At 66.1% G+C, this 228,872-nt stretch carries 203 protein-coding genes, 1 tRNA gene and 1 pseudogene; 103 read left to right on the top strand and 102 right to left on the bottom strand.

Annotated elements, in window-relative coordinates; genetic code table 11:
* Window positions 1–146: 146 nt before the first annotated feature.
* From JNO53_RS01020 to grxC, 3 genes are read right to left on the bottom strand one after another with little or no spacing between them, the layout of a single operon-like run.
* On the bottom strand, window positions 147–608 hold the full coding sequence (locus JNO53_RS01020; RefSeq protein WP_203106932.1) for a DUF1178 family protein: 462 nt from the start codon (window positions 606–608) through the stop codon (window positions 147–149).
* Between the two features lie 10 nt (window positions 609–618).
* Window positions 619–1,434: a carbon-nitrogen hydrolase family protein gene (locus JNO53_RS01015; protein ID WP_203106931.1), complete on the bottom strand. Its 816-nt coding sequence runs from the start codon at window positions 1,432–1,434 to the stop codon at window positions 619–621.
* Window positions 1,431–1,694, bottom strand: a complete 264-nt coding sequence (grxC, locus tag JNO53_RS01010) for a glutaredoxin 3 (protein ID WP_203106930.1) — start codon at window positions 1,692–1,694, stop codon at window positions 1,431–1,433. Before grxC ends, JNO53_RS01015 begins: the two co-directional genes overlap by 4 nt.
* Window positions 1,695–1,866: 172 nt before the next feature.
* Here grxC and JNO53_RS01005 point away from each other — a divergent pair, with 172 nt between their 5' ends.
* Window positions 1,867–2,343 carry an Hsp20 family protein gene (locus JNO53_RS01005; RefSeq protein WP_203106929.1) on the top strand — a complete coding sequence of 159 codons (477 nt, stop codon included), beginning with the start codon at window positions 1,867–1,869 and terminating at the stop codon, window positions 2,341–2,343.
* A gap of 365 nt (window positions 2,344–2,708) precedes the next feature.
* Here the strand turns inward: JNO53_RS01005 and JNO53_RS01000 are convergent, their stop codons facing one another.
* The 3 genes from JNO53_RS01000 to tpiA form a co-directional block, all read right to left on the bottom strand.
* Entirely contained in the window at window positions 2,709–4,343 is a 1,635-nt protein-coding gene (locus JNO53_RS01000; protein WP_203106928.1) for a CTP synthase, read from the bottom strand.
* Between the two features lie 88 nt (window positions 4,344–4,431).
* Window positions 4,432–4,806 carry a preprotein translocase subunit SecG gene (gene secG, locus JNO53_RS00995; RefSeq protein ID WP_203106927.1) on the bottom strand — a complete coding sequence of 125 codons (375 nt, stop codon included), beginning with the start codon at window positions 4,804–4,806 and terminating at the stop codon, window positions 4,432–4,434.
* Window positions 4,807–4,884: 78 nt separating this feature from the next.
* Window positions 4,885–5,649, bottom strand: coding sequence for a triose-phosphate isomerase (gene tpiA / locus JNO53_RS00990; RefSeq protein ID WP_203106926.1), 765 nt, complete (start codon window positions 5,647–5,649; stop codon window positions 4,885–4,887).
* Between the two features lie 199 nt (window positions 5,650–5,848).
* Between tpiA and JNO53_RS00985 the strand changes: the two genes are divergently transcribed.
* The 8 genes from JNO53_RS00985 to lexA all read left to right on the top strand — a co-directional run bounded on the left by JNO53_RS00985 (window position 5,849) and on the right by lexA (window position 14,487).
* Window positions 5,849–7,783 carry a peptidylprolyl isomerase gene (locus JNO53_RS00985; protein WP_203106925.1) on the top strand — a complete coding sequence of 645 codons (1,935 nt, stop codon included), beginning with the start codon at window positions 5,849–5,851 and terminating at the stop codon, window positions 7,781–7,783.
* Window positions 7,780–9,309, top strand: coding sequence for an anthranilate synthase component I (gene trpE, locus JNO53_RS00980; RefSeq protein WP_443111153.1), 1,530 nt, complete (start codon window positions 7,780–7,782; stop codon window positions 9,307–9,309). The genes JNO53_RS00985 and trpE overlap by 4 nt, the downstream gene beginning before the upstream one ends.
* Entirely contained in the window at window positions 9,306–10,148 is an 843-nt protein-coding gene (locus tag JNO53_RS00975; RefSeq protein WP_338015267.1) for a phosphodiester glycosidase family protein, read from the top strand. Before trpE ends, JNO53_RS00975 begins: the two co-directional genes overlap by 4 nt.
* The gene (gene pip / locus JNO53_RS00970) at window positions 10,145–11,113 is read left to right on the top strand and encodes a prolyl aminopeptidase (protein WP_203106923.1); all 969 of its coding nucleotides are present in this window, start codon (window positions 10,145–10,147) and stop codon (window positions 11,111–11,113) included. The genes JNO53_RS00975 and pip overlap by 4 nt, the downstream gene beginning before the upstream one ends.
* A 126-nt stretch (window positions 11,114–11,239) precedes the next feature.
* Complete coding sequence (locus JNO53_RS00965) at window positions 11,240–11,839, top strand: anthranilate synthase component II (protein WP_203106922.1); 600 nt, start codon at window positions 11,240–11,242, stop codon at window positions 11,837–11,839.
* Window positions 11,836–12,828: an anthranilate phosphoribosyltransferase gene (trpD, locus tag JNO53_RS00960; protein ID WP_203106921.1), complete on the top strand. Its 993-nt coding sequence runs from the start codon at window positions 11,836–11,838 to the stop codon at window positions 12,826–12,828. The genes JNO53_RS00965 and trpD overlap by 4 nt, the downstream gene beginning before the upstream one ends.
* 42 nt (window positions 12,829–12,870) lie before the next feature.
* Entirely contained in the window at window positions 12,871–13,656 is a 786-nt protein-coding gene (gene trpC / locus JNO53_RS00955; RefSeq protein ID WP_203106920.1) for an indole-3-glycerol phosphate synthase TrpC, read from the top strand.
* Window positions 13,657–13,803: 147 nt separating this feature from the next.
* Window positions 13,804–14,487, top strand: coding sequence for a transcriptional repressor LexA (lexA, locus tag JNO53_RS00950; protein WP_203106919.1), 684 nt, complete (start codon window positions 13,804–13,806; stop codon window positions 14,485–14,487).
* 38 nt (window positions 14,488–14,525) lie between these two features.
* On the opposite strand, the gene JNO53_RS00945 is transcribed toward lexA, so the two are convergent.
* A complete protein-coding gene (locus tag JNO53_RS00945; protein WP_443111152.1) occupies window positions 14,526–16,712 on the bottom strand; it encodes a ComEC/Rec2 family competence protein in 2,187 nt (728 codons plus the stop codon).
* Window positions 16,713–16,732: 20 nt separating this feature from the next.
* Here JNO53_RS00945 and gltX point away from each other — a divergent pair, with 20 nt between their 5' ends.
* Both gltX and JNO53_RS00935 read left to right on the top strand, forming a co-directional pair.
* Entirely contained in the window at window positions 16,733–18,145 is a 1,413-nt protein-coding gene (gene gltX / locus JNO53_RS00940) for a glutamate--tRNA ligase (RefSeq protein ID WP_203106917.1), read from the top strand.
* Window positions 18,146–18,166: 21 nt separating this feature from the next.
* Window positions 18,167–19,453, top strand: a complete 1,287-nt coding sequence (locus tag JNO53_RS00935) for a citrate synthase (protein WP_203106916.1) — start codon at window positions 18,167–18,169, stop codon at window positions 19,451–19,453.
* Window positions 19,454–19,499: 46 nt separating this feature from the next.
* Here JNO53_RS00935 and JNO53_RS00930 read toward each other — a convergent pair whose 3' ends face one another.
* The 4 genes from JNO53_RS00930 to JNO53_RS00915 all read right to left on the bottom strand — a co-directional run bounded on the left by JNO53_RS00930 (window position 19,500) and on the right by JNO53_RS00915 (window position 23,463).
* A complete protein-coding gene (locus JNO53_RS00930) occupies window positions 19,500–20,888 on the bottom strand; it encodes a sensor histidine kinase (protein WP_203106915.1) in 1,389 nt (462 codons plus the stop codon).
* Between the two features lie 4 nt (window positions 20,889–20,892).
* Window positions 20,893–21,855, bottom strand: coding sequence for a hypothetical protein (locus JNO53_RS00925; RefSeq protein WP_203106914.1), 963 nt, complete (start codon window positions 21,853–21,855; stop codon window positions 20,893–20,895).
* A 23-nt stretch (window positions 21,856–21,878) separates the two neighbouring features.
* Entirely contained in the window at window positions 21,879–23,081 is a 1,203-nt protein-coding gene (locus JNO53_RS00920) for a hypothetical protein (protein ID WP_203106913.1), read from the bottom strand.
* Between the two features lie 73 nt (window positions 23,082–23,154).
* Window positions 23,155–23,463, bottom strand: coding sequence for an Hpt domain-containing protein (locus JNO53_RS00915; protein WP_203106912.1), 309 nt, complete (start codon window positions 23,461–23,463; stop codon window positions 23,155–23,157).
* 71 nt (window positions 23,464–23,534) lie between these two features.
* On the opposite strand from JNO53_RS00915, the gene JNO53_RS00910 reads away from it, so the two are divergent.
* Window positions 23,535–26,159, top strand: a complete 2,625-nt coding sequence (locus tag JNO53_RS00910; RefSeq protein ID WP_203106911.1) for an ATPase — start codon at window positions 23,535–23,537, stop codon at window positions 26,157–26,159.
* On the opposite strand, the gene JNO53_RS00905 is transcribed toward JNO53_RS00910, so the two are convergent.
* The 22 genes from JNO53_RS00905 to JNO53_RS00800 form a co-directional block, all read right to left on the bottom strand.
* Window positions 26,148–26,417, bottom strand: a complete 270-nt coding sequence (locus JNO53_RS00905) for a DUF1467 family protein (protein WP_203106910.1) — start codon at window positions 26,415–26,417, stop codon at window positions 26,148–26,150. The two genes, JNO53_RS00910 and JNO53_RS00905, sit on opposite strands and share 12 nt — an antisense overlap.
* A 4-nt stretch (window positions 26,418–26,421) precedes the next feature.
* Entirely contained in the window at window positions 26,422–28,065 is a 1,644-nt protein-coding gene (locus JNO53_RS00900; RefSeq protein ID WP_338015265.1) for a ribonuclease J, read from the bottom strand.
* On the bottom strand, window positions 28,062–28,853 hold the full coding sequence (locus JNO53_RS00895) for a type III pantothenate kinase (protein WP_203106909.1): 792 nt from the start codon (window positions 28,851–28,853) through the stop codon (window positions 28,062–28,064). Before JNO53_RS00895 ends, JNO53_RS00900 begins: the two co-directional genes overlap by 4 nt.
* 11 nt (window positions 28,854–28,864) lie before the next feature.
* Complete coding sequence (locus JNO53_RS00890; protein ID WP_203106908.1) at window positions 28,865–29,575, bottom strand: biotin--[acetyl-CoA-carboxylase] ligase; 711 nt, start codon at window positions 29,573–29,575, stop codon at window positions 28,865–28,867.
* Window positions 29,572–31,032 carry an NADH-quinone oxidoreductase subunit NuoN gene (nuoN, locus tag JNO53_RS00885; RefSeq protein ID WP_203106907.1) on the bottom strand — a complete coding sequence of 487 codons (1,461 nt, stop codon included), beginning with the start codon at window positions 31,030–31,032 and terminating at the stop codon, window positions 29,572–29,574. The genes JNO53_RS00890 and nuoN overlap by 4 nt, the downstream gene beginning before the upstream one ends.
* Complete coding sequence (locus JNO53_RS00880; RefSeq protein ID WP_203106906.1) at window positions 31,032–32,591, bottom strand: NADH-quinone oxidoreductase subunit M; 1,560 nt, start codon at window positions 32,589–32,591, stop codon at window positions 31,032–31,034. The genes nuoN and JNO53_RS00880 overlap by 1 nt, the downstream gene beginning before the upstream one ends.
* Entirely contained in the window at window positions 32,591–34,648 is a 2,058-nt protein-coding gene (gene nuoL / locus JNO53_RS00875; RefSeq protein ID WP_203106905.1) for an NADH-quinone oxidoreductase subunit L, read from the bottom strand. The genes JNO53_RS00880 and nuoL overlap by 1 nt, the downstream gene beginning before the upstream one ends.
* A 6-nt stretch (window positions 34,649–34,654) precedes the next feature.
* Window positions 34,655–34,960: an NADH-quinone oxidoreductase subunit NuoK gene (gene nuoK / locus JNO53_RS00870; RefSeq protein WP_119512137.1), complete on the bottom strand. Its 306-nt coding sequence runs from the start codon at window positions 34,958–34,960 to the stop codon at window positions 34,655–34,657.
* Window positions 34,957–35,580 (bottom strand): NADH-quinone oxidoreductase subunit J, encoded by a 624-nt coding sequence (locus JNO53_RS00865; protein WP_203106904.1) that lies wholly within the window; start codon window positions 35,578–35,580, stop codon window positions 34,957–34,959. The genes nuoK and JNO53_RS00865 overlap by 4 nt, the downstream gene beginning before the upstream one ends.
* A 27-nt stretch (window positions 35,581–35,607) precedes the next feature.
* Window positions 35,608–36,093, bottom strand: a complete 486-nt coding sequence (gene nuoI, locus JNO53_RS00860) for an NADH-quinone oxidoreductase subunit NuoI (protein ID WP_203106903.1) — start codon at window positions 36,091–36,093, stop codon at window positions 35,608–35,610.
* The gene (nuoH, locus tag JNO53_RS00855; RefSeq protein ID WP_203106902.1) at window positions 36,090–37,148 is read right to left on the bottom strand and encodes an NADH-quinone oxidoreductase subunit NuoH; all 1,059 of its coding nucleotides are present in this window, start codon (window positions 37,146–37,148) and stop codon (window positions 36,090–36,092) included. Before nuoH ends, nuoI begins: the two co-directional genes overlap by 4 nt.
* Before the next feature lie 133 nt (window positions 37,149–37,281).
* On the bottom strand, window positions 37,282–39,294 hold the full coding sequence (gene nuoG / locus JNO53_RS00850; protein ID WP_203106901.1) for an NADH-quinone oxidoreductase subunit NuoG: 2,013 nt from the start codon (window positions 39,292–39,294) through the stop codon (window positions 37,282–37,284).
* Between the two features lie 138 nt (window positions 39,295–39,432).
* On the bottom strand, window positions 39,433–40,725 hold the full coding sequence (nuoF, locus tag JNO53_RS00845; RefSeq protein WP_203106900.1) for an NADH-quinone oxidoreductase subunit NuoF: 1,293 nt from the start codon (window positions 40,723–40,725) through the stop codon (window positions 39,433–39,435).
* Complete coding sequence (locus tag JNO53_RS00840; protein WP_203106899.1) at window positions 40,725–40,862, bottom strand: hypothetical protein; 138 nt, start codon at window positions 40,860–40,862, stop codon at window positions 40,725–40,727. Before JNO53_RS00840 ends, nuoF begins: the two co-directional genes overlap by 1 nt.
* On the bottom strand, window positions 40,862–41,050 hold the full coding sequence (locus tag JNO53_RS00835; RefSeq protein ID WP_203106898.1) for a hypothetical protein: 189 nt from the start codon (window positions 41,048–41,050) through the stop codon (window positions 40,862–40,864). The genes JNO53_RS00840 and JNO53_RS00835 overlap by 1 nt, the downstream gene beginning before the upstream one ends.
* The gene (gene nuoE, locus JNO53_RS00830) at window positions 41,050–41,718 is read right to left on the bottom strand and encodes an NADH-quinone oxidoreductase subunit NuoE (protein ID WP_203106897.1); all 669 of its coding nucleotides are present in this window, start codon (window positions 41,716–41,718) and stop codon (window positions 41,050–41,052) included. Before nuoE ends, JNO53_RS00835 begins: the two co-directional genes overlap by 1 nt.
* The gene (locus JNO53_RS00825; RefSeq protein WP_203106896.1) at window positions 41,711–41,890 is read right to left on the bottom strand and encodes a hypothetical protein; all 180 of its coding nucleotides are present in this window, start codon (window positions 41,888–41,890) and stop codon (window positions 41,711–41,713) included. Before JNO53_RS00825 ends, nuoE begins: the two co-directional genes overlap by 8 nt.
* On the bottom strand, window positions 41,887–43,101 hold the full coding sequence (locus tag JNO53_RS00820; RefSeq protein WP_203106895.1) for an NADH-quinone oxidoreductase subunit D: 1,215 nt from the start codon (window positions 43,099–43,101) through the stop codon (window positions 41,887–41,889). The genes JNO53_RS00825 and JNO53_RS00820 overlap by 4 nt, the downstream gene beginning before the upstream one ends.
* Window positions 43,101–43,994 carry an NADH-quinone oxidoreductase subunit C gene (locus tag JNO53_RS00815; protein ID WP_203106894.1) on the bottom strand — a complete coding sequence of 298 codons (894 nt, stop codon included), beginning with the start codon at window positions 43,992–43,994 and terminating at the stop codon, window positions 43,101–43,103. Before JNO53_RS00815 ends, JNO53_RS00820 begins: the two co-directional genes overlap by 1 nt.
* Window positions 43,991–44,539, bottom strand: a complete 549-nt coding sequence (locus JNO53_RS00810; RefSeq protein WP_203106893.1) for a NuoB/complex I 20 kDa subunit family protein — start codon at window positions 44,537–44,539, stop codon at window positions 43,991–43,993. Before JNO53_RS00810 ends, JNO53_RS00815 begins: the two co-directional genes overlap by 4 nt.
* Window positions 44,530–44,904, bottom strand: coding sequence for an NADH-quinone oxidoreductase subunit A (gene ndhC, locus JNO53_RS00805; RefSeq protein WP_203106892.1), 375 nt, complete (start codon window positions 44,902–44,904; stop codon window positions 44,530–44,532). The genes JNO53_RS00810 and ndhC overlap by 10 nt, the downstream gene beginning before the upstream one ends.
* 151 nt (window positions 44,905–45,055) lie before the next feature.
* Complete coding sequence (locus JNO53_RS00800) at window positions 45,056–46,486, bottom strand: coniferyl aldehyde dehydrogenase (protein ID WP_203106891.1); 1,431 nt, start codon at window positions 46,484–46,486, stop codon at window positions 45,056–45,058.
* Between the two features lie 148 nt (window positions 46,487–46,634).
* Between JNO53_RS00800 and JNO53_RS00795 the strand changes: the two genes are divergently transcribed.
* Both JNO53_RS00795 and JNO53_RS00790 read left to right on the top strand, forming a co-directional pair.
* Entirely contained in the window at window positions 46,635–47,831 is a 1,197-nt protein-coding gene (locus JNO53_RS00795; RefSeq protein WP_203106890.1) for a thiolase family protein, read from the top strand.
* Between the two features lie 96 nt (window positions 47,832–47,927).
* Complete coding sequence (locus JNO53_RS00790) at window positions 47,928–48,356, top strand: hypothetical protein (protein WP_203106889.1); 429 nt, start codon at window positions 47,928–47,930, stop codon at window positions 48,354–48,356.
* A 66-nt stretch (window positions 48,357–48,422) separates the two neighbouring features.
* Here JNO53_RS00790 and mce read toward each other — a convergent pair whose 3' ends face one another.
* From mce to JNO53_RS00765, 5 genes are all read right to left on the bottom strand, one after another.
* Window positions 48,423–48,872, bottom strand: coding sequence for a methylmalonyl-CoA epimerase (mce, locus tag JNO53_RS00785; protein WP_203106888.1), 450 nt, complete (start codon window positions 48,870–48,872; stop codon window positions 48,423–48,425).
* Window positions 48,873–49,095: 223 nt separating this feature from the next.
* The gene (locus JNO53_RS00780) at window positions 49,096–50,628 is read right to left on the bottom strand and encodes an acyl-CoA carboxylase subunit beta (RefSeq protein ID WP_203106887.1); all 1,533 of its coding nucleotides are present in this window, start codon (window positions 50,626–50,628) and stop codon (window positions 49,096–49,098) included.
* 154 nt (window positions 50,629–50,782) lie between these two features.
* Complete coding sequence (gene gor / locus JNO53_RS00775) at window positions 50,783–52,132, bottom strand: glutathione-disulfide reductase (RefSeq protein WP_203106886.1); 1,350 nt, start codon at window positions 52,130–52,132, stop codon at window positions 50,783–50,785.
* 74 nt (window positions 52,133–52,206) lie between these two features.
* Window positions 52,207–52,905: a CDP-alcohol phosphatidyltransferase family protein gene (locus JNO53_RS00770; RefSeq protein ID WP_203106885.1), complete on the bottom strand. Its 699-nt coding sequence runs from the start codon at window positions 52,903–52,905 to the stop codon at window positions 52,207–52,209.
* Between the two features lie 87 nt (window positions 52,906–52,992).
* Entirely contained in the window at window positions 52,993–54,378 is a 1,386-nt protein-coding gene (locus JNO53_RS00765) for a DEAD/DEAH box helicase (protein ID WP_203106884.1), read from the bottom strand.
* A gap of 339 nt (window positions 54,379–54,717) precedes the next feature.
* On the opposite strand from JNO53_RS00765, the gene JNO53_RS00760 reads away from it, so the two are divergent.
* Window positions 54,718–55,818 (top strand): mechanosensitive ion channel family protein, encoded by a 1,101-nt coding sequence (locus tag JNO53_RS00760; RefSeq protein WP_203106883.1) that lies wholly within the window; start codon window positions 54,718–54,720, stop codon window positions 55,816–55,818.
* Here JNO53_RS00760 and JNO53_RS00755 read toward each other — a convergent pair whose 3' ends face one another.
* The 4 genes from JNO53_RS00755 to pgi form a co-directional block, all read right to left on the bottom strand.
* On the bottom strand, window positions 55,819–57,240 hold the full coding sequence (locus JNO53_RS00755; protein ID WP_203106882.1) for a PAS domain S-box protein: 1,422 nt from the start codon (window positions 57,238–57,240) through the stop codon (window positions 55,819–55,821).
* An 86-nt stretch (window positions 57,241–57,326) separates the two neighbouring features.
* Window positions 57,327–58,196: a PEP-CTERM sorting domain-containing protein gene (locus JNO53_RS00750; RefSeq protein WP_203106881.1), complete on the bottom strand. Its 870-nt coding sequence runs from the start codon at window positions 58,194–58,196 to the stop codon at window positions 57,327–57,329.
* Between the two features lie 199 nt (window positions 58,197–58,395).
* Window positions 58,396–58,689 carry a GIY-YIG nuclease family protein gene (locus JNO53_RS00745; RefSeq protein WP_238401528.1) on the bottom strand — a complete coding sequence of 98 codons (294 nt, stop codon included), beginning with the start codon at window positions 58,687–58,689 and terminating at the stop codon, window positions 58,396–58,398.
* Between the two features lie 161 nt (window positions 58,690–58,850).
* Window positions 58,851–60,380 (bottom strand): glucose-6-phosphate isomerase, encoded by a 1,530-nt coding sequence (gene pgi, locus JNO53_RS00740; RefSeq protein WP_203106879.1) that lies wholly within the window; start codon window positions 60,378–60,380, stop codon window positions 58,851–58,853.
* A 180-nt stretch (window positions 60,381–60,560) separates the two neighbouring features.
* Between pgi and lepB the strand changes: the two genes are divergently transcribed.
* The 4 genes from lepB to JNO53_RS00725 are packed head-to-tail and all read left to right on the top strand — an operon-like array spanning window position 60,561 to window position 63,901.
* A complete protein-coding gene (gene lepB, locus JNO53_RS15310; RefSeq protein WP_238401527.1) occupies window positions 60,561–61,382 on the top strand; it encodes a signal peptidase I in 822 nt (273 codons plus the stop codon).
* Window positions 61,379–62,050, top strand: coding sequence for a ribonuclease III (rnc, locus tag JNO53_RS15305; RefSeq protein ID WP_338015263.1), 672 nt, complete (start codon window positions 61,379–61,381; stop codon window positions 62,048–62,050). Before lepB ends, rnc begins: the two co-directional genes overlap by 4 nt.
* Window positions 62,047–62,952 carry a GTPase Era gene (era, locus tag JNO53_RS00730; RefSeq protein WP_203106877.1) on the top strand — a complete coding sequence of 302 codons (906 nt, stop codon included), beginning with the start codon at window positions 62,047–62,049 and terminating at the stop codon, window positions 62,950–62,952. Before rnc ends, era begins: the two co-directional genes overlap by 4 nt.
* A 19-nt stretch (window positions 62,953–62,971) precedes the next feature.
* A complete protein-coding gene (locus tag JNO53_RS00725; RefSeq protein ID WP_203106876.1) occupies window positions 62,972–63,901 on the top strand; it encodes a helix-turn-helix domain-containing protein in 930 nt (309 codons plus the stop codon).
* A gap of 6 nt (window positions 63,902–63,907) precedes the next feature.
* Here the strand turns inward: JNO53_RS00725 and JNO53_RS00720 are convergent, their stop codons facing one another.
* The 5 genes from JNO53_RS00720 to plsY form a co-directional block, all read right to left on the bottom strand.
* Window positions 63,908–64,090 (bottom strand): hypothetical protein, encoded by a 183-nt coding sequence (locus tag JNO53_RS00720; protein ID WP_203106875.1) that lies wholly within the window; start codon window positions 64,088–64,090, stop codon window positions 63,908–63,910.
* A 2-nt stretch (window positions 64,091–64,092) separates the two neighbouring features.
* A complete protein-coding gene (gene topA, locus JNO53_RS00715) occupies window positions 64,093–66,651 on the bottom strand; it encodes a type I DNA topoisomerase (RefSeq protein WP_203106874.1) in 2,559 nt (852 codons plus the stop codon).
* Between the two features lie 87 nt (window positions 66,652–66,738).
* Window positions 66,739–67,443 carry a hypothetical protein gene (locus JNO53_RS00710; RefSeq protein ID WP_203106873.1) on the bottom strand — a complete coding sequence of 235 codons (705 nt, stop codon included), beginning with the start codon at window positions 67,441–67,443 and terminating at the stop codon, window positions 66,739–66,741.
* A 16-nt stretch (window positions 67,444–67,459) separates the two neighbouring features.
* Window positions 67,460–68,554, bottom strand: a complete 1,095-nt coding sequence (gene dprA / locus JNO53_RS00705) for a DNA-processing protein DprA (protein ID WP_203106872.1) — start codon at window positions 68,552–68,554, stop codon at window positions 67,460–67,462.
* Window positions 68,551–69,174, bottom strand: coding sequence for a glycerol-3-phosphate 1-O-acyltransferase PlsY (plsY, locus tag JNO53_RS00700; protein ID WP_203106871.1), 624 nt, complete (start codon window positions 69,172–69,174; stop codon window positions 68,551–68,553). Before plsY ends, dprA begins: the two co-directional genes overlap by 4 nt.
* A 130-nt stretch (window positions 69,175–69,304) precedes the next feature.
* On the opposite strand from plsY, the gene murI reads away from it, so the two are divergent.
* From murI to JNO53_RS00685, 3 genes are all read left to right on the top strand, one after another.
* A complete protein-coding gene (gene murI, locus JNO53_RS00695) occupies window positions 69,305–70,099 on the top strand; it encodes a glutamate racemase (RefSeq protein ID WP_203106870.1) in 795 nt (264 codons plus the stop codon).
* A 99-nt stretch (window positions 70,100–70,198) separates the two neighbouring features.
* On the top strand, window positions 70,199–71,419 hold the full coding sequence (gene hemA / locus JNO53_RS00690) for a 5-aminolevulinate synthase (protein ID WP_203106869.1): 1,221 nt from the start codon (window positions 70,199–70,201) through the stop codon (window positions 71,417–71,419).
* Between the two features lie 44 nt (window positions 71,420–71,463).
* Window positions 71,464–72,669, top strand: a complete 1,206-nt coding sequence (locus JNO53_RS00685; RefSeq protein ID WP_203106868.1) for a cell wall hydrolase — start codon at window positions 71,464–71,466, stop codon at window positions 72,667–72,669.
* Between the two features lie 27 nt (window positions 72,670–72,696).
* On the opposite strand, the gene JNO53_RS00680 is transcribed toward JNO53_RS00685, so the two are convergent.
* The 5 genes from JNO53_RS00680 to JNO53_RS00660 all read right to left on the bottom strand — a co-directional run bounded on the left by JNO53_RS00680 (window position 72,697) and on the right by JNO53_RS00660 (window position 78,186).
* Window positions 72,697–73,899 carry a type III PLP-dependent enzyme gene (locus tag JNO53_RS00680; RefSeq protein WP_203106867.1) on the bottom strand — a complete coding sequence of 401 codons (1,203 nt, stop codon included), beginning with the start codon at window positions 73,897–73,899 and terminating at the stop codon, window positions 72,697–72,699.
* 180 nt (window positions 73,900–74,079) lie between these two features.
* Entirely contained in the window at window positions 74,080–74,589 is a 510-nt protein-coding gene (locus JNO53_RS00675; protein ID WP_203106866.1) for a YbjN domain-containing protein, read from the bottom strand.
* A gap of 60 nt (window positions 74,590–74,649) precedes the next feature.
* Window positions 74,650–75,828, bottom strand: a complete 1,179-nt coding sequence (locus JNO53_RS00670) for a carboxynorspermidine decarboxylase (protein ID WP_203106865.1) — start codon at window positions 75,826–75,828, stop codon at window positions 74,650–74,652.
* A gap of 4 nt (window positions 75,829–75,832) precedes the next feature.
* Complete coding sequence (locus JNO53_RS00665; protein ID WP_203107898.1) at window positions 75,833–76,972, bottom strand: alpha/beta fold hydrolase; 1,140 nt, start codon at window positions 76,970–76,972, stop codon at window positions 75,833–75,835.
* A 2-nt stretch (window positions 76,973–76,974) separates the two neighbouring features.
* Window positions 76,975–78,186, bottom strand: coding sequence for a saccharopine dehydrogenase family protein (locus tag JNO53_RS00660; RefSeq protein WP_203106864.1), 1,212 nt, complete (start codon window positions 78,184–78,186; stop codon window positions 76,975–76,977).
* 84 nt (window positions 78,187–78,270) lie between these two features.
* On the opposite strand from JNO53_RS00660, the gene JNO53_RS00655 reads away from it, so the two are divergent.
* The 3 genes from JNO53_RS00655 to JNO53_RS00645 all read left to right on the top strand — a co-directional run bounded on the left by JNO53_RS00655 (window position 78,271) and on the right by JNO53_RS00645 (window position 80,186).
* Window positions 78,271–79,227 carry a threonine ammonia-lyase gene (locus tag JNO53_RS00655; RefSeq protein ID WP_203106863.1) on the top strand — a complete coding sequence of 319 codons (957 nt, stop codon included), beginning with the start codon at window positions 78,271–78,273 and terminating at the stop codon, window positions 79,225–79,227.
* Window positions 79,228–79,305: 78 nt separating this feature from the next.
* Entirely contained in the window at window positions 79,306–79,752 is a 447-nt protein-coding gene (locus JNO53_RS00650) for an MAPEG family protein (protein WP_203106862.1), read from the top strand.
* Complete coding sequence (locus JNO53_RS00645; RefSeq protein WP_203106861.1) at window positions 79,749–80,186, top strand: MAPEG family protein; 438 nt, start codon at window positions 79,749–79,751, stop codon at window positions 80,184–80,186. The genes JNO53_RS00650 and JNO53_RS00645 overlap by 4 nt, the downstream gene beginning before the upstream one ends.
* Window positions 80,187–80,267: 81 nt before the next feature.
* On the opposite strand, the gene trxB is transcribed toward JNO53_RS00645, so the two are convergent.
* The 8 genes from trxB to JNO53_RS00605 form a co-directional block, all read right to left on the bottom strand.
* Window positions 80,268–81,242 carry a thioredoxin-disulfide reductase gene (gene trxB / locus JNO53_RS00640; protein WP_203106860.1) on the bottom strand — a complete coding sequence of 325 codons (975 nt, stop codon included), beginning with the start codon at window positions 81,240–81,242 and terminating at the stop codon, window positions 80,268–80,270.
* Window positions 81,243–81,288: 46 nt separating this feature from the next.
* The gene (locus JNO53_RS00635; protein WP_203106859.1) at window positions 81,289–82,080 is read right to left on the bottom strand and encodes a tyrosine-protein phosphatase; all 792 of its coding nucleotides are present in this window, start codon (window positions 82,078–82,080) and stop codon (window positions 81,289–81,291) included.
* A gap of 44 nt (window positions 82,081–82,124) precedes the next feature.
* Window positions 82,125–83,516, bottom strand: coding sequence for a trehalose-6-phosphate synthase (locus JNO53_RS00630; RefSeq protein WP_203107802.1), 1,392 nt, complete (start codon window positions 83,514–83,516; stop codon window positions 82,125–82,127).
* On the bottom strand, window positions 83,513–85,327 hold the full coding sequence (locus JNO53_RS00625) for a glycoside hydrolase family 15 protein (RefSeq protein WP_203106858.1): 1,815 nt from the start codon (window positions 85,325–85,327) through the stop codon (window positions 83,513–83,515). The genes JNO53_RS00630 and JNO53_RS00625 overlap by 4 nt, the downstream gene beginning before the upstream one ends.
* Window positions 85,312–86,055: a trehalose-phosphatase gene (gene otsB, locus JNO53_RS00620; protein WP_203106857.1), complete on the bottom strand. Its 744-nt coding sequence runs from the start codon at window positions 86,053–86,055 to the stop codon at window positions 85,312–85,314. The genes JNO53_RS00625 and otsB overlap by 16 nt, the downstream gene beginning before the upstream one ends.
* A gap of 228 nt (window positions 86,056–86,283) precedes the next feature.
* Entirely contained in the window at window positions 86,284–87,189 is a 906-nt protein-coding gene (locus tag JNO53_RS00615; protein WP_203106856.1) for a transposase, read from the bottom strand.
* A complete protein-coding gene (locus tag JNO53_RS00610; RefSeq protein ID WP_203106855.1) occupies window positions 87,177–88,148 on the bottom strand; it encodes a hypothetical protein in 972 nt (323 codons plus the stop codon). Before JNO53_RS00610 ends, JNO53_RS00615 begins: the two co-directional genes overlap by 13 nt.
* Before the next feature lie 10 nt (window positions 88,149–88,158).
* The gene (locus tag JNO53_RS00605; RefSeq protein ID WP_203106854.1) at window positions 88,159–88,326 is read right to left on the bottom strand and encodes a hypothetical protein; all 168 of its coding nucleotides are present in this window, start codon (window positions 88,324–88,326) and stop codon (window positions 88,159–88,161) included.
* A gap of 117 nt (window positions 88,327–88,443) precedes the next feature.
* Between JNO53_RS00605 and JNO53_RS00600 the strand changes: the two genes are divergently transcribed.
* Both JNO53_RS00600 and JNO53_RS00595 read left to right on the top strand, forming a co-directional pair.
* Complete coding sequence (locus JNO53_RS00600) at window positions 88,444–88,896, top strand: PaaI family thioesterase (RefSeq protein WP_203106853.1); 453 nt, start codon at window positions 88,444–88,446, stop codon at window positions 88,894–88,896.
* Entirely contained in the window at window positions 88,883–89,320 is a 438-nt protein-coding gene (locus JNO53_RS00595; protein ID WP_203106852.1) for a PaaI family thioesterase, read from the top strand. Before JNO53_RS00600 ends, JNO53_RS00595 begins: the two co-directional genes overlap by 14 nt.
* A 63-nt stretch (window positions 89,321–89,383) precedes the next feature.
* Here JNO53_RS00595 and JNO53_RS00590 read toward each other — a convergent pair whose 3' ends face one another.
* Together JNO53_RS00590 and cobS are read right to left on the bottom strand one after the other, a co-directional pair.
* The gene (locus JNO53_RS00590) at window positions 89,384–91,507 is read right to left on the bottom strand and encodes a transglycosylase domain-containing protein (RefSeq protein ID WP_203106851.1); all 2,124 of its coding nucleotides are present in this window, start codon (window positions 91,505–91,507) and stop codon (window positions 89,384–89,386) included.
* Between the two features lie 48 nt (window positions 91,508–91,555).
* A complete protein-coding gene (gene cobS / locus JNO53_RS00585) occupies window positions 91,556–92,548 on the bottom strand; it encodes a cobaltochelatase subunit CobS (protein ID WP_203106850.1) in 993 nt (330 codons plus the stop codon).
* Between the two features lie 91 nt (window positions 92,549–92,639).
* On the opposite strand from cobS, the gene JNO53_RS00580 reads away from it, so the two are divergent.
* Entirely contained in the window at window positions 92,640–93,479 is an 840-nt protein-coding gene (locus JNO53_RS00580; RefSeq protein WP_203106849.1) for an oxygenase MpaB family protein, read from the top strand.
* Here the strand turns inward: JNO53_RS00580 and JNO53_RS00575 are convergent.
* Complete coding sequence (locus JNO53_RS00575) at window positions 93,476–94,159, bottom strand: winged helix-turn-helix transcriptional regulator (protein ID WP_238401525.1); 684 nt, start codon at window positions 94,157–94,159, stop codon at window positions 93,476–93,478. The genes JNO53_RS00580 and JNO53_RS00575 overlap by 4 nt on opposite strands.
* A 90-nt stretch (window positions 94,160–94,249) precedes the next feature.
* Between JNO53_RS00575 and JNO53_RS00570 the strand changes: the two genes are divergently transcribed.
* From JNO53_RS00570 to JNO53_RS00510, 13 genes are read left to right on the top strand one after another with little or no spacing between them, the layout of a single operon-like run.
* Window positions 94,250–94,687: a VOC family protein gene (locus JNO53_RS00570; protein WP_203106848.1), complete on the top strand. Its 438-nt coding sequence runs from the start codon at window positions 94,250–94,252 to the stop codon at window positions 94,685–94,687.
* A 32-nt stretch (window positions 94,688–94,719) separates the two neighbouring features.
* Window positions 94,720–95,160 (top strand): DoxX family protein, encoded by a 441-nt coding sequence (locus tag JNO53_RS00565; protein WP_203106847.1) that lies wholly within the window; start codon window positions 94,720–94,722, stop codon window positions 95,158–95,160.
* Between the two features lie 2 nt (window positions 95,161–95,162).
* Window positions 95,163–95,852, top strand: a complete 690-nt coding sequence (locus JNO53_RS00560) for a glutathione S-transferase family protein (protein ID WP_203106846.1) — start codon at window positions 95,163–95,165, stop codon at window positions 95,850–95,852.
* 16 nt (window positions 95,853–95,868) lie between these two features.
* Window positions 95,869–96,285, top strand: coding sequence for a VOC family protein (locus JNO53_RS00555; protein ID WP_203106845.1), 417 nt, complete (start codon window positions 95,869–95,871; stop codon window positions 96,283–96,285).
* A 14-nt stretch (window positions 96,286–96,299) separates the two neighbouring features.
* On the top strand, window positions 96,300–97,016 hold the full coding sequence (locus JNO53_RS15530; protein WP_203106844.1) for a DUF1428 domain-containing protein: 717 nt from the start codon (window positions 96,300–96,302) through the stop codon (window positions 97,014–97,016).
* Window positions 97,017–97,029: 13 nt separating this feature from the next.
* A complete protein-coding gene (locus tag JNO53_RS00545; RefSeq protein WP_203106843.1) occupies window positions 97,030–97,833 on the top strand; it encodes a VOC family protein in 804 nt (267 codons plus the stop codon).
* Between the two features lie 11 nt (window positions 97,834–97,844).
* A complete protein-coding gene (locus JNO53_RS00540; RefSeq protein WP_443111151.1) occupies window positions 97,845–98,321 on the top strand; it encodes a VOC family protein in 477 nt (158 codons plus the stop codon).
* A 31-nt stretch (window positions 98,322–98,352) separates the two neighbouring features.
* Window positions 98,353–99,000 carry a glutathione S-transferase family protein gene (locus JNO53_RS00535; protein WP_203106841.1) on the top strand — a complete coding sequence of 216 codons (648 nt, stop codon included), beginning with the start codon at window positions 98,353–98,355 and terminating at the stop codon, window positions 98,998–99,000.
* On the top strand, window positions 98,997–99,650 hold the full coding sequence (locus tag JNO53_RS00530) for a glutathione S-transferase N-terminal domain-containing protein (RefSeq protein ID WP_203106840.1): 654 nt from the start codon (window positions 98,997–98,999) through the stop codon (window positions 99,648–99,650). The genes JNO53_RS00535 and JNO53_RS00530 overlap by 4 nt, the downstream gene beginning before the upstream one ends.
* Before the next feature lie 29 nt (window positions 99,651–99,679).
* The gene (locus tag JNO53_RS00525; protein ID WP_203106839.1) at window positions 99,680–100,432 is read left to right on the top strand and encodes a DUF899 family protein; all 753 of its coding nucleotides are present in this window, start codon (window positions 99,680–99,682) and stop codon (window positions 100,430–100,432) included.
* A gap of 4 nt (window positions 100,433–100,436) precedes the next feature.
* Window positions 100,437–100,886 carry an SRPBCC domain-containing protein gene (locus JNO53_RS00520; RefSeq protein WP_203106838.1) on the top strand — a complete coding sequence of 150 codons (450 nt, stop codon included), beginning with the start codon at window positions 100,437–100,439 and terminating at the stop codon, window positions 100,884–100,886.
* A gap of 52 nt (window positions 100,887–100,938) precedes the next feature.
* On the top strand, window positions 100,939–101,577 hold the full coding sequence (locus tag JNO53_RS00515) for a glutathione S-transferase N-terminal domain-containing protein (protein ID WP_203106837.1): 639 nt from the start codon (window positions 100,939–100,941) through the stop codon (window positions 101,575–101,577).
* Window positions 101,574–101,924, top strand: a complete 351-nt coding sequence (locus JNO53_RS00510) for a GFA family protein (RefSeq protein ID WP_203106836.1) — start codon at window positions 101,574–101,576, stop codon at window positions 101,922–101,924. The genes JNO53_RS00515 and JNO53_RS00510 overlap by 4 nt, the downstream gene beginning before the upstream one ends.
* 289 nt (window positions 101,925–102,213) lie before the next feature.
* Here the strand turns inward: JNO53_RS00510 and JNO53_RS00505 are convergent, their stop codons facing one another.
* Complete coding sequence (locus JNO53_RS00505) at window positions 102,214–102,825, bottom strand: DnaJ domain-containing protein (RefSeq protein WP_238401524.1); 612 nt, start codon at window positions 102,823–102,825, stop codon at window positions 102,214–102,216.
* A gap of 34 nt (window positions 102,826–102,859) precedes the next feature.
* Here JNO53_RS00505 and JNO53_RS00500 point away from each other — a divergent pair, with 34 nt between their 5' ends.
* The 5 genes from JNO53_RS00500 to JNO53_RS00480 are packed head-to-tail and all read left to right on the top strand — an operon-like array spanning window position 102,860 to window position 106,437.
* Window positions 102,860–103,135: a BolA family protein gene (locus tag JNO53_RS00500; RefSeq protein WP_203106835.1), complete on the top strand. Its 276-nt coding sequence runs from the start codon at window positions 102,860–102,862 to the stop codon at window positions 103,133–103,135.
* Window positions 103,135–103,842: a glutathione S-transferase gene (locus tag JNO53_RS00495; protein WP_203106834.1), complete on the top strand. Its 708-nt coding sequence runs from the start codon at window positions 103,135–103,137 to the stop codon at window positions 103,840–103,842. Before JNO53_RS00500 ends, JNO53_RS00495 begins: the two co-directional genes overlap by 1 nt.
* Window positions 103,839–104,720 (top strand): pirin family protein, encoded by an 882-nt coding sequence (locus tag JNO53_RS00490; protein WP_203106833.1) that lies wholly within the window; start codon window positions 103,839–103,841, stop codon window positions 104,718–104,720. Before JNO53_RS00495 ends, JNO53_RS00490 begins: the two co-directional genes overlap by 4 nt.
* Window positions 104,717–105,532, top strand: a complete 816-nt coding sequence (locus tag JNO53_RS00485; RefSeq protein WP_203106832.1) for an SDR family NAD(P)-dependent oxidoreductase — start codon at window positions 104,717–104,719, stop codon at window positions 105,530–105,532. Before JNO53_RS00490 ends, JNO53_RS00485 begins: the two co-directional genes overlap by 4 nt.
* A 2-nt stretch (window positions 105,533–105,534) precedes the next feature.
* Window positions 105,535–106,437: an alpha/beta fold hydrolase gene (locus JNO53_RS00480; protein ID WP_203106831.1), complete on the top strand. Its 903-nt coding sequence runs from the start codon at window positions 105,535–105,537 to the stop codon at window positions 106,435–106,437.
* A gap of 199 nt (window positions 106,438–106,636) precedes the next feature.
* Here JNO53_RS00480 and JNO53_RS00475 read toward each other — a convergent pair whose 3' ends face one another.
* Window positions 106,637–107,704 (bottom strand): DUF2332 domain-containing protein, encoded by a 1,068-nt coding sequence (locus JNO53_RS00475; RefSeq protein WP_238401523.1) that lies wholly within the window; start codon window positions 107,702–107,704, stop codon window positions 106,637–106,639.
* Window positions 107,705–107,748: 44 nt separating this feature from the next.
* Here JNO53_RS00475 and hisG point away from each other — a divergent pair, with 44 nt between their 5' ends.
* From hisG to thiL, 4 genes are read left to right on the top strand one after another with little or no spacing between them, the layout of a single operon-like run.
* Window positions 107,749–108,405 (top strand): ATP phosphoribosyltransferase, encoded by a 657-nt coding sequence (gene hisG, locus JNO53_RS00470; RefSeq protein ID WP_203106830.1) that lies wholly within the window; start codon window positions 107,749–107,751, stop codon window positions 108,403–108,405.
* On the top strand, window positions 108,405–109,694 hold the full coding sequence (gene hisD / locus JNO53_RS00465; RefSeq protein ID WP_203106829.1) for a histidinol dehydrogenase: 1,290 nt from the start codon (window positions 108,405–108,407) through the stop codon (window positions 109,692–109,694). The genes hisG and hisD overlap by 1 nt, the downstream gene beginning before the upstream one ends.
* Complete coding sequence (nusB, locus tag JNO53_RS00460; RefSeq protein ID WP_203106828.1) at window positions 109,694–110,149, top strand: transcription antitermination factor NusB; 456 nt, start codon at window positions 109,694–109,696, stop codon at window positions 110,147–110,149. The genes hisD and nusB overlap by 1 nt, the downstream gene beginning before the upstream one ends.
* Window positions 110,146–111,027, top strand: a complete 882-nt coding sequence (gene thiL / locus JNO53_RS00455; RefSeq protein WP_203106827.1) for a thiamine-phosphate kinase — start codon at window positions 110,146–110,148, stop codon at window positions 111,025–111,027. Before nusB ends, thiL begins: the two co-directional genes overlap by 4 nt.
* A 135-nt stretch (window positions 111,028–111,162) precedes the next feature.
* Here the strand turns inward: thiL and JNO53_RS00450 are convergent, their stop codons facing one another.
* Both JNO53_RS00450 and JNO53_RS00445 read right to left on the bottom strand, forming a co-directional pair.
* Entirely contained in the window at window positions 111,163–112,143 is a 981-nt protein-coding gene (locus JNO53_RS00450; protein WP_203106826.1) for a fatty acid desaturase, read from the bottom strand.
* Window positions 112,134–112,316 (bottom strand): hypothetical protein, encoded by a 183-nt coding sequence (locus JNO53_RS00445; RefSeq protein WP_238401639.1) that lies wholly within the window; start codon window positions 112,314–112,316, stop codon window positions 112,134–112,136. Before JNO53_RS00445 ends, JNO53_RS00450 begins: the two co-directional genes overlap by 10 nt.
* 222 nt (window positions 112,317–112,538) lie before the next feature.
* Here JNO53_RS00445 and JNO53_RS00440 point away from each other — a divergent pair, with 222 nt between their 5' ends.
* The 4 genes from JNO53_RS00440 (at window position 112,539) to JNO53_RS00425 (ending at window position 117,778) form a co-directional block, all read left to right on the top strand.
* A complete protein-coding gene (locus JNO53_RS00440; protein WP_203106824.1) occupies window positions 112,539–114,641 on the top strand; it encodes a sodium-translocating pyrophosphatase in 2,103 nt (700 codons plus the stop codon).
* A 136-nt stretch (window positions 114,642–114,777) separates the two neighbouring features.
* On the top strand, window positions 114,778–115,947 hold the full coding sequence (locus JNO53_RS15495; RefSeq protein WP_338015262.1) for a GNAT family N-acetyltransferase: 1,170 nt from the start codon (window positions 114,778–114,780) through the stop codon (window positions 115,945–115,947).
* Window positions 115,948–115,949: 2 nt separating this feature from the next.
* Complete coding sequence (locus JNO53_RS00430; RefSeq protein WP_203106823.1) at window positions 115,950–116,834, top strand: cupin-like domain-containing protein; 885 nt, start codon at window positions 115,950–115,952, stop codon at window positions 116,832–116,834.
* A gap of 32 nt (window positions 116,835–116,866) precedes the next feature.
* The gene (locus tag JNO53_RS00425) at window positions 116,867–117,778 is read left to right on the top strand and encodes an acyl-CoA thioesterase (protein WP_203106822.1); all 912 of its coding nucleotides are present in this window, start codon (window positions 116,867–116,869) and stop codon (window positions 117,776–117,778) included.
* A gap of 607 nt (window positions 117,779–118,385) precedes the next feature.
* Here JNO53_RS00425 and JNO53_RS00420 read toward each other — a convergent pair.
* Window positions 118,386–120,683, bottom strand: a complete 2,298-nt coding sequence (locus tag JNO53_RS00420) for an EAL domain-containing protein (RefSeq protein WP_203106821.1) — start codon at window positions 120,681–120,683, stop codon at window positions 118,386–118,388.
* Window positions 120,684–120,806: 123 nt separating this feature from the next.
* The gene (gene uvrC, locus JNO53_RS00415) at window positions 120,807–122,771 is read right to left on the bottom strand and encodes an excinuclease ABC subunit UvrC (RefSeq protein ID WP_203106820.1); all 1,965 of its coding nucleotides are present in this window, start codon (window positions 122,769–122,771) and stop codon (window positions 120,807–120,809) included.
* Between the two features lie 141 nt (window positions 122,772–122,912).
* Here uvrC and JNO53_RS00410 point away from each other — a divergent pair, with 141 nt between their 5' ends.
* Together JNO53_RS00410 and JNO53_RS00405 are read left to right on the top strand one after the other, a co-directional pair.
* Window positions 122,913–123,041: an entericidin A/B family lipoprotein gene (locus JNO53_RS00410; RefSeq protein WP_203106819.1), complete on the top strand. Its 129-nt coding sequence runs from the start codon at window positions 122,913–122,915 to the stop codon at window positions 123,039–123,041.
* Between the two features lie 40 nt (window positions 123,042–123,081).
* Window positions 123,082–124,281, top strand: a complete 1,200-nt coding sequence (locus JNO53_RS00405; protein ID WP_203106818.1) for an NAD(P)/FAD-dependent oxidoreductase — start codon at window positions 123,082–123,084, stop codon at window positions 124,279–124,281.
* Here the strand turns inward: JNO53_RS00405 and JNO53_RS00400 are convergent.
* A complete protein-coding gene (locus JNO53_RS00400) occupies window positions 124,278–126,983 on the bottom strand; it encodes a TonB-dependent receptor domain-containing protein (RefSeq protein WP_238401522.1) in 2,706 nt (901 codons plus the stop codon). The genes JNO53_RS00405 and JNO53_RS00400 overlap by 4 nt on opposite strands.
* A 239-nt stretch (window positions 126,984–127,222) precedes the next feature.
* Here JNO53_RS00400 and infA point away from each other — a divergent pair, with 239 nt between their 5' ends.
* The 9 genes from infA (at window position 127,223) to JNO53_RS00355 (ending at window position 133,355) form a co-directional block, all read left to right on the top strand.
* Window positions 127,223–127,468, top strand: a complete 246-nt coding sequence (gene infA / locus JNO53_RS00395; RefSeq protein WP_047806247.1) for a translation initiation factor IF-1 — start codon at window positions 127,223–127,225, stop codon at window positions 127,466–127,468.
* Window positions 127,469–127,478: 10 nt separating this feature from the next.
* Window positions 127,479–128,054 (top strand): Maf family nucleotide pyrophosphatase, encoded by a 576-nt coding sequence (locus tag JNO53_RS00390; protein ID WP_203106817.1) that lies wholly within the window; start codon window positions 127,479–127,481, stop codon window positions 128,052–128,054.
* Window positions 128,047–129,018 carry a ribonuclease gene (locus tag JNO53_RS00385; RefSeq protein ID WP_203106816.1) on the top strand — a complete coding sequence of 324 codons (972 nt, stop codon included), beginning with the start codon at window positions 128,047–128,049 and terminating at the stop codon, window positions 129,016–129,018. Before JNO53_RS00390 ends, JNO53_RS00385 begins: the two co-directional genes overlap by 8 nt.
* Complete coding sequence (locus JNO53_RS00380) at window positions 129,015–129,182, top strand: DNA gyrase inhibitor YacG (RefSeq protein ID WP_203106815.1); 168 nt, start codon at window positions 129,015–129,017, stop codon at window positions 129,180–129,182. Before JNO53_RS00385 ends, JNO53_RS00380 begins: the two co-directional genes overlap by 4 nt.
* Before the next feature lie 87 nt (window positions 129,183–129,269).
* Window positions 129,270–129,345, top strand: a tRNA-Phe gene (locus JNO53_RS00375).
* Window positions 129,346–129,538: 193 nt separating this feature from the next.
* Window positions 129,539–130,573: a YncE family protein gene (locus JNO53_RS00370; protein ID WP_203106814.1), complete on the top strand. Its 1,035-nt coding sequence runs from the start codon at window positions 129,539–129,541 to the stop codon at window positions 130,571–130,573.
* Window positions 130,570–131,559 carry a right-handed parallel beta-helix repeat-containing protein gene (locus JNO53_RS00365; protein WP_203106813.1) on the top strand — a complete coding sequence of 330 codons (990 nt, stop codon included), beginning with the start codon at window positions 130,570–130,572 and terminating at the stop codon, window positions 131,557–131,559. Before JNO53_RS00370 ends, JNO53_RS00365 begins: the two co-directional genes overlap by 4 nt.
* Window positions 131,556–131,906, top strand: a complete 351-nt coding sequence (locus JNO53_RS00360; RefSeq protein WP_203106812.1) for a hypothetical protein — start codon at window positions 131,556–131,558, stop codon at window positions 131,904–131,906. Before JNO53_RS00365 ends, JNO53_RS00360 begins: the two co-directional genes overlap by 4 nt.
* 57 nt (window positions 131,907–131,963) lie before the next feature.
* Entirely contained in the window at window positions 131,964–133,355 is a 1,392-nt protein-coding gene (locus tag JNO53_RS00355) for a P1 family peptidase (RefSeq protein WP_203106811.1), read from the top strand.
* Window positions 133,356–133,370: 15 nt separating this feature from the next.
* Here the strand turns inward: JNO53_RS00355 and JNO53_RS00350 are convergent, their stop codons facing one another.
* On the bottom strand, window positions 133,371–133,880 hold the full coding sequence (locus tag JNO53_RS00350; RefSeq protein ID WP_203106810.1) for a GNAT family N-acetyltransferase: 510 nt from the start codon (window positions 133,878–133,880) through the stop codon (window positions 133,371–133,373).
* Between the two features lie 175 nt (window positions 133,881–134,055).
* Between JNO53_RS00350 and JNO53_RS00345 the strand changes: the two genes are divergently transcribed.
* Window positions 134,056–136,182 (top strand): TonB-dependent receptor, encoded by a 2,127-nt coding sequence (locus JNO53_RS00345; RefSeq protein ID WP_203106809.1) that lies wholly within the window; start codon window positions 134,056–134,058, stop codon window positions 136,180–136,182.
* Between the two features lie 208 nt (window positions 136,183–136,390).
* Here JNO53_RS00345 and JNO53_RS00340 read toward each other — a convergent pair whose 3' ends face one another.
* Together JNO53_RS00340 and JNO53_RS00335 are read right to left on the bottom strand one after the other, a co-directional pair.
* Complete coding sequence (locus tag JNO53_RS00340) at window positions 136,391–137,806, bottom strand: oligopeptide:H+ symporter (RefSeq protein ID WP_203106808.1); 1,416 nt, start codon at window positions 137,804–137,806, stop codon at window positions 136,391–136,393.
* Window positions 137,807–137,840: 34 nt separating this feature from the next.
* Window positions 137,841–141,086: an LpqB family beta-propeller domain-containing protein gene (locus JNO53_RS00335; protein WP_203106807.1), complete on the bottom strand. Its 3,246-nt coding sequence runs from the start codon at window positions 141,084–141,086 to the stop codon at window positions 137,841–137,843.
* A 207-nt stretch (window positions 141,087–141,293) separates the two neighbouring features.
* On the opposite strand from JNO53_RS00335, the gene JNO53_RS00330 reads away from it, so the two are divergent.
* Window positions 141,294–142,379 (top strand): PepSY-associated TM helix domain-containing protein, encoded by a 1,086-nt coding sequence (locus tag JNO53_RS00330; RefSeq protein ID WP_203106806.1) that lies wholly within the window; start codon window positions 141,294–141,296, stop codon window positions 142,377–142,379.
* On the opposite strand, the gene JNO53_RS00325 is transcribed toward JNO53_RS00330, so the two are convergent.
* The gene (locus JNO53_RS00325; protein WP_203106805.1) at window positions 142,345–143,550 is read right to left on the bottom strand and encodes a carbohydrate porin; all 1,206 of its coding nucleotides are present in this window, start codon (window positions 143,548–143,550) and stop codon (window positions 142,345–142,347) included. The two genes, JNO53_RS00330 and JNO53_RS00325, sit on opposite strands and share 35 nt — an antisense overlap.
* A 165-nt stretch (window positions 143,551–143,715) precedes the next feature.
* Here JNO53_RS00325 and JNO53_RS00320 point away from each other — a divergent pair, with 165 nt between their 5' ends.
* Entirely contained in the window at window positions 143,716–144,699 is a 984-nt protein-coding gene (locus tag JNO53_RS00320) for a LysR substrate-binding domain-containing protein (RefSeq protein ID WP_203106804.1), read from the top strand.
* A 4-nt stretch (window positions 144,700–144,703) separates the two neighbouring features.
* Here the strand turns inward: JNO53_RS00320 and JNO53_RS00315 are convergent, their stop codons facing one another.
* A complete protein-coding gene (locus JNO53_RS00315) occupies window positions 144,704–146,020 on the bottom strand; it encodes a serine hydrolase domain-containing protein (protein WP_203106803.1) in 1,317 nt (438 codons plus the stop codon).
* Window positions 146,021–146,088: 68 nt separating this feature from the next.
* On the opposite strand from JNO53_RS00315, the gene JNO53_RS00310 reads away from it, so the two are divergent.
* The 4 genes from JNO53_RS00310 to JNO53_RS00295 all read left to right on the top strand — a co-directional run bounded on the left by JNO53_RS00310 (window position 146,089) and on the right by JNO53_RS00295 (window position 151,085).
* On the top strand, window positions 146,089–146,736 hold the full coding sequence (locus JNO53_RS00310) for an FMN-binding negative transcriptional regulator (RefSeq protein ID WP_203106802.1): 648 nt from the start codon (window positions 146,089–146,091) through the stop codon (window positions 146,734–146,736).
* Window positions 146,737–146,840: 104 nt separating this feature from the next.
* Window positions 146,841–148,214: an aspartate aminotransferase family protein gene (locus tag JNO53_RS00305; protein ID WP_203106801.1), complete on the top strand. Its 1,374-nt coding sequence runs from the start codon at window positions 146,841–146,843 to the stop codon at window positions 148,212–148,214.
* Window positions 148,215–148,228: 14 nt separating this feature from the next.
* Entirely contained in the window at window positions 148,229–149,695 is a 1,467-nt protein-coding gene (locus JNO53_RS00300) for an NAD-dependent succinate-semialdehyde dehydrogenase (protein WP_238401521.1), read from the top strand.
* A 79-nt stretch (window positions 149,696–149,774) separates the two neighbouring features.
* Window positions 149,775–151,085, top strand: a complete 1,311-nt coding sequence (locus JNO53_RS00295; protein ID WP_203106800.1) for a putative porin — start codon at window positions 149,775–149,777, stop codon at window positions 151,083–151,085.
* Here the strand turns inward: JNO53_RS00295 and JNO53_RS00290 are convergent.
* On the bottom strand, window positions 151,050–152,279 hold the full coding sequence (locus JNO53_RS00290; RefSeq protein ID WP_238401520.1) for a CaiB/BaiF CoA transferase family protein: 1,230 nt from the start codon (window positions 152,277–152,279) through the stop codon (window positions 151,050–151,052). The genes JNO53_RS00295 and JNO53_RS00290 overlap by 36 nt on opposite strands.
* The gene (locus JNO53_RS00285; RefSeq protein WP_203106799.1) at window positions 152,272–153,450 is read right to left on the bottom strand and encodes an acyl-CoA dehydrogenase; all 1,179 of its coding nucleotides are present in this window, start codon (window positions 153,448–153,450) and stop codon (window positions 152,272–152,274) included. The genes JNO53_RS00290 and JNO53_RS00285 overlap by 8 nt, the downstream gene beginning before the upstream one ends.
* A 106-nt stretch (window positions 153,451–153,556) precedes the next feature.
* On the opposite strand from JNO53_RS00285, the gene JNO53_RS00280 reads away from it, so the two are divergent.
* Both JNO53_RS00280 and JNO53_RS00275 read left to right on the top strand, forming a co-directional pair.
* Window positions 153,557–154,462, top strand: coding sequence for a LysR substrate-binding domain-containing protein (locus JNO53_RS00280; protein WP_203106798.1), 906 nt, complete (start codon window positions 153,557–153,559; stop codon window positions 154,460–154,462).
* A gap of 102 nt (window positions 154,463–154,564) precedes the next feature.
* Window positions 154,565–155,038, top strand: a complete 474-nt coding sequence (locus tag JNO53_RS00275; protein ID WP_203106797.1) for a nuclear transport factor 2 family protein — start codon at window positions 154,565–154,567, stop codon at window positions 155,036–155,038.
* Here JNO53_RS00275 and JNO53_RS00270 read toward each other — a convergent pair.
* From JNO53_RS00270 to JNO53_RS00255, 4 genes are all read right to left on the bottom strand, one after another.
* Window positions 155,035–156,237: a serine hydrolase domain-containing protein gene (locus JNO53_RS00270; RefSeq protein ID WP_203106796.1), complete on the bottom strand. Its 1,203-nt coding sequence runs from the start codon at window positions 156,235–156,237 to the stop codon at window positions 155,035–155,037. The two genes, JNO53_RS00275 and JNO53_RS00270, sit on opposite strands and share 4 nt — an antisense overlap.
* Window positions 156,238–156,239: 2 nt before the next feature.
* Window positions 156,240–157,157 carry a formylglycine-generating enzyme family protein gene (locus JNO53_RS00265; RefSeq protein WP_203106795.1) on the bottom strand — a complete coding sequence of 306 codons (918 nt, stop codon included), beginning with the start codon at window positions 157,155–157,157 and terminating at the stop codon, window positions 156,240–156,242.
* Window positions 157,108–160,383, bottom strand: a complete 3,276-nt coding sequence (locus JNO53_RS00260) for an amidohydrolase family protein (protein WP_203106794.1) — start codon at window positions 160,381–160,383, stop codon at window positions 157,108–157,110. The genes JNO53_RS00265 and JNO53_RS00260 overlap by 50 nt, the downstream gene beginning before the upstream one ends.
* Before the next feature lie 295 nt (window positions 160,384–160,678).
* Window positions 160,679–164,206 (bottom strand): hypothetical protein, encoded by a 3,528-nt coding sequence (locus tag JNO53_RS00255; protein ID WP_203106793.1) that lies wholly within the window; start codon window positions 164,204–164,206, stop codon window positions 160,679–160,681.
* Window positions 164,207–164,481: 275 nt separating this feature from the next.
* On the opposite strand from JNO53_RS00255, the gene JNO53_RS00250 reads away from it, so the two are divergent.
* Entirely contained in the window at window positions 164,482–165,930 is a 1,449-nt protein-coding gene (locus JNO53_RS00250) for a sensor histidine kinase (protein ID WP_203106792.1), read from the top strand.
* Window positions 165,927–166,622 carry a response regulator gene (locus JNO53_RS00245; RefSeq protein ID WP_203106791.1) on the top strand — a complete coding sequence of 232 codons (696 nt, stop codon included), beginning with the start codon at window positions 165,927–165,929 and terminating at the stop codon, window positions 166,620–166,622. Before JNO53_RS00250 ends, JNO53_RS00245 begins: the two co-directional genes overlap by 4 nt.
* Window positions 166,623–166,661: 39 nt before the next feature.
* Here the strand turns inward: JNO53_RS00245 and yczE are convergent, their stop codons facing one another.
* Window positions 166,662–167,282, bottom strand: a complete 621-nt coding sequence (gene yczE / locus JNO53_RS00240) for a membrane protein YczE (RefSeq protein ID WP_203106790.1) — start codon at window positions 167,280–167,282, stop codon at window positions 166,662–166,664.
* 165 nt (window positions 167,283–167,447) lie between these two features.
* On the opposite strand from yczE, the gene JNO53_RS00235 reads away from it, so the two are divergent.
* The 3 genes from JNO53_RS00235 to JNO53_RS00225 all read left to right on the top strand — a co-directional run bounded on the left by JNO53_RS00235 (window position 167,448) and on the right by JNO53_RS00225 (window position 171,271).
* Window positions 167,448–167,846 (top strand): PRC-barrel domain-containing protein, encoded by a 399-nt coding sequence (locus tag JNO53_RS00235; protein WP_203106789.1) that lies wholly within the window; start codon window positions 167,448–167,450, stop codon window positions 167,844–167,846.
* A gap of 124 nt (window positions 167,847–167,970) precedes the next feature.
* A complete protein-coding gene (locus JNO53_RS00230) occupies window positions 167,971–170,145 on the top strand; it encodes a hypothetical protein (RefSeq protein ID WP_203106788.1) in 2,175 nt (724 codons plus the stop codon).
* Between the two features lie 130 nt (window positions 170,146–170,275).
* Window positions 170,276–171,271 carry an SDR family oxidoreductase gene (locus JNO53_RS00225; protein WP_238401519.1) on the top strand — a complete coding sequence of 332 codons (996 nt, stop codon included), beginning with the start codon at window positions 170,276–170,278 and terminating at the stop codon, window positions 171,269–171,271.
* Between the two features lie 23 nt (window positions 171,272–171,294).
* Here the strand turns inward: JNO53_RS00225 and JNO53_RS00220 are convergent, their stop codons facing one another.
* Window positions 171,295–172,143 (bottom strand): hypothetical protein, encoded by an 849-nt coding sequence (locus JNO53_RS00220; RefSeq protein WP_203106786.1) that lies wholly within the window; start codon window positions 172,141–172,143, stop codon window positions 171,295–171,297.
* 269 nt (window positions 172,144–172,412) lie between these two features.
* On the opposite strand from JNO53_RS00220, the gene purC reads away from it, so the two are divergent.
* Entirely contained in the window at window positions 172,413–173,213 is an 801-nt protein-coding gene (gene purC / locus JNO53_RS00215; RefSeq protein WP_203106785.1) for a phosphoribosylaminoimidazolesuccinocarboxamide synthase, read from the top strand.
* An 86-nt stretch (window positions 173,214–173,299) separates the two neighbouring features.
* Here the strand turns inward: purC and JNO53_RS00210 are convergent, their stop codons facing one another.
* A complete protein-coding gene (locus tag JNO53_RS00210) occupies window positions 173,300–174,184 on the bottom strand; it encodes a helix-turn-helix domain-containing protein (protein ID WP_203106784.1) in 885 nt (294 codons plus the stop codon).
* 163 nt (window positions 174,185–174,347) lie between these two features.
* Here JNO53_RS00210 and JNO53_RS00205 point away from each other — a divergent pair, with 163 nt between their 5' ends.
* Window positions 174,348–177,005 carry a YadA family autotransporter adhesin gene (locus JNO53_RS00205; RefSeq protein WP_203106783.1) on the top strand — a complete coding sequence of 886 codons (2,658 nt, stop codon included), beginning with the start codon at window positions 174,348–174,350 and terminating at the stop codon, window positions 177,003–177,005.
* A gap of 20 nt (window positions 177,006–177,025) precedes the next feature.
* Entirely contained in the window at window positions 177,026–177,556 is a 531-nt protein-coding gene (locus JNO53_RS00200) for a hypothetical protein (RefSeq protein WP_203106782.1), read from the top strand.
* Between the two features lie 10 nt (window positions 177,557–177,566).
* On the opposite strand, the gene bla is transcribed toward JNO53_RS00200, so the two are convergent.
* Window positions 177,567–178,478, bottom strand: a complete 912-nt coding sequence (bla, locus tag JNO53_RS00195) for a subclass B3 metallo-beta-lactamase (protein WP_203106781.1) — start codon at window positions 178,476–178,478, stop codon at window positions 177,567–177,569.
* Window positions 178,479–178,585: 107 nt separating this feature from the next.
* Between bla and JNO53_RS00190 the strand changes: the two genes are divergently transcribed.
* The 10 genes from JNO53_RS00190 to JNO53_RS00145 all read left to right on the top strand — a co-directional run bounded on the left by JNO53_RS00190 (window position 178,586) and on the right by JNO53_RS00145 (window position 193,103).
* The gene (locus JNO53_RS00190) at window positions 178,586–179,494 is read left to right on the top strand and encodes a LysR family transcriptional regulator (RefSeq protein ID WP_203106780.1); all 909 of its coding nucleotides are present in this window, start codon (window positions 178,586–178,588) and stop codon (window positions 179,492–179,494) included.
* Window positions 179,495–179,600: 106 nt separating this feature from the next.
* Window positions 179,601–182,663 (top strand): TonB-dependent receptor, encoded by a 3,063-nt coding sequence (locus JNO53_RS00185; protein ID WP_203106779.1) that lies wholly within the window; start codon window positions 179,601–179,603, stop codon window positions 182,661–182,663.
* An 85-nt stretch (window positions 182,664–182,748) separates the two neighbouring features.
* Window positions 182,749–183,489: a FadR/GntR family transcriptional regulator gene (locus JNO53_RS00180; RefSeq protein WP_203106778.1), complete on the top strand. Its 741-nt coding sequence runs from the start codon at window positions 182,749–182,751 to the stop codon at window positions 183,487–183,489.
* A gap of 109 nt (window positions 183,490–183,598) precedes the next feature.
* Window positions 183,599–185,863, top strand: coding sequence for a polysaccharide lyase 6 family protein (locus JNO53_RS00175; RefSeq protein WP_203106777.1), 2,265 nt, complete (start codon window positions 183,599–183,601; stop codon window positions 185,861–185,863).
* Window positions 185,860–188,034 (top strand): alginate lyase family protein, encoded by a 2,175-nt coding sequence (locus tag JNO53_RS00170; RefSeq protein ID WP_203106776.1) that lies wholly within the window; start codon window positions 185,860–185,862, stop codon window positions 188,032–188,034. Before JNO53_RS00175 ends, JNO53_RS00170 begins: the two co-directional genes overlap by 4 nt.
* A gap of 2 nt (window positions 188,035–188,036) precedes the next feature.
* A complete protein-coding gene (locus JNO53_RS00165) occupies window positions 188,037–188,402 on the top strand; it encodes a cupin domain-containing protein (protein ID WP_203106775.1) in 366 nt (121 codons plus the stop codon).
* Entirely contained in the window at window positions 188,399–189,670 is a 1,272-nt protein-coding gene (locus tag JNO53_RS00160) for an MFS transporter (protein WP_203106774.1), read from the top strand. The genes JNO53_RS00165 and JNO53_RS00160 overlap by 4 nt, the downstream gene beginning before the upstream one ends.
* Window positions 189,671–189,713: 43 nt before the next feature.
* A complete protein-coding gene (locus JNO53_RS00155; protein ID WP_203106773.1) occupies window positions 189,714–190,469 on the top strand; it encodes an SDR family NAD(P)-dependent oxidoreductase in 756 nt (251 codons plus the stop codon).
* Window positions 190,470–190,494: 25 nt separating this feature from the next.
* Window positions 190,495–191,379 (top strand): sugar kinase, encoded by an 885-nt coding sequence (locus JNO53_RS00150; RefSeq protein WP_203106772.1) that lies wholly within the window; start codon window positions 190,495–190,497, stop codon window positions 191,377–191,379.
* A gap of 74 nt (window positions 191,380–191,453) precedes the next feature.
* Window positions 191,454–193,103, top strand: coding sequence for an MFS transporter (locus JNO53_RS00145; RefSeq protein ID WP_203106771.1), 1,650 nt, complete (start codon window positions 191,454–191,456; stop codon window positions 193,101–193,103).
* A gap of 159 nt (window positions 193,104–193,262) precedes the next feature.
* Here JNO53_RS00145 and gdhA read toward each other — a convergent pair whose 3' ends face one another.
* Window positions 193,263–194,606: an NADP-specific glutamate dehydrogenase gene (gene gdhA / locus JNO53_RS00140; protein WP_203107786.1), complete on the bottom strand. Its 1,344-nt coding sequence runs from the start codon at window positions 194,604–194,606 to the stop codon at window positions 193,263–193,265.
* A gap of 215 nt (window positions 194,607–194,821) precedes the next feature.
* On the opposite strand from gdhA, the gene wrbA reads away from it, so the two are divergent.
* Window positions 194,822–195,424 carry an NAD(P)H:quinone oxidoreductase gene (wrbA, locus tag JNO53_RS00135; RefSeq protein ID WP_203106770.1) on the top strand — a complete coding sequence of 201 codons (603 nt, stop codon included), beginning with the start codon at window positions 194,822–194,824 and terminating at the stop codon, window positions 195,422–195,424.
* Window positions 195,425–195,471: 47 nt separating this feature from the next.
* A complete protein-coding gene (locus tag JNO53_RS00130; protein ID WP_203106769.1) occupies window positions 195,472–196,419 on the top strand; it encodes a cation diffusion facilitator family transporter in 948 nt (315 codons plus the stop codon).
* On the opposite strand, the gene JNO53_RS00125 is transcribed toward JNO53_RS00130, so the two are convergent.
* The 9 genes from JNO53_RS00125 to JNO53_RS00085 form a co-directional block, all read right to left on the bottom strand.
* Entirely contained in the window at window positions 196,420–197,478 is a 1,059-nt protein-coding gene (locus JNO53_RS00125) for an alpha/beta fold hydrolase (RefSeq protein WP_203106768.1), read from the bottom strand.
* Window positions 197,479–197,593: 115 nt separating this feature from the next.
* Window positions 197,594–199,681: a TonB-dependent receptor plug domain-containing protein gene (locus JNO53_RS00120; protein ID WP_203106767.1), complete on the bottom strand. Its 2,088-nt coding sequence runs from the start codon at window positions 199,679–199,681 to the stop codon at window positions 197,594–197,596.
* 14 nt (window positions 199,682–199,695) lie between these two features.
* Entirely contained in the window at window positions 199,696–200,433 is a 738-nt protein-coding gene (locus JNO53_RS00115) for a hypothetical protein (RefSeq protein WP_203106766.1), read from the bottom strand.
* A 98-nt stretch (window positions 200,434–200,531) separates the two neighbouring features.
* The gene (locus JNO53_RS00110) at window positions 200,532–202,280 is read right to left on the bottom strand and encodes a M56 family metallopeptidase (RefSeq protein WP_203106765.1); all 1,749 of its coding nucleotides are present in this window, start codon (window positions 202,278–202,280) and stop codon (window positions 200,532–200,534) included.
* Entirely contained in the window at window positions 202,280–202,657 is a 378-nt protein-coding gene (locus tag JNO53_RS00105) for a BlaI/MecI/CopY family transcriptional regulator (RefSeq protein ID WP_203106764.1), read from the bottom strand. Before JNO53_RS00105 ends, JNO53_RS00110 begins: the two co-directional genes overlap by 1 nt.
* A 142-nt stretch (window positions 202,658–202,799) precedes the next feature.
* Complete coding sequence (locus JNO53_RS00100) at window positions 202,800–203,450, bottom strand: glutathione S-transferase N-terminal domain-containing protein (RefSeq protein WP_203106763.1); 651 nt, start codon at window positions 203,448–203,450, stop codon at window positions 202,800–202,802.
* Window positions 203,451–203,453: 3 nt separating this feature from the next.
* Window positions 203,454–204,443, bottom strand: a complete 990-nt coding sequence (gene trhO, locus JNO53_RS00095) for an oxygen-dependent tRNA uridine(34) hydroxylase TrhO (RefSeq protein WP_238401517.1) — start codon at window positions 204,441–204,443, stop codon at window positions 203,454–203,456.
* An 81-nt stretch (window positions 204,444–204,524) separates the two neighbouring features.
* Window positions 204,525–205,901, bottom strand: a complete 1,377-nt coding sequence (locus JNO53_RS00090; RefSeq protein WP_203106762.1) for a sugar porter family MFS transporter — start codon at window positions 205,899–205,901, stop codon at window positions 204,525–204,527.
* Window positions 205,902–205,905: 4 nt separating this feature from the next.
* Window positions 205,906–207,894, bottom strand: a complete 1,989-nt coding sequence (locus JNO53_RS00085; protein ID WP_203106761.1) for a beta-L-arabinofuranosidase domain-containing protein — start codon at window positions 207,892–207,894, stop codon at window positions 205,906–205,908.
* A 224-nt stretch (window positions 207,895–208,118) separates the two neighbouring features.
* Between JNO53_RS00085 and JNO53_RS00080 the strand changes: the two genes are divergently transcribed.
* From JNO53_RS00080 to dmeF, 3 genes are all read left to right on the top strand, one after another.
* The gene (locus tag JNO53_RS00080; protein ID WP_238401516.1) at window positions 208,119–208,532 is read left to right on the top strand and encodes an MbcA/ParS/Xre antitoxin family protein; all 414 of its coding nucleotides are present in this window, start codon (window positions 208,119–208,121) and stop codon (window positions 208,530–208,532) included.
* Window positions 208,529–209,254, top strand: coding sequence for an RES domain-containing protein (locus JNO53_RS00075; protein WP_203106760.1), 726 nt, complete (start codon window positions 208,529–208,531; stop codon window positions 209,252–209,254). Before JNO53_RS00080 ends, JNO53_RS00075 begins: the two co-directional genes overlap by 4 nt.
* Before the next feature lie 97 nt (window positions 209,255–209,351).
* Complete coding sequence (gene dmeF, locus JNO53_RS00070; RefSeq protein ID WP_203107780.1) at window positions 209,352–210,317, top strand: CDF family Co(II)/Ni(II) efflux transporter DmeF; 966 nt, start codon at window positions 209,352–209,354, stop codon at window positions 210,315–210,317.
* 12 nt (window positions 210,318–210,329) lie between these two features.
* On the opposite strand, the gene JNO53_RS00065 is transcribed toward dmeF, so the two are convergent.
* From JNO53_RS00065 to JNO53_RS00055, 3 genes are read right to left on the bottom strand one after another with little or no spacing between them, the layout of a single operon-like run.
* Entirely contained in the window at window positions 210,330–211,583 is a 1,254-nt protein-coding gene (locus JNO53_RS00065; protein WP_203106759.1) for a cyanate transporter, read from the bottom strand.
* On the bottom strand, window positions 211,580–212,743 hold the full coding sequence (locus tag JNO53_RS00060) for an ankyrin repeat domain-containing protein (RefSeq protein WP_203106758.1): 1,164 nt from the start codon (window positions 212,741–212,743) through the stop codon (window positions 211,580–211,582). The genes JNO53_RS00065 and JNO53_RS00060 overlap by 4 nt, the downstream gene beginning before the upstream one ends.
* A gap of 19 nt (window positions 212,744–212,762) precedes the next feature.
* Window positions 212,763–214,211 (bottom strand): amidohydrolase family protein, encoded by a 1,449-nt coding sequence (locus JNO53_RS00055; RefSeq protein ID WP_203106757.1) that lies wholly within the window; start codon window positions 214,209–214,211, stop codon window positions 212,763–212,765.
* A gap of 105 nt (window positions 214,212–214,316) precedes the next feature.
* Here JNO53_RS00055 and JNO53_RS00050 point away from each other — a divergent pair, with 105 nt between their 5' ends.
* The 4 genes from JNO53_RS00050 to JNO53_RS00035 all read left to right on the top strand — a co-directional run bounded on the left by JNO53_RS00050 (window position 214,317) and on the right by JNO53_RS00035 (window position 221,022).
* Entirely contained in the window at window positions 214,317–215,183 is an 867-nt protein-coding gene (locus JNO53_RS00050; protein WP_203106756.1) for a LysR family transcriptional regulator, read from the top strand.
* Between the two features lie 187 nt (window positions 215,184–215,370).
* Window positions 215,371–218,001, top strand: a complete 2,631-nt coding sequence (locus tag JNO53_RS00045; RefSeq protein ID WP_203106755.1) for a TonB-dependent receptor — start codon at window positions 215,371–215,373, stop codon at window positions 217,999–218,001.
* A 60-nt stretch (window positions 218,002–218,061) separates the two neighbouring features.
* Entirely contained in the window at window positions 218,062–219,600 is a 1,539-nt protein-coding gene (locus JNO53_RS00040) for an alkaline phosphatase D family protein (RefSeq protein WP_203106754.1), read from the top strand.
* A 180-nt stretch (window positions 219,601–219,780) separates the two neighbouring features.
* The gene (locus JNO53_RS00035; protein ID WP_203106753.1) at window positions 219,781–221,022 is read left to right on the top strand and encodes an FAD-dependent oxidoreductase; all 1,242 of its coding nucleotides are present in this window, start codon (window positions 219,781–219,783) and stop codon (window positions 221,020–221,022) included.
* 603 nt (window positions 221,023–221,625) lie between these two features.
* On the opposite strand, the gene JNO53_RS00030 is transcribed toward JNO53_RS00035, so the two are convergent.
* Window positions 221,626–222,357 carry a cupin domain-containing protein gene (locus JNO53_RS00030; protein ID WP_203106752.1) on the bottom strand — a complete coding sequence of 244 codons (732 nt, stop codon included), beginning with the start codon at window positions 222,355–222,357 and terminating at the stop codon, window positions 221,626–221,628.
* Between the two features lie 172 nt (window positions 222,358–222,529).
* On the opposite strand from JNO53_RS00030, the gene JNO53_RS00025 reads away from it, so the two are divergent.
* Complete coding sequence (locus JNO53_RS00025) at window positions 222,530–223,270, top strand: cupin domain-containing protein (protein WP_203106751.1); 741 nt, start codon at window positions 222,530–222,532, stop codon at window positions 223,268–223,270.
* Window positions 223,267–224,583: an SDR family oxidoreductase gene (locus JNO53_RS15490; protein WP_203106750.1), complete on the top strand. Its 1,317-nt coding sequence runs from the start codon at window positions 223,267–223,269 to the stop codon at window positions 224,581–224,583. Before JNO53_RS00025 ends, JNO53_RS15490 begins: the two co-directional genes overlap by 4 nt.
* A gap of 127 nt (window positions 224,584–224,710) precedes the next feature.
* On the opposite strand, the gene JNO53_RS00015 is transcribed toward JNO53_RS15490, so the two are convergent.
* The 3 genes and pseudogenes from JNO53_RS00015 to JNO53_RS00005 all read right to left on the bottom strand — a co-directional run.
* Window positions 224,711–227,074 carry a TonB-dependent receptor gene (locus tag JNO53_RS00015; protein WP_203106749.1) on the bottom strand — a complete coding sequence of 788 codons (2,364 nt, stop codon included), beginning with the start codon at window positions 227,072–227,074 and terminating at the stop codon, window positions 224,711–224,713.
* 249 nt (window positions 227,075–227,323) lie between these two features.
* Entirely contained in the window at window positions 227,324–228,535 is a 1,212-nt protein-coding gene (locus JNO53_RS00010) for a CaiB/BaiF CoA transferase family protein (protein ID WP_203106748.1), read from the bottom strand.
* 17 nt (window positions 228,536–228,552) lie between these two features.
* Window positions 228,553–228,872 (bottom strand): annotated as a pseudogene (locus JNO53_RS00005) (hydantoinase B/oxoprolinase family protein); the annotation flags it as partial.

Here is a 228,872-nt window from a genome sequence, read left to right as displayed (position 1 = left end):
ATGAGACGAGTCTTGTGGGCGTAACGAATCGCATCCTGCCCGGAGTCAGGCGCATTCTACCGTGCGCTAGGTCGCTACCGGTTAACGCACTGTAAAAAAGGCGCGGCCGCCGCCCTTCATGGTCCGCCGCCGCATATCCGGAGCCGTCAGTTGAGCTCGTCGGGTTCGGGTATCGGAAACGGCAGGGGGGCGAGCGAGATGCCCTCGTCCAGCAATTCCTTCGCTTCCTTGAGCGTCGCCTTGCCGTGGATCGCCTCGAGATCCTTCTCGCCATAATGCATCGCGCGCGATTCCTCGGCGAAACCGTCGCCCACCCAGCGGCTGTTTTCGAGTGCTTTCGCCTGGGCCTTGGCAAGCGCTTCCATCGCCTTTCGCACCTCGGGGGGAATCTTGCCGCCGCTCACCGGCTTCTTCGGCTCGCTTGCCGCAGGCCGCTGATTGCCCTTGGCCCCGACGGCGGGCGCCATCGGCGCCTTGACGACTTCGGCCGAACCGCACTGCGGGCAGGTCACGAGCCGGCGCGCCTGCTGGCCGGCGAAATCGTCGGACGAGCCGAACCAGCCTTCGAAACGGTGGCCTGCAGCGCAGGAAAGGTCGAATACGATCATGGCGGGCGCGCTAGTCGGGCATCTGGCGCCGATTGGCAAGGCTCGGAACCTGCCGGCGGACCTCCGCGATGCGCGCCGCCTCGATCTCGGCGAAACCCAGCCCGGGCGCTTCGCCGCCCATGTCGAGCAGGACTTCCCCCCAGGGATCGATCACGAGGCTGTGCCCGTAGGTTCGCCGGCCGTCCTCGTGAGTGCCGACCTGCGCCGCAGCGATCACGTAGGCGCTCGCCTCGATCGCCCGCGCCCGCTGAAGCACGTGCCAGTGCGCCTCGCCCGTCGGCACGGTGAAGGCGGCGGGAATGGCAATCGCGTCGCACCGGCGGTTGCCGAGCGCCTCGAACAGCGCAGGGAAACGCAGATCGTAGCAGATCGAGAGGCCCAGGCGGCCAAGCGGCGTTTCGGCCGTCACGATCTCCTCGCCCGGACGATAGGCATTCGATTCGCGCCAGCTTTCGCCGCTTGCGAGGTCGACGTCGAACATGTGCATCTTGTCGTAGCGTGCGGCGATGTTCCCGCCGGAATCGATCAGATAACTGCGGTTCGCCCACTTGCCGTCGCCGAGATCGATCGCGAGCGAGCCGAGAGCGATCCACAGCGCTTCCCGCGCGGCCGACTCCCGCACGGCGTTCAGCACGCGGTCGCCGGCTTCCCGCGCCACGTTCTGCGCCGCGCGAACGCGGTCGCGGTCGAGCAGGCCCGACATCTCGGGCGTGAACAGCATCGCCGCGCTCTCGCCCGCCGCACGTTTCGCAGCCTCCACGATCGCCGCGGCATTGCGCCCGGGATCGATACCCGACTGCATTTGGAGAAGCGCGATGCGCGTCATCCGCCGAGCAGCGCGTCCAGCTTGCCTTCGCGCTCGAGCGCGTGAAGCTCGTCCGATCCGCCGACGTGCGTCTCGCCGATGAATATCTGCGGCACCGTGCGGGCGCCGGGTGCGCGCCTCAGCATCTCGTCGCGCTTCGGACCGCCCAGGGTGATATCGTATTCGGTATAGTCGACATCTTTCTGATCGAGCAGGCGCTTGGCGCGAACGCAGTATCCGCATCCGAATTTCGTATAGATGTCGACCTTGGGCGTACTCATTGTAATTCCTCGATTATCCTGGACAAAAAGGACCTCTTGAACGGCGGATCGTGCTCCCTATCTGGTGAATCGAGGCGCATGCCGCAATGGATGCGTCCTTCACGAACCGCCGGGTGCCGCATGGCGCGGGCCCGACACGTGGTCAAATTGCTCTTTGGAGGATTTGTTTTCGATGAACCGCTTTGATTTTACCCCCTATCGCCGTTCCACCGTCGGCTTCGACCGCCTGTTCGACCTGCTCGAGCGCCAGGCGCGCACCAGCACCGGCGACAACTACCCGCCGTTCAATATCGAACGTCGCGGCGAAGACAGCTATCGCATCGTTCTCGCGGTTGCCGGCTTCCGCCCTGCTGACATCGATATCACGGCGCAGCAGAACCTCCTGATCGTTCAGGGCAAGAAGCGCGAGGAAACCGACGGTGAGAGCGAAATGCTCCATGTCGGTATCGCCAACCGCGGGTTCGAGCGCCGCTTCGAACTGGCCGATTACGTTCGCGTCGAGAATGCGCGGCTCGAAGACGGGCTGCTCACGATCGATCTCGTCCGCGAGGTTCCCGATGCGATGAAGCCGAAGAAGATCGCCGTGAACGGGCAGAAGACGCTCGAGGTCGTTCGCGAGGACGGCGACGACAAGGCCGACGCCGCCTAAGGCACACCATGACGGCCCGCCTTCGGAAACGGGGCGGGCCGTTCGATTCCTTACAGGTGGAGATGGAGGCGGGCCCGAAAGCCCGCCCCCGCGGCGCGGACGCCGCCTTGTACCGGAGCATGATCGTCCGGGTCGCAGAAGACGATCAACTCCGAGCCAAGCTCGATCGAATAGCTTGAGGCCCCTCGCGGGCGACTCGGGAAAAAAATCGCGCGTGCCCAAGGGCATCATGCGCCGAATTCATCAAAAGATAAAGCGCATGGGCAATCATCCACGCGCGGCTGTCCCGATTTGACGCGATTTATTGCGCCAGCACTGGCCTGCGTGCGAGATAATTTCGCAAGTTTGTCAACGATAATACGCGCTTAGACGAGACGCGACTGGTCCAGTGCGGCCGCTACGAAACCGGCGAACAGCGGGTGTGGATCGAACGGTTTCGATTTCAGTTCCGGATGGAACTGCACGCCGACGAACCAGGGATGGTCGGGCCGCTCGACGATCTCGGGCAGCAGACCGTCGGGCGACATGCCCGAAAAAATCAGCCCACCGCTCTCCAGCGCATCGCGATAGGCCGCGTTGACCTCGTAACGGTGACGATGGCGCTCCGAAATTTCCGTCACGCCGCCATAGATGCGCGAAACGTGGCTGTTGCCCGCGAGCTTGGCGTCGTAGGCGCCGAGCCGCATCGTTCCGCCGAGGTCGCCGCCCGCCTCGCGCTTCTGCAGCCCTTCCTCGCTCATCCATTCGGTGATGATGCCGACGACGGGCTCGTCGGTTTCGCCGAATTCGGTTGAGGAGGCGCGGGGATGACCGGCGCTGCGCGCACCTTCGATGCAGGCCATCTGCATGCCCAGGCAGATGCCCAGAAACGGAACCCCGCGCTCCCGCGCGAAGCGGACGCTGGCGATCTTCCCTTCCGACCCGCGCTCGCCGAACCCGCCAGGCACGAGAATGCCGTGCAGCGGCTCGAGCTTGGCGGCTAGCTCGGCGTCCTCGTTCTCGAACATCTCCGCATCGATCCAGCGGATGTTGACCCGGACCCGATTGGCCATACCGCCGTGGATGAGCGCCTCGTTGAGCGACTTGTAGGCGTCGGGCAGGCCGACGTACTTGCCGACCACCCCGATCGTCACTTCGCCTTCGGGATGCTCGTAACGATCGAGAATGTCGTCCCAGATCGAAAGATCGGGCGCCGGTGCATCCTCGATCCCGAAGCCGCGCAGCACCTGGGTGTCGAGCCCTTCGCGGTGATACTGCAGCGGCACCGCATAGATGGACGACGCGTCGAGCGCGGGAATGACCGCTTCGGGGCGCACGTTGCAGAACTGCGCTATCTTGCGGCGATCGCTGTCGGGCAACGGATGCTCGCAGCGGCACAGCAGAAGATCGGGCTTGATTCCCAGGCTGGCCAGCTCACGCACGGAGTGCTGCGTCGGCTTGGTCTTCAGCTCGCCCGCCGCGGCGATGTAGGGCACGAGCGTGACGTGGACGCTCAACGTCCGGTCCGGCTCGAGCTCGTTTCTAAGCTGGCGGATCGCTTCCATGAAGGGCAGCGATTCGATGTCGCCGACGGTGCCGCCGATCTCACACAGGATGAAGTCGTGATCGTCCTGATCTGCGAGCGCGAATTCCTTGATCGCGTCGGTGACGTGCGGGATGACCTGCACGGTCGCGCCGAGATAGTCGCCCCGGCGTTCGCGGGCGATGATCTGCTGATAGATCCGGCCCGAGGTGACGTTGTCGCTCTGGCGCGCGGAAACGCCCGTGAAGCGCTCGTAGTGGCCGAGATCGAGATCGGTCTCCGCCCCGTCGTCGGTGACGTAGACCTCGCCGTGCTGATAGGGGCTCATCGTCCCCGGATCGACGTTGAGGTAGGGGTCGAACTTGCGAATGCGGACCTTGAAGCCGCGTGCCTGCAGCAGCGCGCCGAGGCTCGCCGCCATGAGACCTTTGCCGAGCGAAGAAACCACGCCGCCGGTGATGAAGATGTACCGCGCCATGGGAGTCGGGCCTTAAGCGTGAGGTATGAGTCGGGGCAAGCGGAATGGTGCGGGCAAGCGCCCGCAATCCACAATTGCCGGGGTGATGTTACTCGGTGACGTCGGCGAGCGGGTCGTCGCCTGTCGGAGCAACCGGCTGCGTCGCGGGTGCCGCAGGCGCCGGCGCACCGCCGGCTGCCGGTGCGAGCGGATCGGTCGAACGATCGAGCGTCGAGGTGATGCTGTCCTGCCCGCTCGTCTCGGCCGCGATCGCCGCAAGCGCGATCGAGAGGACGACGAACACGACCGCCAGCCACTTGGTCGCGCGCGTGAGGAAGTCGGCCGCGCCGCGGGCGCTCATCAGCCCGGTGGGGCTGCCGCCGATGCCGAGACCGCCGCCCTCGGAGCGCTGCATCAGCACGACGCCGACCAGCGCCGCGGCGACGATCGCCTGGAGCACGAAAAGGAAAATGAAGAGGGACATGCGTTCTATCTCGATCCGTTTGCCCGCGCATCTAGGGAATGCGCGGGCCAGGGGCAAGTCGTGCTTCGGATGCCGGGCCTATTGCTCATGCACTTCCGCGGCAGCGATGACGATGCCCATGAAGCTCTCCGCCGTCAGGCTCGCGCCCCCGACCAGCGCGCCGCCGACGTCATCGGCAGCGAGCAGTTCGCGCGCATTGTCCGCCTTGACCGAACCGCCGTACAGGATCCGCACCGACGCGCCGTCCGCCTCGCCGAAGAGTTCCACCAACAGCGCGCGGATCGCGCGGTGCATCGCGCCGATGTCCTCCACCGTGGGAGTGCGCCCGGTTCCGATCGCCCAGACCGGCTCGTACGCGACGGTCAGCATTTCACCGACACGCTCGAAATTCTCGGGCAGGGACGCCTTGAGTTGCGCGGTGACGAACGCGATCGCATTGCCTGCGTCGCGGACATCTTCGGTCTCGCCGCAGCACATGATCACGCGCAGCCCCGCCCCGAGCGCCGCTTCGGCCTTCGCGCGAACCAGCGCATCGTCCTCGCCGTGATTCTGCCGCCGCTCGCTATGTCCCAGAATCACGAACTTCGCGCCGGCGTCGGCGACCATCGTCGCGGAAACGTCGCCGGTATGCGCACCGTCGGCGGCGCAATGGCAGTCCTGCGCGCCGACGCCGATCTGCTCGACCTCCCGATGAGTCGCGTGCATCAGGGTGAAAGGGGGCGCGAGCGCCACCTCGACCTTCATCAGGTTCTGTGCCGCGCGGTCGATGGCACGCGCCTGGGCGAGCATCGCCCGCGTGCCGTTCATCTTCCAGTTTCCAACGATATAGGGCCGTTCGGCCATGACAAACCCGTCCTGTATCCCGAATGTAAGACGATTCCGATCGCCGCCTATATGGGGCGATATGCCCGGCCCGCCAGATGCTTCGCCTTGCAGGGCCAAAAGCGCTGCCGACCTGTTGCCGGGACGCCGCAGGCCGGATAAAGCGCTCGCCGTATAGCGCAACCCCAAATCGATCGCAGCTTCCGGAACCACTCACGACATGCTCCTATTCTTCCGCAACTTCTTCCAGTCGAAGTTTGGCGTTCCCATCACGCTGGCCTTTCTCGCGCTGATCGCGGTCGCCTTTGCGAGCAGCGATCTGGCCAGCACGGGCACGTTCGGCGGTGTCGCGGGCGGCGACAGGGTGGCGGTCGTCGGCGACCGGAAGATCGATTCGGCCGATCTGGTCAACAGCGCGAACGCGGCGCTCGATCAGGCGCGCCAGAGCAATCCCAACATGTCGATGGACGCCTTCATCGCACAGGGCGGGCTGGACGACGTGCTCGACCAGATGATCGACCGTGCGGCCATCGCCGAATACGCGCGCCTCCACGGCCTGCGCGCAGGCGAGAATCTGGTCAACAGCGAGATCATCGCAGTTCCGCAGTTCCGCGGGGCGAACGGCGAGTTCGACGCCAACGTCTTCCGCCAGTTGATCGGCGCCCAGGGCCTCTCCGAAGCCGCGTTCCGCACCGATCTGGCGCAAGGCCTGCTTGCGCAACAACTGCTCGTGCCCGTTGCGATCGGCGGCAAGGCTCCGGATAAGGTGGTCACGCACTATGCCGCGCTGCTGAAGGAGCGGCGCCGCGGCGCCATTGCGGTTCTCCCGGCGCAGGCGTTCGCGCCCACCGGCAACCCCAGCCAGTCCGCGCTCGAAGCCTATTACACCGAGAACCGCGGCGACTTCATCCGGCCTGAGCGGCGGGTGATCCGCTATGCGGTGTTCGGCGCCGACACTCTCGGTGGACAAGCCGAACCGACGGCCGCCGAAATTCGCGCGCGCTATGAGGAAGACCGTGCCCAGTATGCGGCAAGCGAGAATCGCCGCGTCACGCAGCTGATCGTGCCCACGCAGGAAGCCGCGAATGCGATCCGCCAGCGGGTGAGCGCGGGCGGTTCGCTGGAGACGGCAGCGCGCGAGGCCGGCTTCGACACCGCAACGGTGGGCCCGGTCTCACGCGAAGCCCTCGCAGCCCGGAGCTCGGCCGAAGTCGCCCGTGCCGCCTTCGCAGCCGGCCGCGGGGAAATCGCTGCGCCCGCCCGGAGTGGGCTCGGTTGGCATGTCGTGCGCGTCGACGAGATCGATGCGCGCGCGGCGCGCAGTCTTGAGCAGGTTCGCGGCGAAATTGCAGACGCCCTGCGGGTCGAGAAGCGCCAGACCGCCCTCGCCGATCTCGCGGCGAGCGTCGAAGAGCAGCTCGCGGACGGTGTTTCGCTCTCCGACGTGGCGGAAGATCTCGGCGCCGAACTGCAGACCACGCGTCCGCTGCTTGCGACCGGCGGCGTCTACGGCACGCCGAGCGAGACCGCGCCGGAGATCCTCGCCCCGGCGATCGAGACCGCATTCCAGATGTCCGAAGGCCAGCCGCAGGTTGCCGAAGTCGAACGCGGCCAGACATTCCTGATCTTCGAGGCGAGCGAGATCGTTCCTTCGGCTGCGGCGCCTTTGGCCGAAATCCGCGACGATGTGATCGCCGGCTGGCGGCTCGCGCAGGGCGCCAAGGCGGCGCGTGCCGCGGCCGACCGTGTCCTGCAGCGCGTCAAGGGCGGCGCCGCACTTTCCGCAGCGGTTGGCGAGGAAGAGCAGGATCTGCCGGGCGTCGAGCAGATCGACCTTACGCGCGAGCAGCTCGCGGCGATGCAGGGTCGCTTCCCGGCCCCGATCGCGCTGCTGTTCAGCATGGCCGAGGGCACCACGAAGAAGCTCGAGGCGCCCGACAGCAACGGCTGGTTCGTGGTCGATCTCGACGACATCGAGACCGGCGAAGTGAGCCGCAACGATCCCGTGTTCGCGCAGGCAAGTGCGGACCTGGGGGGCGCGATGGGCCGCGAATATGCCGATCAGCTGCGCCTCGCCCTGCGCAAGGAACTCGGAGTGGAGCGCAACGAGACGGCGATCGAGGCGATCCGCAAACAGCTCCTCGGGCAAAATTGAGGGGGCCGGCTCTGGCCGCCCCCGGCCTCTCGAACGCGGACCCGGCCCGCAGCGCGCTTGCCGCAGGGCAGCCTGCGCTGGTCTGGCGCAAGGTCGTTGCCGACACCGAAACACCGGTAGGCGCGGCGCTGAAGCTGATCGAGCCGGGCCGCGGCGATTTCCTGCTCGAATCGGTCGAGGGCGGCGAAGTGCGCGGGCGCTACAGCCTGCTCGGTCTCGATCCGGACCTGGTGTTCCGTGCCGAGGGGGACCGAGCTGAGATCAACCCGCGCTGGCGCGAAGATCGCGCCGCATTCGAACCCTGCGCGGAAGGCTCGCTCGCGGAGCTGCGCGCGCTCGTCGCCCGCTGCCGGATCGACGTGCCCGGCGCCCTGCCCCCCGCCCTCGCCTGCCTCGTCGGCTATTTCGGTTACGAGACGATCGGGCTGGTCGAGAAGCTGCCGCGCGCGCCGCAGAGCTCTGTCGCGTTGCCCGACATGCTCTTCGTGCGGCCCACGGTGCTGCTCGTGTTCGACCGGCTCGGCGACGAGCTGTTCTGCATCGCGCCGATCTGGGCCGACGCCGGCGAACCCGATCATGCGATCGAAGCCGCGGCGGAGCGGATCGACGATACCTTGCGGAAACTGGGCGGCCTCGTCGCTCCGGAAGATCGTGCCGCCGAGCTGCCCGAGATGGCGCTCACCCCCACGATGGCGGGCGAGGACTACGCGGCGATGGTCGCCCGGGCGAAAGGCTACATCGAGGCGGGCGACATCTTCCAGGTGGTGCTTGCCCAGCGCTTCACCTGCCCGTTCCCGCTGCCGCCTTTCGCGCTCTACCGCGCGCTGCGCCGGGTGAATCCGTCGCCGTTCCTCTATTTCCTCGACCTCCCGGGCTTCGCGGTCGTCGGGTCCAGCCCCGAAATCCTCGTCCGCGTCCGCGACGGGGAGGTAACGATCCGCCCGATCGCCGGCACCCGCCCGCGCGGCGCCACGGCGGAGGCCGATCGCGCGGCCGAGGCGAGCCTGCTCGCCGATCCCAAGGAACGCGCCGAACATCTCATGCTGCTCGACCTCGGCCGCAACGATGTCGGCCGGGTCGCGGCCAAGGGCACGGTCGAAGTCACCGACAGCTTCACCATCGAGCGCTACAGCCACGTAATGCACATCGTAAGTAATGTTGTGGGCCGTCTCGGTGTCGATAAGGACGCGTTGGACGCGCTCTTCGCAGGCTTCCCCGCAGGGACCGTCAGCGGCGCACCGAAGGTCCGCGCATGCGAGATCATCGCCGAGCTCGAGCCGGAAACGCGTGGGGCCTACGCAGGCGGCGTCGGTTATTTCGCCCCGGACGGATCGGTCGACAGCTGCATCGTCCTGCGCACCGGCGTAGTGAAGGACGGCGTGCTCCACGTCCAGGCCGGCGCGGGCATCGTCGCCGACAGCGACCCGGCCTACGAGCAGCGCGAATGCGAAGCCAAGGCCGGCGCCCTCCTCGCGGCCGCGCGAGAGGCAGCGCGGATCGCGCAGGAGCCCGAGTTCGGCCAGTGAAACGTCTGATCGCCCTCGCCGCGCTTCTTGCCCTCGCCGCGTGCGAAAAGCAGCCGGCAGGCGAACCCGTCATCCGCACGGAGATTGGCAGCGGAGTAGCCGAGAAGGCCGCAGCGCCCTCACCCACGACGCCGACGCCCACACCAAACGTTGCTTCCGCTTGCGAGAGCGCCACATTCGAAGGTGCAGCCTTCACGCATTGCGTCGCCGATCCAGGGAAGCACCGCGTCCTCACCGATCTCGGCCCCAAGGACGGCGCCCCTTACCGCAGCCTCGCCAAGCTTGCCGCCGCTCGCGGCGACAATGCACCGAAGGTCGCCTTCGCGATGAACGGCGGGATGTACGACGGCGAAGGCAAGCCGATCGGGTACTACGTCGAGAACGGCGATCGCCTTCAAGAGCTCAACCGCGCCGACGGACCGGGCAATTTCCATATGAAGCCGAACGGGGTGTTCTTCGGCACGGGCGGCAAGTGGCAGATCCGTACGGCGGACGACTTCTATGCCAACGTCGGCGACCGCCCCGACTTCGGCACCCAGAGCGGACCGATGCTGGTGATCGACGGCAAGCTGCACCCGGAAATCTCGGAGGATGGGCCTAGCAAGGCGATCCGCAACGGTGTCGGCATCGACGCGCAGGGCCGCGCGCATTTCGTCATTTCGCAAGGGCCGGTGAGTTTCGGCGTTATCGCGCGATACTTCCGCGATGTTCTCAAGACACCCGATGCACTGTTCCTCGACGGGAGCGTCAGCGCGCTGTGGGACCCCGCGACCGACCGCCTCGACAACCGGGCACCGATCGGGCCGATGATCGTAGTCGAGCACAAGGACAAGCCATGATCCGGATTGCATACGAGCGCACGCTCTACCCGCCCATCGAGCCGTACGAGACCGGAATGCTCGACGTGGGCGAAGGGCACACGCTCTACTGGGAGCGTATCGGCACGCGCGGCGCCAAGCCGGCGGTGTTTCTCCACGGCGGCCCGGGCTCCGGCTGCAGCGACACGCAGCGCCGCCAATGGGATCCGGAACTCTACGACGTCCTGCTGTTCGACCAGCGTGGTTGCGGCCGCTCGACACCGTTCGCGAGCCTGGAGAACAACACGACCTGGGATCTCGTCGCCGACATGGAACGGCTGCGCGAGATGTGCGGTCACGAGACCTGGCAAGTCTTCGGCGGGAGCTGGGGCTCGACGTTGGCGCTCTCCTACGCGCAGACGCACCCGGAGCGGGTCAGCGAACTCGTGCTGCGCGGCATCTTCCTGTCGAGCCAGGCGGAACTCGACTGGCTCTATACCTATGGCGCAAGCGAGCTCTATCCGGAAGCTTGGGCCGACTTCATCGGCCTCATCCCGGAGAGCGAACGGGACGACGTAGTCGAGGCCTATCACCGCCGTCTCACCAGCGACGATCATGCCACCAAGCTCGCTGCCGCAAAGGCCTGGAGCACGTGGGAAGGCATGACGGTGACACTGCTGCCCGATCCTGCGATGCTCGAGGAGTTCACCGAAGACGATCACGCAATCGCCATCGCGCGGATCGAGAACCACTATTTCCGCCACAAGTGCTGGCTTGAGGAAGGCCAGCTCCTTACTAACGCACATCGCCTGAAGGGCATTCCCGGCGTGATCGTGCAGGGGCGGCACGATTGCTGCACTCCGCCCGCCGCGGCCTGGGCTCTCAAGCAGGCGTGGCCCGAGGTCGATCTGCAGATCGTTCCTGACGGCGGGCACTTGTTCACCGAGCCGGGCATCACCGACGGCCTCGTCCGGGCCAGCGACCGGTTCGCGGGGAAGCAGGCCTAGGCTAGGCCGGTAGCTCTCGCCCGTTGATGCGGGCCTATGGCTCTCCCCTGAAGGGCGGAGAGCAATCGACCCCCCAATAGCTTTCCTTGCTTGATCGCTCGCGACCGAACCACGAAGACCTCCGACATGATCCTCGTCATCGACAACTACGACAGCTTCACCTTCAACCTCGTCCATTACCTGATGGAGTTGGGCGCCGAAGTCAGCGTCGAGCGCAACGACGCGCTGACCGCGGCGGAGGCGGTCGCGAGCGGGCCCGCGGGCGTGCTGATCTCTCCCGGGCCATGCACTCCCAACGAAGCCGGGATCAGCCTTGATTTGGTCGCCGCCTGTGCGGATGCCCACCTCCCACTGCTCGGCGTGTGCCTTGGCCATCAGGCGATCGGGCAGCATTTCGGCGGGCGCGTCGTGCGCGGCGGGCTGATGCATGGCAAGACTTCGCCGGTCGAGCACGACGGCACCGGCGTCTTCGCCGGCCTGCCCTCCCCCTTTACCGCCACGCGCTATCACTCGCTGATCGTCGAAGAGGTTCCCGAGGTGCTGGCGATCAACGCGACCAGCGAGACGCCCGGCCTCGATGGCACCAGCGTGATGGGGTTCCGACACGCCGAACTGCCGATCCACGGTGTACAGTTTCACCCCGAGAGCATCGCGACCGAGCACGGCCACGCGCTGCTCGCCAACTTCCTCGCGATTTGCGGGATCGAAACCAAGGTGCCCGCATGAAGACGCTCCCCCAGTCGGAACCCCATCTCTCCGAAGCCGAAGCCGAGAAAGTCTTCGGCTGGATCCTCGACGGCGAGACGAGCGAGGAAGAGATCGCCCGCTTCCTGATCGAGATCACCGAGCGCAGCGAGACCGCGGACGAAATCGCCGGTGCGGCCCGCGCGCTTCGGGCGCGAATGATCCCGGTCGCGGCGCCGGACAACGCCGTCGACTGTTGTGGCACCGGGGGTGACGGCCATCACACCCTCAACGTCTCGACCGCCGTCAGCCTCGTCGTTGCGGCCGCGGGCGTGCCGGTCGCCAAGCACGGCAATCGCGCTGCGAGCAGCAAGTCCGGCGCGGCGGACACGCTGGAAGCGCTTGGGCTAGACATGGAGGCGGCCGGAAGAACTGCCGAGAAGACATTGACGGAACTCGGGATTTGCTTCCTCTTCGCTAAGAACCACCATCCCGCCATGGGACGCATTCAGCCGCTCCGCCAGCGGCTCGGCCGGCGCACGATCTTCAACCTCATGGGCCCGCTGTCGAACCCCGCAGGCGTGCGGCGCCAGTTGATCGGGATCGCCCGCCCCGGCTACGTGCCCATCTACGCAGCGGCCAAGGCCAAACTGGGCACCGAACGGACCTTCATCGCCTCGGGCGACGAGGGGCTCGACGAATTGAGCCTCGCCGCCGGCAACGAGGTGGCGGAAGTCGTCGGCAACGATTTCGAGATGCGTCGGGTCGATGCGTCGATGGCAGGCCTGCCGCACGCCCCCGTCGAAGCGATCCGCGGCGGGGATTCGCTGCACAACGCCAGGGCGCTCAGGGCGCTGCTGATGGGTGCGCCGGGCCCCTATCGCGACGCTGTGCTGTTCAATGCATCGGCCATGCTGATCCTCGCGGATGCGGCTGCGGGGTGGGAGGAAGGCGCCGCGCTCGCCGCCGAGTCGCTGGACAGCGGCAAGGCAGGCGCGCTGCTCGACCGCTGGATCGAGATGGCGCGGTAGATCGCACGACGGAACGCAGACCTGTCACACGGGAACCGGACGATGAACAAGCTCGACGAAATCTGCGCCACCAAGCGTGAGGAAGTCGCTGCCCGCAAAGGACTCGCCACGATCGGGGATCTTGACCGTGCCGCGCAGGATGCCGGGCCACCGCGCGGCTTCGCCGACGCGCTTGCGGCAAAGGCGCGAAACGGTTTCGGGCTGATCGCGGAAATCAAGAAAGCTTCACCCTCGAAAGGATTGATCCGCGCCGACTTTCGTCCAGCGGAACACGCGCTGGCCTACCAATCGGGTGGCGCAGCCTGCCTCTCCGTCCTCACCGATGCGCCGTATTTTCAGGGACACGAGGATTTCCTGATGGACGCGCGCGCAGCCTGCGACCTGCCGGTGCTGCGCAAGGACTTCATGGTGGACCCGTGGCAAGTCGCCGAGGCGCGCGCGATCGGGGCGGATGCGATTCTCATCATCGTGGCCGCGCTCGACGACGGCGCGATGGCCGAGATCGAAGCAGCGGCGATCGAGCGCGGCATGGACGTTCTGGTCGAAGTGCACGACGAGGCGGAGATGGAGCGCGCCGGCAGGCTGCGCTCGAGGCTCATCGGAATAAACAACCGTGACCTCAAGACCTTCCGCACCGATCTTGCCGTGACCGAACGTCTCGCACCGCTCGCTCCCGAAGGTGCACTCTTGGTTGGCGAGAGTGGGATCGAGCATCATGCCGATTGCGAGCGCCTGGCCGCCGCGGGTGTGCGTTGCTTCCTCGTCGGCGAGAGCCTCATGCGGCAGCTCGATCTCACCGAGGCGACGCGGCGGCTTCTCCTTGGCTGAGGGCCTCGGAGACGAAAGCGGAACGGATGTTCTCCGTTATCGACTCCAAAATGGCGGAATTGCTTGACTTCACCAAATTGGTTGCCTAGTTGTTCCGCATTCGTTCGCACCCGAACGAGCGTGTCAGGCGACCGAGGAGACTTCGCCATGCTGACGGCAAAGCAGCACGAGTTGATCCGCTTCATCCAGCAGCGACTGGAGGAAACCGGCATTTCCCCATCATTTGAAGAGATGAAGGAAGCGCTCGATCTCAAGAGCAAGTCGGGTGTTCATCGGCTGATCTCTGCGCTCGAAGAACGCGGCTTCATTCGCCGCCTGCCCAACCGCGCCCGCGCACTCGAAGTGCTCAAGCAGCCCGAAGATGCGACACCCGCCGCGCGCGGCGCGAGAGGCGACAATGTGGTGGATCTGCACCGGGCCGCACCAGCGCAGCCGAGGCCGGCGAACGACGTCATCGAAATTCCGCTCCACGGCCGCATCGCCGCGGGCGTTCCGATCGAAGCGATCGAGGGACAAAGCAGCTTGCCGGTTCCCGCCGCGCTGCTCGGCCCGGGCGAGCACTATGCGCTCGAGGTTTCGGGCGATTCGATGATCGAAGCAGGCATTTTCGACGGCGACTTCGCGCTCGTACGCCGTACCGACATGGCGCGCGATGGCGAGATCGTGGTGGCGCTCGTGCGCAACGAGGAAGCGACGCTCAAGTACCTGCGCCGGGAGAACGGGATGATCCGTCTGGACCCCGCCAATGGCACTTACGAGGCGCAGATCTACCGGCCAGACGAGGTGCAGGTGCAGGGCAAGCTCTCGGGGCTGCTGCGCCGCTATCACTGATCGCCGAGCGGATACAGCAGCGCTGCGCGATCGTTGATCTAGCGCCGCGTGCCGCGCCACCAGCCATGTTCACCCTGCCCCTCGGCGACCGCCTCCATACGCGGTTCGTCGAGGTGGAGCGCGAGCCCGCCCGTGCGGCTGAGCAGGCGTCGATCGGCCTTTAGCCAGCGCGGACGGCAACTGCGCGGCAGAAAGCGGTCGGCAACGACGATGTCGACACGATCGCAGGCTGCGGCGAGCGCGCGTTCCTCCACCATGTCGCGGCCACGCGCCATCAGCAGCGTCCAGCGCCTCTCGCCGCGGTCGACCGCGAGCGTGCAGAAGTCGCGGCTGCAGCGCGCACCGGCCCAGCGGCTGAGCGGAACCGGTTCGCCTTCCAGCCCCGCGAGTTCCAGGAGATTGTCGCGCGCGAACTCACTGCGGGTATCCCGCAACATCAGCAGCCGGTCGCCCTCCCCCGCTATTCCGACATGCCGTCCATCGCCAGAGATGAGCACATCCGGTGCAGGCGTTCCGATGAGCAGGATCGTTCCGAAAGCCGCCGGCACGAGGCCGAGCAACCGCGTCCGCCCTCGCCACAGCGCCAGCCACAGCCCCCCGATGACGAACAGCGCGATCGTCACCAGGCCCATCTGGGGTGCGAGCTTCACCGCGCCAGGCTGGGCGGCAGTGAAGTGGGCGATGGCAAGCAGCAGCTCGAGCGATTTGCCCGCAAGCCACCAGACGGGCGCACCCGCTCCGACGAGATCGAGCAGCAGGGCAAGCGCGATCAGCGGCATCGATACGAAAGTGACGAGCGGAATAGCGATCACGTTTGCCAGCGCACCGTACAGACCGGCACGATGGAAATGGAACAGCACGATAGGCATCAGCGCGATCTCGATCACAATGCCCATGATGAGCAGCATCGCGGCACGCCGCGCAAAGCGGACGATCGAGTTCTCCTCGCGCGGAGCAAGGAAAGCCTGCACCGGCGCACTGCCGTGCAGTGCGACGATCGCGAGCACCGCCGCGAAGCTCATCTGGAAGCTCGGCCCGACAAGCGATTCGGGCCACAGCAGCAGGACGGCGATGGCGGCCACGGCTACCATTCGCATCGACAGCGGCTCGCGTCCGAGCGCCAAGGCGATCAGTACGAGCACGGCACCGATGCAGCTTCGCACCGTCGGTACCTCCGCACCGGTCAGTAGCGTGTATCCCACGCCGGCGCCGGCCGCGATCGCGGCGGCAAGGACCGGCAGCCGCACGCGCAGGGCAAGCCAGGGCCAGAGCGCGAGCAGCTTGATCGCCAGGAAGTAAGCCGCCGCGATCACGGCGCTGACGTGAAGGCCGCTGATCGACAGCAGGTGCGTCAATCCTGAGTCCCGCATCGCCTCCTCGTCGGCGCGGGTTATGGCTCCCCGGTCCCCGCTCGCGAAGGCCGCCGCAATCGTCCCCGGCGAGCCCGACAAACGCTCGCGCACGTGCGCCGCGAGCGCACGCTGAACCGCTGCCAGGCTGCTCGCACCGCGGCCGGGCTGCACGATCTCGATCTCCCCGACCAGCGAGCCTGTCGCAGACAGTCCCTGGAACCATGCGGTCCGCGCAAAGTCGTAGCCGCCCGGCAACATGGGTGGAGATGGCGGCATCAGCCGGGTTCGCAGGCGCACGACCGCGCCTTCGGCCAATCCCGCTTGGTCCGCCGAGAGCGGCACGTTAATCCGCACCTTTCGCGCCCGCGCCGCCTCCGCATCGCGGTACGCCAGAACCAGACGCAGGCGGTCTTCCGCCGGCTGGTCGATCCGTTCGAGAACCCGCGCTTCGATCCGTTCGACCCGCGGATAGTGGATCGGCTCCGCCCCCACGGCCGCGGAGCGCAGCCACACGATAGCCATTCCCGCGGCGACCACGATCGCCAGCGAAACCACGGCCAGGCGCAGGTTCGCCCGATCGTCGCGATCCCCCCACAACGCCTGCGCGGCGATCGCGGCGAGCATCGCAAGGGCGATAACGGCGACCCATTGCCAAGGCATCGGCAGGAGGAACCAGGCCCCGATCCCGGCGGCGAAGGCGACGGCGAGCCAGGGTCCGCGATCGAATCCCGCCACCGCGAGAAACGCCTCGATCCGATCCACCGCACTAGACAAACGCGCCGCGCTGCGCCAATTGCGCTGCGCTGCAGCATTGGCCTCTTCGGGCCCGCCCCCCAACGGCACCTCGGGCACCCCCGTCGCCATGGGAGACATAGGAAAGGATCACGTCAGATATGGCAAGCGATAGCGGACAGGTTGTGACGCGCTTCGCTCCATCTCCGACCGGATTCCTGCATATCGGCGGCGCCCGCACGGCGCTGTTCAACTGGCTCTACGCGCGCCATCACGGCGGCAGGGCGCTGCTGAGGATCGAGGATACCGACCGCAAGCGCTCGACCCCGGAAGCGATCGACGCGATTCTCGACGGACTCGCCTGGCTCGGCCTCGAATGGGACGACGATGTCGTGTTCCAGTCGGAACGCGGCGCGCGGCATGTCGAAGTCGCCGAGCAACTCCTCGCAGCGGGGCACGCCTACAAGTGCTATGCGACGACCGAGGAACTCGAGGAAATGCGCGCCGCCCAGCGCGCCGCCAAACAGCCGCTGCGCTACGACGGCCGCTGGCGTGACCGCGATCCGGCCGACGCCCCGCTCGGCGCACCCTATGTCGTGCGGCTGAAGACGCCGAACGAGGGCGAAACCGTCATCGAGGACCGGGTTCAGGGCCGGGTGACCGTGCGCAACGAGGAACTCGACGACTATATCCTCCTGCGCGCCGACGGCACTCCGACCTACATGCTGGCGGTGGTGGTCGACGATCACGACATGGGCGTCACCCATGTCATCCGCGGCGACGACCATCTCAACAACGCCTTCCGCCAGCTCCCGATCTATCGCGCGATGGACTGGCCCGAGCCGGTCTACGCCCATATCCCGCTGATCCACGGCAGCGACGGCGCCAAGCTGTCGAAGCGCCACGGCGCCCTCGGTGCGGAAACCTATCGCGACGAGTTCGGCATTCTGCCCGAAGCGCTGTTCAACTACCTGCTCCGCCTCGGCTGGGGCCACGGCGACCGCGAGGAAATCACGCGCGAGGAAGCGATCGCGCTGTTCGACCTCGACGGCGTGGGCAAGAGCCCTTCGCGCTTCGATCTCAAGAAACTGCAGAACCTCAATGGCCACTATATCCGCGAGGCCGACGACGCGCGGCTTGCGAAGCTGGTCGCGCACCGGATCGGAGCGGCGGCCGACGAAGCGCTGCTCGCCCAGGCCATGCCCGTGCTCAAGACCCGTGCGCGCGATCTCGACGAACTGGCGGAGGGCGCGGCGTTTCTGTTCAGGACCCGCCCGTTCACGCTGACGGAAAAGGCCGAAGCGCTGCTCGACAGCGATGCGCGCGCAATTTTAGGTCAGATCGCCGATCGTTTGCGGGCCGAAAAGAACTGGACAATCGAGGCTCTCGAAGCCACTACCAAGGCACTCGCCGAGGAGCTCGGACTGGGCCTCGGCAAGCTCGCGCAGCCCATGCGCGCAGCGCTGACCGGGACAACCACGTCCCCGGGTATTTTCGATGTGCTGGTCCTGCTTGGACGGGAAGAAGCGCTCGCGCGGATCGACGCGCAGGCCGCTCCGGCAAAGCAGGGCTAGGCATCAAAGAGGAGAACGAATTTGGCGGACAAGCAGGCGAAACTCGAACTGGGCGGCCAGACCCATGAATTCCCCGTATTGCAGGGGAGCGTGGGCCCGGACGTCGTCGACATCCGCAAGCTCTACGGCAGCACGGGCGCTTTCACCTTCGACCCCGGTTACAAGTCGACCGCCAGTTGCGAAAGCGCGCTGACCTATATCGACGGCGAGGAAGGCGTTCTGCTCCACCGCGGCTACCCGATCGGGCAGCTCGCCGAACATTCGAGCTTCATGGAAGTCGCCTACCTGCTGCTGAATGGCGAACTGCCGTCGCAGGTCGAACTCGACGACTTCAACTACACGATCACCCGCCACACGATGCTGCACGAGCAGCTTGCGACGTTCTATCGCGGTTTCCGCCGCGACGCCCACCCGATGGCGATCATGTGCGGCGTCGTTGGCGCGCTGTCGGCGTTCTATCACGACAGTACCGACATCTCGGATCCCGAGCATCGCAAGATTTCCAGCCACCGCCTGATCGCGAAGATGCCGACGATCGCGGCGATGGCCTATAAGTTCTCGGTCGGTCAGCCGTTCCTCTATCCGCAGAACGACCTGAGCTACACCGGCAACTTCCTGCGCATGACGTTCGGCGTTCCGGCCGAGGAATACGAGCTGCACCCGGCGGTCGAAAAGGCGATGGACCGGATCTTCATCCTCCACGCCGATCACGAGCAGAACGCCTCGACCTCGACCGTCCGGCTCGCCGGTTCCTCGGGCGCCAATCCTTTTGCCTGCATCGCAGCGGGCATCGCCTGCCTTTGGGGCCCGGCGCACGGCGGCGCGAACGAGGCAGCGCTCAACATGCTGCACGAGATCGGCACGCCCGACCGCATTCCGCACTACATCGAGCGCGCCAAGGACAAGAACGACCCGTTCCGCCTGATGGGCTTCGGTCACCGCGTCTATAAGAACTACGATCCGCGCGCGACGGTGATGCAAAAGACGGTGCGCGAGGTGTTCGAGGCGCTCAAGGTCACCGATCCGGTCTTCGAGACCGCGCTCCGGCTCGAGGAAATCGCGCTTAGCGATGATTACTTCAAGGAAAAGAAGCTGTTCCCGAACGTGGACTTCTACTCGGGCATCATCCTCTCGGCGATCGGCTTCCCGACCACCATGTTCACCGCCCTCTTCGCGCTGGCCCGCACGGTCGGGTGGGTCGCGCAGTGGAACGAGATGATTTCCGATCCCGGCCAGGTCATCGGCCGCCCGCGTCAGCTCTACACCGGGCCGACCGAGCGCGACTACGTTCCGCTCGACAAGCGCTGAGCTTCACTCGGGTTGCCGGCATTGCGAAGGCTCGCCGGCGACCCGACTATTCCGGAGGCTTGTGGCCGGGCAGCTCGAGCGTGAAGCTCGCGCCATTACCGGGCTCGCTTTCCACGGTAAGATCGCCGCCCATCGCTCGCGCCAGGCGACGCGAGATGTAGAGCCCGAGCCCCGATCCCCCGTCGCCGCTGCGACCGAGCCGTTCGAACTTCTCGAACACCCGCGCCTGCTGCGCCTTGTCGAGCCCCGGCCCGTCGTCGATCACGCTCACGCGGGCCTTCTCCCCCTCGCCTGAAAGCTCCAGTCGGATCTGCGAGCCTTCGGGCGAATAGCGGATCGCGTTGCCGACGAGGTTGAGCAGGATCTGCAGGACACGGCGGAATTCCGCCACCACAGGCACCGACGCGCCGGCAGGCGGCGCGGTCAGCGCAATCCCCTTCTCCTTCGCGCGGACTGTCAGGATCCCCGCGGCGCGGCGGGCGACGTCGCCGAGATCGATCTCGTCGGGGGCGGTGACGAAACCTTCCGCTTCGACGACTTCAAGATCGGACAGGTCTTCGATCAGTGCCAGAAGATGCTGGCCCGCGGCCGCGATATCGGCCGCGTAGTTGCTGTACTCCTCGGCGAGCGGCCCGGCGAGCCGGGTGCGGATCGTTTCCGCATTGGCGATGATCCGCGCGATCGGCTGACGCAGCACAGGCGCGAGATTTCGCCCGATCAGATGCGTTGCGGGAGGGCCGGCGGGTTCGGCATCGGCTGGCGTTTCCGCGTTGGGAAGGACCGCGTCCGATGCGAGATAGAGTTCGAATCCCGATTGCCCAGGCTCGGGTCCTCCGAGGGGCACCAGGGTCACGGTCCATTCGCGCGGCGATTCCGGCACCCGGACCGCCAGGCCGCCGAGCAGGCGCCAGTGCATCGGCTGCTCGTGCACTGCGTCGGGCAGCTCGACGAAATCGGTCCAGGGTCTCCCCGCGCCCTGTCCGATGCGAAGAGCGAGGGCGGCGAGATCCGGCGCGCGCGCTTCCACCGCCAGCACACCTTGCACGGGGTCGAGTCGCGCCCACAGATCGGCCACGCTGCGCTCTATCTCCAGATGCCGGGCCGCAGCCTGTGCATCGTCGTCTCGCGCGGCGGGGGATACCTGCCAGTCCGCGATGCCGATGGAGCAGCCCGCCTCGCTTCCGGAGTGCGGAAAGATTTCCACCCAGGCGTGGATGACGTCCTCACCCCCGACCGCCTCGATCGCGCCGCTAATGCGGGTACCGGCGATACGTGCCTGGCGCACCCTCTCGAGCAACGCCGGCACCGCAAGCATGCCGGGAATCTCGCCCCCGCAACTCCGCTGCAAGGCGGCGATCATCTCGTCGGCTTCGATCAGGTGATCGTCCGCGTTGGTCCGCCCGCGTGCGAGATAGCTGGAGGAGTGCGCGTTCATGGGTTCAACCCAGGACCTGCCGGTCCGACGCCGCAAGGATCGCCGCAGCGCGATCGGCGCGCAGCGTGTCGAATGCGGCGGGCAGAGTGATGCCGGGATGGATGAGAACGAACTGCTCGGCAATCTGCTCGGGCTTGAGCCCGGCAGCGCGGAGCGCGAGCGCCAGTCGGCCGACCTGGCTTTCGTTGGTCGCCACGGCCACCAGATCGCGGTTCTGGCCAGTCGCCAGCGCGAGCGCCGCGAGGAACAAGGCGGCCCCGGCATGGCCGATGGAAAGCGCCGCCTTCATCCCGTCTCCGACTGCCCCGGCTGCCCGTTCGAGCAAGGCGAGGCGCGTAGCTTGCGGGTCGTAAGCGTCACGCAGGCGCTTGCCCGCCTGCTCGATCGCGTTTTCGTCAGTGCCGCCGGCCTGCGCACGCCATGTGGAAAGGGCGTGCTCGAACAGCGGCGGCGGCAGTTCCGCCAGCGGCAGCTCCACCCTGCGCTGCTGCTGGACGAAACGCGCCTGCGCGGCGAGAAGCGCCATGGCTAGCTGCGCGGTGTCCGTGTCGGACGACGCGATCAGCGATTGAAGGAGCGGCGACAGCACCGGATCGATCGCGTTGCGCCGCTCCAACTGCATGGCCAGGCGATGTTCGAGCGCGAGTGCGTGGCAATGGCCGAGGAATTGCAGGTTCTGCGCAAGGCTCTCGGCCAGCGCATCTCCATGCTCGGCGGCAAAGGCGAACGGGTCTTCGAGACCGCCGGCATTCGCCTGCGCGACCAGGGTCTGCCGTGCCACGTGAAGCCCCATTCCCCGCACATTCGCAACGATCTCGTCGCTGAACAACGCACTGTCGTGATTGGCGAGCAACATGCCCAGCATCGGCCCGACGGTGCCGAGCACGAGATCGCCGCGCGCGAGCTCGCCCGCGAGAACCGCCTCGATCGGCGAATACGAGGCGCTGTTCGTGCCGGACTCGGTCATCCATCCGCCTTAGCGCGGTATAGTTAAGCGTGCGTTATCCGCTCTCGCCCGTGGACGAGATAGAACGCTGCCAGCACCGCGAGCGCAAGTAACTGAATTCCCGCAAGAGTTTGATCGAGCGCCGCACACACTGCGAGCACCAGCGCGAGAATCCCCCGATCCGAGGCCGGACGCGCCAGCGATTCGACTTGCGAATGTCCGGCAATCCGCAGCGCGAAGAGCAGCGTGAGGCCCGCAAACAGCCAGCTCGCGCGCTCTCCTGCCGGCGCAAGCACCCCGACCAGCGCCAGAATGGTTGCGTCGACCGCCAGGCCCGGCAGGGCACGCGCGATGCGCGCGATCATGCCGCTCCGGCGGCCCTCGCTCAGAAACGCGGCAACCGTTTCGCCCGTGCGCAGCAGGAAGGCCCCGATCGCGGCCGATCCGAAGGCGAGCGCTGGCAACTTCCACCACGCGGCGGCGAGCGCTCCACCGAGCCCCAGGATACCGCCCGCGATCGGAAGCGCCGCCTTGCCGCGCTGGGCCAGGATGCTCGGCGCCAGGACCATTGCGGCCCGATCCGCCAAGGCATGCACCGGGGCAGCGAACGAGGACAGCGTGACCCGCTGGTTCAGCCACGCGGCCTCGAACGCACGCGCCTGCTGCTCGTTGCGCAGCAAGGCCCAGCGTCTGTCGGTCACTAGTGACGGCGGAAGCGGTACGATACGCGTGCCCGTCTGCAGGCCGACGCGCAGCAAGGCGGGCACAGCGTCGACTTCGAACGGCATTTCGACCAGACGCTCGACCGCCGATCCCGGCAGGCGCGCAACGCCGGCCCAGGCGTGGTCGCGGTCGATTCGCTCGAACCCGGCCTCGATGCCCGGCTCAGCCGGCAGGGCGACGATGCCCGAACGTTCGCCCAGCAGTTCCCCCACTACCAGCGGATCAGGCACTACACCTTCGGCGAAGAGAAAAAGTTCGTCCTGCGCCCGCACCAGGCCGGAAAGCGAACGCGCGCTGCTCAGCGCGTGGAAAGTCGCCCCGCCCTGCTCTGCACGGTGAAGCAAGGGCAGAACGCCTTCGTCCAGACCTTCGGCCAGGCATACGATCCGCTCGCATCCCAGGCGCAGCGCAAGATCGAGCTGAAGCGCGGCGACGCTGCGGCCGGCGACGGTGAGCAGACCGCGCACGGCCGCCTCGGCGTCTTCTCCGCCCGGATGGATCGCCGACAGGATCGCAACCCGCAACTGCTCACTCCCGCATGAAAGCGGGGAGGTTTAAGCCGAGCTTGCGCTCGTGCCAAGCGCGCCGGTCGGGCGCTCAGCTGCGCCCGGCGGAGAAATCGCGCATGAACGCCGTGAGCTTGCGCAGGACGGTCGGCTCGCCCGGAGCCGCCGCGATCGCCTCGTCAGCAAGCTCGATGAGGGCCGCGGCGTGAAAGCTCGCCGCCAGTCCCTTCAGCCGCGAGGCGGCGACGTTCCAGTTCCCGTCGCAGCGCGCTCGACCGAGCAGGTCGATCTGCCGCCCCAGGCTGTCTGCGAAAGCCGCACGCAGTTCGGCCATCAGGACGGGATCGTCGCCGGCCGCTGCAGCCAGCGTGGCATCAAGGGCACCGCTTTCGTGGACCATTGCACTCGGTCTATCGCAAGTCTGGTTAAAGCAGGGTTTCAGCCCCCCCTTTTCGTGATAGCCTGACGCTCATGTCTGGAGGATCGAATATCAGGGCCATAGGGCCGGACGACGCGGGGAGCGAACCAGTCACGAGCGAGGTCGAAACGGCCGGGATCGAGACGGATATCGGCGATCATACCGCGTTCGAGGAGGAATGGGACGAAGATCCCGAACCGGACGTGCGGATGCGATGGCTTGCCCCCGTGCTTGCTCTGGGCGCGACGGCTGCGTGGACAGCGGCCTTCGTGTGGATTTTCCGCGAGCCCATGCTTGCGGGTGCGCCCCCGGCGCAATGGCTGACCTGGATGGCGCAATGGGCGGTGCCGGTTCTTCTGGTGGCGGTGTTGTGGCTGCTCGCAACGCGTAACAGCACGCATGAAGCGCGCCGCTTCGGCGATGTCGCCCATTTGCTGTCGCACGAGTCGCGCGCGCTGGAGACCCGACTGGTCACGATCAACCGCGAGCTCAGCCTTGCGCGCGAGTTCCTCGCCTCGCAGTCACGCGAGCTCGACACCCTCGGACGGGTTGCGACCGAGCGGCTTTCGACGCACGCCGACCGCCTTCAGGGGCTCGTCCAGGACAACGGACAGCAGGTGGAAGTGCTCGCAACTGTCAGCACCACCGCGCTGACCAACATGAACAAATTGCGGGACGATCTGCCGGTCATCGCAAACTCCGCGCGCGACGTTTCCAACCAGATCGGCAATGCCGGACGGATCGCGCACGAGCACGTCGCCGAACTGACGAGAGGTTTCGAGCGGCTCAACGAATTCGGGCAGGCGAGCGAGCGGCAGGTCGGAACTCTTGAATCCCGGATCGAGGAAGCCCTGACGGTGTTCGGGGAACAGCTCGATCAACTCGAACTCCTCACCGCCGAGCGTTTCGACGCCCTCCGCACGAAAAGCGAAACGTTCCGCACCGAGCTCGACGGCCGCGAAGTGGAAACGCTGGCGGCGCTGCGCCGCCGTGCCGACTCGCTGGCCGCGGAACTGCGCACGACACACGAGTCGCTGGCGTCGGAAGAAGAGGAAGCCCTCGTTTCCCTTCGTGCACGCCTCGGCGGTCTGCGCGACGAGGCGAAGATCATCGGCAATGCGGTGCGCGAAGGCGAAGAGGCCGCGCTCGGCACCTGGGCCGAACAGATCGAGGCGATGAAGCAGCGCCTCAACGAAGCGATCGAGGTCATCAAGGGGGTCGACGACAACGCCCTCGCCTCGGCCAATCAGAAGCTGGCCGCGCTCAAGGTCGAAGCCGAAGCGGTGGATCGCGGTATCGCGGAACGCGACCAGCGCCTGCAGGAGCGGATCGCGGAGCGTCAGGCGATCCTCGCCGAGGCGGAGCGCGAGTACACCGACGCGCTTGCGTCGCGCCTCGCGGAGATCGACGCGGCCATCGCCGAACGGCGCGAGGCCCATATCGCGCAGACCGACGAACTTGCACGCAAGGGTGAGACAGTGACCGAGCGGCTGGTGCAGTTGCGCGCCGAAGTCGAAGCGATCGCGCATCACGGCGGGGAGACCGAGCAGGTGTTGGCGCAGAGCCTCGAGCGCCTGGAAATCAAGCTCGCCGAAAGCCGCGCGACACTGCACGGAACGGACGAAGCCGTCGCCTCCCTCACCGAGGCGAGCGTGCGATTGCTCGAACTGCTCCAGGCGAGCGCGCAGCACTCGCGCGAGGATCTGCCCCTGGCCATCGGCGAAGCGGAAGGACGGCTCGCGTCGGTCGAGGAGCGCGCGGGCGATCTCAAGCTCGTGCTCGACGAAGCGAACGTCACCAGTGCGCGGCTGTCCGACTACGTGGCCGGCGCCCGCGACACCGGCCGCGAGACGATCGCAGACGTGGAAGTCCTGCACGAACGGTTCGCGCAGGCGAACGAAGCGCACGTGGCGCAAGTCGGCGAACTGCGCGCCGTGATCGCCGGCCTGGAAGAAGACAGCACTGCCGTCGCCGAGAAGGCGCGCGCGGACCTGCGCGACGCCATCGAGGCGCTCGAAACGGCAGCTCGTTCCGCCCGGGCCGCGATCGGCGAGAGCGCGAGCGAGAGCATCCGCGAACTTGCCGAGCGCGTGGGGACCGAGACCTCGCAAGCACTCGACGAAGTCATGCGGGAGAAGGCCGAGCAGTCGATCGGTCAGCTCGAGAAAGCGGCCGCGAAAGCATCGGACGCGAGCCGCCAGGCCGCCATCCAGCTCCGCGACCAGCTCGCCAAGGTGGACGAACTCGCCGCCAACCTCGAAACGCGTGTCGTGCAGGCGCGCGAACGCGCCGAGGAGCAGGTCGACAACGATTTCGCGCGGCGCATGGCGCTGATCACCGAAAGCCTCAATTCGAACGCGATCGACATCGCGAAGGCGCTTTCGACGGAAGTGACCGATACCGCGTGGGCATCCTACCTGCGCGGCGACCGCGGCATCTTCACCCGCCGGGCGGTGCGTCTGCTCGACAGGGCCGAGGCGCGGGACATCGCCGGCCTCTACAGCAACGAGCCGGATTTCCAGGAAAACGTAAACCGTTACGTCGCGGACTTCGAGGGAATGCTGCGGACCATGCTGTCGACACGCGACGGCAATGCGCTCGGCGTGACCTTGCTCAGTTCCGACATGGGCAAGCTCTACGTCGCGCTCGCCCAGGCTATCAAGCGTCTACGCGAATAGGCGGGTGACGTCGAGGTCGTCGACGTCCACCCAGCGATACTCGTAGTTGAGCGCGAAGAGGCCGGTCAGCACTGCAGCAAGGATCGTCGCGCGCAGCGCCACGCGCCCGGGGCGGAAGTTGGCCGGGGCGCTGTCGGCCTGACCCGGGACCTTCTCGAGACCGAGTTCGTCGTGCGTGCGAACGCCGAACGGCAACAGGAAGAATGCGCTCATCACCCAGACGATGAAGTAGATCGCAAGAATCGACGTCCATTGCATCGCGTCAGCCCTCCACCATCACGACCTTGACCTGCGGGTTCTTGCCCGACCAACGGCGCGCGGCCCGGCGAGCGGCAAGCCGCGCAGCTTCAACGACATCGTCGGCGCTGCGCTTCTTGCCGCGCAGCTTGCCGATGGCATCGAGCACGTCCGCTTTCGCCTCCGCGATGAAATCCGCCATGTCTTCCTCGAGCGGGAGCCCGAAGGATTCGACCGTAACCCCGCCCCCGGGGACGAGAATCACGACGAGCGCTCCTTCCGCCGCAATCCGCCGGCGCATGACCACGCCCTCGCCAACGGCCGGCGCGATGATGTCGCCGTCGAGTACTAGACGCCCCGCGCGCACCTCTGTCACTTTCCCCGGCTGTCCGGGGGCAAGGCGTACGAGATCGCCGTTGGACTGCACGACGGCATGCGGAATGCCGCTGGCGATCCCGAGCCTGGCCTGCTCGTGCATATGGCGCATCTCGCCATGCACGGGGACCAGAATTTCGGGACGCAGCCATCCGTAGAGCGCCTCGAGTTCCGGCCGTCCCGGGTGGCCGGAAACGTGGATCGCGCTCTGCCGGTCGGTGACCATCACGATCCCCCGCGCGGCAAGCTGGTTCTGCACCCGGCCGATCGCGATCTCGTTGCCGGGAATCTGACGGCTGGAGAACAGCACGACGTCGCCGGATGCCAGTTCGATCGGATGCGAGCCGTCGGCAATCCGCGCGAGCGCCGCGCGCGGCTCGCCCTGCCCGCCGGTGGCGAGGATCAGGACCTCCCCGCGCGGCAGGCCCATGGCGGTGTCGAAATCGACGATCGCCGGCAGGTCTTCGAGATAGCCGTTGTCCTGCGCGACTTCGATGATCCTGTCGAGCGACCGTCCCGCGATGCACAGGCGCCGTCCAGTCGCCTTGGCGACCTCGCCCAAGGTGTGCAGACGCGCGACGTTGGAGGCGAAGGTGGTGACCAGCACGCGCTTGCCGGTGTGGCGCTTCACCTCTTCCATCAGGCCTTGATAGACGGCGCCTTCCGAACCGCTCGGTGCGGGATTGAAAACGTTGGTCGAATCGCAGACCAGCGCGAGAATGCCCTCGTCACCGAGCCCGGTCAGTTCCTCCTCGGTGGTCGGCTCGCCGACGATCGGATCCTCGTCCAGCTTCCAGTCGCCGGTGTGGAACACCCGCCCATACGGCGTCTCGATCAGCAGCGCGTTGCCCTCGGCGATCGAGTGCGCGAGCGGCACATAAGAGATACCGAAGGGACCCAAAGAAAAGGGATCAGTACTCCCCACCACGTTGAGCTCGACCGCGCGCGCAAGCCCGGCTTCCTCCAGCTTGCGCATCACCAGGTCGGCGGTGAACGGGGTCGCGTAAAGCGGAACGCCGAGGTCGGCAGCAAAATAAGGCACCGCGCCGATGTGGTCTTCATGCGCGTGGGTGAGGACGATGCCGACGAGGTCCTTCGAGCGTTCCTCGATGAAGTCGAGGTCCGCGAACACGAGGTCCACGCCCGGGTATTCGCCGCCGGAGAAGGTCATGCCGAGGTCAACCATCAGCCACTTGCCGTCGCACCCGTAGAGGTTGACGTTCATGCCGATCTCGCCCGATCCGCCGAGCGCGAGGAACAGCAGTTCCTTTTCGGGAGTGAAGTCCTTTTTCACTGCGATGCGCGCTCCGCGAGGATGGCAAGACCTTCGAGCGTGAGGTCGGTGTCGACGGCGTCGAAGATCTGCGTGTGCTGGTCGAATAGGATCGCGAGACCGCCGGTCGCGACCACCTTCGCCGGGCGGCCGATCTCGGCGCGCATCCGGGCGATCAGGCCTTCCATCATCGAAACGTAGCCCCAGAAGGCGCCGATCAGCATCTGATCCTCGGTGTTCGTGCCGATCACGCTGTTCGTGCGCGGCGCTTCGATCGCGATCCTCGGCAGCTTGGCGGTGTTGCCCACCAACGCGTCGAGCGAGAGGTTGATCCCCGGAGCGATGATCCCGCCCTTGTAGGCGCCGTTGAAATCGACCGCGTCGAACGTGGTCGCCGTGCCGAAATCGACCACGATCAGATCGCCCTGATATTTGGCATGCGCGGCGATCGCGTTGAGCGCACGGTCGGCGCCGAGCGAGCGCGGCTCGTCGACGTCGACCGAGAAGCCCCAGGCGGCATCGCCCTCGCCCGCGATGAGCGGCGTCAGGCCGAAGTACTTCTCCGCCAGCACGGTGAGATTGTGGATCGCGCGCGGCACGACCGAGCCGACGATGATCCGCGTGATCGCCGTCCGCTCGAAGCCTTCGATCTTGAGCAGCTGGAGCAGCCAGACCGCATATTCGTCGCCCGTCCGGCGCGGATCGGTGGCGATGCGCCAGCGGGCCTTGATCTCCAGGCCCCCCTCGTCTTTCGTGGCGAACAGTGCGAAGACCACGTTGGTGTTTCCGACATCGGCAGCGAGCAGCATGGCGAGTTCCTTCAGCCGAGCGTCACGTCGCCTGCGTGGATGGCACGGGTCGTCCCGTCTTCCAAGCGCAGGAGAAGCGATGCGTCCGGCGCAAGGCCGGCGAACGCACCGTATGTCGGCACGCCATCGGCATCGTGCACCTTGAGCGGCGTGTCGAGCGGGTGCGCCACGGCCAGCCAGCGGCGGATCAGCGGTTCGACGCCGAACGTGCGCCAGCGCTCGATCTCACGGTCGAAGGCAGCGGCAAGGGCGAGAGCGAAGGCATCGCGGTCGGGCGCCGGTCCGAGATCGGACAGGGCCACCGTCGGCCGGTCGGGCAGGTCGGGCGCCTGGGCAAGATTGATCCCGATGCCGACCACCACCGCGTCGCCTTCGCGCTCGAGCAAGATGCCCGAGAGCTTGGCCCCGCCGAGCAGGAGATCGTTCGGCCACTTGATGACCAGCGCGCGCGGATCGGGGAGCAGCGGCAGGACGGCTTCGTAAGCCGCCAGCGCCGTAGCCAGCGTCAGCGTGTGCGCGGGCGGATCGCCGGGGCCCGGATGAACCACGGTCGAACCCATGAAGTTGCCCGAAGCATCCTGCCACGGGCGCCCTTGGCGGCCCCGCCCTGCGACCTGCCGGTCCGCGACCAGCCAATCGCCTTCCGCAACGCGCTCCCCCGCGCGCAACCGCGCGGCGAGGTCGGCACTGGTCGATCCGGTTTCTGCGACGGTATGGATCAAGCGACGAAGAACAGCGCGGCGGCCGCCTTGTCGGCGAGATAGCCCAGCGGACTCGTCAGCAGGTAACCGAGCGGCGAGACGAACAGCGTCGTCACGCCGAGGATCAGCCAGTGAGCCCAATCGCTCTTGCCCGTCACCACGCCGGCGGGTTCGTCGAAGTACATCACCTTGACGATCTTGATGTAATAGAACGCGCTGATCACGCTCGCCGCGATGCCGATGGCCGCGAGAGCGACGAGATCGGCCTCGACGGCCGCCTGGAAGACGACGAACTTGCCCCAGAACCCGAACAGCGGCGGGATGCCGGCGATGCTGAACATCATCGCTGCGAAGCACAGCGCCAGTAGCGGCTGCGTGCGCGAAAGCCCCGCGATGTCCGCCACGCCTTCGAGCTGCTCGCCCTCGGCGGTGCGCAGCATGAGCACGACGACGAAACTGCCGAGCGACATCGCGACATAGATCGCCAGGTAGACGAGCATCGCCGAGACGCCGCCCGCCGTCGCGGCGGCGAGGCCGATCAGGATGAAGCCGACGTTGTTGATCGACGAGTAAGCCAGCAGGCGCTTGAGGTTGCTCTGCCCGATCGCGCCCAGCGCACCGAGCACGATCGAGGCGAGTGCGGCGAAGATGACGATCTGCCGCCACGCATCGGCCTGCGCGCCGAACGCATCCACCGCCACGCGGGCAGTGAGTGCGATCGCCGCCACCTTGGGCGCGGTCGAGAAGAAGGTCGTCACCGGCGTCGGCGCACCTTCGTAGACGTCGGGCGTCCACATGTGGAACGGCACGGCCGAGATCTTGAACGCAAGGCCCGCGAGCACGAAAATCAGCCCGAACAGCGCGCCCATCGAGAGCTCACCCGTCAGCGCGGCGCGGGCGCCTTCGAACGAGGTCGTGCCGGTGAAGCCGTAGACCAGGCTTACGCCGTAGAGCAGGATGCCGCTCGCGAGCGCGCCGAGCACGAAGTACTTGAGGCCCGCCTCGGCCGAACGGTCGTCCGAGCGCATGAACGATGCGAGAACGTAAGCGGCCAGGCTGTTGAGCTCGAGCCCGACGTACAGGGTGATGAAATCGGTTGCGGAGACCATGATCCCCATGCCGAGCGTGGCAAGCAGCACCAGCACCGGATACTCGGGCCGCATCGCGCCCTGGCGGTCGAAGAACCTCGGCGCGATCATCAGGCAGGCGATCGCCGCGACGTAGATCAGGATCTTGGAGAACGACGCGAAGGCATCGGCGGCGAACTGCCCGCCGAAGGCCAGCGTGTCCGGCCCCATGGCCCCGGCGCAGAGCGCGGGCGCGGCCAGGAACGCCGCACCGCCCAGCGCGACGGCGGCAAGGATGCTCACCAGGCGGCTGGAATTACGGCTCCAGGCGGCGACCAGAAGCAGCGCCAGCGCGGACAGGCTGAGCAGGATCTCGGGCGCGATGAGCGCGAGGGAAGCCTTGAAGTCCATCAGTGCGCTCCCTCCGCTTCGCCGTGGCCGGCATCGTGCGTGCCCCCCACGGCATTGGCGGCCTCGGCACGCGGTGTGCCGGGGGCAAGGTGCGAGTCACCTTCGGGCGCAGCGCGCGAGAGCCGCGCATCGAGAGCAGCAATGTCCTGACGCATCGGGGCGAGGAAGCTTTCCGGGTAGACGCCCATCCACAGGACGGCCGCGGCGATCGGGCCCAGCATGAGCCATTCGCGCAAGGAGAGATCGGGCATGGCGGCGGCGTCCGCGTTCTTCTGCACGCCGAACGCGATGCGCCAGTAGAGGTAGAGCATGTAACCCGCGCCCAGAATGATGCCCGTGGCGCACACCAGGGTCGCCCAGGTGTTCGCCTGATAGATGCCGGCCAGGCTCAGGAACTCGCCGACGAAGCCGCTCGTCCCCGGCAGACCGATGCTCGCCATCGTGAACAGCAGGAAGAACAGTGCATATTTCGGCATGTTGATCGCAAGGCCGCCGTAGCGATCGATCTCGCGCGTGTGCAGCCGGTCGTAGATCACGCCGACGCACAGGAACAGCGCACCGGACACGAGCCCGTGGCTGAGCATGACGATCATCGCGCCTTCCAGCCCCTGCACGTTGAATGCGAAGAGACCGATGGTGACGATCGCCATGTGCGCGACCGAGGAATAGGCGATCAGCTTCTTCATGTCCTGCTGCACCAGCGCGATCAGGCTGGTGATGACCACCGCGGCCATCGACAGGCCCCAGATCAGCCACACGAACTGCGCGCTCGCCTCCGGGAACATCGGCAGGCTGAAGCGGATGAAGCCATAGCCGCCCATCTTCAGCAGCACGCCCGCCAGGATCACCGAGCCTGCCGTCGGCGCCTGAACGTGCGCGTCGGGAAGCCAGGTGTGGACGGGCCACATCGGCATCTTCACCGCGAAGCTGGCGAAGAACGCGAGCCACAGCCAGGTCTGCGCGGCAGGCGGGAAATCGTACTGCATCAGCGTCGGGATGTCGGTCGTGCCGGCCTCGTTCACCATCCACAGCATCGCGATCAGCATCAGCACCGAGCCGAGCAGCGTGTAGAGGAAGAACTTGTAGGCGGCGTAAATCCGGTTCTGGCCGCCCCAGATGCCGATGATCAGGTACATCGGGATCAGACCGGCTTCGAAGAAGATGTAGAACAGGAACAGGTCCTGCGCCGCGAACACGCCGATCATCAGCACTTCCATGAACAGGAAGGCCGCCATGTATTCGCCGACGCGCTTCTCGATCGACTGGCTGGCGAGAATGCAGATCGGCATCAGGAACACGCTGAGCACGATCAGCAGCAGCGCGATCCCGTCGATGCCGAGCGCGTAGTTGAACCCGGCGAAGATCGGCGCGCGTTCGGTGAACTGCCACTGCGCGCCGCCGATATCGAAGTTGAGCCACAGCACCACGCCGAGCGCGAGATCGATCAGCGTCGCCGCCAGGGCGATCGTGCGCGCCGCCTTCGCTTCCACGAACAGGCACGCCACGCCCGCCAGCAGCGGCACCAGCAGCATCACGGAAAGGATCGGGAAGCCCCCCATTACATCAGCACCCACGTAACCGCGGCCACCAGCCCGAGCAGCATGACCAGCGCATAGCTATAGAGATATCCGGACTGCACCTTCTTCGCCGCGATCGTGCCCTTGGCGACCACCCAGGCGGCTCCATCGGGGCCGAACCGGTCGATCAGGCCGACGTCGCCGCGCTTCCAGAACTGGCGCCCGAACCAGAACGCCGGCCTCACGAAGATCAGGTCGTAGAGTTCGTCGAAGTACCACTTCCGGTAGACGAAGTTGTGCAGCAGGCTGAACTGCTCGACGAACTTGCCCGGGATCGAGGTGTCGCGGATGTAGGCGAGCCAGGCACCGAAGAGACCGAGCAGCATGACGATCGTCGCGGTCAGCTTCACCCACAGCGGCACAGCGTGCATCTGGTGGATCAGCGCCTCGTTGTAGAAGATCGAGTCGCCCCAGAACGCCGGATCGTCGAGGAAGGCGTGGCTGAAGACCCAGCCCGCGAAGACCGCGCCGAGCGTCAGCAGGCCCAGCGGCACCAGCATCGTCAGCGGGCTCTCGTGCGGGTGATAGCCTGCCGTACCATCGCCATGCGCGGGCGAGGGAACGTGGTGCGTCGCTTCGTCGCCGGCATCTTCCTGAGCGGGAGGATTGTGCTCCTCCGGCTCGTCGTGGCCGTGATGGACCGCGTGCTGGATGTGCTCGCTGCCCGCCCAGCGCGGCTTGCCCCAGAAGGTCAGGAACATCAGGCGCCACGAGTAGAAGCTGGTCAGCAGCGCGGCGATCGCGCCCATCCAGAAAGCGAACGTGCCGAGGCTCGTCCCGCGCGCGAAGGCGACTTCGAGGATCGCATCCTTCGAGTGGAAGCCCGCGAAGCCCGCGTGCAGCCAGTAGATACCGACACCGGTGATCGCGAGCGTGCCCGCCATCATCGCCCAGAAGGTGAACGGGATGTGCTTACGCAGCGCGCCGTAATAGCGCATGTCCTGCTCGTGGTGCATCGCATGGATGACCGAGCCCGCACCTAGGAACAGCAGCGCCTTGAAGAAGGCGTGCGTGAACAGGTGGAACATCGCCGCGCCATAGGCGCCGACGCCCGCGGCGAAGAACATGTAGCCGAGCTGCGAGCAGGTCGAATAGGCGATGACCCGCTTGATGTCCCACTGCGTCGTGCCGATCGTCGCGGCAAAGAAGCAGGTCGCGGCGCCGACGAACGTCACCATGCCGAGCGCGACCGGTGCGGTCTCGAACATCGGCGAGAGGCGGCAGACCATGAACACGCCTGCGGTGACCATCGTCGCTGCGTGGATCAGCGCCGAAACCGGCGTCGGGCCTTCCATCGCGTCCGGCAGCCAGGTGTGCAGGCCGAGCTGCGCCGACTTGCCCATCGCGCCGATGAACAGAAGGATGCAGAGCACGTCCATCGTCTGCAGGCGCATGCCGAGGAAGCCGATCGAGCTGCCGCTCATGCCCGGCGCCGCGGCGAGGATCTCGGGGATCGAGGTCGTCTGGAACACCAGGAACGTGCCGAAGATGCCGAGCATGAAGCCGAGGTCGCCCACGCGGTTGACCACGAAGGCCTTGATCGCGGCCTTGTTGGCGCTCGGCTTCTTGAACCAGAAGCCGATCAGCAAGTAACTCGCCAGGCCGACGCCTTCCCAACCGAAGAACATCTGCACCAGGTTGTCCGCGGTCACCAGCATCAGCATGGCGAAGGTGAACAGCGAAAGGTAGGCGAAGAACCGCGGCTGGTCCGGGTCCTCGTCCATGTAGCCCCAGCTATAAAGGTGGACGAGAGCGGAGACACTGGTGATCACCACAAGCATGACGGCGGTCAGCGTATCGACCCGCAGCGCCCAGTCGAAGCTCAGCGCGCCCGACTGCACCCACTGCAGTACCGGTACGACATGCGCCTCGGCGCTGCCGTTCAGGAATCCGAGGAAGATCGGCCAGGAAAGCGCGCACGAGACGAACAGCGCGCCGGTCGTGAGCGATTTTGCGACGGTGTTGCCGAGCGCACGGTTGCCAAGCCCGGCGACGATCGCCGCAAGCAGCGGCAGGAAGACGATAAGCAGGATCTGCACCGGAGCTTATCCCTTCATCCGGTTGACGTCGTCGACCGCGATCGTGCCGCGGCCGCGGAAATAGATGACGAGGATCGCCAGCCCGATCGCCGCCTCGCCGGCGGCGACGGTCAGCACGAACATCGCGAAGACCTGCCCCGTCATGTCGCCGAGGAAGGCGCTGAACGCGACGAGGTTGATGTTCACCGCCAGCAGGATCAGCTCGATCGCCATCAGGATGACGATTACGTTCTTGCGGTTGAGAAAGATCCCCAGGACGCCGAGCACGAACAGGATCGCGCTGACGACGACGTAATGTTCGATACCGATCACAGCTCGACCCCCTTGCCCACGTCGGGGCGCTTCATCTCGGTCGCCTCGTGCGGGCGGCGGCGGTTCTGCTTGGCGATATTCTGGTGACCCCGTGCGCCCTGAGGCTGTTCGCGGTGCGTCAGCACGATCGCGCCGACCATCGCCACCAGAAGGATCAGGCCCGCGGTTTCGAACAGGAACAGGTATTCGCCGTAGAGCACCGCGCCCAGACTCTCGATATTGCTGCGGTCCATCATCGGCGCCGCGCTGCCGTCCGGCACGCCGAGTTTGATCGCTCCGGCACGGTAGGCGCCGATGCCGAGCACCAGCTCGGCCAGCAGCACGAGCGCAATCGCGATGCCGAGCGGGAAGTTCTTCACGAACCCGGCGCGCAATTCGGCGAAATCGATGTCGAGCATCATCACCACGAACAGGAACAGCACCGCGACCGCACCGACGTAGACGATCACCAGCAGCGCGGCGATAAACTCCGCACCGACGATGACCATCAGTCCCGCCGCGTTGAAGAACGCGAGGATCAGCCACAGCACCGAATGCACCGGGTTACGCGCCATGATCGTGAAGACGCCGCTGGCGACCACGAGGAACGCGAAAAGGTAGAAGGCTAAGGTCTGGATCATGGCCCCTGAATCTCGTTGCGGCGGCGCCTAGCGGTAGGGCGCATCGGCTTCAAGGTTGGCAGCGAGTGCACGCTCCCACTTGTCCCCGTTGGCCAGCAGTTTCGCCTTGTCGTAGAGAAGCTCCTCACGCGTTTCCGTGGAGAACTCGAAGTTCGGCCCTTCGACGATCGCATCGACCGGGCACGCTTCCTGGCAGAAGCCGCAGTAGATGCACTTGGTCATGTCGATGTCGTAGCGCGTGGTACGGCGGCTGCCGTCGGCGCGCGGCTCGCTTTCGATGGTGATCGCCTGCGCGGGGCAAACCGCCTCGCACAGCTTGCACGCGATGCAGCGCTCTTCCCCGTTGGGATAGCGGCGCAGCGCATGCTCGCCGCGGAAGCGCGGGCTGATCGGGTTCTTCTCGAACGGATAGTTGATCGTCACCTTCGGCTTGAAGAAGTACTTCAGCGTGAGGGCATGCGCCTTCACGAACTCCCACAGGGTGAACGACTTTATGAGATGGGCGACGCTCATGCGGCGACTCCGTAACGGGTGAACATCAGCCATCCGCTCACAAGCACCACGAACAGCAGGCTCAGCGGCAGGAAGACCTTCCAGCCCAGACGCATCAGCTGGTCGTAGCGGAAGCGCGGGACGGTGGCCTTCACCCAGCTGAAGATGAAGAAGAACAGGAAGATCTTGCCGAACAGCCAGATCCAGCCCGGGATGTTGAACCACGGGATCAGATCCACGTTCAGCGGCGGCAGCCAGCCCCCGAAGAACAGGATCGCGTTGAGCGCGCACATCAGCAGGACGTTGGCATATTCGCCGAGCCAGAAGAGCGCGAAGCTCATCGACGAATACTCGGTCTGATAGCCCGCGACGAGTTCGCTCTCCGCTTCCGTGAGGTCGAACGGCGCGCGGGCGGTTTCCGCGAGGCTCGAGATCAGGAACATGACCCACATCGGGAAGAGCAGCAGGTTGAAGAAGAACCCGTTGACCAGACCGAAGCCGTGGCCGTGCTGCGCCTCGATGATGTCGTTGAGGTTGAACGTGCCGGCCCACAGCACGACGCAGATCAGGATGAAGCCGATAGAGACTTCGTAGCTGATCATCTGCGCGGCGGCGCGCATGGCGGAGAAGAACGGATACTTCGAGTTCGACGCCCAGCCCGCGACGACCACGCCGTAGACCCCGAGCGAACTGATCGCGAGAACGTAGAGCAGGCCGATATTGATGTCGGACAGTACGGCTTCCGGCCCGAACGGGATCACCGCCCAGGCAAGCAGCGCCACCGTGAAGGTCACGATCGGGCCGATCAGGAACAGTCCCTTGTTTGCAGCCGAAGGGATGATCGTTTCCTGCAGGAACACCTTCAGGCCGTCGGCGAAGCTCTGCAGCAGGCCGAACGGCCCGACCACGTTCGGTCCGCGCCGCAGCGCCATCGCCGCCCAGATCTTGCGATCGGCATAGATGATCATCGCCACCGCCAGCATCAGCGGCAGGGCGATCAGCAGCACACCGGCAAGCGTGGCGACGAACCACGCCCACTCGTAGGTCATGCCGAGGGATTGGAAGAAGGCGGTCATGCTACCAGACCTCCGGCCAGTAGGCCCATGCAAGGAACGCGAGCACGGCAATTATGAACAGCACTAGACATCCCAACTGCACGCGAAGCGGAAGCGAACCGAATAGGAAGTCCGTGATCCAGTCCAGCATGACTCATTCCGCCGCCTCCAGAATTTCCTCGCCGTGGAGAAGTTCGGCCGAGCACCGCTGCATCACGGCGCTGGCACGGGCGATCGGGTTTGTCAGGTAGAAGTCCTTGACCGGGTAGGCGATCGAGCCCTTCGCCTTGGCGGCCTTGGCCTTCGGCAGCTTGCCCCCCGAAAGACCCATAATGTCGGCAAGGCCTTCGACGCCCAGCGCGGGAACTTCCGCGATCATCGCGGCCTGCAGTTCGGCGAAGCTGTCGAAGCCGACCTCGACGCCGAGCGCATCGGCAAGCGCGCGCAGGATCGTCCAGTCCTCGCGCGCATCGCCCGGCGCGAAGACGGCCTTCTCGGCGAACTGCACGCGGCCTTCGGTGTTGACGTACGTGCCGTCCTTCTCGGCGTAGCTCGCCGCGGGGAGGATGATGTCCGCCGCATGCGCGCCCTTGTCGCCGTGATGGCCGATATAGACCTTGAGGCTCTTGCCGAAGGCCGACCAGTCGACCTCGTCCGCACCCAGCGCGAGCACGACTTTGGGCTCGGCCTTCACCACGTCCGCAATGCCGCCCTTCTGCGCGTAGCCGAGCATCAGCCCGCCCATGCGCGACGCGGAGGTGTGGAGGACGTTGAAGCCGTTCCACCCTTCCCTGCTCCAGCCCTGCGCGAGCGAGAGTGCGGACTGGAAAGCGCCCGCCGCGAGGCCGCCGGCACCCAGGATCACCGCCGGGCGCTCGGCCTTTTCGAACAGTTCCGCGACTTCGGAGGGAAGATCGCCGAGCACACTCACGTCGTCGCCCAGGAACTCGGCCGGATACGTGGTCTCCCAGCGCGGACCGACGACGAAGACCTTCGCTCCGCGCTTGACCGCCTTGCGCAGACGGACGTTCACCAGAGCCGCTTCCCAGCGGACGTGGCTGCCGACGATCAGGATCGCGTCGGCCGTCTCGATCCCCGCGAAGGTCGAGTTGAAATTCACCGCCGCGAGATTGTCGGTCGGGTAGTCCATCCCGGTCTGCCGCCCTTCGAGCAGGGTCGAACCGAGCGCGCCGAGCAGCTTCTTGGCCGCGAACATCGTTTCGCAGTCGACCAGGTCGCCGGCGATTGCGGCAATGCTGCTGCCCGCCTTGGCCTTCGCGATCGCCTTGAACGCGTCTTCCCAGCTCGCCGGCTGGAGCTTCCCGCCCTTGCGGATCCACACCCGGTCGAGCCGGCGCCGCGTAAGGCCATCGACCATGTAGCGGCCCTTGTCGCTCAGCCACTCTTCGTTGACGTCGTCGTTGATGCGCGGCAGCGCCCGCATCACCTCGCGCCCGCGGCTGTCGAGGCGAATGTTCGCGCCCACCGCATCGCTGACGTCGATGCTGAGCGTCTTCTTGAGCTCCCACGGCCGCGCCTCGAACGCATAGGGGCGGCTGGTCAGCGCGCCGACCGGGCACAGGTCGATCACGTTGGCGGAAAGCTCGTGCTTGGCCGCGTGTTCGAGGTAGGTCGTGATCTGCATGTCCTCGCCGCGATAGAGCGCGCCGATCTCGTCCACGCCCGCGATCTCTTCGGAGAAGCGCACGCAGCGGGTGCAGTGGATGCAGCGGGTCATGATCGTCTTGATCAGCGGGCCCATGTACTTCTCGGTCACCGCACGCTTGTTCTCGTGATAGCGCGAGCCGCCGCGGCCGTAGGCGACCGCCTGGTCCTGCAGGTCGCACTCGCCGCCCTGGTCGCAGATCGGGCAGTCGAGCGGGTGGTTGATGAGCAGGAACTCCATCACCCCCTCGCGTGCGGTCTTGACCATCTGGCTGTCGGTGCGGATCTCCTGCCCATCGGCAGCGGGCAGCGCGCAGCTCGCCTGCGGCTTGGGCGGCCCGGGCTTCACTTCGACCAGGCACATGCGGCAGTTGCCGGCGATCGAGAGCCGCTCGTGATAGCAGAAGCGCGGAATCTCCTTCCCCGCCAGCTCGCACGCCTGCAACACGGTCGCGCCGTTGGGGACCTCGATTTCCTGACCGTCTACGGTAACTTTAGGCATTGCCGAAACGCCTTTCAAAAACAGTATCGTCATGCTGAACTTGTTTCAGCATCCATCCATCCTCGCCGACCCGGGGTGCAGGTTGAAAGATGGGCCCTGAAACAAGTTCAGGGTGACGGTAGATGGCGGTGCGCGCAGTCATTCCGCAGCCTCCGCGTACTTCGCGTTATGCTCTTCGATCCGCCGCTCCAGTTCGGGGCGGAAGTGGCGGATCAGGCCCTGGATCGGCCAGGCGGCGGCGTCGCCCAGGGCGCAGATGGTGTGGCCTTCGACCTGCTTGGTGACCTGCTGCAGCATGTCGATCTCCTCGATCGCCGCATCGCCGGTGCGCAGGCGCTCCATCACGCGCCACATCCACCCGGTGCCTTCTCGGCACGGGGTGCACTGGCCGCAGGACTCGTGCTTGTAGAAATAGGAGATCCGGCTGATCGCGCGGACGATGTCGGTCGACTTGTCCATTACGATCACCGCCGCGGTACCGAGGCCTGAGCCGAGCGCCTTGAGCCCGTCGAAGTCCATCGGGCAGTCCATGATCTGCTCGGCGGGAACGAGCGGCACGGAAGATCCGCCCGGGATCACCGCCAGCAGGTTGTCCCACCCGCCGCGGATGCCACCGCAGTGCTTCTCGATCAGCTCGCGGAAGGGGATGCTCATCGCTTCCTCGACCACGCAGGGCTTCTCGACATGGCCGCTGATCTGGAACAGCTTGGTCCCGGCGTTGTTCTCGCGCCCGAAGCCCGCGAACCACGAAGCCCCGCGACGCAGGATCGTCGGGACGACCGCAATGGACTCCACGTTGTTGACCGTGGTCGGGCAGCCGTAGAGGCCCGCGCCGGCCGGGAACGGCGGCTTGAGACGCGGCTGGCCTTTCTTGCCTTCGAGGCTCTCGATCATCGCGGTCTCTTCGCCGCAGATGTAGGCGCCCGCCCCGCGATGCAGGAACACGTCGAAGTCGTAGCCCGAGCCGCTCGCGTTCTTGCCGATCAGCCCGGCGTCGTACGCCTCGTCGATCGCCGCCTGCAGCGTTTCGGCCTCACGGATATACTCGCCGCGAATGTAGATATAGGCCGCCCGCGCGCGCATGGCGAAGCCCGCGACGAGCGCGCCTTCGATCAGCTTGTGCGGATCGTGACGGATGATCTCGCGGTCCTTGCACGAACCCGGCTCGGATTCGTCCGCGTTGATGACGAGGAAGCTCGGGCGGCCGTCCTTGCTCTCCTTGGGCATGAACGACCACTTGAGGCCGGTCGGGAAGCCCGCCCCGCCGCGCCCGCGCAGGCCCGATGCCTTCATCTCGTCGATGATGGCGTCCTGCCCACGCTCGATCAGCGCCTTGGTGTCGTCCCAGTCGCCACGCGCCTGCGCCGCCTTCAGCCCCCAGTCCTGGAAGCCGTAGAGGTTGGTGAAGATGCGATCCTTGTCGGCCAGCATCACAGGGTCCCTTGCGAAACGAAATAGATCGCGGCCACCGCCACCAGAGCGATGACGCCGAACTTCACGAGGCCGGCCAGCACCTTCCACGCGATGAAGATGAGCACGAGCGCAACGAGAATGGCGACGACGTCCATTACTTGCCGCCCTTCCCTTGCCGTTCGCGTATCTCGCGGCTCTTCGACTGGCTCGCGGAAATGGCGAGGAAGGCCGCACCGATCGCGACGAAGCTGCCGCCCAGAGCGCTATTGCCGCCGATGATGAAGGCCAGCGCGCATACGATGAACGCGATCCCGGCCAGTTGGAGCATTCGAGGCTGGGGCATCACCATTCCCCCCGATAGTCGTGGTTCTCGGTGACCATTTCCCTCAGCGTCGTCGGCCCGCCGACGGGTTCGCTGGTGTGCCGCCCCGGCTCCTGCGTACCGGTCTTCGGCTGGCGGCCCGCGGCCAGCTCGTCGAGGACGTGATCGAGCCGTTCGGGCGTCAAATCCTCGTAGTTGTCGTCGTTGATCTGGACCATCGGCGCGGTCGCGCAGTTGCCGAGGCATTCGACCTCGGTCAGCGTCCACAGCCCGTCTTCCGAGACATGGCCCTTCACCATGCCGCGCTTCTTGCAGGTCTCGAGCAGTCCGTCCGAGCCGCGCAGCATGCACGGCGTCGTGCCGCAGACCTGCACGTGGAAGCGGCCCACGGGCTGAAGGTTGTACATGAAGTAGAACGTCGCGACCTCGAGCACGCGGATGACCGGCATCTCGAGATAGCGGGCAACGTATTCGATCACCGGCAGCGGCAACCAGCCCTGCGTGTTCGTTTCTTCACCCACCTGACGCTGGGCGAGGTCGAGCAGCGGCATGACGGCCGAACGCTGCCGCCCTTCCGGATAGCGCGCGATCGCGGTGTCGGCTTTCGCCTTGTACGCGGGCGAGAACTCGAACGAGCCCCAGCGCTCGCGCAGTTCGGGGGTATCGGGTGCGGGGGAGCGGTCAGCCATTGATCAGCTTTCGTTCCAGATAGCGGCCGACGTAGAGGCCGACGACGGCGGCGAACGCCGTGGAGAGAACTTCCTTCAGGCTCGACTGACCATGCACCGCCAGCAGATAGGCGGCGACTGCCGAGGCGAAGGCGGCGAAGGCCGCGACGAAGATGAACAGCTCGCGGATCACCGGTCGGATTCCCCGAATACCACGTCGATCGCGCCGAGGATCGCGGTCGCGTCGGGCAGCATATGGCCCTTCGCCATGAAATCGATCGCCTGCAGGTGGCTGAACGCGGTCGGCCGGATCTTGCAGCGGTAGGGCTTGTTCGACCCGTCCGACACGAGATAGACGCCGAATTCGCCCTTCGGGCTTTCCGTGGCGACGTAGACTTCGCCGGCCGGAACGTGGAAACCCTCGGTATAGAGCTTGAAGTGATGGATCAGTGCTTCCATCGACTGCTTCATCTCGCCGCGCCGGGGCGGGGAAACCTTGCCGTCATCGCTCGCGATCGGCCCTTCGGGCATCTCGGCGAGGCACTGCTTGATGATCTTCGCGCTCTCGTAGACTTCCTTCACGCGGACCATGACGCGGTCGTAGCAGTCGGAGTTGGTGCCGACCGGGATCTCGAAGTCCATCCGGTCATAGACGTCGTAGGGCTGCGACTTGCGCAGGTCCCACGGAATGCCTGCGGCACGGATCAGCGGGCCGGAGAAGCCCCAGCGCAGCGCGTCTTCCTTGCTCACGACGGCGATATCGACGTTGCGCTGCTTGAAGATGCGGTTGTCGATGACGAGGCTCATCGCGTCGCCGAACAGTTCGGGCAGGCGCGTATCGACCCAGTCGCCGATGTCGGTCAGCAGCTTGAGCGGCACGTCCTGGTGCACGCCGCCGGGGCGGAACCAGGCGCTGTGCATGCGCGCGCCGGAAGCCCGCTCGAAGAAGTTCATGCAGTCTTCGCGCAGTTCGAACACCCACAGGTTCGGCGTCATCGCGCCGACGTCCATGACGTGGCTGCCGATGTTGAGCATGTGGTTCGAGATGCGCGTCAGCTCGGCGAAGAGCACGCGCAGATACTGCGCACGGATCGGCACTTCGAGGTTGAGCAGCTTCTCGATCGCGAGAACGTAGCTGTGCTCCATGCAGAGCGGTGAGCAGTAATCCAGGCGGTCGAAGTACGGCAGCGCCTGCAGATAGGTCTTGTGCTCGATCAGCTTCTCGGTCCCGCGGTGCAGCAGGCCGACGTGCGGGTCGATCCGCTCGATGATCTCGCCGTCGAGTTCCATCACCATGCGCAGCACGCCGTGCGCCGCCGGATGCTGCGGGCCGAAGTTGATCGTATAGTTGGAGATCACCTCGCCGTCGGTGGTCGGCGAGGATTCCTGAACCAGGCCCGCCATCAGTCTTCTCCGTTTTCTTCAGGCTCGGTCGCGCCGGAGGTGTCGCGCGCGGTTTCCTTGCGCGGCTTCCTGTCCGGACGGTCCTCGGTCGGCGCAGGCGCGCCGGGCTCGTCCTTGCCGGTGTCGACCGGCGCCGGATTGGCGTCGCCCTGCCCGGCTACCGAGCCGCTCGAACGCTCCGCCGGAGCGACTTTCTCCGCCGCCTTGTCGTTGGTCTTCTCGCCGGCGCCGGTTTCGCTCTTCTTCTCGGTCGTCTTCACCTCGGCGACCGGCGGGACTTCCGCCTTCTCGTCACCCGGAAGCACGTAGTTCGCGCCTTCCCACGGGCTCATGAAATCGAACTGGCGCAGGTCCTGCGGCAGGTCGACCGGCTCGTACACGACCCGCTTCTCCTCCTCGGAGTAGCGCAGCTCGATATAGCCGGTGAGCGGGAAGTCCTTGCGGAAGGGATGCCCCTCGAAGCCGTAGTCCGTGAGGATGCGGCGCAAGTCGGTGTTGCCGTCGAACAACACGCCGTAGAGATCGAACACCTCGCGCTCGAGCCAGCCCGCGTTGGGCCACAGCGTGGTAACCGTCGGCACCGGCGTCTTCTCGGACGCGGTGACCTTGACCATGACCCGGTGGTTCTTGGTCACGCTCAGCAGCATGTAGACTACTTCGAAGCGCTCGGCGCGCTGCGGGTAGTCGACGCCCGCGATTTCCATGAGCTGCTGATACTGGTGCTCGTCGCGAAGCAGGCGCAGCGCATCCTCGATACGCTCGCGCTTCACCGTGAACAGGATCTCGCCATGCTCCTCGTGCGCCTCGACGAGCATGTCGCCGAGCGCGGTGGAGAGCGCATCTTTCACGCCTTCGTTGGAGGCGAACCTGGGGGCGGAATGGACGACGGTCATCGCTCGATCGTCCCTTCGCGGCGGATCTTCCGCTGGAGCTGCATCACGCCGTAGAGCAGCGCTTCCGCAGTCGGGGGGCAGCCCGGCACGTAGATGTCGACCGGCACGATGCGGTCGCACCCACGCACGACGCTGTAGCTGTAGTGGTAGTAGCCGCCGCCGTTGGCGCAACTCCCCATGGAGATGACGTACTTCGGGTCCGACATCTGGTCGTAGACCTTGCGCAGCGCCGGGGCCATCTTGTTGCACAGCGTGCCGGCGACGATCATCACGTCCGACTGGCGCGGGCTGGCGCGCGGGGCGACGCCGAAGCGCTCCATGTCGTAGCGCGGCATGTTGACGTGGATCATCTCGACCGCGCAGCAGGCGAGGCCGAACGTCATCCACCACAGCGAGCCGGTGCGGGCCCACTGGAACAGTTCCTCGGTGCTGGTGACGAGGAAGCCCTTGTCGTTCACCTCGGTCTGCAGCGCGCGGAAGTAATCCGCGTCGGGCTGGCGGACTTCGCCGGGCCGCGCCGTCGGAAGGGTTTCGCTCACTCCCATTCCAGGGCTCCCACTTTCCAGGCGTAGGCAAGGCCCACGGCAAGTTCGAACAGGAAGATCATCATCGTGATCCAGCCCGGCCATCCCGTCAGGTCGAGGCTGACCGCCCAGGGAAACAGGAACGCCGCTTCGAGGTCGAACACGATGAACAGGATCGCGATCAGGTAGAAGCGCACGTCGAACTGGCTGCGCGGATCCTCGAACGCGGGGAAGCCGCACTCGTATTCGCTCAGCTTCTCGGCGTCGGGATTGTGCGTCCCGGTCAGCCGCGCGACACCCATCGGCAGGAAGACGAACGCGGTGGACAGACCAAGCGCGATCGCCAGGAAGATCAGTATCGGAAGATATTGGCTCAGGTCGACCACGCTCGTTCCTTGGCGGCTTTCCCAGGGCGATTCCCCCTGGGGGCGGATATTGCGCGCCCGCCTCTAGGCCCCTCGCTCGCATGGTGCAAGGGCATGGAAATGCGAACGATTCGCAACAGCTGGCGGGCGCCGGAGAGCCGCCGGCGAACCGCTATTTCATCATCGTCCGAACCGCCTTTTCGGTCGCCGCGCCATAAGGCGGCTTGAACCCGCCCAGCTTGGCGACGTCGATCTTCGGCTGGGTATAGATGCTGCGCGCGTGGCTGAACTCGCGGAAGCCCTCGATGCCGTGATACGAGCCCATCCCGCTCGGACCCACGCCGCCGAACGGCAAGTCCTCCATCGAGACATGGAAGACGACGTCGTTCACGGTCACGCCGCCCGAGATCGTCCGCCTCAGCACCTGCTCGCGCTCCCCTGCATCCTGACCGAAGTAGTACAGACCAAGCGGCCGGTCGCGCCGGTTCACGTAATCGATCGCCTCGCCGACGTCCTTGTAGGTCTTCACCGGCAGCACCGGCCCGAAGATCTCCTCCTGCATCGCCTGCATGTCGTCGGTGACGCCCCGCAGGATCGTCAACGGCATCTTGCGCGCATTGGTGTTGCCGAAGTCCTCCTTGCCCGGATTGACCTCGATCACCTCGGCGCCCTTGTCGCGCGCATCGGCGACGAGGCCCTGCAGACGGTCGAAGTGCCGGTCGGTCACGACCGAGGCGTAGTCCTCGTTCTCGAGCAGGGTCGGGTACATCTTGTGGACGCCGAGTTCGACCGCTGCGATCGCCGCGTCCTCCTGATCCTCGGCCACGTACATATAATCGGGCGCGAGGCAGATCTGGCCCGCGTTCAGCATCTTGCCGAGCGCGATCCGCTCTCCCGCCTGCTCGAGATCGGCGCTGCGGCCGAGAAACACCGGCGACTTGCCGCCGAGTTCGAGCGTGACCGGGCACAGGTTGCGCGCCGCGGCCTCCATCACCTTGCGCCCCGTCGGGGTCGAACCCGTGAAGACGAGATGGTCGAACGGCAGCGCGGAGAATTCGTGCGCAACCTCGGGCCCGCCGGTGACGAAGGTCACCTCCGTCTCGTCGAAATACTTCGCGCACAACTCTGCGGAGAGCTCTGACGTTCGCTCGGTGAACTCGCTCGGCTTGATCATCGCGCGGTTGCCCGCCGCGAGCACCTGCATCAGCGGCCCGAAGCTGAGATTCACAGGGAAATTCCACGGGCTGAGTATCCCGATCACGCCCTTGGGCTCGTATCGCACCTCCGCCTTCGCGCCGAGCAGACCGAGCGGGAACTGCACGTGTCGCTTGTCCGCCCTCGCCCACTTGTCGAGATGCTTGAGGCAGTACTTGCCGAAGTTCGCCGTCCCCGCGATGTCGGTGATCATCGACTGGTGGGCGCTGCGATTGCCGAAGTCGGCGCTCATCGCCTTGCACAGCGCCTCGGCATTGTCCTTGAGCAGCGCGATCGCCCGCTTCACCCGGTCGCGGCGCACGCCGAGGCCTTCGGGCCGAGCGGCGGTGAAGGCGTCGCGCTGCTTGCGCAGGATGGTCTCCATCGCGGATTTCGGGAACTCGGCCATCGCTCTCTCCACTGGTTTCTCTTTGCCACCGAGTGTTCACCAGACCCTCGCCTTTGACAAGCGCCGCGATCGCGCGATTTGCCTTTGCCGCACTGCAACATTACCTAGGCCGCCAAGACACGAGTCCAACCCGAAAGGCATTCTCCCGATGGCCCAGTTCTCAGCCGCCGATCCCGTCGTGATCCTCTCCTACGCGCGCACCCCGATGGGCGGCATGCAGGGCGCTCTGGCAGACGTTTCGGCAACCGATCTCGGCGCCACCGCGGTCAAGGCGGCGGTCGAGCGTGCAAGCGTGTCGGGCGAGGACGTCGAGCGCATCTACATGGGCTGCGTGCTCCCCGCCGGCCTCGGCCAGGCACCGGCGCGCCAGGCGGCGATCAAGGCGGGCCTGCCGAAGTCGGTGCAGGCGACGACGGTCAACAAGGTCTGCGGCAGCGGTATGCAGACGGTCATCATGGGCGCCGAGGCGCTCGCATCCGGCACGATCGACATGGCGATCGCGGGCGGCATGGAGAGCATGACCAACGCCCCCTACCTGCTCAAGAAGCACCGCTCCGGCGCGCGCATCGGCCACGATACGGCCTACGACCACATGTTCCTCGACGGGCTGGAGGACGCCTACGAAGCGGGCCGCGCGATGGGCACGTTCGCGCAGGAAACCGCGGACGAATACCAGATGACCCGCGAGGAGATGGATGACTATTCCATCGAATCGCTCCGCCGCGCGAACGCCGCGATCGAGAGCGGCGCGTTCGCCGACGAGGTCGTCCCGGTCACCGTCACCACCCGCGCCGGCGAAACCGTGGTCGACACCGACGAGCAGCCGGGCCGCGGCAAGCCGGACAAGATTCCGACGCTGAGGCCCGCCTTTGCCAAGGACGGCACGATCACCGCCGCCACCTCCAGCTCGATCTCCGACGGCGCGGCCGCGGTCGTGCTGACGCGCGAGAGCGTCGCGAACGAAAAGGGCCTCACTCCGGTCGCAAAGATCGTCGCCATGGCCGCGCATGCGCAGGAGCCGGCGAAATTCACCGTCGCCCCGATCGGCGCGATCCAGAAGGTGCTCGAAAAGGCCGGCTGGGCCGTCGACGACGTCGACCTGTGGGAAGTCAACGAAGCCTTCGCCTGCGTGGCGATGTTTGCCATGCGCGACATCGGCATCCCGCACGAGAAGATCAACGTCAACGGCGGCGGCACCGCCCTCGGCCACCCGATCGGCGCCAGCGGCACCCGGATCATCGTCACCCTGCTCAATGCGCTCAAGCGGCAGGGCAAGAAGCGCGGCGTCGCCTCGCTCTGCATCGGCGGCGGCGAAGCGACGGCGGTGGCGGTCGAGCTGGTCTGACGCCCGCAACCGGGGACACCCGGCGCAGACCGTTTGCGGTGCGCGTTCCATAGGAGTATCATCGCCTAACCTCCGGGAAATAAGGAGATCTGGGAGATGAGAAGCCTTGTTCTGATCGCTGCGACGGTCGCACTTTCCGCCTGCTCGCAGGGCGCCGACGAAACGCCGGCGCCCGCCGAAACGACCGAAGCGGCAGCGGCTCCGGCCGCCACTGAGGGAGCTGCCGGGGGAACGTCCGCGCTGGCCGCCACCGATGCCGCCGGCACCTACACCGTGACCTGGGCGGACGGTACGACCACCAGCACGACCATCAATGCCGACGGCACCTATGTCGACATGATGGGAGATGAGGAAACGGCCCGCGGCGTCTGGGCGGTGAAGGCGGGCAAGAGCTGCCTGACGCCCGAAGGCGGCGCGGAGCTGTGCTGGACCGATAGCGCCCCGGCGGCCGACGGAAGCTGGACCGCCACCGCCGACGACGGCACCACCGTCACGGTCGTGAAAGCCGAAGCCGCGACGAGCTGATACGAGAAGCGCCGGCGGGACGGCATCACGCCGCGCCGCCGGCGCTTCCTTCGATGACGGAGCGGATCAGTGCCCGGCGGCCGCGCCGGCCCGGGGCGTCTCCATGATCTCGGTAAGCTGCCCCATCATATCCTTGGGGTGAACGAAGAAGATCGGCGTGCCATGCGCCCCGATCCGCGTCGGACCGAGGATGCGCTTGCCCTTCCCCTCGAACCATTCGCGCGCCGCCGCGATGTCCTCGACCTCGAAGCAGACGTGATGCTGCCCGCCGAGCGGGTTCTTCTCGAGAAATCCCCGGATCGCGGAGCCCTCGCCCAGCGGCTCGATCAACTCGATCTGCGTGCCGTTCATGCCACTGTCCGTCGGAGTGTTGACGAAGCAGACCTTCACCCCCTGCTCGGGCAGGTCGAACGGCTCGGTGATGTCGCTCGCACCCATCGCCTCCCGATAGTGCGCGATGCTGTCGGCGATCGAGGGCGTAGCGACGCCGATATGATTGAGACGGCCGAGTTTCATTCCACAACTCCAGAACTCGCCAGAAGTCCGAAAATCGCCCCGCCAACGAAGAGCGAGGCTGCGATGGCGTACATGACCGTACAAGCCCAAAACTGTACCGGCTGTTCGCCTCGATTGTAGGCGCCCGCCGCCACCTCAATTCGCCCCGTTTGCACAGCCCGGATCGCATTCCAACTCAGCAGAGCCGATATTCCAAAAACGCCTAGATAGAGAAGTGTAATCATTATAACGGAATATTATCGTGCTTCTTCCACGGGTTCTCGAGCTGCTTGCCGCGTAGCTTTCTCAGCCCCAGCGCAATCCGCCGCCGTGTGGAGTGCGGATAGATCACCTCATCGATATAGCCCCGCGATGCGGCGACGAAGGGATTGGCGAAGCGGTCTTCGTATTCCTTCGTCTTCTCCGCGATCTTTTCCGGATCGTTGCGGTCTTGGCGGAAGATGATCTCGACCGCGCCCTTGGCGCCCATCACAGCGATTTCGGCGGTCGGCCAGGCGTAGTTGAGATCGCCGCGGAGGTGCTTGGAGGCCATCACGTCGTAGGCCCCACCGTAGGCCTTGCGGGTTATCACGGTGATCTTGGGCACGGTCGCCTCTGCATAGGCGAACAGCAGCTTGGCGCCGTGCTTGATGATCCCGCCGAGTTCCTGGCTGGTTCCGGGCAGGAAGCCGGGGACGTCGACGAACGTGAGGATCGGAATGTCGAACGCGTCGCAGAAGCGCACGAAGCGCGCGGCCTTCTTGCTCGAGTTGATGTCGAGCACGCCCGCCAGCACCATCGGCTGGTTCGCGACCACGCCGACGGTGCGCCCCTCGACCCGGCCGAAACCGCAGATGATGTTCCCCGCATGCGCCGGCTGGATCTCGAAGAAATCGCCTTCGTCGAGCACCTTACGGATGACTTCGTGCATGTCGTAAGGCTGATTGGCGTTGTCGGGGATCAGCGTGTCGAGCGACGGCTCCTCGCGGTCCCAGGCGTCGGCGGTCGGCCGCTCGGGCACGTCCTCGCGGTTCGAGAGCGGCAGGTAGTCGAAGAAGTCGCGCGTCGCGAGCAGCGTCTCGATGTCGTTCTCGAACGCGAGGTCGGCAACGCTGGTCTTGGTCGTGTGCGTCACCGCGCCGCCCAGCTCCTCCTGCGTCACGACTTCGTTGGTGACCGTCTTCACGACGTCCGGCCCGGTCACGAACATGTAGGAGCTGTCCTTCACCATGAAGATGAAGTCGGTCATCGCCGGGGAATAGACTGCCCCGCCCGCGCACGGGCCCATGATGAGGCTGATCTGCGGCACCACGCCGCTCGCCAGCACGTTGCGCTGGAACACCTCGGCATAGCCGCCGAGCGATGCGACGCCTTCCTGAATGCGCGCGCCGCCAGAGTCGTTGAGGCCTATGACCGGGGCGCCGACCTTCAGCGCCATGTCCATCACCTTGCAGATCTTCTCCGCATGGCGCTTCGACAACGAGCCGCCGAAGACGGTGAAATCCTGACTGAAGACATAGACCAGGCGGCCGTTGATCGTGCCCGATCCCGTAACGACGCCGTCGCCCGGGATCTTCTGATCCTGCATACCGAAATCGACGCAGTCGTGCTCGACGTAAGTATCGAGTTCCTCGAAGCTGCCCTCGTCGAGCAGCACGTCGAGCCGCTCGCGCGCGGTCAGCTTGCCCTTGGCGTGTTGCGCATCGATCCGCTTCTGTCCGCCGCCCATGCGGGCGGCTTCACGGCGGCGTTCCATTTCGGCGATATTGGCGGACATCCTGACCCCTGATCTTGCGGTGGCGGAGGCCTAGCGGGCAGCGCAAGCGAGCGTCAATCTTTCATGCGCGTTACAGCAGTCCCCGCGAAGGCAGGAACTCGTGCAGCGGACCAGCGCGGCCGGCCTGAGGCCCCCGCCTTCGCGGGGACTCGCGTCACCTCAGCAGCACAAGTTCTTCCGCCATGGTCGGGTGGATCGCCACGGTTGCGTCGAAGTCCGCCTTGGTCAGCCCCGCCTTCACTGCAATCGCGGCGGCCTGCATGATCTCGGCCGCTTCGGGGCCGATCATGTGGATGCCGAGGATGCGGCCCGAGTCTTCGTCGCAAATCATCTTGTAAAGCGCCCGCTCGTTGCGGCCGGCGAGCACGTTCTTCATCGGCCGGAAATCGGACTGGTAGACGCGCACCGAGCCGTACTTGTTGCGCGCCTCTCCCTCGGTCAGCCCTACGCCGGCGAGCGGCGGGTGGCTGAACACGGCGGCGGGGATGCAGCTATGATCGACTTTCGTCCGCTTCCCGCCGAACACGGTGTCGGCAAAAGCCTGCCCCTCGCGGATCGCCACCGGGGTGAGCTGTACGCGATTGGTCACGTCGCCGACGGCATAGATATGATCGACGCTGGTCTTGCTGAATTCATCGACCGCGATCTCGCCCTTGTCGCCCAGCTTCACGCCGGCCTTGTCGAGCCCCAGCCCTTCGGTATTCGGCACCCGGCCGGTGGCGAACAGGACCGCGTCGACGACGAGATCGTCGTGATTGGTCATCGAGACCTTCAGGCTCCCGTCCGCGTTCTGCTCGATCCCGCGGAACTCGGCGTGGAAGCGGAAATCGATACCCTTCATCACGCTGATCTGCAGCAGCCGGTCGCGCAAGGCCGCGTCGTAGCCGCGCAGCAGAACGTCGGACCGGTTGATGATCGTGACCTGGCTGCCGAACTCGTTGAAGATCCCCGCGAACTCGTTGGCAATATAGCCACCGCCGGCAATCAGGATACGCGGCGGCAGGGCATCGAGATGGAACGCCTCGTTGCTGGTAATGCCCAGCTCGTTGCCCGGGCAGCCGGGCACGTGCGGCCGCGCGCCGGTCGCGATCAGGATATGCTTCGCGGTGACCTTCCTGCCGCTCGCGAGAGCAATCTCATGCGGTCCGGTCAGCTCGGCGCGCTCGTTGATGATCTCGACGCCGTGATTCTCCAGCGTCTCCGTATAAAGACCGTTCAGCCGGTCCACGTCGCGCAGGACGTTGTCGCGCAGCGTCGCCCAGTCGAACCTCGGATTGTCGATGGTCCAGCCGAATGCCTTCGCGTCCTCCAGATCCTCGGCGAAATGCGCGCCGTAGACCAGCATCTTCTTGGGCACGCAGCCGCGGATGACGCAGGTGCCGCCGACCCGATGCTCCTCCGCAACGGCGACTTTCGCCCCGTGCGCCGCGGCGACCCGGCTCGCGCGCACTCCGCCGGAGCCTGCGCCGATGGTGAAGAGGTCGTAGTCGTACTGGTCCGCCATGTGCGCGCTCCTTGCCCTGGAGCGCGATATGGCGGGCAGGAACGCGCTTGCCAACCGTCCCGAGCGGCCGCCGGTCAGTCGTCGCGGCGGCGGACCGGGGGTTCTTCCTTCGCCAGCCGCCGGGCGGTCGAGGCGGTTTGCAACACGAACAGCACGATCAGCAGCAGCCCCACGCCGCCGACGAAAAGATCGAAGCCGTTGAGCTGCCAGATGATCGGGTGCTCCTGCCCGGCAATGAGCATGGCCAGCGTCAGGCCGATCAGGACAAGCCGCAGCTCGGTCGGGCCGGCGTTGAGGTATGAAAGCCGCAATTCGCCGAGCACGCGAACCGACAGGAAGGCGTGGATCGACATGAGCAGGTATCCGGCGAGCGCGACGAGCGCCACTTCGAGCTCGACATAGGCGCTCAGGCCGATGCCGACGACCACCAGCATGGTCGCGAAACCGTCACAACTGTGATCCAGGAAATAGCCGTAGCGCGGACGCTCGATCGCCCGGTAGCGGGCGAGGCTGCCATCGAGCGAATCGCCGAACCAGTGGACGACGTAGCCGGCGATGGACAACCACAGCCAGCCCGCGTCGAGATTGCTCGCGATGTAGCCGCCGAAGACCAGCAGGGCGCCGAACATGCCGGTGAAAGTCAGCATGTCGGGCGTCACCCACGGCGGCATCGCGGCGCACAGGCGGTTGAGGATCCGCCGCTCGACACGAGCGATCAGGTTTTCCTGAATTCGCTCGATCGGCGCGGCGGTGGCGTTGGCAAATGGTTCCATGACAGATCGCCCGTTGCTGGCTGGGTCGCGCAAAAGAAGGGCATTACCGGCCCGCGGGCGGCGAAGTCCAGTAAACTAACGCAGGCGTCAACCCTGCCCGCCACGACCCGAGCGTCTGCGGCGCCGGGGCGGGCGGCCGCGACCGGCGCTTTCGCTGTGTTCACCCGCACCGTGCGGCTTGCCCGCGCGATTCGGATGCTTGTGCTTGGGCTTCGGCTTGCGCTGCTCGCCCGTGGCAGGGCGCCCCTCCCCGCGCGGCTTCACCGCAACCCGCTGGCGCGGCTGGCGCGGTTCGGGCTTGGTCGGTCCGACGCCCTCGACCACTGCGCGGAAGTTCGGCGGCAGGTCGAGCCGGGTGAATTCCGCGTCGGTCGTCTTGCGGATATCCTTCAGGTAGGCGCGCTCGTCCTCGGCGCAGAAGGCGACCGCGATCCCGTCCGCCCCGGCGCGCGCGGTGCGGCCGATGCGGTGGACGTATTGCTCGGGCACGTTGGGCAGCTCGTAGTTGATCACGTGGCTCACGCCCGGAATGTCGATCCCGCGCGCCGCGACGTCGGTCGCGACGAGGATCGGTGTCCTGGCGGAGCGGAACTCGGCCAGCGCGCGCTCACGCTGCGGCTGGCTCTTGTTGCCGTGGATCGCATTGGCGGCGATGCCGACTTGCGCCAGCTTCTTCACCACGCGGTCCGCGCCGTGCTTGGTGCGGGTGAAGACGAGCACGCGCTCGATCTTGCCCGGCACCGGATGGCGCCCGGCGAGGATCATTTCGAGCAGCGTCTGCTTCTCATCCTGCTGGACCATGAACAGATACTGGTCGATCCGTTCGGCGGTCGTGCTTTCGGGCGTCACGGAGACCTGGACCGGATCGTGGCAATACTGCCCGACCAGATCCTTGATCTGCTTCGGCATCGTAGCGCTGAAGAACAGCGTCTGGCGGTCCTGCGGCACGAGCTGGCTGATCTTGCGCAGCGCATGGATGAAGCCGAGGTCCAGCATCTGGTCCGCCTCGTCGAGCACGAGGATCTCGACCCCGCCCAGCCCGAAGGCCTTCTGGTCGATCAGGTCCAGCAGACGGCCCGGCGTGGCGACGAGGATGTCGGTGCCCCGGTGGAGCTTGTTGCGATCCTTGTTGACCGAAGTGCCGCCGACGATGGATTGCACCTTCAGGCCCGCGAGCGCACCGTAATCGCGCGCCGACTGGGCGATCTGCCCGGCCAGCTCGCGCGTCGGGGCGAGCACGAGCATGCGGCACGACTTGAACGGCGTCTGCCGCCCTGCGTCGCGCAGCCGGTCGATCGAGGGCAGCATGAAGGCCGCCGTCTTGCCGGTGCCCGTCTGCGCGATCCCGAGCAGGTCGCGCCCTTCGAGCACCGGCGGAATGGCCTGCGCCTGGATCGGCGTAGGCGTGTTGTAACCCTTCAGGTCGAGCGCCTGGAGGACGGGCTGCGAGAGCCCGAGTTGTTCGAATGTCATGTTGCTATTGAACTCGCAAAATATGCGGCGCGCAGCCGAAATGGCGCGCGCTCGCGGTGGTTATCAAAACCGCCCGCGTGAAAAGGGAAGTCTCATGGGAAAACCGAAGCGCGGCCGGGGCGTCCCTGTCTCGGGCCGCCGCTTCACGCTGGCACGCGCGCTTCGCTGAGGCGCAGATGGGGGCAAAAGCCGAGAAAGTCAATGGCGCACGTCATCCTAGGGCCAGCCTCTCCCGGCGACAAAAGGGGGAACCGGCGCTGTCCGCAACCGATTCCATCAGAGGACGCCGCACGCCGGCTGGTCCTCCTCGTCCGATGTCACAGCAACCGGAGCTCCCCCATGTTCGCCCCCTTCGTCGATGCGATCGACCGCCAGGCGCAGGTCCTCTCGGACCCCTGGAGCATCCTCGCCGCCGCGCTGGCGGCGACACTTGCCGCGCTCTTCATCCACTGGATCGCGTTCCGCGTGCTGCGCCGCATCGCCCGCAGCAGCGACAGCGATTCCGACAATGTTCTCGTCCGTTGCCTCGCCCGGCCCACCCGCGTCGCGCTGATCGCACTCGCGCTGGTGCTCGTCGCGCGCGAGGTCCCCGCGCTCGCCTCCGTGTGGCAGAAGGTCGCCAGCTTCGTCATGCCGGCGCTGGTCGGCTGGATCGCACTTGCGATCCTCCATGCGCTGGTCGAGGCGATGAAGCTGCGCGCGGACATCACCGTGGCCGACAACCTCGCCGCCCGCCGCCAGCGCACCAAGCTGACCATGTTCAGCCGCATCGCAACGTTCCTGATCGTCTTCGTCACCGTCGGGCTGATGCTGCTCTCGATCCCCGGCGTGCGCGACGTCGGGCTGACGCTCGTCGCCTCCGCCGGGCTCGCGGGCCTTGCCGTCGGCGCCGCGGCCCAGCCCGCGCTCAAGTCGCTGATCGCGGGCGTGCAGATGGCGTTGACCGAGCCGATCAATATCGACGACGTCGTCATCATAGACGGCGAGTGGGGCCGGATCGAGGACATCCGCACGACTTACGTGGTGGTCAAGATCTGGGACGAGCGACGGCTGATCGTCCCCACTTCCCGCTTTCTCGAGGACACGTTCCAGAACTGGACCAAGAAGACCGCGCAGCTGCTCGGCACCGTGGTCCTCTACCTCGATCCCGCGGCGAGGATCGCGCCCATCCGGGCCGAGTTCGAACGGCGAATCAAGGCGAACCCGCGGTGGGACGGACGCGTGCAGGTGGCGCAGGTCACCGAAACGCAGCGCGACGCGATCGAACTGCGGCTGCTGATGAGCGCGGCCGATTCCGGCGTTCTGTTCGATCTGCGCTGCGATATTCGCGAAGCCATGCTCGACTGGATCGCGGAGAACTGTCCCGACGCGTTCCCGAGGAACCGGCTCGCCGCACCCGAACCGATCGGCCTCGAGCTGGAAAGCCGGAAGGCGGCGTGATCACCCGGCCGCCGCGGCCCGCTTCGCGTCCTTCCGCGAGCGGTCCGAAGCACTGTCGGAAAAGACCTTGTCCGTCGTCGCGACGCTCCAGACCACACCTTCGGGCGAGTAGTCGAGCACGACCTTGCCGCGTAGCGCCATCTCGGGATTGCGCGTTATGATGACCGTGCCGAAGCCCGTCTGGCTCGGGCGGCTCACCGGCGGCCCGCCGCTCTCGCGCCACTCGATCTCCAGGCGGCGCTCGCCTCCGACTTCGGCAACGTTCCAGCGCAGCGATACCTTGCCCGTGTCGCTCGATAGCGCGCCGTATTTCATGGCGTTGGTCGCCAGCTCGTGGATCGCAAGCCCCAGAGCCTCCGCCGCCGTCGGCTTCAGGACGAGGTCCTCGGGCCCGTCGAACTGGACGCGGCGGTCCGATGGGTCGACGACGTGGAGCATCTGCGACCTGCAGATCGCGTCGATCGACGCGCCCGACCAGTTGCTGTTGGTCAGCAGATCCTGGTTCGCGGCGAGCGCTGTGATCCGGCGGATCAGCGCTTCGGTCAGCGCCTGATCGGTGCTGCCGACCGTACGGTGCACGATGGCCTGGATCGTCGCGAGGATGTTGCGCGCGCGGTGGTTCACCTCGTTCATCAGCAGGCGGATGCGCTCGTTGGTCTCGCGCTCCTCCGTGATGTCGGTATTGGTGCCGCACCAGAACAGCAGATCGCCCTTCTCGTCGTGCACGGGCTGCGCGCGGGAGAGGAACCAGTGGTACTCGCCGCTGGCGCCGCGCAGCGGGTAGGTATCCTCCCACGGCTCGCCCCTGCTCCAGACATCCCGGATGCTGTCGATCACACGTTCGGCGTGTTCGGGATGCACGACATCGTGCCAGCCCCAGCCCTGCGCGCTTTCCGCAGTCGTGCCGGTGAATTCGTACCAGCGCTGGTTGTACCAGAACACTCGCCCGTCACCGTCGGCCATCCAGGCCAGTTGGGGAATATTGTTGGCGAGCGCCTTGAACTGCCGCTGGCTGCGCAGCAGTTCGGTTCGCAGGCTGGTCTGCTCGCGCAAGTCGTTGGCGATCTTGGAAGCGCCGATGATGCGGCCGGCTTCGTCGCGGATCGGCGACACGGTGATCGCGACGGGAATCTCGGTTCCGTCGGCGCGCAGCCGCAAGGTCTCGAACTTGGAGACCAGCTCTCCGCTGCGGACGCGGGCGAGGATCCGGTCTTCTTCGTCCTGCCGGTCGGCGGGGATGATCCGCCGGATCGACTGTCCGATCATTTCGGAAGCCGGGATGCCGAACAGCCTTTCGGCCGCGGCATTCCAGCTCAGGACATTGCCGTCCAGATCCTTCGACACGATGGTGTCGGAGGAATGGTCCACGATCGCAGCGAGGTGCGCGTCGCGAAAGCTGCTGGTTCGTCCGACTTTCACCATGGGTCGATACTAGGATAACCGGCCGTAAACAATGGCACATTTGTTAACCGAAGCGCAAGATGCGCTTTGGGCTCGGACGGCCCGGATCAGACCATCCCGAGCTGCGCCGCCGCGACCTGCTGAAGCGCCTGCGCGACCCTGGCGGGCATGCCGAGATCGCGTGCCGCCTGCTCGTTCGGGCCTAGCGTGCGCGGATCAATTCCGGTGACATAGCCGAATACGACCAGCGCCTCGAGGTACGACCCTTCGATGCTCGCATGATACTGGTCGTAGCTCCACAGATCGATCTGGCCGAAGGCCCGTCCGTCGTAGGGGTTGGGATCGGCCACGCCGCGCGACATGGCGCGGTTCCACGCCTCCCCCACCGGAATAACGCCGTCGATCTCGGGCGACGCCGCGTCAGCAACGTCCATCGCCCGCCGCAGGTCGAGCGCCATCGCGGCGACCGGCCGGCCGTGCCAGTGCCCGTCCTCGCGATAGACCTGGTCCGCGCGCGACCAGGCCGCCATCAGGTAGACGTCCACAGCCGGGTTGGCCCGGGCGAACATCTGCGCCAGCGCCGGTGCATCGGCCAGCGTCTGCGCGTGGTCCCCCGGCCGGTCGGGGTCGAGCACCGAATACTGCTGCATCACCACCACGTCCCACGGCGCATCGATCTTGTCGCGCCGCTCGTTGAGGTGAAAGCCCAGCGTCGATCCCCCGCGTGTCTCGTGCGACACATTCCAGGCCTGGCCTGCCTGCTCGGCGAAATGCGCGAACAACGCCGGAATTCCGCCCACGCCCTCCCCGTTCAGATCGGTCACGCTCTCCGGCCGGTAATGCATGACCGCCGAGGTCGCGCCCTGGGTGAAGCTGTTGCCGATGAACAGGATCGTCCGCCTCTCCTCGGCCGACGCCGGGGACGCGAACGCCAGTAGTGCGGCGAGCATTGCGATGACGGTGCGAGGGACCCTCATGCCCCAACCGCTAGCCAAGGCCGCGAGCAATCCCAACCTGCGCCCCGCACTCTTCCCCATTTCCATCATGCCCCTCTCTCTTTCCGTCATCCCAGCGAAAGCTGGGATCGCTCCGTCCCTGGGCGACGGTTGCGACCGCGTTCGACCCGATCCCAGCCTTCGCTGGGAGGCGGGTGGAGAGGCGCAGGCACCCTAACCCTTAAGCGTTGATCTCCTCGAACAGATCGCACCACCCCGGGTTCGACTTCTCGATCAATTCGATCTTCCACGCGCGCTGCCACGCTTTCAGCGCCTTCTCGCGCGCGATCGCCTCTTCGATCGTGGCGTGATGCTCAATCAGGACGAGCCGATCGAGTCCGTACCGACGTGCGAAAGCCGAACCCCTTCCTTCACGGTGCTGCACCATGCGCGCCGCGATATCGCTCGTGACGCCGGTATAGAGCACGCCACGGGGCTTGTTGGTCAGAACGTAGGTATAACCGCCCCTCTCCAATCTCTCCCCTCCTCCAGCACCCCGCATACACGCCGGGATCGGATTCCGCCACGTGCGACCGTCCGACCCGGAGGCCAGCGATCCCAGCTTTCGCTGGGATGACGGCTAGGGGAGCAAAAGGATATCTGCCATCTCAGCGAAAGCTGGGAATCGCTCGCTTCCTACCCCAACCCCGCAGCCTCCAGCAGCGCCTGCGTGCTGGCGTCGAAGTCGCCGCCGCCGGCCTCGATATCCTTCGCCATGCGCTTGCCCAGCTCGACGCCGAACTGATCGAACGGGTTGATGCCCAGCATGACCGCGTTGGCGAAAGTGCGGTGCTCGTGGAAGGCGATGAGCGCGCCGAGCGCCGCGGAGTCGAGGTCGTCGCACAGCATCGTCGCGCTCGGCCGGTCGCCGGGGAAGTGGCGCGCGGGGTCCTCGCCCGCGTCGCCGGCCATCAGCGCGGCGCCTTGCGCGAAGCAGTTGGTCAGCAGGATGCGGTGATGCGCGGGGTCGAGCGTGTCGCCGGGCGCAACGCTGGCGATGAAGTCGATCGGCACCAGGTTGGTCCCCTGGTGGAGGAGCTGGAACACCGCGTGCTGCGCATCGGTGCCCACCCCGCCCCAGGTAATCGGCGCCGTCGGGCCGGAGACCGGCCGCTGGTCGGCCGTCACCCGCTTGCCGTTCGATTCCATCTCGAGCTGCTGGAGGTAATCGGGCAGCAGCGCCAGCCGTTCGTCGTAGGCGAAGACGGCGCGGGTCTGGCAGCCGCGTACGCTGGTGTAGTACTGGTCGGCAAACGCAGCGCGCAGGCACAGGTTGTCGCGCCCGTTCGTGTCGCGGAAATGCTCGTCCACCGCGCGCGCGCCGGCGAGCATCGCTGCGAATTCTTCCCACCCGACGGCGAGCGCGACCGGGAAACCGATCGAGGACCACAGCGAATAGCGCCCGCCGACGCTCTCCGGGAACGGCAGGACGCGGGTTTCGTCGACGCCCCACTCGACCGCCTTTTCGGGACTCGCGGTGAGCGCGACCACGCGCCCGGAGGGATCGGAAACGCCGTTGTCGCGCAGCCAGTTGAGCGCACTGGCGGCGTTGGTCATCGTTTCGATGGTGGTGAAGGTCTTGCTCGCCACCGCGATCAGCGTGGTCGCCGGATCACAGGCGGCGAAGGCCTGCTCGAGCGCAAGCCCGTCGATGTTCGAGACGACGTGAACGTCGACCAGCGCGAGGTCGCGGGTCAGCGCGTCGATCGCCATGGCCGGGCCCAGCGCACTGCCGCCGATACCGATGTGGATCAGGTGCTTTACCTCGCCCAGAGCGCCCCCATGGATCGCCTCGACCAGGAGCCGCATGCGCGCGTGGAGCGCAGCGGCCTCTTCCACCGACGCCTCGCTGCCGACGCCGCGCTGGGCCGTGTGTTCGGCCGCGCGGCCTTCGGTGACGTTGATCTTCTCGCCGCCGAGCAGGGCCGCGCGCTGCGCCGCGAAGCCGCGCGCCTCGGCCAGCGCCTCGAAACCGGCGAGAAGGTCTTCCTCGAGATGGGTCTTCGACCAGTCGAAGCGGATGCCGCCGGCGGTTTCGCCTTCGCCCCATTCGATCCGCTGCGAGAGCTTGGCCACGCGGCCGGGATCGCTTGCGAACAGTTCCTTCAGCGTGCGCTGCGGCACGGCCTCGATCTGCTGCCAGGCTGCGGAAACTGCGTCGGTCATGCGAAAATCCCTTTCCTACATCGTGGGCGCCCGACTAGGGACTGTGGCGATGTTTGCAAGCACTCAACCGAGCCGGAACGGTCCTCTTCGGAAGGTCACAGGCCGCTGTGACCTTTTCCCCCGGAACCGCGGTTTTTCAACGGCGCGAGCGTGTGGCATCTGTCAACACCCGGGCCTGGCATGACCGCCGCATCCGAAGCCGAAACGCCGAAGCCGGAGCAGCAGAGCGAGACGCTCGGCAGCTTCATGCTGTTCCTGGTCAAGCTGGCGCTGGCCGTGCTGATCTTCCGCAGCTTCATCTTCTCGCCGTTCTCGATCCCCAGCGAATCGATGCTGCCCCGGCTGATGAACGGCGACTTCCTCGTCGCGGCCAAGTGGCCCTACGGCTACAGCGACTACTCGCTGCCCTTCTCCGCCCCCCTGATCCCGGGCCGCCTGTTCGCCGATCAGCCCGAGCGCGGCGACGTGGCGATCTTCAAGCATCCGATCGACAACACCGACTACATCAAGCGTGTGATCGGTCTGCCCGGCGATACCGTGGCCATGCGCGGCGGCCAGCTCTTCCTCAACGGAAATCCGGTCGCGAAGCAGCGGATCGAGGATTTCGTGATCCCCGTCTCGCCCAACACCGACTGCGCCTGGGGCGCGGTGCGTGAAGCGGACGGCAAGGTGGGTGAGCAATGCCGCTACGCCCGCTTCCGCGAGACACTGCCCTCGGGCCGCAGCTACGACGTGCTCGACTTCGGTTCGACCCCGCAGGACGACTACGGCCCGTTGATCGTACCCGAGGGAACGATCTTCGTGATGGGCGACAACCGCGACAACTCGCAGGACAGCCGCTTCCCCGCCATGCCGGGCGGCGGCGTCGGGCTCGTGCCGCAGGAGAACCTCGTCGGCCGCGCGAGCGCGATCATGTGGTCGACCGACGGCAGCGCCGAGTGGATCAAGCCCTGGACCTGGTTCACGGCCGCGCGCTGGAGCCGCATCGGAGACGGCCTGTGAGCGCGCTCGACGGCAAGACGCGCGAGTGGCTGGTTGGCGTCGGCTTCGCGGTCGGCGACGAAGCGCTGTGGCGCGAGGCGCTGACCCACGGCAGCACGGGCGATACGCGGCACTACCAGCGGCTCGAGTTCCTCGGCGACCGGGTGCTGGGCCTCTCGATCGCCGAATGGCTCTACGGACGCAACGGCGCGGCAGAAGGCGAGTTGGCGCAGCGCCTCAACGCACTCGTCAGCCGGCAGGCCTGCGCTGCCATCGCCCGCGAGATCGGTGCCCCCGCCCACGTCCGTCTCGGCAAACAGGCGCGCGACGACGGCGCTGCCGAGAGCGACAATGTCCTCGGCGACGTGATGGAGGCGCTGCTCGGCGCGAGCTTCGTCGAGAGTGGGTTCGACGCCACCCGCGATCTCGTCCACAAGCTGTGGCGCGAGCAGGTCGAGGGGCACGCCGGCCGCTCCAAGCACCCGAAGAGCGCGCTGCAGGAATGGGCCGCCGGCAACCAGCGCAGGCCGCCGCAATACGAGTTGACCGACCGATCCGGCCCCGACCACGCCGCCAGCTTCACCGTGCGGGTCAAGGTGCACAAAGTCGGCGAGGCCGAGGCCACGGCCAGCAGCAAGCAGGAGGCCGAGACGGCGGCCGCACGCAAGTTCATGGAGATGTTCGGGTGACCGACGATACGAATACCCGCTGCGGCCTCGTCGCCGTGATCGGCGCGCCGAACGCGGGCAAGTCCACGCTGGTGAACCAGCTCGTCGGGCAGAAAGTGGCGATCACCAGCGCCAAGGCGCAGACCACCCGCGCGCGCATGCTCGGCATCGCGCTGCACGGCGAGACGCAGATGATCCTGGTCGACACTCCGGGCATCTTCGCACCGCGCCGGCGGCTCGACCGCGCGATGGTGAGCGCCGCGTGGGAAGGCGCCGAGGCGGCGGACGCGGTGCTGCTGCTGGTCGATCCGGTCAAGCAGCGGCGGCATGAACTCGAGCCGCTGCTCGAAGCGCTCGCCGCCCGTCCCGAACGCAAGATCCTGGTGCTCAACAAGGTCGATGTCGCGAAGAAGGAACCACTCCTCGCGCTGGCGCAGGAGCTGTCGGGCAAAGCCAATTTCGCGGAGGTGTTCTTCGTCTCCGCCCTTACCGGCGACGGCGTTCCCGCGATGAAGGCGGCGCTCGCCGAGACGATGCCCGAAGGCGCGTGGATGTACCCGGAGGATCAGGTATCCGACGCCAGCGAACGCCTGCTCGCGGCGGAAGTGACCCGCGAGCAACTCTATCGCCAGCTCCACGAGGAACTGCCTTACGACAGCGCCGTGCGGCCCGAGAGCTATCAGGAGCGTCCCGATGGCAGCCTGGAGATCCATCAGCAGATCGTCGTCGGCCGGGAAAGCCAGCGCCCGATCGTCCTCGGCAAGGGCGGCAGCCGCATCAAGGCGATCGGCGAGGCGTCGCGCAAGGAATTGAGCGAGATGCTGGGCGTGAAGGTCCACCTGTTCCTCCACGTGAAAGTCGAGGAGAACTGGGCCGAGAACCGCGAGATCTTCGAGGAAATCGGGCTGGACTGGACGCGATGAATCCCATGCCGACCGCCCCATGATCGAGAGCGGGTCGCATACGCCGGGGATCGATCCCGCATCTTTCAAGCTGCGCTCTTACACCGCCCTGCGATACGAGCGGCCCGATCCCGCGCTCGCCGGGCTCATCGGCGATTATTTCGTATTCGACTCCGAAGGACCGGAGGCGATGGGCGCCGTCGAATGGATGCTGCCGAACTGGCCCGTCATCCGCTTCGTGCTGGCGGAGCGGCCGATCACGGTCGAGGCGCGCGACTGGCGCTGGTCTCCGCTGCTGGAGGCCGGGTTCTACGGCACGACGAGCCAGGCGATGCGACATACCTCGTTTGGCGGCGTCACGATCGGTGTGAGCCTGACGCCCGCAGGCATCGCGCGCCTGCTCGACATCGACGTATCCCGCTACCGCAATCGCATGGTCCCGCTCGACACCTTGCTGCCGACGGCGGATTGTGCCGCGCTGGTCGGCGAGTTGCGCCGGTCGGATCAAGGACCGGCGGTCAAGCCGATCCTCGACCGCTTCTTTCGTTCGCACATGGCTCGCCCGCATTCGGCCGAGGCCGACATCGCTGCGCTCAACCAGCTGCTGCTCGACGAGCGGTTCCAAAGCGCCCGGGACATCGCGGAGGAACTCGACATGCACCCGCAGACCTTGCGCCGCCTGTCGCTGAAACGCTTCGGCTTCCCGCCCAAGATACTGCTGATGCGCACGCGGTTCATGCGCTCGCTCATCGCGCTCAAGGAAACCGGCGCGACCGAAGGTTACGCGGCGATCGACTGCGCCTACACCGACGCCTCGCACTTCCTGCGCGACTCGGAGCGCTTCCTTGGCATGACCGCGCGGCGCTTCCTCAATCTGGAAACGCCATTTCTCGACATGGTCCTGCGCGCCCGCAAGCTGGTGTTGGGCGCGCCCACGCCCACGCTTGCTCCGCACCGGAGCGGCGACTGAGCACCGCTAGCGCTTCTTCGCGATCCCGATCTTGTTCTTCTTCGCGAAGTCCTTGACCGATTCCTCGCTGCGGTTGAGAGTCTTGGCGATCGCCTTGAGGCCGTGGCCTTTGGCCGCCAGCGTGCGGAGCTGACCGGCCTCGTCGGCCTTCCACGGTTGCTTGTGGCGCTCGAAGTGTTCCTTCGCCATGCCTATTTCGCTGCGCTTTTCTTCGGCGCCGCCTTCTTCTTCGCCGCAGGCTTCTTCTTCGGCGCCGCCTTTCGCCCGCCCTTCTTCTTCGCAGGACCCTTCGCCGCCCTCGCGTCGATCAGTTCGATCGCCTGCGCTTCGGTGATATCCTCCGGCTTCACGTCCTTCGGGATTGTCGCGTTGGTCGCGCCGTCGGTGACGTAGGGGCCGTAGCGGCCCGGCATGACCTTGATCTCCCCGCCGCTCGTCGGATGGGCCCCCAGGGTCTTGATCGGCTCGGCCTTGGCACGCGTGCCGCGACCGCCGCGCTGGGCCGCTTCGGCAAGCGCCGCGACCGCGGCGTTCATCCCGGTCTCGAAAACGTCGCGGGTCGAGGACAGCTTGGCATACTTTCCGTTGTGGCGCAGGTACGGACCATAACGCCCGATATTCGCTTCGATATCCTGACCCGTTTCCGGATGCTGACCAACGATGCGCGGCAGTTCGAGCAGCTTGATCGCCCATTCGAGGTCGAAGTCGGGCAGGTCCTTGGGAATGCTGGCGCGCTTTGCGTCCTTGCCCTCGCCCATCTGGATGTAGGGGCCGAAGCGGCCGGTCTTGCGGTGGATCTCCTCGCCGGTTTCAGGATGCTTGCCGAGCACGCCGTCGTCGGCCGCGGCTTCCCCGTCGGCGCCCGGCTGCGCAAAGCGGCGGGTGAACTTGCATTCGGGATAGTTGGCGCAGGCGACGAACGCGCCGTAGCGTCCACCACGAAGCGCAAGCCGGCCGCCGGAGCGCCCCTCGGCTTCGCACAGCGGACAGGTACGCGGGTCCTTGCCATCGGCGCGCGGCGGGAAGAGGTAATCGGACAGGAAATCGTCGAGCGCCTCGGTCACTTCCGAGGGTTTGCGCTCCATGACTTCTTCGGTCTTCGGCTTGAAGTCGCGCCAGAACTGGGTGAGCAACGCCTTCCATTCCTCGCGCCCGCCGGAGACTTCGTCGAGCTCATCCTCCATCCCGGCGGTGAAATCGTAGGCCACGTAGCGCTCGAAGAAGCGCTCCAGAAATGCCGTGAGGAGCCGCCCTGATTCCTCTGCGAAGAAACGGTTTTTCTCCATCCGTACATATTCGCGGTCGCGCAGTGTCTGGATCGTCGAGGCGTAGGTCGAAGGCCGGCCGATGCCCAGCTCCTCGAGCCGCTTGACCAGAGATGCTTCGGAAAAGCGCGGCGGCGGCTGCGTGAAGTGCTGGTTGGCGTCGACGCCCTTCTTCACCGGGCTGTCGCCCTTGTGCATGACCGGCAGCAGGCCCTCGTCGTCGTCGCTGTCCCTGTCGTCGAAACCCTCCTGATAGACGGCGAAGAAGCCCGGGAACTTCACGACCTGCCCGGTCGCACGCAGTTCGTTCTTGCCGGTCCCGTCGCGCAGGGTGACGGTCGTGCGCTCGAGCCGTGCGGCGGCCATCTGGCTCGCCATCGCGCGCTTGAAGATCAGGTCGTAGAGCTTCCCCTCGTCCCCCGACCCAGCGCGATCGCGCAAGAAATCGGTCGGGCGGATCGCCTCGTGCGCTTCCTGAGCATTCTTGGCCTTGGTGCTGTAATGGCGCGGCTTTTCGGGCAGATAATGCCCATCATAGCGCTCCGCGATTGCCTTGCGCGCGGCGCTGATCGCACTGCCGTCCATCTGCACGCCGTCGGTTCGCATGTAGGTGATCGCGCCCGCCTCGTAGAGCGACTGCGCAAGCCGCATCGTATGGCTGGCCGAGAAGCCGAGCTTGCGCGCAGCCTCCTGCTGTAGCGTCGAGGTGGTGAACGGCGGCGCGGGATTGCGGGTGAGCGGCTTGGTCTCGATCTCCTCGACCGTGAAGCGGCCCTGCTCCACCGCAGCGCGGGCGGCCATCGCACTGCCCTCGTCGCCGAGCGTCAGCTTGTCGAGCTTCTTGCCGTCGTACTTGACGAGGCGCGCGTCGAACTCGGTCCCGTCCTGCTCCAGCTTCGCGACGACCGACCAGTATTCCTGCGCGCGGAAGGCCTCGATCTCACGCTCGCGGTCGACGATCAGCCGGAGCGCGACCGACTGTACGCGGCCCGCGCTCTTGGCGCCCGGAAGACGGCGCCAGAGCACCGGCGAGAGCGTGAAGCCGTAGAGATAGTCGAGCGCGCGGCGCGCGAGGTAGGCGTCGATCAGATCGCTATCGAGGTCGCGCGGCGCCTTCATCGCGTCGGTCACCGCCTGCTTGGTGATTGCGTTGAAGGTCACCCGCTCCACGTCCTTGGGCAGCGCCTTGCGCTTGGCCAGCAGTTCGCGAACGTGCCAGGAAATCGCCTCGCCCTCCCGGTCAGGGTCGGTCGCGAGCACGAGCCGGTCGGCCTTCTTCGCGGCGTCGGCGATTTCCTTGAAGCGGCTCTGCTTGTCTCGATAGAGTTCCCAGTCCATCGCGAAATCCTCGTCCGGCCGCACGCTCCCGTCCTTGGGAGGCAGATCGCGGACGTGACCGTAGGACGCGAGAACCTTGAAGTCCTTGCCCAGGTATTTCTCGATGGTCTTCGCCTTGGCGGGCGATTCGACGATGACAAGCTGCATGGAAGTGGAGACGGTCCCTTACGTGTGTACGTGCGCGAGGGTGGCGAGGCTCCTGCGTATTCGTCAATCCATGATTTTGCCTGACAATCAGGCGAAGACCTCCTCGATTTCCTGAGTGCCCTCGTCGAGCAGCGTGAAGATTGCGATTCCGAGGGGGAGGAAGAGCACGGTGGATATCGTATCGGTAAGCCCCGTGCCGATGGCTGCGCCGACCGGCCCCGCCCCGGCAAAGTCAATGAAACTCGAGACGGCGACGATCGGAACAATGGGCAGGAGGAAGCACACCAGCCCTGCAAAAAAGATCGGCCAACTGTGCCCTCGCGTCGCGTCCCAACTTTCTCTCATCGCTTCGACGACGCCAGTCCGCCGTGCGATGAGGAAGCCCGAGGTCGCGCTCCAGCGAATAGCCAGGATCAGGCCTGGCGCGATCAACAACACCAGCCCAAATATTATGCCAAACCAGGTGAGGATCGTAAGACCGAAGTAGGCCCAGATGCGCGTTTCGCCTGAACCCAATCGCCCGCGCAGTTCGAGCATTCTTTCGAGGATGAGGTAGCTGCCGACGATATGGGCCACGAGAGCGGCCACACCGGCGATGCCCAAGATCGTGGTGTCGGCACCGATGGTAAAACCGAAACCCCACACGCGATCGGAATCGGTGGCACCGCCTATCTCGCTGACCGCGCCCAAACCGCCGACCACAATCACAAAAATGAGCAGGTAACCGGAGACCTCACGTGCGAGGGTGAAGGTTTCCTCGAGAATTCCGCTGAAATCCGCCTTCCGATGCATTTCCCCCCCTATTTGGTTATCTCACGAGCGAGACCCTCCCGCCCGCGTGTCGCTGTAGTCGTCCGGCGATCTCGAGTTCCAGCAGCGCCATCTGAACGGCCGCTGCGCCAGTGTTCGATTGGCGGATCAGTTCGTCTACCGGGACCGGCGCTGTCGTAAGCAGGCCGCTGATGTTGGCCGGCTCCGCGTCTTCGAATTCGTCGGGCGTGCAGTCGTATCCTGGCGCGGCTTCGCGAAAGGTGGAGCGCGGCGTGCCGTCGAAGCCGTTGAGAAGCTCGACCACGTCCTCCGGAGTCTGGACGAGGACCGCGCCGTCGCGGATCAACTGGTTGCAGCCTTGCGAACGGGCGTCGAGCGGACTGCCCGGGATCGCCATGACCTCGCGCCCCGCTTCGCCTGCGAGGCGTGCCGTGATCAGAGAACCGGATCTGGGCGCGGCCTCTACCACCAGTGTTCCCGCGGCGAGTCCCGCGATGATGCGGTTGCGGCTCGGGAAATGGCTGCCGCGCGGCTCGGTACCCGGCGGCTGCTCGGCGAGGACGAGGCCAGTGGCCGAGATCTCCTCCTGCAGTTCGGCGTGCTGCGGCGGGTAGGCGATGTCGATGCCGCTCGCGATCACACCGATCGTGGCCGGAAGCGCCCCGCGATGCGCCGCGCCGTCGATGCCGCGTGCCAGGCCCGAGACGACGACGAAACCCGCTTCGCTCAGCGCCGCCGCGAAATCGCGCGCCAGCTTGACCGCCGCCGCCGAGGCGTTGCGTGCGCCGACCATCGCGACGCACGGCTTTGCCGCGAGCGCGAGGTCGCCCCGGAAGGTCAGGATCGGCGGTACGCTTTCGATCTCAGCCAGAAGCGGCGGAAAGCCGGGCTGATCGTGGAACAGGTAGCGCGCGCCGGCGGCACGTACCGCCTCGACCTCGCGTTCGATCCGTTCGGCGGGCGCCGCGCGATAGTCGCGCCCGCCACGCCGGCCGAGATCGGGCAGCGCCTCCAGCGCGGCTTGCGCGCTGCCGAACCGCCGAAGCAGTTGCGCGTAGGAAACCGGGCCGACGTTGGGCGAGCGCAGTAGCCGAATGCGCGCGAAGGCTTCGGGCTGCGAGAGCGCGCTCACCCCTTGGAGCCGACCTTCGGTTCGGTGCCGTTCGCCAAACGCTTGAGGTTCTCGCGGTGGAGCCAGATCACGATCAATGCGATGAACACCAGCGCGGGAACGTAGGCGGCGTAACCGAGGACCGCCGCGACGATCGCTGCGGCGACCACCGCGCTCATCCCTGCCAGCGAGCTGATCCGGCTCAACCCCAGAACCCCGAGCCAGATGAGTGCGTAGGCAAGCCCGATGGGCCAGGCGAGGCCGAAGCTGACGCCGGCATTGGTCGCAACCCCCTTCCCCCCCTTGAACTCGAGCCAGACCGGAAAACAGTGACCGAGCACGGCAAACACCGCGGCCACCGGGGCCGGACCGAGCGCGGCGCCCGGCATCTCGCTCGGCCCGGTGAGCAGGTGCACGGCGAGCAGCACCGCCACGAGCCCCTTGGCAAGGTCGAGCAGCAGGGTAGCCGCGGCGACGGCCTTGTTGCCGGTGCGCAGCACATTGGTCGCGCCGATATTGCCGCTGCCGATCTTGCGCACGTCGCCCAGCCCGGCAAGCCGCGCCAGGATCAGTCCGAACGGGATCGAACCGCACAAGTAGCCGAGCAGCGCGGCAAGCAAGCTATCGGTGGTCACGTCCATGGCAGCGCCCCTCCCTATTCGACAGCAGATAACCGTTCGCCCCGAGCTTGTCGAAGGGCCGTTCTCTCTTCTACGGCGCTAGAAGAAAAAGCGGGGCTTCGACAAGCGCGGCCCGAACGGAAATGGTTCCTTGGACGATTCATCCCCCATCCTGCTGTTCGATTCCGGTGTCGGCGGGCTCAGCGTGCTCGCGGAGGTGCGCAAGACGCTGCCGCACGCGCCGGTGATCTACGCCGCGGATCTCGCCGGCCTGCCTTATGGCACCAAGAGCGAGGCGGAAGTCGCGGCACGGGTCTGCGGGCTGCTCGGACGGATGGCGGAGCGCTGGAACCCGCGGCTGATCTGCATCGCGTGCAACACCGCAAGCACGATAGCGCTCGGCATGGTGCGCGAGGTGCTCGAGATCCCGATCGTCGGAACGGTACCTGCGATCAAGCCCGCGGCGAGCGAGACGCGCAGCGGTACGATCGGCTTGCTCGGCACGGCGGCGACGATCCGCCAGGCCTATGTCGACAACCTCGAATCTCAGTTCGCGGACGGCAGGACGCTGCTGCGTCATGCCGCGCCCGGTCTGGTCGAGGCGGCGGAAGCCAAGCTACGCGGGCGTGCGGTCGACCCTGCCGCGATCGATGAAGCCGTGGCGGGGCTTCGCACACAGCCCGGCGGGGAGGAGATCGACACGGTCGTGCTCGCCTGCACCCACTTCCCCCTCTTGCAGGCCGAACTGGCGGAGGCGTTCGGTGCGCAGGTGAAGTTCGTCGATGGCGCCCAAGGCATCGCGCGCCGGATCGCACACCTCGTCGCGGGGCAGCCCATGGCGCGAAGCGAGCCGGATCGGGCCGTGACGACAGGACCGATCGAGGAGTTCGAACCGCTCGCCAAGGCGTTCCGCGCCTGCGGGATCGAGCGTCTTGAGAAATTCTAGCTGCGAATCGCTCGCAAAGATCGCAGTGGAAATAGAGACTAGAGCAGCCTAAACGCCTGCCCGAATGGCCGGGATCGGACGGCGAGGCGCGAGCGTGCGATGAACTACAACCAGATCTTCGATCAGGCGATCGACCGCCTGCACTCAGAAGGCCGCTACCGCGTCTTCATCGATATCATGCGCAACAAGGGCACCTTCCCCAATGCGCGCTGCTTCGCGGGGCACAACGGCCCGAAGCCGATCACCGTCTGGTGCTCGAACGACTACCTCTCGATGGGCCAGCACCCGAAAGTCATCACCGCGATGGAAGAGGCGCTGCACGATGTCGGCGCCGGATCCGGCGGCACGCGCAACATCGGGGGCAACACGCACTTCCACGTCCAGCTCGAACGCGAACTCGCCGACCTGCACGGCAAGGACGGCGCGCTGCTGTTCACCAGCGGCTACGTCTCCAACGATGCGACGCTCTCCACGCTCGCCAAGCTGCTGCCTGGCTGCGTGATCTTCTCCGACGAGCTCAACCACGCCAGCATGATCGCCGGTATCCGCAACTCGGGCTGCGAGAAGCGCGTGTTCCGACACAACGACGTCGAGCATCTGGAAGAGCTGCTCGCGGCCGAAGCGCCCGAGACGCCCAAGCTGATCGCGTTCGAGAGCGTCTATTCGATGGACGCCGACATCGCCCCGATCCACGCGATCTGCGACCTCGCCGAGAAATACAACGCGCTGACCTATATCGACGAGGTTCACGCCGTCGGCATGTACGGCAAGCGAGGCGGCGGAATTTCGGAGCGTGACGAGGCTGCGCACCGGATCGACATCATCGAAGGCACGCTGGGCAAGGCGTTCGGCGTCATGGGCGGCTACATTGCGGCCGATACGCGCGTGATCGACTGCATCCGCAGCTATGCGCCGGGGTTCATCTTCACGACTTCGCTCAGCCCCGTTCTCGTGGCGGGCGTCCTCGCGGCCGTGCGGCACCTCAAGGAATCGAACGAGGAGCGTGAGGCGCAGCAGCGCAACGCCGCGCTGCTCAAGGCGAAGTTCGCCGCTGCCGGCCTGCCGGTCATGCCGAGCCAGACGCATATCGTGCCGCTGATGGTCGGCGATCCTGTGCGCGCGAAGAAGATCGGCGACATCCTGCTCGCCGAATACGGCGCCTATGTGCAGCCGATCAATTTCCCGACCGTGCCGCGCGGCACCGAGCGGCTGCGCTTCACCCCCGGCCCCACGCATACCGAAGCGATGATGGACGATCTGACCACCGCACTGGTGGAGATCTGGGACCGGCTCGAGTTGGAACTCGCGCAGGCAGCCTGAGCGCTGCCACTGGTCACCGCCGCTCGCGACGCTAGATAGCGGCAATGGACGAGAACCGATCCGGGCAGTTGCGCGAGAACGCGCCGCTCTACGCGGTCTCCACAATTCTCGCGCTCGCTTTCGCCGCACTGGTGGTGTTCGGCGTAGTCGATCGGCCCGCAATCAAGGCGGTTCCCTCCTCCCCCATATCAGCGCCACTCGATGCCCTCCCGGCCAGCGCCGAGGACGAGGGCACGATCCTCTCCACGCTTCCGGCCGAGGATGCACGGGAGCGCAATGCCGCGGTTCCCTTTGCCGAGACCGATCCCGCAGCCGCCCGCCCATTTGTTTTTCGCGGCAGCTCCACCGACCGCGCCCGAGCGCGAGATTGCCTCGCGCTCGCCGCCATGGCCGAGGCCGGCGCGGGTGATGCCGATCAGCGGGCAGTTATGCAGGTGATCCTCAACCGCGTACGCCACCCGGCTTTCGCGGATACGGTCTGCGGCGTGGTCTTCCAGGGCTCGGAGCGACCTACCGGATGCCAGTTCACGTTCACCTGCGACGGCTCGCTCGCGCGCAGCTATTCGGAGACCCTGTGGCGCGCGGCGCGGCAGCGGGCGGAAGAGGCGCTGGGCGGTTACGCACACGCGCCGGTAGGGACCGCTACGCACTACCATGCGGACTACGTCTATCCCGCCTGGAGCGGCGAGCTGGACAAGATCGCGGCAGTCGGGCCGCACCTGTTCTTCCGCTGGCGCGGATGGTGGGGAAGCGGCGCGGCGATGTCGGCGCGCTATTCGGGCGGCGAGCCCGACCCCCTGGCGCTGCGCAGGACGGCGCAGGAGGTCGATCGGCCCGCGGACCTGCTCCTCCCCCGGCTTGCCGAACAGGGCACGGCAGTCCGCACCATCACCGCAGCCGGCAAGCATGAGACGGAGGAAAAGCCGACCGCGGCTGCGGATGCACCGACCGCATCTCCCGCCTCTCCCACGCCCGGCGTGCATTTCGTGTTGGTAGCGCGCGGAGATTCGCCTCAGACGCTGGTTGAGCGCGCCCGGGCTCTGTGTCCGGGCGGCGTTTATTGCCAAGTCTACGGCTGGGACGATGCGGCCGCGATTCCGAGCGAGTTGCCCTTGTCCGATGATGCACGCCGCGCGCTTCGCTTCAGTTTCCTGCCGGCGCGAAACGGCAATGCCGAGGCGGTCTATTTCGACTGCCGGATCTTCGCCTCACCGCCCGTGGGCACCTGCCTTCCCCGCGCGAGGCCGTAGCCGGTCGCGTGGGGACAGGAAGCCTGCTCAGCGCAGGCTCACCACGTTGTCGGTCGCCGGGCGCTCGCGGTCGCCGCGGTAGAGGCTCGCCATCGGTTCGTCGCCGACCACGATCTGCTGCGCGTTGCCGAAACCGTTGAAGCCGGTCTTCATTGCAGCCCCGTAGGCACCAAGCATGCCGATCTCGATATAGTCGCCCGCCTGGATGTCGCCGGGGAGCATGAAGGGGCCCTTCATGTAATCGGCATCGTCGCAGGTCGGCCCGTAGAACGCGAACTCCTGCGGCGAATCGCGCAAGTCGTCCTCCAGCGCAGCGACCGGGAAGCGCCAGTCGACATGGGCCGCGTCGAACAGCGCGCCGTATGCGCCGTCGTTGATGTAGAGTTCGTCCCCCCGGCGCTTCTCGACCCGCACGACGACCGAGGAATACTCGGCGCAGAGCGCGCGGCCGGGCTCGCACCACAGCTCGGCGTTATAGGCGATCGGCAGGTTCTCGAAGTGCCGGTGGATGACTTCGAAGTAGTCCTCCAGCGGCGGGGGCTCCATGTCCGGATAGACCGACGGGAAGCCGCCGCCGACGTCGACCACGTCGATCACGACGCTCGCCTCGGCCACCGCGGCGCGCACGCGCTCCAGCGCCTGGACGTAGGCGAACGGCGTCATCGCCTGGCTGCCGACATGGAAGCACACGCCCAGCCAGTCGCAATGCTGACGAGTCGCCTGCAGCAGCGGTGCAGCGTCGACCAGGTCGACGCCGAACTTGGACGCGAGGCTAAGCTCGGAATAGTCGGACGAGACGCGAAGGCGCACCAGCAGGCGCAGGTCGGCAGCCGGCGTGCCGTCCTCGGCGGTGGTCGCCTCGACGATCTTCGCCAGTTCCTCGATCGTATCGAGACTGAAGGTCTTCACCCCGTGCTCGAAGTAGGCCTCGCGAATCGCGCGCGGCGTCTTCACCGGATGCATGAAGCACAGCGTCGCCTCGGGCAGCATTGCGCGAACCAGGCGCACTTCCGCGATCGAGGCGACGTCGAAATGCGTCACCCCGCCATTCCACAGGATCTGCAGCAGGTCGGGCGAAGGATTGGCCTTCACCGCATAGAGCGACTTGCCCGGAAACTTCTCGACGAAGAAACGCGCGGCGCGCTCCGCAGCATGCGGGCGATTGAGGATAACCGGCTCGTCCGGCGCGAGAGCGCGAACTACAGACCGGGCGTCAGGATGGATGTGCAACTCAAGGGACCCCCAAACGGTTAAGTTCGAACGAGGCTGCCTTGCGGTTAGGAAGTCCCCTTGGGGCAGCGGGGTGCGCCTATAAGCTTCGCAGCGTGAACCGCAAGTGAAAACTCGTGCTTTCCCCTGCAACCGGAGAAGGGACGAAACGGGGGTGCGGCGAGGCGATCCGTGCCCCGATCATTCCTCGAGAAGCGCGTCCACGACGCTGGGCGTCAGCGAAAGGAGCACGTTCACATTCTCGCGCAGGTTGGCCATGGTGACCCCGTGGTCGAGCACGACGTAGCGGGTAACGCCGATCGTGCCGTTCGCCGGGTCACGCCAGGTGTTGACCGCGGCCTGCGACAGGTTGGCCCGCGCGAGGCTTTCGGAGTCGACGCTCTCGTCCGGATCGAACCGAACCTGCATCATCACGCCCTGGCACCCTGGAACGCCGTTGGCGTCGCAGGCGGTTCCGATGAGGACGTAATTGGTCTTCTCGGCATCGGTCGCGGAGAGGCTGATCTCGCCGAACTTACCCTGCTCGCTGACGGTGTGGCCCAGCGATGCGACGATCGCCTTCAGATCGTCGAGGTCCACCGACTTCACCAGACGCTCCGCCGAATAGCCCTGCGCCCGTGCCGCCGGCGCAGCCGCCACGTTTCCGCCGGCGAGCACGACGGCAGCGGCCAGAAGATGGACTTTTCGCATCGGCACTCCCCAACGTCTTGCGGCGATCCTTCCACGGACCGTCCGCCCCGCCAACCCCCGCTAACTCAACCGGTCGCGAAAATCTTCGTAGTCAAAGCTCTTCACCCGCTCGAGCGCGTCGGTGTCGCTGTCCCACAGCCAGATCGAGGGCAACTGGACGCCGTTGAAGGTGTTGGTCTTCACCATCGAATAGTGCGCCTGGTCGAGAAAGGCGATTCGGTGGCCGGGCTCGCACGGCACCGGCAGGCGGTAATCGCCGATCACGTCACCCGCGAGGCAGGACGGCCCGCCGAGGCGGACGGGATCGCCTTCGCCTGCGGCCTCCTCGTGCAGCATCGCGGGGCGGTAAGGCGCCTCGATCACGTCCGGCATGTGGCAGGTGGCAGAGATGTCGGTCACCGCGAGCGGCATGCCGTTCCACATCGAATCGAGGATCGTTCCCACGAGGATCCCGGCATCGAGCGCCACGGCTTCGCCCGGCTCGAGGTAGATCTCGGCCCCGGTATCCTCCTTCGCATCACGCAGGAACTCGACGAGTTCCTCGCGCTGATAGTCGGCGCGGGTGATATGATGTCCGCCGCCCATGTTGATCCACTTGAGCTGCCCGAACCAGGGCTCGATCGCGTCGAACACCGTGTCCCAGGTGCGCCGGAGCGGCTCGAAGTCCTGCTCGCACAGGTTGTGAAAGTGGATACCGTTGACCTGCTCCATGATCTCGGGCGTGAGCTGGTCGATCGGGAAGCCGAGCCGCGAGCCGGGCGACGAGGGATCGTAACGCGGCACGTCACCGCAGGGGCACAGCGGATTGATCCGCAGCCCCACGTCGAAGTCCTGCCCGCTCGCCAGCGCCTGCTCGAGGATGAGCGCCGCGCGCTCGAGCTGGCCAGGCGAGTTGAAGATCACGTGATCCGAAAGGCGGCAGACTTCCTCCAGCTCGTCCGGCTTGTAGGCCGCCGAATAAGTCGCGATCTCACCGTCGTAGAACTCGCTCGCCAGCCGCGCTTCCCACAGGCCCGAGGTGCACACGCCGTCGAGATATTCGCCGACGATCGGCGCGACGCTCCACATCGAGAACGCCTTGAGCGCGGCGAGCACCTTGATGTCCGCCGCATCGCGGATATCGGCAAGCACCTGCAGGTTCGCGCGCAGCTTCGCCGCATCGACGACGAAGGCTGGGCTGTCGACACGGTGAAGGTCGAAATGGGCGAACGCGCCCGGATCGCCGGCTCTGGTTTCCATCGGCTCAGGAACCTTTCGGATAGGCAGTCGCGGACGCTTGCGTTGCGCCCTCGGCAAGCGGAACCACTTCGCGCAGCAGCGCGGCGAAGAACAGGCCGGGCTCCTCGAACATCGGCATGTGCGCCGAATGCTCGAACCAGACCAGTTCCTTGGAAGGCGCCTGGACCTCTTCAAGCCACTCGGCCGCGACGGGCGAAGGCACGGTATAGTCGTGCCGCCCGAGGAGGAACACCAGCGGCACCTCGACCCGATCGACCTCCGCGAAGCTGACATCGGCGAGGCGAGGCCAGAGCGTCGTCACCGTGAAGACACTGCCCTCGCCCCACGCCTTGCGATCCGCTGCGGAGTAAAGCGGCGACAGGCGCGGCTGGTGGAAATACAGCGTCTCCGCGGGCGGGCGGTTGTAGAGCAGCGACCCGTACGGCATCGCGTACTTGCGCCAGCCGTCGGCCTGATCGATCGTGAACGGGCCCGCCATCGGATAGGGTGCGAGCGCATCGATCGCGGCGACCGCTTCCTCGTCGCCCGCAGCCAGCGCCTTGGCCCGCGTCCAGGCCATGCCGACTTTCTCGCCTTCGCGAAAATCGATGCCCTGCCCGACCCCGACATAGGCGTGGAGCAGGTCGGGCCGCTCCAATGCAACCGCCAGCCCCACGAACGAGCCCCAGCTATGCCCCATCAGCAGGACCTTGCGCTTGCCATAACGCTCCTGCAGCAGCTCGATCAGTTCGATGGCGTCGTCGCGGTAGCGCTCCAGCGTCATGGTCGGCGCGAGCGCCTCCTGCGGGTTCAGCGGATAGGACCGTCCGGCACCGCGCTGGTCGTAATGGACGACGGTGAAGAAGTCCTCCCACGGGCGCTGGAACGTCCAGGCGAACGGCATCTCGACCGCGCCCGGCCCGCCGTGGACGAAGACCAGGATCGGGTTGTCGCGGTCGGTCCCGCGAACGTTGACGACCTGCTTCGCGCCGCCGAGCGTGGCGACGAAGGTTTCCTGGACGCCGTTCGGCGTCACGATCCGGTTCATGTCCGCGATGATCTCGCGCGCCGGAGCGTAGGGATCGCTCGCGGGCTCGGCCGCCGACGCTGGAAGGCAGAATGCGGCCACCAACGCCGCAGCCGCGGTCAGAACGGCTTTGATCACGATCAGAAGCCTACCGGTCCGTCGAGCTCCTTCACGTTCCAGGGCAGGCCGTGGTCGTTCAACATGTCCATGAAGGGATCCGGGTCGAATTCTTCCATGTTGAACACGCCCTCGCCCTTCCATTTGCCCTGCAGCACCATGGCGCTGCCGATCATGGCGGGGACGCCGGTGGTGTAGCTGACGGCCTGGTTGCCGGTCTCCTCGTAGGCATCCTCGTGGTCGCAGATATTGTTGATGTAGAACGTCTTCTCACCCGATCCGTCGAGCGCCTCGCCGGTCGCGATGACGCCGATGTTGGTCTTGCCCTTGGTCGTCTCGCCCAGCGTCTCCGGCTTGGGCAGGACGGCGGCGAGGAACTGGAGCGGAATGATGTCCTTGCCCTGATAACGGATCGGCTCGATCGCGGTCATGCCGACGTTCTGCAGCACGGTCAGATGCGTGATGTACTGGTCGCCGAAGGTCATCCAGAAGCGCGCGCGCTCCAGTTCGGGGACGAACTTCGCGAGGCTTTCCAGCTCCTCGTGATACATCATGTACATGTTCTTCGGGCCGACCGCCTCGAAGTCGAACTCGACCTTCTCAGACATCGCGGGAGTTTCGACCCACTGGCCGTTTTCCCAGTGGCGCGCGGGCGCGGTCACTTCGCGGATGTTGATCTCCGGATTGAAGTTGGTCGCGAAATGCTGGCCGTGGTCGCCGCCGTTGCAGTCGAGAATGTCGAGCTGGCGGATGGTCTTCAGCTTGTGCTTCTTGAGCCACATGGTGAAGACGCTGGTCACGCCCGGATCGAAGCCGCTGCCCAGCAGCGCCATGATCCCGGCGTCCTTGAAGCGGTCGTGGTAGGCCCACTGCCACTTGTACTCGAACTTCGCCTCGTCCTTCGGCTCGTAGTTCGCGGTGTCGAGGTAATCGACGCCAGCCTCCAGGCACGCATCCATGATCGGCAGGTCCTGATAAGGAAGCGCGAGATTGACCACCAGGCTCGGCCCGATCTTGCGAATCAGGTTGACCATCGCCGGAACTTCCTCGGCGTCGATCTCGTAAGTCGAAACCTCCTGGCCGGTGCGCTGCTTGACCGATTCGGCGATCGCATCGCACTTGGCCTTGGTGCGGCTCGCGAGGTGGATTTGGCTGAAGATGTCGGGGTTCATCGCCATCTTGTGCACGCAGACGGAGCTGACCCCGCCCGCACCGATTACCAGCACTTTCGACATAGTTACTCCGCTTCTCTTTCGCTCGAGCCCCTGCGTGGACTCCTGAATGCTCGCTCACATAGGGAAATGCGCTAGCAGGGCAACATGATCCAGGAACCGATTCGAACGCCCACTCGAGACGGTGTGCTGCGCGCCGCCGCGAAGATCGCGGAAATCCTCCCGCCCACGCCGCTGCTGCCATTCGACATCGAGGGCACGCGGCTATGGGCCAAGGCGGAGGTGCTGCAGCCGATCGGCGCGTTCAAGATCCGAGGCGCCTGGCACCGGCTGAGCGACCTGAGCGAGGAGGAGCGCGGCCGAGGCGTGGTCGCGGTCTCCAGCGGCAATCATGCACAGGGCGTCGCCTGGGCGGCACGGCGGCTGGGCATGAAGGCAACCATCGTCATGCCGCGCGATGCGCCGAAGGTGAAGCTCGAGGCGACCCGTGCGCTCGGGGCCGAGATCGTGCTCTACGACCGGCCGGGCGAGGACCGCGACGAAGTCGCCGCGCGCGAGGTCGAGCGGCGCGGCGCGGTGCTGGTCCACGCCTTCGCCGATCCGTGGGTGATCGAGGGTCAGGGCAGCGCGGGCATCGAGATTACCGAACAGCTTGGACGGGAACCGTTCCGGATCGTCGCACCCTGCGGCGGCGGCGGCCTGAGCGCGGGGCTCGCCCTCGCCTGCCCTTCCTCCCGCATCGTTCCGGCCGAGCCCGTGGGCTGGGACATGGTCGGGCAGAGCCTGGCGGCGGGCGGGATCGTCCGCGCCGCGCCCGATGCGCCGGCGACGATCTGCGACGCGCTCCAGCCCACGGCCAGCGCGCCGATCGACCTCGACGTCCTGCGCGGCAGGAGCGAGCCCGGCGTGGCCGTGACCGACGACGAGGTTCGCGCCGCGCAGCGCTTCGCCTTCGCCCGGCTCAAGCTGGTGGTCGAACCGGGCGGCGCGGCCGCGCTGGCCGCCGTTCTTGCGGGGAAAGTGCCGGCCGTGGCGGATACCGTGGTCATGCTCACCGGCGGCAACTGCGATCCGGCGAGCTTCGCGCAGACCATCGCCGGATAGCGGCGCGCGGCGCCGGGGTTTGACATCGCCCCCTCCCCGTCGCAGTCTCGCGCCGGGTCGGCTGAGGGGGAATTCACGATGCAGGCACAGATACTCGCACCCGCCGCCGTTCTTGCGGCCTGGACGCTCGTCATGCTCGTCTGGGTGGCCGCGACCCGGCTGCCGGCGCTCAAGCAGATCGGCGGAATGGCCAATGCCAAGCCGGGCGGCCGCGGGCAGGATCTGGAAGGCGTGATCGACGACCGGATCAACTGGAAGTCGCACAACTACACGCACCTGCTCGAACAGCCGACGCTGTTCTACGCCGTCGTGGTCATCCTCGCGATCATGGGCCCGCATGCACACGATGTGCTGTTCGCCTGGGCCTATGTCGCGATCCGCGTGGTCCATTCGATCTGGCAGGCGACGGTCAACAAGGTGAACGTGCGGTTCCTGCTGTTCATTCTCGCGACTGCCTGCCTGATCGTCCTGACGATCAGCGCGCTGGCGCTGACGCTGTTTGCCGATCCGGGAGTCGCCGTATGATCGGCATGGCGATCCTCCAACCGCTCGTTGCGCTGATGGCGTGGATGATGGTCATGTGGCTGTGGATGTATGCGACGCGCATTCCGGCGATGAGCCGCGCCAAGATCGACCCCGACGCGATGACGCGCGATCCAGAGGCGTCGCTCGATCGTGTCCTGCCGCCGCAGGTGCAGTGGAAGGCGCACAACTACAATCACCTGCACGAAGCACCGACCGTGTTCTATGCGGTCGGCCTGGTCCTTGCGATCATCGGCCAGGGCGACGGGATGAACGCGCTGCTCGCGTGGATCTACGTCGGCCTGCGGGTGATCCATTCGCTGGTGCAGGCGACCGCGAACAAGGTGATGGTGCGCTTCGTGCTGTTCGCCCTGTCGAGCCTGGTGCTTATCGCCTTGATCGTCCACGCGGCGATGGCGGTGTTTGGGCTGAGTTAACCTGATCCCCCGCGAAGACGGGATCCAGGCCGCTGACTCCACAGGCGGCATGAGGTCCCCGCCTGCGCGGGGACTTCGGATTCACTCCGCCGCTTCGGCCTCGTGCTTCGCGAACTCCAGCGTCGCGAGGAAGCGTTCGGCGTCGAGGGCGGCCATGCAGCCCGTCCCCGCCGCCGTCACCGCCTGGCGGTAAGTGTGGTCCATCACGTCGCCGCAGGCGAAGACACCGGGAATCGCGGTCTTCGGCGTGCCCGGTTCGACGATCAGATAGCCGCTCCCGTCCATCTCGAGCTTGCCCTTGAAAAGCTCGGTCGCAGGCGCGTGGCCGATGGCGACGAAGGCACCGTCCACTTCCAGCTTCGAGGTCTCGCCGGTCACCGTGTCCTTGAGCACGAGGTGCGTCAGGCCGCCTGCAAGCGGATCGCCTTCGAAGCTCTCGACCGCCTTGTTCCAAAGCGTCGAGATCTTGTCCGATTTGAACAGCCGTTCCTGCAGTATCTTTTCCGCGCGCAGTTCGTCGCGGCGGTGGATCAGCGTGACGTCGTCGGAATGGTTGGTCAGGTAGAGCGCTTCCTCGACCGCGGTGTTGCCGCCGCCGATCACCGCGACTTTCTTGCCGCGATAGAAGAACCCGTCGCAAGTCGCGCAGGCCGACACGCCCTTGCCGCCCAATTCCTGCTCGCCGGGAACGCCGAGCCACTTGGCCTGCGCACCGGTCGCGATCACCAGCGTGTCGCCGATGTACTCGTCGCCGCTGTCGCCGATGGCGCGGAAGGGCGGGCCCTTGTCGACCTCGACCGAGACGATCGTGTCCCACATCATCCGCGTCCCGACATGCTCGGCCTGGGCCTGCATCTCCTGCATCAGCCACGGGCCCTGGATCACGTCCTTGAAGCCGGGATAGTTCTCGACGTCGGTCGTGATCGTGAGCTGACCGCCGGGCTGGAGGCCCTGCACCACGATCGGCTCCATCATCGCGCGCGCACCGTAGATCGCGGCCGAAAGGCCCGCGGGGCCGGAGCCGATGATGAGCATCTTCGTGCGGTGGATAGCCATGCGAGATTTCCGTTCCGATTGAATAACGATCCGACCCTCAGGTGGGTCAGGCTTCGACGAGATGCAAGCGCAGCGCCTCACGCCGGGCTTCGTCTACCTCCAGCACATCGGTGAGGAAGGCGTCGAGCGAGCCGTGCGCCTCCTCCACAGCTTTGCGCATGGCGTGGAGATAGCGCGCGTCGACCCCCATCAACACGCGGATCGTCTCGTCGTCGACCGCGCCGTATTTCGCGCGGATCGTCTCGCCGCCCGCGGCCACGCGCGCCTCGATATTGCCGGCCGTGTTGGTGAGGAGAAAATCCTCCATCGCATCGGCCGGATGAACGCCGAGGGCATGGTGAAGCAGCGCCACCGCCATGCCCGTCCGGTCCTTGCCCGCGAGGCAGTGAACGAGGCTCGCCCCGCCCCCTTCATCGGGCCCTCGCGCGAGGGTGGCGAAATACTGCCGCATAACCCACAGCACCGGCTCCCGGTTGGGCAGGTTGCGGTAGATGCGCTCCATCGCCCGATGCGCCCCTTCTCGCGTCAGTACGCCGCCCGCGGCTTCCACATGCGGGGCGAGATTGGCGGTCTCCCCCTCGTAAGCGATGACTTCGGCGCAAAAACCGTCTGCCCGCCGGCAGGGATAGCTCTGCCGTTCGCTTACCCCGCGAAAATCGATTACGTGCCGGAGCCCGAGCGCGTCGATCTTCGCGAGATCGGCATCGCTCGCCCCGACATGCTGGCCGGAACGGTAGAGCAGTCCGCTCCGCAGACGCCCTCCGCCCGCCACTGCATAGCCGCCGTAGTCGCGGAAATTGTGCACGCCTTCCAGCGCGACGACGCGTTGTTGGTCCATGGAACGAGGCCCTGCCATCTCACCCGGCGCGGCACAAGCCGGTGTCAGCGCTCCGCTTCGCGTCCCGCGAGATCGGACGTGAAGCTCTCCGTCCAGCGCTGGACGTTGTCGTTGGCGACCGTCTCGATCATGCCTTCCCACCGGCGCCGGCGTTCCTCGAGCGGCATGTCGAGTGCGGTGTGGATCGCGTGCGAGAGGTCGTCGGGGCTGTGCGGGTTGACGAGAACCGCGTCCTTCAGTTGCAGCGCGGCCCCGGCGAAGCGGGACAGGATCAGGACGCCGGGATCCTCCGGATCCTGCGCCGCGACGTACTCCTTGGCGACGAGATTCATTCCGTCGCGCAGCGGCGTCACCAACCCGATCTTCGCCGCCTGGTAGAACCCGCATAGCTCGGCCAGTGTGTGGCCCCGGTTTACGTAGCGGATCGGCACGATGTCGACTTCGGTACGCGCACCATTGATCTGGCCGATCTTCTGTTCGAGCGTGGCACGGATGTCCTGGTAGGATTCGACGTTCTCGCGGCTCGGCGGTGCGATCTGGATGAATACGAGATCGCGCACGCGCTCCGGATAGTTGTCGAAGAAGCGCCCGATGCCGTCTATCCTCTCCGGCAATCCCTTGGAATAGTCGAGCCGGTCGACGCCGATCATAGCCGTGCGCCGCCGCGTGCTCGACAGCAATCGCTGCGCGGCCTGCCTGGCCTCGCCGGTGTCGGCCTGCGCCCGCACATGATCGTAGTCGATCCCGATCGGATAGGCGCGCGCGACGGTCTTGCGACCTTCATAGGTGATCGTCCCGGTCGCCTCGTCCACCTCGGCGCCGAGCGCCTTCTCGCAGTAATGGACGAAACTCTCGAGCCATTCCTCGGTCTGGAAGCCGATCAGGTCGTACTCGAGCATCGTCTGCACCAGCCGCTCGTGGAACGGCAGCGAGACGAACAGCCGCGTCGGCGGCCAGGGCGTGTGGAGGAAAAATCCGATCCGGTTCTTCAGCCCTCGCGAGCGCAGGCGCGCGCCGAGCGGGATCAAATGATAGTCGTGGACCCAGACGAGATCGTCAGGCTCGATCAGCGGCGCGACACTGTCGGCAAACCGCTCGTTGACCCGTTCGTAGCCCCTGCCCGTCTCGCGTTCGTATTCGGTCAGGTCGAGGCGGAAGTGGAACAGCGGCCATAGCGTGGAGTTCGCATAGCCGTTGTAGTATTCCTCGACGTCCTGATGCGGCAGGTCGACCGTAGCCGTCGTCACGCCGCCGCTACGCTGGACGTTCAGATTGCCGCTGAACTCTTCGCACTCCTGTCCGGACCAGCCGAACCAGATGCCCCCGTGCTTCTTGAGCGCCGCATTGAGCGCGCCCGCCAATCCTCCCTGGGCGCCAGCGGCCCCTCGAGCTTTGGGGACGGCAACGCGATTCGAGATAACGACGAGACGACTTATCGCACTTCACTCCACGGTTTGGACAAAAGGCCGGCGCAGTTGATTATCCCTACAAGCGAGTAGGTCTGGGGGAAGTTCCCCCACAGTTCGCCAGTGTCGAAATCGAGGTCTTCCGAGAGCATTCCGGAGGCTGTGCGATGGGACAGCATCGTCTCGAACAGGCCGCGCGCCTCCTCGTCGCGGCCGGCCATGTGGAGCGCCTCGATCAGCCAGAAGGTGCAGACGTTGAAGGCGGTTTCGGGCAGTCCGAAGTCATCCTCGCTGGCATAGCGCAGCATATGCTCACCGCGGCGAAGAGCCTTCTCGATAGCGGCGAAGGTCGTGCGGAAACGCGGATCGTCGGGCCGCAGGAACCGCAGCTCGACCATCTGCAGCAGACTCGCGTCGAGATAGTCGCTCTGGAAGCTGGCGCCATAATGGCCGCCATCCTCGCTTTCGACCCAGGCCTCGCGCTCGATCCGGTCGTGGATCGCATCCGCCCGTTCGCGCCAGAGCTTGCGCCGGTCTTCCCGGCCGAGATGCGCCGCGACGTTGGCCAGGCGATCGCAGGCGGCCCAGCACATGACGGCGGAGTACGTGTGGACCTCTTGCCGGGTGCGGAACTCCCAGAGACCGGCATCGGGCTGGTCGTGCATCTTCCACGCCATCTCGCCCACTTTCTCGAGGCTGGCGAAGTCGTGTTCGTCGGCCATGCGCAGCAGCCGCCGGTCGAAGAACGCCTGCGCGGTCGGCATGACGATCTGGCCGTAGCAATCGTGCTGGACCTGGAAATAGGCCGCATTACCGACACGCACCGGGCCCATTCCCCGATATCCGGCCAGATGAGCCGCGGTGCTTTCCTCGAGCATGCTGTCGCCCATCACCGAATAGAGCGGCTGAATCTGCCCGCCATGCGCCGAATCGACGATGTTGCGCAGGTACGAGAGATACTTCTCCAGCACGTCGAGCGCGCCGATCCGGTTGAGCGCCTGAACGGTGAAGTAGGAATCGCGGATCCAGCAATAGCGATAATCCCAGTTCCGCTCGCTGTGCGGCGCTTCGGGTATCGAGGTCGTCAGCGCGGCGACGATCGCGCCGGTCTCCTCGTGCTGGCACAGCTTCAGCGCGATGGCGCAGCGGATCACCTCGTCCTGCCATTCGAGCGGAATGTGCAGGCCGCGGACCCACAGGGTCCAGTACTTGCGCGTCTGCTCGTCCATCTGGCGCAGCTCGGCCCGCAGGTTGCCGGAGAACGGCTCGTCCGGGCCGAGGAAGAAGTGCTGGTCGCTCTCGACCCGGTAGCTCCGGCCCGAAAGGACATAGCCGACCGGTGCGTCTGTGCTCAGGCGCATGGCCTGCCCGCCGACGAGATAGCGGATGTGGTTCGTGCCGTTGGTGGTCTCGGCGAGCTGCGCGCCGTAGTCGCGCGCCGGACGCAGCATGACCTTCATCCGCGGCGTGCCCGCAACCGGATGAACGATGCGAACGTAGGCCACCGGGCGGTACATGCGTCCCGAGCGCTCGAAACGCGGACAGAAGTCGCGGATCTCGACCGCGCTGCCGTCCTCCGCCTCCAGACGGGTGACCAGGATCGGCGTATTCCGCTCATAGTGCTGGGTGGCCGAAACCTGCCCTTCGAGTTCGAAGCGCCATGCGCCGAGATCCTGCCGGTCGCCGTTCAGCAGCGAGCAGAACACCGGGTCACCGTCCACCCGGGGCACGCAGCCCCAGACGAGCGCGCCCTTGGTGTCGATCAGGCCGCTGACCTGGCAGTTTCCGATGGGCCAGAGTTCGAGCGAGGCTTGGTTCGGATCGGTCACAGGCTCAACCATTCATAGACGGCGGAAACGTGGGGCAGGCGATAACGTGCCGTAGTGGGCGTGCGGTCGCCGACGAGGATGCCGAAGCCGCCGGCTTCCTCGCAGGCCGCCATGCCGTCCTCATCGGTCACGTCGTCGCCGATGAACACTGGCAGCGCCCCGGCGAAAGGCGACAGCGCGAGGAAAGCGCGGACCGCCCCGCCCTTGTCGGCACCGGTCTGCGTAAGCTCGACCACGCCCTTGCCGGGCTTGATTGCCAGTTCGAAACGCGCGGCGACCTCGTCGGCCAACGTTCGCGCCAGGTCTGCGCGCTCCGGGCGCGTTCGGTAATGGAGCGCGGCGCCGTGAGGTTTTGCCTCCAGCATCAGGCCGAACTCGCGAGCGCCGGTGCGCAGGGCATCCAGAGCCTCGGGCGCCATCGCGACAGCGGGTTCTCCCAGCGCCATCCCCGCAGCGTCACGGCGCGCCGCACCGTGGGAGCCCGCGCATGCAATGCCGTCGATCGGGCAATGCCCGCCGAGGTCTTCCAGCGAACGGCCCGAGATCAGGGCAAGCCGCCCGTCGAGCCGCTCCGCCAGAGTGCGCAACCGGCTGCCAAGGTCGGGCGGTACCACGATCGCGCCCGGCGTATGGGCCAGATCAACGAGCGTGCCGTCGAAGTCGAGAAACACCGCGATCTCGCGCTCGCCTGCCAGCCGATCGAGCGGGGGCGGCGGAGGAAGGTCGATCGCATCGCTCATCCGCGCTGCCTCTTACCGGTGCGGCGCGCGAGGTCAAACGTGAATACGACTTCCCGGTGGCGCGACCCAGGCGCGCCGCGGCAGGGCGTTTTCCTGCGGAGAGGGAACGACCACCTCGTAGCTGTCATCCCAGCGAAAGCTGGGATCGCTTGCCCTGAGCTCGATCTGTGCGGCACCCGATCCCAGCTTTCGTTGGGATGACGGACAGCTCACACGGATTCACGCGGCCTACGCCGTCAACGACAGCATCCGGCGGCGCGAACGCGCTTCTTCGGCGACCAAGCGGCTGCCGCAGAGTTCAGCCTCGCGCCAGATGGCGTCGGCGTTTGCCGGCACCGCCGCCAGTGTCGCTTTCGCTTCGAAACACGCGAGGCGGAGGCGGTCGCTGGGGTGGGTCCTGCCGAACCGCTCGGCCAAATCCAGCGCCTCGGCCCCGCCCATTCCCACGGCCAGGCGCAGGAATACCTCGGTCGAAGTCGGATTGAGCACGCCTGTTACGGTGTCCGCCTCGACGTCGAAACCGTACTGATCGAACCAGCCTGCGGACGGCTCCGCAGCGACCACGTTGAGTGACACGGATAGGCTTTCGGGCGGCAACTGGCGGTGAACGTCGCGGTGCGCACGGTAATGCGTCAGCTTGCCAGGGCTGAGAGCACTGCGCTCCACGAACTGTAGACCCGCCGTCTCGCCGCATCGACCCGCAACCGCTGCGTAGTCGTATTCGTAGTAGTCGCTGCGATAACCGGGGCCAAAGTAGCCGATGGTCAGGAAATCGAAGTTGTGATCGTGCGGGATGCCGTAGACGAAGCTGCGAGCCCCGCTCGTGCGGACAGCGTGATCGCGCTCCGACGGCCATACGTTCGCGCGCAAGAAGAAGCCGTTCCGCATGCCCGAAAGTACGATCGCCTGCGGCCCGTAGGCACTCTCCGCCTCCTGACGCGCAGGACCGGCGACGAGTTGCGTCACGATGCGGTCGCCGAGAAAGGTCGCGTTGTTGCCGAGGCGGCGGAGCCACCGGGCCGCATGCATCAGGCTATCTTCCTCGCGTGGCTCGAAACCGGCCGCGTCGATCGCGTGAACCGCCTCTTCGAGCGAGCAGGAGGCAAGGTCCTCCCCTTCGATTAGGCGAGGCACGGTTCACACTCCGCGCGCGCAAGTTGCGGGTATCGGGCGAGCAGATCACGGCGCAGCGCTCCGGCGGGACCGTGCAGCGGATCGGCCGCGTCGCGCGAGATGCCTGACAACTGCCGGAAGCCTTCCGCGCTGTCGAGCGCGAGGCATTCGCGCAGCGCCTGCCAACGCAGGCTCTCGCTGCCCGTCCGGGCCAGGCGAGCGATCGCGGGCGCGGCATCGCGGCGTTGCATCGCGCCGAGCACCGCCAGCATCAGCTCCTGCCGGCTCTCGCGGCATTCCCCTGCCGCCCGGTGCAGCAGTGCGCCGTCAGCGAGACGGTATTCCACGCTCGGCAACGGCGTGGCGGCCGGACGCGAAAGGCGCAGCATGACCAGTCTTCCCTCGACCCGGTCGACAAGCTTCGTCTCCTGCAATCCGGAAAAGGAGAGGCACGAGCCAGCAGCGATGCGGATGCCGCTGCAGGCCAGCTCCGCCTTGTCCGGACGACCGCCCGTAACTGTCACGCGCCGCGCCTGCGCCGCGCCCGCCAGGCAGATCTCATGCCGCTCCCCATCGGTGAAGCATACCGAATCCGGTGCGGTCCCGCTCTCAGGCGGAGCGTACTGCAGCAGCGAGAGCGTCGCCCTGCCCGACTGCGCGAGCTGGAGCATGGCGAGGCCATCGACATACTGATGCCGGAACGGGACATGGCCGAACGGGTTCTCGCGCAGCCCCCCGATCATCCCGCCCATCAGCCGTCCTATGAGCCTGCGCGCAACCCCGATCTCCGATACGAGCGCCCCGAGCGGTGCGCAGTCGGCTAGCGCCGCGCCCTCTCCGTAGCGCTCGAGGGCCTGCAACACCGTCGCCGTGCCGGGCTCCGCCAGCCATGCGGCCTTGACGCGCTCGAGCCGCGCCTGCGCGTCGCGCTGCAGAGCGCCGTCGCTCCGCAGCGCTGCGGTCGCCGAATCGATCCGCATCGGCGCGCCCTCAGAAGAGCCCCAGCGTCGGTTCCGATACCGTCTCGTAGAGATAGACCATGATGATCACCACGCGGTCGTCGGAGGCAGCGGTGGCCGCGTCGGACAGACTGCCGAACATGCCCGCGGCTTTGTCCAGGGCCGGCAGCGACGAAAGGTCGATTTTCGGAAAGTTCACAGTGGCATCCCCTGATGACGCGAACGCGATTCCGCCCGCATCGAACGGATGGCGCGCCGACCCGGCTGCGGGAAATTAGAACATTGAAATGCGGCGCCGCTGCCGTAGAGCGCTGCCATGGCCAGCGACCTGCCGCCCTTCGATCCCGCCACCGCAGCCGCCTTCATGCTGCAACACGGCCACCCCGGATGGCTCGGCATGCACTATGTCGCGCACGGCGCGGACTGGGTGGAACTTGCCCTTCCATGGCGCGAGGATCTGGTGGGGGAGACCGGCAGCGGCATCCTCGCCACCGGGCCGATCGTCAGCCTGATGGACATGGCGTCCGGCATGGCGATCTGGACCAGGACGAGCGAATTCCTCGCGATCGCAACGCTCGATCTCCGGGTCGATTACATGCGGCCGGCGCGCAAGGGTGCGGCGGTCAATGGACGGTCCGAGTGCTACCGCCTGACGCGCTCCGCGGCGTTCGTCCGCGGCATCGCGCATGACGGCGATCCGGACGATCCCGTGGCGCACATCGCCGGGGTGTTCATGTCGATCGGAGGACGCCGCGATGAGCGACGCTGACCTTCTCGCCGCTGTGGAGCGGGAACTGCCCGCCTATGCCCGCTCGCTCGGGATCACAGTCGATTCGATCGACGGCGGCTCTCCGGTCCTCGTCGTACCGTTCGGCAAGATCGTCGAGGGGCGGCCGACGGTCTTCCATGGCGGCGCCACCAGCGGATTGCTCGAGAACGCCGGCTACGCGGCCTTGCGTGTCGAACTTGCCCGCGCGGGACGCGAGCAGCGGCTGAAGCCGATCAACGTTACGGTTCAATTCCTGAGCGCGGCAAAGAGCCGCCCGACTTACGCGCGCGGCCGAGTGCTACGCCTGGGGCGGCGCAACGCGAATATCGAAGTCGAGGCATGGCAGGACGACCGCTCGCGGCCGGTCGCGACGGCCGTGATGAACGTCCTGATGGCGGCGCCGGAGGACGGCAGCGGGGGCTAGCATCACCACTTCGTAATCCCAGCTTTCGCTGGGATTACGGACCTGTTTGCGCGTTCACCAATCTTACCGCGGCGAGGATTCCTCAGGGGGCGGGTCGCGCGGGCCGGTGCCGGGTTCGAGCGCCACGCCGCCCTCGTCGAGCCGCACGTCCACCGGCACGCCTCCCACGTCGGTCGAGATGACCACTCCGTTGTCCCTGATCTGCAGGCGCGAGCCGTCTTCGCCCAGCGGTATGTCGCCGATTTGCGGCACGTCCTGCGGCTGCACGGGTCCGCTGGGGTCCGGGCTCGGCGTCGCCCTCGGGCGGACAGGTGCGCGGGCCTCGCCCAGCGCCTGGCGCATGAAATCACGCCAGATGCGCGCCGGCAGCCCGCCGCCGTGAATGCCTGCGAGCGGCGAATTATCGTCGTTGCCGATCCATACGCCAACCACGAGATCGCCTGCATAGCCGACGAACAGCGCGTCACGGTTGTCCTGGGTGGTCCCCGTCTTGCCGTAGTTTGGCGCGCGCAGCATGGCGACGCGGCCCGTGCCGCGGTTGATCGCGCTGCGCAGGAGCTGTTCCATCTCCTCATGCTTGCGGCGCGAAAGGCTTTCCGGCCCGTCCCACAACCACGCGAACCAGCCTGGCTCCCCCTCGACGAAGGCGTGAGGACGGACGGGAAAGGCGTTCCCCGCAACGCCGGCATAAGCCGCCGTCAACTCCATCAGCGTCATCGTCGACGTGCCGAGCGCAAGGCTCGGATCTCCGGATGCGAGCGGCGAAGTGACGCCAAGGCTGCGCGCAGTGTCGATCACCGCCTCGTCGCCCACGAGGTTGAACAGCCGCACTGCCGCGACGTTGCTGGAGCGGGCGAAGGCCTGCTCCAGCGTCAGGCTATCGGAGTAATTTCCTGCGGCGTTCTGCGGTCGGTAGCTGCCGGTTTCGAATGCGGTGTTGTCGATCCGGTCCTCCGGCGTCATCCCGGCTCGGAGCGCGGCGAGATAGACGAACAACTTGAAAGTCGAGCCGGGCTGCCGCCGCGCCTGCGTCGCGCGGTTGAACGGCGACTTCTCGTAGTCACGCCCGCCGATCATCGCCACGACCTCGCCATTGGTCCGCATCGCGACGAGCGCGACTTGCGCCTGTCCCAGCGGGGCACGCGCGACCACGTCGCGGGCAATGCCCTGAAGGCGCGAATCGAGCGTGGTGGTGATCGTCTGCTCCGCGTAGCCTCCGCCGGTAAGCTTGCGCGCGGCGGGCAGCGCCCAGTCTGCAAAGTAGGTCCCGGTCGGCAGCTCGTTGCGCGTGCGTACGTCGAGCCGCGGGGTCGGCAGGCGTCGCGCCTCGGCTTCGGTCAGGTAACCGGCGTCGACCATCGCGCTGAGGACGAGCCGCATGCGCTTCTCCGCGAGATCGAAATTGCGCGTCGGCGCGAGGCGCGAGGGCGCCTTGAGGAGCCCGGCAAGCATGGCCGCCTGCTCGGGTTTGAGATTCTCCGGCTGACGGTAGAAATAATGGAGCGAGGCAGCGCGCAAACCGTAGGTGTTGTCGCCGAAATAGGCGTTGGAGAGATAGCGTTCGAGAATCTCGTCCTTGCTCAGCCAGGCCTCGAGCCAGAAGGCGATCAGCGCCTCGCGCGCCTTGCGGGTCAGGCTCTGTTCGGGTGTCAGGAAGGTGAATTTGGCGAGTTGCTGAGTGATCGTGCTGCCGCCCTGCGTGGAGCCGCCGGTCACGTTCGACCAGGCGGCGCGCGCGATGCCGCGTGGGTCGATGCCCCAGTGGCTGTAGAAGCGGCGGTCCTCGATCGCGAGGAACGGCTCGATTACATGGGCCGGCAGCTCCGCGACTTCGACCGGCTCGTCCACGACAGCGCCGTTCCGGGCGATCGGCGTGCCGTCGGCGGCCAGCAGGGTGAGTTGCGGCGGCGCGATCGGCTCGAGCGAGCGCGAAAGCGGCGCAGTGACGGCCAGCCAGCCGACCAGCAGGATGAAGACCAACAGCGCACCTGCGAAAATCCGCACGGCCCAGCGCCACCGGCGGCGCTTCTTTTCGCGCTTCGGCTCGTCGTCGATGTAGCGGTCGAGCTCTTCCAACCGCTCCGCCCATGGGTCGGCGGGCGCGTCCTGCAGGGAATAGTATCCGGGGTCGGCCGGTTCGCCGCCGCCGCGCCGCTCGCGCGAAGTCCAGGGGAGAATACGATCCATCGTCTGCTGTGTTAATTACTTAACACAGTGACGTCGCATCGCAAGCGGTCAGGTGCCCGAGACAACGCTCTCCGGCAGATCCTCGCCGAAGACGCGCTGGTAGTATTCTGCCACCAACATCCGTTCGGCCTCGTCGCACTTGTTGAGGAAGCTGAGGCGGAAGGCAAAGCCGACGTCCTTGAAGATGGCCGCGTTCTCCGCCCAGGTGATGACCGTGCGCGGGCTCATCACCGTGGAGATGTCGCCATTAATGAAGCCTTGCCGGGTCAGGTCGGCCACCTTGATCATGTCGGCGATGGTCTTGGCATCGGTATCGGGATTCTTCGCGGCCACGATCTCCTGCTCGGTCTCCGCCGGCAGGTAGTTGAGCGCGACGACGATGTTCCAGCGGTCCATCTGCCCCTGGTTGATCGCCTGCGTGCCGTGGTAGAGCCCGCTGGTGTCGCCGAGGCCCACGGTGTTGGCGGTCGCGAACAGGCGGAAATGCGGATCGGGGCGGATGACGCGGTTCTGGTCGAGCAGGGTGAGCTTGCCCGCCTGTTCCAGCACGCGCTGGATCACGAACATCACGTCGGGCCGGCCGGCGTCGTATTCGTCGAACACCAGCGCGACCGGGTGCTGCAACGCCCAGGGCAGCAGGCCTTCGCGGAACTCCGTCACCTGCAGCCCGTCACGCAGCACGATCGCGTCACGGCCGACGAGATCGATGCGGCTGATATGCGCGTCGAGGTTGATGCGGATGCACGGCCAGTTGAGGCGCGCGGCGACCTGCTCGATGTGAGTCGACTTGCCGGTGCCGTGGTAGCCCTGCACCATCACGCGGCGGTTGTGCGCGAAGCCGGCGAGGATCGCCATCGTCGTGTCGGGATCGAACACGTAGGCGGTGTCGATGTCTGGCACGCGCTCGTCCGCCCTGGAGAAGGCGGGCACCTTCCAGTCGATGTCGATGCCGAAGGTCTCGCGCACATCCACCTCGGTGTCCGGCGCGGCCATCACGGTCTTGTTCGAGGCTTCGAAGCTCTTGTCGGTCATGTCGTTCATCTCGGGCGCGGTGCCTATACGCGCGGGGGAGCGGCTGCAAGCACGCTTGCGGCGAGATTTCATTCCGGCGGGGCAACGGTATATTGAACTCATGCCGCCGCCCCGCCCGACCGACCATATTCGCCAGGAACTGGTCCGCCGGGTGCGCGCGACGTTCAACGAGGAAGGCCAGCGGCCCGTTCCGCCGTCGGACGAGGCGCTGTTCGCGAAGGACACGCCGATTCGCCTGGTCCATGCCGATGTCGTGGCGATGATGGTCGGCGGCATGCGCAGTCTGCTATTGCAGATGCTCCATCCGCACGCGCTGCAGGGCGTGCTCGATCATTCGGACTTTCGCGCCGACATGCACGGCAGGCTGCGGCGCACCGCGCGGTTCATCGCAGTGACCACCTTCGGCCACCGCGACGATGCGCGAGCGGCAATCCAGCGGGTCAATCGGATCCATGAACAGGTGAGCGGCACCCTGCCCGACGGCACCCCCTACTCCGCGCGCGATCCGCGCACCCTCGCCTGGGTGCATGTGGCCGAAGCGACGAGCTTCCTCGCCGCCTATCTGCGGCTCGTCCGGCCCGACATGCCCAATAGCGCGCGCGACGAGTACTACCGCCAATTCGCGGCCATCGCGCGGGCGCTCGGTGCGGACCCCGTGCCCGAAAACCAGCACGAAGCCGAGACGATCTTCCGGGAGCTGCGCGGCGACCTGCGCGGATCGCCGGAAGCGCGCGAGGTTGCGCGACTGGTCCTGACGCAGCGGCCGGAAGGCGCGCCGGCAGGCTTGCAATCCATGCTCCGGACCGAGGCGATCGCGCTGCTGCCGCCATTCGCGCGCTCGATGCTGGGGCTGGACCGGCCGGGCCTCGAAGCGATCCCGGCGCGCGCGGCGACCTGGGCCATTGGCAAGACCCTGCGCTGGGCGTTCCGGCAGAACTAGGCGAGCTTGGGCGGCAGGCCGAACATGCTCGCGTAGCGCAGGGCCAGATCGCGGTCGCCCTCGATCGAGAGCCCTACTCCGCGCTCCAGTTCCTCCCACGCTACTCCCGCATAGAGCCCGCCAGCGATCACCGCCGCAATCGGCGCGCGGAAGATCGCATCGGCTTGGTCGGGATCGCCGCGCCGGATCGGCAACGTACCCTGCCCCGGTTCGGCGATGAAGCCATCGTCGCCGATGGCAAAGCCGATCGTGCCCTCGATCTCGCCAATCCGCGCCTTGTCGACCATCGTGCGCATCGACAGCATCAGCGAGACGTTGGAGAGCGGTAGCGTCGGGTCGTGTGCGCTCGATTGTGCGGCCCACCGCCCGGCTTCCTGGATCAGGGGCTCGGCGGCATAGCCCCACTCGGTGAGCTCGTAGACCTGCGCCTTCACCGGCGGCGGCAACTGGCGGCGGACGAGAACGCCCGCCTCCTCCAGGGAGCCCAACCGCTCGGTCAAGACCTTGGCGCTGATCCCAGGCAGACTCGCGCGGATGTCGGAGAAGCGCCGCGCGCCGAGCATCAGTTCCCTGACGATCAACAGCGACCACCGCTCCCCCACCAGCTCCATGGCGAATGCGGTGCCGCAGGCGTCGCCATACCACTTTCCGTGCACCTTGGTTTCATTTTGTAACTTCATGGTTGCTTTTTGTAACTGAGTCGTTCAGAAAATGCAAGTTCCGATTCGCCCCGAGCGAAAAGGCGACGCGAAAACCGAGAGGAAACCGCCATGACCAAGATGCTCTTTGTGAACCTGCCCGTCACCGACCTCGCCCGGTCGCAGGCGTTCTACGAAGCCGTCGGCTTCACCAACAATCCGCAGTTCAGCGACGACAATGCCGTGAGCATGGTCTGGTCGGATGCGATCTATGTCATGCTGCTGAAGCACGACTTCTGGAAGACCTTCACCAGCAAGACGATTCCGAATGCGCACGAGAGCGCTCAGGTCATGCTCGCGCTGAGCCAGGACAGCCAGGACGCGGTCGAGGACATCGTCCGCAAGGCCGTCGCCGCCGGCGGCAAGGCGGACCCGACGCCCAAGCAGGACCTCGGCTTCATGTACGGCCGCAGCTTCGAGGATCCCGACGGGCATATCTGGGAGAACGCGTTCATGGACATGAGCGCCATGCCCGAAGGCGAACACCCGTCCGAACAGCCCGCAGGCTGATCCGCGCGCCTTCTTGAAAGAGGAGCAAACCGATGGCTACTGTTGCCGATACCGCGCTTCCCGCCACCCGTTCCTCGACCCCGGCCGGGGTCTGGATCGGGCGGGTTCTCAGCGGACTCGTGATCGCCTTCCTGCTGTTCGACGCGGGATTCAAGCTGGCCGCCCCCGAGCTCGCGATCAAGTACAGCCCGCCCGATCTGGGTTGGCCGCTCGAAGTGGGCATGATGTACACGCTCGCGATCCTCCTGCTGATCCCGACGCTGCTGTACATCTGGCCCCGCACGGCGGTGCTCGGCGCGGTGCTGATCACCGGCTATCTCGGCGGCGCGATCGCCACGCACCTGCGGATCGACAGCCCCCTGCCGACCCACACGCTGTTCGGGGTCTATCTGGGCCTGATGGTCTGGGGCGGATTGTGGTTGAGGAATCCGGCGCTCCGCTCCGTCTTCCCATTCGACAGCCGGAAGGACTGACCATGGCCATCGATCCCCACGCGCCGATCACGATCACGGCCTACGACTGGGTGCCCGGCTTCGCACGCGGCCTCGTCCGCGACCTGCGGGTGCGCTGGGCGCTCGAGGAAGTCGGGCTCGACTACCGGGTCGATTACCTCCCGCAAGGCACGCAAAAGCTGTCTCGGCACCGTACCCGCCAGCCGTTCGGCCAGGTGCCGACCTTCGAGGAAGGGGACCTGACATTATTCGAGTCGGGCGCAATCGTGCTCCACATCGCGGACCGCGCGCCGGGACTGCTGCCGGAGGGGCCGAATTCTCGGGCCCGCACCGCGGAGTGGGTCTTCGCCGCGCTCAACACGATCGAGCCACACCTTAGCGATTGGGCCATTGCAACGATCTTCGAAGCGGATCAGCCGTGGTCCGAACCGCGCAAGCCGGCGATCCGGAAACGAATCGACGAACGCCTCGGCGAACTGTCGGATCGGCTGGGCGACGCGGAATGGCTCGAAGGCACGTTCAGTGCAGGCGACCTGATGATGATCGCCGTGCTGCAGATGGTCGGCGGCGAACTCGCCGACATGTTCGATCGCTATCCCAATCTCGCCGCCTACCGCGAGCGCGGCGAGGCCCGCCCGGCCTTTCAGCGCGCGCTGGAGGCGCAGCTTCAGGGATTTACCGGCAAGCCGCCCGCCGGATGGGGCGACCAATAGCCCAAGGAGACGAACCATGAGTAATGGCCAGCACCAAACGCTCGCAGGCGTCACCCCGCATCTGACGATCGGCGAAAAGCGGGCCAAGGAAGCCATCGATTTCTACAAGGCGGCCTTCGGCGCCGAGCAGGTCATGGAACCGCATATGGCGGAGGATGGCGAGCGGATCACGCACGCCCACCTCCACATCAACGGCGGTTCCGTGATGCTGAACGACGACTTCCCCGAATATGGCGAGGCCGCGGGCAAGCCGGCCGCGGTAACGCTCCATCTTCACGTCGACGATGCGGACGCATGGTTCTCGCGCGCGTTGAAGGCCGGAGCAACCGAAACGATGCCGCTCGCCGACCAGTTCTGGGGCGACCGGTACGGACAGGTGACCGATCCATTCGGACATCGCTGGTCCATCGGCGCGCCGGTGAAGCAAAGCTGACAAGGAGAGAGACGATGACCTATCTGGAAGGATTTGTCGCAGCGGTTCCGACCGCGAACAAGGATGCCTATCGCAAGCACGCCGAGGATGCGGCGCCGCTGTTCCGCGAGTTCGGCGCGGCCCGCATGGTCGAGACCTGGGGCGACGACGTGCCCAAGGGCGAAGTGACCGATTTCTACGGCGCGGTCCAGGCGAAGGATGACGAGACGGTCGTGTTCTCGTGGTTCGAATACCCGGACAAGGCGACCCGCGACGCCGCCAACGAGAAGATGATGAGCGACGAGCGGATGGAGGCCATGGGCGAGACCATGCCCTTCGACGGCAAGCGCATGATCTTCGGCGGGTTCGACGCGATCGTGGACGAGCGCGGGCAAGGGACGCCGGGTTATACCGACGGCTATCTCGTTCCCGTCCCCGCGGACAAGAAGGAAGCCTACCGCGAGCTGGCGCAGAACGTCGCCGGCAAGTTCATCGAACGGGGCGCCGTCCGCGTGGTCGAGGCCTGGGGCGACGACGTGCCCGACGGGAAGATCACCGACTACCGCCGCGCGGTGAAGGCGCAGGACGGCGAAGGTGTGATCTTCTCCTACGTCGAATGGCCCGACAAGCCGACCCGCGACAAGGCCTGGGACGCCATGATGTCCGATCCCGACATGCAGCCCCAGGGCGAGATGCCGTTCGATGGGAAGCGGATGATCTGGGGCGGCTTCCGCCCGATGATCGACGCCTGAGAGGAGATTTAGGATGGCACAGGATCGCGGCGCGTTCATCTGGTATGAACTGATGACGACGGACGCAGCCGGCGCGAAGGCGTTTTACGACGCCGTCGTCGGCTGGGATATCGACGCGCAAAACTCCATGCCCGGCGACGGGCCCGAATATCGGATGATCAAGCGCAGCGACGGCGGCTTTGCCGGCGGCGTGCTCACCCTCACCGATGCGATGTGCGAGGAGGGCGCGCGTCCCGGCTGGTTCGGCTATGTTCACGTTCCCGATGTCGATGCCGCCGTCGCGCGGATCGTCGAAGCGGGCGGGACCACGTTCATCGCGCCGCACGACCTGGAAGGCGTCGGTCGGATGGCCCTCGTCGCCGACCCGCAGGGCGCGCCGATCTACGTGATGACGCCCACTCCGCCCCCGGATCAGCCGGACGCTCAAAGCGACGTGTTCGATTACGAAAAACCGCAGCACGTCCGCTGGAACGAGTTGCAGACCACCGACCCGGCCGCCGCCGTGACGCTCTACACAGAGCTGTTCGGCTGGGAGCAGAAGGACAGCATGCCGATGGGCGAGATGGGCGACTATCAGTTCCTCCACCACGATGGCGGGATGATCGGTGCGGTCATGCCCAAGATGCCGGACGTGCCGCAGTCGGTCTGGTCCTACTACATCGGCGTCGACGACATCGACCGCGCGGCCGGGGCGGTGACCGACGGAGGCGGCGAGCACCTCGGCGAGATCATGGAGATCCCGGGCGGAGACTTCGCCGTCCACTGCGCCGATCCGCAAGGCGCCGCATTCGGGCTGGTCGGCCCGCGAAAGGCTTGAGGAGAATGACGATGAACAAGAACACCATCTGCCTGTGGTACGACCGCGACGCGGAAGAAGCCGCACGGTTCTATGCCGCGACATTTCCCGACAGCGAGGTGACAGCGGTGCGCAAGGCCCCGTCAGACTTCCCCGGCGGGAAAGAAGGCGATGTGCTGACCGTCGAATTCACCGTGTGCGGCATCCCGTGCGTCGGCCTCAACGGCGGGCCCACCTTCCCGCAGTCCGAAGCCTTCTCGTTCCAGATCGCGACCGACGATCAGGAGGAGACCGACCGTTACTGGAACGCGATCGTCGGCAACGGCGGCAAGGAATCGGCCTGCGGCTGGTGCAAGGACAAGTGGGGCCTCAACTGGCAGATCACCCCGCGCGTGCTGACCGACGCCATGGCCGCGGGCGGCAGCGAGGCGCAGCGCGCTTTCGAGGCGATGATGACGATGCAGAAGATCGACGTCGCCAAGATCGAAGCCGCGCGGCGCGGTGGCTGAGCCCTTCGTCCCCATGAGCCGGAGTTCCGCCATGCGCCCGACGATCACCGCCTTCGCCCAGTCGCCCGACCAGGGCCGCGGCCTTGCGCGCGACATGCGCGTGCGCTGGGCGCTGGAGGAAGCGGATCAGCCCTACGGCGTGCGACTGGTTTCGTTCGACGAGATGAAGCGCCCGGAGCACCTGGCGCTTCATCCCTTCGGACAGATTCCGACATACGAGGAAGGTAGCCTGGCGCTGTTCGAATCCGGCGCGATCGTGCTCCACCTCGCCACGCATCATCCAGGCCTGCTCCCCGACGTTCCGGATGCACGGGAGCGCGCGATCGGCTGGCTCTTCGCTGCGCTCAACACGGTGGAGCCGCCGATCGTCGAGCGCGAGCAGGTCGAATATACCGAAGCCGGCAGGAGCTGGTACGCGGCGCGCCTGCCGCTCCTGGACGATCGGGTTCGGGTGAGACTGAACCAGCTCGCCGGCCGGCTTGCCGATCAAGAATGGCTCGACGGCGGATTCAGCGCCGGCGACCTGATGATGGTGATGGTCCTGCGCCGGCTGGAAGGAACGGACATTCTGGAAGACTATCCGACGCTCAGCGATTATGTCGCGCGCGGCACTGCGCGGCCCGCCTACCAGCGCGCCTACGCGGCACAGCGGGCCGTGTTCGAGGAGCTTTCCTCGTGACTCTCGCACTCTACGGCCATCCGTTCTCGTCCTACACCTGGAAGGCGCTGATTCCGCTCTACGCGAACGGGACGGATTTCGAATTCCGCGAGGTCGGGTCCGATCATCCGCACCATGCCGAGTTCGTCCAGCAGGCGCACCCGGCGGGCAAGTTCCCAGTGCTGGCGGACGGCGACGCAACGGTGATCGAGGCGACTTCGATCGTCGAACACCTCGCACTCCATCACCCTGGCCCCGCTCCGCTGATTCCGTCCGATCCGGCACAAGCGGCCGTCACGCGCATGCTCGACCGGGTGTTCGACAACTATGTCATGGCGAGCATGCAGCGGGTGGTGAACGCCTATCTCGTAAACAAGGAAGCGCCTGATCCCGCCGAGATTGCGGCGGGCAAGGAAGGCCTGCTGCGCGTCTACCGCTGGTTGGAGGTCTGGCTGGAGGCGAACACCCTTCCGCCGCACGTCTCGCTGGTAACATGCGCCGCCGCGCCGTCGCTGTTCTACGCCGACTGGGTCGAGCGCATTCCCGATGATTGCCCGCGCCTCGCCGCGCTGCGCGCCGAAGTGCTCGCTCTCCCCGCCGTCGCCCGCTGCGTCGACGATGCGCGGCCCTACCGCCCCTGGTTCCCGCCCGGCGCGCCGGACCGGGATTGAGGATCGGAGAGAAGAGAGAGGAGATCGCCATGAGCGCCGATTTCGCCCGTATGCACTTCCCCAACGAAAGCTCCACCTATCGCGAGGCGCGCAACACGCTGCTCGATGCGGAGATCGCGCTTCGCCGCCAGACCGAAGCGGTCGCCGAAATGCGCCGTGCGCTTCCACCCGGCGGCGAAGTGCCCGAGGACTACGTCTTCGAGCGGATCGGCGCTCACTTCCGGCCCGAGCAGGTCCGCATGTCGGAGCTGTTCGGCGATTTTCCGTCGATCCTGATCTACAGCTACATGTTCGGGCCGGAGCGCGATGTCCCCTGCCCCGGCTGCACCCATCTGCTGGACTGCATCGAGGGTGCCGCACGCCATGTACCGCAGCGTGCGCCGCTCTACGTCGTCGCACGGTCGCCGATCGCACGGCTCGCCGCCTGGGCCCATGCGCGGGGCTGGAACCATCTCCAGCTGCTCTCCACTGCCGGCAACGACTACAGCGCGCACTATTTCGGCAATACGGCAGCGTTGACCCCGGCGATGCGTGAGCAGCGCGGCTACGGCGAAGACGAAAACTGGGACGAGCCGATGCTCAACGTCTTCCGTAAGGATGGCGATGCGATCCGCCATTTCTGGGGTAGCGAACTGGTCTTCGCACCCGACGACCCCGGCCAGGATCACCGCGGACTCGACTTCGCCGATGCGGTCTGGGGGCTGCTCGACACCACGCCCGAAGGCCGCGGCGACACCTTCTTCCCCAAAGTCACCTATGTCGCTTCCGACCAGAAAGGATAATCCGATGACCGATACCAAGGAACTGTCCGTCACCCGCTACATCGACGCAGCACCGGCTAAGGTGTGGGACACGATGGTCAACCGGCAGGAAGAGTGGTGGTGCCCCGTCCCGTGGCGCGCCGAGATCGATTACGCGGACCGCCGCCCCGGCGGCCGGTGCGAGATGACCTTCCATGGCCCCGACGGCGAGAAGATGCCGCAGAACGGAATCTACCTCGCATTCGACGAGGGCCGCCGCTTCGTCACCACCGATGCCGTAACGGGCGATTTCGAGCCCGCCGGTCCGTTCATGATCGGTATCTGGGAAATAGAACCCGAAGGCGACGGCACTCGCTACACCGCCCGCGCCCGCCACTGGACCGACGAGACGCTCAAGCAGCATCAGGAAATGGGTTTCGAGGAAGGCTGGGGCGCCTGCGCAGATCAGTTGAAGGCGCTCTCCGAAGCAAGTTGACAAAGGTCAATGTTCTTCATATGTTCCCGACCTTGGATCGCAGGAGATGCCCGTGGCCGAGTACACGTTCTACACCAATCCCATGAGCCGCGGGCAGATCGTCCGGTGGGCCTTGCACGAGGCAAACGCGCAATATGAGCAGGTCCTCGTCGACTGGCAGGATAAACCCGAGCGTTTTCTCGAGGCCAACCCAATGGGCAAGGTGCCGACGATCGTGCACCACCACGGCGAGCACGATCACGTCGTGACCGAGGCGGCTGCGATCTGCCACTACCTCGCAGAGATGAACGCGCCCGAGCTGCTCCCGCGCGAGCACGAGAAGGCGGACTATTTCCGCTGGCTGCTGTTCGCCGCGGGCCCCTTCGAGCAGGCCGTCGTCGCGAAGGCGATGGGCTGGGACGTGCCGAAGGAGCGCGAGGTCATGGCCGGCTTCGGCAGCTACGAACGGACGATCGACACGCTCGAAGGCTGGCTTGCCGAACGCCATTTCGTCTGCGGCGACCGGTTCACGATGGCGGACGTCTACGTCGGCAGCGCGGTTGACTGGGGCCTCCAGTTCGGCTCCATCCCCGAGCGCGAGGCTTTCAAGGCTTACGCCGGGCGTTGCAGCGCACGCGCGGCCTATCAGGCGGGCAAGGCGATCGACGGCAAGCTGATCGCGGAGATCCAGGCGCGGGAGAACCAGGCGTGAGCTACACCACCAGTTGCCATTGCGGCACCATCAGCGCGACGGTCGAGGGCGACCTGCCGGCCAGCGGCATGACCTGCAACTGTTCGATGTGCAGACGCAAGGGCACTATCCTCCACTTCGTGCCAGCTTCCGAAGCAACGGTCGACGCGCCGGCCGGCAAACTCGGCGACTATACGTTCAACAAACAGACGATCCACTACCACTTCTGCACCGAGTGCGGTTGCACGCCTTTCGCGCTCGGCACCGGGCCGGATGGGCGAGAGATGGTCGCCGTCAACCTGCGTTGCGTGCCCGAGTGCGATATCGACGCGCTGGAGATCAACCGGGTGGATGGGGCGTCGTTCTAGGGTTTGTGCGAGACGAGCCGCTGCTTTCTACGCTCCCTCGCAAACCCCCGTTCGCCCTGAGCTTGTCGAAGGGCCGCTCTTCTCTTCGGGTGTTTCGCGCAGAGAATGAGCGGTGCTTCGACAAGCTCAGCACGAATGGAAGGGAGGCTTGTCGCCGCGCGGTCCGGGGGATTGGACTCTCTAACTCACTAACCCTGGCGTCATCCCAGCGAAAAGCTGGGATGACGAGGATGATGTGAAGAATGACGGACCGGCGAGTAAAGCCGCTGCCCGCATGGAAGGTCGGCCCTCAACCGATCACCGCGCTTTTCCTGAGCAACTGGTAGGCTTCCACCACGCGGTTCAGACGCCCTTCGTGCCGTCGGTCGCCGCCGTTGCGGTCGGGATGATAGCGGCGGACGAGTTCCGAATAGCGCCGCCGCAGCCGGCGCCGGTCGGTGTCGGTTCCGAGGCCCATGGTCTCGAGCGCCTGCGCTTCCTCGCGGCTGAAGCGACCGTCCATCGCCATCTGCGCTTCGCGCTGGGCGCGGCTCCTGATCCCGCCAGCCCGTGCGGCGATGGCATCGAGCGGATCGTCGAAATCCGACCAGCGCGGCATTCCATCGAGGCCGGCAGTCGGCCTGAATGCATGGCTCTCGGTGCGCCAACCGGCGGCGGGCGCCTGGGCAGCCAGGATTTCCTCCGCGCTCATGCCTTCGAACCAGTCGTAACCCGAATTGAATTCCCGCACGTGGTCGAGGCAGAACCAGCGCCAGGCGCCAGGTCCATCGAACGAACTGCCGTGCGCGCCGGGGGCGCGAAACTCGCCGGCTTCGTTGCACCCCGGGGTCTCACACCTGCGCCCCGTACCTTCGTACCGCCCATGGAACTTTGTCTGCTTCACGCCCATTAGGATGGGCATGGACAAGCCGGATGGGAACCCCCAAACCCGACCCATGGCTGGAACGTTGCAATCCGAAATCGAATCGCTGCTCACCTCGGCGTTCGCCCCTTCGCGGCTGGAGGTGATCAACGACAGCGCCAAACACCACGGCCACGCCGGCGACGACGGCAGCGGCGAATCGCACTTCACGATCCTGATCGAAAGCGCCGCATTTACAGGCAAGAGCCGGCTCGATCGCCAGCGCATGGTCAATGCCGCGCTCGGCGATATTCCCGGCCAGCGCGTCCACGCAGTTGCGGTCCGCGCCTCCGCGCCCGGAGAGAGCTGATGGCCTACGCGCTCTGGTATTGGCCAGGCATACCGGGGCGCGGAGAATTCGTGCGATTGGCGCTGGAGGCCGCGGGGGTCGCATACTGCGACATGGCCCGCGAACAGGGCTCCGAAGCGCTGATGCGCGACCTCGAGGCGCGCAGCGGCATCCGGCCCTTCGCCCCGCCCTATCTCGTCGACGGCGACTTCGCGATCGCGCAGGTCGCGCACATCCTCGCCTGGTTGTCCGATCGGCACGGTTTCGGCGCGGGTGAACTGGAGCGCGAACTCGAACTCATCACGCTCCAGCTCACGATCAGCGACATGGTCGCGGAAGTGCACGCCGTGCATCATCCGATCTCGACCGCACTCTATTACGAGGACCAGAAGGACGCCGCGCTGCAGGCCGCAGAGCATTTCCGCGCAGACCGCATACCGCAGTTCCTCGGCTACTTCGAGGATGCGCTTGGTGCCAACCAAGGGCCTTTCGTGCTCGGCCGCAAGTGGAGCCACGTCGACACCTCGCTGTTCCAACTGTTCGAGGGACTGCGCTACATGTTCCCGCAGCGGATGACGGCGATCGAAGGCCACTACCCTCGCCTGCTCGCCTGTCACGAAGCGGTTGCCGCGCTGGAAGGGATCGCCGCCTACCGCGCATCCGACCGCTGCATTCCGTTCAACGAAGACGGCATCTTCCGCCGCTATCCGGAGCTCGACGGATCATGATCGAACAGACAATCACCCCGGTCACCCACGACCTCGGTCAGTTCGAGGTGCGCCGCGCGATCCCCTCGCGCGAGCGGACGATGGTCGGGCCATTCATCTTCGTCGATCAGTTCGGACCGGCGCAGCTCGACATCGGCGGCGGCATGGATGTGCGGCCGCACCCGCACATCAATCTCGCCACAGTCACCTGGCTGTTCGAGGGGGCGATCGACCACCGCGACAGTCTGGGCACCTTCGCGACCATTCGCCCCGGACAGGTCAATCTGATGACCGCCGGCCGCGGCATCGTCCATTCGGAACGCAGTCCGCAGGAGGAGCGCGACAAGGGCGCGCGGCTCTACGGCATGCAGACCTGGCTAGCGCTGCCCGACGGACAGGAGGAGATCGCGCCCGCCTTCGAAGCGCAGATCGACCTGCCGGTGGTCGAAGACCAGTGCGCCAAGGCGATCGTGATCATGGGCGAGCTGTGGGGCAAGCGCGCGCAGACGACAACGCATGCGGATACGATCTATGCCGACGTGGTGCTCGCCGCCTCGGGCGCGCTGCCGATCGAGGCCGAGGCGGACGAGCGCGCGGTCATGCTGGTCGGCGGCGAGGCAGGCGTCGATGGCCGGCCTTTGGTGCTCTACGAGCTGACCGTCCTCGCACCCGGCGTGCAGATGACGCTTTCGAGCGAGCGCGGCGGACGCGTCATGCTCCTCGGCGGCGAGGCTTTCGCGACCAAACGCCATGTCTGGTGGAACTTCGTCAGCTCCGACCGCGAGCGGATTCGCGCGGCACGCGATGCATGGACGCGTGGCGAGTTTCCCAAGGTGCCGGGTGACGACAAGGAATTCATCCCGATCCCCGAACAGCCGAAGACGGTGAGCTATCCATGAGTTTCGAAGGCAAAGTCGTCTGGATCACCGGCGCATCCTCCGGCATCGGCGCGGCGCTGGCCCGCGAGTTCGCGGGACACGGCGCCAAGGTTATACTCTCGGGCCGCGACGAGGCGCGCCTTGCCGCGGTCGCCGCCGATCTGGGTACCGAGACGCTGACCCTCCCCTTCGACGTCCGCGACGATGCAGCCCTCGCCGACGCGACGCGGCAGGCGATCGCCTGGCGGGGCGGCGTCGATATTGCGGTCGCCAACGCCGGCGTCTCGCAGCGCAGCACCGCGCTCACGACCGAGATGCAGGTCTATCGCGACATCATCGAAATCGACCTCACCCAGCAGATCGCATTCGCTCAGGGCCTGATCGGCCACATGGCGGAGCGCGGCAGCGGGCGCCTCGTGTTCATCTCGTCGATCGCGGGCAAAGTCGGAGTGCCGATGCGCACTGCTTATTGCGCGGCGAAGTTCGGGCTCGTGGGCTATGCCGACAGCCTGCGCGGCGAACTGTCGCGGAACGGGGTGGAGGTGCACGTCGTCTGCCCCGGCTCGGTCGCGACCGAGGTGAGCCGCAACGCGCTCACCGCAGACGGATCGAAACGGGGCAAGAGCGACCAGGCGATCGACGAAGGCATTCCCGCCGACGAGGCGGCGAAGACCATGGTTGACGCCATCGCCCTCAATCAGCGGGAAATCATCGTCGCGCGCGGGATCGAGGAGGCGATGGGCAAGGTGCGCCAGACGCCCGACCAGTTGTTCGATCAGGTCGCGGCGATGGTTGCCGCCGGATATATCGAGAAGATGGAAGCGGAGGGGTAAGGATGGAACAGAAGCGCGTAACGCTCGCCAATGGCATCGAGCTCGACGTGATCGACACCGGGCCGCGCGACGCGCCGGCGCTCGTGTTCCTCCACGGCTTTCCCGAAAGCCACCGTACCTGGCGGCACCAGATCGCGCATCTTGCCGACCGCTACCGCTGCATCGCCCCCGACCAGCGTGGCTATCGCGGATCGTCCAAGCCGCAGGAGGTCGAGGCCTATACGCCTGACAAGCTGATCGGCGACGTGTTCCTGCTCGCCGACGTGCTCGGAGTGGAGACCTTCACCGTGGTCGGCCACGACTGGGGCGGTGCGATCGCCTGGGGCACGGCGCTCGCCGGCCAGGCGAACGGCCGCGTCACGCGCGCGGTGGTCGCCAATGCCCCGCATCCGGCGATCTTCCAGAAGCTGCTTTACACCAACGAGCACCAGCGCAAGTCCAGCCAGTACATGCGCGGCTTCCGCGACCCGGCCAACGATGCGCTCGTGCGCGAACATGGCCTCGCCGCGATCCTGATGCAGGAGATCAAGTGGGACCGGCCGAGTGAAATGGAGACCGAGGAGCGCGAGGCGCTGCTGAAGGACTGGCAGGACCGGGACGCAGCGTTCGGCATGCTCAACTGGTACCGCGCGAGCCCCATCGACGTGCCGCCGCTGGATGCGCCTTATGCGCTCCCGGAAGGCTGGACGCCCCCACCCCTTCCCAAGCTCACCATCCCGACGCTGGTGATCTGGGCGATGGACGATCTCGCCCTTCCCCCTGAGAACCTGGAAGGAATGGACGAACTGATCGAGGACCTGACGATCGTCGAGGTGCCGGAATGCGGGCACTTCGTCCCGTGGGAAGCGCCGGACGAGGTCAACGCCGCGATGGATGCGTTTCTGGCGAGAACCGGCTATCTCTAGTCACCGCGAACCAACCAAAACCCGTTCGTGCTGAGCTTGTCGAAGCACCGCTCTTTCTTCGAGCGCGGTGCTGGAAAAGAAAAGAGCGGCCCTTCGACAAGCTCAGGGCGAACGGTGTTTGGGGCTGGGGTTTGGGGTTCAGGATTTAGGGTAGCGGAATGCTGTCCCGCACCATCGGGGTGTTGGGTGGTGGTAGAACTCACCCTTGCCATTCCACCCACGCGCCGTGTGGGTGCGCGGTGGCGAGCAAAGTCCAGTCCTCGGGTCCCGGCCAGTAGCGCACGCGCAGCTCGTGGGCGAACGTCTCGCGGTTGGTTTCCAGCATGATCCAGGCGAGCGGTTCATCCGCCGTTGCCGCTTCGCCCGCGCGCTCCATCGCCGCCACAATCCTCTCGCGCGCGGCTTCGGGAATGTATTGCCAGACGATCGAGTGGAACAGCGCGCGAGTGACGCCTTTCACCTGCGGTTCGGACAGCACTTCTTCGACCCACTCCGCCGCGCCCATCCGGTCGAGTTCCGGCGCGCGTTCGGCAGCCAGCGCCGCGGCGCGGTCGATCCGGTCCATGCGCTCGCGGGCTTCGGGCCAGATGTAGCTCTTGAGGCGCAGCACGGTGTCCGGATCGCGCAAGTCCATCGGCCGCACGTCGCAGCCGCGGATACCTTCGATCTTCACCGGATTGTCCGGCGGCGGAGCACCGCGCCACTCGGGCGCAAGCCGCATCGGCGAATTGCTCGGTCCCACGGCCACGCCGCCGAGATCGAAGCGGAACCGCTCCATCATCGTGTTGATCCCGGCGCTGGCGCCGATCTCGTTCATCTCGAACCGCGGCCCCACCCGCTCCGACAGCCATAACAGCCCCGCCATGATGCCGGCCGAGCGACCCGCCTCGTTCGTCTGCGGCGGATGGTCGAGCCAGGGGAGCAGGAGATGATCGAACGTCTCGACCAGGCCGACCACCAGTTCGTCCACCGCGCCCTGATCCGTCGTCAGCTCGGCGTAAACCGGCTCCAGCCGCTTGTCGGTTCCGCTGAGGAGCAGGTAGTGGAGCCCGCCCGCGATCCGCAGGGGCATGGCGTCTTCCAGCAGCAGGCCCTGCCAGTTGGCCATGCGCCGGCCGACCGCCGTTTCGGTCTCCAGCACCGGCAGCAGGCCGCGGATCACGCGCGCGGTGCCCGGCGCTCCGTTGTTCTCCGCGTGCTGCGCCTGCCACTCGATCCCGTCCGGGACCGACCGTGTGTGCATGATCGCGTGGGGGCTCTCCGCCATCTCCATTGCCCTTTCCGAACTCGACCTCTAAGTGCCCCGGCGCAATGTCCGCACCGCTCACCTTCGCCATCCCCAAGGGGCGCATCCTCGACGAGGCGCTGCCCGTGATGGCACGCGCGGGCCTCGTGCCGGAAGAGGCCTTCCACGACAAGGGCAACCGGAGCCTGACCTTCGGGACGACCCGCGAGGATCTCCGCATCATTCGCGTGCGCGCGTTCGACGTCGCCACGTTCGTCGCGCACGGCGCGGCGCAGGCCGGGATCGTCGGCTCGGACGTGATCGAGGAGTTCGACTATTCGGACCTCTACGCCCCGGTCGATCTAGACATCGGGCACTGCCGCCTCTCGCTCGCCGCGCCTGCGAACGTCGCCGAGCGGCAGTCGGGCGCGAGCCACATGCGGGTCGCCACCAAATATCCCAACCTCACGCGCCGCTGGTTCGAGAGCAAGGGCGTCCAGGCCGAATGCGTCAAACTCAACGGCGCGATGGAGATCGCCCCGGCGCTGGGCCTGGCGCGGCAGATCGTGGACCTCGTTTCCACCGGCCGCACGCTGATCGAGAACGGGCTCGAGGAGCGCGAGACGATCATGCAGGTGTCCGCGCGGCTGATCGTCAATCGCGCGGCGCTCAAGACCGATCCGCGCGTGGGCGAGATCGTCGAGAGCTTCCGCGCCGTCGCTGCCGAGCCGGAGCCGGCTTGATGCAACGCCTGAATATCACCGATCCCGGTTTCGAAACCGCCTTCGCGCGCCTGGTCGACGGCCGGCGCGAAAGCGACATCGAAGTGCGGCAGGACGTTGCCGATATCATCGCCCGGGTCCGGGCCAGGGGCGACGCGGCGCTGGCCGAGTACACGGCCCGTTTCGACAAGCATCGGCTCGTGAGCGAGAACGACTGGCGGATCACGCCCGAGGACTGTCGCGCGGCCTACGAAGCGCTGGCGCCCGACTTGCGCGATGCGCTCGATCTCGCGGCGAAGCGGATCGAGGCTTATCACCGCGACCAGCTTCCTGCTGACCGCGACTTCACCGACGAGGCCGGCGTTCGCCTCGGCGCGCGCTGGTCGCCGGTCGATGCGGCGGGGCTCTACGTGCCGGGCGGCCGCGCCGCCTATCCCTCCTCGCTGCTGATGAACGCCATTCCGGCCAAAGTTGCGGGCGTGGAGCGGCTCGTTGTCGTCACACCGACCCGGGCGGGCGAGACCAATCCGCTCGTTCTCGCCGCCGCGCACGTCGCAGGCGTGGACGAGGTCTGGCGCATCGGCGGCGCACAGGCGATCGCCGCCCTCGCCTATGGCACCGAGCGCATCGCGCGGGTCGATGTGATCACCGGCCCGGGCAACGCCTGGGTGGCGGAGGCGAAGCGCCAGCTTTACGGCGTGGTCGGGATCGACATGGTCGCGGGGCCGAGCGAGATCCTCGTGATCGCCGATGCGGAGAACGATCCCGACTGGATCGCCGCCGACCTGCTGAGCCAGGCCGAGCACGATCCGACTTCGCAGTCGATCCTGATCACCGACGATGCCGCCTTCGCCAATCAGGTGGAGGACCGGATCGACACGCAATCGGCCATGCTTGCCACGCGCACGACGGCGCAGGCGAGCTGGCGCGACAACGGCGTGATGATCGTGGTCGAATCGCTCGATCAGGCCGTGCCGCTCGCCAACCGGCTTGCGGCCGAGCACCTCGAGCTGGCGGTGGCGGATCCCGAGGCGCTGTTCGCCGGCCTGCGCCATGCCGGCAGCGTGTTCCTCGGCCGCCACACGCCCGAGGCTGTTGGCGACTATGTCGCGGGCCCCAATCACGTCCTTCCGACCGGCCGCCGCGCCCGCTTCTCCAGCGGGCTGTCGGTCCTCGACTTCATGAAGCGCACCAGTTTCATCGCGCTCGATCCCGCGGCGCTGGCTGCCATCGGTCCGGCCGCCGTTGCGCTCGCCGAAGCCGAGGGCCTACCGGCGCATGCCCAATCCGTTGCCATGAGGCTCAAGTAATGTCCGCCAACCCCTCCAAACGCACGCTGGCGCGCTCCGCCGCCCGCCTCGCGGCCGTGCAGGCGCTCTATCAGCGCGAGATGGAGGGCACTGCGCTGGCCCGGCTGCTCGACGAGTTCCATCAGCACCGCCTCGGCGCGGTGATCGGCGACGAGCAGTATGCCGACGTCGAGATGGCCTTCTTCGACGACGTCGTCTCCGGCGTCGATGCGCGCGGCGACGAGATCGATCTCCTGCTGAGCGAGCGCCTCGCGCAAGGCTGGAATCTAGCGCGCCTCGACAAGACGATGCTGCAAGTGCTGCGCGCCGGCGCCTACGAGTTGCTCGCCCGCGCCGACGTGCCCGTCGCGACCGTGATCAACGAATACGTCGACGTCGCAAAGGCCTTCTTCGACGACCGCGAGGCCAAGTTCGTCAACGGCGTGCTCGACGCCGTGGCCAAGCAGGTGCGGTGAGCGGCGAGAGCGCCTTCATCGATCTTCTGCGGGGCCTGCCGCTGCACCCCGGCGCCCGCGGCCTGGAGGATGACGCAGCGATGCTGGAAGTGGGCGGCGAAACGCTCATCCTGACGCATGATATGCTGGTCGAAGGCATTCATGTCCTGCTGGGACAGGACCCGGCGGACGTGGCGTGGAAACTGGTCGCGACCAACCTGTCCGATCTCGCCGCAAAGGGTGCCGAGCCCGTGGGTGTTCTCGTCGGCTATATGCTCGGAAGCGATCATGCACGCTTTGTCGAAGGTTTGCGCGACGTGCTCGCGGCCTACGACACGCCGCTGCTCGGTGGCGATACGGTTTCAGGCGGGCCGCCGCGCAGCTTCGGGCTGACGGCGATCGGCCGGGCAACGCATGTTCCCGTGCCTTCGCGCAGCGGCGCGCAAGTGGGCGATGCGATCTACGTGACCGGTTCGCTCGGTGCGGCTCTAGCGGGATTCGAGGCCCAGCGGAGGGGCGATCAGGAGGCTGCCCTGCCCTACCGCCGGCCTGTGCCCCTGCTTGCCGAAGGCCGCGCGCTCGCACCGGTCGTCAGTGCGATGATGGACGTGTCCGACGGTCTGCTGCTCGACGCGTGGCGCATGGCGAAAGCGAGCGGCACGACTTTCGCGATCGACCGCTCCGCCCCGCCGATCGCCTTGCCCGAGGCGAGACGCGACGAGGCGTTACGTTGGGGGGACGACTATCAGTTGCTCTTCACCATGCCGGACAGCATCGAACCGCCGGTGCCGGCGACGCGGATCGGCGCAGTGAAGCTGCGGGCCGATGACGCTCCGCTAGTGCTCGACGGAACCCCGATCAGTTCGCCTGAAGGCCTCGGCTACAGCCACGAGGGCTAGAACGCTCGTCACCCCAGCGAAAGCTGGGATCGTTGGCCGCTAGGTCGGACGGTGCTGCGCGCGATCCAGCTTTCGCTGGGATGACGGGCTTGTTGAGGCGGTGGGACGGCGCTGGATGGTGGGCCGCTCCCAACCCTAAATCTCGGGACAATGCACACCGCGCTTCTCCAGCACCGGGCGCAGCGCGTGGTAGGCTTCCTTGGTCCGGTGACTCGGGATCGCCGGATAGAGGTGATGGATGAAATGCGTCTCCATCCCGATCGAGCCGATGTGTCCGAGCCTGCTCTTGAACAGCCGCGTGTTCGTGTAGCGGCCCTGCTCGACGCGCGGGTGGTGCGGCGCCCAGCTCAGGTAGAAACGGATGTAGCTGAGACCGATGTGCCGCGGCAGCCACCAGATCAGCGCCGCCTCGATCGCGTAACCGCTCCAGGCCATGGCGAACAGCACGGCCAGGAAGATCAGTTGCAGCCGGATCGTGTCCTTGAGCGAGTCAGCCGCTTCCTTGGTCCCCATTTCCGCCAGGATGCGCTTGTAGATATGAATCGATCCGTCGACCCCGGGCTGGCGGTTGAGCCAGGTCTTGTAGATCGCGTGCCACGGACCGCTGGCGCGGTCGGGGTAGTCCGGGTCCTTCTCCGGATGGTTGCAGTGATAGTGATGCTCCAGGTGCATCAGCCGCGCCATCGAGAACGGGAAGACGATGATGATCGTCGAAACCTTGCCGGTCCATTCGTTGAGCCAGCGCATCTTGCTGCCGGGGCGGCCGATGTTCGAGTGCATCGCCTCGTGGCTGGTGACGTAGCCGCCGACCGCGAACACCGTCGACAGCACGAAGGCGAGCGGCAGGTTGAGCCAGCCCATGATCGCCAGTGGGAAGAAGCTGAGCCAGATGGCATAGCAGGTGAAGGCGAACGCCGGGTAGAGCCACATCTTCCCGCCTTCGAACCGCCGGGCGATCTCGCGCTCTTCCCTGAGCAGTGCGACACGCGTGTGCTTGTCGAGCGAGGCGTCGCCGGTCAGCGGAATGGCCGGCGCGTCGCCGCGCGCGGGTGTCTCGACCAGCCCATCGCCGAAGAACATCGCGTCTGTCGCCCCCTGCCCCTGCGTCACACCCATCGCCCCCGCAATGTCGCGTAGAGCCCCCATGGCCCGCCGATCAGCAGGCCGAGGCCGATCGGCGACAGGCCCAGTGGCGGTTCCCACCCCCAATAAGTCATCGTCTGCGCAATCAGCGGTGCGATGAAACCGATGCCGAAGAGAAACGGCATGATCTTGAAAAGTGTCTGCACCGCCCTTTGCATGGCCGTTTACTTAATCTTAAGCACGATTTGCCGCAAGACTCGCCCGGATTTGTCTTGCCGATGTCGCATTTCGGGGCAGCGCTGGAGTGGGGCACAACTTCGCGTGAAGCTCTTGCGTGCGGCGTCCCACCCCCTATACCTCGACGGGCCGGCGGCCCTGCGAAAGCGGGGCCGCTGGCCAAATGAAACCAGGGAAGAGGGGACTAGCGCGTGAATCTAGTCGCGATCGCAATCGTTCTGGGGCTGCTGGCCGTCGTATACGGCTTCATCACCAGCCGCCAGGTGCTCGGCGCTGCCGCCGGCAATGAAAAGATGCAGGAAATCGCCGGCGCCATCCAGGAAGGCGCCAGGGCTTATCTCAACCGCCAGTACACGACGATCGGAGTGGTCGGCGTGGTCGTGGCGATCGTGGTCGGGATCTTTCTCGGGCCGATCTCCGCCACCGGCTTCGTCCTCGGGGCGATCCTGTCGGGCGTTGCCGGGTTCATCGGCATGAACATCTCGGTCCGCTCGAACGTGCGCACCGCCGCCGCCGCGCAGACGGGGCTGCAACAGGGCCTCACCCTCGCCTTCCGCGCGGGTGCGATCACCGGCATGCTCGTCGCCGGCCTCGCGCTGCTTGCCATCGCGGTGTTCTTCTACGTGCTGATCGGTCCGATGGGCCACACCGCGAACGACCGGATCGTGATCGACGCGCTGGTCGCGCTGGCCTTCGGCGCCTCGCTGATTTCGATCTTCGCGCGTCTCGGCGGCGGCATCTTCACCAAGGCCGCCGACGTCGGCGCCGACCTCGTCGGCAAAGTCGAGGCCGGCATTCCCGAGGACGATCCGCGCAATCCCGCGGTGATCGCGGACAACGTGGGCGACAACGTCGGCGACTGCGCCGGCATGGCCGCCGACCTGTTCGAGACTTACGTCGTCACCGTCGGCGCCACCATGGTGCTCACCGCCCTTCTGCTGAGCGGCGCGGGCGACCTGCTGCTGCCGCTGATGGCGCTGCCGCTGCTGATCGGCGGCGCATGCATCGTCACCTCGATCATCGGGACCTACTTCGTCCGTCTGGGCGGCGGAACCAACATCATGGGCGCGATGTACAAGGGCTTCCTCGTCACCGCGGTGCTCTCGATCCCGCTGATCTGGTTCGTCACCCAGTATGCGCTCGGCGACATGAATACGGTCATCAACGACGGCGGCGACATGGTGCCGTTCACCGGCATGGACCTGTTCTGGTGCTCGATGCTCGGCCTCGCGATCACCGGGCTCATCATCTGGATCACCGAGTATTACACCGGCACCAACTACCGCCCAGTGCGCTCGATCGCCAAGGCCTCCGAAACCGGCCACGGCACCAACGTGATCCAGGGTCTCGCGATCAGCCTGGAGTCGACCGCGCTCCCGACCATCGTGATCGTCGCGGGCATCATCGTCGCCTACCAGCTCGCCGGCCTGATCGGCATCGCCTATGCGGCGACCGCCATGCTGGCGCTTGCTGGGATGGTCGTGGCGCTCGACGCCTACGGCCCCGTCACCGACAATGCCGGCGGCATTGCCGAGATGGCGGGCCTCGACGACAGCGTGCGCGAGAAGACCGACGCGCTCGACGCCGTGGGCAACACGACCAAGGCGGTGACCAAGGGTTACGCGATCGGATCGGCCGGCCTCGCCGCGCTGGTGCTGTTCGCCGCCTACACCACCGACCTCACCGAGTTCTTCCCAGACGCGGACGTCGATTTCAGCCTCGAGAACCCCTACGTTATCGTCGGTCTGCTGCTCGGCGCGCTGCTGCCCTACCTCTTCGGAGCGATGGGCATGACCGCTGTCGGCCGCGCGGCGGGCGACGTGGTCAAGGACGTGCGCGAGCAGTTCGCCGCCGACAAGGGCATCATGGCCGGCACCAGCCGCCCCAACTATGCCCGCACGGTGGACCTCGTGACCAAGGCGGCGATCAAGGAGATGATCGTTCCCTCGCTGCTGCCGGTGCTCGCGCCGATCGTGGTCTACTTCGTGATCAGCCTGATCGCGGGGCAGGAGAACGGCTTCGCCGCGCTGGGCGCGTTGCTGCTGGGCGTGATCGTCGGCGGCCTCTTCGTCGCGCTCTCGATGACCGCCGGCGGCGGCGCATGGGACAACGCGAAGAAGTACATCGAGGACGGCAATCACGGCGGCAAGGGCTCCGAGGCGCACAAGGCCGCGGTGACTGGCGACACGGTGGGCGACCCCTACAAGGATACCGCCGGTCCGGCCGTGAACCCGATGATCAAGATCACCAACATCGTCGCCCTGCTCCTGCTGGCGGCGCTGGCGGCGGGCTGATCGCAGCTGGTATCTGATCGCATTCCGGGGCGCGGGACCGCTGGTTCCGCGCCCCTTTTTCGTTAAGCATTCGTCAGCCTTCGCCTGATAGCCCGCTGGTGCGGCGGCATGTGCCGCGAACTGCGAAGGTTAACGCGTGGCCAGCGCCTCCCTCGAACGACACCGTCCGGCAGAGTCCGGCCGCATTGCGGAGACGCACGCTCCCGCCGCGTGCCTCGCCGCGCCCGCGTGGAGGACGTTCGCGGATCACCTCACGACACCGGAGTGGGACGGCCTTGCGCATTCGGCGGGCGAGCCCAACCCGTTCTGCGAACGCTGGACGCTGATATCCGCCCTGGAGCGGTTCGCGTCCGATGCGCAGGTCGCGCTCGTCCATCTGCGGACGGCGGGAGAGCTTTGCGGGCTGATGCCTCTCGCCCGGAGCCGGAGCTACTACGGTCACCCGATCCCGCATCTCGCGACCTGGAGCCACGACAACATGTTCGTCGGCAGTCCGCTGGTGCGCAGCGGCTGTGAGGAGGCGTTCTGGCGCGAGCTGTTGGGCTGGGCCGATGTGCATGCCGGAGGCGCGCTGTTCCTCCACCTCGGCTGGATGGCGGAGGACGGTCCGTTGTTTCGCGCACTGTCGCAAGTCGCGGATGGTCAGGGCCGGCCATGGGGCGTGGTTCAGCGCGAAGAGCGTGCATTGCTGCAGTCCGAGCTTGGCCCCCAGGCCTATCTCGAGGCCGCGATGAGCGGCAAGAAGCGCAAGGAACTGCGCCGCCAGCACAAGCGTCTCGCCGAAGAGGGAGAGCTGCGCTTCGAGCGGCTTTGCGACGAGATTGCGCTCGGCGGCTGGGTCGAGGATTTCCTCGCACTCGAACAGGCGGGTTGGAAGGGCCGCAACGGCTCCGCGCTGGCCGACCGCCCGAGCACCCGGGACTGGTTCGCGCAGACGCTGCACGGCGCGGCGGAGCAGGGGCGGCTCGAGCGCCTGACGCTCGCGCTCGACGGCAAGCCGATCGCCATGCTCGCCAACTTCATTGCACCGCCCGGTGCGTTCAGCTTCAAGACCGCGTTCGACGAGCGCTTCGCGCGCTTCTCGCCCGGCGTGCTGCTCCAGCTCGAGAACCTCGACCTGCTGGAGCGCGCGGACGTAGCGTGGTGCGACAGTTGCGCGGCGGCGGATCATCCGATGATCGAGCGCATCTGGCGCGAGAAGCGCGCGATGGTGCGCGTCAACGTCGCCATCGGCGGACCGCTGCGCCGGGCGCTGTTCCGCCCGATGCTGCGCGCCGAGAGCCGCGGGAAAGCCAAAGGAGCCTGAGCATGGGTGCCCATTCCGCTATCGAAGTCCCTGCCGACGGCGCGCCTGCGCCGGTGTTCGGACCCGAGGCCCGCGCCGCCTTCGCCGCGGGCTATCCCGAGATGCCGCACATGCTGCGTCACGGGCTCGCCGCGCACGAACTGCTGACGCTCGATGCGCTGGCGACGCTTGCAGGCCGCCTGCCCGAGCGGTCGATCGAGTACAACCGCGGCGATCTGCCCATCGGCGTCGACGGCAAGCCGGGCGGAACCGGATTGTCGATCGAGGACACGATCCGCCACATCGCCAGCAGCAACAGCTGGGCCGTGCTCAAGAACGTCGAACAAGTGCCGGAATACGAGGCTCTGCTGCTCGGCCTGCTGGACGAGATCAGGCCCGAGATCGAGGCGCGGACGGGCGCCATGCTGCGCCCGCAGGCGTTCATCTTCATCTCCAGCCCCGACGCGGTCACGCCCTACCACTTCGATCCCGAGCACAACATCCTGCTCCAGCTCGTCGGCCGCAAGACGATGACGCAGTTTCCCGCCGGCGACGCCCGGTTCGCGCCCGACGAGATCCACGAATCGTACCACGCCGGCGGCGCGCGCGAGCTGACCTGGCGCGATGAACTGGCCGAGGGCGGGCGGGAATTCGCGCTCGGTCCCGGCGAGGCGGTGTTCGTACCGGTCATGGCGCCGCACTTCGTCCGCAATGGCCCGGAGAGCTCGATCTCGCTGTCGATCACCTGGCGCAGCGACTGGAGCTTTGCCGAGGCGGATGCGCGCGGGTTCAACCGCCTGCTGCGCCGCGCGGGGCTGTCGCCGGCGGCGCCGGGGCGCTGGCCGGTTTCGAACAAGGCGAAGGCGCTCGCGTTTCGTGCACTGCGCAGGCTCGGCCTCGCCCGTTGACCGCGGCGCCCGCACGCCGCAAAGCGCAGCGGATGACCGACCAGCCCAGCCCCGAACAACTCGTCGCCGATCTCGTCCGCCTGCTCACCGTCGAGCGGCAGGGTGAGGACGCCTTCACCGGCCATCCGCAGAAGGATGGCGTCGGCCGGGTGTTCGGCGGCCAGGTGATCGCGCAGGGGTTGCAGGCCGCGCAGGCCAGCGCGCCGGAGGGGATGGTGGCGCACTCGCTGCACGCCTACTTCCTGCGCGGCGGCAAGGAAGGGCCGGCGATCGACTACGCCATCGCGCGCGACTTCGACGGTCGCAGCTTCGCCAATCGCCGCGTCGTCGCGAGCCAGGAGGGCACGCCGATCCTGAACCTGACAGCCAGCTTCCAGCGACCGGAGGACGGGCTGTCGCACGACGACTACGAGATGCCCGAGGCCGTGCCGCCCGAGGATCTGACCTCCGAGCTGGAGCAGCGCCAGCGACTCCTCGCCGAAATGGGCGAGGTGAGCGAGGCGCAGCGGGCGATGATGCTCCGCCCGCGGGCGATCGAGATGCGGACGCTCGACAGCCTGCACTGGATGAACAGCGATCCCCGGCCGCCCCGCGCGCGTTGCTGGTTCCGCACAGCCGCGCCGCTGCCGCCGATCGAACAGGACCCCGCTCTGCACCGCGCGGTGATCGCCTACGCCAGCGACTACACGCTGCTCGGCACGAGCGCGCTGCCGCATGGGCTGAGCTGGGCGCGCGGCGACATGATCGGGGCGAGCCTCGATCATGCGGTGTGGTTCCACCGCGACGCGCGGGCGGACGAATGGCTGCTCTACGCCACAGACAGCCCCTGGAGCGGGGGCGGACGCGGCTTCAACCGGGGCCGGATCTTCGACCGCGAAGGCCGGCTGGTCGCCAGCGTCGCGCAGGAAGGAATGATCCGCCGGCGAGTGCCGAAGTCGGACTGACGGCGCCGCCGTGGTTGACACACGTGGCATTGTTTGCGCGGTGTGACCTTGCGAGCGGCCCGCCCCGACCGGAGCGCCTGACGGACATTCCGGAAAGCGCAAAAGAGGCGGTTACCTCTCTGAAAGAGCATGATTTCATGCCCTTCCCCTCCCCAGCCTGGCGACGGGCGGCGCGGTCTGCCCGAGACATCTGTCCGAAGGTACCGGCGTGACCTTCCGTGACGCCGCAGAGGGCCGCGCGGACAGGTGTCACCTTGTGACCTGACGCGCCCGTGCGGCACCCGTTCCGCGGGCGCGAGGGCCGCCGCGGCTTGCGTTGATGGAAGAAGCGGAAGGCGCGTCATCGGGGATGATAAGGCAGATTTCGGCGACGTAGGAAAGGCCTTTTCGGCGTCAGCTCCCATTCGTCACTGCCTATCCTAGCTTTACGGAACGCCTATCCGCACGCAGAATCCGGCACAAAAAAGGCCCCGCAGAGGGGCCTTTCCGTAACTTTGGATCAAAGGGATCTCAGTTGAAGATCCAGTCCCAGATCGAACGCAGCATGGTTTGTCTCCTGTTGCAAATGCGCGAGGAGACTACGTTAACCATATTTTTTTGTAAACTGTTAATTAACCTTGTTGCGCAAAGGCAGACCATCCCTTTGTAAAGTCAGCATTTCCTTGATCTCGCCAACGGTGACCGGACGCGCAATGTAATATCCCTGGCCGAAATCGCAGCCCATCTCCCGCAAGAGCGCGAAAGTCTCCCGATCCTCAACTCCTTCGGCCACCGACGTCAGGCCGGCATCGCTCGCCAGCCGCGCTACGTTCGACACAATCGCCCTCGCCATCCGCGAGCGATGGATCTGCTGAACGAACAACTGGTCGATCTTGATCTCGTCGAACGGCAGCTCGAACATCGCTTCGAGATTGGCGCTGGCGACGCCGAAATCGTCCATCGAGAACGAGACGTCGAGCCGCTTGATCTGCTCGAACACGGCCCGCGCGGCGGCGAAATCCTCGATCCGGGCGGTTTCCGTGACTTCGATCGTCAGTTTCGCCGGATCGACCGAATGCGTGGCGAGGTTCATCTCGATCAGATCGGCGATGCGGCTGTCGACGAACTGGATCGCGGAGACGTTGATCGAGACTTTCGGTTCGTGATCGTGGCTGCGCAGGGTTTCCGCCGCACGCAGGCTCTTGAGCAGGACGCGCTTGGTCAGATCGTCGAGACGCCCCACTCGTTCGCACTGAAGGATGAAGCGCGCAGGCGAGATTTCGCCATGCTCCTCGTCGACCCACCGCGCCAGGGCCTCAACGCCGACGATGCACCCGCTCCGCAAGTCCGCCTGGGGCTGGAGCTTGATCGAGATGCGGTCCTCCGAAAGCGCGCTTTCCAGCCGCGCCTGGAGCGAATAGTCCCATTCTTCGCTATCGGCCGCGAAATCGGAAATGACGAACACCGGGCGATAGGCCTCGCGCGCCTGATCGGCGGCGGCGATCGCCGAGCTCAGGCGGCTGGAGATCGAGTTGTCCGAGGATCGATCGACGCCGATCGTCATCGACACGTCGAGCACGCGATGGGACACCGTGATCGACTGCGAGGCGACGGCCCGCAGGCCTTCGAGATGCCCTTGAAGATCCTGGTATTTGTCCGCGGAGACGGCAAAAGCGAAATACTTGCCGCCATCGTAATAGATGGTCGACCCTGCGTCGCCCAATGCCAGGCGTGAGGCAAGTTGCCGCAAATACCGCCCCTGATCGATCGCCGTGAGGGTCGCAAAGATGGCGTCGAGCCGCGCTATCTTCGCAACCACGATAGAGGTGGTCCTCGCGTGCTGTTCGTCGCCCAGGTCCCGCTGCAGGGCGAGAAAGTTGGGCAGCTTGCTTCGAGGTTCGAAGAACAGGTGGCGTCGCTTGAAATTAACGACTGCGCGAAGGACCGCGTACGTGGCCGCGAGGGCGAGAGTTTCGGCAAATAGCGCGCGAATTCCAAGCTTGGCGGTCACAACGAAAAATACGAGCAGCGAGACAACCCAAGCGAGATAGAAGAGCCGCCTCGATCTGTTCTGGCGGAGAGCGAGCAGGCCTATCACGAGGCTAACCCCAAACGCTCCGGCCACCGGAATCCAGCTCATAAAGGTACCCACCCCTCGCGCTGCAGTCTCCGCAGCGATGAGGTGAACCAGAGACGACGGAACGAGGCCGCGCTCGGGGACCTTTACCGCCCGTGCATCACCTTCGGACGGGCCAAGTATGACAGTGGCACTCACAAATCGCGTACCATCGGGCGCTGCCACGCGTTGCAGTTCGTTGAGGTTGTACCGGGGAACCAAATCCAGATTGATCGAGTAATCGGGGAAGATCGCGGTGCGGGACTGCGAGCCCGCGGCGAGCGCATTCCAGAGAGAGGGTAGCTCGACCTCACCGTCCGAATAGGATGCTTCGATACCCCACACGTATCCTATGAAATCGGTGCGGTAGTCATTGCTGACAATCTGCATTCCGCGCGCGAAGAATGGATCGTTCCTCTTTACCTGCTGACTCTCAGGAAAGTCACGCCGCACGGCCCTCGTCAGGACGACCTTGTCGGCCAAGCGCACGAGCTCGCTCCGCAGTTCCGCATCGATGCTGAGCGAGTTGCTGCGCTGGATCGGCATGTCGATGAAGATGCGCGCGACGCCGGCGTGCTCGAGCCGCCGGATCGTGCGAAGGAGCCGCCTGTTCTCGGTGGAACTGGCCTGCGAGTCCGGTCCCTTCTCCACCTCGACGAACACGAATTCGGAGGTGGGGCTGTGATCGAACAGCTTGGCCTGGAGCGACCAGACGGTGATGTCCAGCGGGCGGAGAATCGTGGTCGCAGCAACCAGCACCGCCAGAAGGATGGCGATGGCCGCGTGGCGGAGCCTTTCGGATCCGATCAATTCTCGTGCCAAGGGCAATGCAATCATTCCTAACCGGCGGTCGGCCCTACCGGAATATCGTAAACATCGTGTTTCCGAATGCGGCCGAAGCGGGGAAATCCCGTAAGCGTCGGCCCGTATCTCTCACCCGCCGGGGTGATAGAAGTCGTAGATCTTCTGGGCGACGCCGGCGCTGATACCGGGGGTGCGCTTCAGATCGTCCAGCGCGGCGGCGCGCACTTTCCCGGCGGTGCCGAAGTGGAGCAGGAGCGCGCGCTTGCGCGAGGGGCCGATGCCGGGAATCTCGTCGAGCGGAGAGGCGCTGATCGCGCGGCTGCGCTTGGCGCGGTGGGCGCCGATCGCGAAACGGTGGACCTCGTCGCGCAGGGTCTGGAGGTAGAACAGCAGCGGCGAATTGGTCGGCAGGGTCTTCTCGCGTCCGTCGGGGAAATGGAACACCTCGCGCCCCTCGCGCCCGTGATGCGGGCCCTTGGCAATCGCGATCAGCGGTACGTCCTCGATCCCGAGCTCCTCCAGCGCGTCGCGCGCGGCGGACATCTGGCCCTTGCCCCCATCGAGCAGGACGAGATCGGGCCAGATCCCGCTGCCCCGCTCCTGAGTGCGATCGGGGTCCTCGCGCAGGGCGCGGGCGAAGCGCCGGGTCATCACCTCGCGCATCATCGCGAAGTCGTCGTCGGTCTGCGCGGTCTTGATGTTGAACTTGCGGTACTGGTTCTTGAGGAAGCCTTCGGGTCCGGCGACGACCATCGCGCCGACGGCCTTGGTGCCCTGAATATGGCTGTTGTCGTAAATCTCGATCCGCTGCGGCGGTTCGGATAGTTCAAGGAATTCCGCAAGTTCTCGGTTGATCTTCGCCTTGGTTCCGCTTTCCGCCAAGCGCCGGTCGAGCGCTTCCATGGCGTTGCGGCTCGCCTGCGCCATCAGCCGCCGCCTGTCGCCGCGCTGGGGCACGGAGATCTCGACCCGATGCCCGGCCACTTCGCACAGCGCCTCGGCGAGCAGCGCCTGCTCGGGCAATGCGCGATCGACCAGCACCGTGCGCGGCGGCGGCACTTCCTCGTAGAACTGCGCGAGGACGCCGGCGAGCACGTCCGCGTCGTCGACGTCCTGCGTATGCGTGGGGAAGAAGGCGCGGTGGCCCCAGTTCTGCCCGCCGCGGACGAAGAAGGCCTGAATGCCGACCTGCCCCCCCTTGCTGGCGAGGGCGAAGACGTCTGCATCGCCGACACCCGCGGCGTTCACCGCCTGGCTGCTCTGAATCGCCGTGGCGGCGCGCAGGCGGTCGCGGAGCATGGCCGCGCGCTCGAAATCGAGCGCCTCTGCCGCCTGTTCCATCTGCCGCTCGATTTCGCGCTGAACGCCGGACGATTTGCCGCCGAGAAAGTCCTTCGCCTGGCGCACGAGTTCGGCATAGTCCTCGGTGCTGATGCGGCCGACGCAAGGGGCCGAGCAGCGCTTGATTTGATAGAGCAGGCAGGGCCGGTCGCGTCGCTCCAAAAAGCTGTCGGTGCAGGATCTTAGGAGGAACAGCTTCTGCAGCGCGTTAATCGTCGTGTTGACCGATCCCGCGCTGGCGAAGGGGCCGTAATAGTCGCCCTTGGCCCGCCGCGCACCGCGGTGCTTCATGATGCGGGGATATTCATGATCCGCCCGCAAGAGGATGAAAGGAAATGATTTGTCGTCACGCAGCAGGACGTTGTAGGGCGGCCGGAAGCGCTTGATGAGCTGCGCTTCGAGCAGCAGCGCCTCCGCCTCGCTGTTGGTGGTGACGATCTCCATTCGCCGCGTCTGGCTGACCATGCGCTGGAGGCGGTTGGAGAGATTGGCGACCTGCGTGTAGTTCGCGACCCGGTTCTTCAGCGCGCGCGCCTTGCCGACGTAGAGCACGTCGCCGCGGGCATCGAGCATGCGGTAGACTCCGGGCTTGGGCTTCAGCGTCTTCACCGTATCGCGGATCGCCTGCACGCCGGCTTCGATGTCGGGCTGCGCGTCACCCTTGACCGTGTAGGTCGCGCGCTCCTCGTGGAAACGCTCGGCGCCGCGCGGGTCGTAGGGGGAGCCGGCGGAGGAGGGAACGCGCGGGGGCATGGGGTTCACATAAGGCTTGTGCCGAAAATGGAAACAGGGCCCGCCGCGCAGCCAAGCACGGTTAATGTTTCACGGGGCATTTGCACCTCCGGTCCGGTCGCGTAAGCGTGGCCTGGACTGGCGAACCCGGAGTTGAACGAGATGTTGAAGAAGTTGATCGCGGTTGCCGTTCTCGGCGCATCGGTCGTGGTGCTCACCGGCTGCAACACGGTGAAGGGCCTCGGCCGCGACATCGAATCGGTCGGCGAAGCGGGCGACCGCGCGACCTGATGCGCTTGCCATTCCGCGCGGCGGCTCTACCGCGGCGGGAATGCAGACCCATGACGCTATCGTTCTCGGCGGAGGCGCCGCCGGGCTGATGTGCGCGGCCGTCGCCGGCCAGCGCGGACGGCGCGTGCTCGTTCTCGAACGCGCGGCCGAGGTGGGGAAGAAGATCCTCATTTCGGGCGGCGGGCGGTGCAACTTCACCAACCTGAACACCGCGCCCGACCGCTATCTTTCAGCCAATCCGCACTTCGCGAAGTCGGCGCTGAGCCGCTACACCGCGCGCGACTTCCTCGCGCTGGTGGAGGCGCACGGGATCGCCTGGCACGAGAAGACGCTGGGGCAGCTCTTCTGCGACGGATCGGCGCGGCAGATCGTCGCCATGCTGCTGGCGGAGTGCGCGACAGCCGACGCCGCAGGCGGTACGGTCGAGGTGCGCTGCGGCGAGGAAATCGGAGAGGTCTCGCACGACGGCGGCGAATATCGCGTCATGACGTCATCCGGGGCGTTCGCTGCGCCCGCGTTGGTGATCGCCACCGGCGGCCCCTCGATCCCGAAGATGGGCGCGACCGACTTCGCCTACCGCCTCGCGCGGCAGTTCGGCCTCAAGGTGGTCGAGCCGCGCCCTGCCCTCGTACCACTGACCCTGGGCGGCGAGGACGTGCTGTTCCGGGAGCTCTCGGGCGTTTCGGCCGAAGTCGTCGCGCGCTGCGGCAAGGCGGCGTTCCGCGAGGCGGCGCTGTTCACCCACCGCGGGTTGTCCGGCCCGGCGATCCTGCAGGTCTCCTCCTACTGGCGCCCGGGCGACGACATCGCGATCGACTTCCTCCCCGACGCCGCCGACGAATGGCTGCTGGCGGCGAAGCGCGCCAATCCGCGGGGCACCGTCCGCAGCGCGCTCGCCGATGCGCTGCCCGATCGCCTCGCCGCGACCCTTGCCGAGCGGATCGCACTCGAAGGCGACCTCGGCAACATGCCCGACAAGGCGCTGCGCACTGCAGAGGCGCGGCTGGCCGACTGGCGCTTCCGCCCCAACGGCAGCGAGGGTTTCGCCAAGGCGGAGGTCACGGTGGGCGGGATCGCGACGGCCGAGCTCTCCTCCAAGTCCATGGAGGCGCGGCGCGTACCCGGCCTCTATGCGATCGGGGAGGCGGTGGACGTGACGGGCTGGCTCGGCGGCTACAATTTCCAGTGGGCCTGGGCGAGCGCGGTCGCGGCCGGGGCCGCGCTCGCCGAAGCCGGTTAGAACAGCTTGCGGAACTCGATCTCGAACGTGCGGCCGAGCGGGTCCACCAGCGAAGGTTGATAGCTGAGCGGGACGACGCCGCTGCTGTCGGTCACGCGCTGCTGGGCGTCGAACAGGTTGTCCACGCCGAGCGAGAGCCGCGCGCCTTTCCAGAAGCCCGGCGTGCCGCCGGTCAGCCAGTCCTGTTGCTCGAGATTGACGAAGGCGCGCAAGTTGAACTTGGCGATATCGTCGAAGAACAGGTCCTGCGAGCCCGGCATGCCGCTGCCGTCGATGCGCGTCGCCGCCTGGTAGTCGCCGGAGAGGCGCAGGCCGAGGCCCTTGTAGAACAGCCCGCCCTGGAGCTCGATCTTGTGGCGCGGCACACCGTTGCCGAAGGCCTGACCGCTAAGCTGGTCGAGCACCGGACCGCCGGGCGCGACCAGCACTTCGTTCTCGAACTCGATCGAGTGGTAGAGCGCCATGTGCCAGCGGCCCTGCCCGTCTCCGCCGCCGCCGCGGCCGAAGCGCATCCCGCCCCCGCCACCGCCGCCGCGCGAACCCTCGCGGCGTTCGGCGCGCGCGGCACCGTCGGCGCTGCACATCCGCTCGCGCAGGGCGGCGACCTTGGCCGGATCGATCTGTCCGTCCTCGCCCTTGAGCCGCGCCAGCATCCGCTCGGGCAGGCCGGAGAGATCGGGCGTCTCGCCTTCGGGCGTGGCGCAGAATTTCTGCCGCAGCTCGGCCATCTGTGCGGGGTCGAGCCCGCCCGGGCCGCGCGCGCCCTGTCCTTCGCCCTGCGCCGGCGCGGTGAAGGTCATCCGCTCGCGCCGCTCGCCGCCGCCGCCCTCGGGTTGTTCCTTGCCGACGCGGCCGAACAGGTTGATGCCGTAGCGCAGCCGCGAGCTCTTGGTGCCTTCGAAGGTGATCGGGCGCCGGTCGATCGAGACCAGGTTGCCCGCCGGGTCGCGCACCACGCGGTCGGGGAACGCCGCCTCGATCGCCGGCGTGAGCAGCGGGAAGTTCTGCGTCACGTCGTCCGAACGGTTGCGGAAATATTCGACGACGATGTTCGCGCGGTCGAACAGGTCGAGCTCGTAGTTCGCCGAGACCTTGATGTCGCGCTGCGTCTCCGCGCTGAGGTTCGGATTGCCGCCGCTGACGATCGTCGCCAGCACGCTCTGCCCGGCGGCGAAATCGTAGACCGGCACGTTGTATTCCGTCACGATCGGATCGCCGAGCTGCGACAGGCTGGGCGCCGCCTCGCGCCAGATATAGCTCGCCTGGAGCGAAAGCCGCTCGGTCGGTTTCCACGAAAGCCCGGTGGTGTAGTCGGCCAGGGTGCCGAAGTCCGAAAGGTGATCGACCCCCGCGGCGAGGTTGAGGCTGAGCTCGCCCAGCGCGCCGAGGAAGCCCTCGCGCGCGCTGGCAATCGGCAGGCCGAGATTTACGCCGGCGGAGAGATTGCCGCGCGTCTGCGACAGGTCGTCCGCATCGGTGCGTGTGTCGGTGCTGTCGATACGGTTCCACGAATAGCCGGCATCGAACGTGAGGTTCGCCTCTCCTGCCGGGAGCATGAACGGCGTGCCGCGCAGCGTCGACTTCACGTCGGCGGCGTAGGACGTGCTCTCGGCGCGGTCGACGCCGGCACGGGGGATCGCCGGCAGCGCACCATCGATCTCCAGCTCGCCCGCATCGACCAGATCCTGCAGAACGCCGGTGTCGCGCCGCTGGTCGATCAGTGTGGTTCGCTCGGTGCGGCTGGCATCGAGCGTCGTGTCGAGCATCCAGCCGCCGAGCGGCTTGATGATCGATCCGCCGAGCGAGAAGGTGGTCGAGCTGTTGCGGCGGGTGAGCGGATCGTCGTCGATCGTACGAACCGCGCTTTCGCCGTTCGCCGTCAGCGTGACCACGTCGAGCCCGGAGAGCGAGCGGCCAGTCGTGTGCTCGACGCCGCCGTTCACCGAGAACGTGCCCGAGCCCGGCGCCTCGCCGAGGCTGGAATTGAGCGTCGCATCCAGCTCCCAGGTGTCCGACGATCCGCGCAGACTGCGGAACGCGGCCGGGTCGGGATCGCCCGCCACGGTCGGCGTGCTGCCCGGCGTCTGCACGATGTCGCGCTCGTCTTCGGTCAGGAGGCTGGTGGTGTTGTACTCCATGCCGATGTTGAGGCGCCGGTTGCCGTTGATCGTGAGCTGCGACGCTTCGATCTCGCCATTCCCGGTGCCGCCGCGGCCGGGCATGCCATATTCGACCTCGACCTCGCGGGAGGCGAAGTTTTCCTGCAGGATGATGTTGATCACCCGCTGGTCCGCCGGATAGCCGAACTGAAGCGCAACTTCCTCCGGCAGGACTTCGATCTTCCGGATCGCCTCGGGCGGGTAGCGGCGGAACTCGCGGAAGCCGCCGGAGCGCTGGCCGTTGATGAGGAACACCGGACGCCCCTCCCCGCGCCCGCGGCCCGATCCGGTCTGCGGTGCGAGCTGCTCGATCAGTTCCTCGATCGAACCGGCGCCGTAGGAGCCGATCTCTTCCGCATCGAGCTCGAACACCGGCGGCACGTCGGTATCGACCTGCCCGCGGATGCGCTCGGCGGTGACGACGATCTCCTCGTCCCCTTCGGCGACCTCGCCATCGGCCGAGTCCTGCGCCCAGGCCGGCGCCGGGGCGATTGCGAAAGCGGCAATGGCGAGCAGCGATGCGGTGGCAGAAAGTTTCGGCAAGGGTGTCAGCGTCCTTTTGTCGTGTCTCGTTGCGCCTCCTCCCCAGCAAACGAACTGCCAAGCGCGGGCCGGCCGTGCAATCCCCGGCCGAGTAACGAATTGTCGCGCGAAGCTTTCTCCAGGATTGACGAGCAATTCATCAGTTTGCGCACCATGCGCGCCGCGGGCTTCCCTTTTCCGCCTTCCGCCGCTAAGGGCGCGCCCTACTCGACTCAAAATCACACGGAACGAACGACTGCATGGCCAAAGAAGAACTCCTCGAAATGCGCGGCAAGGTGGTGGAACTGCTGCCCAACGCGATGTTCCGGGTGGAGCTCGAAAACGGTCATGAAGTGCTCGGCCACACCGCCGGCAAGATGCGCAAGAACCGCATCCGCGTGCTGGTGGGGGACGAGGTCCTGTGCGAGCTGACGCCTTACGATCTCACCAAGGCGCGCATCACCTACCGCTTCATGCCGGGACGCGGCGGGCCGGGCCCGCAGTAAGCGCGCGGGGGTGCCGACACCCTCCCTCATTCTTGCCTCCGCCAGCCCGAGGCGCCGCGAGTTGCTGGCGCGGCTCGGCATAGAGCCTGCGCGCGTCGCACCCGCGGACATCGACGAAACGCCGCTGAAGGGCGAATTGCCCCGCGACTATGCCGTGCGCATGGCGCGCGAGAAGGCCGAAGCTGCAGCAAGCGGCGACGGCCACGTGCTGGCGGGTGACACCGTGGTCGCCGCAGGCCGGCGCATTCTGCCCAAGGCGGAGGACGAGGCGACAGCGCGCAAGTGCCTCGAACTGCTCTCCGGCCGGCGCCACCGCGTCCTCTCCGCCATTGCCCTGCGTGCGCCCGACGGCACGGTGCGCGAGAAGCTCAGCGAGACCATAGTGCGCTTCAAGCGGCTGAGCCGTGAGGAGATCGACGCTTACATCGCCGGCGGCGAGTGGCACGGGAAGGCGGGCGGCTACGCCATCCAGGGCGCGGCGGAAGGACTGGTGGCCTGGATTCAAGGCAGCCATTCGGGCGTCGTCGGCCTGCCGCTGTTCGAGACCCGCGCGCTGCTCAAGGCGGCAGGCTTCCGCATTGGCTGACTGGCTGGTCGAGGAAGGGATCGGCGAGCACCGCGCGGTGCGCCTCTCCGGCGACCGCATCGTCCAGGCGCGGGTCGAATGGCCAGGGCGGCTGGCAGCGGGACACGTCGGCGACGCCACGCTCGTCTCGCGCGCGGCTGGCGCGGGGCGCGGCACGGTGCGGTTCGCGAGCGGCGAGGAAGCGCTGGCCGACCGCCTGCCGCGCGAGGCGAGCGAAGGCGCGGCGATCCGGGTCGAGGTCGTCCGCGCGGCGATCGGCGAGCGGGGCCGGACCAAGCTGGCGCAGGCGCGGCCCAGCGACAAGGCGCCGGCCGCCCCTACCCTCGCTGAACGCCTGCTGGCGGAAGGACACGCGGCGCAGGTCGTGCATCGCTTTCCCGAATGCGGCTGGGACGAACTCGCGGACGAGGCGCTGGACGGGACGGTCGCCTTCGCGGGCGGATCGCTGCTCTTCGCCCCGACGCCCGGGATGACGGTGGTGGACATCGACGGCACGCTGCGGCCGCGCGAGCTGGCACTCGCCGCCGTTCAGCCGCTGGCCGAGGCGATCCGGCGCTTCGACCTCGGCGGATCGGTCGGGATCGATTTTCCGACCCTGGACGCGAAAACCGACCGGCGCGCGGTGGACGAGGCCCTCGGCACCGCGCTCGGCGGCTGGCCGCACGAGCGCACGGCGATGAACGGCTTCGGCTTCGTCCAGCTCGTCGCACGGCTGGAACGGCCGTCCCTGCTCCATCTCGCGCGTCTCTCGCGCACCGGCTTCGCCGCGCGCCGTCTGCTGCGCCGGGCCGAGCGGGTGGCGGAGCCGGGCGCGCTGCTGCTCACCTGCCATCCCGCGGTCGAGGCGGCGCTGCGGCCCGAATGGCGCGAGGCGCTCGCCCGCCGCACGGGGCGCGAGGTGCGGATCGCCGCCGATGCCGGCCTTGCGCTCGAAAGCGGTTTCGCGCAGGCGGTGGCGTCATGAGCAAGCCGAAGCCCTGCCCGATCTGCAAGAAGCCTCGCAGCGAGGAATTCGCGCCGTTCTGTTCGGCCCGCTGCCGCGACCGCGACCTCGCGCAATGGTTCAACGACGGCTATGCCGTGCCCGGCCGTCCGGCATCGCCCGACGAGATCGCCGGGGAGGACTGATTCCCCCCTTGCCAAGCTCTACCGCCTTCGCCATAGGGCCGCTTCCAACCGCTCGCCGGCTCTTTTCGGGGCCGTTTCGCAGAGTGCGCCCAGGTAGCTCAGTTGGTAGAGCATGCGACTGAAAATCGCAGTGTCGGTGGTTCGATTCCGCCCCTGGGCACCACCTCCCTGATCCGAACATCCCAGCGCGTCTCTCCACCAAGGGAAATTGCAAGCATTAATGCGTGCCACGGTTTAGCGACGTTTGCGCTCCGGTAGAGGTGCAGCAGACGCACCGCCTGCGGCGCATTTGTCCTCTCGCATGAAGCGGACTCCCCTGTTCGATTGACGCTTCTTGGTCCGAGGGAGGAAGCCAAATGAGCAGAGCGGTCTTGATCGTGGGTCTTGCACTATCGCTTGCAAGCTGCGGGAGCGATCCGGCGGACGCTTCCGGGGACGCCGCCAGCGACCCGGCCGTGCCGGAGCTGGCGATCCTCACCGAATACGGCGGGCCCGATGGCGGTTACGATTACCTCTCCGTCGACAGCGATGCCCGCCGTGTGTTTGCGGCGCGCGAGTTCGGCGTGATGGCTGTCGATCTCGATACCGGCAAAGTGACCGACCGGCTGATCGAAGCCAACGACGTCTCCGCCGTTCTGCCGATCGCCGGCACGAACGAGATGCTCAGCACCGTCTACGGCGACAACGAGGCCGTCCTGTTCGATCGCGGCACGGGGGAGGAGATCGCGCGGATCGCCGTCGGCGAGAAGCCGGACGCGGCGGCCTACGATCCCGACAGCGGACTGGCTTTCGTGATGAACGCGGGCGGCAATAGCATCTCGCTGATCGACGTCGCCGACCGAGCGCCGGTCGGCACGATCGCGGTCGGCGGCAAGCCGGAGGCCGGCGCTATCGACGGCAAGGGCCATCTGTTCGTGAACATCGAGGACACAGCGGAGATCGCGGTGATCGATATCGCCGCCCGGAAGGTTGCCCGCCGGCTGCCGCTCCCCGGCTGCGTGGAGCCGACCGGGATCGCCTACGACGCGTTGAGCGATACCTTGATCTCGGCCTGCCACAACGGCGTTGCCAAGCTGATCGACGCCGGCTCCGGTGCGGACAAGGGGACTGTGCAGGTCGGGCGGAATGCCGACGGCGCCATTTTCGATCCGGGTACGCGCCTGGCTTACATACCCGCCAAGGAAGGCACCCTGACGCTCTTCCGGCTCGCCGAAACCGGCGTGGCGGGCGAACCGGCGAGCGTCCCGACCCGTTATGGTGCGCGCACTGCGGCGCTCGATCCGGCGACCGGCCGCGTGTACCTCTCGACGGCGGACTTCACCGGAGGCGCCGCGGACGAAGACGTCGCCACCCCCAGCACCTTCCGCATTCTGGAGCTCGGCACCAAATGAAGCACGCCCTCCCCCTTCTCCTCGCCGGCAGCCTGATCGCCGGCACGCCCGCCGCCGCCGAGACGATCCAGGTCTGTCCCGAGGGATCGCAGACGCAGAGCTGCGATTTCACCGGGAACGACGCCGTCCAGCAGGCGGTCGATCGCGCCGCGGATGGCGATGTGATCCGGCTCGCGCCGGGCCGCTACGTCCCCTCCTCGTACCGCGATGTGCCCTTCGAGGACATTGTGGCACGCGGCTATGTCGTCATACGCGACAAACGTCTGGCGATCGAAGGGAGCGACGGTACGGTTCTCGACGGGAAGGACGGCATTCCGGCGATCGCCTTCGTGCTGGAGAACGCCGACGTCACCTTCCGCAACCTCGATATCAGCGACTTCCGCTGGGGCGAGGAGGAAGACGACATCTACGACGGACATGGCATCTTCGCGATCGACAGCCGCGTGCGAGCCTCGGACATCGTCATGCGCGGGATCGTCAAGATGGCGCTCACCGGGCGCGGGCGGACGCTCATCGACGCATCCGCACTCCGGCTCCTCGACGGCCATCTGGGGATCTGGCTCGAGGAAGCGGCACATGCCCACGTGCGCGACAGCGTCATCGCCGGCGGGGATTCGGCAGGCATCGCGACCTACGACGACAGCACGCTTCACTTGTTCAACTCGGTCGTGGCGAACAACACCGACGACGGTGTCTATGCCGCGGACGGCTCCACGATCCTGGTCGTTCGCTCGGTCATTGCCGGCAATGCGCCCTACGGGATCAATGCGGAGAAGAATGGACGGGTGACGGTGCGCGAGAGTGCCATGCACGCCAACGCCGCGCCTGCCAACGCCGCGCTTGCGCCCGGCCAGCTCGCGATCGACGAGGACGTCGTGCAGGCAGACCCGATGCTGGATGCGCAATGGCGCCCCAAACCGGGATCGCCCCTGCTTGCCCGGGACGGATCGGGACAGCCGATCGGGCTCACGGGGGAACGGCCGTGATCCGCGCTTGCGCTTCGTTCGGTCTGCTGGGCCTGCTGCTGGCGGCACCGGCTCAGGCGGAGCAATATTGGACCAGCACGCGGATCGTCCAGATCGGCGCCGTGGCGGAGGATCTCGATTACCCGCACTACAGTGATGTGATCTACATCGGGGTCGCGGATCGCGAATGGCTTCCGGAAACCTGCCGCAAGATGCCGGGCCTGCTCGCGCGGGCCAGTGATACGGCGCTCCTTCTGCTGGCCAAGGCAGCGTTCGAACACGGCCGCCCCGTGGTCATCAAGGCCGACGACCAAGGCAAGATCGGCGAATATTGCCGGTTCTTCCAGATCACGGACGAGGCGCCGTGAGCGACGAGCCGCGCAGGATCGCGCCCGCGACGACAGATTGAAACAAGGGGATACGTGATGACCTTCAGGACGCCCGTACTGGCCTTGGGGCTTCTCGCTACCGCAATGACGGTCCCCGGGATCGCGCAGGATCAAGGTACGCCAGGCATTCAGGACGAGCTGGTCATGACGCTCAACGAGGGTATCGACGATCCCGATGCGCTCGAGTTCGACTGGCCCATGCTCTCCATCGGCACGGGGCAGTATGAAGCCGGGCCCACCGGCGTCACCGTCATCCGTTTCGGCCGCAAGGTGCACGGCGCGGTGGACGTGCGCGGGGGCGGTCCGGGGACGGTCAACGCGCCTTATCTGGACCTCGGCTATGTCCAGCCCGAACTCGACGCGGTCGTCCTCGCCGGAGGGTCCTGGTACGGGCTCGAGGCGGTCACCGCCGTCAACACCGCGATGAAGGACGACGGATATCGCGGCGGCCACTGGAACAACGTCGGTCTCGCCGTCGGCTCCATCATCTACGACTTCGGCGGGCGCCGGCTGAACGAGATCTATCCGGACAAGCGCCTGGCACAGGCCGCCTACCGCGCAGCCCGGCCGGGGATCTTTCCGGTCGGCCCTTACGGCGCCGGCCGCTCGGCCATGACGGGCGGTCTGTTCGGATGCAATGCCCGGTCCGGCCAGGGTGCCGCGTTCCGGCAGATCGGCGACGTCAAGATCGCCGTCTTCACCGTCGTCAACGCGCTGGGTGTCGTAACGGACCGCGAAGGCAAGGTGGTAGCATGTCACGCCGGTGCCAACTGGCCCGAGGATCTGGCCGCGCACGAGTTGCTGAACGCCTCCCCCGCAAGCCTCGGGCCCGACTGGGACGGCGAGCGTGTCGGAGGGCCCGAGCGCAAGAACACCACCATCAGCCTGGTGGTCACCAATCGGTCGATGTCGAGTGCGGAACTCAAGCGCCTCGCCGTCCAGGTGCACACCTCGATGGCGCGCGGCATCCAGCCGTTCGCGACCGAACTCGACGGCGACGTACTCTATGCAGTCTCGACGGGAGAAGTCGATGCGGGTCCCGGTGACGGCCTCGTCACGGCCGAGATCGGCACGGTCGCATCGGAACTCATGTGGGATGCCATTCTGAGCAGCGTTCCCGAACAACCCTCGGCTCCCCCGCCGCTACAGTCTCCAGACAAGGCTTCCGATCTGCAGGATTTCGTCGGCAGCTACCGTTTCAGCCCGCTCGCATCGCTGGACGTAACCGCCGAAGGCGGCCGTCTCTTCGGACAGGCGACCGGCGAGCGCGATGTGTTCGCCATTCGCAAGGGCGAGCCGGTCGAGCTCCTGCCGTCGGGGCCGAACCGGTTCGTGATACCGGGCCGCTATCCCTTCAGCATTCGCTTCGAAGGGGACGAGGCGATCATCAATCCCGGACGCTGGCAGCAAGTCGGCACGCGTCGCTGAGGATCGCCGACCGGCTCAGATCGCACGCTCCATGTAGTGTGCTGCGCCACCGTAGCTTGCCAGCGAGCGCTCGACATCTGCATCGTGGACCACGGCGAAGCCCTGCGCCTGCCAGAATTCGGCAGAGTTTCCGACCGCCACCAGCGAGAGGGTCGCAAATCCGCGCATCCTCGCGATCGTCACCGCCGAGGCCACCGCCTCGATCGCCAGACCCTTTCCTCGACCGCGCGGCATCAGTGCGAGATCGTGTATGTAGTAGGTGTCCGCACACCCGGGCAGTTCGCCCAGCCGTGTGTCGAGCGCGGGCGGCGCCTTCCGCGTCCAGGGGTGGGAGATGAGGTAGCCCAGCGCCTCGCCGTCATCCACGAGCAAGCGGCATCCTTCGGGAAACAGCGTCAGCCGTTCCGCGAACACGGGTTCCTCTTCCGGATAATCGGGATGAACGCACGCCGCGATCCGGACCACGGCGGGCAGGTCTTTCACCGTCATGGTTCGCCAGCGCGCTTGCTCAAGTTCGTCAGTCATGTCTTCCGTCCACCGAACCGGCGTTCGTCGCGCCGATCCATGCGATCCTAATCAACGACGCGAGATTGCCCACCTGGTGCAGACCGAGCACCGCCCTATGCTATTTTAGCATCTGCAACACTCTCGTCCCTGTCATATCCTCGCAAAAAATGACGCAATCCGAGTGGGGGAGTTTATGAGAGGAAAATACGGGTTCATCTGCACGGCGTCGGTCCTCGCGCTCGCGCAAGCAGCCCCAGCGTTCGCCCAGTCGGAGGACAATCCGGACGCGTTGAACGAGATCATCGTCACCGCGCAGAAACGCGAGCAGACCCTGATCGAGGTGCCGATGGCCATTTCCGTGGTCGGGGGCGAGGAGCTCAGCGACCGCGGGATCGAGGATGTCCAGGACCTGTCCTTCGCGGTCCCCGGCCTCACCATGCGCGAGGATGGCCCCGGCAGCTACACGATCTTCCTGCGCGGGCTGGCCAACCAGTCGGGATCGGGTGCGCTCGTCACCCAGTATCTCGACGAAGCACCGCTGTCCCTTAGCGGCTACGATCAGCTCAGCCCCATACCTCTCGATCTCGAGCGCGTGGAAGTCCTGAAGGGGCCGCAGGGCACTCTCTACGGACAGGGCTCGGCCGGCGGCACCATCCGCTACATCACCAATGATCCCGATCCGACGCAGGTGGAAGGCCGCGCCGAGGGCAAGATCTACAGCGTTGCACACGGCGAGATGGGCGGCGGGGTCACCGGCGTGATCAATCTGCCCCTGATCCGCGACGAACTCGCGCTGCGGGTCGCCGGCAAATACGAATCCGGCGGCGGCTGGATCGACCAGCCGGAAGCCGGGATCAAGGACGGCAACGGCACCGAGCTCTTCAATCTCCGCGCCAAGCTCCGCTGGTCGCCGAGCGAAGCGTTCGAAGCGACCGGCATGGTGCAGATCCACCGGGCGGACACGTTCCTGGGTCTCGGTTTCGAAGAACCCGACCGGACCGTGGACATTGGCCCAGACCGCAGCAAGGTGATGATCCCGAAGGAATTCGACTTCACCCTCTACAATCTCGAGCTGCGCTACGATCTGGGCTTCGCGGAGCTCGTCAGTGCGACCACTTACGTGGAGCACGATCATCAGTACCCGTTCACCTACATTCCCCGGCCGGGCAACTATTCCTACGGGATCGTCGAAGGGAACGACGACCGCTGGATCGATGCGGACCAGTTCAGCCAGGAGCTGCGGCTTTCGTCCGGCGAGGGGCCGTTCCAGTGGACCCTCGGGGCCTTCTATACGAAGGGCGACCGGACCATGCGTGCCGATTACGAGTACGCCTACGCGGCGAACGGCGACCTCTATTCGGGCGGCGGGATATTCATCGATGATCTGTACTATCTCAATGCCTCGAGCTCCGAGACGATCTCGGTCTTCGCCGACGGCGGCTACGACATCACCGACCGCCTGACGATCGGCGCCGGCATCCGCTATTTCCGCGATGAACAGACGAGCCTCATCACGTACGTGCCCGATACCGGCACCACGCTCGAAGCGACGTTCGACTCGATCGATCCACGGGTCTATCTGAGCTACCGCTACGCGGACCAGGCGAACTTCTATGCAAGCTTCGCCAAGGGGTTCCGCAGCGGCGGGTTCAACTCCGAACCGTTCGATCCCTACGATCCCGAAAAGATCTACACTTACGAAATCGGCACCAAGGGTGCGGCTCTCGATGGGCGGCTCCAGTTCGAGCTTGCGGCGTTCTACACCGAATACAAGGACATGATCCGCCGCCGTCTGACCGAAGTGAACGGCGCGTTCCTCGGTGAATCGAGCAATATCGGCAAGGTCGAGGTCAAGGGGCTGGAACTGGGGCTGGCGACACGGCCGGTTGCCGGGCTCACCCTGTCGGCGACGGGTGCCTACATCGACAGCGAGATCGTCGCGACCGATGCGGCCGACCAGGTCAATATTCCAGGCGACCCGACCGATTATACGCCGGAGATGAGCTTCACGCTGGGCGCCAACTACGACTTCGACTGGGCGGCTTCGGTGCCGGGCTTCGTCCGCATCGACTACAACTATCGCGATGCCGTGACCTACATCGACCGGTCGAGCTTCCTGCCCAGTGCCCTGCCCCAGCGGTCCGACAGCATCGGCCTGCTCAACGCCCGCTTCGGCGGGACGGTGCACGGGTTCGACGTGGAGCTGTTCGCGGAGAACATCACCAACGAGAACAAGGCGATCGATCCCTACCAGGGATGGGCCAACTCCAACCGCACCCGCCCGCGGGTAATCGGGGTCGAGGTCGGCTACTCCTTCTAACTCCCTCCGACAAACTCGCATCGTGGGCCGGAACCTTGGGGTTCCGGCCCCTTTTTTGTCCGTAGATCCAGTCGGCGGCAGAACGCCTGGAAGAGGTGGGAGGCTCGACTCTCGATGCATCCAGAGGCCGCGACATAGTCGCATGCCCATTTCTGGCTGCATAACGTACGCCCCGCACACGGCGGGGCTACGCTTCACTCCGGTCAGCTCAGCCCGGCGCGCGGGGATTCAGCTTCATCGCCTGCAGCAGCCGCGTCTTGAAGACGAAGAGCAGCAACGCGCCGACGCCGACGACGGCCGCGTGTACCAGCCAGAAGGCCGAAGGCGAAACCGTCTCGTAGAACCTGCCCAGCCAGCCGCTGGCGATGCCGCCGGCGAAGATCGCGAGGTAGTAGGAGCCTACCATCATCGCGTTCACGGCAGGCGGTGCCGCCCGCGACGTGAGCGCGAGGGCGATCGGCCCGACATAGAGGAACGACCAGGCACAGATGAAGTGGAAGACCACCGGCCAAACGAGCGCCACGGTGCTCCCGCGGGAAAGCAGCTCGCCGACGGACAGCCAGATCATGGCCGCAGCGAAAACGAGGCAGCCGATCGCGATCTTCGGCAGATCGCCCGGTTCCCCGGAGCGCCGCGCCTGAAAGCGCCAGAACCATAGTACGGCCGGCGCGAAGACCAGCACGGCCAGAGAATCCAGCGACTGGAACCAGGTGACGGGCACCGTCAGCCCCAGGATCTCGCGATCGACCCGCGCGCGGATCCAGAGAGGATATGTGTTCCAGACCTGGCTCTGCGCCGTCCAGAACAGCGCGGTGATCGCGAGCATTATCAGGATCGCGGCGATGATACGCCAGTCGCCCGGTGCGAGCCGCGGCCGCTCGCTCGCGCTCGTCCCAATCCTTTCCGGGGGAAGCCATCGCGCACCGCGCACGTAGATGACGATCCCGACCAGCATGCCGATGCCGGCCGCGCCGAAACCGTAGTGCCAGCCGTAGAGTTCGCCCAGCGTGCCGCACACGAGCGGCGCCACGAACGCGCCGATGTTGATCGCCAGGACGTAGAGCGAGAACGCGGTATCGCGCCGCGGGTCGTCCTTCGAATAGAGATCGCCCACCTGGGCCGCGAGGTTCCCCTTCAGCAGCCCCGCCCCGAGGATCAGTGCCGACAGCGCCGGAAGAAACAGGCTCTCGAACGCCATCAGGAAGTGTCCGACCGCCATCAGGGCACCGCCGAGCAGGACCGCGCGGCGCCGGCCGATCCAGCGGTCGCCCAGCAGGCCGCCGAGCACCGGCATGAAATAGATCAGCCCGACGTACAGGCCGAATACCTGCGTCGCGAGCGCCTGGATGCTGAGCGGTCCGAACACCACCTCGACACCCGTCCTGAACCCCGCGAAGCCCGCTACGCCGCCGATGTTCTCCGGCTGGAACAGGTAAGTCGCCATGTAGAGGACGAGCAGCGCCTGCATCCCGTAGAACGAGAAGCGCTCCCATGCCTCGGTGAAGACGATGAAGGCGAGCCCGCGCGGGTGCCCCAGAAACATCTTGTCCGCCGGCGCTGCCTTCTCTCCACCTTCGTTCAAATGCGCGATCGTCTGCGTGGTTACGCCGTCTGCTGCCTGCACCCTTGATCTCCCGCCGGCCCGGTGAGCGCCATCGTCATTGATGCGCCCACGCCGGTTCCCAATCGATTCCGTTGAAGTCCCGCCCCGTTTCCCAGAAGAACGGCTCGCGCTCGCGCGGGTGGTTGCCGATCTCGTTCATCGTGACGGAATCGTAGAGCCGGCCGTTCGCGAGCGTGTATCGCACGCTGTTGGAATTGCGGATGTCCTCGAGCGGATTGCGGTCGAGCACCAGCAGGTCGGCCAGCTTGCCCGGCGCTATGGTGCCGATCTGACCGTCGAGCCCCAGAGTCGTGGCGCCGTTGATCGTGGCGGTGCGCAGAACTCGGTGGTTCGACATCCCCCCTTCGGCAAGCAGCCACATCTCCCAGTGAAGCGCGAGGCCGGTGACCTGGCCATGCGATCCGGCGTTGATCACCACGCCGGCGTCATCGAGCGCTTTCATCGATCGTGCCGCGGCGCGAAAGCCGATGTCGTAGAGCTCGTCCGTCGCGTGAATGGTGGTCATCCCGCGCACGTGGGGCGGCGCGCCGTAGGGGGCACCGAGCGGGCTGTAGCCGCTTGTCGTCAACTGGACGAAGCGGCGCGCCTTCGGGTCCTCCCAGGCGCGGGTATGCTGGTAGAGATAGTTCTCCCCCATCAGCTCCCCGAACAGCACGATCAGCGTCGGCGTATGCGCGACGTCCGACGCCGCCATGAGCTGGACGACATCGTCGTAGATGTTCTCCAGCGGCATGTTGTGCTGCAGGTCCGTATGACCGTCGAGGACCATGGTGACGTTGTTGTAGAAGTGGCTCTCGCCCTCGATGTCGACCATGATCCCGGCGTCGCGGCCGGCGGCGAGGATCTGCTGGCGCTGCCAGCGCATCGGCTGGCGATAGCTCTTGACGATAGTGCCGCCGAGCGCCTTCTTGCGCGCCATCAGCGCGTCCGCATCGGCCTGGCTCTCGATCGGAATGTAGACCTTGTCGACCTTTCCGGTCCGTCCATAGGCCACCATTCCGGAATCGATCGCGCGCGGACCGGTCATCATCCCGGCAATCGTCATCTCGCGCGTGGCATAGGTCGCGAGTTCCGAAGTGTAGGGGTCGTAGTTGGTCGTCACCCCGTACGCCAAATCGGCATACTGCGTCGGCTGCTTCTGCGGCGTGAGGCCTGACGAGCTGTAATAGCAATTGTCCACATGGCCGTGCATGTCGACTAGGCCCGGCATCACGGTCTTCCCGCTGATGTCGATCACCTTGGCGTCGGCCGGCACCTCAATCGACCCGGCGGGCCCCACGGCCTGGATCCGGTTCCCGCGCACGACCACTGTGCCGCGCTCGATCACCTCGTCGCCGCGCATGGTGATGATGCGCCCGTTGACGAACGCCAGGGCGCCGCCCGGCACGTCCGTTTCAGCCGTCAGCTCGATCTCGGCGTGGACCACGGGCGAGGCGTCCGAGACTGCGCTTCGATAGATGGTCGGGCCTAGGGCCCAGAGCACCGCGCTCGAATCCGGTGCCCAGGTCAGTTCGTAGCCCCCGAGGCGCCCGAGCGGCTTAGCCCCTTCGGGGGTGATCTCAACCGGTTCCGCGCCCGGGGCGAACGGCTTGAGGTAATACTGCTGCTCGTGGCGGAAGGCGATCCACTTGAGGTCGGGGCTGACCTTCAACTCGTTCACGTCGGCATGGGATGCACGCGCATGGACGCGATGATCGCTTCCGTCGAGCCGCAGGCTTTCGACCTGCGAGATCAGGTCGTGGCCGGCATAGCTTTCCATCGTGAACCAGATTCGCGAACCGTCGGGCGAGAACGCCGCCTCTATGGCCGGCGGGCCGACGTAGTGCGACGGCCCGCCGCCAACGTCCGTCCAGTAGATGCCCGGGCGCGCCCGGTGGCCGCCGAGGCAACGGTCGCCTTCCGCAACGATGTAGAGGATGCGCTTGCCGTCAGGCGAGAATGCCGGAGCGCGTAGTATCCCCGCGCTTTCCACGAGCGTGCGCGCTTCTCCGCCGCCGTCCCGCACCTTGAGCGTGCCGCCCCGATCATCCTTCCAGTCGACGAACGCGACCTGCTTGCCGTCCGGCGAATAGGCGGGGTCGAATTCGGGCAGATCCCCCGCCGTGAGCCGGGCCGGCGCGCCGCTAGCGGCCTGGCTCCAGATCCTGCCGAGCGCATTGAAGCTCAGGCGATCGCCACCGGGCGCCCAGGCGAGCTGGCGAATGATCCGGGCACGGAATTCTTCAGGCGCAAGGTCCTGTGCCGCACGCGGGGGCGCGGTGAGGCGATGAGTGGCCGACGCCGTGAAGGGAATTTCTTCCGTCTCGCCGGTCTCGGTGTCGAGCCGAAGTATCTTGCCGCCCGCCCAGATCGCGATGTGCCGATTGTCGGGAAACCAGTCGTACTGCGGATAATAGATGCCCTGCCCAAGGAAATCCGCCTGATCGTCGCGGTCGAGACCGGCGAACACCGGCCACTGCTCGCGCGTTTCCAGATCGTAGAGGAAGAGCACGGTGTCCGTCTTCACACGCCTCAGGAAGGCGAGCTTGCGACCGTCGGGCGAGATGACGGGCGTGGTGGCGCTGCCGAAGCCCTTCACCAGTTCCTCTACCGACCCCGTGCGAAGATCGCGCCGCTTGACCGCGTAGTTGATGTGGTTGGCATCGACATAGACGACCGAGGCCGTCGGGGCGGAGACCTTCTCGGTATAGTAAAGCCAGCGCCCGTCTAGCCCGAACGTCGGTTCGTGTACGTTCTCGCCGTTGGCCGGCGCAGCGACGAGCTGCGTGTCGTCGCCGGTGGCGATGTCGTAGAGGCGAAGCTCGGATGCGTGCAACTTGTCTGCGCTATCGAACATCCGGGCGGCGGCGATGCTCTTGCCATCGACGCTCCAGGCCGGACCGGTCACGGCCAGTGTCGTCTCGCGCGAGATCTGGCGGGCGTCGGACCCATCCACGCGCGAGGTCCAGATATTATCCGCCCCGTCCTCGTCGCTGAGATACAGAAGGCGCGTGCCATCGGGACTGAAACGGGGGCTGCGCTGCATGGCGGGGCCGCCATGAACGAGCTCGGCCCGGCCGCCGCTCGCCGGCATGACATAGATGTCGTTCAGGAGGTCGAAGGCGATCGCCTTCCCGTCCGGGCTGACGTCGACGCTCATCCAGGTGCCTTCGGAGACGGTGATGCTCACGTCCCGGTAAGGCGGGCTGGCGGGCGGGGACGGCTCGGCGGCCACGGGCGCGCTGGACGCACAGGGGGCAAGCGTCAGGGCAAGCACCAGCCCCAACCACGCAACTTTCATTCTTCCCCTCCCCACAAGCACCCCTTCAACCTTCTTCGTTCAGCGGTCTCGCTGGGAAATGCAACACAGGCCCACCCGCGCAGACAGGCGCGTTCGAAGCATCCCCTGTTGCCGTGAAGTCACCACCGCCACCCTCATTCGCATCTGGCGCGGTGCTGACCGAAGCTCACTTTGTCCCCGTCCGACCGGAGGGGATGAAGCACAATGATGGCAGCCCGCACAAGCGCACGGCGCGTGCACAAGTACCTGAGCCTCGCAGCGGCGGTTTTCTGGCTGCTCCAGGCCCTCAGCGGCATTGCGATCTCGTTCCGGGCGGAACTCGACGACTGGTGGCTGAGCGGCGTTCCTACCCAGACCAGCGTCGAAAGGTTGGGAGAGAGCATCGAGGCGGTCGAGCGCGACGGACTGGAGGTCAGCGGCATGTGGGCGACCGGAGGTATCCCCGGCCAATACGACATCTACGCCTCCGCACCAGGCGGGGATCGGACCATTCGCGTGAACGGCGGGGGCGATGTGCTCCGCGACCGGCCCGATCACGAGAAGTTTTCCGATGGTGCCGTGTTCGAAACGCTGACACTATTCCACAAGTCGCTCCTGCTCGGGAACACCGGCACGGTGCTGATCGGGATCAGCGGCTTGCTGCTTCTCAGCAACATCGTCCTCGGTCTCATAACGGCCTGGCCCGCCAGAAACTTCCGGCGCGCATTGACCACCCGGCCTCGGGGACCGAGTTCGGCTCGCATGGCGGGCTGGCACAGGCTGCTGGGCCTGTGGGTGGGCGTGCCCGCGGCGCTCATGGTCGCAGCCGGTATCCAGCTCGCCTTTCTGGACACGATCGAGGGCGCGATAGACGGCGGCCTGGCGGACCCGGCGGCAGGCCCGTCCGGCCCAGTTACCGTCGGTCCGGGCGAGGCAATGGCGCGCGCCCTCTCGCGTTATCCGGGCGGAGAACTCACCGCGCTCTCGATGCCCGGGGAAGACGCGCCCTGGTACCGGATCAGATTGCGAGCGACAGGCGAGATCCCTCGTCAGTTCGGCGCGACCACCGTATGGGTATCCTCCGTCGACGGCCGTATTCTCGGCGACCATGACGCTCGATCGAGCAGCCCTGCGCGCCGGCTGATCGAATGGCTCTATCCCATCCACACGGGCCAGATCGGGGCGGTCCCCGGCCGCTTGCTCAACCTCACGATCGGATGCTGGCTGGTGACGATGATTGTCCTCGGCGTGCTGAGCTGGCAGCGGCGCGCCAGGCGCGTCAGCGAAAGCCGACGCTCAGCCGCAAACCAATGACCAGCGCGTCGTCGATGGCCGGATCCCAGCCGGGATTGCGCACGTACTGAACATCGGGCTGAATGGTCACTGCCGGCGTCAGCGCGTGAACATAGCTGAGTTCGAAGTTCGTCTCCGCCCGCTGAGCCCCATCGCCGCCGATCGCTGCGGCATCGATCGCCGGATCGCCGAGGCGCGCATGGGCAATGGCGAAGCCGATGCCTCGGTTCTCGGTGCCGTAGCGAATTCCGCCGCCCAGATAGGTCGCGACAGGGAGGACAGCCTCATTGGCAACGCCGACCCGAACCCATGATTCGAGCTTTTCGCCGGTGTGCGCCGTTGCGAGCGTCGTCTCCATAGCGGCGTAAGCGCCACGACTGCGCCACCGATCGCCGGCCGCGTCATCCGGGTGCAGGAGGTCGGGGGAAGCAGTGCTGTATGCCCAGAGGCCGGCATAGGTTCGCAAGCTTCCGGACCGATGTTCGGCCTCGGCTATCAGCAGCAATCCGTCCTCGCCCGGGAAGGGCAAGACCGTCTTCTTCGGGTGCGCAGGATCGCCCGCGACCGCATTGAAGGCGCCCACCCTCGCACCCCAGCGATCGGCTTCGAAGCCATAGACGACCGCGGTGGTCGTGGTCGGGAAGATGGAGGGACCGTTCGCTCCCGACTGCGACAGTTCGGCGCCGATGCCGTGCGAACTGTTGAGGAACATGCTCCCCACCTGCTGCATGTCGAATTCGCGATTGAGATCGACCAGCCCCGCCTTGAGGCGGTGCCGCCCGCCCTCCGTGCCCAGTTGGAGCCAGGCTTCTATCGGGCGAATACCCGGCACGGCGTCGATGTTGCTGACGACCTGCCCGTCGCCGACCACATCTTCAGAAAACCCGTCGCCATCGACGAGTTGCACTTCGACGAAGCCCGATATTTCGAGCGGTCCGCTACGCAGCGCGTTCACGCCTGCGGCCACGCTCGCCAGGCCTAGCACGCGGCTGTCGCGGCGTTGCCCTCCCGACCGGTTGGACAGCGTATCGATCGTGATGCCGCCTTCGATAAAGGTCTGCGGATCCTCCGATGCCGCGGCGGGTGAGGCCATCGCCGCTCCGCTCGCTGCCAGCGCGGAGCCCAGCATGGCACGAGCCGGACGCCGGAAGCCGGAAAACCGATGCTCGGCCATCTGTCGCATGTCAGTCATCGGGGGCATACTGGACCACCTGCCCACGCTATTCGCCAGATGCCAAGGCGGAAAGGTGTGGTGCATATGCAGCACCGCCGCGCATTCGGGTTGCCCCTCTTGACCCGCCCGCCGCAGCGCCGAATGATAGGCAATTCACTCTCGCGAATGCATCGAAGGATTTGAATGGCGGACGATCAGCCCCCGGTTCCACGATCCGATAATCCGCCTTCGCGGAAGGCCCTGCCGCCGTTCGAGGCGCTGCGGGCCTTCGACGCGGTTGCGCGGCTGGGCGGCGTCAGGCGGGCGGCACAATGGCTGGACCGCGATCATGCCGTGATCAGCCGCCATCTTCGTGCGATCGAATCGTGGGCCGGCGTGCAACTGGTAGAACGCACGCCGTACGGGATCGCCCTCACCGAGCGGGGCCGCGACTATCACGGGCGAGTGTCGTCCGCGATGGACATGCTGGCGCACGCTACGCTCGACCTGATGAGCGAGGGCCACCACCGGCGACTGCACATCTGGAGCACATCGGGCTTTGCACTGCACTGGCTATCCAGCCGACTGGAGCAATTCGAGCGGCGCAACAACGATGCCGACATCGTCCTGCGCCCGACCGACCAGAGCCCCGACTTCGCCGCGCACGAGGCTGACGTCGACGTTCGCTTTCACGCGACCTACGAAGCGGAGCCGGAACTGCTGCCGCAGCTAAGGCGGCAAATACTGGTCGAGGCCCCCATCATCGCGGTCGCCAGTCCCAGCTATCTCAGCAGTACCCGGACCCCGACGACGCCTGCGGATCTCCTCCAGCACCGCCTGCTTCACGAAGACAGCTTCCAGACCTGGGCCAAGTGGCTTGCTTCCTACGGTGTGGAAGACAGCTCCGGCCTCACCGGCGCGCGTCTGTGGGAGGGGCATCTTACGCTCGACGCGGCGCGGCATGGGCGAGGCATCGCCCTTGCCAATCCGGTGACGGCCGGAGCCGATCTTCAATCGGGAGCGCTGATCGACATCGGAAAGGACAATCCGCATTTCGCGCCGCGCCTTGGCCGCTATACGCTCTACGCCCGCCGCGACCGCTGGAATGATCCGCTGCTCAGGCGCTTCCGGCAATGGGTCACCTCGGCGCTGACGGCCGATTACCCGGCGCTGAAATCCGCCGCCTGATCGATCAGCGCAGAGCCTCCACAGCCGAATTGAAGAAGTGGTTATCGAGTATCGCTTCGGCGAACTTCGGCTTGGACCGCGAACTGAGCACCGTCAGCACCACCCGCTCGGCCGGATTGACGTAGATATACTGCCCGAAGATCCCGCGAGCGCTAAACGCGCCGTCGGCAAAGGATCCTTCGGCGTCGGGCACCGGCCACCACATGTACCCGTAGTTCAGGGGTTCGCCGCCTGCTTCGCGCGGCGCGGTGGACTCTTCGATCCAGCCGGTGGGCAAAACCTGCTCGTCCCCGATCCGGCCGTCGTTCATGGCGAAGAGGCCGAGCCGCGCATAATCGCGAAGCGTGGCGCAGATGCCGCTGCCGGCGACTTCGAGTCCATCGGGCGCCTCGAGCCACCATTCGGCGTCGGCATCCATACCGAGCCGCGACCAGAGCTTGTCGGAAAGGTAATCGGCGAGCCAGCGCCCGGTCGCGGCCTTTACCAATGCCCCCACGACATGCGTCTCGCCCGTGCTGTAGTTCCAACGGGTGCCGGGCTCCGCGACCCGGGGGAGGCTCGCCATGTATTTCAGAATGGCATCCGGCTGCTGGCCAACCTGCAGGGCAAGCATGTGGCGCCGGTGTGAGTTGGGATCGGTATGCGTATCGTCCCATTCGACACCCGAGGTCATCTGCATCAGGTGACGGATCGAGACGCCGTCATAACCGCTTCCCCGCAGCTCGGGCAGGTAGTCGGTCAGCGGATCGTCGACACTGCCGATGAACCCGTCGCGGATGGCAATGCCGATCAGAAGCGTGCTTACGGATTTGGCCATGGACATGGACATCCACCGCGTGGCCGCGTCGATCCCGAGTTCGTAACGCTCGTGAACGATTCTACCGTCCTTCAGCATCAGCAGGCCGACGAGCCGGTTCCGCGAGACATAGTCGTAAAGATCGAACTCCTGCTCGCCGGCCCTTACCGGGAAGTTCTCGATAATATCGGAGCTCCGCGGCAAATCCTGAACCGGACCGTCGCCGCGTGAGATGCGCCGGCAGGGAAAGACATGGTGCGTGTTGCGGAACAGGTGCACCTGCTCGCCGGGCATCAGCTTACCGGCATAAGCCTGCTCGATCGAAGCCAGGGGCTGCTCACGTCCGCCGGCACTCGCGATTACTTCCCCCAACGCTTCACACTCCCCGGCATCATGGTCCATGCCGATCATGTCTATCGGAGCGCAGGGAGATGATCCGGTGCGAAAGCCATCCTCGACCGGTGAGGCCGGGTCACCACCATCGGTGCTGCATTGTCGGTGCCCCTTCCGCACCGGCGAGCGCATATTCGGCATCTGCCCGCGCGCGCGGCGGTGGACATGATGGAGCCAGTCGATCGGGAGAGACGTGAATTATGGACGACGAACGCCGCCTCTATGCGCCCAAGGCCTACATCGCGGAGGACCCGCGGCAGATCGTGCGCGACCACCCGTTCGCGCTTCTGATCACGACCGGTGAGACCGGGCCCTGGGCGACTTCCATCCCGATCTATTTCGAGACCGACGATCCGGCGGAGACGCGGCTGATCGGGCACATGGCGCGAAACAATCCGCACGCGCAGGCGCTTCGGGCCGGCGATACCGCGCTGGCGGTATTTGCCGGACCGCATGCCTATGTCTCTGCCGGCTGGTACCGCGAACGTCCGACGGTGCCGACCTGGAACTATGTCACCGCACATGTCCGCGGAACTCTCGATCCGATCGATGACGACGAGACGCAGTTGCGGCTGCTCGATCGCGTAACAGAGATGGTCGAGCAGGGACACAGTTCCCCGTGGACCATGGCGCAGGCGCCGGAAGGCCGCGTCGATGCGCTCCTGCCTCACATCCGGTCGTTCCGCATCGAGATCGACAGCGTCGAGGGGGTCACCAAGTTGAGCCAGACCCACCCTGTCGGCGACCGCGCAAGGGTGATCGATGCCCTCGAAGCCCGCGGCTGGTTCGGCGATCAGGAGATTGCGGCCCTCATGCGTGAGAACGAACGGACAGCCGAGGAGAGCTGATACCAGCGGTGCGCCCCGCGCACCGGTACTGGCGATTTAATCATCTGATGCCTCCCATCCGAGCGGCATACCCCGAACCGGAACCGAAGGAATGGGAGTTCGAAATGGAGCAGATTACCACCACCACCGCCGAATGGCAGGCGCTGGACCGTGAGCACCATCTGCATCCGTTCACCGATCCCAAAGTGCTTGGCGAACAAGGCGTTCGCGTCTTCACTCACGCGGACGGCTGCTACATCTGGGACAGCGACGGCAACAAGATCCTCGACACCATGGCAGGCCTGTGGTGCGTGAATGTCGGCTATGGCCGCCAGGAACTGGTCGACGCCGCATCGAAGCAGATGGCGACGCTACCTTACTACAACACCTTCTTCTCGAGCTCGACGCCGACCCAGATACGCCTCGCCCGCCGCCTTTCGGAACTGACGCCCGAAGGGCTCGACTATTTCTTCTTCGCCAACTCCGGGTCCGAGGCCAACGACACGATCATCAGGCTCGTGCGCCACTTCTGGGAAGTCCAGGGGCAGCCGAGCAAGAACGTCTTCATCGGTCGTACTCTCGGCTATCACGGCAGCACGCTGGCCGCGACGAGCCTCGGCGGCATGGCTCCGATGCATGCGATGGGTCAATCGCTCCTGCCCGGCTTCGAGCATATCATCGAACCGCACTGGTACCGGCACGGCCAGGGCAAGACGCCCGAGGAATTCGGCCTCGAAGCCGCGCGCGCGCTCGAGACCAAGATTCTGGAGCTTGGTGCCGAAAACGTCGCGGCTTTCGTCGGGGAGCCGGTCCAGGGTGCAGGCGGCGTGATCGATCCGCCCTCGACCTACTGGCCCGAGATCCAGCGCATCTGCAGGAAATACGACATCCTGCTGGTGGCCGACGAAGTGATCTGCGGGTTCGGCCGCACGGGCAACTGGTTCGGGTCGCACACGTACGGCATCGAACCCGACCTGATGCCGATGGCGAAGGGCCTTTCGTCCGGATACCTTCCCATCGCCGCGGTCGCCATGAACAAGCGCGTGAGCGACGCCATCAACGGCGGCGGCGTTATTTCGCACGGCTATACCTATTCGGGCCACCCGGTGTCCTGCGCGGTCGCGCTCGCCAATATCGACATTATCGAGCGCGAGGGCCTGATCGAGAAGGTGCGTGACGAGACGGCTCCCTACTTCCGGAGTTCCTTGCAGCAACTGGCGGACTCGCATCCGATCGTCGGGGAGTTGCGCGGCGTGAGCCTGATCGCCGGCCTCCAGCTGGTGCGCGACAAGGCCAGCCGCGAGTTCTTCGCGCCGACGGAGCAGCCGGCGATCGAATGCCGGGAGCACTGCATCGGGGAAAACCTCATCCTGCGCGCGGTGGGCCACACGATGGTCGCCTGCCCGCCGCTCACGATCGGACGCTCCGAAATCGACGAGATGATCGAGAAGACCAAGATCGGCCTCGACAAGACGGCAGCGGCCCACGGCCTTTTGTAACGGGGAGGCGGCCGATGAACGTGATCACCACCATGGACCGCGCCGCCGACGCCGATCTCCTCGCCCGGATCGCGCCGGGGAATGACGTCACGTCCCGCTTCGCAGTCAATAACCCTGCCACTGGCACGCATATCGCTGACGTCGCGGACATGGATGCCGAAGATACCGCGCGAGCCGTGGTCAGGGCGAAAGAGGCGCTTCCGGACTGGGCGGCCAGGACCGCCAAGGAACGCGCCGCGATCCTGAGCCGCTGGCACGACCTCATCCTCGACAATCAGGAAGCCCTCGCCACCCTGCTCACACGAGAGCAGGGCAAGCCCATTGCCGAAGCGCTGGGGGAGATCGTCTACGGCGCGAGCTTCGTCGAGTGGTTCGCCGAAGAAGGCAAGCGCGCCTACGGCGACGTCATTCCCACGAATGCGCCGGGCCGCCGCCTGCTCGTGCTGCGTCAACCGGTTGGTGTTGTCGGGGCCATCACGCCGTGGAACTTCCCGGTCGGCATGGTGACGCGCAAGGTCGCGCCCGCGCTTGCGGCGGGCTGCACTATCGTCCTGAAGCCGGCCGAGGATACCCCTTTGAGCGCACTGGCATTGGCGACGCTCGCACGGGACGCCGGCTTTCCGGAAGGTGTGCTCGAGGTCGTCACCTCCGCCCGAGCGGAATCCGTCGCCCGCGTGCTGACGGACAGTCCGGACATCCGCAAGCTGTCGTTCACCGGATCCACGCGCGTCGGCAAGCTGCTGATGGCGCAATGTGCGGGGACGGTGAAGAAGCTGTCCCTCGAGCTCGGCGGGAACGCGCCGTTCATCGTCTTCGACGATGCGGACATCGATGCGGCAGTCGCGGGCGCGATCCAGTCGAAGTTCCGCAACGCCGGGCAGACCTGCGTCTGCGCCAATCGCCTGTTCGTCCAGTCCGGGGTCGCGGACGAGTTCGCGGCGCGTTTCGCGGCCGCAGTCGAAGCCTTGCCGGTGGGCGAGGGTTTGGTAGGTGGAAACGCGATCGGCCCGCTGATCAATTCGGCCGCCGTAGAGAAAGTGGACGGCTTGGTGCGCGATGCGCTGGCGAAAGGCGCGCATTGCGTGGTCGGCGGCGGCGGACATGCACTAGGCGGCAATTTCTACGCGCCGACGATCCTCACTGGCGTCGATTCCTCGATGGAGATCGCCAGCGCAGAGATCTTCGGGCCGGTCGCACCGATCATGCCGTTCGAGACGGAGGCAGAGGTCGTCGCCCGGGCAAACGACACGCCCTACGGCCTCGCAGCTTATTTCTGGACTCGCGATCTCGGGCGCGCGTGGCGCGTGGCCGAGCAGCTCGAATACGGGATGATCGGCCTCAACGAAGGGATCATCTCGAGCGAAGCCGCGCCGTTCGGCGGGGTGAAGGAATCCGGCGTTGGCCGTGAGGGCTCCAAGTACGGTTTGGATGAATTCCTCGAGCTCAAATACTTCACGATGGGCGGCCTCTCCGCGCGGTAGCCCCCTGCCGCCTCGCCCTCGACATCCTTCCGAGCCGCAGGCGCCGCCTGCAGGGCACGACAAACGAAAGGAAGCAAGCATGCGATTGAAATTCGCCGCCGCTCTGCTCGCGACGACGTTCGTGACCGCTCCGGTCCTGGCCCAGAGCGGGGCCGACAAGGACGCGCGCATAACCGAACTGGAAGCGCGCCTGGAAGCACAGGAGGTGCGCATCCGGCAGCTCGAGGAACGGCTTCTGACGGCTGTCGAAGGACGGCCGTTGGCCGCAGCCTCGACCGTTTCTCAAAGCAGCGTCTCAGCGGTGCCCGCCACAAGCGAGGTTTCCCAAACCCCTCGTGTTGCCGCCGCCGCTCCGCCACCGCCCGCCGGCTCTTCGGCGCTGAGCATCTCCGGCGACCTGCGCCTGCGTTACGAGCATAACGGGAGCGACAACGACGCGCCCGACGACGGCCGCGGCGTCCTCCGCGCCCGCTTGCGCGCCGCGTATCAGGTCAACGACTGGCTCGAACTCGGCGGTCAGCTCGCCACCGGGAGCCAGGACGACCCGAACACCACCGACGTTACGCTGGGGAATTTCGACGACGATCTCGAAGTCAGTCTGGATCAGGCTTACGCGCATATCACCCGGGGCGGTCTGGACATCTGGGGCGGCAAGATTCCCCAGGTGTTTCGCCGGACAGATCTCGTCTGGGACGGCGACGTAAGCCCACAGGGTATCGCCGCGCGGTACCGCGTTCCCCTTTCATCCGGCGTCTCGCTCGGCGCGACCGGAATCTACTTCCCCATCGATCGCTCGGTCACCGGTCCGGACAGCACGATGACCGGTGGGCAGATCGAGCTCGCCGCCGGCGGCTCGATGTGGTCGGGGGCCCTCGCCGCCGCCTATTACGACTATCGCCTCGGGAGCGTCGCCACGGCCGATGCCGGCGACTTCCGCGGCAACCTGCTGGGCCCGGACGGCCGTTACCTGTCCGATTTCGATCTCATCGACGTGATCGCGGAGGTCAGCGTTCGGCCGTGGGGCGCACGCTGGCCGGTCTCTCTCACCGCGGACTACGTGAAGAACCTGGGCGCCGCGACGGCGGCCGATAGCGGCTATAGCGTTGCCCTCGCCCTCGGCAGGGCGAGCGAGGCGGGCGACTGGCGGTTCGGCTACGGCTATACTCAGGCCGAAGCCGATGCGGTCTTTGCCGCCTTCTCGCACGACAACATCAATCTGGCGACGAACTACCGGCTGCACTCGCTTACGGCGGACTATGCCTATCGCAAGGACCTGATCCTCAATGCGACGCTCTACCTCTACCGGCCCGACGATCCGCTCTATGCCGGAACCGAGGATCCGGACGACTGGCTCTCACGGCTGCGGCTGAACGCTCTCTTCACCTTCTGACACGGGCCGGCTTCGCGCACCCCATCCGAGAGCACGGATGGCCGCGCCGTGCTCGTCCAGCACCGGCGGTCCGAGATCGTCGCGCGGCGGAGAAGCGGAGAGGCGGACCGGGCAGGCAACGCCGGGGACTGCTCCGAGAGCGGCGTGTGGCATCTCCTTGCGGATTTCCCGAGCCTGCACATGCGGATCGGCGAAGACGTCGCCTATCGTGTTGACCGGGCCGGCCGGAATGCCTGCCGCCCGCAGCGCCGCGATCCATTCCTCGGCAGTGCGATTCAGGAATTCGGCCTGCAGTGTAGGGATCAGCGTGTCGCGCCCGGCCACGCGCCCGGCGTTCGTCGCATAGGCAGGGTCACGGCCGAGGTCCTCGCGCCCCAGGAGCGTACAAAGCTGCCGGAACTGCGCGTCGTTCCCCACCGCCAACGCGATCGTCCGCGTCGAGGTTTCGAAGGCCTGGTAAGGAACGATGCTCGGGTGTGCGTTGCCGTGCCTCTGCGGATCGCGGCCCTCGGCCAGGTAACCCGCGGCCTGATTGGCAAGTGCGGCGATCTGAACGTCGAGGAGCGAGGTTTCCACCCATTGGCCCCACCCAGTGCTCGATCGCTGGTGGAGCGCCGCGAGAACGCCGTTGCAGGCGTAGAGACCCGTCAGAATATCGGTCAGCGCCACCCCCGCCTTCATCGGGGGTCCGTCCGGCTCCCCGGTAAGGCTCATGAGGCCTCCCATGGCCTGGATGATGAAGTCGTATCCGGGCAGGCCCGCGTAGGGCCCGTCCTGTCCGAACCCCGAGATCGAGCAATAGACGAGGCGCGGATTGCGCGCCGAGAGCGTCGCGTAGTCGAGACCGTATCGCGCCAGCGCGCCCACTTTGAAGTTCTCGACCAGCACATCCGCCTCTTCGGCCAGAGACGCGACGAATGCTGCCCCTTCCGCGTCGCTTATATCCACCGCGAGCGATCGCTTGCCGCGGTTGGCGCAGGTGAAGTAGGCCGCTTCCTTGCTGCCCCCTTCGGCTGAGAACCACGGCGGGCCCCATCCGCGGGTGTCGTCTCCGGTGCCGGGTCGCTCGACCTTTATCACGTCCGCGCCGAGATCCGCCATGAGCTGCGTCGCCCAGGGGCCGGCAAGGACGCGGCTGAGATCGAGGACGCGAACGCCCTCGAGCGCCCGCGCGGGTGCGATATTCTCAGGCAAAGGCGGCGAGCCCCGTCTGTGCCCGGCCGAGGATCAGCGCGTGGATGTCGTGGGTTCCTTCGTAGGTATTGACCGCTTCGAGGTTGCAGGCGTGGCGCATTACGTGAAACTCGTCCGAAATCCCGTTCCCGCCGTGGATATCGCGCGCTTCACGGGCAATGGCCAGCGCCTTGCCGCAACTGTTGCGCTTGACGATGGAGATGTTCGCGACCGGGCAGCGCCCCTCGTCGAGAAGCCGTCCGACCCGCAGGCAGGCCTGCAAGCCCAGCGTGATCTCCACCTGCATCTCCACCAGCTTGCGCTGGATGAGCTGGGTCGCTGCCAGAGGTTGCCCGAATTGCACACGGTCGAGCGCGTACTGACGTGCGGCGTGCCAGCAGAACTCCGCGGCGCCCAGCGCGCCCCACGAAATCCCGTAGCGCGCCTTGTTGAGGCAGCCGAACGGCCCGCCCAGCCCCCGCGCGTTCGGAAGGAGTGCGGTTTCGGGAACGAAGACGTCATCGAGGACGATCTCTCCGGTGACGGAGGCCCGCAGCGCCAGCTTGCCCTCGATCTTCGGCGCGGAATACCCATCAGTCCCCGCTTCGACGATGAAGCCGCGGATCACGCCGTCCAGCTTCGCCCATACGACCGCAAGGTCGGCGATCGGGCTATTGGTGATCCACATTTTGCTGCCGTTGAGACGATAGCCGCCGTCCACCCGGTCGGCGCGTGTGCGCATCCCGTCCGGATCGGAGCCGTGATCGGGTTCGGTCAGTCCGAAGCAGCCGATCAGGCGCCCCGACGCGAGTTCCGGCAGATACCTCGATCGCTGAGCGTCGTCGCCATAGGCGTAGATCGGGTGCATGACGAGCGACGACTGGACGCTCATCGCCGAACGATATCCCGAGTCCACGCGCTCCACTTCGCGCGCGATGAGCCCATAGGCCACATGCCCCGCCTCCGCGCCGCCATAGGCTTCGGGCAGCGTAGCGCCGAGAAGGCCCAGGGCGCCCATTTCGGTCATGATCTCCCTGTCGAAGTTCTCGTGACGCGCGGCAAGCAGGGCACGCGGCATCAATGATGATTGGCAGTAATCACGTGCCGTGTCGCGGATCAGACGTTCCTCGTCGGTAATCTGCGATTCCAGATCGAATGGATCGTCCCATTGAAACACCGCCAACTCCGCCATTCTCATCGCTCCCGTCATCTGATTCGTTCCGTCAGAAAGCCTCAGGATGCGCGGGAGCGAAACCGAAATCTTGCCATAACATCATGTGAGTTGGTAATGACTCTCTATGGAGTCACTCGACACTACGCCCCGTCGGCAGATGCCGCAGATGCACGAACTCGTGGCATTCGAGGCGGCCGCGCGGCACATGAGCTTCACCGGCGCCGCAGCGGAGCTGAACCTGACGCAGGGTGCCGTCAGCCGGGCCGTCGCGGCGCTCGAGCAGCGGCTGCGCACGCCATTGTTCAAGCGTGTCCGCCAGCGGGTGGTGCTGACGCCGATCGGCCGCGATTATCAGGATCAGATCCGAGCGCTGCTCGGACAGCTCAATGCCGCCACGCGCCAGGCCATGTCGGCTAGCCCTGTCGAGCAAACGCTCAATGTCGCCACCTTGCCCACCTTCGGCATCCACTGGCTGGCACCGCGGCTGCCGCTCTTTCAGGCGATGCGGCCGCATGTGACCGTCAACCTCGCGTCACGGCTGCGGCCATTCTCGTTCGAAGCCGAGCCGTTCGACCTCGCGATCCACCATGGCGATCCGGCCTGGCCCGGCGGAACGCTGAGACGCCTCATGAACGAAACCATGGTCCCGATGTGCAGCCCCGAATACCGGCACGCCAGGGCGATCGTCTCACCCGCCGACCTCGATTCCGCGACCTTGATTCACCTCAGGACCCGCCCCGCCGCATGGGCGGAATGGCACGCCAAAGCGGGCCTCTCCGGAGACGGCGCCTTTCGCGGTCCGGTCTATGATCAGTTCGGCATGGCCGTCGCGAGTGCCGCAGCGGGTCTCGGGGTGGCCCTCCTCCCGGAGATGTTCGCAGCCGAACAGATCGCAGAAGGAAAGCTGGTTACCCTTTTCGATCTCGAGGTGAGCACGGGAAGCGCCTACTACGCCGTTCTCCCGGAGGCCGGTCACAAGTCCGCCGCGTCCGATTTTGCCGACTGGCTCGTCGCCCAGCTTACCGCCTGACTTCGACGGTGAGGACGACGCACCGGCGCCTTCGCGATTGGCACCGTCGCGCTGCGCCGTCGGCTCCTTATCCTCCGCCGGAGCACCGGGGAGGATACTCACATGACCATCATAATGGCCGCAAGTCTGTTGGCCGGATTTCAGGCCGCACCGAATGTCGTTCCGCCGGATGAGGTAGCCGCGGCGCCTGCCGCGTCCGACATCGAAGCGCCCGTAGAGGCGATGCTCCAGGCAATCTCCGCACGCGATCCCGCCGCGCTGGAGCAGACGCTGGCAACCAGCGTCGAGCCGGAGATCGTCTATTACTGGGGCGAAACCGTCTCGGGGCGCGAGGCGATCGTTCAATGGCACCGCGAATGGTTCGCCGAACCGGGATGGCGCATCGTACCTGGCCCTGCCAGTCACAGCCTGGTCGGCGAGCGGCTGGCGACCGTGGCCGCGCCTGTCCGCTACATAAAGACGGCCGAGAGGCAGTTCGTGATCCTGATCAGCTATACCCTGTTGAAGGAAGCGGAAGGCTGGAGAATAGCCCGCATCCAGCAGACGCTGCTGGAAGGACCGGACGCTGCGGACTAGCCGCCCGCCGCAGCGGCGACTGCGCGAATGAAGTCCCACTGCAGCCCGTAATATTGCGGGCCGCCGGGTTTGCTCCAGGCGCTCTGGATGACGACCACGAGCTTGCGCTGCGGGTCGATGTAGAGCGCCTGGCCCATGATCCCTATGCCGCGGTATGCATCGCCCGGGCCCGTCCACCATTGATAGCCGTAGCCCAGTTCGCCGAACGCGTTCTTGCTATGCGCCGCTGTCGCCTCGGCGATCCACCCGTCGGGCACGACCGCCTTCCCGCCCGCCCGCGCGCCCTCCAGCATGAAGAGGCCCAGGCGGCCATAGTCGCGCAGCGTGGCGCTGAAGCAGATGCCCCCGGTCTCGAGCCCCTCGGGCGAGGTGATCCAGATCCCATCGGCCTCCATGCCGAAGGGGCGCCAGATCTTTTCCGAGAAGTAGTCCGAGAGAGACTTGCCGGTCGCGTTCATGACCACCGCGCCGATGAGGTTCGACTCCGCCGTGGAGTAATGAAACTCCTGACCCGGCGCCGCTACCCGCGGCTGGGATGCCATCTGGCGGTAGAATGCGGGGCCCATATGGGCCGCATAACGGCTGAAGTCGGATTGCGGATCGTTGTAGTCCTCGCCGAAGCCGACGCCGGAGCGCATCTGCAGCGCCTGCCTGATGGTGACGCCGTCATAGGCGCCGCCCTCCAGTTCGGGGACATAGCGCGTGACCGGATCGTCGAGGCTCTCGATCGCCCCATCCAGCAGCGCCGCGCCGACGAGGGTCGAGGTCACTGATTTTGCGATAGAAAACGAGGTCCAGCGATCGGTCGCCTGGCGGCCCAGTCCGTAACGCTCGAGAACGATGCGACCGTCCTTGATGACCAGCAGGCCCGAAACCCGGTTGACCTTCATGAAATCGTCCACCGTGTACGGCCGATGCTCGTGAAGAAAGGCGACCTCGAGTTCCTGATCCGCCACTTGCAGGTTCCGGATGGACCCGCCGGCCTTGATGACATTGGCCGGAAAGATGGTCTCCATCGCCCGGTAGCCGAGTTCCTGCTCGGTCGGGGACCAGAACCCCAGGCGTTCCTGAAGCGGGGCGGCGTCGGCCTCCGCCCGGGCGAGCGCCGGAACGGTTGTCGTTCCGATTGTTGCGCCGATCAGTCCGGTGAGAACGACGGCGCCCAGGAAACGGCGGCGGGAGGACTTGAGCGCCTTCATCGTCATTCCGCCGAATGCGCGAGCCGGAAACCGACCGTGAAGTAGCCCTGATCCTCGGGGCCGCGGAGCCGGAAGCGTTCCTCGAGGAATTCGCCGGCATCGCCGTACGAACCGCCCCGGATCACGTGGTAACCCGGTGTCGGGCAATCGCTCCGCGCCGATCCGTCCACCGGCGCATCGACGTAGTTCTCATGATAGCAGTCGGCCTGCCATTCCCAGACGTTGCCGCGGATGTCGTGGAGCCCCAGCCGGTCGGCCGGAAAGCTGCCGACCGGCGCCGTCTCGATCCACACGTCACGGCCCTCGGCCTTGCCTCCGCAGCACTCCACCATGCCGATATTGGCCAACTCGTGGGTTACACCCTCCCCGCCGCTGCGGGCGTTGCCGAGATCGGCCAGGGTGGCGACATATTCCCATTCCGCCTCGCTCGGCAGCCGGTATTGCTTGCCCGTCCGGGCGTTCAGCCAGTCGATATAGGCCCGGGCGTCCCGCCAACTGACGCAGAGCACGGGATGATCATCCTCCTGCGCGAACCCCGGCGTCTGCCAGTTCCGCTGGGGGTTGATGTGCCAGGTGGTGTCATCGTTGTAGACGTTGCACTTTCCTGCGGAGACGTAGCCGGTCTCTTCGGTGAAGGCGCGGAAGGCTCCCACCGTCACTTCATGCGCGGCCATCTGAAACGGGGCGATGGCGACGTCGTGCGTCGGGCCGTCGATCGGGCCGTAACCGCGGTCGATCGTCGCGCCCATGGCGAAGGTTCCGCCCGGAATCGAGACCATCTCCGGCACAAGCTCCGCGCGCTGCGCGTCGCTGTCGGGTGCCGCCGCGACGAGCAGCAGGGACGCAGCAGCGAGGGCCGCTGCGAACCGCTTAGCGCTGGCGGGTGCTTCCGGCCCAGGCCGGGCTCCAGTCCGTTCCATGTTGATCGCTCATCTCCCAGTAGAACTTGGTGCGCGGCCGGTCGTGGTTGCCGATCTCGTTCATGGTCGCGGAATCGTAGAGACGCCCGTTGACCATGGTGTAGAGCACGCTGTTGGTGTTCCCGATGTCGGCGAGCGGATCGCGCTCCAGCACGATGAGATCCGCCAGCTTTCCGGGCTCGATCGAGCCGAGCTGATGATCCAGCCCCCAGGTCGTGGCGCCGTTGATGGTCGCCGCGCGCAGGATGCGCATCGGCTCCATCCCGCCTTCGGCGAGTAGTTGCATTTCCCAATGGAGGGCGATGCCCGCCGCCTGGCCGTGGGAGCCGACGTTCACGATCACGCCGGCATCGTCGAGCCGCTTGATCGACCGCGCGACCGAGCGGAAGCCGACGTCGTAGAGCTCGTCCGCCTGATGGATCGACTGCATGGCCCGCACGTAAAGTGGCGCGTCGGACGGCCCCTGGATCGGGTTGTAGGCGTTGTTGATCCCGGGGATGAAGGTGCGGACCTTCGGTTCCTTCCACGGCTCCTGGTTCTGGTAGATGTAATTCTCGCCGAACAGTTCACCGAACGTGACCACGAGCGTCGGCGTGGTGGACATCTCCGAACTTTTGAAGAGCTGGAGCAGGTCGTCGTAATATGTGGCGACCGGCAGGTTGTGTTCCAGGTTGGTATACCCGTCGAGGATCATGCCGACGTTGTCGTAGAAGTGCCCGGCACCCTCCGCGTCGACCATCAGCCCCTCTTCCGCCGCGGCCTGCAGCAGCCACTGCTTCTGCGCCCGCGTGGTGAGCTTGTAGCTCTTGAGCACGGTCCCCCCGATGGCGGCCTTGCGGCGGACGACGGCGCGGGCGTCGTCCAGGCTCTCGATCCGGTTGAAGACGCGGTCGGGCTTTCCGGAGCGGCCGTAGATCACGTGTCCGGTGGTCAGCCAGCGCGGGCTCACCATCAGGCCGGCAATGGTCATTTCGCCGGTTTCATAGCTCGGCAGCTCGTTGGCGTAGGGGTCGAAGTTGGTCGTCACGCCGTAGGCGAGCGCTGCATAGCGGACCGCGTGTTTCTGCGGCATCGCGCCTGTGCCGTAGCAGCAATCGATATGGCCATGCGCGTCGAAGAAGCCGGGCATGAGGGTCTTGCCCCCCAGGTCGTAGACCTTGGCCGCATCCGGTATTGCGACGCTCTCTGCCGGCCCGACGGCCTTGATGCGGTTGCCTTCCACCACGACCGCACCGTTCTCGATGATCGCGTCGTTGCCGGTCATCGGCAGAACGCGCGCGTTCACGAAGGCTATGCTGCCCTGCGGCACGTCGGCCGGAACGCTGAGCTTGACCGAATGCAGGGGCGCGTCGACGGTGCCGCCCGCCTCCGGCAGTGTCGCATAGACATCGGGCCCGAGGGTCCAGAAGAGCTGTTCGGAACGGTCGCTCCAGGCCAGTTCGAACCCGCCCGAACGGGTAAGACGACGCGCGGCCGGGTCATTTCGAGCGGTGATCTCGATGGGCTCCGCACCCACCCGGAACGGCATCACATGCAGTTCCTGGAATTCCTTGAAGGCGATCCACGCGAGATCGGGGCTCAGCGTGAAGTCGCCGGTATCCGCTGTCTCGGCATAGGCGTGGTCCTGCGTATCGCCGCCCGCGGCCGGGATGCTGCGCAGGATCACCGCACGCCGCTTCTCGAAGTCCGGCGGTCCCATGTAGTAGATGCGCCGGTCGTCGGGGGAGAAGCGCGCCACTCCGGCAGCGGGCGCCAGATAGCGAGGCTCGTCGCCGTCCGTGCCGACGACATAGAGCCCCGGAACGTCGTGGGCGCCGCCCATCTGCGAATCTGCGTCAAGAATGCGATAGGCGATCTGCGTGCCACTGTTGGCGAAGACCGGTTCGGCGATGATCCCGCCGCTGCGGGCGAGCACTCTGTCCTCGCTCCCGTCGGCGCTGCGCAGATGAAGCGTGCTGCCGGATTCGTCGTGCCATTCGACATAGGCGACCCAGCGGCCGTCCGCGGACCACCTCGGATCGGTCTGGGCGCCGTCGCTCTCCGTCAGCGGACGCGGCGGTTCGCTGACGGTCAGGTTCTGGCGCCAGATTCGACCCAGGGCGCGGAAGAGCAGTTCATCACCCTTCGGCGAAGGGGCGATCTGCCGGACGATCTTCACGTCGACCTGGTCCGGCGCGAGATCGAGCTCGGTGCGCAGCGCCGGATGAACTTCGTGGCGTGCCGTGGCGCGGAACGGGATGTCCGTCGCCTCGCCGGTTTCCATGTCGACCTTGACCAGCTCGCCCTTGGCCCAGATCGCAACGTGCCGATTGTCGGGAAACCAGTCGAACGCCGGATAGTAATGCTCTTGCGCGAGATAATCGGCCTGCAGATCGCGGGCGAGCCCGTCGTAGACGGCGTTCTGACGGCCGGTCGCGACGTCGTACCGGAAAAGGACCGTCTTGGCGCCGACCCGGCGGATGAAGGCGATGACCGATCCGTCAGGCGACACCTGCGGCGTGGTCGCGCTCCCGAAACCGGAAATCAGATCGACCGTGTCGCCGCTCTGCAGGTCGTGCCGGCGAATGACGAAATTGCTGAGGTTCGGGTTGAGGTAGACATAATGCAGCCCGCCGACCCGCTCGGTATAATAGAGGTGCCGTCCATCCGGCGAATAACGCGGCTCCTGAAGATCCTTCCCGCTTTCGGGAGGCGCAATCAGTTGCCGCTCCTCGCCGCCGCCCACGTCGAAGCGGATCAGCTCCGATGTGCGCATATCGAACACCGAGGCGCTCGTCTTGGTGGCAACGATGGCGCTGCCGTCTGGCGACCACGAGGGCGCCGTGATCATGTCCATCGTTTCATGGCTGATCTGGCGGGGATCGGATCCGTCGCGATTGGCAATCCAGATGTTGTCGGCGCCCGTCGCGTCGCTGAGATAGAGGATTTTGCGGCCATCGGGGCTGAACTGAGGGCTCCGCTGGGTCGCGGGGCCGGACAGGATCGCCCTCGCCTCTCCGCCGGTCGCAGGGATTGTGTAGATGTCGTTGAGCAGGTCGAACACGAGCGTTCGCCCGTCGGGACTGACGTCGACGCTCATCCAGGTACCTCCGGTGAGGGTAAGCGTTACGTCCTCCGGCTGGGAGGTCAGGATATCCGATGGCGAGGCAGAGGGCTCCGCGCTCAGCGGAGCGCCCACCAGCGCGATTCCCGCGAATACTTTCGCCCAGTTCGGACCCAAAGCCATTTCCCTCCCCTTTCACGACCGACATCGTTGTGTCGGCCTGTGCCAGACTAGGTGCGGCGGGTGCAATTTGGCGGTGCGAAAGTCGCGGGGACCGTTGCCGACGGATCACCGGTGCGATTGAGGGATGCTCGATGGCGGGCGCACGACTGCGCCCGATCGGCCAGGGCGATCGGAGTGGGCCCCGCCCCCGCGTCACGAGCTCGCCGGCTCGCAACGACGGTCATGCGGCGCAGGCATGGTGCCCGGCACCAAGCCGATGACCCGCTCAACTCGCTCGGGAAAGCAGGTTTAGGGGTTAGAACTCTCCTGCCACGCCGACGCGGACTGCGTTGTTGCCGTGCCCGGCGTAAGCGAAGCCGGCGGTGAGCGCGAACGGCTCCTCGGTGTCCAGCCGGTGGGAGATCGCGCCGCCGATCGCCTGCGCCTCGCGGAAGGTCGAGCCGTTCAGCGCGTAGCTGGTCCGGCCCGGCGCAGACGGCATCGGCGCGTAGCCCATCGCCATCGCTGCCGCGATGCCGGAGCGGGCGTCGCGGCGGTCGCGGTCGAGATCGAAGCGGATATCAGCGATATCGCCCGGTCCGAAATCGGCCAGCGCGAGATTGCCCGCGGCATCCGACGTCACGTAGCTCACAGGGCCGGACTGCGCTGCTCTGCTTTCCGCAGAGCCGATTCCGGCGAGGGTGTAAGTCGAGGCGGCGGACCCTAGCGATACCTGGCCCGCGCGGTTCGCCACCGCGTTCTCGCCGATGGCGACTGCCCCGGCCGCGGTCGCCAGGGCATTGCTGCCGAGCGCTATCGCCGACTGCCCCTCCGCCACGCTGTCCGCGCCGATCGCCACCGCGGCGAGCCCCGTCGCACGATTGTCCGCCCCGATCGCGACCGCGCCGCGGCCCGTCGCCAGATTGGGATCGCCGATCGCGACCGCGCCGTCACCCGAAGCGACGTTGCCGAGCCCGATCGCCACCGCCGCCCCGTCGGTCGCCTGCGCACCGTTGCCTATGGCGACGGCATCATCGCCGCTGGCGTTCGCCCCCGAGCCCATCGCGATGGCGTTCACGCCGGTCGCCGTCGGCCTGTCGCCGCTGCCGTTGATCGCGAGATAGTCTGTTCGCGCCAGAGCCTCGTCCGCGGCGAGTTTGGCGGCGTCGGCGTTGGTCGAAGCGCTTTCGGCGATCGACCGGGCGAGGTCGGCATTGGTCCGCGCTGCCGCCGCGACCTGCTGAGCCGTATCGGCCCGGGTTGCCGCGTCGTCGGCGGCAGCTTGCGCATTGGCCGCATTGGCGAGCGCGAGTTCGGCCGTCTCTTTCGTCGCCGCGCCGCTGGCGATCGCCTGGTTGGCGAGGGTATGCGCCTCATCCGCCCGCGTCTGCGCGGTCGCAGCTTCGGTGCGGGCCAGCGCCGCCTCGCTTGCAGCGCTATCGGCGGTCGCCTGCGCGGTCGCGGCGTTCGCCAGAGCGGTGTCTGCAGTACCCTGGGCGGCAGCCGCGTTCGCCAGCGCCGTGTCGGCGGTCATCTGCGCAGCCGCGGCATTACTCAACGCGGTGTCTGCCGTGTTCTGAGCCGTTGCGGCATTGGCGAGCGCGGTATCTGCTGTTCCTTGCGCGGCGGCCGCATTGCTGAGCGCCGCGTCCGCCGTGCCTTGCGCGCTGGCGGCGTTGCTCAGTGCGGTGTCGGCGGTGCTTTGTGCCGTCGCGGCATCGTTCAGCGCAGTGGTCGCCGTCGCCTGTGCCGTCGCGGCGCTGGCGAGTGCACCGTCCGCCGTTCCCTGGGCGGCCGCGACCGCCTGGTTGGTTGCGTCGAGCTGCGATCCGTTGACCGCGTCGGTCGACCCCGCAGCGACCGCGCCGGCACTCACCCCGGTCATGACCCGATCACCCGCGGTCCCGCCGACGTCCATCACCATGCCGTCCGTCGCGGCGCCGACCGTGATCGCGCGACTTGCCGCATCCTGCCGAACCAGGCCGATCGAACCGCCGGCGACCTGCCCCTGGAGAACCGAAATGGCCCCGGTGTTGGTCGTCACCTGCGCGTCGAGCGCGCCCAGCGCGCCGCCCACATCGGTATAAGTCCCGCCCTGGACGACATAGCTGGGTGGTGTCAGCAACCCGCCCGCATCGACCCCCGCGCCGCCGCCGAGCGCCGCGGCGAGGCGGCTGTTGGTGGCATCGATATCGGCGGCGTTGATCGTGACGTTCTGGTTCGTCGTGAAGAGCTGGCTGCCCGTCACCGCGTCGGTCGATCCCGCCGCAATAGCGCCGTCCGCGACGTTGACGATGCGGCGCTCTGCACCCGCTGCACCGACCGAGACGGTGTTCGCGACATCAGCGATCGAACCCTGCCCGAGCGCCACCGCGCCGTCGCCCGTGGCACTCGAGCCCTGACCGAAGGCCGAGGCGCCTACTGCGTTCGCCTTGGCGCTTTCGCCCACGGCGGTCGCGTCCGTCTGTCCGTCGGCGGTCCCACCCGCTTCGGCATTGGCACCGATGGCGGTCGTGCGGGCATTGGAGCGAGAGATCGGGCCTGCCCACACACTTCCGGCCTGGGCGCGATAGCCGATCGCAGTGCTGGATTCGCCCACCGCGAGGCTTTGGGCACCGTTCGCTGTACCAAAGTCGTTCGTGACGCGAGTGTCCTGCCCGGTGCCGGTGCTGTTCGCGCCAGTGACGAGGGAGCTTTGCCCGACCGCCGTGCTGTTGGCGCCAGTGGCATAGCTGAACGTGCCCACCGCGGTGCTATTCGGGCCTTCGGCGCCGCTCGTGTCCCCAAATGCGGTACTGTTGTCGCCGCTGGCTTCGCTGCCCAAACCTGCGGCGGTGCTGCGGCCGCCGGAAGCGTCGGCGCCCTCGCCGACAGCGAGCGAAGAGGGGCCGGTCGCGCTCGGCGCGCCGAATCCGTAAGTGTTGTCGCTGGCAATCAAGCCCGTGCCGGAGGCGGCGATCGCCGCGTTGAGCTGGCCGAGATTGACCGCATCGGTAGCCGCCGTGCCGTCGGCAACGTTCACGATCCGCCGCTCGGCCCCAGCCGTACCGACCGAGACGGTGTTCGCCTGATCCGCCACCGAGCCTCGCCCCAATGCCACCGCGCCGTCGCCGGTGGCACGCGAGCCCTGACCGAAGGCGGAGGCGCCGAGCGCATTGGCGGTCGCACTTTCGCCGACGGCGGTCGCATCGGTTTGCCCGCTCGCTCCGGTACCCGCTCGCGCGTTGGCGCCGACCGCCGTCGAGCGAGCGTTGTCATAGGTCCCACCGGTCCACTCGCTACCGGCCATGGCGGAATAGCCGATCGCAGTACTGTATTCTCCTACGGTGAGGCTATTCGCCCCGTTCGCGGTACCGTAATTGTCGAAAACGGTGCTGCGTTGGCCGGTAGCGGTGCTGTTGTCGGCCCAGGCGTTAGCGGTTTGGCCGGTCGCGGTGCTGTTGACGCCGGAGGCCGTGCTGTTCTGGCCGGTGGCGGTGCTGCTGTTACCCCAGGCACGGGAGTTGTGGCCGGTGGCGGTGCTGTCGGCGCCGGAGGCTTCGCTGTTCTCGCCCATAGCGGTGCTATGCTCGCCGCTTGCGAGGCTGGATGTCCCGACAGCGGTGCTGTTCGGACCAAGCGCGGAGCTGTTGGTCCCAATGGCGGTGCCGTAGGCATCGGCGACAGTGGCGTTCTCCCCGCATTCCAATCCGTCGTCCCCGGTTCCGAGAGTGCCGTCGGGGCCCGGCGCCGTGTTGCATTCCGGCGTTGCATCTGCCTGGGCGGGCGCAGGTATCGCCAGAGCCGCCGCGATCGCGAACGGGGTGGCGGCGGCAAGCAATTTCGGCACGTGCGTGGGACGCATGGTATTTCTCCCCTGGTTCGTAGCAACATGCCGCCAACCGAATGAGGGGAACGAACGTCCGCGCGGGTGCCGCGGTTGTGCCCCTGACGCCTGCGCTGCGCCATGTCGCGCAGCCAGGCTAGGAGCGCAGGGGCCCGCAATTCCACCTATCAATTCCAGTGAATTCTGACCAATCCTGTCGAGGCAAGGTACCGGACCATATGGTTAACTTGACGTAAACCATTGAGTTAGGTGAAAAAATTTAGCACAATCGACGCAATGGGCGCCCGTACGACATGCTTGATCTAACGACGATCCTGATCGTCACGCTGGCGACCGCATGTCTCCAGGCCCTCGTGTGGATTTTCGCCTGGCGTGCCTGGCGGCATCTCTATGAACTGAAGTTTCTGGCGGCCGGCTTCGTTGCGATGGCAGTGGGTGTGTTGCTGATGCTCGTGCGCGGAGAGCAGCCGGCCGACTGGGCGATCATTATTCCCAACACGGTCATCAAGCTCGGCCTCGTCCTGCTGGCGGAAGGTCTCGCCCGTTTCCTGGGACAGCCGCGATATAGCTGGATCGGCATTTCGCTGTTGATTGCCCACGTCGCCGCGTGGAGCGCGATCGTGGCGGTGGACCCGGGCGACGTGGCGCTCCGCATTCATGCCTCGACCGTCTTCACCGTGATCGTCATGTCCGTGATGTGCCTGGGCCTCGCGCGCGACCGCACGCAACCTCCGCTTCTTCGTTGGGTCACGATCGCGGTGCTTGCCGAGTACATGCTGGCGAGCATCGTTCAGAGCGTTCTCGAGCTCGGCCTGCCGGCCGATTTCCAGAGCGCGCCGGTCCTCGCCGACCGCAACGCCTGGTACCTGCTGCAGGGCACGCTGTTCCTGATCGCACTTTTCGCATGCCTGCTCTTCATGGTCAGTTCGCGGCTGTCGGCAGACCTGCGCGAGAAGAACGAGAGCCTCTCGCGCGAAGTCCAGGAGCGGCGCCGGCTCGAAAGCCGCCTGAGCGCGAGCCTGGAAACCGAGCGTGCTTTGCGGGAGGAGCAGGTGGACCTGATGCGCGTCGTCAGCCACGAGTTCCGCACGCCGCTCGCGGTCATTCGCAACGCTACCGAAATGATCGGCCTCGTCGGAGACGGGTCGCCGTCCACGAAGCGCGCGCGGCTCGCTGGGATAAACGAGGCGCTCGATCGTCTGTTCGCCCTGATCGACAGGTTCATGGGGGACGATCGCGAGCACACCTACCGGCCGGAGCAGATCCGGATCGGCTCCGTCATTGCCGAGGTGCGGCGGCATTTCGAACTGACGGATTGCAGCGATCGACTGGACGTCGCCGCCCATGACCGGGACATCGCTTTTCGTGCCGACGCCGAGATGATGGTCACGATCCTCATCAATCTGATCGACAACGCGCTCAAATATTCGCCCGACGACCGTCCGGTGCGGATCGCCGTCAGGGAGGAGCTTGACTGCCTCGTCGTCGAGGTGCGTGACCGGGGCATGGGCATTCCCGAAGATGAGCTGGGCAAAGTCGGTCGCCGCTTCTTCCGGGCGTCCAACGCGAAAGGCGTCATGGGGACGGGCCTCGGAATCTATTCCGCCCGCCGTCTCCTGGCCTACCACGGGGCAACGCTGGATCTCGAACCCCGTGCGGACGGGGGAACTGCGGCAATCGTGCGTGTCCCGTTGCCGGCCGAGCTTGACCGCGAGCTCCTTTTTGAAGGCGTTCCTGCGTGACCCGAATCCTGATCGTCGAGGACGAGCCGCGCCTGCGCCAGGATCTCGCTGACTTTCTCGAACTGCGCGGTTTCGAGGTCACAGTGGCCGGCACTGCTCGGGAAATGCGCTCTGCGCTGACCGACCACCCACTGCCTGCGGCCATCATCCTCGACGTCGGGCTGCCCGACGGAAACGGCTTCGACCTGGCCGCGGAAATCCGCCGGAGCAACGACTGCGGCATCATCATGCTCACCGGGTTCGCCGACAGCGCAGATCGCGTGCGCGGTTTCGACAGCGGTGCCGACATCTACCTCGTCAAGCACAGCACGCTGCGGGAAATCGAAGCCGCCATTCGCAGCCTGCTCCGCCGAACGGGAAACCCACCGACGGCCCAGGACAGCCGCGGGGGACGCTGGGTACTCGATACCGCCAACTGGGCGATGATCGCACCAGACGGACAGGCGCTGAAACTCACGGCGACCGAGTTCGCTTTCCTGAGCCTGTTATGCCGCCGTCAGGGCGAGGCTTGCGCGAGAGAAGACCTCGTGACCGCGCTCGCCCGCCCCCACGGCCATTTCGACAATCGCCATCTCGATGCCGTCGTCAGCCGTCTGCGCCGCAAGATCGGGCAGGTCACCGGCCTCCCGTCCGCCATCAAGGTCGTCTATGGCGTCGGCTATGCCTTTACGGCGCCGGTCGTCGTGGAATGAGCGCGAAGCTCAGGCCGCGACGCTACTGATCAAACGGGTTCAGGTCGGGTCGGGCGCAGCCTCGGGATCCCCGTCCTCCGACTTCGCGGCAATCGTGAAGAACGGGAGCGTCGCGTGGACGATCGGGCCGATGGCGACGGCATAGAGGATCGTGCCCGCGCCCACTGTGCCGCCGCAGATCCACCCCAGCGCGAGCACCGTCAGCTCGATACCTGTTCGAACCCCGCCGATCGGCCAGCCGGTGCGAGCGGCCAGCCCCGTCATCAGTCCGTCGCGGGGGCCTGGCCCGAGGCCCGTGCCGATATAGGCGCTGGTGGCCGCGCCGTTGAGGACGATCCCGAAGCCGAGCATCCCGGCGCGGACGGCGAGCGATTCGACTTCCGGGATAAGCCAGAGGCCGAGATCGGCGGCGAGACCGATCACGATCATGTTGCTGATCGTCCCGATGCCCGGCCGCTGCCGGAGCGGGATCCAGAGCAGGAGGATCACCGCACCGGTGATGATGACGACCGTGCCGAAGCTCAAAGGCGTGCGCTCGCCGACGCCCTGATGGAAGACGTCCCACGGATTCAACCCCAGGACCGAGCGAACCATCAGCGCCATGGAAAGGCCATAGAAGAGAAGCCCGACGTAGAGCTGGGCGAGGCGGCGGATCATCATGGCGGCCCCTTATAACAAGCGGCCGCGCGTAGCCACCTGCTCCAACAGCCATTAGCCGCTGATGACGTCGGCTGGTCCGGCGCGCGGCTCGCCTCCGCAACGGGAGCGAACGTTCGCGCCGCGCGTTTCTTCGGCGTGATCCATTCTGGCAAGGAGGCCATTCTCATGAACCAGACCGCAGACGATGCACCGCGCGATCTCCACCATCCGCTGATCCTGTCCAGCCGCGTCATCGGTGCGCCAGTGTTCGACCGCGAGGGAAATCGGTTGGGCCATGTGGACGACCTGTCGATCGAGAAGGCGAGCGGCAAGACCGTCTACGCCATCATGTCGTTCGGAGGATTTCTCGGCATCGGCGCCAAGCTTCACCCGGTGCCTTGGCCGCTGCTCGACTACAATCTCGAGCGGGGCGGCTACACCGTGCCGTTGACCGCAGAGATCCTGAAGGACGCGCCGAACTACGACGCAGCCGAAGTGCGCATGCTCGGCGGGCCGGATCACCGCGTATATGGCGAGACGATCTACGGCTACTATGGAACCTATGGGGCGGTGCCCTACTGGTGAAGTCCCCGCGGGCGTCGACCGCCGCCCGCACGCTTCGCTCGCCATGACCTCTCCGCCTCGCTATCAAACTTCCGATCCGGTCACATGAAATCACACCGACGGGCCGGCCGAGAGGGAGGGATACTTGAGAGAGGGATTCACGCGCGCTTTCCTGTGCATCATGGCGATTGCTCTGAGCGGGGCGTTGTTCGCGGCGGTTGATGTCGCCCATGCACAGTCCGCCGCTACCGTCGTAAGCCAGCCGGGCGGAGCTCTTGCGGGCGATGTTCGCGTCGTGGAAACGGCGGACACGGTGACCGTCGACTGGCCGGCGGGCGACGACGCGCGAGCCAGCCTGGTGCTGTCGCTGGCGAAGGATCGCCCCCTGATCCGGGCTATGGGCATTGATGGAAAGGTCGTGCTCGCGGATCTCGATCCTGCTGCCGTAGTCACCATAGGCACGCGCGATCTGCGGCAGGGATGGACCGTCTTCTTCGACAACCCCCGCAACCGGCCTTTCGAAAGCTTTCCACTGGCGCTGCAGCGCGATTCCATACGGATCGAACCCGCCGGAGGTCACACCAGGATCATCGTCGACGGCGCTTCGGCCGGGCCGTTCTCCGGAACCTTCCAGTTCACCGTCTACCCCGGCTCGCGGATCATTCGCGCCGCGATGGTCATGTCGACCTCGCGCGATGCCACGGCCTATACCTTCGACGCCGGCCTCTCGGTGCCTGCGTCGGCGCGCTTGCCGTGGGAGACGATCGCCTACACAGACACGTCGGACGCACTGGTTCGCGCGGAAGGCGACGAGGCGCGGCGTCCGGCCGTTTCACCCGACGTCCGGGGGCGGCTCATCCTCGCGGAGGGCGCTCATGGCGGGACGCTCGCGCTCCTGCCTCCACCGCACCAGTACTTCTACCCGGTCGACTACGCGAACAACGATAACAGCGTGTGGTACGGCAGCGACTATCGCGAGCTGACCGGGCGAACCGGCTTCGGCCTTCGCCAGACGCTGGAGGGCGACCGGCGCTTCGTGCCCTGGGTGAACGCTCCGCCCGGCTCCGTGCAGGACATGGGCGTGTTCTACCTCCTCGATGCCGGTGACCCGGCCAGCGCGATCCGCTCCGCGATGGCGTTCACCCGGGGAGACAGCTTCAAGCCGCTGCCCGGGCACCGGACGTTTACCAGCCATTACCACGTCGAGCACGCCGTCGACTTCCTCAACCAGCAGCGGTTCCAGCAATCGACCGGCGTACCGGCGGGGCTGGAGAAGCCGGCCTTCGTCGACCGGTTCAAGGCCATGAACGTCGACATCGTCCATCTCGGCGAGCTCCACCTGTCGCGGGAGGATCTGGATCGTGCGGGCGATCGCCTGACATTGCTCCGGACGATCCACGAGGAGACCGCCCGCCTGTCGGACGAGGAACTGCTGCTGCTCCCCGGCGAGGAACCAAACGTGCATCTCGGCGGTCACTGGGTGAGCTTCTTCCCCAGGCCGGTCTACTGGACGCTGGACCGCAAGGAGGGGCAGCCCTTCGTCGAAACCGATCCGGAATTCGGCAAGGTCTATCACGTCGGATCGGCCGAAGACGTCCTGGCCCTCATGGAGGCGGAGCAGGGCCTGATGTGGGCGGCCCACCCGCGCATCAAAGGGTCGACGGGTTTCCCCGACAAGTATCGCGGCGAGACCTTCTACAAGAGCGACCGCTATCTGGGCGGTGCATGGAAATCGATGCCGGCCGACTATTCGCATCCCCGGTTGGGCAAGCGCGTGCTCGACCTGCTCGACGACATGAACAACTGGGCCGCAAAACCCGGCGAACGCAAGTTCACGCCGGGCGAAGTCGATGTCTTCCAGATCGGCCCGGACAGTGAGCTCTATGCGCATATGAACATCAATTACCTGCGGCTCGACGGTGCGTTGCCGAAGTACGAGGACGGCTGGCAGCCGGTGCTGGATGCGCTTCGCGGCGGCAGGTTCTTCACCACGACCGGCGAGGTGCTGATCCCCGAGTTCACGATCGACGGTGCGCAGAGCGGCGAGGATGTCGTTCCAGGCGCACAGGCGAGGCTCAGCGCCACCATCGAGTGGACCTTCCCGCTCGCCTTTGCGGAGATCGTCAGCGGCGACGGGTCCAAGGTCTATCGCGAACGCATCGATCTGACGGACGGCGGCCCCTTCGGACGCCGCACCATCTCCAGAACGCTCGATCTGCGCGGCCGCAAATGGGCGCGACTCGAGGTATGGGACGTCGCGGCGAACGGCGCGTTCACGCAGCCGGTATTCATTACCTCGGGCACGCATGAGACACGGTAACTTCCGAGTCCCTTGATCCGTTAGGAATGCACCCGGAACGCATAAGCCAGGCGGTTCTCGCTCACGCCGGAACGGGCCCTGCGGCCTGCCGTTCATGAGACATGATTGGGAAGTTTCCGGAGATGGCGGTTTGAGCCCCGTCGTCGTCGTCACCGGCGGAAGCGCCGGGGTCGGCCGCGCTACGGTTCGCGAGTTCGCGCGGGCAGGCGCAAACGTAGCGATCCTGGCCCGCGGGCAGGAGCGCCTCGACAACGCGGTACGCGAGGTAGAGGCAACCGGTTCGCGCGCGCTCGGCATTTCGGTCGACGTGGCGGACGGCGGCGCAGTCGAAGCCGCAGCCGAGCGGATCGAGCGGGAGCTGGGGCCGATCGACGTCTGGGTGAACAACGCCTTCGCCGGGATCTTCTCCACTTTCATGGACATGAGCTGGGAAGAATACGAGCGCGTCACCGCCGTCACCTATTTCGGGCAGATCCATGGCGCGCGCGCGGCACTGAAGCGGATGGTGCCCCGGGATCGTGGCACGGTCGTGCTGGTCGGCTCCGCCCTCGCCTATCGCGGCATTCCGCTGCAATCGGCCTATTGCGGCGCGAAGCACGCGCTGCAGGGCTTTCTCGATTCCATCCGGCCGGAACTCGAGCATCGCGGCAGCAAGGTCCAGGTCACCATGGTGCAACTGCCCGCGATCAACACCCCGCAGTTCGATTGGGCGCGGGCGCATATCCGCGGCCGGCCTCGTCCGGTTGGAAAGATCTACCAGCCGGAAGTCGCCGCACGCGCCATCCGGTTCGCGGCAAGCGCCGGACGCAAGGAGGTCTGGGTGGGCAGCGCGACGGCGCAGACAATCCTTGGCGACAAGCTCGCCTCGCCACTCCTCGACCATTATCTCGCCGAGAACGGCATTGCGAGCCAGTCCTCACCGGAGCCGATGGAAGCGGATCGGGTGGACAATCTGTTCGATGTACCGCCAGGCGATCCCGGAGCGCATGGGCGCTTCGACGGCCAGGCGGTCGATAAGAGCCTGCAGATGTCACTCAACCGAAGACGGGACAAGGTCCTCGGCGCCGCCGGGCTTGCGATTGCGGCAACGGCTCTCCTGGTCGGCCGCAGACGCCCTCGCAGTTGATCCATTGGTCTTCGTCCCTCGTCTCAATGGCGCTGGAGCTCGTAATCGATCCTGATCCGCACCCAGGCGCCGACCTGATACTGCCCGCCGAGCCGCGGAGGGCGCACCCTGAACTGCCACGCGGCGGCCAGCACTGCCCGATTGATGTTCGAGCCGCTGGGATATTCCTCAAGCGCGACGCAATCCTCGACCCGGAAATCGGGCACGGTCCGGCACGCAATCAGGCCCCATCCGGGCCCGGTCGCGGTCGAAAGGTATCCGCGAAGCTCGCCCGGGCGCGGCTCGCGGTACCACGCGGCGGCGTAGAGCGGCTCTCCGTTCGGCGCCGTGCCGACGCGTGGCGTGTCGCCGCTCGAGCCGGTGTCCGGCGGTCCGACGGGCGGACCACTCGCGGCAGTGCGCGGCGAGGATGGCGTCTTCACTTTCGACAGATCGAAGGAGGACGGCGCCACCCGCACGACGGGTGCCGCTGAGGGGCTCGGCTCAGCGGGGCGCGGACTCTGGATCGACGGCTGATCCGCCGCCTCGGGTTCGGCCCGGGGGCGTTCGGCGGGTTCGGGCTGCTGCACCTCTTCGCTTTCGGCCTCAGGGGTTTCCTCAGCGCTTTCCGGAGCGGAGCGGGCCTGGAACCGCACCAGCGTGGGCTCTGCTTCGGGTTGCCCCGGATCCTGCAGGCCGAGCGACAGCAACAGCGCGATCAGCAACAGTTCCAGGACAAGCGCCGCGATAACCGCGAGCGCCCGCCGCTTGGGGTCCGGCCGGTATTCTCCCGATGCTGGGCTAATCAACGCATGTCTCGCATCCGGGTGTCCACAGACGAAGGTCTGCGCGGCACGGTCCGGCACCGGGCGCATCGCGGTGAGCAGCCTCATCGCGCCGCCTTGTCGTCACAGTGCTCACCAACCCATCCAACCTACGGATTACACGCGTTCCTCAGCGCCGTGCCGCCGAGGCGATTCAGCGTGCCGTGTATCATCGGAACCCGGATGCGCGATAGGACGTTGCCGCGCGGAAGCTCGGGCGGGCCGCAATTGCCTTCGCCAGGCAATCGGAGTATGGGCGGCTTCCTGCCCCGGTTCCTGCGAAGCCCGACCTGCTTCGCGCGCCGGGGCGCCGTCATTTTGCGCGCAAGGAATTCCCGATGGCTCGTCGCCGCCAGATCTACGAAGGCAAGGCCAAGATCCTCTACGAAGGCCCCGAGCCGGGTACGCTGATCCAGTACTTCAAGGACGACGCGACCGCCTTCAATGCGCAGAAGAAGGGCACGATCAACGGCAAGGGCGTGATCAACAACCGCATCAGCGAGTACGTCTTCACCCGCCTCGCCCATATCGGCATTCCAACCCACTTCATCCGCCGCCTGAACATGCGCGAACAGCTCGTGCGCCAGGTGGAGATCGTTCCCATCGAGGTGGTCGTGCGCAACGTCGCCGCCGGCAGCATCTCCAAGCGCCTCGGGCTGGAGGAAGGCGAGCCGCTGCCGCACACCCTGATCGAATACTACTACAAGGACGATGGCCTCGGCGATCCGCTGATCGCGGAGGAGCACATCGCCTGCTTCAACTGGGCATCGAACGAGGAGATGCAGGACATCTCCAGCATGGCGATCCGCATCAACGATTTCCTGTGCGGCATGTTCGCCGCGATCGACATCCGCCTGATCGACTTCAAGCTCGAGTTCGGCCGCATGTGGGACGGCGACTACAGCCGCCTCATCCTGGCCGACGAGATCAGCCCCGACGGCTGCCGCCTGTGGGACATGACCACCGGCGAGAAGCTCGACAAGGACCGCTTCCGCCGCGACCTCGGCGGCGAGGAAGAAGCCTACCAGGAAGTTGCCCGCCGCCTCGGCCTGCTCCAGAACGACGACGGCGGCCCGGGCGAGGTGTTCGACCTCAACGCCCACCGCGGCAAGCTGCGCACGTCCAAGACGAAGAAGTAAGGCGTTCCTCGATCGAGGAGCTTCTTCCCTGCGCTATGAGAATGCGCGGCTCACTGAGCCGCGCAATCCGTGCACATCACGGCGCCCTAGGCGGGCGTTTCGGCCTCGTCCGACATCTGGCGGGAAAGCACCGATGTTCGCGAGGCCGTGAGCAGCATGTCGCCGCCGCTCGCCGCCGCCGCAGGGCCGATGTCGCGTAGCAGATGGTCGCGGATGTGGTCGGGCACCGCCCCCTCGGCAGCGAACTGATCGTTTGCGGCCATCAGGTCGGCGGCACGTGCATCGTCCGCCTCGAGATCGCCGCTGAGATCGCCGATCCGCTCGAGGATGATGGGATAGGCGGCGGGAAGGCGTAGCGCGTTGAACGCGGTCAGGATGATGCCGTCCAGCAGGTCCGCCTTGGGCATCGGGACTCCGTTCACGACGAGAAAGCTCGGCATCGTCCCGAACGGATCGGAGGCGACGCAGAAGAGCTGCCCCTCGAACGGCAGCGCCCAGCCGACGAAGCGAAAATCGGGATTGCCGAGCTGAAATTCCAGAAGGCCGGTGGCCCCCCGCCGGATGAAGCCATGGTCGTGACAGAAGCGGCCCGGCGCGACGACGGCGGGCCGGGTCACGCGCCAGAACCCCTCGTAGGCCGCGCCGCGCAGATCCGTCATCATGCGCGCGGTGGCGAGGCCCGGCACTTCCGGTGCGACAAACTTCGGCGCTTCATGGGGTACGGTGACGCCGAGCAGGTCCGCGAGTTCGGCAGGCTCCCGCTCCCAGTCGAGCAGAGTGAAGCCGTCCTGCCGCTCGGCAACGAGATGGGTCAGGCGTTCGAGATTATGGCTGGAGGGCCTTACGGCCCCTGAAGCCCAGCGGCCGACCAGCGACTTGTCGACTCCGAGGACGGATGCAAGCCGCCCGCGGCTCATCGACAGCGCCTTGAGCACCAGCCGCAAGTTCGCGGAGAACGCGATCTCCCCCATCGCAATATGATCCCAGAAGAATCGCGCCGATGCAACCTCCTGTGCAACCGTTGCATCGGAACGCGGAATTTTCGTGCCTCGGTTGCGTACGCCGCTGCACCTCACCGCGCCGACCCGCCCCGAATAGGGTCCGCCCCACTCAAAAGGGCGAAGGGGTAGGATCATGTCGAATGCGAAATTCTGGGCCAGGCCGTTCACGGCCGCCGTTCTCGGGAGCACTGCGCTCGTTCTGCTGCCGGATACGGCGTCGGCGCAGACCACGACGATCTGTCAAAGCGTAACGCCCACACCGACGGCGCCTGTGGCCACGGGTGGCGGCGCGATGGCCTGCGGCAGCGCGGCGGAAGCGAACGGCCCGGCGTCCACGGCGGTGGGGATTAGTTCCGAAGCGGACTCCAGCGGCACCGCCATCGGTCACTCCACGACCGCGGGGGCCCAGGCCACCGCGGTGGGCCATGCGGCGGCAGCAAGCGGCGATGAATCGACCGCACTGGGTCTCGCGGCCAGCAGCGGCGGCACACAAGGCACTGCAGTGGGCGGTCGCAGCATCGCGACCGGGAATTATTCGACTGCTGCCGGTTACGGCAGCGTTGCCATGGGCGAATCGGCCACGGCCGTCGGGCACGGCAGTCGCGCGGATGGCATTAACGCGACGACGATGGGCAGTCAGAGCCAGGCAGCCGGAGAGAACAGCGCCGCTTACGGCGTGAGTAGCGCGGCGTCGGGCGTCAACAGCGCCGCATACGGCGGCCACAGCACCGCAAGCGGAGCCAATTCGGTTGCCCTGGGCACGATCAGCACCGCCTCGGATCAATACGCGACCGCGCTCGGGTCGGGAGCCACTGCCAGCAACTTCGGATCGACGGCAACCGGCGCGAACAGCGCCGCCGCCGGTTACGGCGCCACTTCGACTGGCGTCGGGAGCGCGGCGGCTGGCGATGAAGCCGTTGCGACCGGCTATGCCTCCGATGCGGACGGAATCGGGTCGGTAGCGATCGGCTCGCGCAGCAGCGCCGGAGGGGTAGCCGCGATCGCCATCGGTTCGGGCAGCGCTGCCTCCGCCGACGGCGCGACCGCGATCGGCCAGAACAGCACCGCATCGACCGCCAGCAGCGCCGCGTTCGGCTCGGCCGCGAATGCCGCCGGCGTGGGATCGACCGCGCTGGGCACGTTCAGTCAAGCCTCGGGCGAATATAGCACCGGGGTCGGCCTCGGCGCGCAGGCGACCGGCCAATATTCGACCGCGCTGGGTAACGGCAGCAATGCCAGCGGCGTCAACGCCACCAGCCTCGGCCGCAGCTCGATCGCGGGTGAACTGGCTACCGCCACCGGCGGGTATAGCGACGCCTCGGGCGCGCGATCGTCCGCTTATGGCGTCGTCAGCAAGGCAACCGGGGATTCGGCCACCGCCACCGGCTATGCCGCGCAGGCAACCGCCAACAGCGCGACCGCGAACGGCGCCTATGCACAGGCCACCGGCATCCAGTCGACCGCCATCGGCAACGCTTCCGCTGCGACCGGCGCCGCGTCCACCGCGCTGGGCAACGGCAGCCAGGCCGTGAACGGATCGGATACGGCGAGCGGCTACTTCGCCACCGCGAGCGGCGGCCTTTCATCCGCCTACGGTACATTGAGCGAAGCAACCGGCGCGCGTTCCTCCGCCCACGGCGCCTACACAATAGCCAGCGGAGAGAATTCGATCGCCCTCGGTTATGGCACGCAGGCCACCGGCGCCAGCGCAACCGCGACTGGCGTCGCCGCTGTCGCTTCCGGAGCGAGCGGGACCGCCAACGGGTCTGGGGCGCAAGCCTCCGCCGTTATGACGACCGCGATTGGGGCCGGTGCCGGGGCCACGGCCGACAACGCCACCGCGCTTGGCGGCGGCAGCGTCGCGTCGGGGGTATCGAGCACCGCGGCCGGCTACTTCAGCGAAGCCAGCGGCGACCGTTCCTCGGCGTTCGGTATCCAGAGCGAAGCCAGTGCCGAGTCCGCCTCCGCTCAAGGCTATCTCGCAACCGCGAATGCGGACTACGCCACCGCAATCGGCAGCCTGAGCGACGCAACCGGCAATGGCAGCACCGCGCTGGGCTCGGCATCCATGGCGTCCGGCGCCAACAGCGTCGCGCTCGGCGCCGGTTCGGTGGCCGATCAGGACAATACCGTGTCCATCGGCGCTCCCGGCGCGGAGCGCCGCGTGGTCAACGTCGCCGCCGGCACCGCCGACACCGATGCAGCCAACGTCGGGCAGGTCGAAGCGGGTGACGCCGGGACTCTCGCCACTGCGAACACCTATGCCGATGCCGGGGATGCGGTGACGCTTGCCACTGCAAACACGTACGCCGATGCCGGGGATGCGGTGACGCTCGGCGCGGCGAACACGTATGCCGACGCCGGTGACGCTGCCACTTTGGCCGCGGCCAACATGCACGCTAGCACGGGCGACGCGGCTACGCTCATCTCGGCGCAGAACTACGCCGATGTCTCGAGCGCCGCCGCGCTGTCGGCGGCCAACAGTTATACCGACGGGCGCATCAGCGCACTCTCGCTCACCATGGAGGAGAACTTCTCGCTGGTGAATGCCGAACTGGAGCGGGTGGGCGCCATGAGCGCCGCCTTCGCCGTCATCAACGGCAATCCCGCCGGCATGGGCACGAACAACACCAATCGGCTGATGTTCGGTGTCGGCACATACGGCGGCAAGAGCGCCTTCTCGATCGGCTACAGCCACGCCACGAGCGATTCCTTCGCGATCAACTTCGGGTTTGCAACCACGACCGAAGGCGATTCGATGGGCGGCGGCGCGGTCGGTTTCTCGTGGTAAGCGACAGAAAGGAAGCGATCATGCGGAGCATGTTTCTCTTTGCAGCAGCGGCGTCACTGCCGTTTACTGCACCGGCCCAGGCACAGGATCTGGGCGGCATCCTGGGCGGAATTGCCCGCGATGCGCTGGAAGAGGCGGTGTCCGGGACGCAGGAGCCGGCCGATTCCAGCTCCGGTTCCTACGCGCAGGCCCACCCCGACGCTTTCTCCGAAAGCTGGGATTCGATGCGACCTGTCCGCTTCGAGCATGTCATCGAGGGACCGCCTGGGCCGGTGACCCTGATCCTCGACGGCCGCACGGTAGACGGCAACCAGACGGTCGCCGTCTACCGGGTCGACCGCAACGGCGTGCGCATTCCGGGATGGCGGCTGTTCGTGATCACCACCCGCGAAGGCAACAGCGCGACCGGGACGATCACCCTCCCCCCGCCGCCCGAGGGCGAAACGATCGCACGTCAACCGGTCGTTATCGCAGTCGAGAACCTTTCGGGCCGCCGCAGCCGGGGTGAATTCGCCCTGCGGGTCGTGCCCGACGAAAGCGGCGGCCGGTAGCGAGGCCCATTCAGGGCCGGGGCAAATCCGTCCCGGCTTCTTCGGCGAGGCGCTTCGCGAAGGCCTGTTGGTAGGTGTCGGCGTAGGCGGCGCAGGCTTGCGGATCGATGAAGGGATTTGGCTCCCGATCCTGCAGAAGCTTGGCCAGTTTCGCCTCGCCATCCGACGCGCCTGGGTGGGTCGTCAGCAGGATGTCGCAGGGCTGCGATCGCAATCGCTGGAAGGTTTCGCGAAAGCGCGCGGCGGCGCTTCGGTTCGCCGGCGCCGAAAACCGATAGTCGCCAGCCGCCAGCGGGGTCAGGCTGGAGGCGAATACGATATCGGCGCAGTGGTCGCTTTCGCAGGAGCGCCAGGTCCAGCTCATCGACCCGGGCGTGTGACCGGGCGTGGCGAGTGCCGTGACGGTGACGTCTCCCACCTGAAGCTGCTCGCCATCGCGGGCGGCCCGGACATGCTCGACAGCGGGAAAGGGCGGAAGCCATGCCATCTGGGGATCGTCGGGGCCGCTCTTTCCCCTGCGGAGCACCTCGGCCGCCTCGGCGCTGGCGATCACCCGCGCACCGGTGTCGCGCGCCAGCGCCGCGAGCCCGCCGGCGTGGTCGTAGTGCGGCTCGGTGCTGAGGATCAGCTTCACCTCGCCCGGTTCGAAACCGAGACTGCGAATATTGGCCTCGATCTGGCGCACGCCCTGCGGTAGCCCGCCATCGAGCAGGATGAGCCCATCGCTCGTGCGGATGAGCGCAATGTTCAGGCCGCCGAAACCCACCAGATAAGTGTTTCCGAATATCTGTACCGGCTGCTGCGGCGTCAGCCACTCCTGCGCGTGGTCGGGTGCGATGGGCCGCAGGAGAGGATCGTCCTCTCCCTGAGCAGGCGTGGCGGTGGCAAGGAAGGCCGCAATCACACTCATGGCAGGCTTCATCGCTATCTCCTCGGACGATTTGAACGCGCCCCTGGTGACCAATACCGATCGGGTCGACAAAGCATCATTTCTCGACAGAGACATGAGCTGCATTCATGATGACAGCCATGGATCGTGCCCAACTCCCCCTCAATGCGCTGCGCGCTTTCGAAGCCGCAGCCCGGCATCTGAACTTCACACGCGCGGCGGACGAGCTCTGCGTCAGCCAGGGCGCCGTAAGCCATCAGGTCGCCCTGCTGGAGCGCCGCCTCGGGACCGCACTCTTCCGCCGCCTTCCGCGCGGCATCATGCTCACCGACGAGGGGCAGGCGCTGGTTCCGGTCGTGCGGGATGCCTTCGACCGCATCGGTGCAACGCTGGACCGCTACGCGGGCGGGCGGATGACGGAAGTGCTGACGGTCGGCGTCGTGGGCACGTTCGCGGTGGGATGGCTGCTTGAGCGTCTGGACGGCTTCACCCAGGCGTACCCGCACATCGATCTGCGGATCCTGACCAACAACAACCGGGTCGATCTGGCGGGCGAAGGCCTCGACCTCGCGATCCGCTTCGGTGACGGCGCGTGGCACGGGACACAGGCGGACCGGATCATGGAGGCCCCGCTGACGCCACTCTGCACGCCCGCAATTGCGGAACGGCTGGACCGGCCCGAGGCTCTCGCGCGGGAAAACCTGCTGCGCTCCTATAGGGCCGACGAATGGCCCCGCTGGTTCGCGGCCGCGGAACTGGACTGCCCAACCCTGCGCGGCCCCGTGTTCGACAGCTCGGTCCTGATGATCGCCTCCGCCCTCGCCGGACGCGGCGTAGCACTGGCTCCGGCGCAGATGTTCGAGAACGAACTGGCAGCCGAACGGCTCGTGAGGCCGTTTCCGACGCAAGTGAACAGCGGCGCCTATTGGCTCACCCGGACCATGTCCCGCCGGGATACCCCGGCCATGCGCGCCTTCCGCGATTGGCTGGCTCGCGCCGCCGGCGATTTTAGACACCCGGGAATGACGCATTATCACGCCTCGGGATAACTGGCATGCCAGATCTATCATCATAGGTATGCCATAATGGTTGACGATGTGGCCGACCGATCTATGCTACCTCCCAAAATAGACCAATTCTCTGGGGAGGGACGAAATGACTCGTTGCTTTGCAACGCCGGGCCTCGGCATCCGCCGCATCTCTTTCGGTGCCATTCTTCTCGCGAGCAGCACGGCGATCGCCTTTCCGGCGTTCGCGCAGGACGGCGACGCCGAGGCCGAGCCTGCGGCCGACGAGAACACGATCGTCGTCACCGGTCTTCGCGAGACGATCCGGGATTCCATTGCCACCAAGCGAAACAACGACCTGATCGTCGATGCCCTGGTGGCAGACGAGATCGGCGACCTCCCTGCCCTATCGATCGGCGAGGCGCTGGAAACCTTGACCGGCGCCGGCTCTCACCGCGAACAGGGCGGCGCCACCGAAATCGCCATCCGCGGCCTGGGCCCTTTCCTCAGTTCCACCGTGATCAACGGGCGGATCGCAACCAACGGCAGCGGCGACAGGTCGGTCAACTTCAGCCAGTTTCCTTCCGAACTGTTCAACAAGGTCGGAATCTACAAGACGCAGTCGGCCAGCATGATCGAAGGCGGCGTGGCCGGGCAGATCGCTCTCGAGACGGTTAAGCCTCTCGATTACGGCAAACGCCGCATCCAGGGCGAGTTAAAGCTCAACATCAATCCCGACAACCTCGACATCGATGCCGACCAGCGGTTTCAGGACATCGGCTTCCGCGCGACCGGCAGCTACGTCGACCAGTTCCAGATCGGCGCGGGCGAGCTGGGGATCTCCTTGGGATACTCGCACAACGAGTCGACCAATCCGGAGCAGGAAGCGAACGTCAGCAACACGCTCAACTACTGCAAGAACGATCCCGACGACACTTCGAGCGGCGTCTTCGCCACCGGAAACTGCAACTCGGACCGGCCCGACCTGGCGGGAACCGAAGACTTCGTGATCGCGCGGAACAGCTATTCGTATCGCCAGAACATCACCGACGACACGCGCGATTCATTCTTCGGGGCGCTGCAATGGCAGCCCAGCCCCGACGTCGATATCAATGCCGACTTCCAGTATTCCAAGCGCCTGTTCCGCGAACAGCGGCACGATCTCAACTTCTCTGAAGGACGCCGCGTGGATGGCGTTGGTGATGGCGATCACCTCGATTACGACCTGATCACCGGGACCCACGGCGAGCTCCTCCAGTTCACCGGCGAGACCAGCATCGAGAGCAACAGCGAATATCTGGAGCGCGACGAGGAGTATTACGGCGGCGGCCTCTCGCTCTCGGTGCAGGCCAGCGACCGGCTCCGCCTCTCTGGAGATGTTTCATATTCGCAGACCCATCGCATCGAAGAAGCGGTGCAGGTGCGAATGAGAATTCGGGACGGGCTCGATATCTTCGGCAATCCCGATCAGTATCCCGAAGCGATCCAAAGCAACGGCAAGGGGACCGACGACCGTATCGAGACCGCATACCTTATCCGGCGCAACGGCTCCGACACACTGAATTTCGTGGTGCAGGACTTCGACGTCAACAACCACGACCTCTACCGCGACTCCGCTCGCCTGCGAGCCGATCTGGAGCAGGATCGGTACAACAGCGTCTTCGCCGCGCGGAGCGATTTCGAATACGAGATGGACGGCTTCCTCTCGAGCTTCCAGGGCGGCGTTCGCTTTCAGGAATTGAAGTATCGCGACGTTCCGGGCGCGGCTGGAAAGAGCCGCTTCGAACACATTTACAGCAACGAGGCGCTGGCGATCGCCAATCGGGAATGCCGCACCCCGTTCCCGGAAAGCGGCTTCATGTCCGCCGTCAGCGGCGGCAATCCGCTGGTCACGGTCGTCGATGCAGATGGCAACGTGACCTCGACCACCAACACTTTCGCGACGTTCGACGCCCTTTGTCTCGCCCGGACGCTCGAAGCGAACGATCCGACGGGCGAGTTGCACTTCGACGAGGACGGCATTCCGATCTACCCAGACGGGGGCTTCGACTCGATCCAGAACAGCGACGTCAACGAGAAGACCTGGGCCGGTTACATCCAGGCGAATTTCGACGGCGACATCGGCCTTCCGGTTCGCGGAAACTTCGGCCTTCGTGTCATCAACACCAAGGTGCGCTCGAACGGCTTCCGCGGTCAACTGTCCGCCGTCTACGATCCGGATACCGGCGAATTGATCGACATCATCGAGGATACCGATACGCTGACGAGCGTCAGCGGGGGCGGATCGTACACCGAGTTTCTGCCCAGCTTCAACATCACGGGCGAACTCCAGCCCGGCCTGCTCGCCCGTTTCGCGGTTTACCGCGCGCTCTCGCGCCCCGACCCGTCCGCTCTTGGCTATGGCCGCACGTTCAATGCGCTGGTTGACGACGGCAGCCCGATCTACTCGGTGGAGGATGCGATCGGCACCGCCAACGCGACGGGCAATCCATTCACCGATCCGCTGCTGTCGTGGAACTTCGACGCCGCAATCGAATGGTATCCCAACGAAGACACCATTCTGGCTGTCGGCGGATACTACAAGAGCTTCAACGGCGGGTTCGATACCATCGGCCGGTTCGAAACCTTCGTGGTCGACGGGGAGGAGCTCGAAACGCTGGTCACCACCATCAATACGAGCGACGAGATGAGCACGATCTACGGGATCGAGGTCACCGCGGCGCACCGTTTCAGCTATCTGCCCAAGCCGCTCGACGGCCTCGGTTTCAAGCTCAGCTACAACTTTGCCGATTCCGACTTCGAAATTCACGACGACACGCTCGGGGCGATAACCACGGTCAACGACGACGGGACGACCTCGACGAGCGAGGCGCTGATCCCGCCCTCCGGGATCTTCGGCCTGTCGAAGCATGTCCTGTCGGCGCAGGCCTATTACAAGATCGGCAAGCTGCAGCTCCAAGGGGTCTACAAGTATCGCAGCCGCTACTTCCAGCAGTTCGTCGGGACGCCGGGCCGCGTGCGCTACGTCGACGACGCGGGCGTGTTCGAGGCGCGCATCTCCTACGCGCTGAACGAAAACCTGCGCCTGACGGTGGAGGGCCTCAATCTCTTCAACGAACCGCGGACCGATTATCGCGGCACGATCAACGACTTCGGAGCCATCCATGTCTACGGCCCCCGCTATTATGCGGGGATTCGGGCGCGGTTCTAGTGTGGCTCCAACTGGAACAAACTTGCCGATTTGTTTAGGGCAATTGGTGTAGGAGATCCTGCAGGCAATTCGTGCGAAGGTGAGTATGAGCGGTAAGAGGCTTTTCCAATCGGTCGCGGAACAGATCGCTGAACTGATCGACGAGGGCGCGTTCCCTCCGGGAACCCGGCTGCCGGGCGAGCGGGAACTGGCCGAACGTCTCGGGGTGAGCCGGGTCACGATCCGCGAGGCCGAGATCGCGCTTCAGGCCGTCGGTCGGCTCGAGATCAAGACCGGTTCCGGCGTTTACGTGAGCGAGACCCAGCCCGCGAGCCGGGTGACACTGCCGAAGGCGAGCGCCTTCGAAGTCACCGAAGCGCGCCTGCTGATCGAATCCGAAGCGGCGGCGCTGGCCGCGCACAACATCACGGAAGAAGCGATCGCGCGGCTGGAGGAACTCATCGAGCAGATGCGCTCGCCGGACAACGACACGGCGAATGAGGCGGACGAGGCGTTCCACCTGACGATCGCCGAGGCGTCGAACAATGCCGCGATGGTTCACACGATCAAGTCTCTCTGGCGGATGCGCGAAGAGATCCCCGACGTGAAGGCCACGTACGAGGCGGTCTGCGTGCACGATGCCGAGACCCGGACCGCCGAGCACCGGGCGGTGTTCGAGGCGCTGCGTGCTCGCGATTCTGCAGCCGCCCGGTCCGCCATGCGCGACCACTTCCACCGTCTCATCACCGCGATGCTCGATGCGACGGAAAAGATGGCGCTGGAAGCAGTCCAGCAGCGCGCATTGGAGAGCCGCGAGCGCTTCCTGGCTTCCGCCCGGATCGGCTGACCACATTGGTATGACAGAAATAGATAAGTTTGGCATGCCAAACTGATTGACAGCAGGGCGGCAGGCCCTATGGTCGCTCCACAAGCGGATAACGCGTGGGAGGGTGATCATGTTAGGTCGGCTGAGCCTGTGGCTCGCGCTCGTCTTTGCAGCGGCCACGCCGCTGCGCGCCGAGCAATATCTTGTTCGCGACCAGAACGAATATGCCGAGGCCCTGGAGCAGGTGGCCGCGGGCGACGTCATCCTGCTCGCCAAGGGGGAGTGGCGCGACTTCGATCTCGTGGTCACCGGGAAGGGACGCGAGGGAGCGCCGATCACGGTCACCGCGGAAGAGCCCGGCAAAGTCATCCTCACCGGCCACTCGAACCTGCGGATCGGCGGCCAATACATCGTCGTCAGCGGTCTGGTGTTCCGCGACGGCTACAGCCCGCGCGGCGAAGTGATCTCGTTCCGGCGCAGCAAGGACGACGTCGCTCACAACAGCCGGGTCACCCAGGTGGTGATCGACCACTTCAGCAAGCCCGACCGCTACGAATCCGACTACTGGGTGGGGATTTACGGGAAGAACAACCGGTTCGATCACAACCATCTGGTCGGCAAGACCAACAAGGGCGTGACGCTGGCGGTGCGGCTCGACACTCCGGAGAGCCGCGATAACGGCCACCGGATCGATCACAACTATTTCGGCCCGCGGCCCGTGCTCGGCTCGAACGGCGGCGAGACCATACGCATCGGGACGAGCAAGTATTCGATGTTCCGATCGGGCACGATCGTGGAGCGAAACGTGTTCGACCGCTGCGACGGCGAGGTGGAGATCATCTCCTCCAAGTCGGGCGGCAACGTCTACCGGGAAAACCTCTTCCTCCGCTCGCGCGGGACGCTCACCCTGCGGCACGGCGACGACAACGTTGTCGAGCGCAACGTCTTCCTGGGACACGGCAAGGATTACACCGGCGGCATCCGCGTCATCAACCGCAACCAGACGGTGCGCGGAAACTATATGGAAGGGCTGCGCGGAACCGGCTTCGCCAGCGCACTGACGGTGATGAACGGCGTCCCGAATTCGCCGGTGAACCGCTACGTCCAGGTCGAGAACGCGCTGATCGAGCGCAACACCGTCGTCGACAGCACCCGCGTGACGCTCGCCGCTGGCGCGGACGAGGAGCGTTCGGCACCGCCGGTCGACTCGCTCATGCGGGCCAACCTTTTCGCCAGCCCCACGGATGCGAACCTCTTCCAGGTGGAAGACGATATCTCGGGCATCGACCTGCAAGGGAATGTCCTGCTGGGCGAGCGCGAGGCGCGCCCCGCCCCTCAGATCGAAGCGCGCGCCAGCGAACTCGCTCGCGCGGCGAACGGCCTGCTCTACCCCGTCGATCCTGCCCTTGCCGACGTCGGCGCCCCGCGCGACCTGCAGCCCGTCGCCCTCTCCCAGGTGGGCGTGCCCTGGTACGAGAAGCCTGGTGCCGAGCGCGCCTTCGGCTCCTCCGGTGCGGTGCACGAAGTATCGCCGGGGGAGGACTCGCTGGTCAACGCGGTCGCCGCGGCGCGCGAAGGCGATGTGCTGCTCCTCGCCGCGGGCGAATATCTCGTCACCCAGGTGATCCCGGTCGACAAGATGGTGACCGTGAAGGGCGCGCCTGCCGCGCCCGGGGGTGAGGCGATCATTCGTTTCACCCGCCCTGCCCTGTTCGAGCTCGGCGAAGATAGCGGCCTCCAGCTCCAGCAACTGACCATCGACGGCGGCCAGGCCGACGACTCGGTGGGAAATTCGGTGATCCGGACGAACACCGCCGGCGCCGGTGCGAACATGCTCGTCGAGATGAACGACGTCGCCGTGCGCAACCTCACGGTCAACAAGTCCTTCAACGTGCTGACCCTCGGCAAAAGCGTCCTCGCCGACCGCGTCACGATCCGGGCCAGCGAATTTTCCGGCGTATCCGGCACGATCGTTTCCGCCGCCTCGGAGACCGAGGACTTCGGTCAGTACAATGTCGAGTACCTCACGATTGCCGATAGCACCTTCGCCGATATCGGCGGCCCGATCGCCCAGGTCTATCGCGGCGGTACCGATGAGAGCACGTTCGGCCCCTTTGTGGAGATTTCTGGAAACACCCTCTCCAACGTCGGGAAGGCGCCCGCGAGCCATGCCTCGATCCTGCTCCACGGGGTCCAGACCGCCCGCGTGGCGCGGAACGCCTTCGCCGATTCAGCGCCGCTGCGGGTCGTTCACACGGTCGGACGGCCAAAGACGGCGGTGATCGGCAATACCTTCACAGGCACGCCTGAGCCGACATTCAAGGAACTGGTTTTCGACGGCACGCCGCGAGTGGAGCTTGCCGGAAACACCTTCGCCCGGAGGGCGGCCGAATGATCCGTCGCACGTCCCTCCTCGCCGCTACCGCTCTCGTATTGGCGGCGCCGGCAGTCGCCGAAGCAGCTCCGCCCTTCCCGACGCCGTCGGCAACCGACGCCGGGTTGCCACAGCTCTATCGCGCCGAACTGGCGCAGGCGCGCAGCTTCGTGAACGAGATGATGGCGGCAGGCGTGGTCGTACCGGTGCCGAAAGATCCGGGCGGCGGCTACACGCATGAACAGCACAAGCGCAATTACAAGGCGATCTATCTCGCAGGGCAATTGTACCGCATCACCGGCGAGCAGGCCTACGCCGACTATGTCGGCGACATGCTGCTCGCCTATGCGGAGCTCTATCCGACGCTCGGCGACCACCCCGCTCGCAGCAACCAGAACCCGGGCCGGCTGTTCTGGCAGGTCCTCAACGACGCCGTGTGGCTGGTTTATGCGGTGCAGGGCTATGGCGAGATCCGCGACACGCTGAGCGACGCGGACCGCAAGCGCATCGACGATCAGGTATTCCGCCGGGCTGCCGAGTTCCTCTCGGTGGACTCCCGCGCCACGTTCGACCGCATTCACAACCACGCGACCTGGGCGACCGCCGGGGTCGGAATGACCGGCTACCTGCTGGGCGACCAGGATATGGTAGAGCGCGCGCTGCTCGGCTCGGACAAGAGCGGCAAGACAGGCTTCCTGCGGCAAACCGAGCTGCTGTTCTCGCCCGACGGGTATTATACCGAAGGGCCGTATTATCAGCGCTACGCACTGCTGCCGTTCATGGTCTTCGCCGATGCGATCGAGCGTAACGATCCCGACCGGCACATCTTCGAATATCGCGACGGGATACTGCTCAAGGCGCTCTACACCACCGTCCAGCTCACTTACGGCGGGTATTTCTTCCCCTTCAACGACGCGCTGAAGGACAAGAGCCTCAGGACCGACGAGCTCTATCACGGCATCGCCATCGCCTACGGCCGAACGCGCGATCCGGCCCTGCTGTCGATCGCGGAGTTCCAGGGGCGCACGGTGCTGAGCGACAGCGGCCTGCTGGTCGCACGCGATCTGGCGGCCGGCAAGGCGAAGCCGTTCCCCTTCCGCTCCCTCCTTCTGCGCGACGGGCCGGAGGGCGACCGCGGCGCCGTCGCGATCCTCCGCCAGGGCAGCGGGCCGGAACACACCGTGCTGGTCGCGAAGAACAGTTCGCAAGGCATGGGCCACGGCCATTTCGACAAGCTGAGCTGGCAGCTCTACGACAACGGCAACGAGATCGTGCGCGACTACGGCGCGGCGCGGTTCCTCAACATCGAGGCCAAGCAGGGCGGCCGCTATCTGCCGGAGAACGAGAGCTGGGCGAAGCAGACGATCGCCCACAACACCGTCGCGGTCGACATGCGCAGCCACTTCGACGGCGATGACGAACTCGGAGAGACGATCGCACCGCAGCAGCTCTATTTCTCGGACGAGCCGGGGCTTCAGGTCAGCAGCGCGCGGGTCGAGAACGTCCAGCCGGGTGTCGCCCTCCAGAGGACGCTGGTGATGGCGGACATCCCGGGGCTGGAGGAGCCGACCGTTCTCGACCTGATGCGGGCCGCGAGCGACGCCAGCCATACCTACGACCTGCCGCTCCACTACCAGGGCCACCTCATGGAGCTGGCCTTCCCGGTGGAAAGCCATGTCGCTGCCCGCCCCGTTCTGGGGGAGGACAACGGCTACCAGCATATCTGGGTCGACGCGGTCGCGCAGCCCGAAGCCGGCGATGCGGCGATGACATGGCTGCTCGATGGCCGGTTCTACACCTACCGGTTCGTGACCGACGGCACCATGCAGGCGATCCTTGGCGAGAGCGGCGCGAACGATCCCCACTTCAACTTGCGCCGCGAGCCGACGGTGATCCTGCGCGCACGCGACAAGGGCGACTACGCGTTCGTTTCCCTGCTCGAGAGTCACGGCCGTTACGACGGCGCAACCGAACAGACGGTCGCCAGCCGCAGCCGCATCCGCGCCATGCGGCACGAGCGGGTCGACGGTTCGGATGTGGTCCGCCTGACGCTCACGGACGGCAGTCGCATCGCGATCGCTATCTCGCACGATACCGATGAAAGCGCCCGCCACCGCGTGAACCTCGACGGGGAGACGCTCGAGTGGACCGGCTTCGCCGCCGTCATCGCGCTGAAAGCCGAAGGGGAATGACGATGTATCACGCGAACCGTGCTTCGCCCGCATTCGTCCTCGCGCGAGAGGAAGATATCGAGACCGTCGGCGAGGGAATCCACCGTCAGATTCTGGGATACGGGCCCGATCTCATGATCTGCCGCGTCCGGTTCGAAAAGGGTGCGGTCGGACAGGTCCACGCGCATCCGCACAGCCAGTCGAGCTATGTCGAAAGCGGTAGGTTCCTCGTCACAATCGACGGTGAGGAACGCGAATTGTCCGCGGGCGACGGCTTCTATGTCGCGCCGCAGCTCGATCACGGATCCGTCTGTCTCGAACCCGGCGTGCTGATCGACACCTTCAGCCCCGCGAGGGAGGATTTCCTCCCGGAAGGCAAATCATCATGATGAACAACCGCCTGCGCTGGCTGATCGTCACGCTCGTCGCCGTTGCTACGGTGGTCAACTACATCGACCGCGGCGCGCTGGGCTTCCTGTGGCCGGAGATCTCCGAGGATCTCGGGCTCGACAAGTTCGAATACGCAATCATCCTCAACGTCTTCACTTTCGCCTACGCCTTCGGGCAGACGCTGTTCGGCAAGATCTTCGACTGGGTCGGAACGCGGCTGGGCTTCGTGCTCTCGATCGTCGTCTGGTCGGCGGCGACCATGCTGCACGCCGTGGCTACGGGCCTGGCGAGCTTTGCGATTTTCCGCGGGCTCCTGGGCCTGTCGGAAGCCGGCAACTGGCCCGGCGCGACCAAGGCCAATGCAGAGTGGTTCCCGATCAGCGAGCGCGCACTTGCGCAGGGGATCTTCAACTCGGGCGCGGCGATCGGCGGGATCATCTCGGCACCCGTGGTCGCCTACCTTTTCGTATTCCTCGATTCCTGGCAGGCGACCTTCATCGCGGTCGGTGCACTGGGCTTCCTCTGGCTGATCCCCTGGCTGATCATCTACAAGACGGGCCCCGAGGCGCACCCGTGGATCAGCGCCGAGGAACGCGACTACATCCTGACCGGCCAGCGCAACCTCGATACCGAGGAAGCGGCGAGCTACGCGCCCAATTCGCGTGAGATCCTCTCCCGCAAGGAAAGCTGGGGCGTGATCCTCGCCTCGTTCTTCCTCGATCCTATCTGGTGGCTCTTCGTCGGCTGGCTGCCGCTCTATCTCTCCGAGACCTACGGCTTCGGAGTGGCGGAGATCGGCCTCTATGCCTGGATGCCCTACGTCGGGGCCATGTTCGGCGCGTGGTTCGGCGGCCTTCTCGCCCAGAACCGCATCGCCGCGGGCTGGACGGTCAACCGCACCCGCAAGGTGGTCATCGCGCTTGGCGGGGCGATCATGCTCGTGTCGCTGCTGCTGACGATCGTGGCTGCGACGCCGCTGGTCGCGGTCCTGCTGATGGCGGCGATCCTGTTCGGCTTCCAGACCGCAGTGGGCAATATCCAGACGCTGCCGAGCGATTTCTACTCCGGCAAGTCGGTCGCGACGCTGGCGGGCTTCGCGGGCACCGCGGCCAAGCTGGCGGTGGTCGGGCTGAACTTCCTGATCCCGGTCCTGACGGTCGAGAGCTACGCGCCGGCCTTCGTCGTCGGGTCGGCGCTGGCGATCCTGACGGTCCTGTCGGTGCTCGTCCTGTGTCCGCAGATCAGGCCGCTCAAGCCCACCGCCTAGTCCGGCAATTCATCAATCAATCAAACCAACCACAGGAAAACTCATGACAAAGCTCAACGGCAAGGTAGCGATCGTAACCGGAGCAGGCCGCGACATCGGCCGCGCAGTCGCACTGGAACTGGCGAGACAGGGCGCCAAGGTCGCTATCAACTTCCGCGGCAACGAAGAAAATGCGACCGCGACCCTTGCGGAGATCGAGCGCGCCGGCGGCACGGCGATCAAGGTACGGGCCGATGTCACGAAGGGCGATGAGGTCGCGCAGCTCGTCGCCGAGGTCCGCAAGGCGTTCGGCGAGGAAATCCATATCCTGGCCAACGTCGCCGGCGGCATGGTCGAGCGCCGCCCGCTGGCGGACATGGACGAGGAGTTCTTCAACCACGTCATGCAGCTCAACGTTACCTCGACGTTCCTCACCACGAAGGCAGTCGTGCCGCATATGCCGGCCGGATCGGCGATCGTGAACTTCGCCTCGCAGGCGGGGCGCGACGGCGGTGGACCGGGTGCCTGCGCCTATGCCACCTCGAAGGGCGCGGTGATGACTTTCACGCGCTCCATGGCGAAGGAGCTCGGGCCGCGGGGCATCAGGGTAAACGCGTTGTGCCCGGGCATGATCGCGACCACCTTCCACGATACCTTCACCAAGGACGAAGTGCGCAAGAACGTCGCCGCCGCGACGCCGCTGCGGCGCGAAGGCAATTCGGAAGAAGTGGCGGCGGCTACCGCCTGGCTGGCGAGCGAGGATGCGGCGTTCGTCACCGGCGCCAACATCGACATCAACGGGGGAACCTTCTTCTCCTGAGGCATTCGGAGTAGCGACCTCCGCCATGAAAACCTTCATCTTCGGTGAGGCCATGCTCGAATATCACGGGCATGGCGGGAGCGGGCTGCGCTTCGGCGGCGACACTCTCAACACGGCCGTTCACATGGCGCGTCGCGGATACCACGTAGCCTTCGTGACGGCCGTGGGCGTCGATCCCATCAGCGACGCTCTGGTCGCGGCATGGCAGGCCGAGGGTATCGACACGGCCCACGTGCATCGCCACCCCGACCGTTCGCCGGGGATCTACGCGATCCATCTGGACGAACGCGGCGAGCGCAGCTTCCTGTACTGGCGCGATCGCAGCGCGGCGCGCGAGATGTTCGAGATGCCGGGCATGGAGGAATCGCTGAATCGCGCTGGCGAATGCGAGCTGGTCTACTTCAGCCTCATCACGCTGGCGATCATCGGCGACCGCGGCCGCGAACAACTGCTGAACCTTGCGCATCAGCGGAAGGCTGCCGGCCTGCACGTCGCCTACGACAGCAATTTCCGGCCGGCGCTGTGGCCCGATCTCGCGCTGGCGCGCGAAGTATCGACCCGTGCGATGCACTCGGCGACGATCGGCTTGCCGACCGATGTCGACGAGCGTCAGCTACACGGCGCCGGGCAGTCGGAGGTGGACATTGCCGACCGCTGGCATGAGGCCGGGTGCGAGGAAGTCGTCGTCAAGGCGGGGGAACGCGGCTGCGTCCTGAAGTCGGGCTCGCGCCCTTGCCGCTATTACCCCGCATCCTGCGTCGAGGTCGTCGATTCCAGCGGGGCTGGAGACGCCTTCAATGCCGGTTTCCTGGCTTCCCGCCTGAGCGGCACGAGCGCATCCGATGCGATCGCCGCCGGCCAGGCGCTAGCCGCGGAGACCATCGGCCATCACGGCGCGATCAGACTCTAGCCAACAGCGCGAAACCGCGAATCCTCCGGCGCTGCAGGCTTGGCATCGGCGCCCGGAGCGCGCATCTGGACCACATGGCTGATCCGGCGCCGAACTCCCCATTATCGTTTCCCGTTTTTCGCGCGGTGTGGATCGCCAGCATGGCGTCGAACTTCGGCGGCCTGATCCAGTCGGTCGGCGCGTCGTGGCTGATGACCTCGCTCACCCCGTCGCCGCAGATGGTCGCGCTGGTTCAGGCTTCCACCGCCCTCCCCATCCTGCTGCTTGCGCTCTGGTCCGGAGCCGTCGCGGACAATCTCGACCGGCGGCGCGTGATGCTCGCGGCGCAGGGTTTCATGTTGCTGGTGTCCGTGGCGCTGGCGGCGATCACGTTCGCCGGCTGGATCACGCCGTGGCTGCTGCTCGTCTTCACCTTCCTCATTGGCTGCGGCGCTGCGATGAACGGGCCGGCCTGGCAGGCATCCGTAGGCGACATGGTGCCGCGCGCCACGCTGCCCGGCGCGGTGGCGCTCAATTCGATGGGCTTCAACATCGCCCGCAGCCTCGGCCCGGCGATCGGCGGCGCCATCGTCGCCGCGGCCGGCGCCGCAGCCGCGTTCGTGGTCAACGCCGTCAGCTATCTGGGCCTGATCGCGGTTCTGGCGCGGTGGCGACCCGTTCAGGCTGAGCGCGTGCTGGCGCGCGAGGGGCTGGGCCACGCAATGGCGGCCGGCGTGCGCTACGTTTCGATGTCGCCGGACATCCGCACGGTGCTGATGCGCGCCCTTGTGTTCGGTGTCGGTGCCAGTGCGGTCCCGGCCATGATGCCGCTGATCGCACGCGACGTGATCGTGGGGGACTCGCTGACCTACGGCGTGCTGCTTGGCGCATTCGGGATCGGCGCGGTGGGCGGCGGGCTACTGGTGCGCCGGCTGCGCGACCGCATGAGCGTGGAGTCCATCGTCCGGGTCGCGACCACCGCCTTGCTGGTGGGCAGCGCTGTCGCGGGGCTCAGCGAAACCATGCTGCTGACGATACCGGCGCTCGCGATGGCAGGCGGGGGCTGGGTGCTGGCCTTGTCGACCTTCAACGTAACGGTGCAGCTTTCGGCGCCGCGCTGGGTCGTGGCGCGGGCGCTGTCGCTCTACCAGATGGCCGCGTTCGGCGGAATGGCGGGCGGCGCCGCACTCTTCGGCGGCATCGCTGATGCGCAGGGGGTGCAGTTCGCACTGCTCGTGGCGGCGGCGGTCCAGGGACTCACGATCATCGCAGGTTTCGTGCTTCCCCTGCCCGCCGCGCGCGACCTCAACTTGGCTCTGCGCGACTGGTCGGAGCCGGAAACCGTAGTGCCGGTCGACGAACGCAGCGGCCCGATCGTGGTCACGATCGAATACCGCATCGCACCTGGCGATATTCCGCGCTTCCTCAACGTCATGCACGAGCGGCGGCGCATCCGTAGGCGCGACGGGGCGAGGCACTGGACCTTGCTTCGCGACCTGGGCGAACCCGAGCTGTGGTTCGAGCGCTATCACGTCGCCACCTGGCTGGACTACGTGCGCCACAACCAGCGGCGCACCTACGAGGACGCGCAGAATACCCGCGACATCCACGAGTTGCACATCGGCCCCGCCAAGCCCGTCGTCCACCGCATGATCGAACGCCAGACCTCCACCCTCCCGGGCATTCGCGAAGCCTCGCCCCGCGAGCTGGCCGACCCGATGACGGACACCGCGCGGCAGGCCTAATCGCGCGCGAGCCTCGTCGCGCAGTTGCTGCCGCCACATCGCTCGACATCTTCAGTCCGCGCTCTCCGACTATGCTCGCGTAGCCGTCCGGCAGCCGCTCGATCGCTTCGTGAACGCGCGCCGCGCGGACTTCGTCCACCCAGCCACCGGGGCAGGTCGTCAGACCACGCCCAGGGCCTCCATCGCCTCGGCCACACGGACGAAGCCCGCAACGTTCGCGCCCAGCACGTAATCGCCTGGCTTGCCGTACTCGTCGGCGGTTTCCGCGCATCGGCGGTGGATGTCGCGCATGATGGCTGCAAGCCGCTCCTCGGTTTGCTCGAAGGTCCAGCTATCGCGCGAGGCATTCTGCTGCATTTCAAGCGCCGAGGTCGCGACGCCGCCCGCATTTGCCGCTTTGCCGGGACCGAAAAGGACACCGGCTTCCTGGAACAACTTCACGGCTTCCGGGGTGCACGGCATGTTCGCACCTTCGCCGACCGCGAGCACACCATGCTCGATCAGTACGCGAGCATCTTTCCCGGTAAGCTCGTTCTGGGTGGCGGACGGCAGGGCGACGTCACAGGGCACCTCCCAGATCGACCCGCCTTCGACATACGAAGCAGTGCTGCCCTTGAGCTTGGCGTACTCCGAAATTCGCCCTCGACGCACTTCCTTGATCTGCTTGACGAGATCGAGGTCGATACCCTCGTCATCGACCACGTAGCCGGCGGAATCCGAGCAGGCGACGACTTTGCCGCCGAATTCGGTGACCTTTTCGATCGTGTAGATCGCGACATTGCCTGAGCCGGAGACGACCACGCGCTTGCCGTCGAAATCCGCCGCCCGGGTCGCCAGCATTTCCTGCACGAAATATGCGGTTCCGTAGCCGGTCGCCTCGGTGCGTGCGCGCGAGCCGCCGTAGACCAGTCCCTTGCCGGTGAGGACGCCAGCTTCGTACCGGTTGGTGAGCCGCTTGTACTGGCCGAACAGGTAACCGATTTCGCGCGAGCCGACGCCGATGTCGCCCGCCGGCACGTCCGTGTATTCTCCGATGTGGCGATATAGCTCGGTCATGAACGACTGGCAGAATCGCATGACCTCACCGTCGGATCGACCGCGCGGATTGAAGTCGGACCCGCCTTTGCCGCCCCCGATGGGCAAGCCGGTGAGCGCATTCTTGAAGATCTGCTCGAAGCCGAGGAACTTGATGATCCCCACGTTCACCGACGGGTGGAAGCGAATGCCGCCCTTGTAGGGCCCGAGCGCGGAATTGAACTGAACCCGAAAGCCGCGGTTGATCTGCACTTCGCCGCGATCGTCCACCCAGGGGACGCGAAAGATGATCTGCCGCTCGGGTTCGCAGATCCGTTCGATCAGGGCGTTGTGGGCGTATTCCGGATGTTTGGCGACCACTGCACCCAGGCTTTCGAGCACTTCCTGTACGGCCTGCAGGAACTCGGATTCACCGGCATTGCGGCGAAGGACCTCGTCGAAAATCGGCTGCAGTTTCTCATCAATCATCAACGGTTTTTCCCGGTCTACTGACGTGCCGACCGCCTGTGGGGCAGACGCGCGCATTTTGAAAGGGGACGAAACGGACGCTTTCACAGGCAAGGTTCGCGGCGGCGGGCCGGTTAGCGGCACCGCGTGTTGCCGCTCCTCACGGAAACCTCCTCAGCGCAGCGCGTTGAGGGCAGGTCACCGGTTTGCGACACGTCTTCAGGAAGGATGAAACGATGCCCCGGATTCTCGTGCTCTATCACTCCACATACGGCCACGTCGAAACGATGGCGAAAGCCATGGCCGAAGGTGCGCGTTCGGTGGAGGGCGCCGAGGTCGATATTCGCCGGGTGCCCGAACTGGTGCCGGAAGAAGTCGCGCGAAACGCCGGCTACAAGCTCGATCAGGAGGCGCCGATCGCGCGGGTCGACGACCTGCCGACCTACGACGCGATCATCATCGGCGTCGGTACCCGTTACGGCCGTATGGCATCACAAATGGCGAACTTCCTCGATCAGACCGGCGGCCTCTGGGCGAGCGGCGCGCTGAACGGAAAGGTGGGGTCGGCATTTACTTCAACTGCCACCCAGCACGGCGGGCAGGAAACGACTCTCATGGCGATCCACACGAACCTGATGCATCTCGGCATGGTTTGCGTGGGCCTGCCCTACAGCTTCGCCGGACAAATGACGCTCGACGAGATCACCGGCGGCGCCCCCTATGGTGCGACGACCATCGCGGGCGGCGACGGCTCGCGCCAGCCGAGCGAAAACGAACTCGAAGGCGCAAGATTCCAGGGCCGCCTGGTCGCCGAGATTGCGGGCAAGCTGCATGGGTGAGGCGCGCCGGAAGCCCGCCGTTCCCGAACGGTGATAGAGGACTTGGCGTGACCCGGCGACCGCGATCGGCCCACTTCAAGGACAACATCGTTCTTTACGGCGCACTCGCGGCCAATCTCGGGATCGCCGTTGCCAAGTTCATCGCCGCCGCGATCACCGGCTCGTCATCGATGCTGACGGAGGGCGTTCACTCACTCGTCGACAGCGGCAACCAGGTTCTTCTGCTTTACGGGCAGAGCCGCGCGAAGCGAGCGCCGGACCGGATGCATCCGTTCGGCTACGGGCGGGAGCTCTACTTCTGGGCATTCGTCGTCGCTATGCTGATCTTCGCGGTGGGCGCGGGCGTTTCGATCTACGAAGGGGCCATGCATTACATGGACCCCGAACCGCTCCGCGATCCGACCATCAATTACGTGGTGCTGGGCGTCGCCTTCCTGCTCGAGGGAGGATCGTGGGCGATCGCAGTGCGCGAATTTGCCGCCCGGCCGCATCCCGCCGGTTGGTGGCGATCGCTCGTGGGCTCCAAGGATCCCGGCCATTTCGTGGTGCTGTTCGAAGACAGCGCGGCACTTGTCGGCCTCGTCATCGCGGCGGCAGGAGTCTGGGCCAGCCATCACCTCGGCGACCCGCGGATCGACGGGCTGGCGTCGATCCTGATCGGCCTCGTCCTCACCGGCGTGGCTCTCCTCCTCGCGCGTGAGGCCAAGGGCCTGATCATCGGTGAGAGCGCCGATCCGGCCCTGGTCCGCCGGATACGCGCCGTGCTGGAAAGTCATCCGAACATCACCAGCGTCAATCACGTCCGGACCATTCATACCGCGCCCGACGCGATATTCGTGGCCGTCAGCGCGGACTTCGACGATCAGATTCCGATGGGAGAAGGCGAACGGCTCATCGAGCAGATCGAGGCGCAATTGAAGGAGATGTCACCTTGCTTCTCCTCCATCTACATTCGGCCGGAGAAGCGGCAGGACGCGGTGGTCGCCGCGCACTGATCACTTCGGCACGTTCGCGATCGCCCGGTCGGTCATCCAGCTTGCCAATATCACGAAATATTCCGCCGCTTCGGGCCGGGCCCATTGCGATTGGGCGGGATCCATCTGTGCCTTCGGAGTCATCGATGTGGCCATGTGGTGGTCCGCGCCCGCGATCACCCGCACCGTGAGGCTTGGAGCTCGCCGGGCATCGATCCGCGCGACCGACGTCGCCACCGGCACCACCGGATCGTTGCCGCCGAACAGGATCAGCGCCGGTACATCGACCTGATCCAGCGTCGGCAGCGGATCGTACTCGATCTCCTTGCGCCAGCGCGATGTCGCTCGATCGCCGACGGTTTTGCCCATGTAGAGCAGATCGAACCACGGCTCGTCCTTGGCCGCGTCGACGAGCGCCTGCGCAACCGCACGGTCGCCCGTCCCGCGCATGTAATCATCCACCGCCAGGCGCATTGCGCGCATTTGATGGATCTCGGCGTCCGAATATCCGTTGATCCGCATGCTGTTCTCCGACCGGAACATCATCTGCACGTCGGAGGTCACAACGGGTGCCGAGATCGACACGACGAAACGCACATCCGGGCTGCGCGCGGCCGCAAGCAGCGACAGCCAGCCGCCCTGGCTCAAGCCCCAGACACCGATCCGCTTCGGGTCTATCCGCGGGTCGGCCTTGAGCATCCGTACGGCTGCGATCGCATCGTCGGCGAGCATGGCGTAATCGCTGTCTTTCAAGCTTCCGCCCGACCGTCCGCTGCCGCGCCGGTCGTAGGTCAGCACCGCGATTCCGAGTGGGGGCAGCATCTCCGTCAGGTGTCGGTAGAGCGCCGCATCGCGCAGCGGTTTCGAGGCGCTGTGCGTGACGACCACGGCTGCCAGGGCTTGTCCTCCCTCCGGAAGATAAAGCGTTCCGGCGAGCGTGGCATCACCGCTGCGAAAGGTCCGGCTTTCGCTGACGAGGGCAGTGGAAGGCGCTGCGCTCCACGGCAGCGAACTCGCGTCGCGGGCGGACGCCGGCGCATTCGCCATGAGTATCAGCATCAAGATTATGGGCCAGAACACGGCTGCCGCCCTACGGAGCGGGCGCGTATCAGGCTCTGACTCTCGCGGGGCCGCGACGCCGGCCGGCGAAGTTGTGAGTTCGCTCATCTTGCGCTCCCTGGCTTGCGCCTTTCGGTCAGAACTTTCCTCGCACCGAGAACGAGAAGATCGGGCCGATCAGCCTGTCCCGCTCCTCGATCGAGGTGATCGGCGTCTCGCCTCGTAGGCCGCCATATACCACCCTGTGGCGCCGGGACCGGGCGTTGAGGATATTGCCGACTTGCGCGCGCACCGTCAGGCCGAACACGTCCTTGTTCTCGACGAACAGCGACGCGAAGCTCGGGCCTTCCCAGACGCGGTCGACCTGATTGCTGCGATAGTTGGGCTGATTGTGCGAGTAGTCGGCCGCCCCGCCCCAGGCCCAGTTGCTGCCCGGAATGTCGTGCCGCAAGGCGATACTCGCCTCGGTGTCCGTGAAGCCGCTCCACTGGCGCGATTCCCCGGTGAACGGATCACGCAGCCGCGAGCCCTGGTAGAGGACGCTGGTGTCGAGCTTCACCCCTTTCAGGCCGGCGGGGTCGAGATTGATCGTGCTCGTCCAGACGACCGCCGCCGCCCAGGACTTCGCGATGTTCCCGACGGACTCACCGCCGTCGACCGGGATCACGTCGACATAGTCTTCGACGTCCCGGTAGATCAGGCGCAACTGGGTCGATCCCCAGGCGCCCAACTTCTTGTTGATCTCCGCCTCGTAGCTCCAGTCCTGCTGGGGGCGCAGGTCGTTGTTCCCCGAGTTCGCGTTCCCATCGTTGAGGAAGGCGCGCGCGAGGAAATCGTAGAACGAAAGCTGGAGCACGCGCCGGCGGATCTTGAGCGCCACGTCGAAGTCGTCGCTCGGCGTCCAGGCCAGCGAGAGCGAACCCTTGGGCCGGAAGAAGCTGCGCGTCAGACCGTTCGATCCGGTCTGCGCAATGGTCGAATGCTCGGCACCGCCGACGAGCTGGAACGACAGCGTGGGGGTGAGCTTGCGGCCGAAGCTGAGCAGTCCCTCGTAGCGGTCCTCGCTCACGCCGCCGCTGCCTTCGGGGAACGGGATCTCGACGAATTCGCCCGTGGGGTCGAGCGTAAACAGGCCCGCGACGTTCTCCAGCGTGTTGAACGCAGCTTCGCCCGAAAGCTGCCAGTCCCCGCCGAGCATCTTCCAGCTGTATTCGCCGCGCGCGATGGTCTCGCCCAGATCGCCGGTCTGGGTGAAGCGGTCGCCGACATCCGCCGAACCGTCGGCGAAGCTGGTGATCGCCTCCTGCAGATAAGGTTCGTGGCTGAAGCGCCTGATGCCGATCGCCTTGAGCCGTCCCGGCCCCAGAGCGAACTCGTAATCGCCGCCCAGTTCGTAGTTCCAGCTATCGTTGCGCTCGCGGAAAATGCGGAAACGGTCGGGCAAGCCGGGACCGGTTCGCTCGCCGACTTCGTCGTAGCGGTCGTAGATGCGCTGGTAGTGTGCATTGACGTGACCGACGCTGGTGCCCGGGCCGTCCCAGGTCACCTTGCCCGAAAGCTTCGGCGTGTCGTAATGCGTGTTCCAGATCTCGAAGCGCCGCTCTGTCACAGCGCCGGCGGCGTCGTAGATGAGCGTGCCCCCGCCTGCGCCGCTGCGCGCGGACTCGTCGTTGTTGAGCCCGACTTCGTATTCGATCGCTCCGCTGCGGCCGCTGACCGACACGTCGCCGCGCGTGAACAGCGGGTCGGTATAGTGGGCGCGAAATTCCGGTTTCCACGAGAACTGGCCGGAAAAGCTGTCGGCCTTGAACACGATGTTGGCGACCTGCCCCGAAAGGCCCGGAATGTCGAGCGTGGCACCGTCGAGAATTTCGATGCGCTCGACATTGTCGGCGGGAATGCGGGTGAGCTGCGTTTCGAGCGTATCGGACTTGCTCGACGGCCGCTGGCCGTTGAACAGGACGTTGCCCGTTGCCTGGCCCAGACCGCGCAACTGCTCGCTGTCGCGGATCGTGAACCCGGGGACCTGGCTCAGCATGTCGTACGCGTTCTTGGGCGCGTAGCGGACGAAGTCGGCCCGGGTGTAGACCTGCCCGGACCGGGGCGCGGACGCGGCCGGCTGCGCGTCGGGCGCAGGGGCGTCGCCGCTTTCGGGCGGATCCTGCGCGCAGGCCGGCCATGCGCGGAGCAACGCGATCGCCGCGACCCCGATGAGTGCTTTCATCTGCCCTCTCCCCTTCAGTTCCGCGCCGCCGCGTTGATCTTCTGCGCGTATTCGGGAGTGACCCCGGTCGCCTTCATCGCGATCAGCTGGTGCGCATCGGGCTCGTAGCCGGCGGCAACGATTCCGCGGACATAGGCTTCGTCGACACCGAGCGCGCGGCAAGCGACGGCATCGTCGATCGACTTGAGATCGAGACCCGCCGATTGGAGACCCGCGACGTAGCCTGGTGTCACGTCGAGCGCGGCAGCAGCGATCACGTCGTTGGTCGAACGCGGAGCCAGGCCTTGCCGCGTCAGCCCGTCGATCAATGCGAGATCCGCATCGACCAGCGCCAAAGTCAGCAGGTCTTCCTTGCGCTTCGGCGCCAGGCCACGCGCGTCGAGGCCGGCTTCGAATGCCGCGTTCGGGGCAAAGACGCAGTCGCCGCTTCCCTCGTAGCGCCGATCCAGAGCGCCCCGACAGGTCAACACACCCGGTTCGCGATCGATCGCGAACGTGACCGCACCTTCGTTCGATGAACCAAGTGCGGCTGTAACGGGCCCGAGATCGGGCTCCCGGCCGTCGAGCGGAAACGTGCTGCTGCTGCGCTCATGGTGAATGCGCAGGGATGGCGCACCCTTGGCCGTGTCCGAGACGGTCCATGCGATGTCGCTCAGCTCGGCCCCGCCGCTCTGCGACCACCCCGGGGTGGTCGTGGTAGAACCGAGCATGAGCGCTGCTGCGAGGACCACAGACTTGGAGAATATCTTCATGGCAGGCTCCTTTCTGCGCCGGTGGCGGACGAGCGAAGGCGCTCGCCGAAGGCCGGCGTTGTCGAAGTTTCGGTAGGCTTTTGACGTCGGGGGGGCGGTTAGTCGCCGCTCGGATCGGATCGTGTATTGCTGAGGACGACCGACATCGAAGTTCCGTTTTCCGTGCGGTGGGTGCTCACAGTCCCACCCGGTCCGGCGATAGCGGTGGCGCCCGTTGGCGAGACGGAGATCGCGTGCGGTCCGCGTGGCGGAACCGGAGGCGGTCCAGGATGGCTCGTCACAGCGCGGACGCTTATCACGTCGTCCGGGCTCGCGACGCTCAGGCCCGCGGCGCGCATGTCTTCCACGAACTTCCCGGTGACGCCGACCGCTCGCATGCTGATCAGCTCTTCCAGCGTGGCCCGGGGGAAGTAGGCGCGAAGCTCTCGGACGTAAGCGGCCGTGAGTCCGACCGCCCGGGCGCCGATGATCGCGTCGAGATCGGCGCTGGCGTCGGCGGCGCGCATGGCGCGGGCATATGCTGCATCGACGCCGACGGCACGCGCGCCGACGAGTTCGTCCGTATCCGCCGGGCCGAGCACGCTTCGCATCTCCGCCATATAGCCGGGCGTAACGCCGGTGGCCTTGGCCGCGATGACGTCCTCCGCATCGAAGCTCTCCCCACTTTCGCGCATCTCGGCAACCTCGGCGGGGGTTACGTCCATCGCGCGCATGCTCACCAGATCGTCCGCGCTGACTGCAGCCTGTCCATCGCCGGCGAGTTGAACGGGATCATGTTCTCCAACCGTCGCTGTCCGCGCCGCATGGCCGGTGGTCGCTCCGGACAGTGTGCGCTCGGCCGCGACGGTGGTGAAGGCCGCCAGGGGCGTGGCTATGGCCAGCACCGAGACAAGGCCGAGGAACCCCCAACCAGTGCCGACGGGCCCCCGCGAAGCATTCGCGTCGAGCACGCGGATCACGCGGCGTTTGAGGGAATTCCTGGCCGGCGCGACGCCATGCGCGGCGATCAGCACGGCGCGATTGTCGTGCCGGGCGGCGTTGACCAGCAGCGTGGCGTAGTCCGAACCCGCGATATCGGTCATCAGGACGGCATCGTCGGCCGCTTCCTCGCGCAAGTGGTGACTCTCGCGGGCAAGCAGCCAGACCAGCGGGTTGAACCAGAACAGCGCGCAGGCGAGCCGCGCAATCAGGAGCTTGGCCCAGTCCAGCCGTGCGACGTGCGCCAGTTCGTGCGCGATGATCGCCTCGGCTTCCCGAACGGCTGACACCGCGCGGGGGTCGAGGAGAATGGTAGGGCGCAACACGCCCCAGCTTATCGGCGAACGCAGTTCCTCGCTGACCAGCAGCGCGGTGCCGTGCTTGAATCCCATCCGACGCTGCGCTTCGGCAAGCGCCGACAGCCAGGCGCCGTCGACCAGCACCTCGGCCCGCCGTCGCATGGCGAACAGCCGGAACACCGCCACCGCCATCATCGCGAACATCAGCGCGAGCGGCAGGGCGTATATCCACACCGCAAGCTCGGCGAGGCTTGGCGGCGCGAAAGATGGCGCCGCCGTCGCGGTTTCCACGGCGGGTGCCGGAATATCGAGTGTGCGCGGGGTAATCGGGGCGTCGGTGGCCCCGGATGCTACCTCGTTCGACGCGAAGAAATCCTGTGGCAGCGGCGCCCACTGGGGCAACAGGATCGCTCCGATCGGCAGCAGCAGGATCGCAAGCAGGCCGAGATGCGCGATCAGCGACCGCTCAGCCGGAGTGCGACCGCGCGCGAGCCTCAGAATGCCGAGCGTGAGCGCGGCGAGCGCGAGCGACTTCAAAGCCAGGCTGGCCAGGAGCGAAGCGGTCAGCATCACGAATTCCTCCCCTTGCGCGCATGGGCGATCAGCTCCTCCAGTTCGTCCAGCTCTTCGGTGCTGAGGTTGTCCTGCATGCCGAGCAGAGCTGCGGCCGCACTGGTCGGCGATCCGTTGAAGAACACCCGCACGACCTGGCCCAGCGCGGACTTGCGCGCCGCCTTCTCGGGCAAGCTGGGCGCGTAGACGAACCCGCGAGCGCTCTGCGAGCGTTCGACAAACCCCTTGCCCTCGAGCCGCTTGAGCATGGCGCGGATCGCGGAGCCGGAGATTTCGTCCTCCAGCACCTCGCCGATCTCCCCTACTGTCGACGCCCCACGTTCGTAGAGAATGTCGACGATCTGACGCTCTCGCGGGGGAAGATTGGACAACATGCGAATCACCTCATGCACTACATTTGTAGCGTGCTACATTTGTAGCGCATCAGGCGCAAGCCATTTGTCGGGACCGGCGGCTGTCCGGCGAGGCGGGCCGACGCGGCTTCCGAACGATCGCCCAGCTTCGACTTCTGAGGCCCTAACGCCGGATTTGTGGAGGCGGGCCCGGAAACAGGACAGGTGCGTCCCCCGCTTTCCAGGGCTTCTCGCGAACCATGATCGTAGCGAAGAGTTCGGAATTCAGGTGGCCCGCGAGCCAGGCTTGCAGGTGCGGCAAAGGTTGTGCGGCAAACCATGTCCGATCGGTCGCCGCGAACTGCCGGACAAACGGCACGATCGCCATGTCGGCCAGACCCGGCGCGCGGCCGCAGAGCTGGCCGTTCTCTGCCAGCCGCGCGTTCAGCTCGGCGAGGAACGCAAGCCCCGCGCTGCGATGCGCTGCGGCGTAGCTCCCGTGCCGGTCCGGGTACTTGTAACGGTCGAGATCGTGCTTGAACGGCCCGTCATTGACCGCGATGAGAGCAGGGTCGTCCCGCTCCAGCCAGCTATCGGGATCGCAGCGGCCCAGCGCCCAGCGCATGATGTCGAGGCTTTCGTCGATTACACGGCCGCCGGGCTCGACGATCACCGGGACGGTCGCCTTGGTCGAAGCCTCACACAGGGCCGCGGGTTTGTCCGACAGTTTGACCTCGCGCAGCTCGCATGTCGTGCCGCTTACGCCGAGCGCGAGCCGCGCACGCATCGCGTACGGGCAGCGGCGGAAGCTGTAGAGGACCGGAAGCGTCACCACGGCCTACGCATCGGTCTCGCCGGACAGCCGTGCACCGATGTGATGGCGGCCCCGTGCGGCGGCGAGCGCTTCCTGCCGGTGACGCTCGCGATAACCGGCGCGCTGCTCGTCCGTCCGCTCGTGGTAGCAGCTCGGGCAGCTCACCCCGGCTTCATAATGCGGCGAGGCGGTGTCTTCCGCGTTCACCGGACGCCGGCACGCGGGGCAAAGCTCGTGCGTTCCCGGCTTCAGCCCGTGCCCGACCGCCACGCGCCGGTCGAACACGAAGCATTCGCCTTGCCAGAGGCTTTCCTTCTCCGGAACCGTCTCCAGATACTTCAGGATGCCGCCCTGCAGGTGGAACACCTCGTCGACGCCCTGTTCCTTGAGAAAGGCCGTCGACTTCTCGCACCGGATGCCGCCGGTGCAGTACATGGCGACCTTGGGCGCCTTGCCCTGCCCCAGAAGCCGCTCGCGCTGTTCGCGAAACCACGCGGGAAAGTCGCGAAAGGTGGCCGTGCGCGGATTGATCGAACCCGCGAAGCTGCCGATCGCGACTTCATAGTCGTTGCGCGTGTCGATCACGATTGTGTCGGGATCGGAGATCAGCGCATTCCAGTCATGCGGGGCGACGTAGGTTCCCACGCTGGACAGGGGATCGATGCCGGCCTCCCCCATGGTGACGATTTCCCGCTTGATCCGCACCTTCATGCGATGGAACGGCATCGTCGCCGCAGAAGAGAACTTGACGTCGAGGTCCGCGCATCCGGGTATGCTCCGGATGTGATCCAGCACACGCCCGATGGCTTTCGTCGTACCCGCTATAGTGCCGTTTATTCCCTCGCCGGCCAGCAGCAGCGTCCCCTTGACGCCTTCGGCGCGGCAGACGTGCTCGAGCGGACCGCGCACGGCGCTGCAGTCCTCGATCGGCGTGAAGCGGTAGAGTGCCGCCACGCACAGCGCGCTTCCACCTAGGGCGCCCTGCTCCGGCATCGTAATGCTGTCGTCTTGCATGGTGCGCGCCATAGCGAGGTTTGCCGATTCGCACTCCTCTCCAGGCCCGCGAAGGTCATTCCGGTCGGAAAGACCGTGCTGTCAGCGACCGGCGCTTTGCAGGTTCATGTCCTCGAGCGCTATACCGTTGGTCTCGGGCATCTGCTTCAGGGCCCAGAGGAACTGGAGCAGCATCATCCCACCGAAGAAGGCGAACACCCACCCTCCCAGTCGGGCCGCGAAGACCGGAAATGCCCAGGTGATCGACGCCGCCATGACCCAGTGGACGGTGCTCCCGAGCGCCTGTCCCTTGCCGCGGACCGCGCTGGGGAATATCTCCGAAATGAACACCCAGATCACCGCGCCTTGCGAAAGCGCGAAGGCTGCGATGAACCCTATCAACCCGATCAGCACGAGCGTGCCGTCGGGCCGCGCGCTTTCGAACTGCCAGGCGACGAGAAACAGCGCGGCAGCGGTGGCGATCGACCCGAAGAGGATCAGCGGTCGCCGACCGAACCGATCGATCAGGAACAGCGCCGCGATCGTGAACACGAGATTGGTGCCGCCGATCGCGATCGATTGCAGCAGCGCGCTATCCGCTGCCGCACCGCCGAGTTCGAAAATATGCGGCGCGTAGTAGAGCAGCGCGTTTATGCCCGAGAGCTGATTGAACATCGCAATGGCAATCGCGCAGGTCACGGGGAAGGAATGGGCGCGGGCGAATAGCCGGGGCTTGGCTCGCGTCGCAGCGGCCTCACGCGCCGCCGCCTCGCGCATATGGTGCACGTCGCCCGCGGGATCAGGGAAGCCGAGCCGCTCCATGATGGTGACAGCTCGCGTGTCGCGCCCGGCCGAGACCAGCCAGCGAGGGCTCTCCGGCAAAACCAGCGTGACCACCAGGAAGAGCGCGGAAGGCACCGTGACGATGCCGAACATCCATCGCCAGGCGATGTCCGGCGGAAACAAGCCGGCAATGACGTAGTTCGAGATGAACGCCAGAAGGATGCCGAAGACGATGTTGAGCTGGTTGAGCGCGACCAGACGTCCGCGAACATGTGCTGGCGACACTTCGGCAATGTAGATGGGTGTTATGACCGACGCTGCGCCGATCGCCAGCCCCGCAAGGAGGCGGAAGGTCAGGAAGACAGACCAACTGTCAGCGAGCGCCGATCCGAGCGAAGACACGACATAGGCGATCGCAACCGTGAGCAGCACCGCCTTGCGCCCGAAGCGGTCCGACGGCCAACCTGCGGTGAGCGAGCCTACGATCGTCCCGATCAGGGCGGAGGCGACGGTGAAGCCGAGCTGCGCGTCACTGAGCGCGAAACGCTCCTGAAGGGCGGAGGTGGTGCCGGAGATCACCGCGGTGTCGAGCCCGAACAGCAGGCCGCCCAGAGCGGCGCCCGCCGCGCTCAGGATCATGACGGCGGTCAAGCGTCCGTGCGCCGGCGCGGGCATGGATGGGTTTGTGTTGCTCATGGGATTAGACTTTCGCGGTCGGGAATTCCGACATCCGAAGGAGGGTGCATCCGTATGGAATGAGCCGTAACGTCTCCGCCGGTGCGTCGGTCGAAACCGGGCTGAACGGCAAAGAGCCGTGGGTCTGATGGTATCTATCCCACCCCGGGATCTTGCGTCCGGTGGTGCTCAGGCTGAGCGGCGCGTTGGCGCCGATCCAGGGACGATCCGAAACGGCCTCAGTACGAGCAAGGGTAACGTCGGCATCGGGCTCGAGCGCATAATTCCACGGCGTCGTCGGGAAGATCTCGGATGTGTCGATACCGCCGTGTTCGCCGATCTTGCGCCATTCCTCCCCTATCGGGAGGGCAAACACCAGCGGCCCGCGTTCCAGGCTTGTGAGCTGCTTGTGCCACGCGCTGCGCGTGATCTTTGCCGGGAAGATCAATTCCACTGCATCGCCTGTGCGCCAGAGGCGTTCCAGCCGGGTTATCTGGCCGGATGACGCCAGCGCCTCATGCTGTCCGTTTACCTTGAGCGTCGCTCCTTCCGCCCAACCCGGAATCCGAAGATGGAGCGGAAAGGACGTCGGCCGTTCCGTCCGGAGCACGATCCTGACCTCATCGGAAAACGGATAGGACGTCTGCTGCTCCGCCTCCACCTCGATGCCACCGATAGTGGCGCGCGCACTGCTGGGGCCGTAGCTCAGCACTGCAAGCCCGCCGTCCGCGCTCGCCGCCCACATGGAGTGGACGAATTTGGGCCAGCCCTGGTGCATGTTGACCGTGCAGCACGGATATCCGTCCAACAGACCGACCAGCTGCGAGGTGCCGCCGTGCTGCTGCGCGTACTGCTCCACGTCGCGGCTTATCATCACCTGATTGGGCTGCTGAAAGTATTGCCGAGCCATATAGTCGTCGGTCGTTTGCGCCGGCAGCGCATTGTAGGCGATGCGCTCGAGACGATCGAGAACGGTCACATCCCCGGTGATCTGGCCCAGCATCTCGAGTGAAAACATGAACTCGACCACCGTGCAGAGTTCGGTGCCCTGGATGGGGTTCGTGCCGTGCAGCGGCTCATCGCCCGAGAACATTCCCGTAACCTGGCCGTGATCGCGCTCCAGAAACATCAGGCCGTGGCGGATCGCCTCGATATGTCCGGAACGACCATCGAGAAGATAAGCCAGGGCCGGCTGCTTTACGCCCATGGCCACGTTGACGCCGTGTGCGGTCGGCGGTTGCTCCGCGGCAAAACCCGCGGTCCAATCGCTTGTCTTACTTACGAGGGTGCGCGCCAGTTCCAGCAGCGACGGCTCGCCGGTACGGTTATACAGCCAGAGCGCGCTGGCCGTATTCTCGCCGCCGCGATGCCGTGCCCATTTGGTCCAGTGATCGAGCGGTTGGGTCGGGAGCTGCCGCCGCTGATATGCGAAGTACCGCGACATGAAATCCAGCACCCGGCGATCTCCGGTGGCTTCATGGTGCTGCTGGAGCACTTTCAGCATGACCATACGGGGCCACCAGTCCGCCGAGTTGGCTCGCTGGATACCGTTCTCATCCTTGCCGGATCCCCGATCGTCGGGCGGGCCGAAATATCCGCTCGCCTGCTGGCTGCGCAGGGCGAACTCGATCCATGGTTGAGCCTTGTCCTTCAGGCGCTCGTCATCGAGAATGTGAGCAAGGGGAACCAAGCCATCGAGCCAGTAAGGTCCCCGCTCCCAGGCGTCACCGTTCCCGCCGAGCCACGCGTTCTGCGGGCCCACCAACGAATAGAACTCGTCGAGGCGGCCCGTCAGCCCCTGCGCCATTGTCTCGAGTTGCGTCGCAAGCCACCCTTTTGCTTGCACGGCTCCTAAGGGCAACGGAGCGAAGGGCTGGTTGGAGAGTGGTGCCCGATTGAATACCACGCCGTTCACGGCGGCAACCGGCCCTCGCCTCGCATTGGCAAATCCGGCAGCTGGCATCAGCGCTGCGCTTGCTGTCGCTCCCCCGACGAACTCTCGACGATTGATCATCCCCTTCCTCCGCTTTTTTAAAGCAATTTTCTTTTTTGTTACGTCATGTCACGCGCGTTGGAAAGCTTTTGCTCGTCGCGATCATCCATGAAGGATTTCCGCCTCCCCGAGAGGAGAAAGGGACTCAGTTTGCCCGGAGACCACTCCAGCATAAGGTTCATCTAATAGACTTTGCCATTTTATCATTTCCAACTATATAACTGCCAAATGGCAGGAGTTGCGACATGGCTGTGCTGACACGCATCGATACTGAGGCCGCCCCGTTCGCCGCCGATCCGATTACGGACGCGGAGGCTGGCGCGATGTTCCGGGCAGCGCTGCGCTTGTTCGGCCATTGGGGCGTGACCGACGAACAAGCCGCTACGCTGCTCGACGTCGGCGTCCGGACCTATCGCCGGTGGAAAGTGGACGAGCCGGGCCGCATCGGCCGCGACGGCAAGGCGCGATTGTCGAACCTGATGGGCATCCACAAGGCGCTCAGAATCATCTTCAACGATGCGGCGCGCGGTTATCGCTGGATCAAGGCGCCCAACGAGGCGTTCGGCGGGCGCTCCGCGCTCGACGTCATGCTCGGGGGTGAACTCACCGATCTGATGCGAGTGCGGCGCTATCTGGATGCGGAGCGCGGCGGCTGGTGATCGATCCCGCGGCTGTCCCGGTCCGCCGGGTCGAATGGCGGCGGGCACGGCGCATCATCCGCAGTGCTCATCCGCCCATCGATCTGTTCGAGGACCTTGCCGATCCCCAGGATTGGCCGCTCCTCATTTCCGCCGAGCAGAAGACCAACCCGCGCCTCATGGAGACGATCGGCAATCTCGACCTCGTGCCGCCAGCGCGGCGGGTGAGCGGGCCGGGTGCATCCTACCTGATGGCCCCGTTCACGCATGTCAGCCGCGATCGGCCGAGCCGGTTTACCGATGGCAGCTACGGCGTGCTCTATGTCGCGGACCGGTTCGAGACGGCACTCGCCGAAACGATCCATCACCACGCCCGTTTCATGGCTCGCACCCGCGAGACCGAAGGCTGGACATCCCAGTTCCGCGAGATTGTCCTCGATATCGCGCTGGATGCCCACGATCTCAGGAACGGCGCCGACGCTTTCGGCGAGGCGCTTGATCCCGAGTGTCATGATACGAGCCGGAGACTCGCTGCCGCCCTGCGCGCGGCCGGCAGCGAGGGTATCGCCTATCCGAGTTGCCGCGACAGCGGCGGAGAATGCGCTGCATTGTTCCACCCGGACCTGGCATCCCGCCCGCTCCAGGGGCGTCACCTCGACTATCACTGGAACGGGACGCGGGTGGATTTCTACCGCGACGCCACAGGCGGTGAGGTCTTCCGCATCGATGAAGACGCGGAGTAAGGCTCAGCCCTCCGCGTCGGCCTCGGTTCGCCTCGATACCCCATCTTGCGCCACGGAAAGATTGGCCGGTCGCATTGATCGCAGCTATGGCGGCGACATGCATCATTCAGACTCCAATCCTCTCTCGCATGACCACAACTTCCTGAGCGCCTCGCACGATGCGAACGAACGGCGCACCCGCTATGTGGTGGCGCTGACCGCAGCGATGATGGTGATCGAGATCGGCGCAGGCCTCTGGACCGGATCCATGGCGCTGCTGGCCGATGGCATTCACATGGCGACGCATGCGGGGGCGCTGGGGGTGGCGGCCTTCGCCTACTGGTTCGCCCGGCGGCATGCGAGCAATCCACGGTTTACCTTCGGCACAGGCAAGGTCGGCGACCTGGCAGGTTTTGCAAGCGCGCTGGTGCTCGCGATCTTTGCCATCGGCATTGCCGTGGAGTCCGTTCAAAGGTTGGTGAGCCCGCTGGCGATCGCCTACACGGAGGCGATCTGGATCGCGGTCCTCGGCCTCGCCGTAAACCTCGCGAGTGCCTGGTTGCTTGGAGCCGATCACCATCACGGGCACGATCATGGTCATCACCACCACGACCATGGTCACCACGACCATGCGCATGCTGACAACAATCTGCGCTCGGCCTACTTTCATGTTCTCGCCGATGCGCTGACATCTGTGCTCGCCATCGCGGCATTGCTCGCCGGGCGCTATCTGGGGTGGGTCTGGATGGACGCGGCGATGGGGCTGGTTGGCGCGATCGTCATCGCGCGTTGGGCGTGGACCCTGCTGCGGGACACTGCCGCCGTGCTCGTCGATGCGGACGCCGATGGCGAGCGCTACGAAGAAGTGCGGGAAGCGTTGGAGGACGGCGATGCTGCGGTGGGCGACCTGCATATCTGGCGGATCGGGCCCGGCAAGTATGCGGTGATAGCGTCGCTCATCGCGGGTCATCCCCTGCGGCCCGAAGATTACGTATCCCGGCTCGCAGTTCATGCCGAATATGTCCACGTGACCGTGGAAGTGCATCGCTGCGAGGACGCCCACCCTCACCTGCGCGCCGCCTGAAACGGGCCAGCTTCAAATCCCGCACCTGTCGTCGAGCGCACCACGGCGGCGGCCGGTCCTTGGTATCAGGCCTTCGAAAGAAGGCTTCCCGAGAACAGTTGCCATTGCCCGCCCGTACCCTTCGGGCGCGAGATTGGCGACCAGCCCGGCGACCACCGCCACACAGGCGAGGTGAACGATCCACCCGGTGGCGAATCCGCCCGCTCCGTCGTGCAGCATCGCCACGATCCATGGCGCGAGAGCTGCTATTACGAACCCGCCGCCCTGCATCAGCGCCGATAGAGCGCCTGCCTTGGCCGAGTCCGGCAGATGGTCGAGCGCGACGATCATCATCAACGCAAAGCATCCGCCCAGCCCCGCTCCGAGAAGGACTGCGATGGCGAGCGGTGCGGACTGGGGAGCAAAGGCCAATCCTGCGAAACCGATGCCCTGCATCGCGAGCGTCAACCACAGCCAGCCGCGACGATCATTCCGCCCCCGCGCGGCAATCGGGAGCAGCAACGCTGCGGCCGCCTGGCTGATCGCCAGCACGGCAAGGAGACTGCCGCTCGCGGCCGCGCTTCGACCATGCTCCTGATAGAAGGGTGCGAGCCAGGCGACCGCCGACGCATAACCACCGTTCACCAGCCCGAAGCCCGCCATCAGCATCCATGCGCGGGGACGGCGGAGCAACAGGCTCATGGTCCCGGACGTTGTGGAGGATGCGCTGTCGGGGGGCAGGCGCCTCACCAGTGCGAGCGCGACAACCGCTGGCGCGGCGAGCATGGCCAAGGCGATCTGCCAGCTTCCCCACGCCTGGACGAGGATCGGCGTCATCTGTGCACCCAGCGCGCCCCCGCCCATGAGCATTGCGGAGTAAAGTCCCGTGACGATCGCGACCCGCTGCGGGAAGTCGCGCTTGATCATGCCGGGAAGCACCGCCTGAATGACAGCGGCGCCGAGTCCGCAGAGAAGCGCCGTGCCGAGCAGAACCCCGCCATCCGAAGCGAACAAGCGCAGCAGAGAACCCGCGGTGAGCAGCGCCAGCGCCAGAATGACCAGCCGGCGTGCCGGTACCACCTGCTGGAGCAGCGGCCCGGCAAAGGCACCGATCCCCATCAAGAGCATCGGCAGCAGCGTGAGCAGCGCCATTCCCTGCAGGCCCAGCCCCATCGCCTCATCGATTGCACCTGCGAGCGGTCCCACTCCGGTCAGGAACGGCCGGAGATTGAGACCGATCAGCGCAATGATCGCGAGCGGAAGCAGCCGGGCGGTAGGCGTTGTCATGACCCGCTTGCCTGTCGCCGCCGATGCCACGCCTCATAGAGATCCGGTTCGGCCCGCGCCGCCGCGGGAACGTGACGGATGGTCATCGACTGTTCGGCGAAAGGCTTCGCGAGATCGGCATAGACCATGGCAGTCGACAGGCCGTAAGGCGCGCCGTCCTCGTTCGAGTAGGCGTAGGCGACCTCGCGCACGCCGGAGATGCGCATCGCCGCCATGCACATCGGGCAGGGATGACCGCTCGCGAAGACTGTGCATCCGCCAAGGTCGGGCGAGCCCAGCGCGCGGCTTGCGGCGCGCAGCGCGTTCAGTTCGGCATGGGCGGTCGGGTCGCCGGTCGCGAGAATCTCGTTGACCCCGGTCGCGACGACTGCGCCATCCTTGACCACCAAGGCGCCGAAGGGACGGCCCCCGCGCTCGGCATTAGCCCGCGCGAGGGCAATCGCTTTGCGCAGGAAGCGTTCGGTTGCATCTGTCATGGCTTTTCCTTCTATCGCGCGCCCAGCGGCCACGAGTGCCTGTTCGATCGCGCTGAAGCCCCGGCGGCGCGCGTGTTGCAGGGGCGTAACGCCCTCTCCGTCGGGCAGATTCACATCGGCGCCGGCAGCGATCAGCAGGTCGACGATCTGTCGATGCGAGGAACCGCCATTGCCGAGGATGATCGCCTCGAGCAACGCCGTCCACCCGAGCCGGTTGACATGGTCGACCTCGACACCCGCGGCAATCAGCGTGCGGACGGTTTCGACGTGGCCGCGCTCGGCGGCCGGGATCAGCGCGGTGCCGCCATAGCGATTGACGCTCTTCAGATCGGCGCCGTGCTTCAGCGTCATCGTCAGGATCTCGAGATGGCCCCGTGCTCCCGCATAGAGATAGGGACTGTCGTCGATCGCATCCTTGGCGTTGACGTCGGCGCCTGCCGCAATCAGCGCCTCGGCCGCGCGGACGCTGTCGGCATGGGTCGCGGCGAGCAGAGGCGTTCGTCCAGCCTCGTCACGCGCGTCGATCGTCGCCCCGGCGGCAAGCAGAGCGCGGATATCGGCCACGTCATCCCTCGCGGCTGCATCGTGCAGGCGGTGGTCGCTCATCGGCTGCCCCGATCCGACCAGCGGGATCGCGAGGGCCGCCGCCGCAAGGGCGATGCCGATCGCCATTCGTCTGACCATTTCCGCCGTCCTTGCCGTTTCATTTTGCGGCCTGCGCGTCCCAGGCTGCAACCTTGGCGCGCGTATCGGCCAGCATCGTGTCGAGCGCCGCACGGTCATAGACCGATCCGCGCAGCACGACGGTGTGGATCGCGCGCGTCGCCCTGATGCCTTCCAGCGGGTTGCGGTCGAGCAGCACGAGATCGGCCGCCTTGCCCACTTCGATCGAGCCGTAACGGTCGAGCTTGCCGAACCAGGCGGGACCGGCTCGTGTCGCGGCCGCGAGCGCCTGGGCGGACGTCAGCCCTTTCTCGACGAACAGCGCCAGCTCTTCATGCAGGGCGATGCCCGGATAGTTGAACGAATTGAGGAAGCCCGCATCGGTCCCGGCCATGATCGTCACGCCCGCCGCCTGCAGCATCGGCAGCAGCGCCGCCTCCCGTTCGAACGCGGCATGGCGCGCCGCGATCGCGGTGGCATCGGCCTTGGCGGCGCGCTCGACGCGCCAGGCATAGGTTGCGCGCAGGCCCGGGCCGATCAGGTTGAGATAATCGTCGTCGCTGTGATCGTCGCGGTCGAGATAGGCGATGATGCGGCTGCCGTTCAGCGTGGGAGTGACGAACACACCTTTGGCTGCGAGCTTGCGATAGGCGGCCATCGCTACCTCATGGTCGAAGCCGGCCTCGATCCGCCGGTTGGCCTCCGCACGGTCAATCCGTCCGGCGGCGAAGTCAGCCGCGATGACGGCCTCGCCCTTCACTCCTGCCTTGTACGCATAGTCGATATGTTCGATCGAGCTGATCCCGGCATCGACCGCCTGCTCCACCGTCAGCGCCATCGGAATATGGCCAGACACGCGCAAACCCGCCGCCCGCGCCTGGCGCACAGCGTAGAGGAACAGCTCCGGCTTCAGCGTGCTGTCGGTGATCTTCACGAAATCGACGCCAAGCTGCTGGAGCCGCGCCACAGCGGCGTCGATATCGGCTTTCGTCCCGGTCTCGATCGTCCCCTTCCACACAGGATCGATCCCTTCGATCTTCGGGCCTGAGCTGAGCAGAGTCGGGCCGAACAGGGTCCCGTCGGCGATCTCGCGGCGCCAGGCCAGCACCTCGGTCGGAAGATCGCCGGACGCATCGCGTATCGTCGTGATGCCGTGCGCGACATAGAGCGGCAGAAGCGCCTTGTTCTCTTCGATCAGTGCCGGTCCACCGCCGAAATGGACGTGCATGTCCCACAGGCCGGGGATCAGGAAACGGTCGTTGCCGTCGATGGTTTTGCTGGCAGTCCAGGTTTTCGCGATCTCGGCCTCGGCGCCCACGGCAACGATAGTGCCGCCTGTCGCCGCGACGGCCTGATCCGGGATCAGCCGTGCATTCTCGACATCGACCACGGTCGCGTTGCGGATCAGCACGTCCGCCCGATCCTTGGCGATCGCTGGAAGCGGCAGGAGTGCGAGCCCCGCGAGGAGAACTGAAACGAGCTTCTTCATGCGGCAAATACTGATCGTGAGACCTCTTGCGTCAGATAAGACTTCGCCGAATCATTCTCCAATGAGATGTTTGAATGCCAATCATTCACATCTATGATGACCTCGATGCTCGACCCGCGTCTTCTCCGCGCCTTCGTCGCGATCGTCGACACCCGCAGCTTCACGCAGGCGGCGGACCGGCTGCACAGCACTCAGTCGACGGTGAGCCAGCAACTGGCGCGGCTCGAACAGGCGGTCGGTCAGGTGCTGGTCGATCGAGCGGCACGGCCCGTTCGCGTTACGGCTTCGGGGGAGCGCCTGCTCGGCTATGCCCGCCGCATCCTGGCCCTGCAGCATGAGGCCGAAACGCTGCTCGCGGACCGCGCCGGCACAGCGGCCATTCGGATCGGCGTTCCCGAGGATATCGTGACCTTGTCGATGAGCCGCATCCTGGCACGCTTTGCAGAGCAGCACCGCGAAGTGCGCCTCGATGTCACCACGGGTCTGAGCCGCGACCTCGATCGTCGCTTCCGCGCGGGCGAGTTCGACATCGTCGTGGTCAAGGAAGCGAGCGCAAGCCCCGACAATCGCGCGACCTTCCCCGAAGCGATCGGCTGGTTCGAAAGCGCCGATCACGCGCCCGTCTGGGTCGACCCGATGCCGCTGGTGACCTTTCCGCCGGGCGGTCTTTATCGCGAAGCGATGTTCGAACGGGTCGAGCGTGACCGGCGGCGCTGGTATGTCGCCTTCACCGCCACCAGCCTTGGCAGTATTCTCACGGCGGTCGAGGCCGGCATCGGGCTCTCTCTTCTGCCCAAGGGCGCAGCGATCGACCATAAAATCCGCCCCTATGCCGGCTTCGGTGAGGAGGCGCCCATGGTCGTATCGGTCTATTCCTGGGAAGATGCGGGCCAGATCGGTCTGCTTCTGGAGAACATCAAGTCAGTGCTTCTCAACCGCTACGAGGCACATCGCGCGCGCTTCGGGACTTGACGATCGCACTGAGAAGGCGGTTCGTCTGCAACCGTAATGAGGCTGTGCCGCATGATCCGTCGCGCCGAACCCCTCGCGATGCGACGCTGACTTAAGCCTGACATATCCCCGACTTCGAACCGAAACAGCGCGCACTTAGGCCCCGGCCGACCGGCCGGCCCGGCGGTTTCGATTTTGAAGGGGTCTCATGTCCAACACGGTTCCCGTGCTCGCCAAGGCGGGCCTTGCGTTCGCGCCTCATCTGCTTTTTGGCACCTCGATCCTGGCTCTCGGAGCCTCATCCGCGCTTGCGCAGGATGTGCCTGCCAATGCGGAAGTCGCCGAGATCGTAGTCACGGGCTCTGCCCTGCAGAATCAAGCGGAAATCGAGACACGCCGACAGGCCACGGCGATTATCGACTCGCTCTCGCGTGACGAGATCGGCGCGCTACCCGACATCACGATCGCAGAATCGCTGCGCCGCATCACGGGCGTCAGCACGGTGTACAACGACGACATCGGCCAGTTCGCGTCCATCCGCGGCACGCATCCCGACTTCGTGCCGGTGACGATGAACGGGCTGACGCTCGCCACGACGGGTGACCACGGAGAAGGCACCCGCAAGGTCAACCTGCAGGTCATTCCCGGCGAAGCCGTCCAGCAGCTGCGCGCTTACAAGACGTTGTCGCCAGATCTCGATGCCGGCGCATTGGGCGGGCTGATCGACATCGTAACCGTGAGCGCGTTCGATCCTCTGCGCGCTCCGCTGAGCGTCACCGCGGGAGCGAGCTACACCAGCTATATGGACGTACCCGACGACAACAGCTTCGGGGATCAGAAGGACAGCCCGATCGGTCCTTCCCTCAGTGCGATCTGGTCGCCGCGCTTCGGGGCCGACGAGAGCTGGGGTCTGGCGGTGACCGGGATGTACGAAGTGCGTCCCCGCACGCAGTCGAACAACGCAATCGCCAACCGACTCTACTTCAATGATGCAGGCGCGCAGACGACGCCGGAATCGGACGACTGGAACGGCTTTGCGGCGCCCAATTCCTTCGTCTCGCACAACTATACCAACAAGTTCACCAAGTTCGGGGGCACGGCACGGCTGGAATACCGGCCAAGCGACCGCATCAGTTCCAGCCTGTTCGGCTTCGCCTATTTCTCGGACGAGCAGGAAACCCGCAATACCAACCGCGTCTATCGTCTCGACCAGGCCCGGGATCAGACCGAGAATACCGGCACCATGCGGGTGCGCAACGCGGATGCGCAATGGCGCTACAACAGCTTCGAGCGCGACCAGCGCGGCTTGCAGTGGCTTAACGACATGGCAATCGGCGACCGGGGGCATCTGTCGACTGACCTCGGCTATTCCTACGCCTGGTATCGTTCGTGGCGCCCGTTCGTCGCCTTCGATTACGCGGCGGGCACGCGGCTGACCTACGACCTGACCAACGAAAGCGTGCCGTTCATCCTCGACGGCGGCAATGCCTATCTGGATCCGGCCAACTATGCGACCAGCGATCACTACGAGGATGTGCGGGAGGCGACTGCGCATGTCTACGAAGGCCGGGTCGATTACGGCTTCAACAATCGTCAGGACGATCGCGGTATCGGCTTCGCGTTCGGCGCTTCCTACAGGGACATGGACCTGGAGCGCGACAACAGCGCGGTCGTTTACGAGAACGGCACCAGCCTCGCCGGCTATGCCTTCATTCCGGACTTCAACACACCCGGTTACAGCCATCCCCCGCTCTGGCTCGATCGCGACCGGTTCTACACTGAAGTCGTTCCCGGCGTCCCGGTCGACGAAGCGGAAAGCGACCGCCGCACCCGCGTCAACGATTACAGCTATCGGGAAAAGATCGCCGCTGCCTATGTGAACGGCACTTTCACCTCGGATCTGCTGCGGCTCGATGCGGGGGCCCGGCTCGATCATGTCGATTTCACCGCCGACATGGCGCAGGTGCTCGATGGTGTGCTGCAGCCGGACCAGGTACGATACGAAGGCAAGGACACCCATCTGCTTCCCTACGCCACTGCCAATCTCGCGCTGACGCCTTCGCTCCGCATCAAGGCGGCGGCGAGCCAGACGCTGGGCCGCCCCAATCCGGAGACGATCGCCACGGTGGAGGACATCGACGAGACCGAGCTGGAGATCACCCGCGGCAACCCGCATATCCAGCCGCGCAAGTCCACCAACCTCGATCTCGGCCTCGAATACTACTTCAACGCCGGGCAGGGCATGGTGACGCTGACGGGCTTCTACAAGAAGATCACGGACGACATCCTGACCGTCAGTTCACAGGAGGTGATCGGGGGCGAGACCTATACGGTTTCCCAGCCGATCAACGGCGAGGACACGACCTACCAGGGTGTCGAGATCGGCCTGATCAACAACAGCTTCGGCAACGTCCATCCCGTGCTCGATCGCTTCGGAGCCCAGGCCAACTTCATCTGGACCGACGGTTCGACCACCTACCTCGAAGGCGACGAACTGCTCGAGCGCGATCAGCTGCAGTACCAGTCCGACATCGCGGCGAACGCTGCGGTCTTCTACGATCTGGGCGGGGGGTCGGAGCTTCGCCTCGCGATGAACCACCAGGGCGGATACGTCGAGAGCTTTGCCGCCAATACCTGGCAGGACATCTACATCGAGCCGTTCACGACTTTCGACCTAACGGCGCGCTGGGCGGTGACGCCCCGGCTGCAACTGCGCCTGGAGGGACGGAATATCTTCGGAGCCGACAGGCGGCGCACCACCGGCCCCGATCACGAATATTTCCGGGCCGGGCTGGAAGTCGGCAACACCTGGTACTTGCGCGCAAATTTCCGGCTGTAGCCGGTCGGCCGGGGGAATGCCCCGCCCTCGCCTTTCCGGGAATCTTAAAGAGACGAGACTATGCCCACGACCCGCCGGGATCTCCTGCTTCGCGCCTCCATCGCCGCCGGTACGGCATTGCTGCCCATCTATGGCCAACGCCTCTTGGCACAGCCACGATTTGCCGCGCACCCGTTCACGCTCGGCATCGCCTCGGGTGATCCCGAGGCAGACGGGGTGGTTCTCTGGACGCGTCTGGCGCCCTCCCCGCTCGATGACCATGGCGGCATGCCGGCCGAGGCCGTCGCGGTCGGATGGGAAGTGGCCGAGGACGAAGCTTTCTCCCGCGTGGCGGGTCAAGGCACGGCCTGGGCACTCCCGCAAGCGGCACATTCGGTGCATGTCGAGGTCCAGGGCCTCCGCCCCGATCGCGTCTACTATTACCGCTTCCACACTGCCGGTGAAACGAGCGGCACGGGTCGCACCCGCACCGCGCCTGCCCTGGATGCCGATGTGCAAGCCCTGCGTTATGCTTTCACGGCGTGTCAGCACTACGAAACCGGATACTACGGCGCCTATCGGCAACTCGTGGCCGACGACCCCGCGCTCGTGCTGTTCCTGGGCGATTACATCTATGAGCGGCCCGGACGGGACCGGGGCCCGCGGCGCCATCCGGACGAGCATGCCGCGAACCTGGCGAGCTATCGCCGCCGCCATGCGCTGTACAAGACCGATCCCGATCTTCAGGCCGCCCACGCAGCCGCACCCTGGCTTACGATCTGGGACGATCACGAGGTCGAGAACAACTACAGCGGCGATGTATCGCAGGACGGCGGCGACAGTCCGTCATTTCTGGTCCGCCGCGCGGCCGCCTACCAAGCCTATTACGAGCATATGCCGCTCCGGCGGCGGTCGATCCCGGTGGGACCGCAGATGCAGCTCCACCGCAGCCTCGTCTGGGGCAATCTGGCGCGGTTCCAGATGCTCGATGCCCGTCAATACCGCGATGGCAGGCCCTGTCCGGATATGTCGCCCGATCGCAAGACGGTTTCCGGCTGTGCCGAACGCCTAGATCCTTCGCGCAGCATGCTCGGCTCCGAGCAGGAACGCTGGCTCTTCGGTGAACTCGCCGGCAGCAATGCGCGATGGAATGTCATTGGCCAGCAATTCGCTATGGCCGAATCTTCGCAGGTCGATCCGCAGACCGGAGACCCTCGCTTCGGGGTCGACGGCTGGGACGGCTATCCCGCCGCACGTGACCGCATCCTCGCCTTCCTGCGCGATGCGAGAATATCAAATCCCGTGGTCATAGGCGGCAACAGCCACGCCTTCATCGCCTCGGAACTCTCTCTCCATCCCGAAGGCCCCGTCATCGCGCCTGCATTCGTCGGTGGATCGCTCAGCTCGACAAGCGGCTCGGCATCTGACGATCTCCTGCGCAAGGCCCCTCAAATGCGCTTCGCGGAAACCCAGCGCCACGGCTACTCCATCGTCGACGTCACGCCGAAGAGCAGCATGCTGACAATGCGCGCCGCCGCCGATGCGACCGATCCTCGAACAACGACGTCTACGCTCAGGACCTTCGCCATCGAGAGCGGGGTGCCCGGTTTTCGCGATTAGGGTGCCTGACGCAGCGGTCATCCGAACGACCGGTGATTCATAAGATCATCACCCGTTGCCGGAGCTAGCGTAGGCCTTCGCACCCGAATGACGTGCTGCAGCGCGCGTCCACGGCCCTACGCTCCAATAATGTCGCGAGCTGACATTGGTTCGGAGGGATTTTCACGCTAGCCAAGGGATATGGGGCCTCTCGACATTGCCATCGCCGGTTGTGGACCGGGAGGACTTGCGGTGGCGCTGCTATTGAAGCGCGACGGCCACCGCGTGACGATGTTCGAACGGTTCGCAGCGCCACGTCCGATCGGATCGGGCTTGATGATTCAGCCGACTGGCCTCGCGGTGTTGGAACAACTGGGACTGGCCGACGCCGCGCAGCAACGCGGAGCTCGCATCGATCGCTTGATCGGACAGGCGGAACCGGCCGGTTCCGTTGTGCTGAATGTGCGCTATGCCGCGCTCGGCAGCCCCCTCGCCTTTGGTATTGGTATTCATAGGGCGAGCCTGTTCGCGCTGCTTCACGATGCAGTATCGGCGGCCGGCGTTCCGATCGTGACCGGACGGACAGTGACCGATAGTATTCTCGACGGGACGAAGCGCCATCTGCGTTTCGCCGATGGTGAGATCGCAGGACCCTTCGATCTGGTTGTGGACGCCTTGGGAACGCGTACGCCTCTCGCCCCGCCTACGGGCCATTCACTGGCCTACGGGGCACTATGGGCCAGTCTCGACTGGCCTGACGGAGGATACTTCGACATCGCCGCACTCGAGCAGCGCTATCGACGGGCCAGCAAGATGGTCGGCGTCCTGCCGATCGGCACGCTACCGAGTGCCGGACGCCCGCAAGCCGCCTTCTTCTGGTCGTTGCGTGCCGATCGGCTCGACACGTGGCGCGCGGCCGGGCTGGATGCCTGGAAGGCGGAGATTCTGACGCTCTGGCCAGCCTGTGCGCCATTGCTCGATCAGATCATCGATCCCGATCAACTCACTTTTGCCCATTATGCCCATCGGACGCTCAGCGATCCGGCCGAGCCCGCCCTCATTCACATCGGCGATGCCTGGCATTCGGCAAGCCCGCAACTGGGTCAAGGCGCGAATATGGCGTTGCTGGATGCCTGGGCGCTCGCCAAGGGCCTTCGCGAAAGTACAAGCGTAGCAGAGGGGTTGGGCCACGCCGTCGCCCAGCGACAGCGGCACGTCCGTCTCTACCAATGGCTCACCGCTCTGTTCACGCCGGTCTATCAATCCGACAGCCGCGTGCTGCCATTCATCCGCGACCGGTTGGTTGGGCCGGCGTCCAAATTGTGGCCGGCAACCTGGATTCAGGCCGCGATGGTCACCGGACTGATCGGCAACCCCCTGCGTCCGCTAGGTCTCGACGCGCCGTTCATGTCAACGCGCGTGTCGATACCGGACGCGGCATGAGCAGTGAGGGAATCGGCCCCTTTCGCTTGCGTTTGTGATGGGTCAGCATTCGCTCGCCAAGGAATGGGAAGAGAATGGTCACTTCGAGCAGATGGAACGGATCGCGGGGCGTCTGGACCAAATTCGTTGACCGGTATGGCCGGCGGGACCACTCGGAGCGATTCGCGAATGGTAGCGGAGGAGGGACTTGAACCCCCGACACGCGGATTATGATGTCGCGGAGCCCTTCCAGAACTCGAGGTGAAAACGGCGGAATTCCGCCATCTTCACGACATTACCGTGCTGTGTTGCCGAGATCAATCACACATAAAATCGGGCGGCGCGGTGCCGGGGGGCAAAGCAAGAGGTGGGTGCGCCGCGACTTGGCGCCCAGCCCAGCCGCGCACCGAACATCCACCTCGATCGTGATGCCACAGGCGTTTGTAGACCGTAGCTTGCGCTCGTGCGAACGCCCGCCTCGCCTTTCACCTTCGCGATAATTTCGCCAGCCGTCACATACGCGGTGCTGCGCTTCTCTGCCGGACAACGCTTCAGCTCTCTGGATTGGTGGCATTGCGTCTCGCAACTGCTCCGGGCGTCCTGTCGGACGAGACTTTCCGTCCCTCAGATCCGGTGAAGATCCCAAGGTCCGTCGTGCCATTCGAGTAGGACGCAGCCCCGTTCGGTATATTCATCGAAGCCGTGGATGCTCCGGGCAGGATTCCACAGGTAAGACCCGGGCCGCATCGGTCGGCTGGGATCCGGCTGAATATCGCCTTCCAGGCAGAAGATCTCTTCCTGCACCGGATGCCAGTTCGGGCCCGCCCCGCGGAAACCCGCGGGTACCCGCAGCAGCCTGGTATCCGCACCGCTCTCCGTGTCCAGCCACAGGACCCGCCGTTCGAACCCATGCAGCGGCGTGCCATCGATGACCGGCGTGAAAGGCTCGATCGCAAATACATCCGGCGTGATGATCGTCCCTTGCGGTGCAGCGCTGGCGCGATAGGTTTGGCCCGGGTCCTGCACCAGCAGGATCTCGCTCGCCTCGATCGCTTCCATGACCGGCATCGCCGCGCCCTTCGGTACGACGACAAAGGCATTGGCGGTCAGCTCTGCCTCGCCGAACCGGATGCGGCCGGACAAGACCATGAATTGCTGAACGGCGGCGACTTCGAGAGGCGTGCCGCTGCTCCAGCCCGGCTCGAGAGTCACCAGCGCGCTACGCAGGGTGCCATCCTTCAACCGCCGCAGCACCCGTAGCGTCGCCGGCTGATCGCCCCAGATCGCCGCCACTTCCGGCGCGAGATCGTCTTGATGAATGCAATGCGAAATGTCGTAGGCAAGATCGTCGGACACCGTCATCGTTCCATTTCGGCCGGGTTATCCCTGATGCTTTCGCACGCGAGCGCTGGGTCCGGCGATTGCCGCAGCGATTTGGTTCACCTGACGAACAAATCGGTTATCAGGGTCGCAGGCCTTGGCCGCAAGCCCCTATTGCCCGATATTCCCGTCACGACAGGAGCGTGAAGTGAGACCGAGGATCACAGGCCTTGACGTCGATGCGATGGAGTGGGCGCCGCTCGGACCTCCCGGGCTGTTCAGCAAGCTCCTGAGCCGCGATCCCGACACCGGAGCGCGAACCGCCCTCCAGCGGATGGATCCGTCGCTCGGCTACCAGGCGCCGACCGTGGCGCATTTCCATACGACGTACGAGGAAATCCTGGGCATCGCCGGTCGTTTCACTTTCGATCAGCGCACCTGGGTCGTGCCCGGCGCCTACGTCTTTCATCCGCCCCGCACGGTGCACGGCTTCGCGAGCCTGGTGCCGCAGGAAAGCCTGTTCCTCTCACGCGTCGGGCGCGATCTCGACGTCAACCTGGTGCACGAACCGGCTGAGAAAGACCTCTACGTCATCGAGGGTGACGTCCCGCCGCGCAGGCCTGCGGCCTACGGCGATGCGGCAGTTGCGTTGGGCTGGGCCGAAGGCACCCTGCTGGGGCGACCGGTCAGCGCCTGCGTGTTGAGTACCGACCCGGAAACTGGGGAGGGCTCGGCCCTCGTGCGTCTGCCAGCCGGCTGGACGAGCACAGTGCAGTGCCGCACCGACTATCTCGAAATCTTTGCCTTGAATGGCGGCATCTCCACGGATGGCGAACCTCCGGCCGAGGGACGCGCCTATTTTTTCATTCCGCCCGGCGATGAAATTCCGGCGCTGGAGGCGCTTCGCGATTGCGAGCTCTACGTCAATTTCGGGCGGGCCCTCGCGTGAGCGGCACCGCAGTCGTCGTCAATCCCGACTCGTTCCTGGGCGCCCGTGCGGTCGCGGCACTGGCCGCTGCGGGTTGGCAGGTGGAGGGGCTGCCAGATGGCAGCGATGGGGAATGGGAAGCGTTCCTCTCCGAGGCCGTCGGACACGATGCGGGCGTCGACTTCATCGTCACCGCGCCTCCGACGGATTTTCCCGTCGACGATCCGGGGGCCGCGATCGCCACCGCGTGGCGCGGCGCGAAATATGCCTTGCCGCTCTTCGCCGAGCGGGGTGAGGGTATTTTGCTCACGATGGCCTTCGGACCGGCGCGCGACGGCGCCCTGCCCGGCAGCGACGCAGCGGCGGAATCGATCCGGCTGCTGACGGCCGCTGCCCTGCTCGATGCCGGCAAGGCAGGCGTCAGCTTGCGCTCCAACCGCCTATATTGTCATCGGGACTCCGCGCCCGGCGCGATCGAGGAAGCGGTTCGGATGTTCGGGGACGACCGCAGCCGTTTCATGGCGGGGGCGGAAATCACGCTCGGGAGTGGCGGCACAGAGAGCAGCACCAGCCTTCACGGCAAGTCGATCCTGGTGACCGGCGCCACCTCCGGCATCGGTCGCTCTGCCGCAGTGGAACTGGGGCGCCTGGGCGCCTGGGTCGCAGTCGGTGGCCGCAAGCTTCCTCTGGCGGAAGAAACACTCACCATGGTTCGCAAGGCAGGTGGTGACGGCATCGTCGTCCCCCTCGACGTCACGGAGCCGGACGCGTGGGTCGCGGCCGCGCGGGGCATCGGGGATTCGCGCGGTGCCCTCCACGGTCTGGTCAACAACGCGGGGGAGGCACGCAACCGCCCGATCGGCGAGCTTAGCTCGGCCGACCTGGATTTTCTGACGGAGATCAACTGTCGCGGCGTGCGATACGGGGTGGATGCCATGGCGCCGCTGCTCGCGCGCGATGGCGGCACGGTGTTGAACATCGCGTCCGTCGCCGGCCTCCGCGCCGGACCGGGCGGCACTGCCTACAGCGCGTCGAAGGCAGCCATGGTCGGTCTGTCGCGCGGCTTTGCCGCGCAGTTTGCGCGGGCTGCCCGGCCCATCCGGGTCAACAGCCTGTTGCCCGGTTTGATCTGGAGCGACAGCGTTGCGGATTCACTCGGCGAGGCGGGAGCACGTGCTTTCCGCGCCATGATCGAGCCGAAGACGCCGCTCGGCCGCGTGGGTACGCCCGAGGAGGTCGCAAGCGTGATCGCCTATCTGGTCTCGGACGCGGCGGCGACCGTGTCGGGCCAGACGATAACGGTCTCGGGCGGTCTCGAACTCGGCTTTCCCTGACGTTCCCCCTTAGCCGCGCCCACGGGAAGGGGCGCCGTTCGCAGCGAACGGCGCCCCTTCCCTTTTTCGAAGCCCCAAAAGAGAGAGCCCCGGCCATTTGGCGCGGGGCTCCCCAGGGGGGTGGAGTTCAGAATTCCTTGCTGACGCGCAGGCCGAACGAGCGCTTGGCCGGCGCCGCGATGAACTCGCCGTTCGGGCGGCTCGGGCCGAAATTGCCGTAGTAACGCGCAAAGTCCGGCGTCAGTTCGTTGAAAATGTTGTCCACGAATATCAGCGCCGTCCAGTCGTCGCCCTTGAGGCCGATCTGGGCGTCCGCGACGGTCTTACCGGCAAGCAGGACGCGATTGTCGAAACGGGCATAGCGCGAGGAGCGATAGCGCGCCGACAGCTCCGTGAAGAGCGACACGCCGTCTGCGATCGGCTCCTCGACCCGAACGGAACCCGACAGCGAATGCTTGGGCACCAGCGGTAGCCGGTTGCCACCGAACTGGCGGTCCGTTCCGGCAGGCGCCGGGTAGACGTCGCGCGCCTCGAAATCGACGAAAGTCGAATCCGCGTAGGCATAGTTGAACGTCAGCGTCAGGGGATCTGCCGGGCGAACGACGAGGCCCAGTTCCGCGCCCTTTACCTCTGCCTTGTCTGCATTGACGATGTAATTCAGGCTGACCGCGGTCGCATCCGGGCATTCGGCTTCGGGCCCGAAGGGGCTGGCGGTGCCGTAACAGATCGTCGTCACCTGAACGTCACGCCAATCCGAATAGTAGAGCGCCGCGTCAAACGAGATCAGCCCCCCCGCGATGCGCCCCTTGGTTCCGATTTCGTAAGTCCAAACCGTTTCCTGGCCGAACGGGCGCAGATCGTTCCGCACCTGGCCGACGTTGAAGCCGCCCGGCTTGGATCCCTTGGCGATGCTGCCGTAGAGATTGACGTCGTCGGTCAGTTCCAGCTTTGCGTTCACGCGCGGCAGCCAGCTGTTGAACGTTTCCTTGCCGCGGAAGGTGATATCCGCGGGCCCGTTCTGGAACAGAATGTTGAATCCCGTCGCGGCTTCGGCACGAATGATCTCGTGATTGAACCGCAGTTCCCCGGTGAGCGTCAGCCCAGGAGCCACATCGGCATCCACCGACCCGAACAGCGAGTAGGTGTTGGTGTTGAGCCGGGAGGGACGCGGCGCGATGCCAGTGCGCGTTTCCGTGACGAAGTCCTGGGAGCCAAGAAAGCGAGTGTAGTCGAGCTCCTCGTAGTTCTCGTCGAAAACATAGCCGCCGAACAGCAGGCGCAAGTCGTCGCTGTCGTAGCTGAGACGCAGCTCCTGGCTCAGCTGCTGCAGGCTCGTGTCGAACTCGGCGATCCCGACGCACACGCCCGGAAGGCAGTTGTAGAGGCCGCCGCCGACAGGCGTCAGCGAAGGAACGTTGTCGCGCTTGGTGTCGAAGTCGAACTGAATCGTCGAGTCGACCTTGTTGATGCCGGTGACGGACGCCAGTGACAGACCGCCGCCCAGGTCGAGCGACATGTTCGCGATGCCCCGCCAGGTCTCGGAGACGTTGCCCTTGTACTCCATGTGCGAGGAAATGCCGATCAGGCTCGGATCGAACATGTCCTCGTCGATGACGTTGACGCCGTCGACGCTGATGTCCGGTCGTTCGATCACGTAGGCGGCGCCGGGCGTGATGTGCTCGTCGAGATAGTTGATCGAGAATTTGCCGCGGAACGCGCCGCTCTCCACGAGGGCCGAGCCGCCGACGCCCCATACCTCGCTGGCACCCAGGCCCTGTTGGTTGCCAGGATTCTCGTAGAAGCCGCCGAAGTTGCGGTAGGTGGCGGAAAGCTTGGCCGCGACCACGTCGCCGATGACGGGGCCGGTTATATGCGCCGTCAGCTCGCGCCGGCCGTAATCCCCGATCGCCCCGCTGACGGTGCCGCCCGTGACGAACTCGGGATCCTTGCTGATGAACTGGATCGCCCCGGCAAAGGCGCTGCGGCCGAAGTAGACAGTCTGCGGGCCCTTGACGACCTCGATCCGCTCCAGATCCATCAATGCCGCCGCGGTCTGCGATCCGCTGCCGCCGATCGTGGTATTGAGGCTGACCCCGGTCACGTCGATCCCGTCGACGATCATCGCGACGTTCGAACGGCCTTCGATGAGGGAGATACCGCGCAGACTGGGCCGAACGTCGGCCGGCGACGCGCCTTTGTCGAACTGAAGCCCGGGCGTAATCTGGGCCACGCTGTCGACCGTGGCGATACCCTTGTTCTGGATCGTTTCCGCCGACACCGCCTCGATCGCGATCGGCACGTCGGTAAGTGTTTCGCTCCGCCGGCGCGCCGTGACGATGATCGCATCACCCATCGGGGCCGCATCGCCCGCTGCTTCGGCAGGCGCCTGCGGCGGCGAGTCCACGGCTTCCTGAGCCTGGGCCACCGACGGAACCAGACCGGCAGCGACTGCAAGAGCCGCAGCGCCGGTCGTGAAAGCTATCTTTTGCATCTCCCGAAGATCCTTCTTTCCTCGAATTTGGGTGGATCTATGTTGGCGGGGAGCTGTTCAGTCTAACCGCTTCTGCGGTTTTGTTCGCAAGGCGAATATTTCCGCACCTCGGCGTCACACAACTGCGATATCGCGCCTTTAGTGCGGGGCATTTTCAGTCGGCGGACCTGTCGCCAGACGGATCACCGGCCCCCGTATCTGGAAAGGCGTGGCCGTCTGGCGGTCGATGTGCGCTGCAAGCCGACGCCCCTATATCGCGTGGATGGCTTTCAGCTCTGCAATTTCGTCCTCGCGCATACCCAGCAGATCGCGATAGATCTCATCGTTGTGCTGGCCGACCCGTGTCGGTGCGGGTGTGCGAATGCGGCTGGGCGTATCGGAGAGGCGCGGGAAGGCGTTCTGCATCTTGAGCTTACCCCACCGCTCGGTTTCGACCTCGACCAGCGCATCGCGCGCAGCGAAATGCGGATCTTCCAGCATTTCGGGCGCTCGGTAGATCTTTCCGGCCGGAACGCTGTGCTCGATCATCAACGCTTCCAGTTCGTCGACGGTGAGAGTGCGCGTCCATGCGGAAATGATCTCGTCGAGCTCGCGCAGATTGCGGGCGCGAGCGATGTGGGTCGCATAACGCTCGTCCTGCGCCAAATCCGGCTGTCCCATCGCTTCGCACAGGCGGGCAAAGACCGCATCCTGGTTGGCGCCGATGAGAAATTCGCCGTCGCTCGTTGGATAGACGTTCGAAGGTGACACGCCCTCGAGGATGGAGCCGGTGCGCTGGCGAATGTGCCCCGACACGATGTATTCTGGAACAAGGCTTTCCATCACCTGCAACACGGCCTCGTAGAGAGCGCTGTCGACAACCTGCCCCTTACCCGTTCGCTCGCGTGCGTGAAGCGCTGCCAATGCGCCGAGACAGCCATAGGTCGCGGCGAGACTGTCGCCGATCGACACGCCCATCCGGCTCGGCGCACGATCGGGATCACCGACGATATAGCGCCAACCGCCCATCGCTTCACCGATGCCGCCGAAGCCGGCGCGGCTCGAATAAGGGCCGGTCTGGCCATAGCCCGATACGCGCACGATGATCAGCCGCGGGTTGATGGCGTGCAGCGCGTCGGGCGCGAGTCCCCAGCGCTCAAGCGTACCGGGGCGGAAGTTTTCCAGCAGGATGTCCGCCTGCGCCACGAGGCGCCGGACGATCTCCTGCCCTTCCGGAATGCGCAAGTTCGCCGAGACCGACTTCTTGTTCCGCGATACGACCTCCCACCACAGCTTTTCCTCGCCGTGGCCCCAATTGCGCATCGGATCGCCGCCCTTGCCGTCGATCTCGGGGGGCTCGATCTTGATGACCTCGGCTCCCATGTCGCCGAGGAGCTGCCCACAGAAGGGGCCGGCGATCAACTGGCCGAGTTCCACCACTCGAACGCCATCGAGAGCGCCGCTGTTCACGTCATTCGTCATGTTTCTTATCCAGGTGTCTAGTCTGCGGCGGCCTGATGGGCCCAGCGCGGTTGGATCGGAGCTGCGAGGCCGGTTTCCTTCTCACAGTTGGTGCGGAGGGTATCGATGCTGGGACCGAAGTCGAAGACTTGGACGGTGCCGCGCTCGTCGCGGATGGTTTTGCGCAGCGTGTCGGTGGCTGGGGTGTCGATGGAGCCGTCTGGGGTGATCACGACGCCGTAGGCGCGGGCGCCTTCTGGTGTGAGGAGGCCTTGCACGATCTCCTTCGCGACCAGTTCGGGGTCGCGCTCGAGCGGATCGCCCCAACCGCCGCCGCCCCAGGTGATGAAGTGGAGCA

Source organism: Altererythrobacter sp. C41, from assembly GCF_016803135.1.
Classification (GTDB): Bacteria; Pseudomonadota; Alphaproteobacteria; order Sphingomonadales; family Sphingomonadaceae; genus Pelagerythrobacter.
Note: the sequence above shows the minus strand (reverse complement) of the source record. Positions and strands in the feature narration are given on the sequence as shown.

Excerpts from the sequence above, each read along its gene's own strand:
- JNO53_RS00295 (WP_203106800.1), top strand. The coding sequence starts at position 149,775 with ATGCGATTGAAATTCGCCGCCGCTCTGCTCGCGACGACGTTCGTGACC.
- JNO53_RS00865 (WP_203106904.1), bottom strand. The coding sequence starts at position 35,580 with ATGATCCAGACCTTAGCCTTCTACCTTTTCGCGTTCCTCGTGGTCGCC.
- JNO53_RS00320 (WP_203106804.1), top strand. The coding sequence starts at position 143,716 with ATGGCGGACGATCAGCCCCCGGTTCCACGATCCGATAATCCGCCTTCG.
- JNO53_RS00115 (WP_203106766.1), bottom strand. The coding sequence starts at position 200,433 with ATGAAGATATTCTCCAAGTCTGTGGTCCTCGCAGCAGCGCTCATGCTC.
- JNO53_RS00050 (WP_203106756.1), top strand. The coding sequence starts at position 214,317 with ATGCTCGACCCGCGTCTTCTCCGCGCCTTCGTCGCGATCGTCGACACC.
- tpiA (WP_203106926.1), bottom strand. The coding sequence starts at position 5,649 with ATGGCCGAACGGCCCTATATCGTTGGAAACTGGAAGATGAACGGCACG.
- JNO53_RS00380 (WP_203106815.1), top strand. The coding sequence starts at position 129,015 with ATGAGCAAGCCGAAGCCCTGCCCGATCTGCAAGAAGCCTCGCAGCGAG.
- JNO53_RS00010 (WP_203106748.1), bottom strand. The coding sequence starts at position 228,535 with ATGACGAATGACGTGAACAGCGGCGCTCTCGATGGCGTTCGAGTGGTG.
- JNO53_RS00555 (WP_203106845.1), top strand. The coding sequence starts at position 95,869 with ATGAGTAATGGCCAGCACCAAACGCTCGCAGGCGTCACCCCGCATCTG.
- JNO53_RS00255 (WP_203106793.1), bottom strand. The coding sequence starts at position 164,206 with ATGCGTCCCACGCACGTGCCGAAATTGCTTGCCGCCGCCACCCCGTTC.
- secG (WP_203106927.1), bottom strand. The coding sequence starts at position 4,806 with ATGTCCCTCTTCATTTTCCTTTTCGTGCTCCAGGCGATCGTCGCCGCG.
- JNO53_RS00790 (WP_203106889.1), top strand. The coding sequence starts at position 47,928 with ATGAGAAGCCTTGTTCTGATCGCTGCGACGGTCGCACTTTCCGCCTGC.
- trpD (WP_203106921.1), top strand. The coding sequence starts at position 11,836 with ATGAAGACGCTCCCCCAGTCGGAACCCCATCTCTCCGAAGCCGAAGCC.
- JNO53_RS00200 (WP_203106782.1), top strand. The coding sequence starts at position 177,026 with ATGCGGAGCATGTTTCTCTTTGCAGCAGCGGCGTCACTGCCGTTTACT.
- JNO53_RS00345 (WP_203106809.1), top strand. The coding sequence starts at position 134,056 with ATGAGAGGAAAATACGGGTTCATCTGCACGGCGTCGGTCCTCGCGCTC.
- JNO53_RS00150 (WP_203106772.1), top strand. The coding sequence starts at position 190,495 with ATGAAAACCTTCATCTTCGGTGAGGCCATGCTCGAATATCACGGGCAT.
- JNO53_RS00590 (WP_203106851.1), bottom strand. The coding sequence starts at position 91,507 with ATGGATCGTATTCTCCCCTGGACTTCGCGCGAGCGGCGCGGCGGCGGC.
- JNO53_RS00040 (WP_203106754.1), top strand. The coding sequence starts at position 218,062 with ATGCCCACGACCCGCCGGGATCTCCTGCTTCGCGCCTCCATCGCCGCC.
- JNO53_RS00575 (WP_238401525.1), bottom strand. The coding sequence starts at position 94,159 with ATGAAGTTACAAAATGAAACCAAGGTGCACGGAAAGTGGTATGGCGAC.
- infA (WP_047806247.1), top strand. The coding sequence starts at position 127,223 with ATGGCCAAAGAAGAACTCCTCGAAATGCGCGGCAAGGTGGTGGAACTG.
- JNO53_RS00300 (WP_238401521.1), top strand. The coding sequence starts at position 148,229 with ATGAACGTGATCACCACCATGGACCGCGCCGCCGACGCCGATCTCCTC.
- JNO53_RS00540 (WP_443111151.1), top strand. The coding sequence starts at position 97,845 with ATGAACAAGAACACCATCTGCCTGTGGTACGACCGCGACGCGGAAGAA.
- JNO53_RS00105 (WP_203106764.1), bottom strand. The coding sequence starts at position 202,657 with ATGTTGTCCAATCTTCCCCCGCGAGAGCGTCAGATCGTCGACATTCTC.
- JNO53_RS00035 (WP_203106753.1), top strand. The coding sequence starts at position 219,781 with ATGGGGCCTCTCGACATTGCCATCGCCGGTTGTGGACCGGGAGGACTT.
- JNO53_RS00495 (WP_203106834.1), top strand. The coding sequence starts at position 103,135 with ATGGCCTACGCGCTCTGGTATTGGCCAGGCATACCGGGGCGCGGAGAA.
- JNO53_RS00895 (WP_203106909.1), bottom strand. The coding sequence starts at position 28,853 with ATGCTGCTCGCTGCCGATGTCGGAAACACCAACGTGGTCTTCGCACTG.
- JNO53_RS00175 (WP_203106777.1), top strand. The coding sequence starts at position 183,599 with ATGTTAGGTCGGCTGAGCCTGTGGCTCGCGCTCGTCTTTGCAGCGGCC.
- JNO53_RS00820 (WP_203106895.1), bottom strand. The coding sequence starts at position 43,101 with ATGGCGGGCCTGGTTCAGGAATCCTCGCCGACCACCGACGGCGAGGTG.
- JNO53_RS00015 (WP_203106749.1), bottom strand. The coding sequence starts at position 227,074 with ATGCAAAAGATAGCTTTCACGACCGGCGCTGCGGCTCTTGCAGTCGCT.
- JNO53_RS00600 (WP_203106853.1), top strand. The coding sequence starts at position 88,444 with ATGGCCAGCGACCTGCCGCCCTTCGATCCCGCCACCGCAGCCGCCTTC.
- JNO53_RS00475 (WP_238401523.1), bottom strand. The coding sequence starts at position 107,704 with ATGGCGGAGAGCCCCCACGCGATCATGCACACACGGTCGGTCCCGGAC.
- JNO53_RS00760 (WP_203106883.1), top strand. The coding sequence starts at position 54,718 with ATGTTCGCCCCCTTCGTCGATGCGATCGACCGCCAGGCGCAGGTCCTC.
- JNO53_RS00685 (WP_203106868.1), top strand. The coding sequence starts at position 71,464 with ATGGACGAGAACCGATCCGGGCAGTTGCGCGAGAACGCGCCGCTCTAC.
- JNO53_RS00765 (WP_203106884.1), bottom strand. The coding sequence starts at position 54,378 with ATGACATTCGAACAACTCGGGCTCTCGCAGCCCGTCCTCCAGGCGCTC.
- JNO53_RS00925 (WP_203106914.1), bottom strand. The coding sequence starts at position 21,855 with ATGACCGAGTCCGGCACGAACAGCGCCTCGTATTCGCCGATCGAGGCG.
- JNO53_RS00365 (WP_203106813.1), top strand. The coding sequence starts at position 130,570 with ATGAAGCACGCCCTCCCCCTTCTCCTCGCCGGCAGCCTGATCGCCGGC.
- JNO53_RS00350 (WP_203106810.1), bottom strand. The coding sequence starts at position 133,880 with ATGACTGACGAACTTGAGCAAGCGCGCTGGCGAACCATGACGGTGAAA.
- JNO53_RS00480 (WP_203106831.1), top strand. The coding sequence starts at position 105,535 with ATGGAACAGAAGCGCGTAACGCTCGCCAATGGCATCGAGCTCGACGTG.
- JNO53_RS00265 (WP_203106795.1), bottom strand. The coding sequence starts at position 157,157 with ATGGAACGGACTGGAGCCCGGCCTGGGCCGGAAGCACCCGCCAGCGCT.
- JNO53_RS00650 (WP_203106862.1), top strand. The coding sequence starts at position 79,306 with ATGCAGGCACAGATACTCGCACCCGCCGCCGTTCTTGCGGCCTGGACG.
- JNO53_RS00710 (WP_203106873.1), bottom strand. The coding sequence starts at position 67,443 with ATGCATCGGAAGGCGGATTTCAGCGGAATTCTCGAGGAAACCTTCACC.
- JNO53_RS00260 (WP_203106794.1), bottom strand. The coding sequence starts at position 160,383 with ATGGCTTTGGGTCCGAACTGGGCGAAAGTATTCGCGGGAATCGCGCTG.
- nuoF (WP_203106900.1), bottom strand. The coding sequence starts at position 40,725 with ATGCTGGCCGACAAGGATCGCATCTTCACCAACCTCTACGGCTTCCAG.
- yczE (WP_203106790.1), bottom strand. The coding sequence starts at position 167,282 with ATGATGATCCGCCGCCTCGCCCAGCTCTACGTCGGGCTTCTCTTCTAT.
- JNO53_RS00595 (WP_203106852.1), top strand. The coding sequence starts at position 88,883 with ATGAGCGACGCTGACCTTCTCGCCGCTGTGGAGCGGGAACTGCCCGCC.
- trhO (WP_238401517.1), bottom strand. The coding sequence starts at position 204,443 with ATGCAAGACGACAGCATTACGATGCCGGAGCAGGGCGCCCTAGGTGGA.
- JNO53_RS00220 (WP_203106786.1), bottom strand. The coding sequence starts at position 172,143 with ATGAGGCTGCTCACCGCGATGCGCCCGGTGCCGGACCGTGCCGCGCAG.
- grxC (WP_203106930.1), bottom strand. The coding sequence starts at position 1,694 with ATGAGTACGCCCAAGGTCGACATCTATACGAAATTCGGATGCGGATAC.
- JNO53_RS00485 (WP_203106832.1), top strand. The coding sequence starts at position 104,717 with ATGAGTTTCGAAGGCAAAGTCGTCTGGATCACCGGCGCATCCTCCGGC.
- JNO53_RS00660 (WP_203106864.1), bottom strand. The coding sequence starts at position 78,186 with ATGTCGAAAGTGCTGGTAATCGGTGCGGGCGGGGTCAGCTCCGTCTGC.
- JNO53_RS00625 (WP_203106858.1), bottom strand. The coding sequence starts at position 85,327 with ATGGTTGAGCCTGTGACCGATCCGAACCAAGCCTCGCTCGAACTCTGG.
- hisG (WP_203106830.1), top strand. The coding sequence starts at position 107,749 with ATGTCCGCACCGCTCACCTTCGCCATCCCCAAGGGGCGCATCCTCGAC.
- JNO53_RS00325 (WP_203106805.1), bottom strand. The coding sequence starts at position 143,550 with ATGACTGACATGCGACAGATGGCCGAGCATCGGTTTTCCGGCTTCCGG.
- JNO53_RS00670 (WP_203106865.1), bottom strand. The coding sequence starts at position 75,828 with ATGGAAACCAGAGCCGGCGATCCGGGCGCGTTCGCCCATTTCGACCTT.
- JNO53_RS00210 (WP_203106784.1), bottom strand. The coding sequence starts at position 174,184 with ATGGGGGAGATCGCGTTCTCCGCGAACTTGCGGCTGGTGCTCAAGGCG.
- JNO53_RS00235 (WP_203106789.1), top strand. The coding sequence starts at position 167,448 with ATGAACCAGACCGCAGACGATGCACCGCGCGATCTCCACCATCCGCTG.
- dmeF (WP_203107780.1), top strand. The coding sequence starts at position 209,352 with ATGCATCATTCAGACTCCAATCCTCTCTCGCATGACCACAACTTCCTG.
- JNO53_RS00610 (WP_203106855.1), bottom strand. The coding sequence starts at position 88,148 with ATGCGGATCGATTCGGCGACCGCAGCGCTGCGGAGCGACGGCGCTCTG.
- JNO53_RS00330 (WP_203106806.1), top strand. The coding sequence starts at position 141,294 with ATGGCAGCCCGCACAAGCGCACGGCGCGTGCACAAGTACCTGAGCCTC.
- JNO53_RS00635 (WP_203106859.1), bottom strand. The coding sequence starts at position 82,080 with ATGGACCAACAACGCGTCGTCGCGCTGGAAGGCGTGCACAATTTCCGC.
- nusB (WP_203106828.1), top strand. The coding sequence starts at position 109,694 with ATGTCCGCCAACCCCTCCAAACGCACGCTGGCGCGCTCCGCCGCCCGC.
- JNO53_RS00430 (WP_203106823.1), top strand. The coding sequence starts at position 115,950 with ATGGGTGCCCATTCCGCTATCGAAGTCCCTGCCGACGGCGCGCCTGCG.
- nuoN (WP_203106907.1), bottom strand. The coding sequence starts at position 31,032 with ATGGACTTCAAGGCTTCCCTCGCGCTCATCGCGCCCGAGATCCTGCTC.
- JNO53_RS00930 (WP_203106915.1), bottom strand. The coding sequence starts at position 20,888 with ATGAACGCGCACTCCTCCAGCTATCTCGCACGCGGGCGGACCAACGCG.
- nuoE (WP_203106897.1), bottom strand. The coding sequence starts at position 41,718 with ATGGCTGACCGCTCCCCCGCACCCGATACCCCCGAACTGCGCGAGCGC.
- JNO53_RS00800 (WP_203106891.1), bottom strand. The coding sequence starts at position 46,486 with ATGGCCGAGTTCCCGAAATCCGCGATGGAGACCATCCTGCGCAAGCAG.
- JNO53_RS00560 (WP_203106846.1), top strand. The coding sequence starts at position 95,163 with ATGGCCATCGATCCCCACGCGCCGATCACGATCACGGCCTACGACTGG.
- hemA (WP_203106869.1), top strand. The coding sequence starts at position 70,199 with ATGAACTACAACCAGATCTTCGATCAGGCGATCGACCGCCTGCACTCA.
- gor (WP_203106886.1), bottom strand. The coding sequence starts at position 52,132 with ATGGCGGACCAGTACGACTACGACCTCTTCACCATCGGCGCAGGCTCC.
- JNO53_RS00160 (WP_203106774.1), top strand. The coding sequence starts at position 188,399 with ATGATGAACAACCGCCTGCGCTGGCTGATCGTCACGCTCGTCGCCGTT.
- JNO53_RS00310 (WP_203106802.1), top strand. The coding sequence starts at position 146,089 with ATGGACGACGAACGCCGCCTCTATGCGCCCAAGGCCTACATCGCGGAG.
- JNO53_RS01020 (WP_203106932.1), bottom strand. The coding sequence starts at position 608 with ATGATCGTATTCGACCTTTCCTGCGCTGCAGGCCACCGTTTCGAAGGC.
- hisD (WP_203106829.1), top strand. The coding sequence starts at position 108,405 with ATGCAACGCCTGAATATCACCGATCCCGGTTTCGAAACCGCCTTCGCG.
- JNO53_RS00505 (WP_238401524.1), bottom strand. The coding sequence starts at position 102,825 with ATGCCCATCCTAATGGGCGTGAAGCAGACAAAGTTCCATGGGCGGTAC.
- JNO53_RS00425 (WP_203106822.1), top strand. The coding sequence starts at position 116,867 with ATGACCGACCAGCCCAGCCCCGAACAACTCGTCGCCGATCTCGTCCGC.
- JNO53_RS00405 (WP_203106818.1), top strand. The coding sequence starts at position 123,082 with ATGCAGACCCATGACGCTATCGTTCTCGGCGGAGGCGCCGCCGGGCTG.
- plsY (WP_203106871.1), bottom strand. The coding sequence starts at position 69,174 with ATGGACGTGACCACCGATAGCTTGCTTGCCGCGCTGCTCGGCTACTTG.
- JNO53_RS00280 (WP_203106798.1), top strand. The coding sequence starts at position 153,557 with ATGGAGTCACTCGACACTACGCCCCGTCGGCAGATGCCGCAGATGCAC.
- otsB (WP_203106857.1), bottom strand. The coding sequence starts at position 86,055 with ATGAGCGATGCGATCGACCTTCCTCCGCCGCCCCCGCTCGATCGGCTG.
- JNO53_RS00810 (WP_203106893.1), bottom strand. The coding sequence starts at position 44,539 with ATGGGAGTGAGCGAAACCCTTCCGACGGCGCGGCCCGGCGAAGTCCGC.
- JNO53_RS00565 (WP_203106847.1), top strand. The coding sequence starts at position 94,720 with ATGGCTACTGTTGCCGATACCGCGCTTCCCGCCACCCGTTCCTCGACC.
- JNO53_RS00080 (WP_238401516.1), top strand. The coding sequence starts at position 208,119 with ATGGCTGTGCTGACACGCATCGATACTGAGGCCGCCCCGTTCGCCGCC.
- lepB (WP_238401527.1), top strand. The coding sequence starts at position 60,561 with ATGACCGCCGCATCCGAAGCCGAAACGCCGAAGCCGGAGCAGCAGAGC.
- JNO53_RS00110 (WP_203106765.1), bottom strand. The coding sequence starts at position 202,280 with ATGCTGACCGCTTCGCTCCTGGCCAGCCTGGCTTTGAAGTCGCTCGCG.
- JNO53_RS00335 (WP_203106807.1), bottom strand. The coding sequence starts at position 141,086 with ATGAAAGTTGCGTGGTTGGGGCTGGTGCTTGCCCTGACGCTTGCCCCC.
- JNO53_RS00270 (WP_203106796.1), bottom strand. The coding sequence starts at position 156,237 with ATGAAGGCGCTCAAGTCCTCCCGCCGCCGTTTCCTGGGCGCCGTCGTT.
- JNO53_RS00170 (WP_203106776.1), top strand. The coding sequence starts at position 185,860 with ATGATCCGTCGCACGTCCCTCCTCGCCGCTACCGCTCTCGTATTGGCG.
- nuoH (WP_203106902.1), bottom strand. The coding sequence starts at position 37,148 with ATGACCGCCTTCTTCCAATCCCTCGGCATGACCTACGAGTGGGCGTGG.
- bla (WP_203106781.1), bottom strand. The coding sequence starts at position 178,478 with ATGAAGCCTGCCATGAGTGTGATTGCGGCCTTCCTTGCCACCGCCACG.
- JNO53_RS00180 (WP_203106778.1), top strand. The coding sequence starts at position 182,749 with ATGAGCGGTAAGAGGCTTTTCCAATCGGTCGCGGAACAGATCGCTGAA.
- JNO53_RS00720 (WP_203106875.1), bottom strand. The coding sequence starts at position 64,090 with ATGGCGAAGGAACACTTCGAGCGCCACAAGCAACCGTGGAAGGCCGAC.
- JNO53_RS00410 (WP_203106819.1), top strand. The coding sequence starts at position 122,913 with ATGTTGAAGAAGTTGATCGCGGTTGCCGTTCTCGGCGCATCGGTCGTG.
- JNO53_RS01000 (WP_203106928.1), bottom strand. The coding sequence starts at position 4,343 with ATGGCGCGGTACATCTTCATCACCGGCGGCGTGGTTTCTTCGCTCGGC.
- JNO53_RS00780 (WP_203106887.1), bottom strand. The coding sequence starts at position 50,628 with ATGTCCGCCAATATCGCCGAAATGGAACGCCGCCGTGAAGCCGCCCGC.
- JNO53_RS00060 (WP_203106758.1), bottom strand. The coding sequence starts at position 212,743 with ATGGTCAGACGAATGGCGATCGGCATCGCCCTTGCGGCGGCGGCCCTC.
- nuoG (WP_203106901.1), bottom strand. The coding sequence starts at position 39,294 with ATGCCTAAAGTTACCGTAGACGGTCAGGAAATCGAGGTCCCCAACGGC.
- JNO53_RS00945 (WP_443111152.1), bottom strand. The coding sequence starts at position 16,712 with ATGTCTCCCATGGCGACGGGGGTGCCCGAGGTGCCGTTGGGGGGCGGG.
- JNO53_RS00880 (WP_203106906.1), bottom strand. The coding sequence starts at position 32,591 with ATGGGGGGCTTCCCGATCCTTTCCGTGATGCTGCTGGTGCCGCTGCTG.
- JNO53_RS00645 (WP_203106861.1), top strand. The coding sequence starts at position 79,749 with ATGATCGGCATGGCGATCCTCCAACCGCTCGTTGCGCTGATGGCGTGG.
- nuoI (WP_203106903.1), bottom strand. The coding sequence starts at position 36,093 with ATGAGCGTCGCCCATCTCATAAAGTCGTTCACCCTGTGGGAGTTCGTG.
- JNO53_RS00985 (WP_203106925.1), top strand. The coding sequence starts at position 5,849 with ATGCTCCTATTCTTCCGCAACTTCTTCCAGTCGAAGTTTGGCGTTCCC.
- JNO53_RS00770 (WP_203106885.1), bottom strand. The coding sequence starts at position 52,905 with ATGGAACCATTTGCCAACGCCACCGCCGCGCCGATCGAGCGAATTCAG.
- JNO53_RS00795 (WP_203106890.1), top strand. The coding sequence starts at position 46,635 with ATGGCCCAGTTCTCAGCCGCCGATCCCGTCGTGATCCTCTCCTACGCG.
- JNO53_RS00490 (WP_203106833.1), top strand. The coding sequence starts at position 103,839 with ATGATCGAACAGACAATCACCCCGGTCACCCACGACCTCGGTCAGTTC.
- JNO53_RS00755 (WP_203106882.1), bottom strand. The coding sequence starts at position 57,240 with ATGGTGAAAGTCGGACGAACCAGCAGCTTTCGCGACGCGCACCTCGCT.
- gdhA (WP_203107786.1), bottom strand. The coding sequence starts at position 194,606 with ATGATTGATGAGAAACTGCAGCCGATTTTCGACGAGGTCCTTCGCCGC.
- JNO53_RS00500 (WP_203106835.1), top strand. The coding sequence starts at position 102,860 with ATGGCTGGAACGTTGCAATCCGAAATCGAATCGCTGCTCACCTCGGCG.
- JNO53_RS00370 (WP_203106814.1), top strand. The coding sequence starts at position 129,539 with ATGAGCAGAGCGGTCTTGATCGTGGGTCTTGCACTATCGCTTGCAAGC.
- JNO53_RS00155 (WP_203106773.1), top strand. The coding sequence starts at position 189,714 with ATGACAAAGCTCAACGGCAAGGTAGCGATCGTAACCGGAGCAGGCCGC.
- JNO53_RS00315 (WP_203106803.1), bottom strand. The coding sequence starts at position 146,020 with ATGCGCTCGCCGGTGCGGAAGGGGCACCGACAATGCAGCACCGATGGT.
- JNO53_RS00965 (WP_203106922.1), top strand. The coding sequence starts at position 11,240 with ATGATCCTCGTCATCGACAACTACGACAGCTTCACCTTCAACCTCGTC.
- topA (WP_203106874.1), bottom strand. The coding sequence starts at position 66,651 with ATGCAGCTTGTCATCGTCGAATCGCCCGCCAAGGCGAAGACCATCGAG.
- JNO53_RS00065 (WP_203106759.1), bottom strand. The coding sequence starts at position 211,583 with ATGACAACGCCTACCGCCCGGCTGCTTCCGCTCGCGATCATTGCGCTG.
- JNO53_RS00355 (WP_203106811.1), top strand. The coding sequence starts at position 131,964 with ATGACCTTCAGGACGCCCGTACTGGCCTTGGGGCTTCTCGCTACCGCA.
- cobS (WP_203106850.1), bottom strand. The coding sequence starts at position 92,548 with ATGAACGACATGACCGACAAGAGCTTCGAAGCCTCGAACAAGACCGTG.
- JNO53_RS00090 (WP_203106762.1), bottom strand. The coding sequence starts at position 205,901 with ATGAGCAACACAAACCCATCCATGCCCGCGCCGGCGCACGGACGCTTG.
- JNO53_RS00525 (WP_203106839.1), top strand. The coding sequence starts at position 99,680 with ATGAGCGCCGATTTCGCCCGTATGCACTTCCCCAACGAAAGCTCCACC.
- JNO53_RS00145 (WP_203106771.1), top strand. The coding sequence starts at position 191,454 with ATGGCTGATCCGGCGCCGAACTCCCCATTATCGTTTCCCGTTTTTCGC.
- JNO53_RS00915 (WP_203106912.1), bottom strand. The coding sequence starts at position 23,463 with ATGGTCCACGAAAGCGGTGCCCTTGATGCCACGCTGGCTGCAGCGGCC.
- JNO53_RS00750 (WP_203106881.1), bottom strand. The coding sequence starts at position 58,196 with ATGAGGGTCCCTCGCACCGTCATCGCAATGCTCGCCGCACTACTGGCG.
- JNO53_RS00675 (WP_203106866.1), bottom strand. The coding sequence starts at position 74,589 with ATGCGAAAAGTCCATCTTCTGGCCGCTGCCGTCGTGCTCGCCGGCGGA.
- JNO53_RS00120 (WP_203106767.1), bottom strand. The coding sequence starts at position 199,681 with ATGAAAGCACTCATCGGGGTCGCGGCGATCGCGTTGCTCCGCGCATGG.
- JNO53_RS00285 (WP_203106799.1), bottom strand. The coding sequence starts at position 153,450 with ATGGCGGAGTTGGCGGTGTTTCAATGGGACGATCCATTCGATCTGGAA.
- JNO53_RS00045 (WP_203106755.1), top strand. The coding sequence starts at position 215,371 with ATGTCCAACACGGTTCCCGTGCTCGCCAAGGCGGGCCTTGCGTTCGCG.
- JNO53_RS15530 (WP_203106844.1), top strand. The coding sequence starts at position 96,300 with ATGACCTATCTGGAAGGATTTGTCGCAGCGGTTCCGACCGCGAACAAG.
- trxB (WP_203106860.1), bottom strand. The coding sequence starts at position 81,242 with ATGGCTATCCACCGCACGAAGATGCTCATCATCGGCTCCGGCCCCGCG.
- JNO53_RS00055 (WP_203106757.1), bottom strand. The coding sequence starts at position 214,211 with ATGAAGAAGCTCGTTTCAGTTCTCCTCGCGGGGCTCGCACTCCTGCCG.
- lexA (WP_203106919.1), top strand. The coding sequence starts at position 13,804 with ATGCTGACGGCAAAGCAGCACGAGTTGATCCGCTTCATCCAGCAGCGA.
- uvrC (WP_203106820.1), bottom strand. The coding sequence starts at position 122,771 with ATGCCCCCGCGCGTTCCCTCCTCCGCCGGCTCCCCCTACGACCCGCGC.
- purC (WP_203106785.1), top strand. The coding sequence starts at position 172,413 with ATGGCTCGTCGCCGCCAGATCTACGAAGGCAAGGCCAAGATCCTCTAC.
- JNO53_RS00085 (WP_203106761.1), bottom strand. The coding sequence starts at position 207,894 with ATGATCAATCGTCGAGAGTTCGTCGGGGGAGCGACAGCAAGCGCAGCG.
- JNO53_RS00190 (WP_203106780.1), top strand. The coding sequence starts at position 178,586 with ATGGATCGTGCCCAACTCCCCCTCAATGCGCTGCGCGCTTTCGAAGCC.
- pgi (WP_203106879.1), bottom strand. The coding sequence starts at position 60,380 with ATGACCGACGCAGTTTCCGCAGCCTGGCAGCAGATCGAGGCCGTGCCG.
- JNO53_RS01015 (WP_203106931.1), bottom strand. The coding sequence starts at position 1,434 with ATGACGCGCATCGCGCTTCTCCAAATGCAGTCGGGTATCGATCCCGGG.
- JNO53_RS00250 (WP_203106792.1), top strand. The coding sequence starts at position 164,482 with ATGCTTGATCTAACGACGATCCTGATCGTCACGCTGGCGACCGCATGT.
- JNO53_RS00450 (WP_203106826.1), bottom strand. The coding sequence starts at position 112,143 with ATGGGTGTGACGCAGGGGCAGGGGGCGACAGACGCGATGTTCTTCGGC.
- pip (WP_203106923.1), top strand. The coding sequence starts at position 10,145 with ATGATCCGGATTGCATACGAGCGCACGCTCTACCCGCCCATCGAGCCG.
- JNO53_RS00840 (WP_203106899.1), bottom strand. The coding sequence starts at position 40,862 with ATGGACGTCGTCGCCATTCTCGTTGCGCTCGTGCTCATCTTCATCGCG.
- JNO53_RS00275 (WP_203106797.1), top strand. The coding sequence starts at position 154,565 with ATGACCATCATAATGGCCGCAAGTCTGTTGGCCGGATTTCAGGCCGCA.
- JNO53_RS00815 (WP_203106894.1), bottom strand. The coding sequence starts at position 43,994 with ATGACCGTCGTCCATTCCGCCCCCAGGTTCGCCTCCAACGAAGGCGTG.
- JNO53_RS00725 (WP_203106876.1), top strand. The coding sequence starts at position 62,972 with ATGATCGAGAGCGGGTCGCATACGCCGGGGATCGATCCCGCATCTTTC.
- JNO53_RS00655 (WP_203106863.1), top strand. The coding sequence starts at position 78,271 with ATGATCCAGGAACCGATTCGAACGCCCACTCGAGACGGTGTGCTGCGC.
- JNO53_RS00835 (WP_203106898.1), bottom strand. The coding sequence starts at position 41,050 with ATGCCCCAGCCTCGAATGCTCCAACTGGCCGGGATCGCGTTCATCGTA.
- JNO53_RS00185 (WP_203106779.1), top strand. The coding sequence starts at position 179,601 with ATGACTCGTTGCTTTGCAACGCCGGGCCTCGGCATCCGCCGCATCTCT.
- wrbA (WP_203106770.1), top strand. The coding sequence starts at position 194,822 with ATGCCCCGGATTCTCGTGCTCTATCACTCCACATACGGCCACGTCGAA.
- JNO53_RS00570 (WP_203106848.1), top strand. The coding sequence starts at position 94,250 with ATGACCAAGATGCTCTTTGTGAACCTGCCCGTCACCGACCTCGCCCGG.
- JNO53_RS00905 (WP_203106910.1), bottom strand. The coding sequence starts at position 26,417 with ATGCAATGGACGTCGATTCTTGCGATCTACTTCATCGTCTGGGTGATG.
- gltX (WP_203106917.1), top strand. The coding sequence starts at position 16,733 with ATGGCAAGCGATAGCGGACAGGTTGTGACGCGCTTCGCTCCATCTCCG.
- JNO53_RS00545 (WP_203106843.1), top strand. The coding sequence starts at position 97,030 with ATGGCACAGGATCGCGGCGCGTTCATCTGGTATGAACTGATGACGACG.
- JNO53_RS00520 (WP_203106838.1), top strand. The coding sequence starts at position 100,437 with ATGACCGATACCAAGGAACTGTCCGTCACCCGCTACATCGACGCAGCA.
- JNO53_RS00165 (WP_203106775.1), top strand. The coding sequence starts at position 188,037 with ATGTATCACGCGAACCGTGCTTCGCCCGCATTCGTCCTCGCGCGAGAG.
- JNO53_RS00305 (WP_203106801.1), top strand. The coding sequence starts at position 146,841 with ATGGAGCAGATTACCACCACCACCGCCGAATGGCAGGCGCTGGACCGT.
- JNO53_RS01005 (WP_203106929.1), top strand. The coding sequence starts at position 1,867 with ATGAACCGCTTTGATTTTACCCCCTATCGCCGTTCCACCGTCGGCTTC.
- JNO53_RS00910 (WP_203106911.1), top strand. The coding sequence starts at position 23,535 with ATGTCTGGAGGATCGAATATCAGGGCCATAGGGCCGGACGACGCGGGG.
- JNO53_RS00580 (WP_203106849.1), top strand. The coding sequence starts at position 92,640 with ATGCCGCCGCCCCGCCCGACCGACCATATTCGCCAGGAACTGGTCCGC.
- JNO53_RS00535 (WP_203106841.1), top strand. The coding sequence starts at position 98,353 with ATGCGCCCGACGATCACCGCCTTCGCCCAGTCGCCCGACCAGGGCCGC.
- trpC (WP_203106920.1), top strand. The coding sequence starts at position 12,871 with ATGAACAAGCTCGACGAAATCTGCGCCACCAAGCGTGAGGAAGTCGCT.
- JNO53_RS00205 (WP_203106783.1), top strand. The coding sequence starts at position 174,348 with ATGTCGAATGCGAAATTCTGGGCCAGGCCGTTCACGGCCGCCGTTCTC.
- mce (WP_203106888.1), bottom strand. The coding sequence starts at position 48,872 with ATGAAACTCGGCCGTCTCAATCATATCGGCGTCGCTACGCCCTCGATC.